The sequence below is a fragment of the Streptomyces sp. NPDC088400 genome, assembly GCF_044753355.1.
In the GTDB taxonomy this organism is placed as follows: domain Bacteria; phylum Actinomycetota; class Actinomycetes; order Streptomycetales; family Streptomycetaceae; genus Streptomyces.
In genome coordinates this window covers 1-195,810 of the sequence record NZ_JBIVMZ010000016.1, presented here as the reverse complement: position 1 = coordinate 195,810, position 195,810 = coordinate 1, and the positions used below count along the sequence as shown (strand labels likewise).

At 70.3% G+C, this 195,810-nt stretch carries 149 protein-coding genes, 8 pseudogenes and 1 riboswitch; of the genes and pseudogenes, 92 read left to right on the top strand and 65 right to left on the bottom strand.

Translation table 11 applies throughout. The annotated features are described in order from the left end of the window. The first annotated feature begins 3 nt into the window (after nucleotides 1-3). Genes ACIQD6_RS31820 through ACIQD6_RS31810 form a run of 3 tightly spaced genes read left to right on the top strand, consistent with a single transcriptional unit; the run spans nucleotide 4 to nucleotide 29,787 of the window. Nucleotides 4-7,899, top strand: a complete 7,896-nt coding sequence (locus ACIQD6_RS31820; protein WP_401889292.1) for an SDR family NAD(P)-dependent oxidoreductase — start codon at nucleotides 4-6, stop codon at nucleotides 7,897-7,899. 41 nt (nucleotides 7,900-7,940) lie between these two features. Continuing rightward, the gene (locus ACIQD6_RS31815; protein WP_401889255.1) at nucleotides 7,941-19,007 is read left to right on the top strand and encodes a type I polyketide synthase; all 11,067 of its coding nucleotides are present in this window, start codon (nucleotides 7,941-7,943) and stop codon (nucleotides 19,005-19,007) included. 52 nt (nucleotides 19,008-19,059) lie between these two features. Further along, on the top strand, nucleotides 19,060-29,787 hold the full coding sequence (locus tag ACIQD6_RS31810) for a type I polyketide synthase (protein WP_401889252.1): 10,728 nt from the start codon (nucleotides 19,060-19,062) through the stop codon (nucleotides 29,785-29,787). Nucleotides 29,788-29,864: 77 nt separating this feature from the next. On the opposite strand, the gene ACIQD6_RS31805 is transcribed toward ACIQD6_RS31810, so the two are convergent. Together ACIQD6_RS31805 and ACIQD6_RS31800 are read right to left on the bottom strand one after the other, a co-directional pair. Further along, nucleotides 29,865-31,238 carry an NAD(P)/FAD-dependent oxidoreductase gene (locus ACIQD6_RS31805; RefSeq protein ID WP_401889250.1) on the bottom strand — a complete coding sequence of 458 codons (1,374 nt, stop codon included), beginning with the start codon at nucleotides 31,236-31,238 and terminating at the stop codon, nucleotides 29,865-29,867. Nucleotides 31,239-31,486: 248 nt separating this feature from the next. After that, complete coding sequence (locus ACIQD6_RS31800) at nucleotides 31,487-32,467, bottom strand: TerC family protein (RefSeq protein ID WP_401889289.1); 981 nt, start codon at nucleotides 32,465-32,467, stop codon at nucleotides 31,487-31,489. Between the two features lie 317 nt (nucleotides 32,468-32,784). Here ACIQD6_RS31800 and ACIQD6_RS31795 point away from each other — a divergent pair, with 317 nt between their 5' ends. The 4 genes from ACIQD6_RS31795 (at nucleotide 32,785) to ACIQD6_RS31780 (ending at nucleotide 37,338) form a co-directional block, all read left to right on the top strand. Beyond that, nucleotides 32,785-33,744 (top strand): hypothetical protein, encoded by a 960-nt coding sequence (locus ACIQD6_RS31795; RefSeq protein WP_401889286.1) that lies wholly within the window; start codon nucleotides 32,785-32,787, stop codon nucleotides 33,742-33,744. Continuing rightward, a complete protein-coding gene (locus ACIQD6_RS31790; protein ID WP_401889247.1) occupies nucleotides 33,741-34,853 on the top strand; it encodes an NAD(P)/FAD-dependent oxidoreductase in 1,113 nt (370 codons plus the stop codon). The genes ACIQD6_RS31795 and ACIQD6_RS31790 overlap by 4 nt, the downstream gene beginning before the upstream one ends. 65 nt (nucleotides 34,854-34,918) lie before the next feature. After that, entirely contained in the window at nucleotides 34,919-35,977 is a 1,059-nt protein-coding gene (locus ACIQD6_RS31785; protein WP_401889244.1) for an AMP-binding protein, read from the top strand. After that, complete coding sequence (locus tag ACIQD6_RS31780; RefSeq protein ID WP_401889242.1) at nucleotides 35,977-37,338, top strand: aldehyde dehydrogenase family protein; 1,362 nt, start codon at nucleotides 35,977-35,979, stop codon at nucleotides 37,336-37,338. Before ACIQD6_RS31785 ends, ACIQD6_RS31780 begins: the two co-directional genes overlap by 1 nt. Before the next feature lie 44 nt (nucleotides 37,339-37,382). Here the strand turns inward: ACIQD6_RS31780 and ACIQD6_RS31775 are convergent. The 4 genes and pseudogenes from ACIQD6_RS31775 to ACIQD6_RS31760 form a co-directional block, all read right to left on the bottom strand. Then, nucleotides 37,383-38,018, bottom strand: a pseudogene (locus ACIQD6_RS31775) (histidine phosphatase family protein); the annotation flags it as partial. A gap of 123 nt (nucleotides 38,019-38,141) precedes the next feature. Further along, nucleotides 38,142-39,023 carry an LLM class F420-dependent oxidoreductase gene (locus ACIQD6_RS31770; RefSeq protein ID WP_401889239.1) on the bottom strand — a complete coding sequence of 294 codons (882 nt, stop codon included), beginning with the start codon at nucleotides 39,021-39,023 and terminating at the stop codon, nucleotides 38,142-38,144. Nucleotides 39,024-39,704: 681 nt separating this feature from the next. After that, entirely contained in the window at nucleotides 39,705-40,853 is a 1,149-nt protein-coding gene (locus ACIQD6_RS31765; RefSeq protein ID WP_401889236.1) for a DUF475 domain-containing protein, read from the bottom strand. Nucleotides 40,854-40,940: 87 nt separating this feature from the next. Further along, a pseudogene (locus ACIQD6_RS31760) lies at nucleotides 40,941-41,153 on the bottom strand (hypothetical protein); the annotation flags it as partial. Nucleotides 41,154-41,227: 74 nt separating this feature from the next. On the opposite strand from ACIQD6_RS31760, the pseudogene ACIQD6_RS31755 reads away from it, so the two are divergent. Continuing rightward, nucleotides 41,228-41,329: pseudogene (locus ACIQD6_RS31755) on the top strand (IS5/IS1182 family transposase); the annotation flags it as partial. Nucleotides 41,330-41,347: 18 nt separating this feature from the next. On the opposite strand, the pseudogene ACIQD6_RS31750 reads toward ACIQD6_RS31755, so the two are convergent. Together ACIQD6_RS31750 and ACIQD6_RS31745 are read right to left on the bottom strand one after the other, a co-directional pair. Further along, nucleotides 41,348-41,887, bottom strand: a pseudogene (locus ACIQD6_RS31750) (sigma factor-like helix-turn-helix DNA-binding protein); the annotation flags it as partial. A gap of 62 nt (nucleotides 41,888-41,949) precedes the next feature. Next, the gene (locus tag ACIQD6_RS31745; RefSeq protein ID WP_401889233.1) at nucleotides 41,950-42,507 is read right to left on the bottom strand and encodes a pyridoxamine 5'-phosphate oxidase family protein; all 558 of its coding nucleotides are present in this window, start codon (nucleotides 42,505-42,507) and stop codon (nucleotides 41,950-41,952) included. 236 nt (nucleotides 42,508-42,743) lie between these two features. On the opposite strand from ACIQD6_RS31745, the gene ACIQD6_RS31740 reads away from it, so the two are divergent. Further along, nucleotides 42,744-43,559, top strand: coding sequence for a DUF899 family protein (locus ACIQD6_RS31740; RefSeq protein ID WP_401889231.1), 816 nt, complete (start codon nucleotides 42,744-42,746; stop codon nucleotides 43,557-43,559). 160 nt (nucleotides 43,560-43,719) lie between these two features. Here the strand turns inward: ACIQD6_RS31740 and metE are convergent, their stop codons facing one another. Next, the gene (gene metE, locus ACIQD6_RS31735; RefSeq protein WP_401889228.1) at nucleotides 43,720-46,035 is read right to left on the bottom strand and encodes a 5-methyltetrahydropteroyltriglutamate--homocysteine S-methyltransferase; all 2,316 of its coding nucleotides are present in this window, start codon (nucleotides 46,033-46,035) and stop codon (nucleotides 43,720-43,722) included. 163 nt (nucleotides 46,036-46,198) lie between these two features. Continuing rightward, nucleotides 46,199-46,399: riboswitch (cobalamin riboswitch) on the bottom strand. 481 nt (nucleotides 46,400-46,880) lie between these two features. Between metE and ACIQD6_RS31730 the strand changes: the two genes are divergently transcribed. Continuing rightward, nucleotides 46,881-48,107, top strand: coding sequence for an alpha/beta hydrolase family protein (locus ACIQD6_RS31730; RefSeq protein ID WP_401889226.1), 1,227 nt, complete (start codon nucleotides 46,881-46,883; stop codon nucleotides 48,105-48,107). Nucleotides 48,108-48,459: 352 nt separating this feature from the next. Here ACIQD6_RS31730 and ACIQD6_RS31725 read toward each other — a convergent pair whose 3' ends face one another. Continuing rightward, nucleotides 48,460-48,909 carry a hypothetical protein gene (locus tag ACIQD6_RS31725; RefSeq protein WP_401889223.1) on the bottom strand — a complete coding sequence of 150 codons (450 nt, stop codon included), beginning with the start codon at nucleotides 48,907-48,909 and terminating at the stop codon, nucleotides 48,460-48,462. Nucleotides 48,910-49,144: 235 nt separating this feature from the next. Here ACIQD6_RS31725 and ACIQD6_RS31720 point away from each other — a divergent pair, with 235 nt between their 5' ends. From ACIQD6_RS31720 to ACIQD6_RS31710, 3 genes are read left to right on the top strand one after another with little or no spacing between them, the layout of a single operon-like run. Next, on the top strand, nucleotides 49,145-50,338 hold the full coding sequence (locus ACIQD6_RS31720) for a cytochrome P450 (RefSeq protein ID WP_401889283.1): 1,194 nt from the start codon (nucleotides 49,145-49,147) through the stop codon (nucleotides 50,336-50,338). A 50-nt stretch (nucleotides 50,339-50,388) separates the two neighbouring features. After that, nucleotides 50,389-51,006 carry a TetR/AcrR family transcriptional regulator gene (locus ACIQD6_RS31715; RefSeq protein WP_401889280.1) on the top strand — a complete coding sequence of 206 codons (618 nt, stop codon included), beginning with the start codon at nucleotides 50,389-50,391 and terminating at the stop codon, nucleotides 51,004-51,006. Then, nucleotides 51,003-52,235: a cytochrome P450 gene (locus ACIQD6_RS31710; protein ID WP_401889220.1), complete on the top strand. Its 1,233-nt coding sequence runs from the start codon at nucleotides 51,003-51,005 to the stop codon at nucleotides 52,233-52,235. Before ACIQD6_RS31715 ends, ACIQD6_RS31710 begins: the two co-directional genes overlap by 4 nt. A 106-nt stretch (nucleotides 52,236-52,341) precedes the next feature. Here the strand turns inward: ACIQD6_RS31710 and ACIQD6_RS31705 are convergent, their stop codons facing one another. From ACIQD6_RS31705 to ACIQD6_RS31685, 5 genes are all read right to left on the bottom strand, one after another. Then, nucleotides 52,342-53,694, bottom strand: coding sequence for an MFS transporter (locus ACIQD6_RS31705; RefSeq protein WP_401889218.1), 1,353 nt, complete (start codon nucleotides 53,692-53,694; stop codon nucleotides 52,342-52,344). 38 nt (nucleotides 53,695-53,732) lie between these two features. Further along, nucleotides 53,733-54,653 (bottom strand): amidohydrolase family protein, encoded by a 921-nt coding sequence (locus ACIQD6_RS31700; protein ID WP_401889215.1) that lies wholly within the window; start codon nucleotides 54,651-54,653, stop codon nucleotides 53,733-53,735. A 344-nt stretch (nucleotides 54,654-54,997) separates the two neighbouring features. Further along, nucleotides 54,998-55,681, bottom strand: coding sequence for a 4-carboxy-4-hydroxy-2-oxoadipate aldolase/oxaloacetate decarboxylase (ligK, locus tag ACIQD6_RS31695; protein WP_401889213.1), 684 nt, complete (start codon nucleotides 55,679-55,681; stop codon nucleotides 54,998-55,000). Between the two features lie 23 nt (nucleotides 55,682-55,704). After that, nucleotides 55,705-56,730 (bottom strand): amidohydrolase family protein, encoded by a 1,026-nt coding sequence (locus tag ACIQD6_RS31690; protein WP_401889210.1) that lies wholly within the window; start codon nucleotides 56,728-56,730, stop codon nucleotides 55,705-55,707. Continuing rightward, the gene (locus ACIQD6_RS31685) at nucleotides 56,727-57,941 is read right to left on the bottom strand and encodes a 4-oxalomesaconate tautomerase (protein ID WP_401889207.1); all 1,215 of its coding nucleotides are present in this window, start codon (nucleotides 57,939-57,941) and stop codon (nucleotides 56,727-56,729) included. The genes ACIQD6_RS31690 and ACIQD6_RS31685 overlap by 4 nt, the downstream gene beginning before the upstream one ends. Nucleotides 57,942-58,123: 182 nt before the next feature. On the opposite strand from ACIQD6_RS31685, the gene ACIQD6_RS31680 reads away from it, so the two are divergent. Next, entirely contained in the window at nucleotides 58,124-58,795 is a 672-nt protein-coding gene (locus tag ACIQD6_RS31680; protein ID WP_401889204.1) for a GntR family transcriptional regulator, read from the top strand. Between the two features lie 112 nt (nucleotides 58,796-58,907). On the opposite strand, the gene ACIQD6_RS31675 is transcribed toward ACIQD6_RS31680, so the two are convergent. Continuing rightward, the gene (locus tag ACIQD6_RS31675; protein WP_401889201.1) at nucleotides 58,908-59,906 is read right to left on the bottom strand and encodes an MsnO8 family LLM class oxidoreductase; all 999 of its coding nucleotides are present in this window, start codon (nucleotides 59,904-59,906) and stop codon (nucleotides 58,908-58,910) included. A 264-nt stretch (nucleotides 59,907-60,170) separates the two neighbouring features. Between ACIQD6_RS31675 and ACIQD6_RS31670 the strand changes: the two genes are divergently transcribed. The 12 genes from ACIQD6_RS31670 (at nucleotide 60,171) to ACIQD6_RS31615 (ending at nucleotide 67,176) form a co-directional block, all read left to right on the top strand. After that, nucleotides 60,171-60,629 (top strand): Asp23/Gls24 family envelope stress response protein, encoded by a 459-nt coding sequence (locus ACIQD6_RS31670; protein WP_401889277.1) that lies wholly within the window; start codon nucleotides 60,171-60,173, stop codon nucleotides 60,627-60,629. 243 nt (nucleotides 60,630-60,872) lie between these two features. After that, on the top strand, nucleotides 60,873-61,193 hold the full coding sequence (locus tag ACIQD6_RS31665) for a gas vesicle protein (RefSeq protein ID WP_401889199.1): 321 nt from the start codon (nucleotides 60,873-60,875) through the stop codon (nucleotides 61,191-61,193). Nucleotides 61,194-61,230: 37 nt separating this feature from the next. Continuing rightward, nucleotides 61,231-61,683: a gas vesicle protein GvpJ gene (gene gvpJ / locus ACIQD6_RS31660; protein WP_401889194.1), complete on the top strand. Its 453-nt coding sequence runs from the start codon at nucleotides 61,231-61,233 to the stop codon at nucleotides 61,681-61,683. Between the two features lie 3 nt (nucleotides 61,684-61,686). Next, nucleotides 61,687-62,433, top strand: a complete 747-nt coding sequence (locus ACIQD6_RS31655) for a GvpL/GvpF family gas vesicle protein (RefSeq protein WP_401889192.1) — start codon at nucleotides 61,687-61,689, stop codon at nucleotides 62,431-62,433. Between the two features lies 1 nt (nucleotide 62,434). After that, nucleotides 62,435-62,716: a gas vesicle protein GvpG gene (locus ACIQD6_RS31650; RefSeq protein ID WP_401889189.1), complete on the top strand. Its 282-nt coding sequence runs from the start codon at nucleotides 62,435-62,437 to the stop codon at nucleotides 62,714-62,716. Beyond that, the gene (locus ACIQD6_RS31645) at nucleotides 62,695-63,621 is read left to right on the top strand and encodes a histone protein (protein ID WP_401889186.1); all 927 of its coding nucleotides are present in this window, start codon (nucleotides 62,695-62,697) and stop codon (nucleotides 63,619-63,621) included. The genes ACIQD6_RS31650 and ACIQD6_RS31645 overlap by 22 nt, the downstream gene beginning before the upstream one ends. A 6-nt stretch (nucleotides 63,622-63,627) precedes the next feature. Continuing rightward, complete coding sequence (locus ACIQD6_RS31640) at nucleotides 63,628-64,584, top strand: SRPBCC family protein (RefSeq protein ID WP_401889183.1); 957 nt, start codon at nucleotides 63,628-63,630, stop codon at nucleotides 64,582-64,584. After that, on the top strand, nucleotides 64,581-64,940 hold the full coding sequence (locus tag ACIQD6_RS31635) for a gas vesicle protein (RefSeq protein ID WP_401889180.1): 360 nt from the start codon (nucleotides 64,581-64,583) through the stop codon (nucleotides 64,938-64,940). Before ACIQD6_RS31640 ends, ACIQD6_RS31635 begins: the two co-directional genes overlap by 4 nt. Then, nucleotides 64,937-65,785, top strand: coding sequence for a GvpL/GvpF family gas vesicle protein (locus ACIQD6_RS31630; RefSeq protein WP_401889177.1), 849 nt, complete (start codon nucleotides 64,937-64,939; stop codon nucleotides 65,783-65,785). Before ACIQD6_RS31635 ends, ACIQD6_RS31630 begins: the two co-directional genes overlap by 4 nt. A gap of 1 nt (nucleotide 65,786) precedes the next feature. After that, nucleotides 65,787-66,017 (top strand): gas vesicle protein, encoded by a 231-nt coding sequence (locus ACIQD6_RS31625; RefSeq protein ID WP_401889174.1) that lies wholly within the window; start codon nucleotides 65,787-65,789, stop codon nucleotides 66,015-66,017. Nucleotides 66,018-66,037: 20 nt separating this feature from the next. Beyond that, nucleotides 66,038-66,316 carry a gas vesicle protein K gene (locus ACIQD6_RS31620; RefSeq protein ID WP_401889274.1) on the top strand — a complete coding sequence of 93 codons (279 nt, stop codon included), beginning with the start codon at nucleotides 66,038-66,040 and terminating at the stop codon, nucleotides 66,314-66,316. Nucleotides 66,317-66,462: 146 nt separating this feature from the next. Then, a complete protein-coding gene (locus tag ACIQD6_RS31615) occupies nucleotides 66,463-67,176 on the top strand; it encodes a M24 family metallopeptidase (RefSeq protein WP_401889171.1) in 714 nt (237 codons plus the stop codon). A 73-nt stretch (nucleotides 67,177-67,249) separates the two neighbouring features. On the opposite strand, the gene ACIQD6_RS31610 is transcribed toward ACIQD6_RS31615, so the two are convergent. The 7 genes from ACIQD6_RS31610 to ACIQD6_RS31580 form a co-directional block, all read right to left on the bottom strand. Further along, nucleotides 67,250-68,461, bottom strand: a complete 1,212-nt coding sequence (locus ACIQD6_RS31610) for an SGNH/GDSL hydrolase family protein (protein ID WP_401889168.1) — start codon at nucleotides 68,459-68,461, stop codon at nucleotides 67,250-67,252. Between the two features lie 239 nt (nucleotides 68,462-68,700). Next, the gene (locus tag ACIQD6_RS31605; RefSeq protein ID WP_401889166.1) at nucleotides 68,701-71,070 is read right to left on the bottom strand and encodes a glycosyl hydrolase family 95 catalytic domain-containing protein; all 2,370 of its coding nucleotides are present in this window, start codon (nucleotides 71,068-71,070) and stop codon (nucleotides 68,701-68,703) included. A gap of 419 nt (nucleotides 71,071-71,489) precedes the next feature. After that, nucleotides 71,490-72,821, bottom strand: coding sequence for a glycoside hydrolase family 27 protein (locus ACIQD6_RS31600; RefSeq protein WP_401889163.1), 1,332 nt, complete (start codon nucleotides 72,819-72,821; stop codon nucleotides 71,490-71,492). 26 nt (nucleotides 72,822-72,847) lie between these two features. Next, nucleotides 72,848-73,687 carry a carbohydrate ABC transporter permease gene (locus ACIQD6_RS31595; protein ID WP_401889160.1) on the bottom strand — a complete coding sequence of 280 codons (840 nt, stop codon included), beginning with the start codon at nucleotides 73,685-73,687 and terminating at the stop codon, nucleotides 72,848-72,850. Between the two features lie 4 nt (nucleotides 73,688-73,691). Next, nucleotides 73,692-74,669, bottom strand: a complete 978-nt coding sequence (locus tag ACIQD6_RS31590) for a carbohydrate ABC transporter permease (RefSeq protein WP_401889157.1) — start codon at nucleotides 74,667-74,669, stop codon at nucleotides 73,692-73,694. Nucleotides 74,670-74,674: 5 nt separating this feature from the next. Further along, nucleotides 74,675-75,943, bottom strand: a complete 1,269-nt coding sequence (locus ACIQD6_RS31585) for an ABC transporter substrate-binding protein (RefSeq protein WP_401889155.1) — start codon at nucleotides 75,941-75,943, stop codon at nucleotides 74,675-74,677. 55 nt (nucleotides 75,944-75,998) lie between these two features. Then, on the bottom strand, nucleotides 75,999-77,156 hold the full coding sequence (locus tag ACIQD6_RS31580; RefSeq protein WP_401889152.1) for an ROK family protein: 1,158 nt from the start codon (nucleotides 77,154-77,156) through the stop codon (nucleotides 75,999-76,001). A gap of 73 nt (nucleotides 77,157-77,229) precedes the next feature. Here ACIQD6_RS31580 and ACIQD6_RS31575 point away from each other — a divergent pair, with 73 nt between their 5' ends. Beyond that, on the top strand, nucleotides 77,230-79,293 hold the full coding sequence (locus ACIQD6_RS31575) for an alpha-galactosidase (RefSeq protein WP_401889150.1): 2,064 nt from the start codon (nucleotides 77,230-77,232) through the stop codon (nucleotides 79,291-79,293). Nucleotides 79,294-79,460: 167 nt separating this feature from the next. Here the strand turns inward: ACIQD6_RS31575 and ACIQD6_RS31570 are convergent, their stop codons facing one another. Next, a complete protein-coding gene (locus ACIQD6_RS31570) occupies nucleotides 79,461-80,174 on the bottom strand; it encodes a GntR family transcriptional regulator (protein WP_401889147.1) in 714 nt (237 codons plus the stop codon). A gap of 356 nt (nucleotides 80,175-80,530) precedes the next feature. Here ACIQD6_RS31570 and manD point away from each other — a divergent pair, with 356 nt between their 5' ends. From manD to ACIQD6_RS31550, 4 genes are all read left to right on the top strand, one after another. Then, complete coding sequence (gene manD / locus ACIQD6_RS31565; protein ID WP_401889144.1) at nucleotides 80,531-81,739, top strand: D-mannonate dehydratase ManD; 1,209 nt, start codon at nucleotides 80,531-80,533, stop codon at nucleotides 81,737-81,739. 11 nt (nucleotides 81,740-81,750) lie between these two features. Further along, a complete protein-coding gene (locus ACIQD6_RS31560) occupies nucleotides 81,751-83,211 on the top strand; it encodes a mannitol dehydrogenase family protein (protein WP_401889141.1) in 1,461 nt (486 codons plus the stop codon). A 111-nt stretch (nucleotides 83,212-83,322) separates the two neighbouring features. Then, a complete protein-coding gene (locus tag ACIQD6_RS31555; RefSeq protein ID WP_401889138.1) occupies nucleotides 83,323-84,705 on the top strand; it encodes an MFS transporter in 1,383 nt (460 codons plus the stop codon). Beyond that, nucleotides 84,702-85,748 carry an L-idonate 5-dehydrogenase gene (locus ACIQD6_RS31550; RefSeq protein WP_401889135.1) on the top strand — a complete coding sequence of 349 codons (1,047 nt, stop codon included), beginning with the start codon at nucleotides 84,702-84,704 and terminating at the stop codon, nucleotides 85,746-85,748. Before ACIQD6_RS31555 ends, ACIQD6_RS31550 begins: the two co-directional genes overlap by 4 nt. A 49-nt stretch (nucleotides 85,749-85,797) precedes the next feature. On the opposite strand, the gene ACIQD6_RS31545 is transcribed toward ACIQD6_RS31550, so the two are convergent. Next, a complete protein-coding gene (locus tag ACIQD6_RS31545; RefSeq protein WP_401889133.1) occupies nucleotides 85,798-86,040 on the bottom strand; it encodes a DUF6296 family protein in 243 nt (80 codons plus the stop codon). 255 nt (nucleotides 86,041-86,295) lie between these two features. On the opposite strand from ACIQD6_RS31545, the gene ACIQD6_RS31540 reads away from it, so the two are divergent. From ACIQD6_RS31540 to ACIQD6_RS31510, 7 genes are all read left to right on the top strand, one after another. After that, a complete protein-coding gene (locus ACIQD6_RS31540) occupies nucleotides 86,296-87,000 on the top strand; it encodes a GntR family transcriptional regulator (RefSeq protein WP_401889131.1) in 705 nt (234 codons plus the stop codon). Beyond that, nucleotides 86,997-87,827: a LamB/YcsF family protein gene (locus ACIQD6_RS31535; RefSeq protein ID WP_401889128.1), complete on the top strand. Its 831-nt coding sequence runs from the start codon at nucleotides 86,997-86,999 to the stop codon at nucleotides 87,825-87,827. The genes ACIQD6_RS31540 and ACIQD6_RS31535 overlap by 4 nt, the downstream gene beginning before the upstream one ends. Then, a complete protein-coding gene (locus ACIQD6_RS31530; protein ID WP_401889126.1) occupies nucleotides 87,824-88,462 on the top strand; it encodes an allophanate hydrolase subunit 1 in 639 nt (212 codons plus the stop codon). The genes ACIQD6_RS31535 and ACIQD6_RS31530 overlap by 4 nt, the downstream gene beginning before the upstream one ends. Further along, entirely contained in the window at nucleotides 88,459-89,448 is a 990-nt protein-coding gene (locus ACIQD6_RS31525; protein ID WP_401889123.1) for a biotin-dependent carboxyltransferase family protein, read from the top strand. Before ACIQD6_RS31530 ends, ACIQD6_RS31525 begins: the two co-directional genes overlap by 4 nt. Before the next feature lie 120 nt (nucleotides 89,449-89,568). Further along, nucleotides 89,569-90,021, top strand: a complete 453-nt coding sequence (locus ACIQD6_RS31520) for a VOC family protein (protein WP_401889120.1) — start codon at nucleotides 89,569-89,571, stop codon at nucleotides 90,019-90,021. Between the two features lie 307 nt (nucleotides 90,022-90,328). Continuing rightward, nucleotides 90,329-91,684 carry an MFS transporter gene (locus ACIQD6_RS31515; protein WP_401889118.1) on the top strand — a complete coding sequence of 452 codons (1,356 nt, stop codon included), beginning with the start codon at nucleotides 90,329-90,331 and terminating at the stop codon, nucleotides 91,682-91,684. Between the two features lie 5 nt (nucleotides 91,685-91,689). Beyond that, a complete protein-coding gene (locus tag ACIQD6_RS31510; RefSeq protein WP_401889271.1) occupies nucleotides 91,690-92,547 on the top strand; it encodes a putative hydro-lyase in 858 nt (285 codons plus the stop codon). 142 nt (nucleotides 92,548-92,689) lie between these two features. Here ACIQD6_RS31510 and ACIQD6_RS31505 read toward each other — a convergent pair whose 3' ends face one another. The 4 genes from ACIQD6_RS31505 to ACIQD6_RS31490 form a co-directional block, all read right to left on the bottom strand. After that, nucleotides 92,690-94,309 (bottom strand): PucR family transcriptional regulator, encoded by a 1,620-nt coding sequence (locus tag ACIQD6_RS31505; RefSeq protein ID WP_401889115.1) that lies wholly within the window; start codon nucleotides 94,307-94,309, stop codon nucleotides 92,690-92,692. Nucleotides 94,310-94,507: 198 nt separating this feature from the next. Further along, nucleotides 94,508-95,902: an NAD(P)/FAD-dependent oxidoreductase gene (locus ACIQD6_RS31500; RefSeq protein ID WP_401889112.1), complete on the bottom strand. Its 1,395-nt coding sequence runs from the start codon at nucleotides 95,900-95,902 to the stop codon at nucleotides 94,508-94,510. A gap of 142 nt (nucleotides 95,903-96,044) precedes the next feature. Beyond that, nucleotides 96,045-96,710, bottom strand: a complete 666-nt coding sequence (locus ACIQD6_RS31495) for a haloacid dehalogenase type II (protein WP_401889110.1) — start codon at nucleotides 96,708-96,710, stop codon at nucleotides 96,045-96,047. Between the two features lie 91 nt (nucleotides 96,711-96,801). Continuing rightward, complete coding sequence (locus tag ACIQD6_RS31490; protein WP_401889108.1) at nucleotides 96,802-98,163, bottom strand: MFS transporter; 1,362 nt, start codon at nucleotides 98,161-98,163, stop codon at nucleotides 96,802-96,804. A 468-nt stretch (nucleotides 98,164-98,631) separates the two neighbouring features. On the opposite strand from ACIQD6_RS31490, the gene ACIQD6_RS31485 reads away from it, so the two are divergent. From ACIQD6_RS31485 to ACIQD6_RS31475, 3 genes are all read left to right on the top strand, one after another. After that, nucleotides 98,632-99,891, top strand: a complete 1,260-nt coding sequence (locus ACIQD6_RS31485; protein WP_401889105.1) for an aspartate aminotransferase family protein — start codon at nucleotides 98,632-98,634, stop codon at nucleotides 99,889-99,891. 263 nt (nucleotides 99,892-100,154) lie between these two features. After that, nucleotides 100,155-101,630, top strand: coding sequence for an NAD-dependent succinate-semialdehyde dehydrogenase (locus ACIQD6_RS31480; protein ID WP_401889103.1), 1,476 nt, complete (start codon nucleotides 100,155-100,157; stop codon nucleotides 101,628-101,630). Beyond that, the gene (locus tag ACIQD6_RS31475) at nucleotides 101,623-102,600 is read left to right on the top strand and encodes a D-2-hydroxyacid dehydrogenase (protein ID WP_401889101.1); all 978 of its coding nucleotides are present in this window, start codon (nucleotides 101,623-101,625) and stop codon (nucleotides 102,598-102,600) included. Before ACIQD6_RS31480 ends, ACIQD6_RS31475 begins: the two co-directional genes overlap by 8 nt. Nucleotides 102,601-102,677: 77 nt before the next feature. Here ACIQD6_RS31475 and ACIQD6_RS31470 read toward each other — a convergent pair whose 3' ends face one another. Then, nucleotides 102,678-103,877 carry a helix-turn-helix domain-containing protein gene (locus tag ACIQD6_RS31470; protein WP_401889099.1) on the bottom strand — a complete coding sequence of 400 codons (1,200 nt, stop codon included), beginning with the start codon at nucleotides 103,875-103,877 and terminating at the stop codon, nucleotides 102,678-102,680. Nucleotides 103,878-104,120: 243 nt separating this feature from the next. Between ACIQD6_RS31470 and ACIQD6_RS31465 the strand changes: the two genes are divergently transcribed. The 3 genes from ACIQD6_RS31465 (at nucleotide 104,121) to ACIQD6_RS31455 (ending at nucleotide 107,440) form a co-directional block, all read left to right on the top strand. After that, nucleotides 104,121-105,470, top strand: coding sequence for an MFS transporter (locus tag ACIQD6_RS31465; protein ID WP_401889096.1), 1,350 nt, complete (start codon nucleotides 104,121-104,123; stop codon nucleotides 105,468-105,470). 83 nt (nucleotides 105,471-105,553) lie between these two features. Then, nucleotides 105,554-106,981: an aminobutyraldehyde dehydrogenase gene (locus ACIQD6_RS31460; protein WP_401889094.1), complete on the top strand. Its 1,428-nt coding sequence runs from the start codon at nucleotides 105,554-105,556 to the stop codon at nucleotides 106,979-106,981. 57 nt (nucleotides 106,982-107,038) lie between these two features. Next, nucleotides 107,039-107,440 (top strand): nuclear transport factor 2 family protein, encoded by a 402-nt coding sequence (locus ACIQD6_RS31455; protein ID WP_401889091.1) that lies wholly within the window; start codon nucleotides 107,039-107,041, stop codon nucleotides 107,438-107,440. A 79-nt stretch (nucleotides 107,441-107,519) separates the two neighbouring features. Here ACIQD6_RS31455 and ACIQD6_RS31450 read toward each other — a convergent pair whose 3' ends face one another. The 6 genes from ACIQD6_RS31450 to ACIQD6_RS31425 all read right to left on the bottom strand — a co-directional run bounded on the left by ACIQD6_RS31450 (nucleotide 107,520) and on the right by ACIQD6_RS31425 (nucleotide 112,481). Continuing rightward, entirely contained in the window at nucleotides 107,520-108,272 is a 753-nt protein-coding gene (locus ACIQD6_RS31450; protein ID WP_401889088.1) for a Clp protease N-terminal domain-containing protein, read from the bottom strand. Nucleotides 108,273-108,457: 185 nt separating this feature from the next. Then, nucleotides 108,458-109,093, bottom strand: a complete 636-nt coding sequence (locus ACIQD6_RS31445; RefSeq protein ID WP_401889086.1) for a DUF305 domain-containing protein — start codon at nucleotides 109,091-109,093, stop codon at nucleotides 108,458-108,460. Between the two features lie 86 nt (nucleotides 109,094-109,179). Continuing rightward, nucleotides 109,180-109,569: a DUF6153 family protein gene (locus ACIQD6_RS31440; protein ID WP_401889083.1), complete on the bottom strand. Its 390-nt coding sequence runs from the start codon at nucleotides 109,567-109,569 to the stop codon at nucleotides 109,180-109,182. Between the two features lie 54 nt (nucleotides 109,570-109,623). Next, on the bottom strand, nucleotides 109,624-110,055 hold the full coding sequence (locus tag ACIQD6_RS31435) for a response regulator (RefSeq protein WP_401889080.1): 432 nt from the start codon (nucleotides 110,053-110,055) through the stop codon (nucleotides 109,624-109,626). A 336-nt stretch (nucleotides 110,056-110,391) separates the two neighbouring features. Continuing rightward, on the bottom strand, nucleotides 110,392-111,507 hold the full coding sequence (locus tag ACIQD6_RS31430) for a FecCD family ABC transporter permease (RefSeq protein WP_401889078.1): 1,116 nt from the start codon (nucleotides 111,505-111,507) through the stop codon (nucleotides 110,392-110,394). Further along, on the bottom strand, nucleotides 111,504-112,481 hold the full coding sequence (locus ACIQD6_RS31425; protein WP_401889075.1) for a FecCD family ABC transporter permease: 978 nt from the start codon (nucleotides 112,479-112,481) through the stop codon (nucleotides 111,504-111,506). Before ACIQD6_RS31425 ends, ACIQD6_RS31430 begins: the two co-directional genes overlap by 4 nt. Nucleotides 112,482-112,691: 210 nt before the next feature. Here ACIQD6_RS31425 and ACIQD6_RS31420 point away from each other — a divergent pair, with 210 nt between their 5' ends. Further along, nucleotides 112,692-113,750: an ABC transporter substrate-binding protein gene (locus ACIQD6_RS31420; RefSeq protein ID WP_401889072.1), complete on the top strand. Its 1,059-nt coding sequence runs from the start codon at nucleotides 112,692-112,694 to the stop codon at nucleotides 113,748-113,750. 153 nt (nucleotides 113,751-113,903) lie between these two features. Here ACIQD6_RS31420 and ACIQD6_RS31415 read toward each other — a convergent pair whose 3' ends face one another. Further along, nucleotides 113,904-114,488, bottom strand: a complete 585-nt coding sequence (locus ACIQD6_RS31415; RefSeq protein ID WP_401889069.1) for a TMEM165/GDT1 family protein — start codon at nucleotides 114,486-114,488, stop codon at nucleotides 113,904-113,906. A gap of 420 nt (nucleotides 114,489-114,908) precedes the next feature. On the opposite strand from ACIQD6_RS31415, the gene ACIQD6_RS31410 reads away from it, so the two are divergent. Continuing rightward, complete coding sequence (locus tag ACIQD6_RS31410; protein ID WP_401889066.1) at nucleotides 114,909-115,577, top strand: hypothetical protein; 669 nt, start codon at nucleotides 114,909-114,911, stop codon at nucleotides 115,575-115,577. Nucleotides 115,578-115,958: 381 nt separating this feature from the next. Here the strand turns inward: ACIQD6_RS31410 and ACIQD6_RS31405 are convergent, their stop codons facing one another. After that, nucleotides 115,959-116,276 (bottom strand): hypothetical protein, encoded by a 318-nt coding sequence (locus tag ACIQD6_RS31405; RefSeq protein WP_401889064.1) that lies wholly within the window; start codon nucleotides 116,274-116,276, stop codon nucleotides 115,959-115,961. Nucleotides 116,277-116,403: 127 nt separating this feature from the next. After that, nucleotides 116,404-117,366: a PRC and DUF2382 domain-containing protein gene (locus tag ACIQD6_RS31400; protein ID WP_401889061.1), complete on the bottom strand. Its 963-nt coding sequence runs from the start codon at nucleotides 117,364-117,366 to the stop codon at nucleotides 116,404-116,406. 311 nt (nucleotides 117,367-117,677) lie between these two features. On the opposite strand from ACIQD6_RS31400, the gene ACIQD6_RS31395 reads away from it, so the two are divergent. Continuing rightward, nucleotides 117,678-118,742 carry an NAD(+)/NADH kinase gene (locus ACIQD6_RS31395; protein ID WP_401889058.1) on the top strand — a complete coding sequence of 355 codons (1,065 nt, stop codon included), beginning with the start codon at nucleotides 117,678-117,680 and terminating at the stop codon, nucleotides 118,740-118,742. A 102-nt stretch (nucleotides 118,743-118,844) separates the two neighbouring features. Here ACIQD6_RS31395 and ACIQD6_RS31390 read toward each other — a convergent pair whose 3' ends face one another. Next, the gene (locus ACIQD6_RS31390) at nucleotides 118,845-120,143 is read right to left on the bottom strand and encodes an amidohydrolase family protein (RefSeq protein WP_401889055.1); all 1,299 of its coding nucleotides are present in this window, start codon (nucleotides 120,141-120,143) and stop codon (nucleotides 118,845-118,847) included. A 170-nt stretch (nucleotides 120,144-120,313) separates the two neighbouring features. On the opposite strand from ACIQD6_RS31390, the gene ACIQD6_RS31385 reads away from it, so the two are divergent. Beyond that, nucleotides 120,314-120,757 (top strand): Lrp/AsnC family transcriptional regulator, encoded by a 444-nt coding sequence (locus ACIQD6_RS31385; protein WP_401889052.1) that lies wholly within the window; start codon nucleotides 120,314-120,316, stop codon nucleotides 120,755-120,757. Here the strand turns inward: ACIQD6_RS31385 and ACIQD6_RS31380 are convergent. Beyond that, nucleotides 120,741-121,955: a trans-sulfuration enzyme family protein gene (locus ACIQD6_RS31380; RefSeq protein ID WP_401889049.1), complete on the bottom strand. Its 1,215-nt coding sequence runs from the start codon at nucleotides 121,953-121,955 to the stop codon at nucleotides 120,741-120,743. The two genes, ACIQD6_RS31385 and ACIQD6_RS31380, sit on opposite strands and share 17 nt — an antisense overlap. Before the next feature lie 302 nt (nucleotides 121,956-122,257). Continuing rightward, a complete protein-coding gene (locus ACIQD6_RS31375) occupies nucleotides 122,258-123,100 on the bottom strand; it encodes a PhzF family phenazine biosynthesis protein (RefSeq protein ID WP_401889047.1) in 843 nt (280 codons plus the stop codon). 328 nt (nucleotides 123,101-123,428) lie between these two features. On the opposite strand from ACIQD6_RS31375, the gene ACIQD6_RS31370 reads away from it, so the two are divergent. Continuing rightward, nucleotides 123,429-123,800, top strand: coding sequence for a VOC family protein (locus ACIQD6_RS31370; RefSeq protein WP_401889044.1), 372 nt, complete (start codon nucleotides 123,429-123,431; stop codon nucleotides 123,798-123,800). Between the two features lie 11 nt (nucleotides 123,801-123,811). Then, the gene (locus ACIQD6_RS31365; protein WP_401889042.1) at nucleotides 123,812-124,351 is read left to right on the top strand and encodes a DUF6328 family protein; all 540 of its coding nucleotides are present in this window, start codon (nucleotides 123,812-123,814) and stop codon (nucleotides 124,349-124,351) included. 22 nt (nucleotides 124,352-124,373) lie between these two features. Here ACIQD6_RS31365 and ACIQD6_RS31360 read toward each other — a convergent pair whose 3' ends face one another. Then, complete coding sequence (locus tag ACIQD6_RS31360; RefSeq protein ID WP_401889039.1) at nucleotides 124,374-125,000, bottom strand: TetR family transcriptional regulator; 627 nt, start codon at nucleotides 124,998-125,000, stop codon at nucleotides 124,374-124,376. A 170-nt stretch (nucleotides 125,001-125,170) separates the two neighbouring features. Here ACIQD6_RS31360 and ACIQD6_RS31355 point away from each other — a divergent pair, with 170 nt between their 5' ends. From ACIQD6_RS31355 to ACIQD6_RS31335, 5 genes are all read left to right on the top strand, one after another. Beyond that, nucleotides 125,171-125,329, top strand: coding sequence for a hypothetical protein (locus ACIQD6_RS31355; protein ID WP_401889036.1), 159 nt, complete (start codon nucleotides 125,171-125,173; stop codon nucleotides 125,327-125,329). A 125-nt stretch (nucleotides 125,330-125,454) separates the two neighbouring features. Then, complete coding sequence (locus tag ACIQD6_RS31350) at nucleotides 125,455-125,727, top strand: DUF4190 domain-containing protein (protein WP_401889034.1); 273 nt, start codon at nucleotides 125,455-125,457, stop codon at nucleotides 125,725-125,727. 139 nt (nucleotides 125,728-125,866) lie between these two features. After that, nucleotides 125,867-126,538, top strand: coding sequence for an ArsR/SmtB family transcription factor (locus tag ACIQD6_RS31345; protein WP_401889031.1), 672 nt, complete (start codon nucleotides 125,867-125,869; stop codon nucleotides 126,536-126,538). A 96-nt stretch (nucleotides 126,539-126,634) separates the two neighbouring features. After that, complete coding sequence (locus ACIQD6_RS31340; protein ID WP_401889028.1) at nucleotides 126,635-127,363, top strand: SRPBCC domain-containing protein; 729 nt, start codon at nucleotides 126,635-126,637, stop codon at nucleotides 127,361-127,363. A gap of 282 nt (nucleotides 127,364-127,645) precedes the next feature. Continuing rightward, nucleotides 127,646-128,320, top strand: coding sequence for an HAD family hydrolase (locus ACIQD6_RS31335; protein WP_401889026.1), 675 nt, complete (start codon nucleotides 127,646-127,648; stop codon nucleotides 128,318-128,320). A gap of 40 nt (nucleotides 128,321-128,360) precedes the next feature. Here ACIQD6_RS31335 and ACIQD6_RS31330 read toward each other — a convergent pair whose 3' ends face one another. Continuing rightward, the gene (locus ACIQD6_RS31330; RefSeq protein WP_401889268.1) at nucleotides 128,361-129,431 is read right to left on the bottom strand and encodes a PHP domain-containing protein; all 1,071 of its coding nucleotides are present in this window, start codon (nucleotides 129,429-129,431) and stop codon (nucleotides 128,361-128,363) included. 492 nt (nucleotides 129,432-129,923) lie between these two features. Next, the gene (locus tag ACIQD6_RS31325) at nucleotides 129,924-130,583 is read right to left on the bottom strand and encodes an LAETG motif-containing sortase-dependent surface protein (RefSeq protein ID WP_401889024.1); all 660 of its coding nucleotides are present in this window, start codon (nucleotides 130,581-130,583) and stop codon (nucleotides 129,924-129,926) included. Between the two features lie 553 nt (nucleotides 130,584-131,136). On the opposite strand from ACIQD6_RS31325, the gene ACIQD6_RS31320 reads away from it, so the two are divergent. From ACIQD6_RS31320 to ACIQD6_RS31305, 4 genes are all read left to right on the top strand, one after another. Next, nucleotides 131,137-131,688: a bacterioferritin gene (locus tag ACIQD6_RS31320; RefSeq protein ID WP_401889022.1), complete on the top strand. Its 552-nt coding sequence runs from the start codon at nucleotides 131,137-131,139 to the stop codon at nucleotides 131,686-131,688. Between the two features lie 282 nt (nucleotides 131,689-131,970). Continuing rightward, the gene (locus tag ACIQD6_RS31315; protein ID WP_401889019.1) at nucleotides 131,971-132,879 is read left to right on the top strand and encodes a cation diffusion facilitator family transporter; all 909 of its coding nucleotides are present in this window, start codon (nucleotides 131,971-131,973) and stop codon (nucleotides 132,877-132,879) included. A gap of 99 nt (nucleotides 132,880-132,978) precedes the next feature. After that, nucleotides 132,979-133,149, top strand: a complete 171-nt coding sequence (locus ACIQD6_RS31310) for a hydrophobic protein (protein WP_401889016.1) — start codon at nucleotides 132,979-132,981, stop codon at nucleotides 133,147-133,149. 238 nt (nucleotides 133,150-133,387) lie between these two features. Further along, nucleotides 133,388-133,618, top strand: coding sequence for a hypothetical protein (locus ACIQD6_RS31305; protein WP_401889013.1), 231 nt, complete (start codon nucleotides 133,388-133,390; stop codon nucleotides 133,616-133,618). 124 nt (nucleotides 133,619-133,742) lie between these two features. Here the strand turns inward: ACIQD6_RS31305 and ACIQD6_RS31300 are convergent, their stop codons facing one another. Further along, complete coding sequence (locus ACIQD6_RS31300) at nucleotides 133,743-134,252, bottom strand: GNAT family N-acetyltransferase (RefSeq protein ID WP_401889011.1); 510 nt, start codon at nucleotides 134,250-134,252, stop codon at nucleotides 133,743-133,745. Between the two features lie 286 nt (nucleotides 134,253-134,538). Between ACIQD6_RS31300 and ACIQD6_RS31295 the strand changes: the two are divergent. The 3 genes and pseudogenes from ACIQD6_RS31295 to ACIQD6_RS31285 all read left to right on the top strand — a co-directional run bounded on the left by ACIQD6_RS31295 (nucleotide 134,539) and on the right by ACIQD6_RS31285 (nucleotide 136,593). Further along, nucleotides 134,539-135,925, top strand: a pseudogene (locus ACIQD6_RS31295) (acyl-CoA carboxylase subunit beta). Between the two features lie 121 nt (nucleotides 135,926-136,046). Further along, nucleotides 136,047-136,349 (top strand): annotated as a pseudogene (locus ACIQD6_RS31290) (AMP-binding protein); the annotation flags it as partial. 34 nt (nucleotides 136,350-136,383) lie between these two features. Further along, nucleotides 136,384-136,593, top strand: coding sequence for a helix-turn-helix domain-containing protein (locus tag ACIQD6_RS31285; RefSeq protein WP_401889008.1), 210 nt, complete (start codon nucleotides 136,384-136,386; stop codon nucleotides 136,591-136,593). Between the two features lie 14 nt (nucleotides 136,594-136,607). Here ACIQD6_RS31285 and ACIQD6_RS31280 read toward each other — a convergent pair whose 3' ends face one another. Then, entirely contained in the window at nucleotides 136,608-138,209 is a 1,602-nt protein-coding gene (locus ACIQD6_RS31280; RefSeq protein ID WP_401889005.1) for a carboxylesterase/lipase family protein, read from the bottom strand. 260 nt (nucleotides 138,210-138,469) lie between these two features. Between ACIQD6_RS31280 and ACIQD6_RS31275 the strand changes: the two genes are divergently transcribed. After that, nucleotides 138,470-139,078 (top strand): cutinase family protein, encoded by a 609-nt coding sequence (locus ACIQD6_RS31275; protein ID WP_401889002.1) that lies wholly within the window; start codon nucleotides 138,470-138,472, stop codon nucleotides 139,076-139,078. Nucleotides 139,079-139,259: 181 nt separating this feature from the next. Here the strand turns inward: ACIQD6_RS31275 and ACIQD6_RS31270 are convergent, their stop codons facing one another. Next, the gene (locus ACIQD6_RS31270; protein ID WP_401888999.1) at nucleotides 139,260-139,700 is read right to left on the bottom strand and encodes a VOC family protein; all 441 of its coding nucleotides are present in this window, start codon (nucleotides 139,698-139,700) and stop codon (nucleotides 139,260-139,262) included. A 314-nt stretch (nucleotides 139,701-140,014) separates the two neighbouring features. Between ACIQD6_RS31270 and ACIQD6_RS31265 the strand changes: the two are divergent. From ACIQD6_RS31265 to ACIQD6_RS31250, 4 genes and pseudogenes are all read left to right on the top strand, one after another. Beyond that, a pseudogene (locus ACIQD6_RS31265) lies at nucleotides 140,015-140,326 on the top strand (ADP-ribosylglycohydrolase family protein); the annotation flags it as partial. Between the two features lie 215 nt (nucleotides 140,327-140,541). Then, nucleotides 140,542-140,910, top strand: coding sequence for a hypothetical protein (locus tag ACIQD6_RS31260; RefSeq protein ID WP_401888996.1), 369 nt, complete (start codon nucleotides 140,542-140,544; stop codon nucleotides 140,908-140,910). Between the two features lie 344 nt (nucleotides 140,911-141,254). Next, nucleotides 141,255-141,521 (top strand): hypothetical protein, encoded by a 267-nt coding sequence (locus tag ACIQD6_RS31255; protein ID WP_401888994.1) that lies wholly within the window; start codon nucleotides 141,255-141,257, stop codon nucleotides 141,519-141,521. 237 nt (nucleotides 141,522-141,758) lie between these two features. Further along, entirely contained in the window at nucleotides 141,759-142,013 is a 255-nt protein-coding gene (locus ACIQD6_RS31250) for a DUF6332 family protein (RefSeq protein WP_401888991.1), read from the top strand. A gap of 355 nt (nucleotides 142,014-142,368) precedes the next feature. Here ACIQD6_RS31250 and ACIQD6_RS31245 read toward each other — a convergent pair whose 3' ends face one another. Continuing rightward, nucleotides 142,369-142,827: a nuclear transport factor 2 family protein gene (locus tag ACIQD6_RS31245; RefSeq protein ID WP_401888988.1), complete on the bottom strand. Its 459-nt coding sequence runs from the start codon at nucleotides 142,825-142,827 to the stop codon at nucleotides 142,369-142,371. A 231-nt stretch (nucleotides 142,828-143,058) separates the two neighbouring features. Continuing rightward, complete coding sequence (locus ACIQD6_RS31240; protein WP_401888986.1) at nucleotides 143,059-144,411, bottom strand: DUF2252 domain-containing protein; 1,353 nt, start codon at nucleotides 144,409-144,411, stop codon at nucleotides 143,059-143,061. Between the two features lie 320 nt (nucleotides 144,412-144,731). On the opposite strand from ACIQD6_RS31240, the gene ACIQD6_RS31235 reads away from it, so the two are divergent. From ACIQD6_RS31235 to ACIQD6_RS31225, 3 genes are all read left to right on the top strand, one after another. Then, on the top strand, nucleotides 144,732-145,652 hold the full coding sequence (locus ACIQD6_RS31235; RefSeq protein ID WP_401888983.1) for a TetR/AcrR family transcriptional regulator: 921 nt from the start codon (nucleotides 144,732-144,734) through the stop codon (nucleotides 145,650-145,652). Between the two features lie 4 nt (nucleotides 145,653-145,656). After that, complete coding sequence (locus ACIQD6_RS31230; protein ID WP_401888980.1) at nucleotides 145,657-145,914, top strand: hypothetical protein; 258 nt, start codon at nucleotides 145,657-145,659, stop codon at nucleotides 145,912-145,914. Nucleotides 145,915-146,073: 159 nt separating this feature from the next. Beyond that, on the top strand, nucleotides 146,074-147,333 hold the full coding sequence (locus ACIQD6_RS31225; protein WP_401888978.1) for a methyltransferase: 1,260 nt from the start codon (nucleotides 146,074-146,076) through the stop codon (nucleotides 147,331-147,333). A gap of 141 nt (nucleotides 147,334-147,474) precedes the next feature. Here ACIQD6_RS31225 and ACIQD6_RS31220 read toward each other — a convergent pair whose 3' ends face one another. Next, on the bottom strand, nucleotides 147,475-147,897 hold the full coding sequence (locus ACIQD6_RS31220) for a molybdopterin-binding protein (RefSeq protein ID WP_401889266.1): 423 nt from the start codon (nucleotides 147,895-147,897) through the stop codon (nucleotides 147,475-147,477). A 185-nt stretch (nucleotides 147,898-148,082) separates the two neighbouring features. On the opposite strand from ACIQD6_RS31220, the gene ACIQD6_RS31215 reads away from it, so the two are divergent. From ACIQD6_RS31215 to ACIQD6_RS31180, 8 genes and pseudogenes are all read left to right on the top strand, one after another. Then, the gene (locus tag ACIQD6_RS31215) at nucleotides 148,083-148,478 is read left to right on the top strand and encodes a molybdopterin-binding protein (RefSeq protein ID WP_401888975.1); all 396 of its coding nucleotides are present in this window, start codon (nucleotides 148,083-148,085) and stop codon (nucleotides 148,476-148,478) included. Between the two features lie 249 nt (nucleotides 148,479-148,727). Continuing rightward, nucleotides 148,728-149,534: a molybdate ABC transporter substrate-binding protein gene (modA, locus tag ACIQD6_RS31210; RefSeq protein ID WP_401888973.1), complete on the top strand. Its 807-nt coding sequence runs from the start codon at nucleotides 148,728-148,730 to the stop codon at nucleotides 149,532-149,534. A 102-nt stretch (nucleotides 149,535-149,636) separates the two neighbouring features. Beyond that, nucleotides 149,637-151,637 (top strand): ABC transporter permease, encoded by a 2,001-nt coding sequence (locus tag ACIQD6_RS31205; RefSeq protein WP_401888970.1) that lies wholly within the window; start codon nucleotides 149,637-149,639, stop codon nucleotides 151,635-151,637. 122 nt (nucleotides 151,638-151,759) lie between these two features. Continuing rightward, a pseudogene (locus ACIQD6_RS31200) lies at nucleotides 151,760-151,985 on the top strand (LysR family transcriptional regulator); the annotation flags it as partial. Between the two features lie 334 nt (nucleotides 151,986-152,319). Next, nucleotides 152,320-153,483 carry an NAD-dependent formate dehydrogenase gene (locus tag ACIQD6_RS31195; RefSeq protein WP_401888967.1) on the top strand — a complete coding sequence of 388 codons (1,164 nt, stop codon included), beginning with the start codon at nucleotides 152,320-152,322 and terminating at the stop codon, nucleotides 153,481-153,483. A 210-nt stretch (nucleotides 153,484-153,693) separates the two neighbouring features. Beyond that, the gene (locus ACIQD6_RS31190) at nucleotides 153,694-155,640 is read left to right on the top strand and encodes an NAD-binding protein (protein WP_401889263.1); all 1,947 of its coding nucleotides are present in this window, start codon (nucleotides 153,694-153,696) and stop codon (nucleotides 155,638-155,640) included. Between the two features lie 77 nt (nucleotides 155,641-155,717). After that, entirely contained in the window at nucleotides 155,718-155,918 is a 201-nt protein-coding gene (locus ACIQD6_RS31185) for a hypothetical protein (protein WP_401888964.1), read from the top strand. A 356-nt stretch (nucleotides 155,919-156,274) separates the two neighbouring features. Continuing rightward, nucleotides 156,275-157,318: a phosphatidylinositol-specific phospholipase C domain-containing protein gene (locus ACIQD6_RS31180; RefSeq protein ID WP_401888961.1), complete on the top strand. Its 1,044-nt coding sequence runs from the start codon at nucleotides 156,275-156,277 to the stop codon at nucleotides 157,316-157,318. A gap of 152 nt (nucleotides 157,319-157,470) precedes the next feature. Here ACIQD6_RS31180 and ACIQD6_RS31175 read toward each other — a convergent pair whose 3' ends face one another. Next, nucleotides 157,471-159,015: an ATP-dependent DNA ligase gene (locus tag ACIQD6_RS31175; protein ID WP_401888958.1), complete on the bottom strand. Its 1,545-nt coding sequence runs from the start codon at nucleotides 159,013-159,015 to the stop codon at nucleotides 157,471-157,473. Between the two features lie 318 nt (nucleotides 159,016-159,333). Here ACIQD6_RS31175 and ACIQD6_RS31170 point away from each other — a divergent pair, with 318 nt between their 5' ends. Together ACIQD6_RS31170 and ACIQD6_RS31165 are read left to right on the top strand one after the other, a co-directional pair. Next, nucleotides 159,334-161,622 (top strand): tetratricopeptide repeat protein, encoded by a 2,289-nt coding sequence (locus ACIQD6_RS31170; protein ID WP_401888955.1) that lies wholly within the window; start codon nucleotides 159,334-159,336, stop codon nucleotides 161,620-161,622. A gap of 156 nt (nucleotides 161,623-161,778) precedes the next feature. Further along, the gene (locus ACIQD6_RS31165; RefSeq protein WP_401888953.1) at nucleotides 161,779-163,359 is read left to right on the top strand and encodes a phytoene desaturase family protein; all 1,581 of its coding nucleotides are present in this window, start codon (nucleotides 161,779-161,781) and stop codon (nucleotides 163,357-163,359) included. 41 nt (nucleotides 163,360-163,400) lie between these two features. On the opposite strand, the gene ACIQD6_RS31160 is transcribed toward ACIQD6_RS31165, so the two are convergent. Continuing rightward, complete coding sequence (locus tag ACIQD6_RS31160) at nucleotides 163,401-165,272, bottom strand: serine hydrolase (protein ID WP_401888950.1); 1,872 nt, start codon at nucleotides 165,270-165,272, stop codon at nucleotides 163,401-163,403. 180 nt (nucleotides 165,273-165,452) lie between these two features. Between ACIQD6_RS31160 and ACIQD6_RS31155 the strand changes: the two genes are divergently transcribed. Continuing rightward, nucleotides 165,453-166,559: a calcium:proton antiporter gene (locus ACIQD6_RS31155; protein ID WP_401888948.1), complete on the top strand. Its 1,107-nt coding sequence runs from the start codon at nucleotides 165,453-165,455 to the stop codon at nucleotides 166,557-166,559. 82 nt (nucleotides 166,560-166,641) lie between these two features. Here the strand turns inward: ACIQD6_RS31155 and paaK are convergent, their stop codons facing one another. Then, nucleotides 166,642-167,934 (bottom strand): phenylacetate--CoA ligase PaaK, encoded by a 1,293-nt coding sequence (gene paaK, locus ACIQD6_RS31150; RefSeq protein WP_401888946.1) that lies wholly within the window; start codon nucleotides 167,932-167,934, stop codon nucleotides 166,642-166,644. A gap of 234 nt (nucleotides 167,935-168,168) precedes the next feature. Between paaK and aroQ the strand changes: the two genes are divergently transcribed. The 5 genes from aroQ (at nucleotide 168,169) to ACIQD6_RS31125 (ending at nucleotide 173,670) form a co-directional block, all read left to right on the top strand. Then, nucleotides 168,169-168,873, top strand: coding sequence for a gamma subclass chorismate mutase AroQ (gene aroQ, locus ACIQD6_RS31145; RefSeq protein ID WP_401888943.1), 705 nt, complete (start codon nucleotides 168,169-168,171; stop codon nucleotides 168,871-168,873). Between the two features lie 35 nt (nucleotides 168,874-168,908). Beyond that, nucleotides 168,909-169,151, top strand: a complete 243-nt coding sequence (locus ACIQD6_RS31140; protein WP_401888941.1) for a DUF397 domain-containing protein — start codon at nucleotides 168,909-168,911, stop codon at nucleotides 169,149-169,151. A gap of 270 nt (nucleotides 169,152-169,421) precedes the next feature. Beyond that, the gene (locus ACIQD6_RS31135) at nucleotides 169,422-169,922 is read left to right on the top strand and encodes a hypothetical protein (RefSeq protein WP_401888938.1); all 501 of its coding nucleotides are present in this window, start codon (nucleotides 169,422-169,424) and stop codon (nucleotides 169,920-169,922) included. A gap of 102 nt (nucleotides 169,923-170,024) precedes the next feature. Then, the gene (locus ACIQD6_RS31130) at nucleotides 170,025-172,421 is read left to right on the top strand and encodes a glycosyl hydrolase family 95 catalytic domain-containing protein (protein ID WP_401888935.1); all 2,397 of its coding nucleotides are present in this window, start codon (nucleotides 170,025-170,027) and stop codon (nucleotides 172,419-172,421) included. 136 nt (nucleotides 172,422-172,557) lie between these two features. Then, the gene (locus ACIQD6_RS31125) at nucleotides 172,558-173,670 is read left to right on the top strand and encodes a chemotaxis protein (protein ID WP_401888933.1); all 1,113 of its coding nucleotides are present in this window, start codon (nucleotides 172,558-172,560) and stop codon (nucleotides 173,668-173,670) included. Between the two features lie 105 nt (nucleotides 173,671-173,775). On the opposite strand, the gene ACIQD6_RS31120 is transcribed toward ACIQD6_RS31125, so the two are convergent. Then, the gene (locus tag ACIQD6_RS31120) at nucleotides 173,776-175,713 is read right to left on the bottom strand and encodes an N-acetylmuramoyl-L-alanine amidase (protein WP_401889260.1); all 1,938 of its coding nucleotides are present in this window, start codon (nucleotides 175,711-175,713) and stop codon (nucleotides 173,776-173,778) included. A 400-nt stretch (nucleotides 175,714-176,113) separates the two neighbouring features. Next, a complete protein-coding gene (locus tag ACIQD6_RS31115; protein WP_401888930.1) occupies nucleotides 176,114-177,250 on the bottom strand; it encodes an aminoglycoside phosphotransferase family protein in 1,137 nt (378 codons plus the stop codon). A gap of 232 nt (nucleotides 177,251-177,482) precedes the next feature. Between ACIQD6_RS31115 and ACIQD6_RS31110 the strand changes: the two genes are divergently transcribed. Beyond that, nucleotides 177,483-178,976, top strand: coding sequence for a hypothetical protein (locus ACIQD6_RS31110; protein ID WP_401888927.1), 1,494 nt, complete (start codon nucleotides 177,483-177,485; stop codon nucleotides 178,974-178,976). 66 nt (nucleotides 178,977-179,042) lie between these two features. Here the strand turns inward: ACIQD6_RS31110 and ACIQD6_RS31105 are convergent, their stop codons facing one another. From ACIQD6_RS31105 to ACIQD6_RS31090, 4 genes are all read right to left on the bottom strand, one after another. After that, nucleotides 179,043-180,491 carry a PP2C family protein-serine/threonine phosphatase gene (locus tag ACIQD6_RS31105; RefSeq protein ID WP_401888924.1) on the bottom strand — a complete coding sequence of 483 codons (1,449 nt, stop codon included), beginning with the start codon at nucleotides 180,489-180,491 and terminating at the stop codon, nucleotides 179,043-179,045. 156 nt (nucleotides 180,492-180,647) lie between these two features. Further along, on the bottom strand, nucleotides 180,648-181,289 hold the full coding sequence (locus tag ACIQD6_RS31100) for a TetR/AcrR family transcriptional regulator (RefSeq protein ID WP_401888921.1): 642 nt from the start codon (nucleotides 181,287-181,289) through the stop codon (nucleotides 180,648-180,650). Further along, entirely contained in the window at nucleotides 181,286-181,648 is a 363-nt protein-coding gene (locus ACIQD6_RS31095) for a DUF1304 domain-containing protein (RefSeq protein WP_401888918.1), read from the bottom strand. Before ACIQD6_RS31095 ends, ACIQD6_RS31100 begins: the two co-directional genes overlap by 4 nt. Nucleotides 181,649-181,838: 190 nt before the next feature. After that, nucleotides 181,839-182,699, bottom strand: coding sequence for an endonuclease I family protein (locus tag ACIQD6_RS31090; RefSeq protein WP_401888915.1), 861 nt, complete (start codon nucleotides 182,697-182,699; stop codon nucleotides 181,839-181,841). Nucleotides 182,700-183,110: 411 nt separating this feature from the next. On the opposite strand from ACIQD6_RS31090, the gene ACIQD6_RS31085 reads away from it, so the two are divergent. The 3 genes from ACIQD6_RS31085 to ACIQD6_RS31075 all read left to right on the top strand — a co-directional run bounded on the left by ACIQD6_RS31085 (nucleotide 183,111) and on the right by ACIQD6_RS31075 (nucleotide 188,076). Further along, complete coding sequence (locus ACIQD6_RS31085) at nucleotides 183,111-183,959, top strand: family 16 glycosylhydrolase (protein ID WP_401889257.1); 849 nt, start codon at nucleotides 183,111-183,113, stop codon at nucleotides 183,957-183,959. A gap of 306 nt (nucleotides 183,960-184,265) precedes the next feature. Next, complete coding sequence (locus ACIQD6_RS31080; protein ID WP_401888914.1) at nucleotides 184,266-185,792, top strand: ricin-type beta-trefoil lectin domain protein; 1,527 nt, start codon at nucleotides 184,266-184,268, stop codon at nucleotides 185,790-185,792. Between the two features lie 16 nt (nucleotides 185,793-185,808). After that, nucleotides 185,809-188,076: an RICIN domain-containing protein gene (locus ACIQD6_RS31075; RefSeq protein WP_401888911.1), complete on the top strand. Its 2,268-nt coding sequence runs from the start codon at nucleotides 185,809-185,811 to the stop codon at nucleotides 188,074-188,076. A 123-nt stretch (nucleotides 188,077-188,199) separates the two neighbouring features. Here ACIQD6_RS31075 and ACIQD6_RS31070 read toward each other — a convergent pair whose 3' ends face one another. Beyond that, entirely contained in the window at nucleotides 188,200-189,255 is a 1,056-nt protein-coding gene (locus ACIQD6_RS31070; RefSeq protein ID WP_401888908.1) for a tartrate dehydrogenase, read from the bottom strand. 57 nt (nucleotides 189,256-189,312) lie between these two features. Then, nucleotides 189,313-190,230, bottom strand: coding sequence for a LysR family transcriptional regulator (locus ACIQD6_RS31065; protein WP_401888905.1), 918 nt, complete (start codon nucleotides 190,228-190,230; stop codon nucleotides 189,313-189,315). Nucleotides 190,231-190,384: 154 nt separating this feature from the next. On the opposite strand from ACIQD6_RS31065, the gene ACIQD6_RS31060 reads away from it, so the two are divergent. After that, nucleotides 190,385-191,083 (top strand): alpha/beta fold hydrolase, encoded by a 699-nt coding sequence (locus tag ACIQD6_RS31060; RefSeq protein ID WP_401888902.1) that lies wholly within the window; start codon nucleotides 190,385-190,387, stop codon nucleotides 191,081-191,083. 11 nt (nucleotides 191,084-191,094) lie between these two features. On the opposite strand, the gene ACIQD6_RS31055 is transcribed toward ACIQD6_RS31060, so the two are convergent. The 3 genes from ACIQD6_RS31055 to ACIQD6_RS31045 form a co-directional block, all read right to left on the bottom strand. Further along, nucleotides 191,095-192,162 (bottom strand): tyrosine-type recombinase/integrase, encoded by a 1,068-nt coding sequence (locus ACIQD6_RS31055; RefSeq protein WP_401888899.1) that lies wholly within the window; start codon nucleotides 192,160-192,162, stop codon nucleotides 191,095-191,097. Between the two features lie 253 nt (nucleotides 192,163-192,415). Further along, the gene (locus ACIQD6_RS31050; RefSeq protein ID WP_401888896.1) at nucleotides 192,416-193,942 is read right to left on the bottom strand and encodes an alpha/beta hydrolase; all 1,527 of its coding nucleotides are present in this window, start codon (nucleotides 193,940-193,942) and stop codon (nucleotides 192,416-192,418) included. A gap of 169 nt (nucleotides 193,943-194,111) precedes the next feature. Further along, nucleotides 194,112-194,801: a hypothetical protein gene (locus tag ACIQD6_RS31045; RefSeq protein WP_401888893.1), complete on the bottom strand. Its 690-nt coding sequence runs from the start codon at nucleotides 194,799-194,801 to the stop codon at nucleotides 194,112-194,114. Between the two features lie 112 nt (nucleotides 194,802-194,913). Here ACIQD6_RS31045 and ACIQD6_RS31040 point away from each other — a divergent pair, with 112 nt between their 5' ends. Further along, nucleotides 194,914-195,576 (top strand): TetR/AcrR family transcriptional regulator, encoded by a 663-nt coding sequence (locus tag ACIQD6_RS31040; protein ID WP_401888890.1) that lies wholly within the window; start codon nucleotides 194,914-194,916, stop codon nucleotides 195,574-195,576. The last annotated feature ends 234 nt before the right edge of the window (nucleotides 195,577-195,810 follow it).

The following is a 195,810-nucleotide window of genomic DNA, read 5'->3' as shown; positions in this document are numbered from 1 at the left end:
CCGGTGCCGTGGGCGGCTGGTGGTCGTCCGCGGCGGGCGGGTGTGTCCTCGTTCGGGGTCAGCGGCACGAACGCGCACGTGATCCTGGAGGAGGCCCCTGCGGCAGAGGTGCCCACGGCCGAGGCCGAGCCTCCGGCACCGTTGGGTGAGGGACTTGTGCCGTGGGCGTTGTCGGGGCACGGGGACGAGGGGATTCGCGGTCAGGCGGCGCAGTTGGCGAGCTTTGTGCGGGCTCGGCGGGCTGCGGGTGAGGTCGACGGCCAATGGCTCGCGGGTGTGGCAGCGGGGTTGGCCGGACGGGCCGGTCTGGAGCAGCGGGCCGTGGTGACCGGCGGGGATGTTGCCGCACTGCTGTCCGGCCTGGACGCGGTGGCGGCCGGCGAGCCGTCCGAGGGAGTGGTCACCGACGCCACGGCGCCCGGTTCGGAAGTCGTATTCGTCTTCCCTGGTCAGGGTGGTCAGTGGGTGGGGATGGGTCGTGAGCTTCTGGGTTCGTGGCCGGTGTTCGCCGAGCGGATGGCTGTGTGTGAGCGGGCTCTGGATCCGTTTGTGGACTGGTCGTTGCGTGAGGTTTTGACGGGCGGGGAGCGGGACTGGCTGGGCCGGGTGGATGTGGTGCAGCCGGTGTTGTGGGCGGTGATGGTCTCGCTGGCGGAGGCGTGGCGTGCGGCAGGGGTTGAGCCCGATGCTGTCGTGGGGCACTCGCAGGGCGAGATCGCGGCTGCGGTGGTTGCGGGCCGGTTGAGTGTGGAGGACGGCGCCCGGGTTGTGGCGCTGCGTTCGCGGGCGCTGCGGGAGTTGGCCGGGCGTGGGGCGATGGCGTCGGTCGCGTTGGATCCGGGGGAGGCGGAGGCGTATCTGCCGTCTTCGGTGTCGGTGGCGGCGGTGAACGCGCCGGGGCAGATCGTGGTGAGCGGCCCGCCGGATGAAGTGGCCGCGCTGTGTGCGCGGTTGGACGAGCAGGGGATACGTGCGCGTCGTATCGAGGTGGACTACGCGTCCCATCACGCGCAGGTGGAGGAGATCGCGGACGACCTGCGGGCGGGGCTGGAGGGGTTGTCCTCGCGCGGCAGCGACGTGGCGATGTGGTCCACGGTGACCGGCGAGCTGGTTGCCGATGGGGAGCTGGACGCGGGGTACTGGTACCGGAACCTGCGACAGCCGGTGCTCTTCGAGACCGCGGTTCGCGCCGCGTATGCCCGCGGCCATGGTCCGTTCGTCGAGCTGGGCCCCCACCCGGTGCTCGGGCTCGCGCTGTCGACCGTGCTGGCCGACGGAGAGGGGCGGGTGCTGCATACGCTGCGTCGCGACCGGCCTGAGGTGGCTCAGCTGCTGAGCAGTCTGGGTGCTGCCTGGGCGGCTGGTCTGCCGGTGGTCTGGCGGGGGTTGCTGCCCGCCGTGGAGCCGGTGGCGTTGCCCACGTACGCCTTCCAGCGGCAGCGTTATTGGATGGACGCGCCTCCGGCGGTGGCGCTGACCGGCGCCTCCGGGACCGACGCGTGGCGTTACGGTGTGGGCTGGACGCCGCTGGCCGCCCAGCATGCGGGTGAACTGCCCCGGAAGTGGCTTGTGCTGTGCCATGACGAGGCCGAAGTCGGCGACGTACGGCAGGCGTTGGAGCAGGCTGGTGCCCAGGTCGGGGTGCGGGTGCTGCCGGCAGGTCGCGACGTCGATCGTGCCGGTGTCGCGGAACTGCTCAAGGACGCTGAGCACATCGCGTATCTGCCGACCGGGTCCGATCGTGCTCCTGCGGACGAGGACGGGACGGGTCTGTCGGGTCAACTGGCCGTCGTGCTGGCGGTGGTGCAGGCCGTTGTGGAGCGGGAGGGTGCCCGGTTGTGGGTGCTTACCCGTGGTGCGGTGTCCGTGCCGGGGAACGGCTCGGCCCCTGATCCGGTGCTGGCGGCGGTGTGGGGTCTCGGCAGGGTGTTCGGTCTTGAACATCCGGATCATTACGGCGGTTTGGTGGATCTGCCGCGTGCTTGGCGGTCGGGTTCGGGTGATCGGTTGGTCGCGGCGTTGGCGCAGCCGGTGGAGGATCAGTTGGCGGTCGGGCCGGATGGTGTGTTCGTGCGCCGGTTGCGGCGTGCTCCGGTGCGGTCCGGTGATGGTGAGCGGTGGCGGCCGAGCGGGACTGTGCTGGTGACCGGTGGTACTGGTGGGCTGGGTTCGCATCTCGCGCGGTGGCTGGCGCGGAACGGGGCTGAGCATGTGGTTCTGGTCAGCCGGTCCGGGGTGGAGGCTCCGGGTGCGGTCGAGTTGGCCGAGGAGTTGCGTGCGGGCGGTACCCCGACCACGGTCAAGGCCTGCGACATCACCGATGCCGGGCAGTTGGCGGAAGTCCTGGGAGATACCGGGCACCCGCCGATCACCACCGTCATCCACGCCGCCGCGACGATCGAACTGGCCTGGTTGCGCGACGCCACGCCGGAACATCTGAGCACCGTCCTGGACGCCAAGTGCGAGGGCGCCGCTCACCTCGCCGAGCTGCTCGGCACGCACCACCCCGATGTCCGGCTGGTGCTGTTCTCCTCCATCGCCGGAATCTGGGGCAGTGGGGTGCACGGCGCGTACGCCGCCGCGAACGCGTATCTCGACGCGCTGGCCGAGAGCCGGGCCGCCTCGCAGCCGATCACGTCTGTGGCATGGGGAATCTGGGACACCGAGCTCGCCCTCGGACGCGTCGACCCCGACCAGATGTACCGCCAGGGGCTGCCGTTCCTCGACCGTGACCGGGCGCTGGACGCGCTCGCCCAGGTTCTCGCCGGCGGGGAGACGGTCCTGGCGGTCGCCGAGGTCGACTGGCCCACGTTCGTCCCCGTCTTCACCGCGGCGAGGCCACGGCCCCTGCTCTCCGAGCTGCCCGACGTACGAGCTCTCGAGCCCGCCGAACAGGACTCCACGGCCCCGGCCGAGTCCTCCTCGGCACTGGTGGACAGGCTGGCCACAGCAACCGAGGCCGAACGGGACGCCGCACTGTTGGAGACGGTTCGGGCCGAGGCCGCGTCCGTGCTCGGTCACACCGGGATGGACGCCGTCGCCCCCCACCGCGCGCTCCGCGACGTCGGGTTCGACTCGCTGGCCGCTGTCGACCTCCGTAACCGGCTCAACGCCGCCCTCGGGGTTCGGCTGCCCGCGACGCTGGTCTTCGACTACCCCACGCCCAGTGCTCTGGCCGCCTTCCTGAAGACCGAGGTGTGGGGCGGCCGTCCGGCCACCGCGACCGCCCCCCGGACAGTGGCGTTCAGTGGCGAGCCCGTCGCCATCGTCGGCATGAGCTGCCGCCTCCCCGGCGGTGTGCACTCTGCCGAGGACCTCTGGGACCTCCTCTCCGCACGGGGCGAAACCGTCTCGGGCTTCCCCACGGACCGCGGGTGGGACGAAGGTTTGCTCCACCACCCGGACCGTGAACGCTCGGACAGCGTGCACACCCGAGGCGGAGGCTTCCTGCACGACGCCGCCCTCTTCGATCCGGAGTTCTTCGGCATCAGTCCCCGTGAGGCCCGCGCGATGGACCCGCAGCAGCGGCTGCTCCTTGAGACCGCGTGGGAGGCCTTCGAGCGTGCCGGGATCGACCCGGAGTCGCTGGCGGGAACCCCGACGGGCGTCTTCGTCGGCTCCAACTATCAGGACTACGGCGCGGGCCTGGCAGCCACCCCCGAAGGTTCCGAGGGGCATCTGCTCACCGGTGGCGCGTCCAGCGTGTTGTCCGGGCGCATCGCGTACACCTTCGGCCTGGAGGGGCCGGCGGTCACGGTCGACACGGCGTGCTCGTCGTCGCTGGTCGGTGTGCACCTGGCCACCCAGGCGCTGCGGCTGGGGGAGTGCTCGCTGGCGCTCGCCGGAGGCGTCGCCATCATGGGGTCGCCGGGAGCACTGGTCGCGTTCAGTAAACAAGGCGCGCTGTCGCCGGACGGCCAGTGCCGGTCCTTCTCCGCCGAAGCGGACGGCATGGGCATGGCCGAGGGCGTCGGTCTGCTGCTGCTGGAGCGGCTGTCGGACGCGGTGGCGAACGGTCACCAGGTGCTGGCCGTGGTGCGTGGATCGGCGGTGAACCAGGACGGCGCGTCGAACGGTCTGACCGCGCCGAACGGCCCCTCCCAACAGCGGGTGATCCGGCAAGCCCTGGCGAACGCGCAGGTGGACGCCGGTGAGGTCGATGCCGTGGAGGCACACGGCACGGGCACCAAGCTCGGTGACCCGATCGAGGCGCAGGCGCTGCTGGCGACGTACGGCCAGGACCGGCCGGAGGACCGTCCGCTGTGGCTGGGATCGGTGAAGTCGAACATCGGCCACACGCAGGCCGCCTCCGGAGTGGCCGGTGTGATCAAGATGGTGATGGCGATGCGGCACCACCGTCTCCCGGCCACGCTGCACGCCGACACACCGTCGCCGCACGTGGACTGGGCGACCGGTGACGTACGGCTGCTGACGGAGCCGGTGCCGTGGCAGGCCGGCGGTCGTCCGCGCCGGGCGGGTGTGTCCTCGTTCGGGGTGAGTGGCACCAACGTCCACGTGATCCTGGAGGAGGCGCCCGCGGGCGAGGCGGCTGCGAGTGAGGCAGAGACGCCCACGCCGTTGGGTGATGAGGGCCTGGTGCCATGGGTGGTGTCGGGGCGTGGTGAAGCGGGTCTGCGCGGTCAGGCGGCGCGGTTGGCGAGTTTTGTGCGAGCCCAGCAGGCAGAGGGTGTGGCTGACCGGCCGTGGTTGTCGGGTGTGGCTGCGGGGTTGGCCGGACGGGCCGCCTTGGAGCAGCGGGCTGTGGTGACCGGCACGGATGTGGATGAACTGCTGGCCGGTCTGGATGAGTTGGTTGCTGGTGGGCGGTCGCCGTCGGCTCGGGCGGACTCCGGTGTGGTGTTCGTCTTCCCTGGTCAGGGTGGTCAGTGGGTCGGAATGGGGCGTGAACTCCTGCTCTCCTGGCCGGTGTTCGCTGAGCGGATGGCTGTGTGTGAGCGGGCTCTGGATCCGTTTGTGGACTGGTCGTTGCGTGAGGTTTTGACGGGCGGGGAGCGGGACTGGCTGGGCCGGGTGGATGTGGTTCAGCCGGTGTTGTGGGCGGTGATGGTCTCGCTGGCGGAGGCGTGGCGTGCGGCGGGGGTTGAGCCCGATGCTGTCGTGGGGCACTCGCAGGGTGAGATCGCGGCTGCGGTGGTCGCGGGCCGGCTGAGTGTCGAGGACGGCGCCCGTGTGGTCGCCCTCCGCTCGCAGGCGCTGCGGGACTTGGCCGGGCGCGGGACCATGGCCTCGATCGCGTTGGACCCGGAGGAGGCGGAGGCATATCTGCCGCCGTCGGTGACGGTGGCGGCGGTGAACGCGCCCGGGCAGATCGTGGTGAGCGGCCCGCCCGAGGCCATTGCCGGGTTGTGCGCGCGGCTGGAGGAAGCTGGAGTGCGCGCCCGGCGGATCGAGGTGGATTACGCCTCCCATCACGCGCAGGTGGAGGAGATCGCGGAGGAGCTGCGGGCGGGGCTGGAGGGGTTGTCCTCGCGCGGCAGCGACGTGGCGATGTGGTCGACGGTGACCGGTGAGCTGGTTGCCGATGAGGAGCTGGATGCCGGGTATTGGTACCGGAACCTGCGACAGCCGGTGCTCTTCGAGACCGCGGTCCGGGCCGCGCAGGCCCGCGGCCATGGTCGGTTCATCGAGGTCGGTCCCCACCCGGTGCTCGGGCTCGCACTGTCGACCGTACTCGGCGACGGTGACGACGACGGTAAGGGGCGGGTGCTGCATACCCTGCGCCGCGACCGTCCCGAGACCGCGGAGCTGCTCACCAGCCTGGGTGCGGCCTGGGCGGCCGGCCTGCCGGTGGCCTGGCGCGAGCTGCTGCCCGCCGCGGAGCCGGTGGGGCTGCCTACGTACGCCTTCCAGCGTCAGCGCTACTGGCTGGACGCGCCCGCCGCCACGGCGAACGGTGCGCAGCCGGTCGGGGCCTCCGCGAGTGACGCGTGGCGCTACCGCGTGGGCTGGACACCGCTGGCCGCCCAGCACGCGGGTGAGCTGCCCCGGAAGTGGCTTGTGCTGTGCCATGCCGAGGCCGAAGTCGTCGATGTACGGCAGGCGTTGGAGCAGGCCGGTGCCGAGGTCGAGGTGCGGGTGCTGCCTGCCGACCCTGACGTCGACCGCACTGGTGTCGCGGAGCTGCTGACGGGCGTCGAGCACATCGCCTATCTGCCGGCCGGGTTCGACCGGAGCCATCCGGACCACCCGGGCCTGCCCGTCGCGCTGGCGTCCGTACTGGCGGTCATGCAGGCCGCCGTGGAGCGGGAGGAAGCGCGGCTGTGGGTTCTGACCCGTGGCGCTGTCAACGCGCCCGGGACCGACCGGGCCCCCGACCCGACGTCGGCGGCGGTGTGGGGTCTGGGCCGGGTCTTCGGCCTCGAACACCCCGACCACTACGGCGGTCTGATCGACCTGCCCGCCGCCTGGCAGCCCGGTACCGGCGGCCAGTTGGCCGCCGCGCTGGCCGAGCCGGTCGAGGACCAGATCGCCCTTCGTCCGGCCGGTATCTTCGCCCGTCGGCTCCAGCACGCTCCGGCACCCGCGCGCGGCCACCAGGAGTGGAAGCCTCGTGGCACGGCGCTGATCACCGGAGGTACCGGCGCGCTCGGTGCCCATCTGGCCCGGTGGCTGGCCCGGAACGGCGCCGAGCAGCTCATTCTGGTCAGCCGTACCGGGCCGGACGCGCCCGGCGCGGGCGACCTGGCGCGCGAGCTGACGAGCCGGGGTACCCCCACCGTCGTCGTCGCGTGTGACATCGCCGACCCTCAGCAGGTGGCCGGTCTGTTCGGCGGCGGCGATCACCCGCCGATCACCACCGTCATCCACGCCGCCGGTGTACCGCAGCGCACCACGCTGCGGGAGTCGGACCCCGCCACGTTCGCGGAGTTGCTGCGGGCGAAGGTGACCGGCACACAGAACCTCCTCGCGGCCCTCGACGACCACCCGGTCGACGACCTGGTGCTGTTCTCCTCCAACTCGGGTGTGTGGGGCAGCGGACTGCACGGTGCCTACGCCGCAGCCAACGCCTACCTCGACGCGGTGGCGGAGCAGCTGCGCGGTCGGGGCCGCCGGGCGATCTCGATCGCCTGGGGTCTCTGGGGCGGCGGGGGCATGGCGGAGGGAGACGGTGACGAGTACCTGTCGCGCGTGGGCATCCGCCCGATGGCGCCCGACCTCGCCGTTGCGGCGCTGCACGAGGCGCTCACCCTCGGCGAGACGTTCGTGGCCGTGGCCGACGTGGACTGGGAACGGTTCGTTCCCACCTACACCGTGGCCCGGCGCCGTCCGCTCATCGAGGACCTGCCCGAGGTCCGGCGACTGGTCAGGGCCACGGACACGGCGGACGCCGACGCGTCCGACGACGACACTCGGTCGCTGCGGGGCCGCCTTGCCGGGCTGAACGCCGACGACCAGTACGCCGAGCTGCTGGCGATCGTGCGGCAGGAGGCTGCGACGGTCCTCGAACTCCGGGATTTCCAGGCGGTGGCGGAGCAGCGTGCCTTCCGCGAGCTCGGGTTCGACTCGGTGATGGCGGTCGAGATGCGGAACCGGCTGCGGAGGCTGTCCGGCCTGCAACTGCCCGCCACCCTGGTGTTCGATCACCCGACGCCGGGCGCCGTGGTGGCGTACCTGCGCGGAGCGATGTTCCCGGACGGCACCGACGCAGTGGCGTCGCCGCTCGCGCAGATCGAGCGGCTGGAGAACGCGCTGCTGCGGATGCGGCAGCCGGACAGCCGCGAGAAAGCACGCATCACGCTCCGCCTCCAGTCCCTGCTGGAGACGTGGCGTGATGACGGTGACGAGCAGGACCAGCGGGACGCCGGCGGGCAACCGTTCGAATCCGCGACCCCCGACGAAGTATTCGACTTCATCGACAAGGAGCTGGGTCAGCGCTGACCGCGACCAGCCCCCGTTCGATTCCGGCGATGGAGAGTGTGATGACGGACCAGGACAAGTTGTTCGAATACCTCAAGCGGGTAACCGGTGAGCTGAAGCAGACGCGGGAACGACTCCTGCGGTACGAGTCGGGCGAGCACGAGCCGATCGCCATCGTGGGGATGAGCTGCCGGCTTCCGGGCGGGGTGCGCAGCCCCGAGGACCTGTGGAACCTGGTGGCGAACGGAACGGACGCCATCACGGCGTTTCCGCCGGACCGTGGCTGGGCGATCGACGAGCTGTACGACCCGGTGCCCGGCCGGCCGGGCAAGACGTACGCCCGCGAGGGCGGCTTCGTCGAGGACGTAGCCGACTTCGACGCCGAGCTGTTCGGGATCAGCCCGCGCGAGGCGCTGAGCATGGACCCGCAGCAGCGACTGCTTCTCGAGACGTCGTGGGAGCTGTTCGAACGCGCGGGCCTGGACCTCACCGCCCTCCGGTCCAGCTCCACCGGCGTCTTCGTGGGCGCGGGCTTCCAGGGCTACGGCAGCCACGCGGACGCCTCCGACGGCTACTTCCTGACCAGCTCCACAGGGAGTGTGGTGTCGGGGCGGTTGGCGTATGTGTTCGGTCTTGAGGGTCCGGCGGTGACGGTGGACACGGCGTGTTCGTCGTCGCTGGTGGCGATGCATTTGGCGGCGCAGGCGCTGCGGGCCGGTGAGTGTTCGTTGGCGCTGGCCGGTGGCGTGACGGTGATGTCGACGCCGGGCGCCTTCGTGGAGTTCAGCCGTCAGCGCGGGATGGCAGCCGACGGGCGGTGCAAGCCGTTCGCGGCTGCGGCGGACGGTACCGGCTGGGGCGAGGGGGTGGGTCTGCTGCTGCTGGAGCGGCTGTCGGATGCCCGTCGCCATGGCCATCGGGTGTTGGCCGTGGTGCGTGGATCGGCGGTGAACCAGGACGGCGCGTCGAACGGCCTGACGGCGCCGAACGGCCCCGCCCAACAGCGCGTGATCCAGCAGGCATTGGCGAGTGCCGGTCTTGGCGCGGACCAGGTAGATGTGGTGGAGGCGCACGGCACCGGTACGACGCTGGGTGATCCGATCGAGGCGCAGGCGCTGCTTGCGACGTACGGCCAAGACCGGTCGCAGGAGCGGCCGTTGTGGCTCGGCTCGGTGAAGTCGAACATCGGTCATACGCAGGCGGCTGCGGGTGTGGCGGGTGTGATCAAGATGGTGATGGCGATGCGGCACGGGCAGTTGCCCGAGTCGCTGCATGTGGATGCGCCGTCGCCGCACGTGGACTGGAAGACGGGTGGCGTGCGCCTGCTGACCGAGCCGGCGCTGTGGCCGGCGGGCGGGCGGGTACGGCGGGCGGGGGTGTCCTCGTTCGGTGTGAGCGGCACGAATGCGCACGTGATCCTTGAGGAGCCCCCTGCGGTGGAGGCGCCCGCCGAGGAGCCGGGTGCTGTCTCGCCGGTGGAGGTGCCGGGGCCGGTGCCGTGGGTGGTGTCGGCGCGCGGGGAGGAGGGGCTGCGAGGGCAGGCTGCGCGACTGGCCGAGTTCGTGCGTGGTCGTGAAGACGTGGATGCGGGGGGCGCGGCTGCGGCGTTGATGAACCGCGCGCTGCTGGAGGACCGCGCGGTCGTTGTGGGTGAGGGCGTTGCTGATCTGGTCGCGGGGCTGGATGCGTTGGCTGAGGGCGTTTCGGCCGAGGGTCTGGTGACGGGTTCGCCGGTGGGTGGGAAGACGGCGGTGTTGTTCACCGGTCAGGGTTCCCAGTTCGCTGGTATGGGCGCTGAGCTGTACGAGCGGTTTGAGGCTTTCGCCGGTGTGGTGGATGAAGTGTGTGCGGTGGCGGATGAGTTGTTGCCGGAGGGGTTGCGTCCGGTGTTGTTCGGTGAGGGTGGTCGTGGTGATCTGATCGAGGGGACTGTCTTCGCTCAGGTGGGGTTGGTGGCACTGGAGGTGGGACTGTGGCGGGTCCTGGTCGAGTGTGGTGTGCGGGCGGATGTGCTGGTGGGGCATTCGGTTGGTGAGGTCAGTGCGGCTGTTGCCGCGGGTGTGCTGAGTCTGTCTGATGCGGTGCGGTTGGTGTGTGTTCGTGGCCGGTTGATGGGAGGGATGACCGGTGGGGTGATGGCCTCGGTCGCTGCCCCTGCTGAGGAGATCGAGGAGCGGGTCGGCGGAGTTGCCGGTGTGTGGGTGGCTGCGGTGAACGCGCCGGAGTCGGTGGTGCTGGCCGGTGAGCCGGACGCGGTGCGTGGTGTGGTCGAGAAGCTGGAAGCCGAGGGGGTGCGGACGCGGTGGCTGCCGGTGAGCCACGCCTTCCACACTCCGTTGATGGACCCGATGCTGGAGGAGTTCGCTGCTGCCCTGGCGGATGTGGAGTTCGCGGCACCCCAGATTCCGATCGTCTCGACGGTGTCGGGGGAGTTGGCTGGTGTTGATTTCGGTAGCGCCGCGTACTGGGTGGAGCATGCCCGGCAGCCGGTGCGGTTCTCTGAAGCAGTGGACACGGCGCGGGAGTTGGGGGCCCGCGTCTGGGCCGAGGTCGGTCCGCAGCCCGCGCTTTCCGCCGTGATGGAAGAGCGTGCGGGCGAGGTTGTCGCGAGCTTTATGCGGCGTGACCGGGACCAGGTCACCAGTGTGCTGACCGGTCTGGCCCGGCTGCACGTCCACGGCGTCGAAGTGGACTGGGACCGTTGGGTTCCCCGGACGCGACAGCCGGTGGAGGTGCCGACATACGCCTTCCAGCGACGCCGTTACTGGCTGGAGGCGTCAGTCTCCTCCATATCAGAGCCGAACGTCGACCCCAGTACGGTGGAGTTCTGGGAGGCGGTCGAACGCAACGATCTGGAAGCTCTGGGGCTGGGGGAGGGCACCCCTCCCGGTGCCGTGCTTCCGGCTCTGACGGCGTGGCGCCGCGGTTACCAGGAGCGGCGGGCCCTCGCCGATCTGCGCTATCAGGTCACCTGGAAAGCCGTACCGGAGCCCGCCACCCCCGCCACCCTGACCGGCACCTGGCTCATACTCACCCGGCTCGGCGACGACGCCTCGGAACTGGCGGCCGCGGTCGGCAGGGCCGGCGGGCAGGCTGTCCGGATCATCGTCCCCGTCGACGTCACTCCGGAGGAGTTGTCGCGTCGGCTGACCGAGGCATGCGACGACGTCCCTGCCCCGACCAGGGTTCTTTCCCTGCTCGCTGTGGCGGACGGCGCGGGCGCGGAAGCCTCCCCGGACCGGCTGTCCGGAACGGTGACCGACACCGTCACCCTGCTCCGCGCCCTGGACGACGCCGGTGTCGACGCCGCCGTGTGGTGCGTGACCCGGGGCGCCGTCAGCACGGGTGACGACGATCCGACGGGTGACCCCGCTGCCGCGCTGGTGTGGGGCATGGGCCGGGTGGCCGCCCTGGAACAGCCGGGCCGGTGGGGCGGCCTGATCGACCTTCCGGCGGTGCCGGACGCGAAGACCTACGACCAGGTCTGCCGCGTCGTCACCCGCACCGACCGCGAGGACCAAGTCGCGATCCGTCCTGCCGGGGTGCTCGCGCGCCGGGTACGCAGGGCGGGCGCCGGCGCCGGGACCGCGACGAACTGGCGCCCCCGGGGCACGGCCTTGATCACGGGCGGTACCGGTGCTCTGGGAGGTCATGTCGCGAGGTGGCTGGTGGGGCAGGGCATCGAGCACGTCGTCCTGCTGGGACGCCGTGGCCCCGACGCCCCGCAGGCCGCCGCGCTGCGCGACGAACTCACCGATGCCGGAGCCCGAGTCACCGTCGCCGCCTGCGACGTGGCGGACCGCGAGCAGCTCCACGAGGTGGTTCGCCAGGTCCGGGCCGACGGTGCGGAAATCCGGGTCGTGGTCCACGCTGCCGGTCTGGGCTGGACGGGTGCGCTGTCGGAGGTGCGGCCCGAGGAGTTCCGGCGGACCATGGCGGCGAAGGTGCTCGGCGCGCTCCATCTCGACGCCCTCTTCGGCCCGACCGACCTCGACGCGTTCGTACTCTTCTCCTCTATCGCGGGAATCTGGGGCAGCGGCGGCCAGGGCGCGTACGCGGCGGCGAACGCCTTCCTCGATGCGCTGGCCCACCAGCGCCGCGGCCGCGGGCTGACCGCGACCTCGGTGGCCTGGGGTGCTTGGGCCGGGGACGGCATGGCGGAGGGGGACGCTGCGGTACAGCTCGGCCGCCGTGGCATCACCACGATGCCGGTCGAACGGGCGCTGAGCTCGCTCCGGCAGATCCTCGACCGGGGCGAGACCACGGCCACCGTCGCAGACGTCGACTGGAGCCGCTTCGCCCGGACGTATCTGACGGTCCGCGACAGTCACTTGTTCGACGAGATCGCGGAGGCACGCGAGGCGCAGGCCGTGGAACAGGCCGACGACGAGGCGAGCAACGGCGACTTCCCGCTGGTCGGCCGACTGCGCTTCCTCGACGAGGCCGAACAGCGCCACGAACTGCTCGACGTGATCCGCACCGCGGCGGCCGACGTACTCGGCCATGCCCAGGCGGTGGACATCCACGAGGACCGGGCCTTCCGCGACCTCGGCTGCGACTCGCTGACGGCAGTCGAACTCCGTGACCGCTTGCGCGGCGCAACCGGTCTGGGCCTCCCGGCCTCCCTGCTGTTCGACCGTCCCACCCCACGGGTGCTCGCCGCGCATCTGCGGGAGGAGCTGTTCGGCAGCCACACCGCCGCCGCCTCGGCGCTGCCCGCGCCGGCCGGCGCACCGGTGGACGACGACCCGATCGCCATCGTCGGGATGAGCTGCCGTTTCCCGGGCGAGGTGCGTTCACCGGAGGATCTGTGGCGCCTTGTCGCGTCGGGCCAGGACACCCTCACCGAGTTCCCGACGAACCGGGGCTGGGACCTGTCGGCGCTGTTCGACGAGGACCCGGACCGCCCGGGAACCAGCTACGCCACAACCGGCAGCTTCCTGCACGACGCCGACGAGTTCGACGCCGAGTTCTTCGGGATCAGTCCGCGTGAGGCGCTGGCGATGGACCCGCAGCAGCGGCTGCTGCTGGAGGTGACCTGGGAGGCGCTGGAGCGCGCGCACATCGCTCCGGAGTCGCTGCGCACCAGCCCGACCGGCGTCTTCGTCGGCACGAACGGCCAGGACTACGTCTCCCTGCTGGGTGACGCCGGGCTCGTAGCCGAGGGATATCTGGCGACCGGGAACGCGGCGAGTGTGGTGTCGGGGCGGTTGGCGTATGTGTTCGGTCTTGAGGGTCCGGCGGTGACGGTGGATACGGCGTGTTCGTCGTCGTTGGTGGCGATGCACCTGGCGGCGCAGGCGCTGCGGGCGGGCGAGTGTTCGTTGGCGCTGGCCGGTGGCGTGACGGTGATGTCGACGCCGGGCGCCTTCGTGGAGTTCAGCCGTCAGCGCGGTCTGGCCCCCGATGGCCGCTGCAAGCCGTTCGCGGCTGCTGCGGACGGTACGGGCTGGGGCGAGGGCGTCGGCGTACTGCTGCTGGAGCGGCTGTCGGACGCTCGTCGGAACGGCCATCAGGTGCTCGGGGTGCTTCGGGGCTCGGCCGTCAACCAGGACGGCGCCTCGAATGGCCTGACGGCGCCGAACGGTCCCGCCCAACAGCGGGTGATCCAGCAGGCGTTGGCGAACGCGGGTCTCGGTACTCGTGATGTGGATGTGGTGGAGGCGCACGGCACCGGCACCACACTCGGTGATCCGATCGAGGCGCAGGCGCTGCTTGCGACGTACGGCCAAGGCCGTTCGCAGGATCGGCCGTTGTGGCTCGGCTCGGTGAAGTCGAACATCGGTCATACGCAGGCTGCTGCCGGTGTGGCGGGTGTGATCAAGATGGTGATGGCGATGCGGCACGGGCAGTTGCCCGAGTCGCTGCATGTGGATGCGCCGTCGCCGCATGTCGACTGGTCTGCGGGTGAGGTGCATCTGCTGGCCGAGCCGGTGCCGTGGCCCGAGGGCGGTCGGGTGCGGCGGGCGGGCATCTCCTCGTTCGGGGTCAGCGGCACCAACGCGCACGTGATTCTGGAGGAGCCGCCTGCAGCCGAGCCCCTGGCGGTGTCGGCGGAGGTGCCGGTGGAGGTGCCGGGTCCGGTGCCGTGGGTGGTGTCGGGCCGAGGTGATGCGGGGCTGCGTGGTCAGGCGGCGCAGTTGGCCGACTTCGTACGGGGCCGTGGGGACGTCGATGTCGCGGGCGCGGCTGCGGCGTTGATGAACCGCGCGCTGCTGGAGGACCGCGCGGTCGTTGTGGGGGAGGGCGTTGCTGATCTGGTCGCGGGGCTGGATGCGCTGGCTGAGGGCGTATCCGTTGACGGTTTGGTGATGGGTTCGCCGGTGGGTGGGAAGACGGCGGTGTTGTTCACCGGTCAGGGTTCCCAGTTCGCTGGTATGGGCGGGCAGTTGTATGAGCGGTTTGAGGCTTTTGCCGGTGTGGTGGATGAAGTGTGTGCGGTGGCGGATGAGTTGTTGCCGGAGCCGTTGCGTCCGGTGTTGTTCGGTGGGGGTGGTCGTGGTGATCTGATCGAGGGGACTGTCTTCGCTCAGGTGGGGTTGGTGGCACTGGAGGTGGGACTGTGGCGGGTCCTGGCTGAGAGCGGCCTACGTGCGGATGTGCTGGTGGGGCATTCGGTCGGTGAGGTCAGTGCGGCTGTTGCCGCGGGTGTGCTGAGCCTGTCTGATGCGGTGCGGTTGGTGTGTGTTCGTGGCCGGTTGATGGGAGGGACGACTGGCGGGGTGATGGCCTCGGTTGCTGCCTCTGCTGAGGAGATCGAGGAGCGGGTTGGCGGAGTTGCCGGTGTGTGGGTGGCTGCGGTGAATGCGCCGGAGTCGGTGGTGCTGGCCGGTGAGCCGGATGCCGTGCGCGGTGTGGTGGAGCAGTTGGAATCCGACGGCGTACGCACCCGCTGGCTTCCGGTCGACCACGCCTTCCACACCCCGCTCATGGACCCGATGCTGGAGGAGTTCGCTGCTGCCCTGGCGGATGTGGAGTTCGCGGCACCCCAGATTCCGGTCGTCTCGACGGTGACGGGAGAGTTGGCGGGTGCCGATTTCGGTAGCGCCGCGTACTGGGTGGAGCATGCCCGGCAGCCCGTACGGTTCGCCGACGCGGTGCACACGGCCAGGGAGTTGGGGGCTCGTATCTGGGCCGAGGTCGGTCCGCAGCCCGCGCTTTCCGCCGTGATGGAAGAGCGTGCGGGCGAGGTTGTCGCGAGCTTTATGCGGCGCGACCGGGACCAGGCCACCAGCCTGCTCACTGGCCTGGCCCGGCTGCACGTCCACGGCGTCGAAGTGGACTGGGCCCACTGGGTTCCCCGGACCCGACAGCCGGTTGAGGTCCCGACATATGCCTTCCAGCGACGCCGCTACTGGGCCGGAGGCTTCGCCGGAGCGTCCGCGGGTTCGCTGTCGGGTGTGGGCTTGTCCGGGGCCGGCCATCGTCTCCTGGGCGCACAGGTGTCGCTCGCCGACGGCGGCGCTGTGTTCACGGGCCGGCTGTCGGCGTCCACACAACCCTGGCTGGCCGATCATGCCGTGACCGGCGTGGTCCTGCTGCCGGGGACGGCGTTCGTCGATTTCATGGCGCACGCCGGGCGACAGCTGGGGTGCCGTCAGGTACGGGAGTTGACCCTTCAGGCGCCGCTGGTGCTGCCGGGGGACGGTCCTGGCGTGACGGTCCAGGTCGTGGTCGACGCCCCCGACGAACACGGACAGCGGACCGTTGACATCCACTCCCGGCCTGACACCGAAGCCGGTGAATGGATCCAGCACGCCACCGGTGTCCTCGCCGAGACACCCGATGCCCCCGACACGGCTTGGGCCTGGCCGCCTGCTGGAACCCCGGTCCCGGCGGAGGACATCTACGCAGGGCTGTCGGACGCCGGATTCGACTACGGCCCTGTCTTCCAGGGGCTGAAGCACGTCTGGCAGGACGGCGCGGACGTCTACGCGGAGGTCGTGCTGCCCGACGACTCATCCGGCTTCGCACTGCACCCGGCCCTGCTGGACGCCGCATTTCACGCCTTGGCCGCCACCTCAGGGGCCGGAGAAGCCGACGCCTCGGGCGCCGGAGAAGGCGGACTCCCCTTCGCGTTCACCGGCGTGCGCGTGCACAGGACCGGTGCCTCGACGCTGCGTGTGCGGCTGCGCCGACAGGAGAGCGACGGGGTCGGACTGGAGGCCGTCGACGCTGCCGGAAACCCCGTGGCGTCCATCGACTCGCTGGTGTTCCGGCCGGTCAGCCATGTTGATCTCGCCGAGCCCGGGGCGTCCGACGGGGACGTGTTGCACCTGCGTTGGACGCCGGTCCCAGAAGGGATCCCGGGAGCGACTCCGGCCGACGCGCAGCCAGGCGGACACGTGTGCGCCGTCCCCGACATCGCGGCGGCCTCCGCGGTGGTGCGCGGCGGAACCTCCGAGCCGTACTGGGTGGTACTGCCCTGCCGCGCCCCCGAGGAGGGGTCGGTCCCGGACCGTGCGCGTGCCCTGACCGTTTGGGTGCTGAGCCAGGTGCGAGCCTTCCTCGACGCACCCGAAATGGCCGGGCGGAGACTGGTCGTCCTGACCCGGGGCGCGGTCGCGGCCGACGAGAGCGACCGTGGCGCCGACGTGTCCGCGGCGGGCGTCTGGGGGCTGGTGCGCTCGGCCCAGTCGGAGCACCCGGACCGGCTGGTTCTGCTGGACGTCGACACCGAGGTGGACGACGACGAGTGGCCCGCCCTGCTGTCCGCCGTCTCCGCCGCCCCGCTGCCCCAGCTCGTCCGGCGGAGCGGAACGCTGTCGATGCCGCGCCTGGAAGCGGTCGGTGACGGTGGCGACCTGATCGCGCCCGCCCAGGGCCCGTGGCGCCTGACGGCGAGTTCTGGCGGGACGTCGGCGGACCTGGCCCTGGCGCCGCAGCCGTCGGCCACCGGCGAACCGCTCGGCGATGGCCTGGTCCGGGTTGCGGTGCGCGCGGCCGGGCTCAACTTCCGGGACGTGCTCATCGCGCTCGGCATGTACCCCGGCGCCGCATCGATCGGCGGCGAGGGTGCGGGCGTGGTCACCGAGGTCGGCCCGGGCGTCGCGGGGATGGCGGTCGGGGACCGGGTGATGGGGCTGATGCCCGACTCGTTCGCCGATACCACGATTGTGGACGCCCGTATGGCCGTCCACATGCCCGAGGGTTGGACGTTCCAGGAGGCGGCCTCCGTACCCATCGTCTTCCTGACCGCCCGGTACGCCCTCGGGGATCTCGCCGGTCTTCGTGCGGGTGAGCGGGTGCTGATCCATGCGGGTGCGGGCGGCGTGGGTATGGCGGCGGTCCAACTTGCTCGGCACCTCGGTGCGGAGGTCTTCGCGACGGCGCATCCCTCCAAGTGGGGGGTTTTGCGGGGGCTCGGGCTGGCGGAGGATCACATCGCTTCTTCGCGTGATCTCGGTTTCCGTGGGGCGTTCCTCGGCGTGACCGGTGGTGGCGGGGTCGATGTGGTGCTGAACTCGCTGGCGGGCGAGTTCGTGGATGCCTCGCTCGAACTGCTGCCGGGTGGCGGGCGGTTCATCGAGATGGGCAAGACGGATGTCCGGGAGGCCGCCTCGCTGCCGTCCGGGGTCCGGTACCGCACCTTCGACCTCTCCGAACCGGAACCCGCCCGGATCGGCACGATGCTGAGGGAACTGCTCACGATGTTCCGGGACGGCGCCCTGCGGCTTCTCCCGCTGACCTCGTGGGACGTACGCAGGGCCCCGGCCGCGTTCGGGCACGTACGGATGGCCCGGCACACCGGCAAGGTCGTCCTCAACGTACCCGCGCCGCTCGACCCGGACGGCACCGTCCTGATCACCGGCGGCACCGGAGCGCTGGGTGCGCTGGTCGCCGAGCACTTGGTCACCACGCACGGAGTGCGGCACTTGCTGCTCGTCGGCCGGCGCGGCCCGCGGGCGACGGGGGCCGGTGAACTCGCCGAGCGCCTGCGGCGGTTCGGCGTCGATATCCGCATCGTGTCAGCCGATCTCGCGCGCCGTGACGAGACCGTGGACGTCCTTGCGCAGGTCGGTGCGGACCACCCGCTCACCGGTGTCGTACATGCGGCGGGCATCGCCGACGACGGGGTCATCGGTTCGCTGACGCCCGACCGCGTCGAGCGGGTCATGGCCGCCAAGGCCGACGCGGCCTGGCATCTGCACGAGCTGACCCGGGACGCGGACCTGGCGATGTTCACCCTGTTCTCGTCCGCCTCCGGTGTGCTCGGATCCCCGGGCCAGGCCAACTACGCGGCGGCGAACACCTTCCTGGACGCCCTGGCCGAGCACCGCAGGGCGCAGGGGCTTGCGGCACAGTCGCTGTCCTGGGGACTGTGGGCCCGGCGCAGCGCCATCAGCGGTCACCTCACCGACGCCGACCTGGCCCGGGTGGCCCGGTCCGGGATGGTGCCGCTCGGCGACGAGCACGGGCTGCGTCTCCTTGACGAGGCGCGCGACCGGTGCGGGCGTGCGCACGCCGTACCGGTGCTGCTCACACCGGGGCACCGGCACACCCATCCGCTGCTGGCCCATCTGGGCGGACCCTCCGGCCCGGCGCGTACCGCCGCACGCGGCGGCGGGGCCGGCGCACCGTCCGTACCGCTGGCCGAACGACTCCGTGAGCTGTCGGCGGAGGAGCAGCGGCGGATGCTGCTGACCCTGGTGAGGGAGCAGTCCGCGGCCGCCCTCGGGCACGATTCCCTGGACGCCATCGGTGCCCGGAAGCCGTTCAAGGACCTGGGGTTCGACTCGCTCACCGGCGTCGACGTACGCAACCGGCTCGGCGCCACGACCGGGGCGACGCTGCGCGCCACCGCGGTGTTCGACTTCCCCACGCCCACCGCGCTCGCCGACCACCTGTGGGAACTCCTCCGGCCGGACGACGGCACGGGGGAGCCCCCGATCATCGCCGATCTCGCCCGCCTGGAGGCCGCGCTGACGCAGGCCCCGGACTCCGGTGACCTGCGCGACGCGATCACCGTCCGCCTGGAGGAGATCCTCTGGACCTGGCGGGACAGGACCAAGGGAGGGCCGGTCACCGAGGAGGCCGACGAAGATCCGGCCGCCACCGAGGAAGATCTGGCCGCCGCCACCGACGACGAGATGTTCGCCCTGATCGATGAAGAACTCGGCAGGCAGTGACGTGCGCTTGCGCCTGCCCGCCCGCCTGCCGCACGCAAGGAGTTAGGTCCGGATGTCAGACAACCAGAAGCTGCGGGACTACCTGAACAAGGTCACGGCGGACCTGCGGCAGACCCGCAGGCGGTTGGAGGAGGCCCGCTCCGCCGAAGCCGAGCCGATCGCCATCATCGGGATGAGCTGCCGGTTTCCCGGCGGGGTGGAGTCCCCCGACGACCTGTGGGAGCTGGTCGCGGGGGAACGGGACGCGATCACCCCGTTCCCCCGCGACCGCGGCTGGGACGTGGACGGCCTCTACGATCCGGACCCCGAGCAGACCGGCACCTCGTACGCCCGCGCGGGCGGGTTCCTCGCCGACGCGGGCGGCTTCGACGCGGAGTTCTTCGGGATCAGTCCGCGTGAGGCGCTGGCGATGGACCCGCAGCAGCGGCTGCTGCTCGAACTGTCCTGGGAGGTGTTCGAGGCGGCGGGAATCGACCCGACCTCGGTGGCCGGGCGACCGGTAGGTACGTACGTCGGCACCTCCACCTCCGGCTACGGGATCACTCTGGCCGAGGCACCGTCAGGGGTGGAGGGGTACCTGCTGACGGGCAGTGCGGCGGCCGTCGCATCCGGGCGCATCGCGTACACACTCGGCCTGGAGGGCCCGGCGGTCACGATCGACACCGCGTGCTCGTCGTCGCTGGTCGCCATGCACCTGGCCACGCAGGCCCTGCGGTCCGGCGAGAGCGATCTCGCCGTGGCCGGCGGCGCCACCGTCATGTCCAGCCCGGGCACGTTCGTGGAGTTCAGCAGACAGCGCGGCCTGTCCCCGGACGGGCTGTGCAAGCCGTTCGCGGCGGCGGCGAACGGCACCGGCTGGGGTGAAGGCGTCGGGCTGCTCCTCCTGGAGCGGTTGTCCGACGCCCTCGCGAGCGGTCACCGGGTGCTCGGCGTGCTGCGGGGCTCCGCGGTGAACCAGGACGGCGCGTCGAACGGTCTGACGGCACCGAACGGCCCTTCGCAGCAACGGGTGATCCGGCAGGCGCTGCGCAACGCCAAGGTCGCCGCCGCACAGGTGGACGTGGTGGAAGCGCACGGTACCGGCACCACACTCGGTGACCCCATCGAGGCGCATGCCCTGCTGGAGACGTACGGTCAAGGCCGTTCGCAGGAGAGCCCGTTGTGGTTGGGGTCAGTGAAGTCGAACATCGGTCATACGCAGGCGGCCGCGGGTGTGGCTGGTGTGATCAAGATGGTGATGGCGTTGCGGCATGGGCGGTTGCCGGTGACGTTGCATGTGGATGAGCCGTCGCCGCATGTGGACTGGTCTGCGGGTGGGGTGCGTCTGCTGACGGAGCCGGTGCCGTGGGCGGCTGGTGGTCGTCCGCGGCGGGCGGGTGTGTCCTCGTTCGGGATGAGTGGTACGAACGCGCACGTGATCCTGGAGGAGCCGCCGGCTGTGCCGCCGGAGGCCGTTGTGCCGGTGGATGTGTCGGGTCCGGTGCCGTGGGTGCTGTCGGGGCGCGGGGACGGGGGCATTCGCGGCCAGGCCGCCCGGCTCGCGGATTTCGTGCGGGCTCGGCGGGCTGTGGGTGAGGCCGATGGCCAGTGGCTGGCGGGTGTGGCTGTGGGGTTGGCCGGCCGGGCCGCCTTGGAGCAGCGGGCCGTGGTGGTCGGCGGGGATCCGGGCGAGTTGCTGGCAGGTCTGGATGGGCTGGCTGTCGATGGGCAGCCACTGCCGGCGAGTGCTGGTTCCGGTGTGGTGTTCGTCTTCCCTGGTCAGGGTGGTCAGTGGGTCGGGATGGGTCGTGAACTCCTGCTCTCCTGGCCGGTGTTCGCTGAGCAAATGGCTGTGTGTGAGCGGGCTCTGGATCCGTTTGTGGACTGGTCGTTGCGTGAGGTTCTGACGGGCGGGGAGCGGGACTGGTTGGGCCGGGTGGATGTGGTGCAGCCGGTGTTGTGGGCGGTGATGGTTTCGCTGGCGGGGGTGTGGCGTGCGGCGGGGGTTGAGCCCGATGCTGTGGTGGGGCATTCGCAGGGTGAGATCGCGGCTGCGGTGGTCGCGGGTCGGTTGAGTGTGGAGGACGGCGCCCGGGTTGTGGCGCTGCGTTCGCGGGCGCTGCGGGAGTTGGCCGGGCGTGGGGCGATGGCGTCGGTCGCGTTGGATCCGGGGGAGGCGGAGGCTTGTCTGCCGTCTTCGGTGTCGGTGGCGGCGGTGAACGCGCCGGGGCAGATTGTGGTGAGCGGCCCACCCGAGGAGATCGCCGCGCTGTGTGCGCGGTTGGAGGAGCAGGGGGTACGTGCGCGTCGTATCGAGGTGGATTACGCGTCCCATCATGCGCAGGTGGAGGTGGTGGAGGAGCGGCTGCGTGCGGAGTTGGCCGGGGTGGTTGACCGGGGTGGCTCGGGGCCGGAGTTGGTGTCGACGGTGACTGGTGAGCCGGTTGCCGAGGGAGGGCTGGACGCGGGGTACTGGTACCGGAACGTGCGGGAGCCGGTGTTGTTCGCGGATGTGGTGCGCCGGTTGGAGGGTGCGGGTCCGCAGGTGTTCGTGGAGATCGGTCCGCATCCGGTGTTGTCGTTGGCGATGGAGCAGACGGTCGGTGACAGCCCGGTGCTGCATACGCTGCGTCGCGACCGGCCTGAGGTGGCTCAGCTGCTGAGCAGTCTGGGTGCTGCCTGGACCGCTGGTCTGCCGGTGGTCTGGCGGGGGCTGTTGCCCGCCGTGGAGCCGGTGGCGTTGCCCACGTACGCCTTCCAGCGCCGGCACTACTGGCTCACCCCTTCGGCGAGCACTCGGCAGACTGCCGTCGGCCGGTACCGGATCGGCTGGAAGCCGCTGCCGGAACCGGAGCGTGCCGGGCCGCCCCGGAACGCCGATTGGCTGCTGGTCCATGAGGAAGGCGGGGATCGCACTGCCGAGGTCGCCGTGCTCGCCGCGGCTCTGGCGGGCGAAGGCGGCTCGGCGCGTGTGGTCACAGTGCCCTCGGGAATGGCCGAACCGGACGGGCTGACAAGGCTGTTGGGTGAACCTCCCGCGCAGGATCAACCGACCGGGGTGGTCTCGCTGCTGCGCGGGGAGGCCGCAGTGGGCCTCCTGCGGGCCGTGGCATCCATGCCCTGGCGGGCACGGCTGTGGCAACTGACCTCGGGCGCCGTCGGCGTGGGCGGAGGCGATGCCGTCGCGGACTGCCTGCAGGCGGAACTGTGGGGATGGAGCCGCTGCTTCGCGCTGGAGCACCCGGACCGCTGGGGCGGCCTGATCGACCTGCCCGTCGACGCCGCCGCCGACGTGGTGGCCCGCGCAGCGGCCCGGCTCGTGCGCGACGGCGACGAGGACCAGGTGGCCGTCCGCGCCGAGGGTGCCTTCGGCCGTCGGCTGCTGCCCGTGACCGACGAGCCGGGCGCCCCGCGACCGGCGTGGCCGGCCGCCGGAACGGTGGTGGTCACCGGCGGTACCGAGGGGCCCGGCCGCCACCTGGCCCGCTGGGTGGCCTCCCGTGGCGCCGACCGCCTGGTGCTGGTCGGTGACGACACCTCGGAGCTGTGCGCCGAACTGACCGAGGCGGGTACGCCGACCGTCGCCGTGACGGGCGATGTCACCGACCCGGATGGGCTTCGCACACTTCTTCAAGAGGCCACCGGGGAAGCGCCGTTGACCGCCGTGGTGCATGCCGCGGGCGCCATCGAGCTGGCCCCGGTCCTGCGGAGCGACCCCGCACATGCCACCCGTGTCATGAGGGAGCGCTGCGCGGGCGCCGAAGCGCTGGCCGAGGTGCTGCGTACGGACCATCCGGACGCGCGACTGGTGCTGCTCTCCTCGGTCGCGGGCGTCTGGGGCGGAGGTGCGCACGGCGCGTTCGCCGCCGCCGGCGCACACCTCGACGCCCTGGCCGAACGGGAACGCGCGGTCGGCCGCCCGGTCACCTCCGTCGCCGTCAGCCCCTGGGAGGCCGAGCCCGAACTGGCCGACCTGCTGCGCGGGCAAGGGGTGCCGGTCACCGACTCCGGCGTGGCCCTCGCCGCGCTGCCCGGCCTGCTGGCCCTGGCCGAACCGGCCGTCGTACTGGCCCGCGTGGACTGGGAGCGATTCGTCCCGACGTTCACCGCCGCAGGGCCCCGGCCGCTCATCGGCGACCTCCCGGAAGCGCGTCGCGTCCTGGAAGCGGAGGCCGAGGCCGACGCCGCCCGGAACCCGGGCACTGCGCACACCTCCAAGCTGGCGCGGGCCCTGGCCGACGCCGCACCGGCAGACCACGACAGGATCGTACTGACGGAGGTCCGGGCCACCACCGCCGCCGTGCTGGGCTACGCGGGGCCGGACGACATCGGCGAGGCCAGGGCCTTCCGGGAGCTGGGCATGGACTCGGTGACCGCCGTCGAACTGCGCAACCGGCTTTCGGCGGCGACCGGTGTACGACTCCCCGCCACGCTGATCTTCGACCACCCCAGCCCGGCGGCGGTGACCCGCCTGCTGCGCCAGGAGATGACTCCCGGCACGGTGGCGGCCGACGACGACAGGGCCGTCCCGCCCCCGGGGCGGGCGGTCACCGACGAACCCATCGCCATCGTCGGGATGAGCTGCCGGTTCCCCGGCCGCGTCGCGTCGCCCGAGGACCTGTGGCAGGTGGTCGCCGGGGGCGTCGACGCCGTCACACCGTTCCCCGACGACCGGGGTTGGGACGTGTCCGGTCTCTACGACGAGGACCCGGACCGGGCCGGGACGGTGTACGCGCGCAGTGGCGGATTCCTGCATGACGTCGCCGGGTTCGACGCGGGATTCTTCGAGATCAGCCCACGCGAGGCGACCGCCATGGACCCCCAGCAGCGGTTGCTCCTGGAGACCTCCTGGGAGGCGTTCGAACAGGCCGGCATAGCCCCCGAGGCAATGCGTGGCAGCGAGACCGGTGTCTTCGTCGGCACCAACGGACAGGATTACGCCTCACTGCTGATGTCCGGCGACGACGGCCTGGAGGGCTACCTCGGCACCGGCAACGCGGCAAGCGTGGCCTCCGGCCGGGTCGCCTACGCCCTCGGTCTTGAGGGCCCGGCCGTCTCGGTCGACACCGCCTGCTCGTCCTCCCTGGTGGCGATGCACTGGGCCGCGCAGGCGCTGCGGCAGGGCGAGTGCTCGATGGCACTGGCCGGCGGCGTCACGGTGATGACGACACCCGGCTCGCTGCTCACCTTCGCCCGGCAGCGCGGCCTCGCCGCAGACGGGCGGTGCAAGGCGTTCTCCGCCCACGCCGACGGCATGGGCATGGCCGAGGGCGTCGGCATGCTGGTGCTGGAACGGCTCTCCGACGCCCGGCGCCACGGGCACCGGGTGCTGGCGGTGCTGCGCGGCTCCGCGATCAACCAGGACGGCGCCAGCAACGGCCTCACCGCCCCGAACGGCCCCGCGCAGCAGCGGGTGATACGGCAGGCGCTGCGCAACGCGGGGCTCGGCGCGACGGATGTCGACGCCGTCGAGGCGCACGGCACCGGCACCACACTCGGCGACCCGATCGAGGCGCAGGCACTCCAGGCCGCCTACGGCAAGGACCGCCCCGCCGACCTCCCGCTGTGGCTCGGCTCGCTGAAGTCCAACATCGGCCACACCCAGGCCGCCGCCGGAGTGGCGGGTGTGATCAAGATGGTGATGGCGCTGGACCGGGAGTCACTGCCCCGTACCCTGCACGCCGATGAGCCGTCCACGCACGTGGACTGGTCCGACGGCACGTTGCGGCTGCTCACCGCTCCGCTGCCGTGGAAGCGCTCCGACCGCCCGCGCCGGGCCGGCGTTTCGTCGTTCGGGATGAGCGGCACGAACGCCCACGTCATCCTGGAAGAGGCCCCTGCGGCCGGGCCCCCGGTCGCCGACGAGCCGGCAACTGACGACGGCACAGGCGAGCCGGCAACTGACCACCACACGGCGTCCGTCGTACCGCCGTGGCTTCTCTCCGCGAAGTCCGAAGCGGGGCTGCGCGACCAGGCCGACCGGCTGCGCCGCCGCCTGCGGGCCGCACCCGGCCCCGGCCCGGTGGACGTCGGCCACGCGCTGGCGACCACGCGCTCGGTGTTCGCGCACCGCGCGGCCGTCCGGGGCGACGGGCGCGACGAGCTGCTCGCCGGCCTGGACGCTCTGGCCGCGGGGGACCAGTCCTCGTACGTGGTCCGCGGCCGGGCCGACGCGGGCGAGCGCCCGGTGTTCGTCTTCCCGGGCCAGGGCTCGCAGTGGGACGGCATGGCCGTACGGCTGCTGGAGACCTCGCAGGTGTTCCGCGACAGCATCGAGGCGTGCGCCGAGGCGCTGGCACCGCACCTGGACTGGTCCCTGCCGGACGTGCTTCGGGGCGCCGCAGGTGCGCCCCAGCTGGACCGGGTGGACGTGGTGCAGCCCGCGCTCTTCGCGATGATGGTGTCGCTGGCCGAACTGTGGCGCGCGCACGGCGTCCGCCCGGCCGCCGTGGTCGGCCACAGCCAGGGCGAGATCGCCGCCGCGTACGTGGCGGGGGCCCTGTCCCTGGACGACGCGGCCCGCGTCGTCGCACTGCGCAGCCAGATGCTGGCGGGCCTCCAGGACGGCGGCGGCATGACCTCGGTCGCCGCGCCGGTCTTCTGGGTGGCGGGCCGACTGGCGCAAGGAGACGGCGCGTTGGAGATCGCCGCCGTCAACGGACCGCGCTCGGTCGTGGTGTCCGGGCCGCTCCCGGGTCTCGTACTGATGGAGAAGGAGTGTGCCGCCGAGGGGATACGAGTGCGGCGCGTCCCCGTCGATTACGCCTCGCACTCGCGGTACGTGGAGGCGCTGCGCACACCGCTGCTCGCCCGGCTGGACGGCCTGTCGCCGCGCGCGGCGACCGTGCCGTTCCTCTCGACGGTGACCGGCGAGCGCGTCGACACCTCCACCCTGGACGCCGGCTACTGGTACCGGAACCTGCGTCATACGGTCCGCCTCGACGACGCGGTCGGCGACCTGCTCGGCCAGGGGCACCGAGCCTTCGCCGAGATGAGCCCGCACCCGGTTCTCACCGCAGGGGTGCTCGACACCGCCGAGCAGGCCGGCGTCGACGCGTTCGCGGTGGGCACGCTCCGCCGCGACGACGGCGGCCTCGACCGGTTCCTCACCTCGCTCGGCGAGGCTCATGTCCGCGGCGTACGGGTCGACTGGCGGGCCGCCTTCACCGGCCACCGGCCGCGGCCGGTGGAGCTGCCGACGTACGCGTTCCAGCGGCAGCGGTACTGGGTCCACGCCGCGTCGCCCGTGACGGGAGACGTCGCGGCGGCGGGGGTGGCACCGGCGGACCATCCGCTGCTCGGCGCGGAGGTCGCGCTCGCCGACACCGACGAACTGGTGCTCACCGGCAGGGTCCGCGTCCCGGCACTGCTCTGGCTGACGGACCACCAGGTCTCCGGCGTGGTGTTGCTGCCCGGGACCGCCTTCGTGGACCTCGCGCTCCGGGCCGGTGAACGCTGCGGCCACCCCGTCGTGGAGGAACTCACGCTCCAGGCTCCGCTGTTTCTCCCCGAGGGCACGGAACCGCAGATTCAGGTCAGGGTCGGCCCGCCCGACCTCACGGGACGGCGCGCGTTCCGCGTGCACTCCCGGACGGGCGAAGGCGCGGGCAACGGTACGGACGGCTCCGGCTGGACCTGCCACGCAACCGGCACCCTCACCGCCACCGAGCCCATCGAGCCCACCGCCCTTGCGGTCACCGGAGCGGAGACGGCAGCCTGGCCGCCGGCCGGCGCGACCGCCGTCGACATCACTGACGGCTATGACCGGCTGGCCGGCCTCGGCTACGGCTACGGGCCCGCGTTCCGTGGAGTCCGCGCGGTCTGGCGCCTCGGCGACGAGATCTTCGCCGAGGTGCGGCTGCCGGATCAACTCGCCGAGGAGGCAGCGCGGTTCGCCCTGCATCCGGCCCTGCTCGACGCGGGCATCCAGGCAGTCGGCCTGGCCGCGACCGGCCCTGGCGGCCCGGACGGTTCCGGCGGCCCGGACGGCTCCGGTGGCTCCGGTGGCTTCGGCGGAAAGGAACCGGCCGGTGACGCCGCGGAGGGCGTCCGGCTGCCCTTCGCCTGGACGGATCTGAGCCTGCACCGCGTCGGCGCGAGCGCCCTGCGGGTGCGGCTGGCGCCGACCGCGAACGGCGGTGTCTCCGTCACGGCCACGGACGAGACCGGCACCCCGGTACTGTCCGCCCGCTCGCTGGAGTTCCGGCCGGTCTCGACCCGAGGGATGCGTCTCTCCGGAAGTGGACTGTTCCGGCTGGACTGGCGGGAGACGACCAGCCGACGGACACAGGTTCCGCACGAGGCAGGCACCTGGGCCGTCGTGGGCGCCGAAGCCGGGGAACTGCGTACGTTGCTGTCCGCCGGAGGAGCCGACGCGGCGACGTACGCCGACCTGCCCGCCCTGCTGAGCGCCGCCGCCTCCGGTGCCCCGATGCCGGATGTCGTGCTGCTGGCCCCGGAGCCCGTACGGCCCGGGAGCACGGACATCGTGGGCGACGTACACGAACTGACCGAACGTCATCTCATGCTGATGCGCGACTGGTTGGGCGAAACACGCTGGAGGGGCACCCGCCTGGTGGTGACCACCCGGGGTGCGAACGCCCTCGATCCGGTCGCCGCCGCCGCGGGGGGGCTCCTGCGCTCGGCGCAGGCCGAGCACCCCGGCCGATTCACCTTGCTCGACCTGGACGGTGACGTACTGCCGCGGGCGGTCGTCGAGGCCGTCGCGAGCGGTGCGCCCCAACTCGTGCTACGCGCAGGAGCGGTTCTCGAACCCTCGCTCGTCCGCCTGCCCGCACCGGCCGGGGCACCCGCGCCACTCACCGGAACCGTTCTCGTCACCGGGGGCACCGGAACCCTCGGCGCACACGTGGCCCGGCACCTCGCCGCCGAACACGGCGTGAGACACCTGCTGTTGATCAGCCGCAGCGGCGAAACGGCAGCAGGCGCTTCCGGACTGCGCGCCGACCTTGCCACCCTGGGCTGCGAGGCCACCTTCGCGGCGTGCGACAGCGCCGACCGGGACGCGCTGCGCGCCGTACTGGACGGCATCCCGGCGGATCGGCCACTGAGCGCCGTGATCCACGCCGCCGGAGTTCTTGACGACGCCGTTCTCACCTCGATGACACCGGAACAACTGGGCCGCGTGCTGCGGTCGAAGGCCGACGGGGCGATCCACCTGCACGAGCTGACCCGCGAGCGCCCGCTGGCGGCCTTCGTCCTGTTCTCCTCGGCAGCCGCCGTCCTCGGCAGCCCGGGCCAGGGCAACTACGCTGCCGCGAACGCCCTGTTGGACGGCCTGGCCCGGCACCGTCACGCCGCCGGACTGCCCGCGCTCTCCATCGCATGGGGCCTGTGGGGACAGCGCACCGGCATGACCGCCCATCTGTCCGAGGCGGACCTGCGCCGGATGACCCGCGCGGGTCTGGCCCCGCTGGACACCGAGGGCGGCCTCGCGCTGCTGGACGCCGCGCTGGCCACGGGTGAGGCGACCGTACTCGGCGCGCGGGTGGACCTGGCGACCCTGCGCGCCCGGGGTGCCGACGCGACGATCCCGCCGCTGCTCCGCAGCCTGGTGGGTACGCCCGGCCGGACGGCCCCGAGCGGTCCGGCGGAGCAGGAGCCGGAGGCGACGGTGCGGCGGGAACTCGCGGGTCTGACGCCGCAGGAGCGCGGGCGGGCACTGCTGCGCCTGGTCCGCGCCGCCACGGCCGCCGTGCTCGGCCACGCGGACGCCGATCAGGTCCCGTCCGACGGGCTGTTCACCGAGCTCGGCTTCGACTCGCTCACCGCCGTCGAGCTGCGCAACCGGGTGCAGTCGTCGACCGAGCTGCGGCTGCCCGCGACCCTGGTCTTCGACCACGCGACCCCGCTCGTCCTTGCGGCGTACCTGGACGCGGAACTGGCCTCCGAGCCGGGCCCCGCCCCGGTGGACGCGGCACCCGAGGCCGCTGTGGAGAGTGCCGCGCCGGACAGCATCGAGGCGCTGTACCGGGCGGCCTGTCGGCAGGGGAAGGCGCACGAGGCGATGGACCTGCTCGCCGCGGCGTCCCGGCTCCGGGAGCACTTCACCGACCCGGCGGCCCTGGCCACCCCGCCCCGGCCGGTCCGCCTGGCACGCGGTTCCGACGAACCCGTGCTGGTCTGCCTGTCCACGATCACCGCGCTGTCCAGCGTCTACCAGTACGCCCGTTTCGGCACGGCCCTCCAGCAGCGACGCGACGCGTGGTTCGTGCCGGTGCCCGGGTTCACGGCCGACGAGCCGGTGCCTGCGGATGTGGACGCCCTCGTTGATCTGCTCGCCGACCTCGCGCTGCGGTGTGCCGAGGGCCGTGCGTTCGCCCTCGTCGGCCACTCGGCCGGTGGCTGGCTGGCGCACGCGGTGACGAGCCGTCTTGAGGCCCGGGGCGTGCCGCCGGTGGGCACCGTACTGATCGACACCTATCTGCCGGGCAGCTCCGCCTTCACCCAGGTGCAGGACGCGCTGAGCGACATGATGTTCGACCACGAATCCACGGTCGGGCGGCTCGACAGCGCCCGGCTCACCGCGATGGGCGCCTATCTGCGGCTGTTCGACGGCTGGAAGCCCGAACCGGTGCACACGCCGACCCTGTTCGTCCGCGCGGACGAGCCGGTGACGGACACCGTAGCGGGCGACGAGTGGCGCCTGAGCTGGCCGCTGCCGAACACCACGCGGGAGGTTCCGGGCAACCACTTCTCCATGATGCAGTCCGGCGCCGCCGCGACCGCGGAGGCCGTCGACGCCTGGTTGCGCGACATTCCGCGACCGAAGGCCGGCTGAGTCCGGGCGGGGGAGCCGCACGGACGGAACGCCACAGGGCCCCGGCTCACGCCGGGGCCCTGTGGCATGACGGTTGTTCAGCCGCTGTGCGCGGTCAGCGCGTCCCTCAGCTCCGGGTAGGACGGGCCGGGGGAGAGCACCGGAGGCTCCCAGCCGGTGGCCAGCACGGTGTCCAGCCGCTCACGCACCTCGGGGGTGTCCAGGCTGTCCGGGGAAGCCATCAGATTGGCGCGCAGTTGCGCCAGCTCCCACAGGCGGTGGTCCTGCTGACCGGCCAGGGCCGCGAGAACGGCCAACGGGAGTCCGGCGGGCGGCTCCGGCCGGCCGTCCACTGTCGCGCGCCAGCTCCGGGTGCGCTCCACGTCGTCGTGGACCCCGTCCTCGTACCAGGGGCGGAGCTCACGCTCGGCGTAGGCCCGCAGTCCGGCGCTCACCGCTCCCAGGTCCGCCTGGTGACGGTCCATCAGATCGCTCAGTTCGGCCGCACCGGCCAGGGCGAACGACGCACCTCGGCCCAGGATGGGGTCGGTCGTGCACAGCACGTCCCCGAGCGGCAGATAGCCGTCCGGGGTATCGGGCGACAACTCGCGCCAGGTGTTGGTGAGTCCGGCCATCGGCACGACGTCGCCGATCGGCTCGGCGCTGCCCGGCCGCAGCCACGGCCCGAACTGGGCCACCGCGTTCGCGGCGGCCTCGAACGCGCCGGTCTCGCGAAGCCGTCCGAGTGCCTCGTCCTCCGGCAACCGGGCGAACACCACAGCGAACGTGCGGTTGTCGTGCGCGTAGAGCCCGCCGCCGAAGCCTGCCCCGCCCGCGAAGACCACGGGAACCAGGAACGTCGGCGGCTTCGGTACGCCGTCAAGGAGGTGGTAGAAACGGCTGTGGTAGACGTTGCCGCAAGGGCTCTCCTCCGCTTCCTTGGTGAAGGCGCCGACCAGCGGCGAGCGTCGCCCCGTGGCGTCCACCACCGCGTCCGCATCGAGCACCGCGCCGTCCACCCGTACACCCCGGACGCGTCCCTGGTCGGTCACGACCTCACGGACGGACAGACCGTGGCGGAGCCGGAGACCGGCCTGCTTCCGCACCGCGCGGTGCAGCACCCACTCGACGGTCGCCCGGCGTGAGCCGAAGCTCGCCAGTTCGGTCGCGTCGCCCGGGGCCTCGACCCCTGGCGGCGCGGTCATGTCCACCTCGTCGACCCCGTGCGCGAGCAGGTCGGCGTGCACATCCGGCAACCGGGTCTGCAGCAGGTGCCGGAACAGGCCGAGGAACATGTGCGGGTGGCGGACCTGCGGCGCACCCGGCCGTTGCCACTCCTGAATGTCGCTGAGGTCCTTCGGCGGGGGACCGTCCCGCTCCACCAGGTCCACCGAGTACCCCCGGCGGGCGAGCAACAACGCGGCGCTCAGCCCGGCGATGCCCCCTCCCGCCACCACGATTCGTGAAACCATGCATGCTCCCGGATGTTGTGCTGCCCCTACGATTCACTGCGAAGCGGCGGCCACACCCCACGCCCGTGCCCCGGTTGGGCACGGTGCCCGTGCCGTTGAACCGACTGCGTCACGCCGCGATGCTAGGCCGCGGCGCACGGCCCTGTGGAGGCCGAACGGCGAAGATAGGGGTTCCCCCCATCGCTTCGGTCAAGACCGGCCGCCCCCAGCGCCATTGACGGGAGAGGCCGGACTCGTGGGGGAGGGGCTCAGCTCTGGACGTCGGCCTTTTCGCTACCGGCCTTCTCCGCCTCTGCCTTCGACGCCTTCTTCGTCGCCATGAGGCTGGTGATCGTCGTGATGATCAGTACGCCGAAGATGACGCCCAGCGAGACCGGGAGAGTGATCTCCGGGACGTTGAGGGTCGTGGTCTCGTGGATGCCGTGCAGGACCAGCTTCACGCCGATGAAGGCGAGGATGACCGACAGGCCGTACGACAGGTGGACCAGCTTCTTCAGCAGGCCGACGATGAGGAAGTACAGCTGCCGCAGACCCATCAGCGCGAAGGCGTTGGCAGTGAAGACGATGTACGGGTCCTGGGTCAGGCCGAAGATCGCCGGGATCGAGTCCACCGCGAAGAGCACGTCCGTGATACCGATCGCCAGCATGACGATCAGCATCGGGGTGGCCAGCCGCTTGCCGTTCTCACGGACGAACATCTTCGTGCCGTGCCACTTGTCGGTGGAGGGCAAGCGCCGCTCGATGGCCTTCATCAGGCGGCCCTCCTCCCAGTCCTCGTCCTCCTCGCCGGCCCGCGCCTCCTGGATGAGCTTCCAGGCAGTCCAGACGAGGAAGGCGCCGAAGACGAAGAAGACCCAGGCGAACGAGTTGATCGCGGCGGCGCCCGCGGCGATGAACACGGCGCGCAGTACCAGCGCGATCAGCACGCCGATCATCAGCACGCGCTGTTGGTAGATCGACGGGACCGCGAACTTCGCCATGATCAGCACGAAGACGAACAGATTGTCGATGCTGAGCGACTTCTCGGTGACGTAGCCCGCGAAGAACTCACCGGCAGCCTGTCCGCCGCCCCAGATCAGCAGGCCCGTACCGAAGAGTGTGGCGAGAACGATCCAGACGGTCGTCCAGATGCCCGCCTCCTTGATCGAGACTTCATGCGGCTTACGGCCGCCGACGAAGAAGTCGGCCGCGACGAGCACACACAGCCCTGCAACTGTGAGCACCCACATGGTCGTTGAGACGTTCAACCTGGATCCCTCCCTGTGGCGCGAGCTTCCAAGGGTACAAGGATCCCCAAGAGTTGGTAAAGAAACAGTATGAAGGCCTGGTCACAGGCCTCCTGTGGCAGTTGCTCAGTCGCTTCGGCACGCAACGGGAAACGTCAAGCCTGGCCGGAGCCCGTCGCGGGCGGCGCGCTGGGGTAGAACGATCACCACGATAGGGGGCGGATTAGGGGTGGGAGCGCGCTTGATCGCCGGTACGTTGAGGCTCGACCGCAGGTAATTCCAAACAGGTAAACCGAGCGAAAGAGAAAGCCTTGACTGAAATGTTTTCCGGTCGGCATGTCGAGATCGCCTGGCCCGACCTGGGTATCAGCGTGACCGCGGAACTCGACGGCCGCAACGCTGAACTTGCCGACGCGCTGTGGGAGTCATTGCCCTACCAGAGTCTGCAGGGACACGCGCTGGTGGCGGGAGAGCATCTATATCACGCGGCCCCCATACCGTCGCTGCTGCATCTCTCGCCGTCCATGCGGATCGCAGACCGACGCGACGCTCCCGATGGAACCGTATTCTGCTCCGCGCTACAGCATGTGGGCATCAAGTACGGCACATTGACCGAGCCGATGCCGGCAGCCCCGGTGGGCCGAATCCGGCAGGAGGACATGCCCGCACTGCTTGAGGCGGCGCAGGCGGTCTGGGATTCGGTCTATTCGACGAAGAAGCCGATCCTGGTGGACGTCCGCAAGGCGGGATCCGAAGGCGGCCACCGTATTCCGAAGTTGACCGCCACACATCCCGACGCGAGCCGTCTTATTCACGACGTGTACACCGCGACCGAGCGGGATTGGCTGTCCGGGCCGAAGGAGCTCACTGATCTCCACGAGGGAGTGATCCCTTCCGGGGCAGGGAGTTTCGAGACGGTATTGCCGACGCTGCTGTTCGTCAACGGTGAGACCCGTCCGCTGGGATATGCCACCTACGGTGGTCTGGTCCGGGCCACGGTCCAGGGGATGCCGATGGAGTCACTGCGTCACATGACGCGTCTGCTGGTCGGTGTCCCGGCAGAGTTTCTGGGCTACTGCGGCCTGGAGCAGCTGTGGAGCTTCACTCAGCGCTTCCTGGCCTGCCTCGACCAGCTCGACCGCGATGACTTCATGAGCGTGGTGAGCCAACTTGCCCTCTACGTCAACCTTTTGGGCGGTTGGAACCTGCACCTGTACCCGTGGGACTCCGGGGACCACCTGCGCCAGCTGCGCCCCACCGAACCGGTCCACCAGTCGTGAGCCAACTCCCCGAACGCACGGACGTCGTCGTCATCGGCGGGGGAGTCATCGGCACCTCAATAGCGTGCCGGCTGGCCGAGTCGGGCGTCGGTACCGTCCTGCTGGAGCGAGGCGCGCTCGGCTCGGGATCGTCCGGGACCACCGCGGGCGTTGTGCGCACCTACTTTCCCGGCAACGCTCTCATCAGCAGCCTTGCCGTCCGGAGTCTGGCGAGTTACCACGCCCTCGCCGACCGGACCGGAACCGACCTCGGCTTGAAGCGCATCGGCCTGCTCGTGCTGTTCACCGACGAAGACCAGGTGCGGGACTTCCGGGACACCCAAGCTGCCCAGCAGGCGGTTGGAGTGGAAGTCGACCTCGTGACCGCTGCCGAAGCGGCGCGGCTCAACCCGCTGGTCGACGAGGGAACCGTCCGGGCGGCAGCCTGGGCGCCCGAGGCCTACGCCTGCGACCCCGCCGCGATCGTGCGCGGCTACGCCGCAGTCGCCCAGCAGGCCGGCGCCGTCCTGCGCACGGAAACACCCGTCACCGGCATCGACCCCGACGGACGGGTCCACACGCCTGCGGGCAGCATTCGCGCGGACACCATCGTCTGCGCGGCGGGCCCCTGGGCGGGAACGGTCGCGGCCATGGCCGACGTACGCATTCCCGTGACCACGTACCCCGTCGAAATGCTCCTGACCGACACCCCCGGCAGTGCCCCGCACAACGCTCTGCCGATGACCATGCACCCGTCCAGCCTGCGGATTCGAAGCTGGGGAGACCGCATCCTCATCGGGATGGGCCGCCCCGCACCCGACGAAACCCGACAGGCCTGGCTGCAACGGGTGTCACATCACCTCGGCACGACCTGCCCGGCCCTCGCCGGCAACGGCATCGACAGCGGGTGGACCGGAGACCTCGACGTCAGTCCGGACGGAATGGCATTCATCGGCCGCGACAGATCCCGCCCGTTCCTCTACGCGGCTGGATTCTCCGGTCAGGGGCTGTGCCAAGCACCTGCTGCCGGAGAGATCATCCGAAACCTCGTGCTCGGCAAGGAATCCTGGATCGACACCACCGGCCTCTCCACCGACCGCTGCCTCAGTGGTTCGGCTGAGACCGGGTAGGAAAGAAGGGGCGCGCGAGCGGGTGTTTGCCGGGCATTTTTTCAGTTCTTTCGAGAGGGAAATCCATGGTCGAGCACGCTGACGGAGAGTTCGTTCGGGAGATGATGCGCTGGCACTTCAGTCCGGAGACGGGTTCATCGTTCTGGCTGAAACGCGCCGAGACCCTCGGCTTCGATCCGCTGACCGATATCCGGGAGTTCGACGATCTCCGCTTGTTTCCCAACGTGGTGGACGAGCTGCGCGATGTCGGTGTCCGTGATCTGATCCCCCGTGGCTACGGTGACGAACACGGGGCGGCCGTCTACGAAAGTGGCGGCACTACAGGGCAGCCCAAGCGAGTGATGTACAGCGCCGAATGGCATCGGCGCAGCGTCGAATGGTTCAGTGAGCGACTGGATTCTCACGGCGTACCCCGAAATGTCGACTGGCTCAGTGCGGTTCCCACCGGGCCGCACAATGTCGGAGCAATGGCGGTCGACGCCGCGATGTCTCGGGGCGGGCTGAACTTCAGCATCGATCTGGACCCGCGATGGGTGAAGAAGATGATCGCGCAGGGCCGTACGGACATGGCCGAGGCCTACACCGACCATCTCATCGAACAGGTCGGCTACATTCTGGCCAGCCAGGATGTGGGTGTCCTGTTCGCCACCCCACCGATGCTGGAGCGTCTCGCGCAGGACGACGAACTGGTCGAGTTGGTGAACCGGAAGGTCCGCGCGATCATCTGGGGTGGCACACATCTGGACGCCGACACCCGGGATCTGCTGCGCGACGAGGTGTTCGGAAGCGCCAAGTTCGTCGGCGGGTACGGCGGCACGATGATGCTGGGGACATCGATGGAGCGGCCCGGCCTCGGTGCCGACGGGCCCTGCGTGTTCGACTCCTTCGCTCCGTACACCACGTTCCGGGTGGTCGACCCCGACACCGGCCAAGTCGTTCCGTACGGCGAGCGCGGGCAGATAGTGGTGCATCACATGAGCCGAAGTGCCTTGCTGGTCAACAACATCGAGCGGGACTACGCAACCCGGATCGCACCGGTGACCGACGGCTTCGGTGATGCGGTCGCAGACGTCACACCTGTGGCGTCCTTCGGCGACACGGCCGTGGTCGAGGGCGTGTACTGATGCTGTCCCTGGACGTACTCGGCCCCGGCGGCCCCTATCGGTCCCGGCGCCAGGAGACCATCCGAGATCTTGCCGGAAAGCCGGCCGCCACACTGAGTCTCGCACCCTCGCTCTACATCACCCGCGCCATAAAGGCCCTGCGTCGAGCGCCGACGCTGCCCGTCGACGCACGGATCGAGGCGTTCGCACGGGCGGGCCGGGCTTTCGCCACGCAGACGATCGCGGGACTGACGGCGGAGGAGTATCAGCACACCGTCAGCTCGACCACCGGGATCCCGATCACGGTGGTGCGCAATGCCACCGACGAAATCGCGCGGGCCACCGAGCGGATCCATCTCAGCGTGGAGAACGCGCGGCCGGCCGGCACGGTCGCCTCGTGGCGCGATCCGCGGGCCCGCGACGGTGCGGCGGTGTGGACCCGGCGCGGTACGGTATTCGCCGTCCACGCGGCGGGCAATCACCCTGCGGTGCACCAGGGTTGGCTCGATGCCCTCGCGCTCGGCTATCGCGTTGCCGTGCGTCCCTCCCGGCGTGAGCCGTTCACCCCGCACCGGCTGGTCACTGCCCTGCGCGAGGCCGGGTTCGGCGACGACGGAGTCGTGCTGCTGCCCACCGACCACGACGTGGCCGGTGACATCCTCCGGCACGCCGATTTCGGAATGGTGTACGGCGGCGCGGATGTCGTGGGCAAATACGCGGGCGATCCACGCATTCTGCCGCAAGGCCCCGGGCGCTCCAAGATACTCATCACCGCCGAGACCGAGTGGGAGCCGATCATCGACACCATCGTGGAGTCGATCAGCGGTGGTGGGGGCGTCGGTTGCGTCAACGCCACCGGCGTACTGGTCGAGGGCGACCCCGCTCCCGTGGCCGCGGCGATCGCCGAACGCCTCGCCGCGCTGCCCAGCCTGCCCGCGACGGACGAGCGCGCGGTCCTGCCCGTGATGCCCGTCGATCCCGCCCGTAGGTGGGAGAGGTATCTGCGGCAGCGGGCAGCCGGTACCAAGGCGTGGCTCGGTGGTGACGGTATCGCCGACGATCTCGGCGATGGCTCCGCGGTGCTCCGTCCTGCGGTGCACCAGCTCGACAGCCCGTTCGCCGAACAGCTCGGTATAGAGCTGGGCTTCCCCTGTGCGTGGGTCGCACCGTGGGACCGCGACGCCGGGCTCCGGCCGCTGCGCGACACCCTCGTCCTCACCGCCGTCACCACCGACGCGGACCTGATCGACGAATTGGTGGCCGAGCCGACCATCGCCAACGTCTATGTCGGTGACCATCCGACACCGTGGATGGAGTACGGACTGCCTCACGACGGCTACCTCGCCGAACTCCTCATGCGCGCCAAGACGATTCGACGCTGATCGACGAGGTACCGTGCCGAGCGCCACCCCGTTGGCCGCCGAGGTCAGCGGTGGTGGTCCGCCAGATGCGACGTGTCGTTCAGCGATTGCACCGACGCATTCCCATCCGCGTCATAGGCCACGGCCGACAGCGAGGCCGCCGACAGCTCCATCCGGAACAGGGACGCGGGCGGTGCGCCCAGCGCCAGCCGAACCAGCGTCCGCAACACCCCGACGTGCGAAACGACCAACACCGTCTGCCCCGCGTACCGTGCCAGGAGCCGGTTCCGCGAGAGCGCGGCCCGGCGCGCAACTGCGGTGAACGTCTCCCCGGTTGCGCCCGGCACCGCCGCCGGAGAGGCGCGCCACGCTGCCAGTTCGGCCGGGTAGCGTTCGCTCACCTCGGCGAACGTAAGTCCCTCCCAGACACCGAAATCCGCCTCACTGAGCCCTTCGTCGACCTGCACCTCCAGGCCCAGCCGTCGTGCCGCTGTCTCGGCCGTCTGCTGGGCTCGGCGCAGTGGTGAGGACACCACCGCCTGCACCGAGCCGCGTGCCACGAGCATCCTCGCGGCGGCCTCGGCCTGCCGCTGCCCGGTCTCCGACAATGCCGGATCGGAGCCGCCGCTGCCGGACAACCGCTTTTCCGGTGTCAATGCCGTCTCACCGTGGCGCAGCAGCATAAGTGTCGTGGGGCTTCCCTGGCCGGCGAGCGAGAGATTCACGCCGGCCGCTCCACGATCAGTTCTGGGGCCGATGCGAATCGGGACACTCCTTTCTATTACAGCCCCCGTCGCCGGCGGCATTGTGGCGAAGCGCGGAGTTCAGCGCAACGCGGCGATGACCGGTGCGAAGTTCTCCATGTTGTATTCCATGACTGTGAAGTAGGTGAAGCCGTAGCGTTCGCGGCGTTCCTTGATTTGTTGCGCCATCTCCGCCGGGGTTCCGATCAGCACACTGGGCAGTTCCTCGGGAGTGTGCTCGGCGTCGGGCGGCAGCGGTTCGAACCTGTCAGGTACCGCGGCGCGTTCGGCGGGCGGAATCACCTGCTGCACCAGGATATTCAGCTCCACAGCGTCGGCGCGGTCACCGAGTAGGCCGCGCACGTAGGCGACTCGTTCTTCCGTCTGCGCGATTCCGGCCAGCTGGAGTACATCACCGGTGGCGTTGGCCCAGCCCCCGGTGAAGGCGATGATGTCGGCGTGTGTGGCGGCCAGCCGCAGCAGCCGGTCGCCCCAGCCCCCAATCAGCAGTGGTGGACCGGATGGTTGGGCCGGACGCGGCTGATATTCCGTGTCCTCAAAAAGACGGCGCAACGTGGTGACGGTCTGTTCCAGTTGTTCGACCCGCTTTCCGCCGCTGGGGAACGGTATCTCCGCCGTGTCGAACTCGGCCTTCACGTATCCTGCGCCGAGCCCGAGTTCCATACGCCCGTCGACGAATTGGTCGGTGCTCGCCACGTCACGCGCGAGAAGGGCGGGGTTGTAGAACGGTGTGTTCAACACGAATGTACTCAGCCGTACCCGTTCGGTCGTTTCGGCTGCGAGCACCATTGCTGGAAACGGCGCGGAGAACCCGAGGTGATCGGCCACTCCGACTACATCGAAACCGAGTTCCTCGGCTCTGCGACACTTCGCGATCCACTCGCGTCGCGATCCGGGGACGAACATATTGACACCGAAGCGGAAGGGTCGTTGTAAAGACATTATGCATTTATATCACGCGATGATTCTCCCGTCATCCCGTTGGGTGGGGCGAAATCATCTCGCTCAGTTATTCATTGAGGTCCTCTCGGTAACGTCATCGTTACGGTGGGGGCCGCGTGCGGGTGGCCGAGATGGTGACCCGGCGTTTAACACGCGTGAAGCCTCTGGAGGGAACGGGTCTGCGAGGATCGTGTCCCGGTCGAGGGGCGTGTGCCGTCCAGCATCACCTGTACTGCTGTCCTCGATGTCCGCAGGGGAACCGCCGAGCACCTTGCGTGCGCTCCGGGAATCACCGGTACCACGGCGGGAGTTGCAGGTTGCCGCCGCCCCGGACGGCTGGCCGCTGTTGGTCTCCCCGGTCGGCCGGGCCAGGAGCACGACACCCCGGGTTGAGTCAAGCAGGGGTACGGCGCCGAAACGCCACCCATGGTGCCGGGATCGCGAACATCCAGTCTTGACAGCCGAGTTGGCGATCGGCCCGTCCAGGCAACCGTTGTCGGTGGCGGAGGCGGATCATGAAGCGGGTACGTGTGGGGCTTGCAGGGTTCGGGCGAGGCCGTCCGAACCCTGCTGCACCATCAGGGGTGGAACGGCGGGTGGGGCCTGACCTGACATCGGCGTCGTCGATCGTCCAGACCGCTCAGGTCCTGCCCGTCCTGCGGCCCGCGCTGGTGGCCCGGCTCAGACGCCGGAGGGAACTTCAGCCTTGTCGTTGGACCCTGTGTCCTTTCCTTCGGCCGCCGCCAGCCTGCGGTTGCGCTGGACCGAGGAGAAGAGGGACCAAGCGATCAGGACGACGCCGATGAGTCCTGTGATGACCTCGGGGATCTCGTACTGGATGGTGATGAGCAGGATCGCGGCGAGGGCGCCGATCGCGTAGTGCGCTCCGTGCTCCAGGTAGACGTAGTCGTCGAGGGTGCCCTGGTGGACCAGGTAGACCGTGAGTGAGCGGACGTACATCGCGCCGATGCCGAGGCCGAGCGACATCAGGACGATGTCGTTGGTGATCGCGAAGGCGGCGATGACGCCGTCGAAGGAGAAGGATGCGTCCAGGACTTCCAGGTAGAGGAACATAAAGAAGGCGGCCTTGCCGGCCATGACGACCGCCGGGACCTTCTTGCCGCTCCTCTTGGCCTCTTCCTCGGCCTCGTGCTCGCGCTCCTCCTCTTTCTCGAGCTTGTTCTCGAAGTACCCGGAGAGGCCGCCGACGATCAGGTAGGTGATCAAGCCCGCGACGCCGGCGATCAGGACGGTCTCGGTCTTGTCCGCATGGGTGCCGCCGTGCTGGTGGGCGTTGGGGGCGAAGGTCATCGCGGAGACGAGCAGCACGATGAGCGCGATGCAGACGGAGAGCATGTCGACCTTGCCGAGCTTGGCGAGCGGACGCTCCAGCCAGGCGAGCCACTTGATCTCCCGGTCCTCGAAGATGAAGTTGAGGAAGATCATCAACAGGAACATGCCACCGAAGGCGGCGATCGACGGGTGGGCGTCGGTCACCAGTTGCTGGTACTTGTCCTTGTCGTCGAGCGCGAGCTGTACCGCTTCGATCGGACCGGTCTTGGCGCTGATGGCGACGATCACGACTGGGAAGACCAGGCGCATGCCGAAGACCGCGATCAGGACGCCGATGGTGAGGAAGATCTTCTGCCAGAAGGCATTCATCTTCTTCAGGATCCCGGCGTTGACCACGGCGTTGTCGAAGGACACCGAGATCTCGAGGATGGACAGGATCGCCACGATTCCGAAGCCGGTCCACCCCCCGTAGAACACCGCCGCGACCAGACCGAGCGCGGTGACCGCGAACGACCAGCCGAACGTTTTCAGAAGCACTGGCTACCCAATCGTCTTGTGCGGGACTCCCCCCGCGCCGTACCTGGCTTTACGAAAACATTGACTTCGAAGTCTAGCCTTGACCGTTCATGAGGTGCCGTTGGTGGGTCTCAAACGAGCGGTGTATCCGGGCTGTTGATAACTGACGGGCTGTGAGAGTCGGCCGTCGAAAGGTGAAGGTGAAGTGAAGGCGAAGGCGTTCAACGCGGTCTTCCATCGCATGGTCCAGCGGGCCTGGCCCTTGCCGGTGGGATCGAGCGACATGATCGCCATGTAGACGCACTTCAGGGCGGCTTGTTCGTTGCTGTCTCACCCCCACCACCAGCCACGGGGTGATGTCCCGTCACCCGGCATGGGCCGAAGCACCTACAGGCGAGCCGGACGACCACGGCATTGGTCGGTCCCGTGGCGGACCGACCACGAAGATCCGCCTCGTCGCTGATGACCGCGGTCGACCGCTTGCTCTCGCCTTTTCAACTGCTGGTGGCGCCGGGTCAGCTCTGTCCGATCTCGGTCCACGGACGGAGCTTCTCCGGGTTACGGATCGCCCAGATGCGAGTGATGCGGTCGTCGGTGACGCTGAACGCCGCCACGGTCACGGTGACGCCGACGTGCTGGGCGACCAGGCCGTGCCGGCCGTTGACCGTCCGCTCCAGGAGCGTCAGCCCAGGGGCTTTGCCGGCTATGTGGATCAGGTACTGGGCGATGCGCTCGCTGCCCTCGACCGGGCGGAGAACCGTGCCGACCAGCCCGCCGCCGTCGGCGATCATCGTGGCGCCCGGATCGAGGAGGTCGACGAGGGCCTCGATGTCCCTGGCCTCCCATGCCTCTTTGAAATGCCGCACCAGACGGGCCTGCCCGGCCGTCGAAACCACCGGGGCCCGCGCGGCGTGAATACGCCGGCGGGCCGAGGACGCCAGCTGCCGGCAGGCCGCCGGTGTCCGGCCGACGATCTCGGCGACCTCGGCGAAGGGGTACCGGAAGACGTCGTGCAGGATGAACGCCACGCGTTCTGCCGGCGTCATCGACTCCAGGCTGAGCCGGCTCGGCACGGAGTCACGTGGCCTCAACAAGGGTTCGCTTGCGCTCGCCCGTCTCAGAACGCCCACCGCGTATGGGTGTAGAGCCCGTCATCCCGGCCGAATCCGTATGCCGTGGCCGGCGCCACCGCGAACACCATCACGTCCCCCTTCCGGAACGCGTCCCCGATCCCGTGGAAGGTGCCCTCGGACGAGGTGATGTGCGGCCCGTACTTCGCCTCGTACGCCGCGATCACCTCCTCCAGTACGGCCGGATCGGCAACCGGCTCCGCTTTGCCCTCGACCACGAGATCGAGGCCTTCGGTGAGCGAATTCCCCCCGGTGGTCAGCGCGCAGTGCCCACCATGTGCGAGGTTCTTCGCCTTCTGTTCCTCCTTGCCGGTGGAGAAATAGAGCACCCCGTCGTGCCAGGCGGCGATCACGGGCGTGACGTGCAGCCGGCCGTCGGGCCGCACGGTGGACACCCAGAAGATCTCGGCGGCCTTCAGCTGTCGCTGGGCCTCGGCCCACTCGGTGGCGGTGACGTTCGCGGCCCCCGGGCGGGGATTGAGCGCGGAGCTGTAGCGGGCGTCGAGCTCGGTCGTGGGTTGCTGTGCGGGTCCGTTTTTCGGCATGGCGGATCTCCTTCCCTTCCCCCCATAACGACTGGCCGGCCGCGCCGAAGTCATCGCCAGGCCCGTTCGTGTTCCTGCCTCACATGCTCCCTCGTCCTTCCTCACCCCGCCCGCCCGAGGTCGGCCGAGGCCACATGGCTGCCGCGATGAGTTCCGGCCGGGGCGCGAGTCTGTCCTGGTGACCGTCGTAGCGCTTCGTACGGCGCTGCCCGGCACGAGACACCACGGAGGAAACCATGACGACCACGCCCGGCAACCCGAGCAGCGACCTCCCCGGCAAGCCGCCCGTCGTCGACCTGGCCACCTGGCAGGCGGCGCGCGAGGAGCTGCTGGTCCGCGAGAAGGCGCACACCCGGGAGGGCGACGCGATCGCCGCGGCCCGGCGGCGGCTGCCGATGGTCGAGTTCGACGGTGCCGTCGAGGTCACCGGCGTTGACGGGCCGGTCCCGTTCCTCGACCTGTTCCAGGGGCGCGACGAGCTCGTGGTCTACAAGCACATGTGGTACGACGGCGCGCCGCACCAGGGGCAGTGCGAGGGCTGCACCACCACGGCCTGGCATGTGAAGGACGCCGTCTACCTCAATGCCCGTGGCATCTCGTACGCCGTCCTGACCTCGGGCCCGTGGAGCGAGGTGGCTCCCTACGTCGAGTTCATGGGTTACACCCAGCCCTGGTACTCGGTGCGGGGCGTGGAGGCGCCGGTCGGCGAGGAAATGGGGCGCATCGTGTGTTTCCTGCGCGACGGCGACCGCGTGTTCCTCACCTACTCGACGACGGGCCGCGGCAACGAGCCGGTCAACGGGTCCCTCGGCCTGCTCGACATGACGTCCTACGGCCGCGGTGAGGCGTGGGAGGACACCCCCGAGGGCCGGTCCGTGATCGGCGATGTACGCGAGGGGCACCCGTACCGGGCCCGCCAGTCCTGCTGGTACTGGCGCTCGGACGCCGACGGCGTCGCCACCTGGGGCCCGACCAGCCGGCCCGTTCCGCAGTGGACCCGCCCCGGCGCGACCCCCGTGGAGACCCTCGGCCGCCACGGCCACCACTGCTGACGCGCGTTCATCGACGGCGTCGCACATCTGGGGACCTGGCCGCGGCGGTCGTCAAGCGCCGCGACCAGGCCGAGATCCGTGTCCTGCTTGGATCCGTGTCCTGCTTGAAAGGGGCGGCTGTGAGGGGCACGGATTCGTACCCCTCACAGCCGCCGACGGGTCAGGCGGGCAGTTCCGTGCGGACGGCGCGGGCGGCTGCGACCAGGTTCTCCAGGGACGCCTTGGTCTCGGGCCAGCCGCGGGTCTTCAGACCGCAGTCGGGATTGACCCACAGCCGTTCGGCGGGAATGGCCTCCAGCCCCTTGCGGAGCAGCGCCGCTGCCTCGTCCGCGTCGGGTACGCGCGGGGAGTGGATGTCGTACACGCCGGGGCCCGCTTCGCGGGGGTAGCCGTGGGCGGCGAGTTCGCGGGCGACCTGCATGTGGGAGCGGGCCGCCTCCAGGCTGATGACGTCGGCGTCGAGGTCGTCGATGGCCTGGACGATGTCGCCGAACTCGGCGTAGCACATGTGGGTGTGGATCTGAGTGTCCGGTCGTACGCCGCTGGTGGTGAGGCGGAACGACTCGGTCGCCCAGTCCAGGTACGCGGCGCGGTCGGCGGCGCGCAGCGGCAGTGTTTCGCGCAGGGCGGGTTCGTCGACCTGGATCACCGAAGTGCCGCTGGTTTCCAGGTCGTTGACCTCGTCGCGCAGTGCGAGGGCGACTTGGCGGGCCGTGTCGCCGAGCGGCTGGTCGTCGCGGACGAAGGACCAGGCGAGCATGGTGACGGGCCCGGTCAGCATGCCCTTGACGGGGCGGTCGGTGAGCGACTGGGCGTAGGAGGTCCAGCGCACCGTCATCGGTTCGGGACGCGAGATGTCGCCGGCCAGGACCGGCGGGCGGACGTAACGGGTGCCGTAGGACTGCACCCAGCCGTGCTGGGTGGCGAGGTAGCCGGTGAGCTGCTCGGCGAAGTACTGCACCATGTCGTTGCGTTCGGGTTCGCCGTGCACCAGGACGTCGATCCCGGTCTTCTCCTGGAAGGAGATGACCTCGCGGATCTCGTTCTCGATGCGCTGTTCGTACCCCGCCGTGTCGATCCGCCCCGCGCGCAAGTCCGCGCGGGCCGTGCGCAGTTCCGCCGTCTGCGGGAACGAGCCGATGGTCGTGGTCGGCAGCAGCGGCAGCTTGAGGTGGGCGCGCTGGGCGGCGGCACGCTCGGTGTACGGCTGGGAGCGGCGGCCGTCGGCGTCGGTGACGCCGGCGGTCCTGGCCCGTACGGCCGGATCGTGGGTGATCGCGGAGGTGGTACGGGAGGCGAGGTCGGCGCGGTTGGCGGTGATCTCCGCGGCGATGGCCCCGGTGCCCTGGGCCAGTCCCTTGGCCAGGGTGACGATCTCGGTGGTCTTCTGCCGGGCGAAGGCGAGCCAGCGCAGGATCTGCGGGTCGATGTCCCGCTCGGCCGCGGCGTCGATCGGAACGTGCAGCAGCGAGCAGGAGGCCGCCACGTCGACCCGGTCGGCCAGCCCGAGGAGCGTACCCAGGGTCGCGAGGGACTTCTCGTAGTCGTTGATCCAGATGTTGCGGCCGTTGACCACACCGGCGACGAGGCGCTTGCCGCGCAGTCCGCCGACGGCGGCGAGGTCTTCGAGGTTGGCGGCGGCCGCGTCGGTGAAGTCGAGCGCCAGGCCCTCGACCGGTGCCTTCGCCAGGACGGGCAGGGCCTCGCCGAGACGGTCGAAGTAGGAGGCGACGAGCAGCTTCGGACGGTCGGTCAGGCCGCCGAGGTCACGGTAGGCGCGGGCCGCGGCGTTCAACTCGGCGCGTGTGCGGTCCTGGACCAGCGCGGGCTCGTCGAGCTGTACCCACTCGGCGCCGGCGGCGCGCAGGTCGGCGAGGACCTCGGCGTAGACGGGCAGCAGCCGGTCCAGCAGGGTCAGCGGTTCGAAATCGGCCGCGACGCCGGGGGCGGGCTTGGCGAGCAGGAGGTAGGTGACGGGGCCGACGAGGACCGGACGGGCGGAGTGCCCGAGCGTGATGGCCTCTGTCAGCTCGGCGACCTGCTTGGCGGAGTCGGCGGTGAAGACGGTGTCGGGGCCGAGCTCCGGGACCAGGTAGTGGTAGTTCGTGTCGAACCACTTGGTCATCTCCAGCGGCGCCACGTCCTGGGTGCCGCGGGCCATCGCGAAGTAGCCGTCGAGCGCGCCGGCCGTGACGGCGTCACGGTGCCGCTCGGGTACGGCGCCGACCATCACGCTGGTGTCCAGGACATGGTCGTAGTACGAGAAGTCGCCGGTCGGCACCTCATCGACGCCGGCGTCCACCAGCTGCTGCCAGTTGGCCCGGCGCAGGGCGGCCGCCGTCTCCCGCAGGGTCCGGGCGGTGACGCGGCCCTTCCAGTAACCCTCGATGGACTTCTTCAGTTCCCGGTTCGGGCCTTGGCGGGGGTAGCCGTACACGGTGGCCCGTGCTGCCGCGGCCGCGGACTTCGCTGTCACGGAAATCTCCTTCGCGAGATGACTCCTTGAGATCCCGGAGACGGGACGCGAGCGCGAAGGGGTGACGAACCCGACGGACCCATGTCACGCCTGGGGGCGCGCTCGTCCGTCCGGTATGTACGCCGACCCGCCCACGAGGTCACCGGGATATCCGTACGCGATCGGTCACGTACGGGCAACGGGCAGGTCTTCGGACTCGCGGGCACATCTGCCGGGGCAGATTCCTACTGGCCGTCGCTTCCCGGATCCTCGGCCGGATCCAGTGCGTATGACGGCGGTCGTTCCCGCTCACCGCTGCGGGGCAGTCCCGGATTCCCACCGGGTTCCCTCTTACGACGCGCCTGCCTGGCGGACAGGGCGAACCAGCTGCACCCGCCAGCCTAGGGCGTAGGCAACCCCTCGGTCGCCCCCGCCCACATTCCGGAGCGTGACATGAGACACGGAATCTGTGGCGACGGGTGGGAAATCGCAGGTCAAGCACCCATGTCCCGCTTCTGCTCACGCCTCACCTGCCCCGTCCGCGCACCGGCTCCACCGTCGATTCCCTTGCCTTCAGGATTCACCGGACTCACCGGAGTGATCAGAGAGCAGGCCCTAGGGTCTTTCGTTTGGATCAGGCCGGATCAGGGAGCGGGGTCTGGTGCCGTGGATCGCAAGGCGGAGGAGTGAGGCGACGCGGAGCGTCGTGGAGTGACGACAACGCGGCGAGGCGCGGTGCCAGGGCACGCGAGCCCGGCAAGATCCAAACGAGAGGCCCTAGGGGGACCCCTGACCAGCCTGTCCCACTGACGTTTCGGGGGATAGCTCCATGTCTCACGGCTACCGGCAACCCACATGATCAACGCATGAGTAAGCGACGACGCAAGCATGTACGGGTTCTTGTCTCCGGCACAGCCGTCCTTGGGATGACCACAGCGCTGGTCACGCCGGCTGTGGCCACCGAGGCGCACAGCCGGCCCATGGAGGCAGGGGCCATCCTGACCGTCGAGGAGGAGAGCACCGTTTCCGCGGCCACGGTGGCCGAGAGCCTGAAGAACGCCGGAATCGACAACTCCCAGGTCCGGTACGACGTGACCTGGTACCGAGTCCTCTACCGCACCACCGGCAGCGACGGCGCCCCCACCGTCGCCAGCCAGCTCGTCGTCCTGCCGCGTAGCCAGGACCGCGCGCTGCCCGTCGTCTCCTGGCTGCACGGCACCACCGTCTACAAGGGCGATGTGGCCTCGGTGAATCCGAACTCCAGCGACCGGCGCGCTGCCCTGCTCTTCGCGTCCACCGGGCGGGCGGTCTCCGCCCCCGACTATGTCGGCCTCGGCAAGGGCGACGGATTCCACCCCTACGGAGACCCGGGGGCCACCGTGGCCGCCTCCGTCGACGGACTGCGCGCCGCGCGGACCCTCGCCCACCGCAAGGGACGCGAGCTGGAGCGGAGAGTGCAGATCAGCGGGTTCTCCCAAGGCGGGCCCGCGACGATGATGGTGGGCCGGGCGCTCCAGCAGGAAGGCGCGGACGACTACTTCCGGCCGGGCGCGCTCGCACCGGTCGGCGGGCCCTTCGACCTGAGCGCTTTCGAGGCCGCCGCGGCGGACGACAAGATCGCCAACTCAGGTCTCTACCTGGCCTATTTCGTCACCGCCTGGAACAGGATGTACGGTCTCTACGATTCTCCGGGCGAGGCGTTCCGCGCCCCGTTCGACCAGAAGGTGGAGCGGCTCTTCGACGGCGACCACACCGGTGCCGACATCCAGCGCGAACTGCCCGCCGCCTCGAAGGACCTGTTCACCGCCGAGTTCCTGGACAAGATCCGCAAGCCCGGCGGTGTCCTGAAGGACAGACTGCGCGCGCTGGACAACAGCTGCGACTGGCAGCCGGGGATACCCGTGCAGATCTTCCACGCCAAGGGGGACAAGGACGTCGATTTCAGCAACGCCGAGCACTGCGGCGACCAGTTGACGCGCCATCACGCCGATCACCGGCTCACCGATGTGGGCGACCACGACCACAACAGTTCGGTGAAGCAGGCACTGCCGCGCATCGTCGACTTCTTCGACGAGCAGAGGCCGTCCCGGTAACCGGGCAGAGGCCGTTCCGGCGACCCGATGGCTTGGAGATATCGGCTTTCGTGACGCCAAGGGCCTGGGGCCGCTTTGTGATCACACGCCCAGGACGCCGCTCCTCGACCGGTGAACATCGCCGGTAGCGGCGCTGGGCCGGGCCAGCAGAGTGGCCGCGGTGATGGCAGCGGTGAGCAGAAACGCCGCGTACGGTGATGTGGATGCGGCCGCGTGGAGAAGGGGCGTGTGGAGAAGGGGCGTGTGGGGAAGGGACGCGGCGGCATCCGGACGGAACGTCAGCGACCGGATGCGGCGGCCTGCCTGTGCGCCGTCCTCCGGCGTTCAGGGGAGCGGGCGCGGTGGGGGGAGTTCACGTGTTGAAGGGCCGGAAGTGGACGAGCGCGGTGTCCCCCTTCTCGTACTCCACGGTCAAGTCGATGCCCACCGCGCCGCCGTCGGCATAAGGGTCCAGCGTCAGGTTGCCGCAGGTGTCGACGGTCTCCGCGGAGCCTGTGCAGTCCGATGTCATCTTCATGCCGGGGTAGGCCGAAGCCAGCCATGTGTCGAGGTCGGCGCGTGTGATCCGGAATCTGACGTCGTACTGCGTGTCCAGCGCGCCCATGACCTCGCACTTCGCATCGGACGCTCCGGCCGGTACCCCGCTCTGGTCCGCGAAGCGCATGGCTTCCTTGCACGAGACCGGCTGCCGCCTCGCGGTCACGTCGTCGTCCGTCAGGTCGGCGACGACCTGCCAGGCCACCCACCCCAGGTACGCCAGCGGCAGTGCCAGCACCCCCAGTACCCAGGTCCGCTTTTTCATGTTCCGCCTCAACTCCGGCTCGTCCCGAGGGGCATGGACATCTGCCCGGTTGTTGAGGACGCGTGGCCGAGGGGCGCGGTTCCGCTTGAATGCGGTGTCAGTGGCCGACGTCGACGGTCCCGCGGGCACGACTTAAATCAGTCGGTTGACTTAGCATGTGGGCTGGGGTTGACTTCTGCCCGCCGACACGATCCGAGGAGGGCCACAAGTGACCGAAGTCCAGGGCGCGGAGACAATGAGCTACCCGATCGTCGCCGCGGCGGCGCTGGAGCCGCCGCAGCAGTGGGCGGAGCTCCGGCAGAAGTGCCCGGTGGCGCGGGTGACGTTGCCGAGCGGTGATGAGGCGGCGCTGCTGACGCGCTATGAGGACGTGAAGACGGCGCTCTCCGACCCGCGTCTGAGTCGCGAGGGACTGGCCTCGCCCGACGCCGCCCGGGTGTCCGCCGGTGACTCGGCGGACATCTTCAACAGCCCGATGGCGAAGGCGCTCAACGCCGAGGGCCACGACCGCTGGCGGCGCATGGTCGGCAAGTGGTTCACGGCCAAGCGGATGTCGGCACTGCGGCCGAGCATGGAGGCCATGACCGACCGGCTCATCGACGAGATGCTGGAACACGGCCGGCCGGCGGACCTGGTGACACATCTGGCCTTCCCGCTTCCCGTGTTCGTCATCTGCACCATGCTGGGCGTGCCGGAGAGCGACCGGGACCGGTTCAAGAGCTGGTCCGACACCTTCTTGAACATGACCCGGTACACACGTGCCGAGACGGAGGCGGCGCATCAGGACTTCGCCGATTACATGACTCACCTGATCGACGGCAAGCGCACGGAACCCGGGGACGACCTCCTCAGCCTCCTCATGGACGGCGCCGACGCGGAGGGCGAACCGATGTCCGCGGCCGGGCTGGTGGCCACAGGGCAGGCGCTGCTGCTCGCCGGCCATGAGACCACCGCGGGCTTCATCTCGATGATGACAGCGCACCTGCTGTCCGACCGCCGTCGCTGGGAACGCCTGCTAGCCGACCCGTCGTTGACCCGCAAGGCGGTGGAGGAGGTGCTGCGGTTCGATCCGAACGGCAGCGGCTTCGGCATGCTCCGGTACGTGCACGAGGACACCGAGCTCTCCGGCGGTGTGGTGCCGCGCGGCACCACCGTGGTGTGCAGCATGGCCGCGGCCAACCGCGACGAGAGCGCCTGGGAGGGCGCGGACGAGATGGACCTCGGCCGTTCTCCCAATCCCCACCTCGCCTTCGGCGCCGGCCCCCACTCCTGCCTCGGACAGCCGCTGGCCCGCACCGAGTTGCAGGCCGTGCTCACCGTCCTGCTGCGCCGGCTGCCCACACTGGACCTCGCCGTCGACAGCAAGGACCTGCGCCGCCACGAGGGGCTGCTCACCTCCCCGCTCCGTGAACTGCCGGTGACCTGGTGAGCGACAGCACCGCTCGGGCCGACCGCGTCGCCGAGACCCGCGAGGCGATCATGTCGGCCGCGGAACGACTCTTCGCCGAGCACGGGCTGATCGCGGTGTCGAACCGTCAGATCGGCGAGGCGGCCGGGCAGGGCAACGTCACCGCCGTCAGCTACCACTTCGGCGCCAAAGCCGGCCTCGTACGCGCCATCATGAGCAAGCACAGCGAGAGGGTCGAACGGATCCGGCAGCGGCATCTGGACGCGATCGGCGACAGCCACGACATCCGGGACTGGGTCGGCTGCCTGGTGCGCCCGGTGCCGGAACATCTCGGCTCGCTCGGCATCCCGTCCTGGTACGCCCGCTTCGCCGTCCAGGTCATGACCGACCCCCTGATGCGCGCGATGACCACCGACGAGGCCCTCACCAGGGAGCCCCTGCGGCAGACCCTCGACGGCCTCGGCCACCTCCTCGGAGCGGTACCTGCCCCGGTGCGGGCCGAACGCGGAGCCATGTCCCGCCATTTGATCGTCCACACCTGCGCGGAGCACGAACGCGCCCTGGCCGAGGGCACTGCCCTGCTGTACTCCTCGTGGGAGCGCACGGCCGACGCCCTGACCGACGCGATCGTCGGTCTGCTCACCGCACCTGTCTCCCCTCACAACGACCTGGAGCCGACCCGGCCATGAAGATGGAACTGTCCACCCCCACCACGGCCGACGCCGAGATCCCGGACTTCCCCCAGCCGCGCTCCTCGGCCTGCCCCTTCGATCCGTCACCTGAGCTGCGCGGTCTCGCCCAGTACGGCCCGCTGACCAAGGTCCGCTCCTGGGGCGACAGCACACCCTGGGTGGTGACCACCCACGCCGAGCAGAAGGCACTGCTCTCCGACGCCCGGCTGAGCGCGGACTTCTCCAATCCCGGCTTCCCCAGCCCGGTCGCCCACCGGGGCGAGGGGGGAACCGACCTGAGCTTCGTCGGACTGGACGACCCCGAACACGCCCGGCTGCGCCGTATGGTCAGTGGTGTCTTCACCATCAAACGCGTCGAGGCGATGCGGCCGGCCGTGCAGAAGATGGTGGACACCTTCATCGACCGCATGCTCGCCGGTCCGAACCCCGCCGACCTGGTCCAGGCGCTCGCGTTGCCCCTGCCCTCGCTGGTGATCTCCGAACTGCTCGGTGTGCCCTACGAGGACCACGAGTTCTTCCAGACCAACAGCAAGACCATCGTCTCCGCCGTCGCCACCCCGGAACAGCGGAAGGCCGCTCACACCATCCTCGCCGACTACCTCGACCACCTGGTCGGCGAGAAGCTCGCCCAGCCCGGCGACGATCTCCTCTCCAGGCTCGGCGAGCAGATCAAGGCTGGTGAACTGACCCGCCGCGAGGCCGTCGCCATGGGCGTACTGCTGCTGCTCGGCGGCCACGAGACCACCGCGAACATGATCAGCCTGGGCACACTGCTCCTGCTTCAGCACCCCGAACAACTCGCCGTCATACGGGAGACGGACGATCCCAAGGTGATCGGCGCCGCGGTGGAAGAACTGCTGCGCTACCTCTCCATCGTGCACCTCGGGCGTCGCCGGACCGCGCTGGAGGACATCCGGATCGCGGGCCACACCATCCGCGCCGGCGAGGGTGTGATCCTGCTCGGCGAGCTGGCCAACCGGGACCCTTCCGTCTTCCCCGCCCCCGACCGGCTGGACATCACTCGTGACGCCCGGCACCACCAGGCATTCGGCGCCGGCACCCATCACTGTGTCGGTCAGCCTCTCGCCAGGATGGAACTCCAGGTGATCTACCCGACCCTCTTCCGCCGCATTCCCACCTTGCGTGTGGCGACGGACCTGGAGCAACTCCCTTTCAAGTACGACGCGGTCATCTACGGAATGCACGAACTCCCCGTGACCTGGTAGCAGCACACGCGACACTCGGCTTTCCCGACTCAATCCTCCGTGACGGTCCGCTGGTTCGGTCAGCGGGCCGTTCTGGTGTGTGCGAGGAGCCGGCCCCGGCCTGTCGTCAGGCGGGCGCGCGGTGCGGTTTCTGCGCGGCCTGACGCGCCATGCGGGTTCTGGGGCCGAAGATCGCCAGGGCGACCGCGCCCAGGATCCAGCTGCCCGCGATGAAGTAGAAGACGCTCTGGTAACCGCTCCGGTTGTAGAGGGCGGCGATGATCAGCGGCCCCGCGGCGTTCGACAGCCTGCCGAGCCCGTAGGAGATGCCCGTTCCCAGCGCGCGGCTTCGGGTGTCGAAGAGCTCGGGGGAGTAGGCGTAGGCGAGTGCGGTGTAGCCGCGTTCGAAGAGGTTGACGAGGAAACCGAAGACAATGATCAGCACGGGGTTGAAGGTGAGCCCGTAGAGGAGGCCGCAGAGCGCGATGACCGTACCGAAGGCGACCAGGCACCACTTGCGCTCGAAGCGGTCGGTCACCAGGGCGGCGAGGTACGAGCCGAGTGGCGCGCCGACCGTGGTGAGCGCCACGTAGAAGACCGACTTCTCGACGCTGAACCCTTCTTTCGCCAGCAGGGTGGGTGCCCAGCTGGAGTAGCCGAAGAATCCGATGGTCTGGGTCACCCACAGGACCGTGAGCAGGAGGGTGGGTGCGAGGTACTTCCGCTGCATGAGGAGGCGCAGCGGGGCCTTGGTGGGCCGTTCCTCGTCGACCGGCGGGGCCGGCTCGGGGAGCGGGCCCTTCTCGGCCGCCACCTGGGTCTCGATCTCCGTGAGGACCGCTTCCGCCGCGGCGAAGTCGCCCCTGCTCTCGTGCCAGCGAGGGGATTCCTTGAGGTGGCGTGTGAAGAAGACGAGCAGGATGCCGAGGGCGCCCCAGAGATACACCAGCCGCCACGACCAGTCGTTGATCGGGACGAGCACACTGGCGATGAGGTTGGTGGCGGGGGTGCCGCAGATGCCGATGACGATGGCGTACGCCTGGAACTTGCCGCGTACGGCGGACGGGTACATCTCGCTGATGTAGATGACCGCCACCACGGTCATCGCGGCGAGGCCGGCCGAGGTGAGAATCCGGAAGACGCCGAGCGAGACGATGTCCCAGGAGAAGGTCGCGGCGAACGAGAAGAATCCGAAGAACAGGGTGGTGCGGATCAGTGTTTTCTTGCGCCCCCACCGGTCCGCGATGGCGCCGGCGATCACCGAACCGATGAACATGCCGACGAACGACAGCGAGGTGACGTACGCGATCTGGTCGACCGTGACACCCCACAGGCCGATGAGCTTGGGGGCGGTGGTGGCGAAGCTGTTGATGTCCGCGAACTCGAAGAAGTAGGCGAACGCGACCCCCAGCAAGGTGATCTTGTGGAACCGTGAAATGGGCAGTCTGTCCAGCCGGTTCACCGCATTCGGGTGCTGCATGGAAGGCTCTTTTCAAAGGAAGCGGTACGGGGAGTGGCTCAGACGCCTTCGCCGGGCCAGTAGAGGCTCATCGGGTTGTCGACGAGCAGCTTGCGCTGTTGTTCCGCGGTGACCGCCACGTGCGGTACGTGGTCGACCAGCAGGCCGTCGTCGGGCATGTGGCCGGTGAGGTTGGGGTGCGGCCAGTCGGTGCCCCACAGCACACGGTCGGGGAATTCCTCCACGACGCGCCGGGCGTAGGGCACCACGTCGGCGTAGGCGTGCCGCTGCCCTTCGAGCGCGGGGGGCCCGGTGACGCTGAGGCGTTCGGGACATGTGGCCTTCACCCACACGTCGTTGCGCTCGACGAAGCGCAGGAAGCGGGTGAACTGCGGTCCCCCCACCGGTTGTGTCACGTCCGGACGTCCCATGTGGTCCACCACGAGTGGCGTGGGCAGTGAGCCGAAGAACCCTTCCAGCTCAGGCAGATCCTCGCTCTCGAAGTAGAGGACGACATGCCAGCCGAGGGACGCGACCTTGTTGGCGACGGCGGTCAGATCCTCCTCGGAGGCCGTGTTGACCAGGCGGCGCAGGAAGTTGAAACGCACACCGCGCACCCCCGCGGCGTCGAGTGCGCGCAGTTCGGCGTCCGACACGTCCGGACGTACGGTCGCCACACCCCGGGCCCTGCCGTCCGCGGAGTGCAGGGCATCGACCATGGCGCTGTTGTCCGCACCGTGGCAGGTGGCCTGGACGATGACGTTGCGGCTGATGCCGAGGTGGTCGCGGAGTGCGAAGAGCTGCTCCTTGCCACCGTCACAGGGGGTGTACTTCCGCTCGGGAGCGAAGGGGAACTCGGCCTGCGGGCCGAAGACATGACAGTGGGAGTCGACGGTGCCCGGCGGCAGCTCGAAGGTGGGCCTGGACGGGTCCGGACACCAGTCCAGCCAGTCCGGGCTCTTGGGTGAGGGTGCGCTCATGTGAATCTCCTCTGGGGGCGTCCGCGGTCCGGGGGGACCGAAGACGTTCGGGCGGCTGCCGTCCGGTGTGTGCCGGACCGGGAGCGTCGGGGAGAGCGGCTCTATCGGTGGGGCACTCGATCGGGCTCGGAGGGGGCTTCGAGGGGGCGGCGGACGAGGTGTGCCGTGACCGGGGGTCCCGTCGGTCTTCGGCGTCGTACGCGCGGGCCGGGCCGCGGTGGCCGGGCCGGGACGGTAGGCGGCAGGGACGGGGTCGTCCGCGGCCGGTACCGTGCGTAACCTGTTGGTCGGGTACGTGTGTTCGCGTGGGTGCGTGTGTTGTGCAGCCGGGTACGTGTGTTTGTTCAGTCGAGGTATCGCAGCCCGGCGGCTTCGAGCGGTTCGCGCATTCCGTACATGTCGAGGCCGAGTTCCCCCGCGGCGAACCGCCGCCTTTTGTCGGCCTCGTTGGCCTCCCTCCGCTCTGCCGCCTCGGTGACCGCCGCCAGCCGTTCCGCCGGCACGACGACCACACCGTCGGCGTCCCCGGCGACCACATCGCCGGGACGCACCACGGCATTGGCGCACACGACGGGGATGTTGACCGATCCGAGGGTGGCCTTGACGGTGCCTTTGGAGTTGACCGCGCGGCTGAACACGGGGAAGTCCATCTCCCGGAGGGCGTCGGCGTCACGGCAGCCACCGTCGATGACCAGACCGACGGCGCCCTGCGCGCGGATCGAGGTGGCCAGCAGGTCACCGAAGAATCCGTCCTCGCATTCGGTGGTGCAGGCGGCGACGAGAACGTCTCCCGGCCTCAGTTGCTCCGCCGCCACGTGCAGCATCCAGTTGTCGCCCGGCTGGAGGAGCACGGTGACCGCGGTGCCGCAGAACCTGGCGCCCGGGTAGACGGGCCGGATGTAGGGACGCATGAGGCCGGTACGGCCCAGCGCCTCATGGATGGTGCTGACACCGAACGGTGCGAGCGCCTCGACGTCCGGGCGGGCCGGGCGGTCGACGGTGCGGTGGACGACTCCGAGTTCGTACATGGTCGTGCTGTTCCTTCCGCGGGTCAGCGTCCCTGCTCGGTCAGCAGGGTGTCCAGGCGTGGGTAGACGGTGCGGGCGTTGCGCTCGTGGATGCCGGCGAGTTCCGTCGAGGAGAGCCCGGCGGCCTCGGTGTAGCGGCGGGTGTCGTCGAAGTGGTGGCCGGTCCGCGGATCGATGTCGCGGACGGCGCCGATCATCTCCGAGGCGAAGATGATGTTCCGGTGAGGCACGACGTCGAGGAGAAGGTCGATTCCCGGCTGGTGGTACACGCAGGTGTCGAAGAAGACATTGCCCAGTACGTGTTCCTCCAGGGGAGGCTTTCCCAGCGCCATCGCCAGGCCGCGGAACCGGCCCCAGTGGTACGGGACGGCGCCGCCGCCGTGCGGGATGATCAGGCGCAGGGTGGGGAAGTCCGCGAACAGGTCGCCCTGTACGAGCTGCATGAACGCCGTGGTGTCGGCGTTCAGGTAGTGCGCGCCGGTGGTGTGGAAGGCGGGGTTGACGCTGGTGCTGACGTGGACCATCGCCGGGATGTCGTACTCGACCAGCTTCTCGTAGAGCGGGTACCAGAAGCGGTCGGTCAACGGCGGCGCGGTCCAGTAACCGCCCGACGGGTCGGGGTTGAGGTTGACCGCGACGGCTCCGTACTCCTCGACGCAGCGGGTGAGCTCCGGGATACAGGTGGCCGGGTCGACACCCGGCGACTGCGGGAGCATGGCGGCGGGGGCGAACCGCTCCGGGTAGAGCCGACTGACCCGGAAGCAGAGCTCGTTGCAGATGGCGGCCCACTCCGCGGAGGTCCGGAAGTCGCCGACGTGGTGCGCCATGAAGGACGCACGCGGGGAGAAGACCGTCATGTCGATGCCGCGTTCGGTCATCAGCCGCAGCTGGTTCGTCTCGATGCTCTGGCGCAGCTCGTCGTCGCTGATCCGCAGGTCGGCGCGGACCGGGGCGGACTCCGGGGTGGTGAGCCCGGCTATCTGCCGTTCGCGCCACGCGCCGAGCGCCGTCGGCGCGGTGGTGTAGTGGCCGTGACAGTCGATGATCATTGCGGTCCTTCCTCGAAGTGCCGGACATGGCCCGGGATCAGGACCTCACCGGCCATGATCAGCCGGGCCGTCCGCAGCAGTGCCGAGCGCGTGACGCTCTGCCGGTCGGCCGGGTCCAGGCCGAGTTCGACGGTGAACTCGCCGGCCGGGTGTTCCACGGAGACGCTGATGTCCGTGTCGTCCGGACCGTCCGCGTCGTCAGTGCCGTCCGCACCATCCGCACCGGCGGTCAGTGCGTGGGCGACCGTGCCCTTCAGAACACAGGCGGTGGCAACGGTGACGGCGGCCAGCACCCCGATCGACTCGTGGCAGACGTGCGGGATGAAACTGCGGGTGCCGATGGTGCCGCCGCGTTCGGGCGGGGACATGAGCGTCATCTTCGGATAGTTCTTCTCCGTCACGTCGCCCAGGCCCATGAGCTCGCCGCAGACGAGGCGGAGGGCTTCGAGGCGGTCCTTGAGCTCCTGGTCGGAGTTGAGCGCGGAGACGGACTCCCGGCCGGTGCGGCCGAGGTCCGAGGCATTGACGAGGACCAGCGGCATGCCGTTGTCGATGCAGGTGACCTCAAGAGTTCCGACGCCCTGGACGTCGACGCGGTCCCGGACGTCACCTGTCGGCAGCAGACTCGCGCAGACGGAGCCCGCGGTGTCCAGGAAGTCGATCTCGACCGGGGCCGCCGTACCCGGGACACCGTCGATGCGTGTGTCACCGCCGTACTCCACATAACGGCCGGACGCGCCCTCCGGGGTGCGCACGGTGATCTCGGCGACCAGACCGGTGTTGAGGGTCAGCACCCGGGCCGTGGTCGTGTCCCCGTCCGGTACCAGCAGCCCGGATTCGACGGCGAAGGGTACGACGGCCGCCAGCATGTTGCCGCAGTTGGCGGTGGTGTCCACGAGGTCGCTGTCGGGTCGGAGCTGGGCGAACCGGAAATCGAGGTCCGCGTCGGCCCGGCTGCTCGGCCCGACGATCCCGACCTTGCTGGTGAGGGGATTCGCGCCGCCCAGCCCGTCGATCTGGCGCGGGTCGGGCGACCCCATGACGGCCAGCAGCACGGCGTCGCGCGCGGCTCGCTCGGAGGGCAGGTCCGCGGCCCGGAAGAAGGGCCCCCGTGACGTACCGCCGCGCAGGAACCAGCAGGGCACCCGCTTCTGGCCGCCGCGCGGTCGCGGATCCGGACCACCGGCCCTGAGCCTCGTGGGTTGCATCATCGCCTCCCGTTCGGGTGTTGTGTTGCAGACAAGCTAACCGTCGATAAAATTGCTGACAATATTTTTGACAAAGAAGTTTTCAGCATCATCAGCATGATCATCGTCAGTGCCGTCGGCAGAGTGATCGGCGCGGTTAGACTGCGTCACGATCGAATGTCGTCGAGCTGATCAAGGCGGTAGGAGTGGCGCAGAACCGGGCCACCGGGCAAGCGGGGCGCAGCGCGGTATTCCAGGGGGTCCGTCAGGCTCTCGCGGCAGGGGACATGGTGCCAGGTCAGCGACTGGTCGAACAGGAACTGTCGGAGACTTTCCAGGTCACCCGCAGCTCCGTCCGCGAAGCCCTGCAGGAACTCGCGGCGGAGGGGCTCGTCGAGCTGATCCCACGTCGCGGTGCGCGGGTGCGCGTGATCTCGGTCGAGGACGCCGTTCAGATCACCGAGTGCCGAGCCGCGCTGGAGGGGCTGTGCGCACGGCGCGCCGCCGGACTGGCGACTGCCGAGCACCACGCGACCCTGCGGGAGATCGGCGCGGCGATGCGCGAGGCCGTGGCCAACGGCGAGCTGGAGACGTATTCCGCCCTGAACCGCCGACTTCACGACCTCGTCGCCGAGATGAGCGGCCAGCACGTGGCGGGATCGCTGCTCGAACGGCTGAACGGCCAGATGGTCCGTTACCAGTTCCGCCTCGCGCTGCGCCCCGGCCGCCCGACGCAGTCGTTGCCGCAGCACCTGTCGATCATCGACGCCATCGTGGCCGGGGACCCGCAGGCGGCGGAGGCGGCCGCCCGAGCCCATCTCGACAGCGTCATCGAGCAGCTGAGGGCGACGCCCGACCCCGGTCCCTTCGGGACCTGAGCCGTTTCTCCGGGACCTGATCCGGTCTCTCCGGACGGTCTCCGGTTGGTCTCTCCGGGGTTGGTCTCTCCGGTTGGTCAGGCGTCGTGTGTCAGGGGGTGCGTCGTGCGCGTCAGGGTGTGGCGCGGGCGTCGGCCGACCGGGTGGCACGCTGCTTGACGAGTTCGTACGACCGTACGCGGTCGGCCAAGGCGTAGACGGGCGTCACCAGCATCAGTTCGTCCGCGCCGGTCGCGGTCGCCAGTTCGGTGAGGCGTCGCTCGACGGTCTCGGGCGTTCCGTACGCCTGATGGGCACCGAAACCCGCCAGTGCTTGCCGCTCCGACTCGGTGAACGGGTGCGCGGACGCCTCCTCGGGCGTGGGGAACGGGATGTCGCTCCGTCCCTTGAGGAGCCCGGCCTTGACGACATTCATCGGACCGGCCAGCCGCGCGGCTTCCTCCCGCGTCCCGGCGCACACGGTTTCCACGCAGATCAGTACACGGGGGCGCTCACACCAGAGCGAGGGGGAGAAGCGCGCCCGGTAGTGGTCGAGTGCGGCGAGGGTGTTGTCGGGACGGATGTGGTGGGCGAAGGCTATAGGCAGGCCGAGTTCCGCGGCGAGCGCGGCGCCGGCCGTGCTGGAGGACAGCAGCCACGGCTCCGGAAGGGGGCCGAGCGCGACCTCGTCCACCAGGAGCCGCAGCGTCGAGACGACGCTCGCCCGGTACTCGTCGTCCGTCATCGGCTCCGGCCCGCGCCGCAGGGACCGTGCGGTCGCCTCGTCGAAGGTGCCCGGACCGCGCCCGATGCCCAGGTCGATCCGGTCGGGGTGCAGAGCGGCGAGTGTGCCGAACTGCTCCGCCAGCATGAGCGGGGAGTGGTTGGGGGCGAGTACGCCTCCGGAGCCGAGGCGGACAGCCGACGTCGACGCGGCGGCGTGGGCGGTCAGGACGACGGGTGGGAACGCACCGATGGCGGGGGAGTGGTGGTGCTCGGCGTACCAGAGCCGCCGGTAGCCCAGGGCGTCGAGGCGCCGGGCGAACTCGGCGGTGTCACGTAGCGTCTCCAGGGCCCGGGAACCGGCCTGAACCATGGCGACTTCCAGCGCGGAGAGCGGCAGATCGATCATCCGGCCAGCATAAGGAGCCCCGAGCCGGCTCATGCCGCCGCGTCCGAAGGGGTGGCACCCGTCCGGAAGTCCCACGAACACCCGTCCGGAGTCCCACGAACGTACGCCGGGACCGCAGAGGGCTCCCTCGCGTGATCAGCCCCGGGTGCTCACCCGGATGGCGTCATGAGGAGGAGCGGGGCAAGGTGGAACGAGAACTGGTCGGGAGGATTCGGGCCGGCCGACGAGCCTGAGCCGTCTCGCTCACCAGGAGGTGCGTTGACCGTGCTAGAGGACGCGCACACGGGCATGTACAAGCCTCTGGCCGGAAAGGACCGGGCGCTGGCGGAGGCGACGCTGCACGCGCACGCCGCCCGTTCCACGCCGACCGCGCCGAACAAGCAGAGTGCGCCCCTCACGGACGATCTGCTAGGGAACATCGTGGCGGCGGCGGTCGGAAAGGTGCCCGCGATCCACCACCTCGACTCCGTCTCCCTGCGGCGCACCGGAGAGAGGGCCCGCGTCAAGGCATGGGAAGGGCATGCCCATCCCATCCACATGAAGCGAGGCGGTGGAAGACGCACCGTCGTGGACCTGACCGTCGTCGTCGAGTACGGCACCACGATCGCGGAGGCCGCGTCCCAGGTCCGGGAGAGTGTGGCGCGCGCCGTACGTCGCGTCGCGGACACGGACATCGTCGAGGTCAACGTCTCCGTTACCGGTGTGGCGATCAAGCGACGGTGATCGTGTCGCCCGGATGAGCCCGGGCAGCGGTGTCCCATCCCTCTGTCGGCGCAACCTCCCGGGTCGGGCGTGGCGGTGCGGCGGCCCGCACGTACCCGGTCCGATCTCGGCCGTGCGCACAGGTAATTCCGGCAGTGCGGAGACGTAGGGGAGTTCACGGAGTGACGTCGTCGCCCAACGCACGGGCCCCTGCGACGCATTCGCTGGAGATGCGGTGTGCGAACCAGCGATGAGACTTGCCGTATGGCAGAACAACGTCGGACGCGGTCCGGTTCCACGTCAACAGCGACTCGACGCCGTGCCTCGCCCGCGCGTGGGCCGGAAGGCGCCGCACGTGCCGCGCGCGAGCGGCTGGAGAGCCTGATCAACCACTGCACGGAAGGTGTGTCGGGTCTACGGCGCACCGAGGACGGCTGGTGTGTCGTCGTGGACGTGCTGGAGGTCGCCCGGATTCCGGACACCACGAGCCTGCTCGCCTCGTACGAGGTGCACATCGATCGGGACGGTGAACTCCTGGAGTACCGCAGGGTCCGCCGCTACCGAAGAGGCGCCGCCGACGAGTGAGCGCGGCGTGCCGGCCAGCCGATGAGAGGACACGCCCATGAGAACGACCACCTACTCCGACGAGGTCGTCGCGTGCGTACCGCGCGCCGGCACGTTGTACGACGTGCTCGAACTGATCCTGGACCGGGGCATGGTGATCGACGTGTTCATCAGGATCTCCCTGGTCGGCATCGAGATCATCAAGATCGACGCCCGGATCGTCGTGGCGAGCGTGGACACGTATCTCCGGTTCGCCGAGGCGTGCAACCGGCTGGATCTGGAGCATGATTCGCGCAGTACGACGGTGCCCGAACTGTTCGGCGGCGGGGCCGCCAAGGCCGTCGGCAAGCGCAAGGTGAAGAAGGCGGCCGAGTCGGTGGGCGACAAGGTGCGCCACGCGGTCGGCGGCGGCGAGGACTCCGACGAGGACTCCGAGGAGTACGAGGAGAGCAGGCCCCGACGTCGTGCACCCGTCCGTTCCGGCGCGCGCCGCCGCACCGCGGAGGACTGACCGGTGACGGACAACGGACTGTACGTGTACGCGATCGTCCGGGCGGAGCAACGCGTCCCGAAGGGCCTCGCCGGTGTGGGGAGCCCGCCGCTGCCTCTTCGTTTCCTCGTCGAGGGGCGGCTCGGGGCGGTGGTCAGTGACGCTCCGCCGAAGCTGCGTGCCCGACGCCGTGACCTGCTCGCCCACCAGGACCTGCTGCTGCGGCTGACCGGTAACGGACCGACGCTGCCGATGCGGTTCGGCACGGTCGCACCGGACGAGGCGGCGGTGCGTGCCCAGTTGACCGCCGCCGAGCACTCTCATCTCACCGCTCTGGAACGCCTCGACGGGCGCATCGAGGTGAACGTCAAGGCATTCGCTCCGTCCCACGCGCTTGCACATCTCGTGCGGGAGGACCAGAACATCCGAAGGCTGCATGAAGCGGCACGCCGACGTCCCGGTTACGAGGCGAACCTCCGCCTGGGTGAAGCGGTGGTCACGGCGCTCGCACGCAGGGCGGCGGAGGCGGGGCGGTCCGCCGTACGGGAGCTGACACCTCTGGCCGACGCGGTCGCCACGGGTCCTGAGGTTCCGGGGTGTGTGCTCAACACGTCCTTCCTTGTCGGCAGAGCGGCCGAGGGCCGGTTCAGGGTCGCGGCGCGGGATTTCGCCGAGGCCCGCCAGGACCGGGTGGAACTGCGTCTCGCGGGACCGCTGCCCTGCTACAGCTTCGTCGGGGCCGACGGCCCACTCGCCGGCGCGGGAGTGTGACATGGGTCTGATCAGCGGACTCCTCCTCTTCCCGTTGGCACCGGTTCACGGAGTGTCGTGGATCGCCGAGCAGCTCATGGACGCCGCCGACCGTCAGATCCATGACCCGGCCCTGATCCGTGCCCAACTGGCGGCGCTCAACCATGAGTTCGAAGAAGGAAATCTCAGCCTCGAAGAGTTCGAGGAAGAAGAGGAACGGCTGCTGGACCGACTGGACGAAACGGGAGCCGGACCAGGCGATCGATCGAAGGTGGCGCACTCATGGAAGACGAAACCAAGGTAACGCTGGCCGCCGCGGTCGCGGCCGGTTACGTACTGGGACGTACCAAGAAGGGGCGGCTCGCTCTGACCGCCGTGACCTTCTTGGCAGGCAGGCGCTTCGGCCTCGAACCGCGGCAGCTGGTCGCTGAGGGAGTACGACGCCTCGGCCAGGTCCCTCAAGTCGCCGAGCTCCAGGAGCAGTTGCGTACCGAGGGCCTCGAAGCGGCTCGTAGCGCTCTGACGGCCGTCGCCAACCGGAACCTGGGCTCTCTCGCGGACGCGATCAGCGATCGCACGCTCGGCCTCGGTGCCAAGGACGAAGAGCCGGAGGAGGACTACGAGGAAGAGCCCGAGGAGGGCGAGGAGGAGGAAGAGTACGAGGGCGAGTACGAGGAAGAGCCTGAGGAGGAGTACGAGGACGAGTACGAGGAGGAACCGGAGGAGGAGTACGAGGAGGAGCCGGAGGAGGAAGAGGAACCGGAACCGGAACCGCCCAGGCATCGCCGGAGAGGCACCCGCGAATCCGGCAGGCCGGCCTCCTCCGGGCGGCGGAAGCCAGGTGAGGCGGCGGCCAAGAAGGCTTCCTCCGCCGGCCGGGACAGGGCGAGGAAGGCGGCCACTTCCAAGCGGGCCGAATCCGCGAAGAAGTCAGCGGCGCCCGCCAAGAAGTCGGCTGCCGGGAAGACGGCCTCGAAGAAGGCGGCTCCCGCGAAGAAGGCGGCTCCCGCCAAGAAAACGGCTGCCAAGAAGACGGCCCCCGCCAAGAAGACAGCGTCGAAGAAGGCGGCTCCCGCCAAGAGGACGTCCACCAAGAGGACAGCTGCCAAGAAGTCGGCTCCTGCCAGGAAGACGGCCTCGAAGAAAACGGCTTCGCCGTCGAGGAAAGCGGCCAAGAAGCCCCCCACACGCGCCGATCGCCGGAGGTAATCGGACATGACCAGGACAACAGGGGACAGCTCTGACACCGGCGAATCAGGTCTCGGACGAGTGCGCGAAGAGCTCACGGGCTACCTCGGCGCACAGGTGGAACGCCTGGCGGAGAAGGCCGCCGGCAAGCTGACCGATGTCACCGGTCAGCTCACCGGTATCGCCGAGAACGGTGGAGAGCTGCCTGGGATCGGTTCCCGCCTCCTCCAGGGCGAATCACCGGTGAAGGCATTCGTCTCGGAGAAGGCGAAGGGAGTGAAGGACAGCGTCGTGGGCAAGGCCAAAGAGGCTCTCGGTGGCGGCGGGGGACGCAAGCCCGGCGACACCAAGGTGACCAGCATCATCGAAGTGCTCGATGTGGGAGTGCCGCTCCGTACGGCCTATGACCACTGGACGCTGTACGACAAGTTCAGCAGCTTCACCAAAGGCGTACGTGACGTGTCGCAGAGCGACGAGGTGGAGAGCGACTGGAAGGTCAAGGTCGGCCCCTCGACCCGTTCCTTCAAGGCGACGGTCCAGGAACAGGTACCGGACGAGCGCATCGTATGGACGTCGGAAGGCGCCAAGGCCACGACCCGGGGGGTGGTCAGCTTCCACGAGCTGGCCCCGGCCCTGACCCGGATCGTCCTCGTCGTCGAGTACTACCCGTCCGGCTTCTTCGAGAAGACCGGAAACCTGTGGCGCGCACAAGGACGGCGTCTGCGGCTGGACTTCAAGCACTTCCAGCGTTACGTCACGCTCACGGATGAAGAGCCCGAAGACGCGTGGCGCGGCGAGATCCGCGAGGGCGAGGTCGTCCGCACCCACGAAGAGGTGATGGAGGAAGAAGAGGCGGCACAGGCCGATGAGGAGGACACCGAAGCCACTGACGAGGACGAGGAGGACGGGGAGTGGGAGGACGAGGACGACGAGTTGGATGAGGACGAGGAAGAAGAGGAAGACGAAGAGGAAGAAACCCGGTGACCGACGTCGACTTCAGATACGGTGACGCACCCGTCCACAGTTCGAGCACCACCAACCTCGCCGACATTCTCGAACGCGTCCTCGACAAAGGCATCGTCATCGCCGGCGACATCAAGATCGACCTGCTCGACATCGAGCTGCTGACCATCCGGCTGCGCCTGTTCGTCGCGTCGGTGGACACCGCCAAGAAGGCCGGCATCGACTGGTGGGAGACCGATCCGGCGCTCAGCTCACGTGCCGCCCGCAGCGCGCTCCAGGACGAGAACGATGAGCTCCGCGCACGCCTGGAAGCCCTCGAATCCAGTCTCGACCAGGCCTCGCCCCAGCCCGCCACCAAGGAGAGACGAGGGACATGAGCAGCCCGGGTCCCGCCCTCCAGGAACACTCCGCGACCTACGTGTTCGCGGTCTGCCGACACATCGACCACGGAACTCTCGCGCCTCTTCCCGGACTCGGGGAACACTCCCCGGTGCGGCCACTGCCCTTCGGCGCGCTCACGGCCGTCGTACAGCATGTGGACGCGGCGCACTTCAGCGAGGACGCCTGGCGCGAACGCCTCTCGGACCGACGGGAATTGGAGCGCTGCGCCCGCGCCCACCACGAGGTGGTCGCTGCCGCCGCCGCCCGCGGGCCCACGATCCCCGTTCCGCTGGCCACGCTCTACCGGAGCGACGAGCGAGCCGGAGGGGCCCTTCGGCGGGACGCCGACCGTTTCCACAGCGCCCTGCGCCGTATCGAAGGACGCGTCGAGTGGGGGGTGAAGGTGTACGCGCCCACCACACCGCAGCCCACGACACCACCGAACTCCACGACACCGCCCGTCACTTCACCGCCCGCCGCCTCGCTCGCGCCCGCGACAGCCGGTCGCGGCCGGCCCTCCTCCGGCGACGGCCGCGCCTATCTGGACCGTAAGCGGGGCATCCAGAAGCGGCGCGAACAGCGCCACGACGAAGCACTGCGCACCGCCGAGACCGTGGACTCGGCACTGCGAACCGTGGCCGCCGCGTCCCGGCGTCTGCGTACACACACGCAGGAGCTGCTGGGGCCGGGCAGAACGCAAGTACTCAACGCGGCCTATCTGGTGGACGAGAACCGGACCGGCGACGTCGCCCGCAGGGTCCGGGAACTTCGCCGCTCGACCGGTGCGGATATCGAGATGTCCGGACCGTGGGTGCCCTACTCCTTCGTCGGCGAGGTGTGAGATGACGACGCACGAGCCCGCTCCGTGGGCCACCCCGGAGCCGCTGACCGGTCCCATCGGGGTTCCCCTCGTGGATCTCCTGGACCGCGTACTGGCGACCGGCGTGGTGGTGAGCGGTGACCTGGTCATCGCGATCGCCGAGGTCCCCCTGGTCAGGCTGTCGCTGCACGCCCTGCTCTCCTCGGTGACCGAACGAGTTCCCGCCCCCTGGGCGGACGGAGGACCCCTGTGACCAGTACGCGCATCGAGCCTGTGACCACCACGCGGATCGACGTCGACCGCGATCAGATGGGACGGGACCTGGTCGCCCTGGTCCTCACCGTCGTGGAACTCCTGCGTCAGCTCATGGAACGGCAGGCGATCCGCAGGGTGGAACAGGGCGACCTCACCGACGAGCAGGTCGACCGGATCGGCACCACACTCATGCTGCTCGACGAACGCATGAATGAACTCTGTGAACAACACGGGCTCAGCATGGAAGACCTCAACCTGGATCTCGGACCGCTGGGAACTCTGCTGCCCCGCGACTGACGCGGCGGAGCCCGGGACGACCATCCCGATGGTGCCGACGCCGGCTTCTACGGGCCCCGTCGGTGGTTTCCGCGTGCCGCTGAGAGGCGTGATCACGCATCTTGCCCGGCTTGCTCGGAGAGAGGGTGTCTCTTAGCGTCGATCACATGAACGACGAACCGACACGCGCGGCACGGTTGCTGGATGCCCAGGCCAAGGCCGAAGAGCTGTTCTCCGAGATGCGGGACCGCGGACTGATCGCGGCGGGCCTGGGTGAACGGGTGGTGAGCGACAGCATCCGTGATCTGGCGAACGAGATGTTCGGTGTGAAGCGCTTCTGGCACAAGCGGATCGTCCGGTCCGGGCCGAACACACTGGAGCCGTACCGGCGCAATCCGCCGGACCGGATCATCGGCGACGACGACATCGTCTTCTGCGACTTCGGCCCGCTCTTCGAGGAGTGGGAGGCCGACTTCGGCCGTACGTTCGTCCTGGGCGACGACCCCGCCAAGCACCGGCTGCGCGACGATCTGCCGTCGGTCTTCGCGGCGGGACGGGACTACTTCGAGTCCCACCCCGACATCACAGGGGAGCAACTCTTCGCGGAGGTCGTCCGGCTGACCGGCGAGGCCGGCTGGGAGTTCGGCGGTCCGCATGCCGGGCACCTGGTGGGAGAGTTCCCGCACGAGAAGATCAACGGCGACGAGATCGAGTCCTACATCGCCCCCGGCAGCGACCGGCCGATGCGACGTACGGACCGGGCCGGACGCGACTGCCACTGGATCCTGGAAGTCCACCTGGTGGACCGGCGGCGCGGCTTCGGAGGATTCTACGAGGAACTCCTCGACCTCGGCCGGCCCGCTGAACACGCCCGCGTGTGAACCGGCTTGAACCATGATCGAGCTGGACATCACCTCGCTCCAGGCGCCCTTGGCGTGACCGGCCCGCCACGCTTCAGTGCCGCAGCAGGCGGAGGTCGACGGCCTCGGACATGGCCTTCATACCCGCGTCGTTCGGGTGGATGTGGTCGCCCGAATCGTAGGCGGGGTTGAGGGCCGAAGGGTCCGCGGGGTCGCTCATGGCGCGGTCGAAGTCGATGACGCCGTCGTAGGCGCCACTGGTGCGGATCCAGTCGTTGACACGCTGCCGGATCGCCTCGGCGGCGGGCGTGTAGTAGCCGTTGCCCTTGTCGGGCATCAGAGTCGCACCGATGACGCGGACGCCGGCGGCGTGCGCCTGAGCGATCAGGGCGCGATAGCCGTCGATCAGATCCTGGGCGGTCAGTGATGCCCCGTCGGGCCCGGCGTTGTTGCCGATGTCGTTGATGCCCTCGAAGAGGATCACGTTCGTGACACCCGGCCGGCCGAGGGCATCGTGGCGGAAGCGTTTCAGGGCGCTGACGCCCTGCCACAGGTGGGGGACATCGGTGAGCACGCGGTTTCCGCCGATTCCCGCGTTGACGACGCCGAGACGCCGCGGGTGCGGCTCGGCCGCGAGTCGACGGCCGAGGAAGTCCGGCCACCGGGTGTAGGTGCCGGTCGAGGAGTGGTAGCCATCGGTGATGGAGTCACCGAAAGCGACGACGGTGCCCTTCGCCTTCGGGGACAGGACGTCGAGACCCGCCAGGTAGTACCAGGACGTCGTGGTGGTGGCGAACCCGGCCGCGCTGTCGTCCCCCGTGTGGTCGCCCGGGGCCGTATAGGTCGTGTCGAAGGCGTCCGAATGCCAGGTCGACATGCCGGTGACGCCTGGCAGGTAGAGGCTGACGAGCAGGTTCTGTTCGGCTTCGACCGCGATCGGGACGGTGTCGCTGACGGCCTCGTCCCCGGCCGGAATCGTGACATCGCCGGACCCGCCGAAGGTGACGGTGCGGGCCGTGCCGGGCTTCGCCTCGCCGCCGCTCGCCTGGAGGGCCACGTGGACGGTTGCGACGTCGAGCGGCTCGGGGCTGTATCGGTTCGAGAGGGTGATCCGGATGTCCGAACCCGCGACGCTGCTGTGCACGACCATCCGGATGGTCCGGTCGGCGAAGGACGGTCCGCCGGCCGTCATGCTGGGAGCCCAGGCGCTCACCCGGGTGCCCGGCCCGTGCGACGCCGGTGGGGCCGCGCTCGCGGTGCGGACCGGCACGGCGGCCAGGGCGAGCACGAGGAGCGCTCCGAGCATGATTCGTACGCATCTGTGGGGTCGGCGACAACTCATCGGTCGGTGCGGCTGATCGAGGGACATGGACACCTTCTGCCTCCGCTCGGTTCGTGTCGTTCTTGTTCCGCTCGCGCGCCCTGCTCGTGCACTCCTGGTGCCCATGCGGGCGTGCGCATGGCTCAGGGACTGGGGCGGGAGACAACGCGGACGCGGGACACCCTGCCTGCGGCGGTCCCGCGTCCGCGCGTGGTTCCATCCCCTCAGCCCACGAGCTCCGTCAGCGCCACGGACTCGCCGGGCTCCAGGCGCACCGTCGTGCTGCGGCCGCCGGCGGTGACGGTGACCTCGCGGCCTCCGACGCTGTGCAGCGTCGCGCGGCGGACCTGGCCGCGCTTCCAGACCAGGTCGACGGTGAACCCGCCGCGCACTCCCGCGCCCTCGATCGAGCCGGACGCGGCCCAGGCATCGGGGAGAGCCGGCAGAAGTTCGATGTGACCGGGTCGGGAGTAGACGAGCATCTCCAGCATGGCGGCGGGAGTCCCGAGGTTGGCGTCGATCTGGAAGATCGCGCGGGTGTCGGAGACTCGGTACATGTCGAAGAAGTTCATGGCCGTGCCGGTGTCGCCGCCCGCCCACGGCCGCAGGTTCGTCAGGATCAACTGATACGCCTTGTCGCCGTCCTTGAGCCGTGCCCAGCACGCCGCCCGCCAGGCACACGCCCAGCCGTAGCTCTCCATGCCGCGTGCGGTGAGCAGAGCCGTGGCTCCATTGAGGGTGTCGGGGTCGTCGGCGTCGGGGCGGACGCGGTCGCCGGGGAACAGGTTGATGAGCGGGGAGAGATGACGGTGGGTCTCCTCGCCGAGGTCGTCCTCGCTCATCCACTCCTCCAGCCGGCCGGTCTTCGGGCTGACCCGCGGGAGATAGAGGCGGTCACGCAACTCCCGTACGACAGCGGCGTGTTCGCCATCGCGGGCAAGAATGCGGCACGCCTGCTCGTAGTGCCCGAAGAGGGACCACAGGAGTTCCTGCGTGTACGTGATGCCACGGGCGTCCTGCGGGCCGTGCTCGGGCGACCAGTCGTGGTCGTCGATCAGGACCTCGCGGCCGTCTACCTCCGTGGTGAGCAGGCGCGCCTGCCAGAACTGGCAGGCGCCCTTGAGCAGTGGATGGATACGTGCGAGATAGGCCGCGTCCTGAGTGAACTCGTAGTGTTCGTAGAGGGATTCGCACAGCCAGGCGTTGCCGGCCGGATGCCACCACCAGCCGAGGCCGCCGTACGGGTTGGTGGAGAAGGCTACCGTCCAGCCGGCTACCTTGCCGGAGGTGTTGCGGTAGCGGTTGCGGGAGTCCTGGAACCGCTCCTGGGTGACCTTGTTCCAGGCGGGCAGCTGAGCGAGGCAGTAGTCGGCGAACGCGGGGAAGGCGTCGCCGAGGCCGGCCCGGTCGGGGAACCAGTAGTTCATCTGGATGTTGACGTCCGTGTGGAAGTCGCCCATCCAGTCCGGGGTGTTGCCCTCCAGCCACAGCCCCTGCAGGCCCATGGGAAGCCCGTCGCGCGAGCCGCAGATGGTCAGGTAGCGGGCGAACTGCAGGTAGCTCGCCTCCAGCTCGGGATCCGGAGCGGAACCGTCGGCGGCGCGCGCGGTGAGCCGGGACCAGGTGTCGAGCCTGCGCTGGCGCACGGTGGAGGAGCCGAGGTCGAGCGAGAAGCGGTCGTAGCGGGAGCGGTAGTCGGCGACATGGGTGTCGCGCAGCGCGATTCCTGAACTCGCCGCCGCCGCGATGACCTTGGTCTCGGCGAGGCGCAGGGGGTTCGCGGCCGGGTCGCGGAATCCAGTGGTGTGGTCGGGGGCGTAGTCCGTGCCGCCGCTGATCACGATCACGACCTCGGCGCAGTCGGTGAAGATGACCCGGGATCCGGCGACGGTCACGGTGCCGCCGCCCCGGCCCGCGGTGGCGGCGACGGCGGCCGCGTAGCGTAGGTCGTTGTCGAAGGAGGCGGAGAAGGAGGCGAGGTGGCGGGCGGTGTCCGCGGTGGTCGTCTCGCCGTGGGTGCCGGACAGGGCGAGGCTTCCGGTGAGGGTGCCGCCGCCGTTCTGGCCGAGTCTGATGACAACGGCGTCGTCGGCGGCGCTGACGAACATCTCCCGGCGGTAGTGCACCTTGCCGCGTCTGTACTCCGTGGTGACCAGGCCGTTGCTCAGGTCGAGGGTGCGGCGGTAGTCGCGCACGGCGGCACGGTCGTGTCCTGGCACGATCAGGGTGGCGCGGGCGAGGAGCGTCATGCTGCCGAAGTCGTCGCGGCCGTAGGGGAATTGACCGTCGTTGTCGAGAGTGGTGTTGGCTCCGCCGGTCCACAGCGAGGCCTCGGTCACATGGAGCAGTTCGCGCGCGGGATCGCCGCCGACGAGCGTGCCGAGGCGGCCGTTGCCCAGCGGCAGGCCCTGCTCGATGAGGAGGTCCTCGTCCGCCGGCTCGGGGTACCACAGTGCCGTCGCCTCGTCGGCGGGGACGAGCGGGGAGGTAGCGGGGCGGTGGGGTGCGGCGTGGGCGGTGAAGGTGGGCAGGGCACTCAGCGCGAGGGTGGCGCCGAGGCCGAGGACTGTGCGGCGGGACGGGCTGGTGCTCATGTGCGAATCCTTCCGTGGTCCGGCGAAGTCCCGTCCACGGAACGGGACTTCGCCAGAGGCGACTTGAGGACGGGGCGGGGCGGGTTGCGAAAATGGCGCCGTCCGCCCAAAGGGCGGGGCCTGCGGCGTCCGGTGCGTGTGCTCGCAAGGCGCGGGATCGGCACCGTCGATGGACCGGACGTACTCGGACGACTCCGACAACACAGCGAGCGCGCGTGCCGGGCGTCGCAGGCCAGGCGGGACTTTCGCAACAGGCCCTAGGGCCTCTCGTTTGGATCTTGCCGGGCTCGCGTGCCCTGGTGCCGCGCCTCGCCGCGTTGTCGTCACTCCACGACGCTCCGCGTCGCCTCACTCCTCCGCCTTGCGATCCACGGCACCAGACCCCGCTCCCTGATCCGGCCTGATCCAAACGAAAGACCCTAGGACAGCTTGATCAGCCGGGAGCCGTGGGCGGGCACGGACGTGGCGGTCCAGGTGCGCTTGAAGGTGCCGAGGTTCTCGCGCGCGACGGCATCGCGCAGCCGCTGCGGGCCGCGCACGCCCAGGTCCTTCAGGTCGACAGTGATGTCGGTGGCCTTGGAGCCGAGGTTGTAGACCGCGAGGTAGGTGTCCTTGCCGACGCGCTTGGTCCACACCTGGGTGTCGCCGGAGCGGATCTGGCGGGGCAGGACGGCGGCCTGGTCGACGGCGATGACCTCGGGGTTGGTGAGGATGGCCTTGGCCTTCTCGTCGAGGAACCAGAGGTCGCCGCCGACGTAGAGCGGGGAGGAGGCCATCGACCAGAAGGTCATGACGCTCTGCCGTTCGGTGTCGTTGATGCCGTCCTGGAGGCCGCTGCCTGTGTTGTTGTTGATCGGCATGGCGTCGAGGTCGGCCAGGTAGCCGGGGGCGTCGACCTTGTCGAGCCAGTTGGGCAGGTTGTTCCAGCGGTCGTCGACGGAGCTGGTCCAGGTACTGGTGGTCGCGCAGTAGCACTCGATGTCGGTGTCGATGCGGACGCCGTTCACGTGCGGCTTCAGGCCGTCCGCCGCGGCGATGTCCACGGGCCAGGCGCTCGCGGTCAGCCACATCCTGCGGCCGCTGTGGTCAATGGCAGTGGACCAGGCCTTCATGTCGGCGACGTTGTCGACCGTCACACCGTCGATCTTGATGAAGTCGACGCCCCAGGAGGCATAGCGGGCGACGATGGAGTCGAAGTAGTCCTGGGCGCACGGGTTGCTGTAGTCGATCTTCCAGTTGCCGCCCCACTTGTTGGTCGGCGTCAGCGGCTTCGCCGCGATGTCCTGCGCATGACAATTCGTTCCGAGGATCGGCGCGTTCTTGTTGTAGACCTCCTGCTCAAGGCCTGCGGCACCGTACAGGCCGAGCTTGAGGCCCTTGCCGTGGACGTAGTCGGAGAGCGCCGGCATACCGCTGGGGAAGCGGTCCTTGTCGGCGTCGGGGATGCCGTTGGCGTCGGTGTGGAAGTTCCAGTCGTAGTCGAAGTTCCAGCCGGCGTCGATGTTGAGGTTCTTGTAGCCGGCGGAGGAGAGCTTGCCGCTGAGGGAGTCGGCGGCGTTCTTGATGTTGCCTTCGTTCAGCCAGCGCGTGCCGTAGCCGTCGCGCGAGGACGACTCCACGCTCCAACTGCTCCAGCCCATGAAGGGCTTGACGTACGGGGTCTTGGCCTCGGCGGCGCCGGTGGACAGGGTCAGGGCGAGGGGCAGGGTGCAGGCGGCGATCATCGCGGCGCGACGGGTCGATCTGGTCAAGGGAAATACCTCCGGAGGAAGGAAGTTCAGGACTTGAGACCGGACATTGCGATGCCCTGGACGATGTGGCGCTGGGCGACCAGGAACATGATCACGAGCGGCAGGATCGCTACGGCCGTGCCCGCGAACAGCTCGGGCAGATTGACGGTCTGGGAGGTGAGGAAGCTGGACAGGGCGATCTGTACGGTCCAGCTGGCGGGGTCCTGGCCGATCATGAGCGGCCACAGGAAGGAGTTCCACGCCTCGATGAAGGACAGCGCTCCCAGGGAAGCGATCATCGTGACCGAGTTGGGCAGGATGACACGCCGGTATACGCCGAGGTAGCTGAGGCCGTCCAGACGGCCCGCCTCCTCGATCTCGGCGGGGAACGACAGGTAGAAGCTGCGGAAGAGAATGACCGCGAACGCGTTGAACAGGCCGGGCGCGATCAGGCCCCACATCGTGTTGACCCCGCCCATCGAGCCGACCACGACGAAGGTCGGCAGGAACGTGACGGCCTGCGGGATCATCAGCGTGCCGACGATGAGCGAGAGGACGACCGCTCGCCCCGGCACGTGTATGCGGGCCAGCGCGTACCCGGCCATCGAGGCGAGCAGCGTGGACACCGGCGCCGAAACAACCGCTATCAGCAGCGAGTTGACCAGCGACCGGCCGAACGGCCGCTCCGGGTTGTCGAACAGCGACGTGAAGTTGTCCAGGCTGAAGGAGGAGGGCAGCCAGTGCCAGTCCGGCGCGGTCACCTCCGGCGTCGTCATGAAGGCGTTGCGCAGCAGCACGTAGAAGGGGATCAGGAAGACCACGGCCAGCAGGCACAGCACGACGTACGTGACGGCGGAGCCGAGGACGCCGCCTCGATAACGGTTCATGGGTTCAGTCCTTGTCGCGGGCGAACCCGAGGATCCGGCCCTGGAGGAGCGTGACCAGCACGATCAGGAGGGTGAGCAGGAAGGCCCCGGCTGAGCCGACACCGTAGTCCTGGTCCTGGAGGGCGACGCCGTACAGGTGCATCAGTGGCGTACGCACCGGCTCGCTGCCGAGGGAGGCGCCCGTGGAGAAGATCGCGTAGAACTCGTCGAAGGCCTGTAGCGCGGCGATGAGCATCAGCAGCAGGATCGCGACCGACGTGTTGCGCAGCATGGGGAAGGTGATACTGCGGAACGTGCGCCAGGCACCGGCGCCGTCGAGGTCCGCGGCTTCGTACAGGTGCCGCGGAATGGACTGGAGCCCCGCGATGAACAGGATCATGTAGAGGCCGACTTGAAGCCACAGGCGCAGCGTGACGAGCACGATCCAGTACAGGGGCGGGCTCTGCGTCTGGATCCAGGGCGTGGCGTCAACGCCGAACAGCGCGCCGAGGGTGTTGGCGAGGCCGGACGGCACCCCGCTGAACAAAGCCATCTTCCAGATCATCGCGGCGGCGACGTAACTGACGGCCGCCGGCAGCAGGAATGCCGTACGGAAGAAGACCCGGCCGCGCCGTACCCGGTTGACCAGGACGGCCAGGCCCAGGGCCCCGGCGAAGGTGATCGGCACGATCATCGCCGTGAACAGCACGATCATGGTGAGCGAGTCCCGGAACCGCTCGTCGCTCAGGAGCTGTTGGTAGTTGTCGAGGCCGACCCAGTTCCCCAGGGAGATGGTGCGGCGGGCCTGACTGAAGCTGAGGAGGAAGCTCCAGCCGATGGCCACGTAACGGAAGACGCCGAGACCGATCAGCATCGGGGCGGTGAGGACGACGAAGGCAAGGGCCTTCGAGTGCCGCTCTGTCAGCCGCCGGCGGCGCGGCGCCGTGGCGGGCGCCGAGCGGGCGGCACTCCGCTGCAAGGGAGTGGTGCCGGTGGCGCTCATGACGCTCAGCCCATCTGCTTGTCGAGGTCGGACTGCGCCTTGGACTGCGCCTTCCTCAGGGTCTTCTCCGGCGCCGATCCCTTGGCGATGTCGGCGGCCGCGGCTATGAACTCGGCCTGCATCGCCTGCGTCCACTCGGCCGGGAAGGAGATGCCGTACGTGGTCCCGATGGCGACGCTGTCCTTCGCCGCGCCCCTGCTCAGCTCCGGTGTCTTCGCGGCGACCGCGGTCTGCGGCGGCACGTGGAAGCCGTACGTGACGGCCCAGTCGATCTGGATGTCGGCCTGCTTGATCCACAGCCACTGGAGGTACTTCTTGGCCTCTGCGACGTGCTTGCTCTTGGCGTTGACGGCCTGCGTCCAGCCGCCGAGCCTGGAGACGGGCTTTCCGGAGGAGTCGTACGCGGGCCAGGGCGCGACCCCGAAGTCGTCGCCGAGCGCCTTCTGGACGCCGGGCAGCGCCCACAGGCCGCACCACTGCATGGCGGTGGCGCCCTGGGTGAACGCCCCCGCGTCGTACCAGTCGGTGGTGAAGCCGAGCAGGATCGACTTGTCGGCGTGCAGATCGCGCAGGCCGCCGATGGACTTCGCGGCGTCGGCATAGACGACCTGGTCGCCCGCGATGAGGTCCTTGCCCTGGGACCAGGCGAGGAGGTACGGGCTGTCGCCGATGCCGTCGTTGCCCATGAACAGGCCCTTCACGTCGCCGTCCGTCAACTTCTTCGCGGTGTCGGCGAGTTCCGCGAAGGTGGCGGGCACACTGACGCCCGCCTTCTTCAGCATCGACTTGCGGTAGAAGAGCATCATGATGTCGTCGATGGTCTTCATTCCGTAGAGCTTGCCGTCGACGGTGAGGTAGTCGAGGTCCGCCTTGTTGAAGCCCCCCTTGGCGGAGCCGTACACGTCGTCGAGAGGTTCGAGCTGCCCCTTGCGGGCCATCTCGGCGCGGAAGTCACCGAGTTCGAAGACGTCGGGTGCGTCGGCGCCGAGCAGGGCGGCGTTCAGCTTGGTCTCGTACTGGGAGGTGTCGGCGCCCCACACCACGTTGACCGCGATGTCCGGGTGGGCCCTGGTGAACTCCTGCGCGTACCGCTTGACCGCGGCCTGGGTACCCTCCTCGCCGTACTGGTGGTACCACTGCGTGAGCGTGACCTTGGCGCCCTTGCTGGAGGCGGTTTCCTGCGGGTTGCTGGAGCAGCCGACGGCGGCACCCGCGACGAACAGCAGGGACGTGCCGAGGAATCCCCGGCGGGACAGGGCGGAACCGGCAGTCATGACAGGGTCCTTCCGGGGAACGGAGACGTGCGAGAGCTCAGGCGCCCGCGTGGGTTCACGCGGCGAAGAGTGACTGGATACTGACGGCGGCGGCCCCGCGTGCCCATTCCTCCCAGGGCAGCGGGCGCACGACGAGCGGGCAGCGGGCGGCGGCCCCGAACACCTGGGTGGTGAAGGCGGCGCGGATCTGCTCCTCGAAGAGGTCGTACGCGGCCACGCCCTCGCCGGAGACCACGACACGCTCGGGGCCGACCACGTTGACCATGGCGGCAAGGCCGAGCCCGATGGCCTTGCCCGCGTCGTCGAACACGGCCTGCACGGCAGCGTCCCCGCCGTGGGCGCGATCGATGGCCCCGGCCATGTCGAGGTCCGGCTCGCCGGCCGCGAGCCGGGCGCGGGCGACGATCGCCTCCTCCGAGGCGATCGCCTCGACGCAGCCACGGGCACCGCAGTGACACGTGGGCCCCTCGCCGGCGGCCACCGGGATATGGCCGATCTCGCCGGCCACCCCGTAACCCCCGGCGATCAGGCGACCGTTGACGACGAGCGCGCAGCCGATGCCGACGCCGACCGTGGCCAGCGCGAAGGAGTCGGCACCCACGCCCTGGCCGAACCATTGCTCGGCAACGGTGAGGGCCTTGACGTCGTTTTCGACCGTGACCGCCAACCCCGTTGCCGTGGCGACGAGTTCGGCCAAGTGGACGTCCCGCCAGCCGAGGAACGGCGAGTAGCGCACGACGCCGCCGGGCCGGTCCACGTCGCCGGAGACGGACAGGCCGATGTGGTGGGTCCGCTCGGCGTGGGCCGGGGTCATCTCCGCGACGAGTACGGCGATGTCGCGGACCACCTGTGCGACGGACCGGTCGCTCACCGGTACCCGGTGAGCGGTACGGACTATCTGCGCCCTCAAGTCGGTCACCACACCGATCAATTCATCGGCTGTGACCTTGACGCCCACGAAGAACTCCCGGTCGGCCCGGACCGTGAGGGGGTATGCGGGACGCCCGGCACCCTCCACGGTTCGTGGGCCCTGCGGTAGTTCCTCCAGGTATCCGGCTTCGATCATCGGCTTGACCGCCTTGGTGACGGCGGCGGAGGAGAGGCCGGTGATCCGGGCGATCTCCGGGCGGACGACCGGGCCACGGGTGAGCACTGTGGTGAACACCGTGTTGGCCGCCGGAGACGCGAGCAGTTTCGCTCGGTTCAGCAACATGGGGGAAACATAGGGGCGATAATTTCCTTCGTCAATATTTAAATTCGGGGAGTTCGGATCTAGGCTCCGGCTCATGTCTCAGGTGTCCTTCGACGATCCCAGTCGCACGTTCCTGCTCACGACCCCCGCCTCCTCGTACGCCCTGCGCGTCGGCGCGGACGACAGCCCACGGCATGTGCACTGGGGAGCGCCCCTCGCACTCGGCCAGGCCGCGGCTCTGCCCACGCACGACGGAGTGACCAGCAGCTTCGCCTCGACGGGCGGTGAGGAGTTGGCCGTAGAGGGCGGAGCACGGTTCGGCGTGCCGTCGCTGCTCGTGCGGTACGCGGACGGGACGCGCGGCGTCGAGTGGGCCTACGAGGGCCACGCGATCAACGGCGGCCGGCTCGACGTAAAGCTGCGGGACCGCCATTACCCGCTCGGCTGCACGCTGCACTACGCGGTGCACGAGGACAGTGATGTCATCGAACGGTCCCTGACGCTACGGCACTTGGGCACAACTGAGGAGGGCGACGCGCCGATCGGGATCCTGCGCTGCGACGCCGCCGGCTGGTCCGTGCCCGCCGCCTCGGGCATCCGGCTGAGCCACACGGTCGGCGAGTGGTCGGGCGAGACGCAGCTTCGCCGCATCGAAGCCCCCTACGCCGAGACGGTGTTCACGAGCCGGCGCGGTGTCTCGGGGCATCACGCGAACCCCTGGCTGATGGTCGACGCGGGCGACGCGGACGAGGATCACGGCGAGGTGTGGAGCATGGCGCTGGCCTGGTCGGGGAGCTGGCGGATCACGGCGCAGCGCGACCACGCGGGCGGACCCTTCACGGTGACCGGTGGCGCCGGGCACGACGGTCTCACCTGGCGGCTTCAGCCCGGCGAGAGCCATGAAACCCCGGTGTTCGCCGGGCAGTTCAGCCGCGGGGGGTTCGGGGCCACAAGTCGCGGCTGGCACCGGTACGTCGCCGCGCATGTGCTGCCGCTGCCCGACGAGGTGCGGCCGGTCATCTACAACAGCTGGGAAGCGACCGGCTGGGACGTCACCCTCGAGGGCCAGAGCGCCCTCGCGGCACGGGCCGCCGACCTCGGTGTCGAGCTGTTCGTGGTGGACGACGGCTGGTTCGGGCGGCGCGTCAGCGACCGGGCCGGGCTCGGCGACTGGCAGCCGAACCCCGAGCGATTCCCCTGCGGGCTCGGCCCGTTGGCCGACGAGGTGCGGCGGCACGGCATGCGCTTCGGCCTGTGGGTGGAGCCGGAGATGACGAACCCGGACAGTGATCTGTACCGCGAGCACCCCGACTGGGTGCTGCACATGCCGCACCGCCGCCGGACCGAGCTGCGCCACCAGCTCGTCCTCAACTTCGCCCGCACCGATGTCACCGAGTGGGCCTTCACGTGGCTCGACCGGCTGGTCGCCACGTACGACATCGACTACCTCAAGTGGGACATGAACCGGGCGCTCACGGAGGCCGGCTGGCCCGGCCACCCTGACGCCGAACGTCTGTGGACCGACCACACGCGGGGTGTGTACGCGGTCATCGACCGGCTGCGCCGTACACACCCGGGCCTGCGCATCGAGGGCTGCGCGGGTGGCGGCGGCCGCGCCGACCTGGGCATGCTGGCCCGCACCGACCAGATCTGGATCTCCGACAACACCGACGCGAACGATCGGATCGCCATCCAGTACGGATACAGCCAGATCTACCCGGCCCGGACCATGTCGGCCTGGATCACCGACAGCCCCAACCCGCACACTCGCCGCCGCACCCCGCTCCGCTACCGCTTCCACGTCGCCATGGCGGGCGCACTCGGCATCGGCGGCGACCTCTCACGCTGGACCGAGCCCGAACTCGCCCAGGCGCGCGAGCTGGTGAGTCTCTACAAGGAGATCCGGCCGGTGGTGCAGTTCGGCGAGCAGTTCCGGCTCAAGGACGCCGTCCAGTACCGGACGGGCGACCGCGTCGTGGTCATCGCCTGGGGCCAGGACCGTGCGCTATGCCTGGCCGGCCTCTCCCCCACGGAGGTGTACGTCGACGACGACACCGGCGCCGAACACCACGCCGCGACCCTGCTCGCACACGGCCTGCCGCTACGGCTGCCCGCGCAGGAGCCGACGAGTACGGTGGTGCGGCTGACGCGCCGCTGACGACGGGCCGCTCCTCCCGTACGACGGCATGGCGGTGGCCGGACATCTCACGGCGGTCTCCGGCGAAGCCCACCGAGGGATCCACGAGGTCCGATTTTCACGCCGACGGATCCCAGGAGGTCCTGTCCGGGCCGGCCCGGAGGGCCGGCGGGAGCGCCGGTGCGCGCCTACTCCCAGACGACGATGTTGCGCCGTACCGGAACCGTCCCGGAGTCCGTCGCGAACAGCTCGGGCGAGCGCGCCCGGATGCGTTCGACGTCGTCGAACACCGCCCGCAGGTGGGTGCGCATGGCCGCGCGCGCCAGGGAGACGTCGCCGCCGAGCACCGCGTCGAGGATCTCGACGTGCTGGGCGGCGAAGCCCTCCGGTGAGGCCGTGTCGTAGAGGCCGAGCCGGCGCGCACGGTCGAGATGCCCCTTGGCCGAGACCACGGTCGCCCAGGCGCTGCCGTGCCCGCTCAATCGCAGGATGGCCTGGTGAAAGGCCTCGTCGAGCTCGAAGAACTCCTCAAGAGCGAGGCCGGGCCGCTGCTGTTCCTCCAAGTTGCGCCGCAGCTCGTCGATCAGTTCGGGGTCGAGTTCGGCGGGAAGGTCGTCGAGCGAGGCCAGCTCGACGGCTTCCCGCAGGAACTGTGCGTCGGCCACCTTGGCCGGGTCCACGCGTGAGACGAACGAACCGACCTGCGGAAAGACCTGGACCAGGCCCTCCTCGGACAGCAGGATCAAGCTCTCCCGGACCGGTGTACGGCTCACCCCGAGGGAGGCCGCGAGCTCGTTCTCGGACAGCGCGGCACCCGGAGGGAGCTCAAGGGTGAGGACCTTGCGTCGCAGCGTCTTGTAGACGGCGTGGCGGCTGGTCCGCTGCCGGTTCGATCGGGCCATGCGTTCATCGTATCGGGCGGTGACGGCATCGGTACGCATCCGGATCTCCTCCCCGGCCATCCCTGCCCCGCGCACCGGAACACCGGACACGGGCGCGGGCGTGCCCAGTAATTGACGGTGCGTCAGGAGTCTTGGCGCGCCGTCGCACACCCCCGGGCGATGCGGTGGCGCACCTGACGCGTGACCACCCGACACGAAGCGGAAACCACGCTGTCGCGCAGGCGCCCTCCGATGTAACACCAGTATTGCATTGCTGTCCGACCGATGCTTGTATACCAGTGCTGCTCGATCAGTGGCAGCCGTTGCGCGCACCACCTCGCCGACCGTGGTGCGGACCGTCCGAAGGAGTGGAACCTGTGAGCGAGATCGAACGCGTCGAGGTGTTCGTCGCCTCCCCCGGGAGGACGTTTGTCACTCTGCGCATCACGACGTCGGACGGCGTGACGGGCCTCGGTGACGCGACGCTGAACGGCCGCGAGCTCGCCGTCGCGAGCTACTTGAAGGATCACCTCGTGCCCCTGCTCATCGGGAAGGACCCGGCGCGCATCGAGGACATGTGGCAGTACCTCTACCGCGGCGCGTACTGGCGCCGCGGTCCGGTCACGATGACCGCGATCTCCGCCGTGGACACGGCCCTGTGGGACATCAAGGGCAAGGTCGCCGGCCTGCCCGTCTACCAGCTGCTCGGCGGCCGCTCGCGCGACGGCGTCATGGTCTACTCGCACGCCAGCGGCACGGACGTCCCCGCACTGCTCGACGATGTCGAGCGGTACCTCGAACTCGGTTACAAGGCCGTACGCGCCCAGGCCGCCGTCCCGGACGTCGGCGGCACCTACGGCGTCCGCAAGGGCAAGGTCTACGAACCGGCCGCGACCTCGCTGCCCGACGAACAACCCTGGGACACCGAGGCGTACCTCAACTTCGCACCGACCTACCTCGAAGCCGTCCGTGAGCGCTTCGGCTTCGGCTTCCACCTGTTGCACGACGTCCACCACCGGCTCACCCCGATCGAGGCCGCCCGCTTCGGCAAGCGGGTCGAGGATTCCCAGCTCTTCTGGATGGAGGACCCGACGCCGGCCGAGAACCAGGAGGCGTTCCGGCTGATCCGACAGCACACGACCACACCGATCGCGGTGGGGGAGGTGCTGACCTCGATCTGGGACGTACAGCACCTCATCACCGAGCAGCTCATCGACTACGTGCGCACCACCGTCGTCCACGCCGGAGGGATCACCCACCTGCGCCGGATCTTCGACCTGGCCGCGCTCTACCAGGTACGGACCGGCTCCCACGGAGCGACGGACCTCTCGCCCGTCAGCATGGCCGCCGCGGTGCACATCGACATCACGGTCCCGAACTTCGGCATCCAGGAGTACATGGGGCACGCCGACGAGACCGCCGAGGTCTTCCGCAGCGGGGTGACCTTCGCCGACGGCATGCTGCACCCCTCGGAGGAGCCCGGCCTCGGTGTCGAGTACGACGAGAAGGCGGCCGAACGCTTCCCCTACGAGGCCCGCTACCTGCCCGTAGCGCGGCGCCTCGACGGCTCCGTGCACGACTGGTGAGCGCGGTGACCATGCCTTCGCTGAACGCCGCCACGCTGGAGCGGATCGCGCCGGAGCTGCGCCCGGCCGTAGCCCCCGGGGAACTGCGCCCCCGGGTCGTCCACTTCGGCCTCGGCGCGTTCCACCGGGCGCACCAGGCGATCTACACGGAGAACGCCGCCGCCCGTTCCGGCCAGCCGTGGGGGATCGTCGCCGTCGCCCCGCGCTCCACCGGGACGGTGCGGGCGTTGCGCGCCCAGGACTGTCTCTACTCGCTGACCGAGCGGCATCCGGCGGGCGACGCGACCCGCGTGGTCGGGTCGGTCGTCGAGGCCCTGGGAATGCGCCCGGACGCCGCGCGAGTCGAGGAACTGCTCGCGACTCCCGACGTCACGACACTGACCCTGACGATCACCGAGAAGGGATACCACCGCCGTCCCGACACCGGCCGGCTCGACACCGCGGCGCCCGAGATCGCCGCGGATCTCGGGGCGGCGCGGGCCGCGGACCGCACCACGGTCGTGGGGCGGATCGCCGCGGGGCTGGCCGCGCGGATGCGCTCCGGCGGCGCTCCGGTCAGCGTCGTGTCCTGCGACAACATGGCGGCCAACGGCGCCGTGCTCGAAACGGTCGTACGCGGCTTCGTGGCGGCGTCGCCCTGGCCCGACCGGCAGGCCGTCCTGGACTGGATGGCCCAGGCGGTCGCCTTCCCCGCGACCGTCGTCGACCGGATCGTGCCCGCGACGACCGGCACGGACCGGGAGACGGCCCGCGCCGCCCTCGGGGCGCACGACTCCGTCCCGGTCGTCGGCGAACCGTACCGGCAGTGGGTGCTGGAGGACTCCTTCGCCGGCCCGCGGCCGCCGTGGGAACTCGACGGTGCCCTGTTCGTCCCCGACGTCGTGCCGTACCAGCTCACGAAGCTGCGGCTGCTCAACGGTTCCCACTCCGCCCTGGCCTACCTCGGCGCGGCGGCGGGCCGCACGACCGTCGCCGACGTCCTGGCGACCGGCTGGGGCCAGCGGCTGGTCCGGGACCTCTGCGCCGAGGTCGCGCCGACCCTGCCCGCCGGCGGTCCCGACCCGGCGGCCTACGCGGCCGACCTGACCGAGCGGTTCGGCAACCCCGGGATGCGGCACCTGCTCCGGCAGATCGGGTCCGACGGCTCCCTGAAGATCCCGGAGCGGTGGTTCGACGCGCTGCGCTCGCTGCGCGCGGCCGGCACCGGTACCCCGGTGCTCGAACTCGCGCTCGCGGGCTGGGTGAACGCCACCCGTCCCGGCGAGGACGGCGGCCAGTTCCTCGGTACGACGGACCCCGCCGCCCCGGCGCTGGCCGCCTGCTGGCGAGAGGCCGCAGCCCCCGAGGACACGGGCACGGTCCGCCGGCTGCTCCGGGTGCTCGGCGCGGCGGACCTGGCGGAAGACGGCACGCTGGTCTCCGCCGTAGCCGCCCGCCTTCCCGCGCTGAAGGCCGGCCGCGTCGAGCTCTGACCCTTACCCGTTCACGGAACCTGTTTCACGAAGCTTGTTCACGCCCCCTGGTCACAACCCCTGGTCACAACCCCTGTTCACAAACCCTGTTCACGAACAACGGAGTTCATGATGACGGACAGCACGCGAACGGAGCCCGCGGGCCCCGCGCAGAGGACGACGCGCGACCTCACCAGAGCCGCCGTGTCCGGCTGGCTCGGTACGGCGATGGAGTTCATGGACTTCCAGCTGTACTCACTGGCGGCCGCCATCGTCTTCAACAAGGTCTTCTTCCCCGATGTCAGCCCGGCGATCGGGCTGATCGCCGCCATGGCGACCTACGGCGTCGGATACGTCGCCCGGCTCGCCGGCGCCGTCTACTTCGGCCGGATGGGCGACCGGATCGGACGCAAGAAGGTCCTGTTCCTGACGATCCTGCTGATGGGTGTGTCGACCACACTGATCGGAGCGCTGCCGACCTACGCGACGATCGGCATCCTCGCCCCGATTCTGCTGGTCGCCCTGCGGCTCGTCCAGGGCTTCGGCGCCGGCGCCGAGATCGCCGGGGCCACCGTCATGCTCGCCGAGTACGCCCCCACGAAGCGTCGCGGCCTGGTCTCGTCGCTGGTGTCGCTCGGCACCAACTCCGGCACGCTGGCCGCGTCGGGGCTGTGGGCGATCCTGCTCGCCACTCTCAGCGACGAGCAACTGATCGAGTGGGGCTGGCGCCTGCCGTTCCTGCTGAGCTTCGGGCTCATGATCTTCGCGGTCTGGCTGCGCCGGAACCTCAAGGAGAGCCCGGTCTTCGAGGAGCGGCCGGATGTGGTGGACGGCGTCGCCATGTCCCGCAGCGAGGTCGAGTCGTCCCTGGCCGAGAAGCACGAGAGCGTCCTGGAAGCCGGGATCAGGCAGCGTAAGGGCAAGGCGTTCTTCCTCGCCCTCGGCCTGCGGTTCGGGCAGGCCGGAAACTCGGGCCTGGTCCAGACGTTCCTCGTCGGCTACATCGCCACCACGCTGGACGCCGGCCGGTCGATCCCGACGGACGCCATCCTCTACGGATCGCTGCTGGGCTTTGCCACCGTGCCGCTGATCGGCCTGCTCGGCGACCGCTACGGCCGCCGTCCGATATACATCGTGCTCACGCTGCTGACCATCGCCTTCGCGTTCCCGATGATGCTGCTCATCACCTCCGGAAGCACGGCCGCCCTCATGCTCGGCATGATCCTCGGCCTCAACGTCGGTGTCCTCGGACTGTTCTCGCTGGAGAGCGTCACGATGGCCGAACTGTTCGGCTCCCGCACGCGGTTCACCCAGCTCGCCCTGGCCAAGGAGATCGGCGGCATCCTCGCCACCGCCATCGGCCCGGTGCTCGCGGCGACCCTCACCGCCGTCACCGGCAGCTGGTGGCCGATCGCGGCGATGCTCGTCGTCTACTCACTCATCACCCTGGTGTCCGCGGTTCTCGCTCCCGAGACCCGTGGGCGTGACCTCGTCCGTCTGGAGGACGCGATATGAGAGCGGTCGTCGTGCACGGTCCCGGTGATCTACGGATCGACGAGCGCCCCGATCCGGTGCCGGGGGAGGGCGAAGTCCTGCTCGCCATGGAGTGGGGCGGAGTCTGCGGATCGGACGTCGCCTACTGGAAGCACGGGGCGTCCGGCACCGCCGCGCTCACGCATCCGCTGGTGCTGGGACACGAGGTCGCCGGCAGGATCGCCGGAATCGGCGCGGGCGTCAGCGGTCTCGCGGACGGTCTGCCGGTGACCGTCCATCCGGCCGAGCCGGTCGGTGACGGCCGACTGCCCGACCGGATCGCCGGCCGTACGAACCTCTATCCGCGCATCCGGTACTTCGGGTCGGCCGCCTTCGACCCGCACACCGACGGCGGGTTCAGCGAGTACCGGGTGGTCCGCGCGGCCCAGATCCGGCCGCTTCCCGAGGGAGTGACCACCGAGCACGGCGCTCTCGCCGAGCCCCTCGCCGTGGCCATGCACGCCGTGCACCGCGCGGGAGATCTGCGCGGCAGGACCGTGCTGGTCAACGGCGCCGGTCCGATCGGCTCACTGGTCGTGGCGGCCGCGAAACACCGAGGGGCCGCCGCGGTGATCGCCTCGGACATCTCCGCCGCCTCGCTCCGCGTCGCCCGGTCCATGGGGGCGGACGAAACGCTCGACATCTCCGAGGGCACGGCTCTTCCCCAGGACGTCGAGCTGGTCTTCGAGGCCTCGGGTGCTCCGGCCGCTCTCGGGCCGGTCCTGCGGGCGACCGCCCGCGGTGGCACTCTCGTCCAGGTCGGCAACCTGCCCGGCGCCGCCGTCGCCGCGGCTCTCGGGGACCTCGTGACCAGGGAGATCACCTGGATCGGCTCGTACCGCTTCGTCGAGGAGATCGACGACGCGCTGCGGGCGATGCGGGAGGGCCTCGACGTCTCTCCGGTCATCAGCCACCGTTTCGACCTCGACCGGGCGGGCGAGGCGCTGGCGGTCGCGGCCGACCCGGCGAGCGGCAGCGGCAAAGTCATGCTGCGGCTCGGCGGGGCGGATCCGGGAGAGCGGTAGGCGGCGCCGGTGCGGGAGCGAGGACTCCTCGGTGGCCGACAGGACGCGTTCAGACGGGATGGGCCCGCACCGAAGTCGACGGGTCCTGGTGGCCACCGCTGGCGATCATCCGGACTTCGTTCCGATCGCTGATCTCCGCCACGACGATGCCTGTGTCGTCCGCGTACAGCGGGTGCCCACCGGGTCCACTGCGGCTCGTGCGGTGTACGGCCACGACGTCCGTCTCCTCAGAGGTGGCCGCCGGTGCGCCGGTATGAACGAAAACCAGCTCGTAGCTGTCAGGTCTGCCCATGTCGCCCGCCTCCTCGGAGGGAAGTCGTTACGCTCCGCCCCACCCATAATGGCTCATTACGTTCATTTCGGATCACGGAGCCGGCCGGTGCGGCCATCCGACGCGACTACGGAGCCGTCCGGCCGGGCGCCCCGGGCGCCGTCGGCCGTCGAGGGTCCCGATGACATACCCCCGCTGATTTCCGCCGGGTAAAACCCGGATGACCCTTGGTCGACACTCTTTTCAACTTCCCCGCATCCACTGTATACACGGTATATGAGTCGTGAAGTCAGAGGTTTCCGCGGTGACGCCCAGGGCGCCGACGCTCTCACCGGAGAACTGCGCCGCCTGATTGTGGAGGGCGTTTATCCGCCGGGCCACCGCCTTGTCCAGGATGAACTCGCCGACCGTTTCGGAGTGAGCCGGATCCCGCTCAGGGAGGCCATGCGCACACTCGCCAGCGAAGGTCTGCTGCGTTCGACACCGGGGCGCGGCACCTTTGTGACGGCGCTGGACCTGGACGAGATCGACGAGATCTACAACCTGCGCCGACTGGTCGAACCGAGCTTTGCCGAGCATGTCACCGAACGGGTGTCCCGGCGAGACATCGGCCGTTTCGACTCCATGGCCACCGAAATGGAGCGCGTCGCCGAAACCGAGGCGGATTCCTGGTCGCGGACGAATCTCGCGTTCCATCTCGACATGTACCGGCTGTCCCGGCTGCCTTTGCGCTACGAGATCATCTCGGGGATGTACCACCGGCTGGAGCCGTACTCACGGTTCTACGTGCACGGCACATCGGCGTACGAACGCGTGCAGCGGGAGCACGCCGCGATGGTCCAGGCACTGGCCGACGGTGACGCGGAGGAACTCGCCCGGCAGATCGTCGCGCACATCGACGGCGGGCAGCAGGGCCTGCACGCGGCGTGGGAGAACAGCGCCACCGCGATTCAGGCCTACTGGGCGGAGTCGGCCCGGTGACCGCCCTCGCGATCAACACGGATGTGGGCGAGGGATTCGGGGTCTGGGGGCCGGCCGACGAGGGCGACCTGCTCGACCAGGTCACGGCCGCCAATGTCGCCTGCGGGTTCCACGCCGGCGACCCCGACATCCTGCGCCGCACCTGTGAGGCGAGCGCCGCCCGGGGCGTGGCGATCGGTGCCCAGGTCTCCTACCGTGACCTGGCAGGCTTCGGCAGGCGCTTCATCGACGTACCGACGGCGACGCTGGTCAACGAACTCCTCTACCAGATCGGTGCGTTGGAGGTGTTCGCGCGCCTGGCGGGCAGCCGCGTCAGCTATGTGAAGGCACACGGCGCGCTCTACAACGCGGCGGCCCACCACACCGGACACGCGGCGGCGATCGTCGAAGCGGTCACCCTGTACGACCGTGAACTGCCGCTGCTCTGCCAGCCGCGTACGGTCCTGTGGGAGCACGCCGTCAGGGCCGGCTGTCGCCCGCTGGCCGAGGGGTTCGTCGACCGGGGCTACACCGACGAAGGACTGCTGGTGCCCCGGTCCGCGCCGGGCGCCCTCGTCACCGATCCCGCCGAAGCGGCGCGGCGCGCGCTGCGGATGGCGGAGTCGGGCACGGTGACCTCGGTGAGCGGCCGGACCGTACGGATCGCTCCGGACGACGGGGACGTGTCGGCGTTGTGCGTACACAGCGACACCCCCGGCGCGGTCGCCATCACCGCCGCCGTACGGGCGAGTCTGAGCTCGGGCGGGATCACGGTGAGCACGCCCGGGGCCCTGTCCGAGGTCCCGCCCGCGGTCCTCGCCACCGAGCGGTCGGAGGTACGGCGGTGAGCCCCGCGGAGCCGTTCCTGAGGCGGGCGGGCGACCGGGGCTGGCTGATCGAGTGCTCCGGGCGGCGCCCCGCGGAGGTCGCCACGGCGATCCGCGCACAGCCCTGGGCCTCGGGGCTGCGGGAGATCGTGCCCGCCGCGACCACCGTCCTGGTGGTCGCGGAGACCCTCGCCGAGATGGGAAGCCTCGCCGGCGAACTGAGCGCCGTACTCGACGAGGTCGGCGGGCGGGGAGCGCGGCCGGCCGCCGGACGTACGGTCGTGATTCCCGTCCGGTACGAGGGCGCGGACCTGGCGGCGGTCGCCGAACGCGTCGGCCTGACTCCGGACGAGATCGCGCGTCGGCACACCGGAGGCGAGCACGCGGTCGGCTTCTTCGGGTTCGCCCCCGGATTCGCCTATCTGGACGGCGTACCGGAAAGCCTCCGGCTGCCCCGGCTGCCCAGCCCCCGTCCGAGGGTGGCCGCCGGAGTGGTGGCGATCGCCGGGAACCAGACGGTCGTCTACCCCGGAGGGACCCCCGGAGGCTGGCACCAGATCGGCGTCACCACGGTCCGTTTGTGGGACGTGGAAGCTCAACCGCCCAACCGGCTCGCGGTCGGCGACCGGGTCGTGTTCGAGGCGGTCGCGTCATGAACACGGCCATCAGCTCCCGTCGAAGCCCGACGACGCCCGCCCGAACCGGCCGCAGTGATTCCGGTACCGGTACGGCCCCGGTCCCCGGCGCTGACACCGGAACCGGTACGACCACGGGCGCCGCTGCCGCGACCCTGACCGTGGTCGGGGCGGGTATCGCCACCAGCGTCCAGGACCTGGGCCGGCCGGGGCTCGCGCATCTGGGCGTTCCGGCGTCGGGCCCCACCGACCGGCGCAGTTTCGGCCTCGCCAACCGGCTGGCCGGCAACCCGGAGAACACCCCGGCCCTCGAAGTGACCCTCGGCGGCCTGGCGGTGACCCTGTCGGCGTCCCGGTACGTGGCGATCACCGGGGCACCGGCGCCGGTGACGGTGGACGGAGTGGCGGCCGACGACGCGACGCTCATCCATCTGCGCGCCGGATCCGTGCTCGCGATCGGACGCCCCTGGGCCGGCTGCCGTACCTACCTGGCCGTCTCCGGCGGGATCGTGACGGACCAGGTGCTGGGGTCGGCCTCGCGCGACTCCCTCACCGGGCTCGGACCCGACCCGGTCCGCGCCGGGACGACGTACGGAATCGGGCCCGCGCGCCAGGCCCCGGCGGTCCCGCTGGAGCTGGCGTTCAGCGTCGTCCCCTGCGGAGGTCCGGTCACCGTCCGGTTCCGCTGGGGCCCCCGGCACGAACTGTTCAGCGCCGCCGACCGGCACGCACTGACCAGCACGCCCTGGCGGATCTCCGCGCAGTGCGACCGGGTGGGCGCCCGTCTGACGGGCCCGCCGCTGTCCATCGGCTCGGTCGACCTGGCCAGTGAGGGAACCATGCACGGTGCCATCCAGGTGCCGCCCTCGGGTGAACCGATCGTGTTCCTCGCCGACCATCCGGTCACCGGCGGCTACCCCGTCATCGGGGTCGTCACGGACGCCGACCTCGACCTCGTCGGGCAGGCCCTGCCCGGGGACGAGCTGCGACTCGCGCCCGTGCGCTGAGAGGAGAGAACCGCCCGCCCCGGCCCCTGAAGCCGACACGATCCGACCCTCCGCCCCTTCCGACGACCACCAACCCGTACCAAGCAACAGTCAGATCAAGCAACAGCCAAGGAGAACGCCATGACCGCTCAGACCGCCGCTCTCGTCCCGTTCCATCTGGCCGTCCCGGTCGACGACATCGACGCCGCCCGGGAGTTCTACGGCAAGGTGCTCGGCTTCAGCGAGGGCCGCTCGGACACGAAGTGGATCGACTGGAACTTCGGCGGCCACCAGGTCGTCACCCACCAGGTCGGTGACGGCCCGTCCGGAACCCCGCGTGACGGCATCGCGGGAACCAACCCCGTCGACGGCCACCAGGTGCCGGTGCCGCACTTCGGACTGGTGCTTCCGGTGCCGGAGTTCAAGGAACTGGCCGCGCGACTCACCGCCGTCGACACGCAGTTCGTGATCGAGCCCTACGTCCGTTTCCAGGGTGAGCCGGGCGAGCAGTGGACGATGTTCTTCCTCGACCCGGCCGGCAACGCGATGGAGTTCAAGGCCTTCGCCGACATCAGCCAGCTCTTCGCGGTCTGATCGTCCGGTCCGTCCGAGACTTCTCCGCCCGAACCGCCCGAACCGCCCGAGCTACCGAAGAGTCCGCGTCACCGAACCGCCCGAGTCACCGCCCCGCGTCGCCCAACCGCCCGGACGATCCGTCAGCGGTACGGCGGTGGGCCGGAAGGACGACGGTCATCAGCAGGAGGACTGGTCCTGCTGATGGCCGTCGCGCGGGCCCCCCGTGCCGTACGTCCCGTCCGTTCGCGGTACGGACCACCACCGCACGACCGCACGACTGACAGCACATCCCAGCCATAGGACATGTCAGATCCGGAGGACCCCCATGACGAGCGTACCAACGGCTTCCACAGCCCCCGGGAGCACAGCGGCTTCCACCGGCACCGCGAACGCGGCGACCGGCGGAAACACCACGAACGCGAACCGGCCACGCAGGGCGGCGCTGGCCGCGGCCGCCGGCACCGCCATCGAGTACTACGAGTTCGGCGTCTACAGCTACCTGGCCGTCATCATCGGGCCGCACTTCTTCCCCGGCGACGACCCCACCGCCGCCCTGCTGGCCACCCTGGCGGTGTTCGGCAGCGCGTTCCTGATGCGGCCGCTCGGCGGCATCGTCCTCGGCCGGCTCGGCGACCGAGTCGGCCGTAAACCGGTGCTGATCCTCACGGTGGTGGGGATGGGCAGTGCCACCGCGGCCGTCGGGCTGCTGCCCACGGCCGGCACCATCGGTGTGGCCGCGCCCGTGGCGCTGCTGCTCGTACGGCTGGCGCAAGGGTTCTTCGCGGGCGGTGAGGTGACCGGTTCGGCCACCTATCTCGCCGAGTCGGCACCACACGGCAAGCGGGGATTCTTCGGGGCCTTCACCCCCGTCGGCGTGGCCGTCGGAGGGGGAGCGGCGGCGCTGGTGGCGGGCATCACCACGACCGTACTGAGCGAGAGTCAGCTCGAGGCCTACGGCTGGCGCATCCCCTTCCTGCTGTCGCTTCCCCTCGTCGCCCTCGCGCTGTTCGCCCGTAAGCGCCTGGAGGACTCCGAGAGCTTCCTCGCGACGAAGAAGGAACAGGCCACGGCCAAGGCGCCGCTGACCGAGGTGCTCACCCGCTACCGCGGTCCGGTGGTGAAGGTGACCCTGCTGGCCATCGGGTCCAACTGCGGCTACTGGGTCGGCCTGATCTTCATGAACATCTACCTGACCACCGATCTCGGCTACCCCAAGTCCTCCACGTTCTGGATCATGGGCGGCATCAGCCTGTTCGTGGCGTGTCTGATGCCGTTCTGCGGAGCGCTCTCCGACCGATGGGGGCGGAAGAGGCTCATCACCATAGGCTTCGCCGGGTACGCGGTCCTGGTCGTCCCCGCCATGCTGGTCATGGGACTCGGGAGCTTCCCGCTCGCGGTCGCGGCCATGGTCGTACTGGCCCTGCCGATGCCGATCGTCCAGTCGGTCACGTATCCGACCTACGCCGAGATGTTCCCCACCCGGGTGCGGTACACGGGGCTTTCGTTCAGCTTTAACATCGGCACCATCATCGGCGGCGGACTGAGCCCCTACCTGGCCACCTGGCTCATCTCCGCCACCGGCAACCTGCTCGCCCCGGGATTCCTGCTGATGGTGGCCGTGATCATCGCCCTGCTGACGCTGCGCACCGTCAAGGAATCCAGCCAGGAGGCACTCGCGTGACGGCCGTGGAGCGGCGCGGGCCGGCGACCACCGGGAACGAGCCGTCCCCGCGATCCCCGTCGTTCCCGCGATCCGTACCGTCCACCCCGGCCGCTCTGCGCGCCCTCGCGGCCGACGGCCGGTGGACGGGGCCCACGGCCGGCCTCCTCGACGGCTACCAGCAGGCCAATCTCGTGATCGTCCCCCAGGACCTCGCGTTCGACTTCCTGCTGTACTGCACCCGCAACCCGAAGCCGTGCCCCGTCATCGCCGTCACCGAACCCGGAGACCCGACGGTGCGCCTCGGTGAGACGGTGGCGGATCTCCGTACGGACCTGCCCCGCTACCGCGTGTGGCGCGACAGCGAACCGGCCGACGAACCGCACGACATCACCGCGTACTGGCGCGAGGACGCGGTCGGGTTCCTGCTGGGATGCAGCCACACCTTCGAGGGGCCGCTGCGCGCGGCGGGCGTCCCCGTGCGCTACGCCGAGGAGTCCGCGGCGCCGCCCGTGTACGTCACGAACGTGCCGACGCGGCCGGCGGGACGGCTGGCCGGGCCCCTGGTGGTCAGTATGCGGGCGATCCCCGCCCGGCTGGTGCCGCGCGCCGTCGAGATCACCTCCCGCTACCCGGCCGGGCACGGTGCGCCGGTGCACATCGGCGATCCGGCGGCGCTGGGAATCACCGATCTCGCACGGCCGGACTTCGGACCGTCCCCGGTCGTCGAGCCCGGTGACGTGCCGGTGTTCTGGGCCTGCGGGGTGACCCCGCAGCTGGTGCTGCCCTCGGTGAAGGCCGAGTACGTGATCACTCACTATCCCGGCCACATGTTCGTGTTCGACCACACCGTCGATGCCGGACCGGCGGGAGACGAGGGGTGAGCGCTCCGTAGCCCGTCCGGCGAGACGCACCGCCGGGCGGGCGGCGGCCGGCCGCTCAGCCCTCGGCCGTCCCGCCGCCGTACAGGCGTCGTCCGCGGACAGTCGTCCCGTCGCCCGTCGCGCTTGGTTGAGCGCTTGGGGTTCAGGGCTCGGGATCCGACTCCGCCAGGACGTCGAGAGCGGTGATGGCCACATGCAACTCGGCGCGCTGCGCCCCGGATTCCAGATCGCATCCCAGCAGCCGCTCGATCGTGTGCAGCCGGTGGTAGAACGCCTGCCGGGACAGCCCGGCGTGCTTGGCCGCGATCGACTTGTTGCCGGCGGCGCCGAGATAGCTGCGCAGCGCGGCCAGCATGCCGCCGGAGTGCCGCTCGTCGTACTCGATGAGACGGCCGAGCCGCTGTTCCGTGTACCGCTGGACACGGGTGTCGTCGCGCAGCGCGTAGAGCAGTTCCGGCAGCCCGATGTCGGCGGGCGTGTAGAAGGCGCGCGGCGGCGTGCCGGGACCGATGGCGTCCGCCACCTGTCCGGCCTCGCCGAACGACCGTGCCACCTGGTCCAGTCCGGCCACCCCCGGCCCGACGGCCACGACCGCCTGCGCCCTGCGCTCGCCGAGCTCCTCCGCCAGGATCCGGCCGATCCCCTCCACGACCGGCTGCCAGGCGCTGGCCCGCGCCAGCGACAGCAGGATCCCGGTCCGCTCCGGCGCCAGCCGGCCGACCAGCGCCCGGGTGCCGGAGTTGCGCAGCTCGGCGGCGATCCGTTCGTCCGGAGCCGCGAGGCGGGAGGCGTCGCGGGAGACCGCTCCCCGGTACGCGACCAGCACACCGATGAGGCGATGACCGACCGTCGGCAGTCCCAGGGCCTCGGTACGGATACGGGCCTCGGTCTGGCTGCGGTAACGCCCCTCCACCAGGCCGAGCAGCGCGGAGCGGTGGGCCTGCCGGTCCCACCCGGTGTCTCCGGTCAGCCTGGCCAGGGTCAGCGCGGTCGCGGCCCGCTGCAGCACCATCGTGGGCTCGGGCCCGGTCACCGGACCGGCCACGTCGGGCAGCATGATCAGCCGTCCCCAGCGCCGGCCCTGTTCCTCGACCGGCGCCACCAGCCAGCCCTCGGGCCCGCTGCCGCCGGCCCGGTCCGGCGTCGGGGTGGCGCGAGAGCGGCGGTCCCACGCTTCCAGGACGCTGCCCTCGCGGCGGCTCGCACCGCAGCAGATCACCGCGTGGTGCACCAGGTTCTCCAGGATCACGGGGCGGCCGATCAGATCGGCGGCGGCCTGGACGAGCTCCACGGCGTCGGCCCGGCGCAGCGTCAGCGCCGTGAAGATCTCGTACACGTCCTGGGAGCGGCGCAGCAACTCGCCCTGCGCGTCCAGGATCAGCGCGTGGACGGTCTGGGTGACCTCGATGAACCGGATGCCCCGGGACAGCACGATCAGCGGCAGGTCGCGCGCCCGGCACGCGGCCACGAGCTCTGCCGGGGCCTGCTGATACCGGCGGCCGAGCTCGACGACCAGCCCCGCCGCGCCCACGTCGGCCAGCTGGTCGACATAGCCGCGCAGCCGGGCGGGGTCGCTGGGCTGCGGCATGCCGGTGGTCAGCACCAGCTCGCCGCCTTCGAGGAACGAGGCGGGGTCGAGGAGTTCGGTGACATGTACCCAGCGGACGGCGCGGTCCAGCTGGTCCTCCCCGGCCTCGACCCGGGGCAGGCCGGCCGCGATGACGGGAAGCCGCAGTACGTCGGCGACCGAGAGGAACGGCATGTGGGCAGGCTCCCGAAGATCGTCGGGACGATCGGACCGACCGGTCGGGCCGGTCCGCGCGGTCCGCTCGGTCTGGCTCTTGCGATCACTCTGGCAAGCGATCGCGTGGGGCGCAAGGGCGTAATGGTGCTGCTCAGGCGCGCCCCGTACCGCGTCCCGTACCGCATCCAGGAGCTCAGGGCCGTGTTCGCGGCCGCGTCAGGGCCGCCGGGCGATGAGATCGGCGACGGTGGCGATGGGGGAGGTACGGGTCCTGCCCCCGGCCTCGTGGCGGTCCGCCAGCCGGTAGGCGACATACAGTCCGCGCACCCCGAGCCAGCGGAACGGCTCCGGCTCCCAGGTGCCGGGCCGGTGCCCGGTCCAGGGCAGCCGGGTCAGCCGGGTCTCCCGCTCCAGTACGAGGTCGGTCAGGGTGCGTGCGGCCAGATTGGTGGAGGTCACGCCGTGGCCGACATAGCCGCCCGCCCAGCCGAGACCGGTGGACCGGTCCAGGCCGACGGTCGCCGACCAGTCGCGCGGTACCGCGAGGACTCCGCACCAGGCGTGGTCCACCCGTACCCCCTCGGTCTGCGGCAGCATCCGGTACAGCGTCGCGGTGAGCTGGCTGATCGTACGGCCGCTGACCCGGCCTCCGTCGTCGGTGCGCGAACCGAAGCGGTACGGGACGCCCCGTCCGCCGATCGCGATCCGGTCGTCCGGGGTGCGCTGGGCGTACATATGGCCGTGTGCGGTGTCGCCGAGCGTCTCGCGGCCCGCCCAGCCGATCTCCTCCCACATCCGCGCGGGCAGGGGCTCGGTGACCATCATCGAGCTGTTCATGGGAAGCCAGGCGCGTCGCAGTCCCTTGAGGGACGCGGTGAATCCCTCGGTCGCGCGCAGGACGACCGGCGCGCTGACGGTTCCGTGCGGGGTGACCGCGCGGCCCGACTCGATGACAGCGACCGGGGACTTCTCGTAGAGGGTGACCCCCATCCGTTCGACGGTGTCGGCGAGCCCCCGGACCAGGGCGGCCGGCTGCAGACGGGCACAGTGCGGTGTGAAGGCCGCCGCGGTCGTGCCCGCGACACGGATGCGCCCGGCCGCCTCACCGGGGGTGAGCAGGACCGACTCCGGCACACCCCATTCGTGGTCCTGTTCGATCTTGTGGCGCAGCCGGGTGGCCTGGGCGGGGGTACGGGCGACCCGCAGGGTTCCGCCCTTGACGATGTCCGCGTCGATGCCCTCGCGGGCGGCGACGGCGATCAGCTCGTCGACGGCCTCGTTCATGGCCTGCTGCCAGTCGAGTACGGCCTCGCGCCCGTAGGTTTTCGCCAGCCGGTCGCGGGCGCCGGGGACCAGGCCCGAGGCCCAGCCCCCGTTGCGGCCGGAGGCGCCGAAGCCCGCGAACTCGGCCTCCAGGACGGTGATCCGCAGTGACGGTTCGGCCTTCTTGAGGTAGTACGCCGTCCACAGGCCGGTCAGTCCGGCGCCGACGACGCACACATCGGCGTCCCGGTCGCCGGGCAACGCCGGGCGGGGGGAGGGCAGTTCGGCGTACCAGTGGGCGACGCGGCCGTTGAGGGGCGCCGGGCTGTCGGCCGTGGTGGCGGTCATGGTGTCCTTTCGCGGCGGTGAGGGAGGAGCGGGCGGGGAGCAAGGCGCTACGGAGGGAGACCGCGACGCGGGGAGGCGCGAAGGGGAGAGACGCGCGAACAGGAGAGACGCGCGACGGGAGGCGCCGGATCCGGTCGGGGCGTCAGACGCCGAGCAGGCCGGGCAGCTCGGACAGGTCCTTGATCTCCTCGTACGGCTGATAGGCGGCCGAGCCGGGGAAGCCGTACCGGTTCACCCAGATCCGCCGCATGCCCTCGTACCGCTTGGTCGGCATGATGTCGTACTCCCAGCCCTGGGCCGTGTGGATGATGTCCTCCGGGCCCCGGCCGACGGCCGTCATCAGGTACTCGAACGCCTGCGGCAGCGGTTTGTACGCGCCGGCCTGCTCGGCGGTGATGACATGGTCGAAGTCGACGCCGAGGGCCTCGACCGCGTAACTGATCAGGTCGTCCTGGCTGTTGGAGATGATGGCGATGTCGTACTCGCTCTTCAGCCGGCGCAGCGCGTCCGGGACCTCCGGGAACGGCCGGAACCTCTTGATGGCCTCGATCAGCGCCTCGCCGTCCTCGTCCCGGTACTCCAGGCCGTGCAGCAGCATGACATTGCGCAGGGTGCGGCGGATGACGTCCCGGAACGGCCGGTATTCGTCCACCACACCCTGGAAACGCATGACATACGCGTCGTGGTGGAACTGCTTCGGGTCGATGCCGAACTCGGTGAGCCGGTCCTTGACGATCTCGTGGGTGGCGCTCTGGGTGTCGTAGTTGATGAGCGTGCGGTAGCAGTCGAAGGAGACGAGCTTGCGCATGAGAGAGCCTTTCTCGAAGTTTCCGAAGGCGAGAGGCGGGAGGCGAGAGGCGGGAGGCGGGAGGTGAGAGGCGGGAGGCGGAGACGAGACGTCAGGCGCGTTCGCTGGCCTCGGCCAGACCGAGGTCCTTGGTCTCAGGGGCGAGGAACACCGATACCCCGAGACCGACGAGAGTGATCGCCAGTCCGATGCCGAGCGTGCCCCGGACACCCAGATCGACGGTGGCCAACGGCAGCAGAAAGGTACTGGCGGCCGAGCCGACCCGGCTCATGGCGGTGGCGATGCCGACACCGGTGGCCCGCAGATCGGTGGGGAACAGTTCACTCGGATACACGAACTGCAGCCCGCTGCCCGCCGCTTCGAAGAACTGGAAGGCGGCGAAGAGCGCCACCACCACGAACGCGTAGTGCAGCGGCAGCACGATGAGCGCGAGCAGCGACACATTGACGCCGACGAAGCTGCTGATGAGCAGCGCACGACGGCCCGTCCGGTTGATCAGCAGCAGACCGAGGGCGATCCCGGCCACCGCGATGGTGGTGATCAGGGCGCTCGCGCCGAAGGTGCCGGCCACGCCGAACGATTCCAGCATCTGCGGCTGGAACGACCGGACGGCGAAGGCCGGCGCGACCTGGCAGATCCAGAAGACCGAGCAGAAGAGCACGGGGACGCCGTAGCCGCGGCGGAACACCTCCACCAGATTGCCGAGTCCCGTTCCGCCGCGGCGCTTCTGGCGGCTCTCGGAGACGAGTTCCTCCGTGTCCACGCCGGGGCCGTAGTACCGGTGGACGACAGCCTTCGCCTCTTCGAGACGGCCGCGTGAGGCCAGCCACCTCGGCGACTCCGGTACGCCGGCCCGCATACAGAGGAAGATCAGCGCGGGCACCGCGCCGGAGGCGAGCATCCAGCGCCAGGCGTCGTCGCCGAGGCCGAGCAGCAGCCATCCGACCCAGTAGCTGACGCCGTACCCGACCCACCAGGACAGCACCAGTCCGGACAGGGCGGGGCCACGCAGCTTGCGCGGCACCAACTCCGTCGTGAGGGCCGAGGCGATGGGGTAGTCGGCGCCGATCGCGATCCCCACGAACAGCCGCAGCACCAGCAGTTGCCAGGGCTCCGTGACGAAGAACTGCAAGGCCGAGCCGATGACGAACGCGACCAGGTTGAGGATGTACATCAGGTGGCGTCCGACGCGGTCCGTGATCGGCCCGAAGATCGCGCCGCCGAAGAAGACGCCGACCAGGACGGACGCGGCGACCAGCCCCGTCCATACGGCGTCGAGCCGCAGGGCCGGGGTGATCAGGCCGAGCGCCACCGCGATGATGCCGAGCAGATAGCCGTCGCAGAACGGCCCGCCCATGGCGATGGCGACGATCCGGCGGTGGAAGCCCGTGACCGGTACGTCGTCGAGGCGTGTGGCGTTCACGGCGGTGTCAGGGGCATGGGACAAGGGCATGCTCGAGCCTCCTGGGGACGAGGAGAGTGCGAGAGGACACAGGCCGATGCGGGCGGCTGTGGGGCTGGGTGTGCCGAGCGGCGGCGGATACGCACCGGGGCAGTGCGCACTGAACGTCACCGCACGTGCGTCGCTCGGGACCGCGGCGGGTCGCGTGGGGCGTGCTGGGGGTGCTACGGGTGGGGACCGGGCCGGGTGGGCCCGAGGGCGTGATCCGGGTGGCCCTCACGATGGTTGAGCGGCCTGTTCACCGTCAACGGCCACGGTGTTGCGTCGCACGCCACCTGGTGGACACTCTGTCCGGTCCGGGGCCGTACCGGAGCCGGACCGGTTCCGCCCGGGTCCGCTCCTGACAGAGTGTCCAGACCCCGCCCACGGCGTGAACAGACTGCCCCTTGCAGTCCACCGCCCCCGCCGGTCACGGTGAGGGTGATCGGTCCGTAGCGCCTCACGCGTGGGAGAGCCCTGATGACTGCACTGTCCGAGCATCTGCGCCAAGCGACCCCCGTCGTCGCCGAACGCGGCGAAGGCGTCCATCTGTACGGGGTGGACGGCCGCCGGTATCTGGACTTCACCGCCGGTATCGGGGTGACCAGCACCGGACACTGCCACCCCAAGGTGGTGGCCGCGGCACAGGAGCAGGTGGCCACGCTCATCCACGGGCAGTACACCACCGTCATGCACCAGCCCCTCCAGCGGCTGGTCGACTCGCTCGGCCAGGTGCTCCCCGAGGGACTGGACAGCCTGTTCTTCGCCAACTCCGGCAGTGAGGCCGTCGAGGCCGCGGTACGGCTCGCCCGGCACGCCACCGGCCGGCCCAACATCGTCGTCTGCCAGGGCGGTTTCCACGGCCGAACGGTCGCCGCCGCCTCGATGACCACCTCGGGCACGAAGGTGCGCACCGGCTTCGGCCCGCTCATGGGCGGCGTCGTCATCACCCCCTTCCCGAACGCCTTCCACTACGGCTGGGACGAGGAGACCGCGACCCGCTTCGCGCTGCGCGAGTTCGACCAGCTCCTCCAGACCGTCTCCGACCCTGACGACACGGCCGCGATCATCGTGGAACCGGTCCTCGGCGAGGGCGGTTACGTCCCCGCCAACACGGCCTTCCTCACCGGGCTGCGGGAGCGTGCCGACCGGCACGGCATCCTGCTGATCCTCGACGAGGTGCAGACCGGCGTCGGCCGTACCGGCCGGTTCTGGGGTCATGACCACTTCGGGGTGCGCCCCGACATCCTGGTCACCGCCAAGGGCCTGGCCAGCGGCTTCCCGCTGTCCGGCATCGCCGCGTCGGAAGAGCTGATGCACAAGGCCCGCCCCGGTTCCCAGGGCGGTACGTACGGGGGCAACGCCGTCGCCTGCGCCGCCGCCGTCGCCACCCTGGAAGTCGTCCGGGAGGAGGGCCTGGTCGCCAATGCCGCGGCCATGGGCGCGAGGCTGCGCGCGGGCCTGGAGGACGTCGCGGCCAAGACCCCGGCCATCGGCGACGTACGCGGCCTCGGTCTGATGCTGGCCAGCGAGTTCGTCACGGAGGACGGCGAGCCCGACGCGGCCACGGCGCTCCGTGTCCAGCAGGCCGCCGCCGAGGAGGGCCTGCTCCTGCTGCTCTGCGGCCCGTGGGGCAACGTCGTCCGGATGATTCCGGCGCTGATCGTCGATGAGACCGCCATCGACGACGGGCTGCGTGCCTGGTCGGCGGCGGTGCGCACGGGAACCGGCGCGGCCTGAGCGATCCCGGCCGGCGGCTCGGGCCGCCGGCCGGAACGGCTCACCGCAACCGCACCTGACAGCACCTCGCCGCCCAGCCCAGCACCTCAACTTCATCGCACCCGCCGGCCCGGCGCGGCGCACCCGTACGGCACACCGGGCGCATCCCCCGCGCCGCACCCGTAACAACGCGCCGGACATCGCGCAGGACATCGCGCCGTGCGCCCCGCCGCCGCAGAGCCGGCCCGACTCCTCGATCCGAACCCGCCGGGAGGCATCCGCCCATGAGCACCACCGAGACCACCGTGCTGACCGACGTCCCCCAGCAGCTGTTCATCGCGGGCCAGTGGCAGGACGCGGAGTCGGGCCGGACCCTGGCCGTGGACAATCCGGCCACCGGCGAGATCCTCTGCGAGATCGCCGACGCCTCTCCCGCCGACGGCCGGCTCGCGCTGGACGCGGCCGTCGCCGCCCAGCCCGGCTGGGCGGCCACCGCGCCGCGCGAGCGCAGCGAGATCCTGCGCCGGGCGTACGAGATCATCCTGGACCGGACCGAAGAGCTCGCCCTGCTCATGACCCTGGAGATGGGCAAACCGCTGGCCGAGGCGCGGGGCGAGGTCCGTTACGCGGCCGAGTTCTTCCGCTGGTTCTCCGAGGAGGCCGTACGCATCGACGGCGGCCTGTCCACGACCCCCGACGGCGCCAACCGCATCCTGGTCATGCGCCAGCCCGTCGGCCCCTGCATGCTGATCACCCCGTGGAACTTCCCGCTGGCGATGGGCACCCGCAAGATCGGCCCCGCCGTCGCGGCGGGCTGCACCATGGTGCTCAAGCCGGCCCCGCAGACCCCGCTGTCCAGCCTCGCGCTCGCCGGGATCCTGACCGAGGCGGGGCTGCCGCCCGGGGTGCTCAATGTCGTTCCCACCTCGGACGCGGCCGGGGTCGTCGAGCCCCTGCTGCGCGGCGGACAGATCCGTAAACTCTCCTTCACCGGCTCCACCCAGGTCGGCCGGATCCTCCTCGCCCAGTGCGCGGACACCGTCGTACGCACCTCGATGGAGCTGGGCGGCAACGCCCCCTTCATCGTCTTCGAGGACGCCGACCTCGATGCCGCGCTCGACGGCGCGATGGTCGCCAAGATGCGCAACATGGGCGAGGCGTGCACCGCCGCCAACCGGATGTTCGTCCACCGCTCGGTCGCCGGGGAGTTCGCGGGCCGCCTCGCCGAACGGATGGGCGCCCTCAGCGTGGGCCCCGGCACCGAACCGGGCACCGACGTCGGGCCGTTGATCGACGCCACCGGCCGGGGCAAGGCCGACGCGCTCGTGCACGACGCCGTACGGCGCGGCGCCAAGGTCCTGGTCGGCGGCGAGACCCCCGACGGGCCCGGCCACTTCTACCCGCCCACCGTGCTGACCGATGTGCGGGCGGACTCGGAGCTGATGCGCACCGAGATCTTCGGACCGGTCGCGGCCATCATCCCCTTCGACGACGAGGACGAGGTGCTGGCCGCCGCCAACGACACCGAATGGGGCCTGGTCGGCTACCTGTTCACCCGCGACCTGGACCGGGCGCTGAGGGTCGGCGAACGGCTGGAGACCGGCATGGTCGGCGTCAACACCGGCCTCGTCTCCAACCCCGCCGCGCCGTTCGGCGGCGTCAAGCAGTCCGGGCTCGGCCGGGAGGGGGGCCGGGTCGGCATCGAGGAGTTCCTGGAGTACAAGTACCTCGCCATCCCGTACGGCGGCAGCCGTGGCTAGCCGTCTGGTCATCCTGCACAAGACCCACCTGCCGGCCAACAGCCGGCGGATCGAAGCGCTCGCCGAGACGGTGTACGCGACGGAGGAGGAACTGCCGCTCTTCCTCCCCGGCGCCGACGCGCTCCTCGCCTGGTGGCCGCTCACCCAGGCGGTCGCCGAGGCCTGGCCCGACGACCCGGCGAAGGCGCCCCGGTGGGTGCATGTGGCCGCCGCCGGCGTGGAACCGTTCCTCTTCCCCGCCCTGGTCGACAACCCGGACGTCGTCCTCACCAACTCGCGCGGTGTGTACGACCAGCCGATCGCCGAATACGTCCTGGGCCTGATACTCGCCCTCGCCAAGGACCTGCCCGGAACCTGGGAGCACCAGCGGCGCCACGAATGGCGGCCGCGCGACAGCGAACGCGTCGGCGGCCGGACCGTCCTGGTCTGGGGCACCGGGCCGATCGGCCGGGCCGTCGCCCGGCTGCTGCGCGCGGTCGGCATGCGGGTGCGCGGCGCGGGACGCGAGCCGTCCGCGGACGACCCGGACTTCGGTACGGTGCACGGCCCCGGCACCCTTCGTACGGCCCTGGCCGACGCGGACTACGTGGTGCTGGCCGCGCCTCTCACCCCGGCGACCCGGGGCATGGTCGACGCGTCCGTGCTGGCGGCGATGAAGCCGGGCGCCCGGCTGGTCAACGTCGGGCGAGGGCCGCTGGTGGACGAGGAGGCGCTCGTCGCCCACCTCGCCGAGGGGCGGCTGGCGGGCGCCGCCCTGGACGTCTTCGCCCAGGAACCGCTGCCCGTCGGCTCCCCGCTGTGGGACCTGCCCGGTGTCATCGTCTCCCCGCACACCGCCGGTGAGGTGACCACCTGGCGCACCGACCTGGCCGACCTGTTCCTCGACAACCTGATCCGCAGAACCGAGGGCCGGCCGCTGCGCAACGTGGTCGACAAGAGCCACGGGTACGTCACGGACCGCCCGGGATGAGCGGACACCCGCCGTGAACCCACCGTCGGCACCCGCCCGGCCGGCCCGCCCTTCCGGCGTCGGTCCGGGGCGGCCCGTCAGTTCTGCCGCGTCACGGAGCGCTGTTCCCGGGCGCGGAGAGCGAGCGCGATGAGCGCCGCGTCCTCGGGGCGGCGTACATCCCGCCCGGTGAGCTCATGGAACCGGTTGAAGCGCTGCTGCACCGTGTTGCGGTGGCAGTACAGCGCGGCGGCCGTGTCCACGATGGAGCCGGTGCCCGCCAGGTGCGTCTGGACCGTCTCCAGCAGACGCTCCGTCTCGACGTCGGCCACCCCGGTCGCGTTCAGCCCGCCCAGCACATCGTCGGCGAGCTCACCGCTCAGCTCTTCCGTCCGGTGGACCAGCACGTCCAGCCAGCTGTCCTCCAGCCGTCGCGGCCCCGACTCCCCGGCCGGGAGGACCCGCGCCGTGGCAGTGGCGAGCAGGACCGCGCGCGGCACCGAAGCCAGCCCCTCCACCACCGGCGACACGCCGCACGGTACGTCGCTCAACTGGGCCAGCACGATCTGCGGGGTGACCCGGGCCCCCAGCTGGACGGTGAGTACCTCGTCCGAGGCGACCGGCTGCTGCTGGAGGGTGACCCCGGCGGCGCGCAATGCCGCCGTCGCCCGCAGCAGCCTGGCCCCGTCCCGCGCGGCCGCGGCCGCGCAGAGGAACCGGCCCGAGCCTTCGAAGCCCAGTGCCAGGCCCGCGTCGCGTACGACCGTCGGATTGCGGCCGGCGTTGTCGAGCAGGCGGGCGAACCACATCCGCCGCTCGTCCTCCGCCCGGCGCCCCATTTCCAGCACCGTGCGCTGGTAGGCCCGCATGATGCCGGTGACGTGCCCCTCGACGGCCTCCCAGACGTGGTACGCGGACGCCGCGAGCTGGGCCATGTCCTCGGGGGCCGCCCGGTTGACCATGGCCCCCCACACGACCCGGAAGTCCAGCCGCGCCGCGTCCAGCAGGGCCTCCAGCGGCACCCCCTGGCGGGCCCGCCGCTCACCGACCTGTTCGGACACCGCCGCCACCTCGTCGGGCACCCGGAGCTGGGCGACGGTACGCAGCAGCAACTCGAAGGCGTGCCGGGCCGCGCTCCGGAACTCCTGGTCGGGGACGCGGTCGGCGTACGAGGACCGTACCGGCCGGACGACATCGATCCATTCCCCGGTCAGCTGATCGATGTCGTCCAGACAGGCCTCGGCAAGCTGGACGACACGGGGCGTCGGATCGGGCAGTGCGGTCAGGTGATCGTGCATGTGCACAATCCTGGACCTCTCATTGGCGATGTTTCAACGTTGGCGGTCCCCTGTTGTGCGGGGATGCTGAGGAATCTCGGAAATCCACACCGGGCAACGCGCACTCAGGAGGTCACGGCAGTGCATCTGACTTCTGATTCCTGACACCACCGCTCGACCTCCTCCACACACCCGCCCTCCGTCCTCCCCGACCGTCCCCCACCGTGTCCGTCCCCCACCGTCAGCCCCCTGCCAGGAGCAAGTGTGAGCGACTCCACCGTTCCCGCCGCCGCCCCACCAGCCACAGGACCGAGCGAGTCCGACATCAGGCGACTGCTGACGGCTGCCTTCACCGGCACCGCGCTGGAGTGGTACGACTACTTCCTCTACGGCACCGCCGCCGCCCTCGTCTTCAACAAGCTCTTCTTCCCCAGCCTCGACCCGACCGTCGGTACCATCGCGTCCTTCAGCACCTTCGCCGTCGGCTTCGTCGCCCGCCCGATCGGTGCCGCGCTCTTCGGCCACATCGGCGACCGCTACGGACGCAAGGCCGCGCTGATCATCACCGTCGTCCTGATGGGCGTCACCACCGGGTGCATCGGCCTGTTGCCGTCGTACGACACCATCGGGGTCTGGGCCCCCGTCCTGCTGGCGACCCTCCGCTTCATGCAGGGCATTTCGGTGGGCGGCGAGTGGAGCGGCGCCATGCTGCTCACCCTCGAACACACACCGAAGGAAAAACACGGCAGTTACTCCTCCATCCCCCAACTCGGTTCGCCCGTAGGCACCTTGCTCTCCAGCGGTGCCTTCGCCCTCGTGGGGCTGCTGCCCGACGAAGCGTTCTACTCCTGGGGCTGGCGCGTTCCCTTCCTCGCCGCGTTCGGACTGCTGGTGTTCGCGCTCTACCTGCGGCTCCGTATCGAGGAGTCACCGGTCTTCCGCGCCATGCTCGCGGACGCGGAGCGCAACGGCCCGCCGCCCGCGCCGCTCATCGAGGCGTTCCGCAGGAGCTGGGGCCGGATGATCGTCGCGGTCGCCGCCGCGCTGCTCGGCATCGGTGGGTTCTTCCTGCTCAGCACCTTCATCATCTCCTACGGCACCGAACAGCTCGGCATCGACAAATCCGTGATGCTGACCGCCACCGTCATCGGCTCGGTGGTGGAGATCGCCGTCCTGTTCGTCGCCGGGCGGGCGGCCGACCGGATCGGCGCCTGGAAGGTGTGCGCCGCGGGCGGTGTGATCTCGATGCTGGTCGCCTTCCCCGTCTTCTGGCTGGTCGACACCGGACAGACCGGCCTGGTGATCCTCGGTGTGGCCCTCGGTATCGGCGCCGTCTCCATTCCGTACGCCCCGATCGGGGCCGTGATCACCGGGATGTTTCCCGAGACGTTCCGCTACAGCGCCGTGGCGGTGTCCTACAACCTCGCCGGTGTGGCCGCCGGATTCCTGCCGCTCATCGCGACCTGGCTGGTCGACACCGCCGACGGCGCCTCGTGGAGCGTCGCCCTGCTGCTCGTACTCCTCTCGGCCTTCACGGTCGCCGGTTCCTACGCCGCCGGACCGCCGTTGGCACGCCGCACCGCCGCCTCGGCGCCGAGGCGGCCGACGTCCTGATCGAACGGGCCGATCGAACCGAAACAGCCCACGACCGCCGGCCCCCCGGGCCACGGTCATCCACCCGTGCAAGGAGCACCCGTATGTCCGACCTGTCTCTGCACAACATCATCGACGGCGAAGCGGCCGAGGTGGCAGGGCGCATGGACCTGACCGATCCCGCCACCGGCGAGGTCTACGGCACCGCGCCCCGGTCGTCCGCCGCCGACGTCGACACCGCGGTCGCCGCCGCCCGACGTGCCTTCACCGGCTGGCGGCGCAGCACGCCGGCCCAGCGCCAGGCCGCCCTGCTGCGGCTGGCCGACCTCGTCGCCGAGCACGCCGACCGTCTGCTGGCGGCCGAGGTGCGCGGGACCGGCAAACCGTCGGAGACCACCCGGGTCGTGGAAGTCGACCGCTGTGTGGACCAGTTGCGCTTCTTCGCCGGGGCGGCCCGGGTGCTGGAGGGGCTGGCGGCGGGGGAGTACACCGAGGGACACACCTCGTACGTCCGCCGGGAGCCGGTCGGTGTCATCGGCCAGGTGACGCCGTGGAACTACCCGCTGATGATGGCCGTGTGGAAGCTCGGTCCCGCCCTCGCCGCCGGGAACACCGTCGTACTGAAGCCGTCCGACACCACACCGTGGTCCACCGTGCTGCTCGGTGAACTCGCCGCGCAGGCGTTCCCGCCCGGCGTCGTCAACATCGTCTGCGGTGACCGGGACACCGGCCGCGCCCTGGTCTCCCACCCGGACGTGGACATGGTCGCGATCACCGGCAGCACCCGCGCGGGGTCCCAGGTCATGACGGCCGCCGCGGCCGACCTGAAGAACATCCACCTGGAACTCGGCGGCAAGGCGCCCGCGATCGTCTTCGCGGACGTCGATCCGACGCGCACCGCGCGTTCCCTGGCCGACGCCGCGTTCTTCAATGCGGGCCAGGACTGTACGGCCGTCACCCGGGTGCTGGTACAGCGTGAGGCCCATGACGCGCTGCTCGCCGCGCTCGTGGCGGCGGCGCGCGACACCCGCACCGGCGACCCGTCCGAGGACGCCTTCTACGGCCCGCTCAACAGCGCCGGCCAGGCCGAACGGGTCGGTGCGGTCATCGAGGGGCTGCCGGAGTACGCCGTGGTGGAGACCGGCGGAACGCGTGTGGACCGCCCCGGCTACTTCTTCCCGCCGACCGTCGTCTCCGGGGTCCGGCAGGACGACGACGTGGTCCAGCAGGAGACGTTCGGGCCTGTCGTCACCGTCCAGCCCTTCGACACCGAGGAGGAGGCGCTGGCGCTCGCGAACGGCGTCGACTTCGGCCTGGCCTCCAGCGTGTGGACGAGTGACCTGGGCCGCGCGACGCGGGTCAGCGCGGAGCTGGACTTCGGCTGTGTCTGGCTCAACTGCCACCAGGTGATCCTGGCGGAGCTGCCGCACGGCGGCTACAAGCAGTCCGGCACCGGACGGGACCTCAGCCGCTACGGCTTCGACGACTACACCCGCGTCAAGCACGTCATGGTCTCCCACACCGCTCCGTAACCACGCCCCGCTCAGTAAGCAGGCACCGTTCCGTGACCACGAGGAAAGGAATCACCTGTGACAGAGCCCAGCCCCGACGGCTTCCCCGCCGAGGCCGCCGTCGCCCGGTATTTCGCCGCCGTCGCCGACCGGGACGCGGCGGCGTGGGCGGACAACTTCATGCCGGACGGCCGCAGTGAGGATCCGGTGGGAGGGGAGCCGGTCGTCGGCAGGGAGGCCCTCCGGGCGTTCCAGCAGGGCATCTTCGACGCGTTCCCGGTCATGAGGCTCCGGCCGGTCACCTACTTCTACGGAGGTGACCAGGCGGCCGTCACCTGGACCTGTCATGTCGAGGCGGACGGGCGCGGCGCCGACTTCGAAGGTGTCAACACCTACGAGGTGGGCCCCGACGGCCGCATCGCACGGCAGAAGGCGTTCTGGGACATGGCAGCCGTCCAGCGACAACTCGCGAAGAGCTGACCTGTCCGGGCGCCTCCGCCCGCTCGTGGGGCTCACCGGGCAGGACACGCTGTACAGGCGCGTCCTGCCCGGTGGGCTTTCACCCCTGGTTCAGCTCGCTCTCGCGGGCGGCGATGATGGCGGCCAGGGCATCCTTGATGTCGGCCTCGGCGGACGCCTTGTCGATACCGAGCCCGGCCAGCACCCCCGCGCCGTCCTCCAGCTCCAGCAGCGCGAGCAGGATGTGCTCGGTCCCGACATAGTTGTGGCCCATCCGCACGGCCTCCCGGAAGGTGAGTTCCAGCGCCTTCCGGCCCCGTGCGTCGTACGGAATGAGCTCGGGCACCGAATCGGCCGCCGGCGGCAGCGTCGCGGTGACGGTCCGCCGGACGGTCTCCGGCGAAACGTCCCGCGCGACGATCGCCTTCGCGGCGAGTCCGTCCGGCTCGCTCAGGAGCCCCAACACCAGGTGCTCGGGAAGGATTTCGAGGTTTCCGGCAGCGCGGGCCTCGTTCTGTGACGCCACGACGACGTTCCTCGCCCGATCCGTGAACCGCCCGAATCCCTGGCTGGGATCGAGATCCGACGGCTCGCCGGGCGTCTTCGGGACGAAGCGCTTCTGGGCTGCCTGCTTGGTGACCCCCATGCTCCGGCCGATGTCCGTCCAGGATGCGCCGGAGCGCCGCGCCTGATCCACGAAGTGGCCGATCAGGTGGTCTGCCACGTCGCCGAGGTGATCCGCGGCGATGACCGCGTCGGACAACTGGTCGAGTGAGTCGGAGTGGGTCTTCTTGATGGCCTCGATCAGGTCGTCGAGGCGGACTGGATTCGACAGCTGGACTGGATTCTCCATGCGTCAACCATAGGTTGACGCATGGAGAATCGTCAACCCTGAGTTGACGACAAGTGGGTCCGCTGATCGGGGTTCGGTGCGTTCAGCGGTGGCAAAGGAAGGCCGCGTGCCCCGTGCCGAGTGGGAACCCTTCCCGGAAGCCGGGGGCCACGCCGTTCGACGCGGCCCCCGGCGGAACCTCGGTGCTACGAACCGAGGAGGGTCTTCATCCGGGTGATCTCGGCCGTCTGGGAAGCGATGATGTCGTCGGCCATGTCCTTGGCACCCTGGTGGGCGCCCTCGGCCTTCTCCGTCCTGGCCATCGCGACGGCGCCTTCGTGGTGCTTGACCATCAGGTCCAGGAACGCGGTGTCGAAGGCCTTGCCGGACGCCTTCTCCAGCCCGGCCATGTCGTCACCGCTCATCATCCCGGACATGGCGTGCCCCGAGTGAACGGTCGCGCCCTTCGCCGGAACGTCCTCGCCCCAGACGGTGAGCCAGCCCGACAAGGTCTTGATCTCCGGGTCCTGGGCCTTCTTGATCTCGGACGCGAGCGTCTTCACCTCGGCTGAGGAGGCCCGGCCGGCGGCGAGATCGGCCATCTCCACGGCCTGCCGGTGATGAGGGATCATGCCCTTCGCGAAGGACACGTCCGCCGCGTCGTGCCGCGACGCCGAGCCCGAAGCCGGGGCCGATGCCGAAGCGGAGGGGGACGAGCCCTCATGGGCGGAGTGTCCCGTGGAACTGCCGTCGTCGGCGCCGCAGGCGGCGAGTGCCAGCGCGGCTCCGGTCATGGCCACGGCGAGGGCAGCGCGGCCGAGGGGGTGACGGTATGAGGTCATGGTGAACCGACTCCTGTGCGTGAGTGAGAGGGGGCATGCCGGAAGCGGCCACCGGCCCGAAACGGAGGGCCGGCCGCGGGGCACGCCTATATGCGCAGGAGTTGCAGTTCGCTCAGAGAGGGGGGAGGTACGCCCGGCGGGGCCCCGGGGGCCTGCCGCGGTGCGGTCGTCGGGTGAGCCGTGCCGGAAGGCAGGGCCGAGGCGGTGAGGATGTGCGGCGCGGGGCCCGTCCCCGTACCGGCGGCCGCGCAGGTGGCGTCAGCGTGGGCCAGATGCCCGCCGCCCCCATGGTCCGGCTGTACACAGTCCGGCGCGCCGGCCGTCATCTCGTGAGCCGAGGGGGCGGAGTGAGTCCCCACGGGGGGAGACATCGCCAGCCCGTGCATCGCCAGCACTCCGGCCACCACCGTCAGCGCCAGCAGCAGAACGGCCCGCGCCCCGTGGGGCCGGGGCGCTGGCCGTGCCGACGGTCTCATGCGGCCATCGTAATCACCCGACGTCGCGCCCCGGCCCGCCCCGCGCCAAGGGCGTCAGTTCCGGGGTGCCTTGGTCGCCGTTTCGAGGAAGAACGAGTCGATGCTCCGTACGGTCCGGATGAAGTCGTCCAGATCGAGCGGCTTGACGACATAGGCGTTCGCGTGCTGGTGATACGCGGAGCGCACATCGTCCGGGGCGCCCGAGGTGGTCAGGACCACGACCGGGATGGTCAGCAGCTGCGGATCGTCCTTGAGGACGGTGAGCAGCTCGCGCCCGTTCATGCGCGGCATGTTGAGGTCCAGCACGATGAGGTCGGGGTGCGGGTTGGCGGTGTCCCGCAGGTATTCCAGCGCGGCCAGGCCGTCCTCGGCCTGAGTGATGGAACGGGCCATCCCGTGCTCCTGGAGGGCCTCCTCGATGAGCAGCGCGTCTGCCGGATCGTCCTCCACGAGGAGAACGTCGTACGTGTGGCTGGGGCTGTTCACGGGTTGTTCCTGCTCTCTTGCGGGTCGTTGGGGGAGCGGGGCCGTGACGGCGGGGACGAGCCGCTCCGGCGCAAGGCCGGTTCGGTGACACGTCCCCCCGGACAACAGCAGGTCATGTAGAGGGTACGCCGCATCCCGGGTGGTCCGGCGGCCCGCGCGATCAGGCCCGCGCGGCCACCCGGACCGTACGGCGCCATGGCCGACGGCCCGCGCGGCACAGGGAAGCGGAATGCCCTCCGCCCGTACGGACCCTGTGTCCTGAACCCTCGTGTCCGGGCCCCGTACCCCGAACCTTCGCGAGCTCACCCCTGAGCCATCGGCCGACCGGCCCGGCTCTCACAGCGACCGGGCGGTCTTCTTCTCTCTCGACAGCAGCCACAGCAGGTAGAGGCCCCCGAGCGCCCCGGTGACCAGTCCCACCGGGATCTGGAAGGGGGAGAGGATCCGCTGCGCCAGCAGGTCGGCCGTGGCGAGGATCAGCCCTCCCACGAGCATGGCCGACCCGATCGGCGGGCCGGGGGAGCGGACGATCCTGCGGGCGAGCTGAGGGGCCGCCAGGGCGAGGAAGCCGATCGGTCCGGCCACGGCGATGGCCGTGCCGGCCAGGGCGACGCCGAGCAGCAGGCTCAGCGTGCGGGTACGTGGGATGTTCACCCCGAGCGCGCCCGCGGTGTCGTCCCCCATCTCCATCAGCCGCAGCGGCCTGCCCAGAGTCAGGGACCCCACGGCGAGAACGGGCAGCGCGATCGCCAGCGGGGTGACCTGGGGCCAGGACACCGCGTTGAGACTGCCGAAGGTCCAGGCCTTGGCGCTCTCCGCGGACTCCAGGTCGGCCCGTGTGATGAGGAAGTCGTTGACCGAAGCGAGCATGGCGCCGATGGCGATGCCGCCGAGCACCAGCCGGTTTCCGGAGACTCCCCGCGACGCGGTGAACCCGTACACGGCCACGGCGGTCAGCAGGCCGCCCAGTACGGAACCCGCGCCGACACTCAGCCCGGCGCTCCCGCCGCCGGCCAGGATCACCACGAGCGCGCCACTGGTGGAACCGGTGGTGAACCCGATGACGTCCGGGCTGCCGAGCGGGTTGCGCGAGAGACTCTGGAACAGCGCCCCGGACAGGCCGAGTGCCGCTCCGACGAGCAGCGCGGCACAGACCCGCGGCAGCCGCTGGCCGACGATGATGAACCGGTCGGCGCCGGATCCTCCACCGGCGAGTACGTCGACGACCTGGCCGGCGCCGATCCGGTACGTACCGGTGAACATGGTGAGGGCCCACACCGCCGCGCAGCACACGAGCAGGACGGCCATGACGGCGGCGGCCCGGCCCGAGTAGCGCAGTGTGATCGATCCGGGAAGCCGCAGCACGCGGACCGGGGCGGCGGCACGGTCGGCGTGCGCGTCCGCGGGACGCTCCTCCGCCGGACGGAGTGTGGGGTCGTGCAGGGCGGTCACGAGGCGACCTCCTTGCGTCGTACGACGAGCCACAGCAGCACCGGGGCCCCGATGAACGCGGTGACGATACCCACCTCGATCTCGCCGGGAGGGACGATCACCCGTCCCACGATGTCACTCAGGAGCAGCAGAACGGCGCCGCCCGGCAGCGAGAAGGCCAACAGCCAACGCAGGTCGGGGCCGAGGAGCAGGCGCAGCACATGCGGGACGACCAGGCCGACGAACGCGATCGGCCCCGCGGCGGCGGTCGAAGCCCCGCACAGCAGCATGATCGAGAGAAAGCCGGCCGCGCGCACCCAGGGCACCCTGAGCCCGAGCGCCGCCCCGACATCGTCTCCCAGCGCCAGCGCGTTGAGGGACGGGCCGAGCACGAGCGCGATCAGCATGCCGACCACGACGAAGGGGAGGATCGCGGGAAGGGCTTCCGTACCCCGGTTCTCCAGCGACCCCACCACCCAGAAGCGGTACGAGTCGAAGGCCGTGGTGTTGAACATGGTGAGGATGCCGGTGAAGGCGCCCAGGCTCGCCGACAGCGCCGCTCCCGCCAGGACGAGCCGGGTGTGGTGATGGCTCCTGGTGGCGCCGGAAGTGAGTGTGTAGACGACCAGCGCGGCCAGGACGGCTCCCGCGAAGGCGAACCAGACATAGCCGGACACACTGGTGACGTGGAATCCGGCGATCGCGATCACCACGGCGAACGAGGCACCGGAGTTGACCCCCACGATGCCCGGCTCGGCGAGCGGATTACGGGTGATGGCCTGCATGACGACACCGGCCAGGGCCAGCGCCGCCCCGATGACGATCGCCAGCGCGGTACGGGGCACACGCAGCCGCCAGACGATGATGGCGTCGGGGCTCCCGTCGTCCTGGAACAGGACGCGCCACACGGTGTCCAGGGGCACACTCCGCGCGCCGACACCCAGGCTGACCAGGAGGAGCAGTACGAGGATGCCGAGACAGACCACGAGAGCCACGACCCGCCCACCGCTCCGGAGCCGGCCGGCGCGCGGACTGCCACCGTCGCCCCGGCGTTCGCCGGGCCGTTGACCGCCGGGCTGGTCACCGCCGGACCGCCGGACTTCCGCCCGCCCAGGATCGTCGGAACACACCCTTCCGGATTTGTGATCTATCGCATGGCCCTCATACCTACTTATCCGCACTTAGGGAAGCCTAAGCTAAAGATCGTGTACCGCTTCCGTGATCTCCCTCTCACCCGTGTCGTCAGCGGCGTCGCCGTAGCCGGCGCCCTGCTGCTCAGCGGCTGTTCCGCCAACTCGACGGACTCGTCGGCCACCGGCGCGTCCGACGCGCCGACGGCCGTGGCGACGACCCATACCGCGCCCCGCACCGTGCCCAAGGGCATGGGCAGCGGCAAGAAGGACGGCGAATTCCCGCGCACCGTCAAGCACTTCGAAGGCAGCACCACCATCAAGGCCGCGCTCAAGAAGGTCGTGGTGATCTCCACCGGCCAGGCCGACGCGCTGCTCACACTGGGTACGGTGCCCGCGGGCTCGACCCGGGGCGAGGGCGCGGACGTCATACCCGGGTACTTGAAGAAGGATTTCCCGAAGGACGCCGCGCGGCTGGGGAAGGTCGCGGACGTGGGTTCCCGTGTCGACCCCAACCTGGAGACGATCGCGAACCTCGATCCCGATCTGATCCTGATGAACACCGCGGGCAAGAACGCCAAGGGTCTCTACAAGGCGCTGAGCGCTCTGGCGCCCACCGTCGTCACCCAGGGCACCGGGCTCTACTGGAAGCAGGACTTCCTGCTCGTCGCCGACGGGCTGGGCAAGACCGGGCGGGCACAGTCCTACCTCGATGATTTCCACGCGGACGCCAAGAAGCTGGGCGCATCGCTCGACAAGCCGGTGACGGTGTCGTTCCTGCGCCTCAACGGAGACCGCCTGCGGGTCTTCGGCGTCCCCTCGTTCACCGGCAGCGTCGCCGAGGACGCGGGCCTCGGGCGCCCGGAGAGCCAGCGGTTCGACAAGACGTCGCAGGACATCAGCAACGAGCAGCTGGACCGGGCCGACGCCGACTGGCTGTTCTACGGCGTTCAGGGCGACAAGGCCAAGTCGTCGGAGCTGACCAAGGCGCCGCTGTGGCCGACGCTGTCCGCCGTCGCCGGCAAGACCGCGCTGGCAGTCGACGACGACGTCTTCTACCTCAACACCGGCCCCACGGCGGCCCGTGACGTCCTCGCCGTTCTCAAGAAGCACGTGGCCCCCGCGGCCGGCTGACTCGCCGCACCACGCTGATCCATCCGTCCCGAGGGCGGGGTTCGTTGACACCGCTGTACGTCAACGGACCCCGCCCTCTCCGGTGTCGGGCCCCGGCCGTCCGGGAGAGCTCGAAGGCTGTCAGCAGGCCGTCAGTAGTCCGTCAGTAGTCCGTCAGCCCACGAAGATCTCGACGACGGACCAGATGGCGAGACCGAGCATGCACAGGCCGCCGATGCGCTGCACGGTCTTCAGTGGGACCCGGGTGGCGATGAAGCGGCCGGCCAGCAGGGCCAGGGCGGAGACGGACATGAGGGCCGCGGCCGAACCGATGGCGGTGGACCAGGCACCGTTGCCGGCCGCGAGGTTGGCCGTGGTGATCTGGGTCAGGTCGCCCCACTCACTGATGAAGACGGCCATGAAGGCGGTCGAATAGACCGGCCAGAAGCCGGTGACGGTCTTGGTCTCGCTGTCCTCGTCGTTGTCGTCATCCCCGCCGCGCAGCAGCATGAAGGCGCCGAAGGCGAAGAGGAGGGCGGAGACGAGCTTGACGATCCAGTCGGGCAGGAGCCCGAGGAGACCGCCCGCCCCGACGGCGATGGCGACATGCACGATGAACGCCGTCGACGTACCGAACCAGACGTACAGCGGGCGCATCCGCGTTCCCATGGCGAGGGACGCGAACATGGTCTTGTCGGGGAGCTCCGCAAGGAAGATCAGCCCGAAGGCGGTGAGGATCGCCAGGGGGTCGAGATGCATCCGGATGGCTTTCTCTGAAGGCCGGGCCCGGATCTTCGCGAAGCACCGTGGAGGAGCCAGGAGGACCACTCGGCCCGGCATGACGGTGGTGTCCGCGGATGCGGGCACGTCGATGCCTGACCGAAGGTCTCGCCCACCCGCCGGATCGGCGGGCCCGGCCACCGGGAACCCGGGGGTTCCAGTGTGTCGACGACCGGTTTTCGGGGCTACTCCCCTTCGCAGCCCCCCACACTACCTCACCCGATCGGGGCATCCGGAGGCGTACGCCGATCCCGCCCCGTCCCGCCCGTCCGGGGCCGGGTACGCCGGACGGCTCTGTCCGGTGGCCCGGTATCGGGCGGTGTCGTGTAGTGGGTCGTACGGCCGCTATCGGGCGGTCGGAGTGCTGCCCGTCGGGCGGCTGGATCTTGAGGAGCCTTGATGAGGAGCAACACCAGGACAGCGGCCACCGCTGTGGCCGCGGCCGTACTGTGTGCCGCGGCGCTCGCCGGATGTTCCGACAACGGCGGCAGCGGATCGGCCGCGTCGAAGTCCGAGGAGCCCGCGGACTATGTGGAGGCCTCCGGGTCGGCGTCCATGGGCACTTCGCCGTCGCCTTCTGCTTCGGTGGACGTGGGCAAGGTGTCCGCCATGTCCGGGCCGCTGGGGAAGGTCCTGGTCAACGGCAAGGGCCACACCCTCTACCTCTTCGAAGCGGACAAGAAGAACAAGTCCAACTGTTCGGGAGAGTGCGCCACGGACTGGCCGCCCCTGATCGTCAGCGGCAAGCCGTCGGCGGGCACCGGGGGTGTCAACGCGGGCTGGCTGTCCACCATCACCCGCAGCGACGGCAAGAAGCAGGTCACGTACAACGGTGTCCCCCTGTACACGTTCGAGCAGGACAAGAAGCCCGGTGATTTCAAGGGCCAGGGGCTGAACGCCTTCGGCGCCAAGTGGTACGTCCTCGGCGTCAACGGCAAGAAGATCATCACGCCGCTGCCGACCAAGAGCGCCAGTTCCAGCGCGAGCCCGAGCGGGAGTTCCAGTGGGAGCCCCAGTTCGAGCGCCAGCAGTGGCGCCAGCCCGGGTGGGAGCGCCAGCGCCTACTGATCTCGGCCCACGGGCCCGACGGCCCGGAGAGGAACCATGCCGTCGTATCCGCACGGCACCGGCCGGGTACGCCTGGCCGCCGCCCTTGCCGCCGTCTGTACGACCACCCTCGCCGGCTGTTCCGACAGCAACGGCGGCGGCAATTCGTCAAGCCTTCGACACCGGCACCCTCGACCCCGGAGGGACGGTCACCTTCACGGCGCCCGGCAAAGCGGGCACCTACGCCTGCATCTGCACCATCCATCCCTTCATGAAGGGATCGCTCACCGTCCGCTGACGCCTCGCGGTGTCGCCGACCGGGGCAGACGGCGCGGGCCGACGCCGTACCGGCCGCGCCGCCTGCCCCGCGCCCGTTGTCCGGCACACTCCGGAGTACGCCCCCTATTCGGAGTCGATACCCGTGATGACAGGTTCTCCGAGGGGTGCGCTCCGCATCGTGTAGCCGGCCTTCTCGAAGGCGCTGCTCGCGATCCTCCGGGCGTTCTCCTTGGCGGTGTTCGAATCGTCGGCGTCCACTTCCAGGTGGACGGTGAACCTGGACTGCTCGGTGTCCACGGAGAGCAGCCCCAGTTCCTCGGCCGCCCCGATATCGGTGCTCTGCGGATCCACGGGCCTGAGGGCGCCGAGCAGAGTGAACCGGGCCTCGTCGGTCAGCGGTTCATGAAGTGTGCCGGGGATCGTCACTACGTAACTGGTCATACTCCACACCTGTCCCGAGCTTCGCCCGGCATGCCCGCCGAGTTCCGCGGCGAGAGCATCGACGGCCTGCCCCCGCCGGCCACTCGTACGTGGTGGGCGGGGGCGGGTGTGCCTCGTACGGGCCGGGTCAGTGGCTGGGGCCGCGCTTGCCGCCCATGTCCTTGCCGCCCATGCCCTTGGCGGTCTGATCGGTGTCGTACTCGATCTGCTCCTTGCGGATCTCGGCGGAGACCTCCTTCTGCTCGGTCACCTTCTCCGTCTCCATGCGGACGCGTTCGACGGGGATGGATTCCTTGCGGATCACCGCTTCCTCGGCGTGCAGGACCACTTCGGTCTCGGCCTCGCCGATACGGGAGCGGCCGTAACCGCCGCGGTCCTCCGGAGCGATCGCCTCGTGGATGACGCGGACCTCTTCGTGGCTGAGCGGTACGGAAGTGGTCACGTCCTCCGTCACGACGACCTTGCGCAGCCGCGCGTGGCCGACCTCGTGCTCCTCGGCGCTGACCCGCAGTTGCTCCTCGGAACGGATGAGTTCCTCGGCGTGCTGCTCCTTGCCCTCGGTGGGCATGCCACCGCGCATCCCGGCCGGAGTACGCTCCCGGCTTCGGCCCGCCATCGCACCGGAGTCGGCGGGCATGCCCGTGCCCGTGGACGTCCCTCGTCCCCTCGCGGTGCCCGTCGTCGTACCGGTTCCCGTCCGCGTGCCCGCGGCCGTGCCCGTGCCCGTGCTGGCGGCGGTACCGGCGGCCGTGCCGATCCCCGCGGCCGAGGCCGTCAGGCCGTAGTGCTGGTAGAGCTGCTTCTCCTGGCTGGGGTCGAGATGCTCGTCGGCGTCCAGGCGCGGTGCTTCCTTGACGGTCTCCTTGGCGTAGGGCACGTGGATGTCCTCACCGGCGCGGCGGGCACCGGACAGCGGGACGAGGCTCTCCTTCATACCGAACAGACCGGTCTTCACGGTCACCCACTCCGGACGGCCCGTGCGGTCGCCCACATAGACCTGGCCGACGGTGCCGACCTTGTCACCGTCCTTGTCGTACACGCTCAGTCCGTTGAGCCTGCTGGGGTTGTCGAACACGCCATCGGCTGACATCAGCGATCACTCCTCGCGTGGGGGAAGCGCGTCTGCGGGATAGGCCCCTCACGGTCAGGCGCGCACATTTCCATCGCGCATCCGTCCGGGGGCGGTGGCAACCGGGGGAGACCCCGGACACCGTGGTGGCATCGCTCCGGTCCGCTGTTCGTGCAGCATTCACGGCAGATGGCGCCCAGTCAGTGGTATCCGCCATTCGGGTGAACCTCGGCTGGGTGTCGACTGCTACTCGTCTCCCCCCCGGCCGTCTGGGGGTGCGTGACCGACCGAGCGGACGGATCCTGGGAACCGGACGTACGGAGAGCATGAGCATGCCTGTGGAACGTATCGGTCTGGTGGTCCACCAGGGCCGCCCGGCGGCCGTCGAGGTGGCCCGCGCCGTTCACGCCTGGTGCCACGCGCGGGGTGTCCCGTGCAAGGAAGTCGATGTGTGGAGGGAGCACGAACCGCGCCTCGGCGGCCAGGAGGAGGCCTCGTCGGCGGGCAACCCGGATCTTGTCGTCACCCTCGGCGGTGACGGCACCTTCCTGCGCGGGGCGCGGATCGCCGCCAAGAACGGCGCCGCGGTGCTCGGTGTCGATCTGGGCCGGGTCGGCTTCCTGACCGAGGTACCCGCCGAGGAGGTCACGCGGGCCCTGGACGCGGTCGGAGGGGGCCGCGCCACGATCGAGGAACGGATGACTCTCACCCTGCGGGCCTCACGCGGGCTGGAGATCCCGCCCGGTATGGAGGCGCTGCTCCATTACGGACGCGGCCCCACGCTGCCGCCGCCTCAGGTCCGTCCCGACACCACCGAAGGCGAGGGCTGGGGGGTGGCGTTGGACGTGATCGCCGTCAACGACATCGTTCTGGAGAAGCTCGCCCGTGACCGGCAAGCCGCCCTCGGGGTCTATCTCGCCGGCCGTCTCCTCGCCTCGTACTCGGCGGACGCCGTCATCGTGGCCACCCCGACCGGCTCGACGGCCTACAGTTTCGCGGCCGGTGGACCGGTGCTCTCCCCGCACATGGACGCCGTGGTCTTCACCCCGGTGGCCCCGCACATGACCTTCGACCGGACGGTGGTGGCCGCCCCCGACGAGCCGGTCGCGCTACGGGTGCTGCCGCACTCCGGGCAGGTGGCGGTGAGCATCGACGGCCAGCTGCGGGGCGTGCTGGACCCGGGGGACTGGATCGGTGTGTACGGGGCCAAGTACCGGCTGCGGCTGGTCCGGTTGGGGCCGACCGACTTCTACAGCAGACTGCGCGAGCGCTTCCGGCTCACCGACGCACCCGCCACGGCGGCCGACGGCCAGGCGGCCCCGCTCTTCCGCCCCGACAGTCCGGTGCCGGACGATCTGGCCCATCTGCGGCTCCCACCGCCTCCGGACCGCCACTGACACAGCGGCGTGTGCCGGTGGCACAACGCGCGGCAGGTTCTCGCCTGCTGCGTCAGGCAGTACGAGATGGACCGAGCGGAGCGGGGACTCCGGCTCGTGCGTTCACGCCGCCTTCGGCTGTGGACGCCAGGTGCCGTCGAGCGGGACACCGGCGGCCGCTGCGACCTTGTCCCGGGAATCCACCAGTCGTGCCTTCAGCGCGGGCAGGTCCACGTCCACCAGCACGCCGTCCCGCTTGACGACGCGGCCCGCGACGAGAACCGTGTCGACCAGGCCGGGGTGACCGGCCGCGACGATCGTGCCGGCCGGATCGGTGACCGGGAGCACGGTGATGTCGTCGGTACGCAGCAGGATCACATCGGCGGCCTTGCCCGGCGTGAGGCTGCCCGTGTGGGCGGCGAGTCCCAGTGCGTGGGCGCCGTCGACGGTGGCGAACTCCAGCAGGTCCCGGGAGTTGAGGCCACCGTCCAGGCCGCGCTGGACCACGAAGGCGGTACGCATGGCGGCGAACATGTCGCCGCCGACGGACGGGACGTCATCGACGGAGAGTGTCGGGCGCAGGCCGGCGGCCAGCATCCGGCCGGTCATCGGCCAGCCGAACCCCATCTTCAACTCGACGTCCGGGCTGATCGACACCGAGCTGCCGGCGTCGGCGAGCATCCGCAGCTCGTCGTCACCGAGCCCGTTGGCGTGCACGAACGTCGTCGTGTCCCGCAGCAGACCGTGCTCATGGAGGTCGGCGATCGGGCGCCGGGTGCCGTCGGACTCGACGTGCAGGCTGGTCCGCAGGCCGAGTTCGGCCGCCAACTTCAGCTCCTCGGCGACGGTGTCCATGGAGGTGTCCTCCGCACCACGCAGCCCGAACGACATGGTGACCAGGCCGTTCCCGGGAAGCGCGGAGCGCACACGGCGGATCTCGGCCTCGACCGAGCCGGTGGTGCCCCATCCCGCGCCGTGACAGAAGACCGATCGTCCGGCTGTGTCGTGCAGCGCCGCGACCGCGGCGTCCGCGTGCTCGGAGCTCTGCGCGCAGTGGAACCAGTCCAGCATCGTGGTCACACCGGAGTGGAGGGCCTCCAGTCGGCCGAGCAGTGTGCCCAGGTAGACGTCCTCGGGCCGGTACTGCGGCTTCAGCGTGTGGTGCATCGCCGCGGCCCACTCGGGGAAGGTCCAGTCGGCGCCGACGCCGCGGAACGCGGTCTGCCAGGTGTGCCGATGGGTGTCGACGAAGCCGGGCATGACGATCCGGTCGGTCGCGTCGATCGTCTCGGCGTCCGGAGCCTCGACCGCCTCGGCCACCTCGACGATCACGCCGTCCTCGATCAGCACGTCACCGCGTTCGAGATCGCCGACAGCCGGGTCCATGCTGACCACGGTGCCGCCGGTGAGCAGGATCCTCATGTGAAAAACTCCTCCACGAATATGGGTTGTTTGTCCGAACTGATGACTCGGTCAAGTGTTGCTGATCAGCACGTCGGCCTACGGCGATCTCGGCAACTTTGGCAGGAAATTGCGCCGGGGAAAGGCATTGGATTGTGGTACGTGAGGAGAGTGAGCAATACTCTGCCCTTATGGATGATGTGGATCGGTCCATCCTCGCCGTGCTCGAAAAGCACGGGCGGATCAGCAACGCCGAGCTCGCCACCAGGGTCGGTCTGTCGCCGTCACCCTGCCTGCGGCGCGTGCACCGGCTTGAGGAAGCCGGAGTGATCCGCGGCTACCGGGCGGAGATCGACCCCGCGGCCCTCGGCCGCAGCCTCCGTGTGTTCGCCGGTGTCCGGCTCATGAGGCACAATCGCGGCGACGTGGCCGCGTTCGAACGCGCTGTCATCCAACTGACCGAGGTGGTCCACGTCCATCACGTCACCGGCAACTACGACTACCTGCTTCAGGTCGAGGTCGCCGACCTGCTCGCCTATGAGGACTTCCACGCCAACCGGCTGGCCGACCTTCCCGGCGTCGCCACGGTGAGCAGCTACGTCACGATGAAGACGCTCTCTACCCACACTCCGTGAATGCCGGACCATCTCCGTCGCGCCCGGAGTCGGAGGCCACCGCGTCGGCCGCGGCGAGTGCGTCGGTGACCAGGTCGGCCGTGTCCTCCGTGCCGGCGGCCAGTCGGACCAGGCCCGGCGGGACCGAGGCGGCGATCTGGTCCTCGTCGAGCATGCCCCGCCACATGGACGCGGGGTGTACGGCCAGGGATTCCACGCCGCCGAGGCTGGCCGACCGGCGGGCGTAGCGCAGTTGGCCGAGGAACGCGTCGGCCGTCTCGAAGCCGCCGGCGAACTCGACGCTGAGCACCCCGCCGAAACCGCTCATCTGGCTTGTGGCCAGTTTGTGCTGCGGGTGGGATGCCAGGCCGGGATAGTGCACACGGCTCACGGCGGGGTGGTCGTGCAGGGCCTCCGCGAGGGCCTGGCCGTTGGCGTTGTGCCGGGGCATCCGCAGCGGAAGGGTACGCATTCCGCGCAACAGCAGCCACGCGTCGAACGGGCCGAGGACGGCACCGGTGAGCAGGCCGACGTCCCAGATCCGGTCCAGGAGCTCCGCCGGGCCCGCCAGCACTCCGGCGGACACGTCGGTATGGCCGTTGAGGTACTTGGTCGCGCTGTGCCAGACCAGATCGATGCCGAAGTCCGCCGGGCGCTGGTTCAGCGGAGTGGCGAAGGTGTTGTCCGCCATGGTCAGTACGTCGTGCGCGCGGGCCAGTTCCACGACGGCGCGCAGGTCGGTGATCTGGAGCAGCGGATTGCTCGGGGACTCCACCAGGATCAGACGGGTCCGCGAGGTCAGCGCCTTTTCGAACGCCTCCGGGTCCGTCTGGTCCACCAGGGTGGTCGACACACCCAGTCGCGGCAGCAGGTTCAGCAGCACCGACGCCGTACCGCCGTAGGTGGACCGCTGCCCGATGACATGGTCACCGGCGGACACCAGCGCCAGCACGGCGGTGGTGAGCGCGGCCATCCCGGACGCGGTGACCATGGCCGCCTCGGTGTGCTCCAGTTCCGCCACGACGGACGCGACCTGGGCATGGTTCGGATTGCCGAAGCGGGTGTAGAAGTCCTGGCCCCGCCGGTCGACCGCGGCCTGGGCGAACGTCTCCGCGTCCGCGGCGGAGAACGCCGCCGTCTGGTAGATGGGCGGTGCCACGGCACGGCTCGGACGGACCTCGCGATCGGCGTGAACGGTGACTGTGCTGCTGCCCGGCATGGTTGCCCTTTCGTGGTTCATCGGTGTGACGCCGTCAAGCGTGGCCGACGGGTGCGTCGAAGCGAACCAACCTCAGCAATATTGGCAGCATATTGCGCCGTATCAAGGCGTTGGATTGTGCTAGAGGGAGGAATCGAGCAATCCTGTGCTCATTGGACGCGATGGACAGGGCAGTCATCCGCCCGTGCCCCGAGGGACGCGGGCGGATGACCGACTCCGAACTCGCCGCCCGGGTCGGCCCGTCGGCGGCACCCCTGTCCGCGCTTCAAGGGACCACTTCCGGGGCGCGGGCAGCGGGCCGGTCACAGTGCGATGCTGCCGCGGACGCAGACGGTCGTGGCACCACTCACCCAGACGGTGCCGTCCGTGCCGGTGGTGATCTCGATGGTCGCGGCCCGTCCCAGCCTCGTGCCTTGTGAGACCCGATAGGTGGAGGGGGCGGTGCCGGTGGTGGTGAGCCACTGTCCGACGGCAGCGTTCATGCTGCCGCAGGCAGGGTCTTCGGCCACTCCGCAGCGGGGGGCGAAGGTGCGCATCTCGAAGTCGTGCGAGGAACCGGTGGGGTAGGCCCCGATCGCGCCGACCATGGCGTCCGGGATGAGGGAGAGGTCGGGTTCGAGGGCGAGGACCTCTTCGGCCGTGGGCAGGTGGAGCACGGCCCAGCCGGGTCCGTTGTCGACCCACTGGTGGGCGAGGACACGGTCATGGCCGATGCCGAACGCGGCGACTGTCCGCTTCAGGCATGCGTCGTCGAGCGCGCCCGTGCGGACCAGCGGCGGGGCGGCGAAGGACAGAACGCCGTCGCCGCGGCGAACGGTGACCAGGCCGGCGGTGCACTGCTGCACGATGCGGTCGGGGTGCCGCGGCACGCCGCCGCCGTCCAGCCAGGCGCGCGCGGAGCCGAGGGTGGGGTGGCCGGCGAACGGCAGCTCACTCCGGGGCGTGAAGATGCGTAGCCGGTAGTCCGCCTCCGGGACGGTGGCGGGCAGCACGAACGTGGTCTCGGACAGATTGGTCCAACGCGCCACGCGCTGCATCTCCTCGTCGGTCACGTCCACCCCGTCGAGGACGACCGCGACCGGGTTGCCGAGAAAGGGGCTCGTGGAGAACACGTCGACCTGTACGAACGCGCGTGTGCGAGGCATGGTCATCATGGCCTTTCGGGAGCGGCTGCGGTGGATTCCGCGTGTTCACGCGTCGGCGGAAGCGGTTCCATGCCAACGGACGCCGGTGCGGTGGGGCCATAGCCAGTTTCGGCAAAGTGGACTGGCCGGCCGGGACTTGAGGATGAGGTGCCGGTGAGATCGAGCGAATGCCGGCCCCTGGAGCGTGGGCGGGACGGATGTGCGCCGGCGGTTTACGGTGAGGAGAGTTTCACGGTGAGAAGAGAAGGGCCCGACCCGCTCGCCGGACTCGACGGGCAGGCAGCGATGGACAGGTGCCGACGCATGTCGAGACACAGAGGAGAGCCGTATGGCGATCGCGACCTACCAACTGGTGGCCCTGGACTGTCCGGAGCCGGAATCACTGGCCCGTTTCTACGCCGCCGTACTGGGCGGTGAGGTGCGGCGGTACAACGAGGTCTGGTACGACCTGTACGTCCCGGGCGGTACACGGATCGCCTTCCAGCGCGCCCCCGGCCATCGTCCGCCGTCCTGGCCCCGGGCCGATCACGATTCCCAGCAGCTCCATCTGGATTTCACCGTGCCGGACATGGACACCGCTCAGGAGCAGGTCCTCGCCCTCGGCGCCGTACCGCTCGATCTCGACGACAACGATGGGCAACGAGGCTTTCGCGTCTTCGCCGACCCGGCCGGGCATCCGTTCTGTCTCTGCCGCGAATGACGGCCGCCGGTATGCCTCCGCAAGCGGGTGGCCCCGACCGCGGGCGCCACGAGACCGTCGAGGAACGCGCGGACCGGCTCTGGACGGAACTGCTCCAGGAACTGCGCGTGGCCCAGACCGGGGTGCAGATTCTGTTCGGCTTCCTGCTCACGGTCGTCTTCCAGCAGCGGTTCACCGCACTGTCCGACACCGACCGGGACATCTACACCGTCACGGTGATGCTGGGCGCGGCGGCGGTCGGTGCGCTCATCGGCCCGGTGTCCATCCACCGGCTGCTGACCGGCCGTCGGCTGAAGCCGCAGATGGTCACCTGGGCGTCCCGGCTGACCATCGTCGGGCTGGTACTCCTGCTCTGCACGATGGCGTCGGCCCTGTTGCTCATCCTCCGGCTGGCGGTGGCCGACACCCTCGCGCTGTGGCTGGTCGGCGTCATGGTCGCGTGGTTCGTCCTGTGCTGGGGCGTGTTTCCCGTCCTGGCTCGCCACACGTCGCGTCCGGACGGCGAGTCCGGCGAGTCCGGCGGGCCCCGGGACCGGCGGCTACGGGGCTGACCACGCCGTTGCCCGACGCGCGTCAGTCGAGCCAGTGGTGGCGGCCGAGGCTGATCAGGCGCAGCTGACGGCGTGCCACACGCGCCACACGCTCCTCGGCGTCCGGTCCCTCCTCCGCGGCGTCGAGGAACGCGGAGGCCGTCATCACCATGTGGTCGACGTAGACGTCGGCCAGCATCCGCAGGTCGTCCTCGCTCCAGCCCGCCGACCCGGGCTGGACGGCGAGGGCTGCCGCCACCTCGGCGGAGAAGCGGCGCAGCTGGGCCGCTATGCCCGCCCGTACCTGCCGGACCCCGCCATGCCTCTCGCGTGCGATGAACCGGACATGAGCGGGATGGGAGTGGACATGACGCGCGATCACATCGACGCTGGCGTCGATCCGCTCGTCGGAGCTGTCCGTATCGGTGAGGGTGCCGCTGATCGTTCCGTGCAGGGCGCCGAGAGCCTCCTCGACCAGAGCCAGACCGAGGTCGGCCATGTCCCGGAAGTGCCGGTAGAAGGCGGTCGGGGCCACACCGACGGCCCGGGTCACCTCACGCAGCCCGAGGCTGCTGAGGCCCTGCTCCTCCAGGAGCACCAGCGCCGCGTCCAGCAGCGCCTGACGGGTTTTCTGTTTCTGGGCCTGACGGATGCCGTGGGTGTGACTCATGCCATTCAGTAAACAACCGTTCTCCGGCGAAGGGAACCGTAGACTGAGGAGTCAGTGAACAACTGTACTCGCAAATTATCCGCTCGCTCCCCTTCGCTGTCCCACTCGTCCGTCCCGTTCCTGTTCGCTCCTGTTCGCCCGTGAGTTCATAAGCTCATAAGGAGGCATTCATGATCTTCCTCGTCGCGGCTCTGCTTCTCATGGGGCTGCTGCTGGGCTCGGTGGCGCATGTCTCGGTCCAGACCGCCCTGATCGCCGCTGTCTGCATCGGCGGCTGGCTGCTCGTGTTCGCCGCCAGGGAGCGCCGGGCCCGTCATCACCGGTCCTGACCGTGCCCGACAGTGATCACCGCCGATCGGATGCGGGCCGTAACCCCACCGAGCCCCCGCCGAATCCCGGCCGGGGTCGTGCCGTACGGGCGGCCCCGGAACACCCCGAAAGGAGCCCCGGCCTCATGACTCTCACCGCTCCAGCCCGCAGGGGGGCAGGTGTCCGTGACGCGGACGGCATGGCCGTCGCGTCGTTCGTCCTCGGGCTCCTCGGCCTGCTGGTGATGAATCTCCTGCTCGGGCCGATCGCCATCGTCCTCGCGGGTCTCGCTCTCCGGCGCGGCACCGCGCGCAGGGGGCGCGCCCTCCTCGGGCTGTCCCTCGGGGTGGCCGACCTCGTGGTCCTCGCCGTGCTCATCGGCGCGGACCACACGGTGTCCTGGAGTCTCGGCGGCTGAGGCCGTGTGACCACAGTGCGGCAGTGAGTTCCAGGCCGGTGCCGGCGGCGTACGACGCTGCCGGCACTGGCTTTTCCGTTGTTTCACCGACAACTTGATAGCTCTGGACAAAAAAAGTTGTCGGTGGGATGGTGGAGCCATGTTGGACGTGACCGTGATCGAGGACGCGGCGGCAGCTGCCGTCTCGCTGGACCCCATGAGAGCCCGGCTGCTGGCCGAGCTGGCCGGCGGGCCCGCATCGGCGACGATGCTCGCCGGGCGGGTGGGCCTGCCCCGGCAGAAGGTGAACTACCACCTCAAGGCCCTGGAACGGCACGGCCTGGTCGAGCTGGCCGGTGAGCGGAGGAAGGGCAATGTCACCGAACGGCTGATGCGTGCCACCGCCGCCTCGTACGTCATCTCGCCGCTCGCCCTGGCCGCGGTGCAGCCCGACCCGGCCCGCTTCCGCGACCAGCTCTCCGCGCGCTGGCTGCTCGCGGTCGCGGCGCGGCTCGTACGGGACGTGGGCACACTCATCACCGGTGCGACGAAGGCCCGCAAGCGCCTCGCGACCTACGCGCTCGACGGTGAGGTTCGCTTCGCGTCCGCGGCCGACCGGGCCGCGTTCGTCGAAGAGCTGACCCAGGGCGTCGGCGCGCTGATCGCCAAATACCACGACGAGCACGCGGAAGGCGGGCGCGACCACCGGCTTGTCGTGGCGCTCCACCCGACCGTCAAACCGGACGGGCCGACCGTCAAACCGGACGGACCGAGCGGGTCCGACGGGCGGGACGGTACGAGACCGGAGCTCGCCGGGCCGGCCTCGCCATGACACCGCTCAAGGGCGTTCCGTCCCCTACGTTCGGACACGCCCCGAGACTTCCGGCATTTCGTCCACGCGCCCGAGCGCGCCTCTCAAGGAGTCACCATGTCCAAGGAATTCGAGATCGTCCGTGAGTTCGAGGTCGACGCGAGCCCGGAGCAGGTCTGGGAAGCGATCACCACCGGTACGGCGGCCTGGTTGTGGCCCATGGAGTACGAGCCCCGCGAGGGCGGATCCGCGCCGTTCGGCGGCACCGTCACCGCGTGGGACCCACCGAGGCGGATGACGGGCCGCGTCGAGAATCCCGAAGATGTGCCGGGACAGCCGCTCAATCAGCTCGACCACGTCATCAGACCGCGCGAAGGCGGCGGTTCCTGGGTGCGCTACGTCCACAGCGGCATCTTCGTCGACGACTGGGACAACCAGTACGACGGTGCCGACAAGCACACCGATTTCTACCTGCACACACTGCGGCAGTTCCTGCTGCACTTCACGGGGCGGTCCGCCGTCTTCGCCGGCGCCGACGGCCCTGCGGCCTCCAGCGCGCCGGGTGCGTTCGAGGTGCTGAGCCGGGGGCTCGGGCTGCCGGACGACGCCACGGAGGGCACCACCGTACGGGTCGACCTGCCCGGTGTGGGGCCGGCCGACGCCGTTGTCGACTACCGCGACGCGTACTTCGTCGGGCTGCGCACCGACACGGCGATGTACCGGCTGTTCGGCAGGAACCACTTCGGCGCACCGGTCGGAATCAGCGTGCACGACTTCGCTCCCGGCGCCGACGCCAAGCGGATCGAGAGCGTGTGGCAGAGCCGGCTCAACGGCCTGTTCTCGTAACCGGCGGGCAGCGGGCGGGCTGTCGGACGGGGTCCGACAGCAGGCTTTACGAGGCGTGGGGCCGACCGCCGGAGTTCACTCGCCCGGCCGAAGGCCGGTGGCACTCTCGCGGTACGGCTCGGGAGCCTCACCCGGACGGCTCTCAGGAGCCGGCGCCGACGGCGTACGAGATGTTCCGGACCGGGGAAGGCGGCATGATCGAGAGGGGGACCGGGGCCCGGTGTCCGAGGCTCTGAGCCCCTTGAGCCCCTGATGCCCGACCGGAACGGGAACGGACAACCCATGGCGACGCGCGCGGCACTGTTCGACATCGACGGGACCCTCGTCGACACCAATCACCTCCATGTGACCACCTGGTGGGAGGCGTTCCACCAGGCCGGGCACACGGTACGGATGTCCGCGATCCACCGGGCTGTCGGCCTCGGTTCCGGCGACCTCATCGCGCATCTGCTCGGTGACGAACGCGACCGCGACCAGGACGCGGAGATCATCGCGGCGCACACCACGCTGTACGGGACCTATTTCGACCGGCTGCCCGCGTTCGACGGGGCGGGGGATCTCCTGCGGTCGCTGGCCGACCGCGGCTGGCGGATCGTGCTCGCCACATCGGCGGAGGAGGCCGAACTGACCGCGCTGCGCCGGGCGATCGACGCCGACGACGTCATCACGGGTACGGTCGGCGGACAGAGTGTGGCCGAGGGCAAACCCGCCCCGGACCCGGTACACCGGGCACTGGATCTGGCCGGGGTGCCCGCGGAGCGGGCGGTGTTCGTCGGAGACACCGTCTGGGACATGGAGGCGGCGTCACGCGCCGGTGTGCGCGCCGTCGCTCTGCTGTCGGGCGGAATCCCGCGCGCCGCACTGGAGTCCACCGGAGCGCGTGAGGTCTACGAGGATGCCATCGACCTGCTCGCCCAGCTCGACACCAGTCTGTTCGCGGAGCTGGAGGAGCACTGAGGGGCATGGGGGGCAGTGAGGGGCATGAGGGCAGCTCGGCTCATCGCGGTGCCGGTGCCTCCCGGGACCGTGTCCACTCCAGCAACTGCTCCGCCGTCCAGGTGTTGATGACACGCTCAACCGGTACGTCACACTCCTCGGCCCGCGCGCAGCCGAGGAGTTGCCAGTCGAGCTGCCCGGGCGCGTGGGCGTCCGTGTCGATGGCGAAGAAGACCCCGGCCGCCACGGCCTGGCGCAGCAGTCGGCGGGGCGGATCCAGCCGCTCGGGCCGGCTGTTGATCTCCAGGGCCGTACCGGACGCGGCGCAGGCCTCGAACACCGCCTCCGCGTCGAACTCGGACTCGGGCCGGCTGCCGTCCTGCCGGCCCCGGCCCGCCCTGCGGCCCGCTCCCTGGTGCGCCGTCACCAGGCGCCCGGTGCAGTGTCCGAGCACATCGGTCAGCGGATCGCGCACCGCCGCGATCATGCGCCGGGTCATCGCGGCGGCGTCCATGCGCAGCTTCGAGTGGACGGATGCCACCACCACGTCCAGCCGGTCGAGCAACTCCGGTTCCTGGTCCAGCGAACCGTCGGGGAGGATGTCGCATTCGATACCGGTGAGCAGCCGGAACGGAGCCCACCGTTCGTTGAGTTGGGCGATCACGTCGAGCTGCTCGCGCAGCCGTTGCGCCGTCAGACCCCCGGCGACGGTGAGCCGGGGGGAGTGGTCCGTGAGCACGGCCCAATCGTGCCCGAGTGCGGCTGCCGTACGTCCCATCGTCTCGATGGGGCTGCCGCCGTCCGACCAGTCGGAGTGCAGGTGGCAGTCTCCGCGCAGCGCGGCACGCAGCTCGTGTCCGCCCTCGGTGAGCGGAGCACCGGCCTCCCGCTCCAGCCGCTCCAGATACTCCGGTACGGAACCCGCCAGCGCCGCTTCCACGACCTGTGATGTCTTGGGGCCGATCCCGCGCACCCGGCCCAGGGTGCCGGCCGCGGCGCGGCGCGCGACATCGTCGGGGTCCATGTCCGCCACGATCGTGGCGGCTGTACGGAACGCCTGGACGCGGTAGGTCTCGGCCCGCGAGCGCTCCAGCAGAAAGGCGATCCTTTCGAGAGCCTCCACCGGATCCATGGGCGCCCCCAATGTGTCGGTCGGCTTCCCGCTCATTGTCCGCGCCGTCGCCGGGCGGTGCATCCCGCGTGTGCCGGCCGTGTGCCGGCCGTGTGCCGGGAAACGAACGTGGGACGGGAAACACGATGAGGCCCCGCGGACGAGGAACGTCGCGGGGCCTCACACTGCCGGGGGAGCACGAACCGGGTGTCCCGTCCCTGAGGTCGGGACACCCGGTTCGTACAGTCCTCGGGGCCGGCCTCGACCGGACCTTGTTTCGCACCGTCGGCAGGCTCGACGACGCGCACGGCCCCTGTCGTATGGAGTCCGAGAGACACGCCCCGGAGGGCGAGCTGCCTTTCGGTCCATGCCTGTCCGGGTGATCGCCTACCAGGTCCGCCGAGTGGTGGCGGTGGAGTCCTGGGTGACGTCCGACATGGTGGCGGGGCCGGGGCGGCGAGCCGGGTCACGGCCGATCCGGTCGTGGCGGCGGGTGGTGCGTGGAGCGGTGGGTCAGCTCTGAGCGCTGCGACGCTTACGGGCGGCCCAGACGATGCCCGCTCCGGCGGCCAGGACGACACCGGCGGCACCGGCGATCATCGGCGTGGCGCTGGAGGAACCGGTCTCGGCGAGGTCGTCCCCGGCCGGGCTCGGCTGCGACGAGGGAACCGCGGGAGCCGAGTCGGACTCGCTGGGCTCACTCGGCTTGCTGGGCTCACTGGTCTCGCCGGTCGGCGAGGGAGTGGGCGTGGCCGTCTCCTCGGGCGGTGTTTCCGAGGGCGTCGGGGTCGCCGTCGACGGCGGCGGGGTGCTCTCCTCGCACACCGGCGCTGTCTTGTCGTCCTCCTTCGAGAACTGGTCGCCGTCAGCGGCCTTCACACTCAGGTGAATCTTCAGCTCGCTCTTGTGCGCGGGCAGTTCGAGCTTCTTGTGGAAGTCGTTCTTGAAGTTCGTCGTGGGCAGCAGGTCCTTGCCGTCCACGGTGACCGTCACCGTGTTCTTGTCACTGTTGCCGTAGGCGGTCAGGTCGAGGCTCACCTCGGAGCAGGTCACCGTCCACGTCGGTGTGTGCGCGAACGCGGGCGTGGCCGACAGGCCGACACTGAGCGCACCCGCCGCCGCGACCGTAATGAGGGCGCTTCTGCGCCGCCATGATCCTCTGAATAGAGTCACAAATTCCTCCGCGATAACCGCGCCGCCCACGATGACGGCGCGCGCGCACAGTACCGCCATCCGAGTGAGACGTATCAACCCACCCCACCCAACTCAGCCTCTTCACAAGCCTCATGGACCTGCTGACTCGCCCAACGGCGGCCCGCACGCCATGTGGAGAGGGTGTGAAGGGCGACCATGATCACATCAGGCCGTCGGCCGGATCATGCCGTCATCCCTGATGACGCCCTTTCTTGCGGGGATTTGGGTGGAAGAAGCGAGCTTCCCTGCCCACAAACAAGGCGGCTCATCGCTGTCCGGGCAAAAACTCCGTCAATAATCGGACGGGAGTTCCCCGTTGCTCCCGGAACGAGCGATTCAGGCCAGGGCGGTGGCCGGGAGAGGCCCCGCTTCCCGCGCGGCGGAACGCCTGCCGGCAGGGCAGCGCCGGTAGGGCCGTGTGGATGAGTCGGGTACGCGAACGACAGAGGCCCGCGCGTGTACGGGGAAGGGAGGGGGCAGGCGAAGGGTCACTCAAGCAACGCTCTTCGGGTACGGAAGGAAGTGCACGGTCATGGCCGAGTTCCTCACCGACATCGAGACGATCCGGGCGCGGGCGCGCAAGGAGATCGAGAAAGGCCCGGTGACGGAGGCGTACGGCGCCGACGTCGAGCGCGTCCTCCAGGTGCTGAACGAGGCGCTGGCCACCGAAATCGTCTGCACCCTGCGGTACAAACGGCATTACTACACGGCGACGGGGCTGTACTCCGAGCCGGTCGCCGCGGAGTTCCTGGAGCACGCCCAGGAGGAGCAGGAGCACGCGGACCGGCTGGCGCAGCGGATCGTACAGCTGGGCGGTGAGCCCGACTTCAACCCGGACACACTGACCCGGCGCTCCCACGCGCAGTACGACGCGAGTGCGGATCTGATCGAGATGATCAAGGAAGACCTGGTGGCGGAACGCGTGGCCATCGCGTCGTACACGGAGATCGCCCAGTGGCTGGGCGAGGGGGATCCCACCACCCGCCGGGTGTTCGAGGACCTGCTCGCGCAGGAGGAGGAGCACGCCGACGACCTGAGGGGGCTGCTGGAGCGGTTGCCGAAGGCCGTGGGCGGCCGGTCCTGACACCGGGCCACCGCATACGGAACGGGTGACGCCCCACGACGCCCCCGCACGGTCGCTCCGGCGGCATGTGCGGGGGCGTCCCGCATGACGCGCCGCTGAGCGTCGGAATCCTCACCCACACGCCGAGCCCCGGGGCGTGCGCCTGGAGGCATGCGGCTCCCCCGGAGGCATGTGGCTTCCCTCGGGGAATTTCATGGGAAGGCCGTACGAGTTTGGTGCGGAAGCCACCGGGAACACGGTCAATCACGCTATTTTCCTTACATTTACGCGAGGCGGCATGCATTGAATCGTGAAGAGTCCGACGGAAAGACCCGGGTGACCGTTCTGGTGGCACTCGCGGCGAATCTTGTGATCGCCGCAGCCAAAGCCGTAGGCGGTCTGATCACCGGCTCTCCGGCGCTGCTCTCGGAAGCCGCACATTCCGTCGCCGACAGCATGAACGAAGTATTTCTGCTGGCTTCCCTGAAGCGCAGTCACCGTCCCGCCGACGAGCGTCATCCCTTCGGCTACGGAAAGGAGCGCTACTTCTGGGCACTCCTCGCAGCCGTCGGGATCTTTGTGATGGGAGGCTGCTTCTCCTTCTTTCAGGGATTCGAGGCGCTGAACTCGAAGGAGCAGGAATCCGCCAGTGGTTACGAGATCGGGCTGATCGTTCTCGGAGTGGCACTGCTCGCCGAGGGGAGCTCGCTGGTCCGCGCCCTGCTCCAGGTGCGGGGTTCGGAGGGCGAGGTCCGCGATCCGGCGCTCCGTACCGTCATCGCGGAGGATGCGACCGCCGTGCTCGGGGTGCTCTTCGCCATGGCCGGAATGGTGCTGCACCTGATCACCGGTGACATCGTCTGGGAAGCCTGCGCCTCCTTCGCGATCGGTCTGCTCCTCGTCTCCACCGCCTACCGGCTCGGCGCCGAGGCGCGTGGCCAGTTGATCGGTGAGGCGGTCGATCCCGAACTGCGGGAACGGCTCCGTTCGCTGCTCGACGCACAGCCGGAGATCGACAATGTGGACGAGTTGCTGACGATGAAACTCGGGCTCGATTCGACGCTGGTGGCGGCCCGTATCGATCTCGTCCCCGGACTCGACAGCGAGACCGTGGAGCTGGTCTGCGTGCGCATCAAAAAATCCGTGTCGCGCAACTGGCCGGAAGCCGACCATGTATTTCTCGACATCACGGAAGCGCCTTCCGGCGACTGAAGGCGTGTCCGAATGACCCGGTCCCGGAAAAAGAAACATCTGGTTCGCGGACATGGCTTCGATTCCTCAGGGAAAACGACTTCTTGGAGGTTGATAATTATGGTTCCCCTGCTTCTCGTTCTGCTGCTCGCCCTGCTTCTCTTCGGTGCGGGTTTCGCGCTCAAGGCGCTCTGGTGGATCGCGGTCGTCGTGCTGGTGATGTGGCTGCTGGGCTTCGTGATCCGGCCCGCCGCCGGCGGCGGCCGTAAGGGCCGTTGGTACCGCTGGTAGACGGAGTGTCAGAACAACGCGGGTGCCCGGACGGTGTCGTCCGGGCACCCGCGTTCTCACGTGTGGGGGACCGGCGTTTCGCATGTGGGGGACCGGCCGTTAACGTGTGGGGGACCGGCCGCGGCGCGTTCCGGTGTCCCGTCGTTGTGCACGACGGGGAATGATGAGGTAGACACCTCTCCAGCGGGTCGATCGGCATTCAGGCCGCGCGGCCGCTCGACTCTCCGAACGGTTGTGCATGCCTTCTTCGCCGTCCCGCCAGAATCCGATGCAGGGACCCACCGCCGGAGCCGCGCCGAACGCGCGTCCGCAGCACCACGGCATCTTCCTCGAGCCGGCCTACACCGTCGAACTGCCACCCCTCCTGGAGGCCGAGGGCGAGGACGACATCAGCCTGGAGAGTCTCGGGGAACGGACTCCAGTGCGCCGCCGTACCCCTACGCCGCGCCGGGGACCGTCCCGGATGTGACCCGGCCGCACGCCCGGACGGGCCGGGCCGATCACCCGCCCGGACGGGTCTCGTACACGCAGGGGCAGCGGGATCCCACGTCCGGACTGACCCGCCGGAGCACACGCCCGGAAGAGACAGATGATCACCCGGTCCGCAGGTCGTCGTCCCAGTCGATCCGGTAGTACTTCAGCTGCTCGTCCTCCCCGACGAGCCGCATCCCGACGGCGGTCATCACGCGCTGGGACGCGGTGTTGTCGTGACCGGTGTCGCCCCGTACGCAGGTGATGCCCCGCGCCCGCGCGAACCGCAGCAGTTCGCGCAGGGCCTCGGAGGCGTATCCCTGGCCGTGCGCCGACGGGATCAGGCCGTATCCGACGGTGACGCGGAGATCCTCGTCCGGGGCTCCGTGGAAGCCGAGGCCGCCGATCGCGTACCCGTCCTCGCGGCGGCGGATCTCGTACGCGCCGAACGGCCGGGGATCACCGGTGATCGAACACGTCGTCAGATAGCGCCTGGCCCCGACCAGGTCACCGTCGGTGGGGTACCCGGGCGCCCACAGGTCCCCGTCGCCCGGCTCGCCCGCCGCCACCCGCTCGGCCTCCGGCGCACTCAGCGGGTGAAGCACGAGTCGCGCTGTCACAAGATCCTCCATGACACGGAGAGGTATCACGCGCCCCGGCCTCCCGTCACGAGGGGGGCGCCGCACAACGCGCGGGGCACCGGCCGTACGAGGTGTCCGGAGCCCGGAGCGGATCTTCGGCGCGCTCCTCGGCGCACCCGGCACGGGCCCGGTCTTGTCACTCCGTGATGAAGGTTCCGCGTCCGGCACTCAACAACTCCACAGAGAACCTGGAAGGGACGAATCGCACCACCCGCCTCTGCCATATTCGCAAGCCCATTCGGAGGTGGCAGTGACCCAACCCGACGAAGTCCACGCGCTGTCCGTACCGTTGTCCGTGGCGCGCTCCACGCGCGGACGCATCGAGCAGCTGGCGGCGCGGCAGGAACGGGCCCGCGCCGGGCGGCCTCCGCGCGGGCCAGGGCGCGGCAGGCGGCACACGGCCGGCTCACGGCCAGGGAACGGATCGACCGGCTGCTGGACCCGGATTCCTTCACCGAGACCGACGCGTTCGTACGGTCCCGGTCCGGGAGCCCCGACCGGGCCTACGGCGACGGTGCGGTCACCGGTTACGGCACCGTCGACGGACGGGGAGTGTGTCTCTTCGCCCAGGACGCCACCGTGTACGGCGGCAGCATGGGCGAGGCGTGCGGCGAGAAGGTCGTCAAGACGATGGACCTGGCGCTGAAGACCGGCTGTCCGGTCATCGGCCTCGACGACTCGGGCGGCGCACGCATCCAGGAGGGTGTGGTCTCGCTCGCCCTCTACGCCGAGTTGGTCCGCCGCAATGTCGCGGCGTCCGGCGTCGTCCCGCAGATCTCCGTGATCATGGGCCCGTATGCGGGTTGCGCCGCCTACTCCCCGGCCATCACCGACTTCACCGTCATGGTCGACAGCACGTCCCACATGTTCGTCACGGGTCCCGACGTCATCGAGGCGGTCACCGGCGAGCGCACGAGCGCCGAGGAACTCGGCGGCGCTCGCACCACCAACACAGACAACGGCAACGCCCACTTTCTCGCCGAGGACGAGGACGACGCCCTAGACATCGTGCGGGTGCTGCTGTCGTATCTGCCGGTCAACAACCGGGAGCGGCCGCCCGAGTACGCGCCCGCGCACGCTCTCGCGCCCCGCGCCGCAGACCTGCGCCTCGACGGTCTCGTCCCCGACCGTCACGATCTCCCGTACGACATGCGCGAGATCCTGCGTACCGTCGTGGACGACGGTGAACTCCTCGATGTGCACGAGCTGTTCGCACCCAACATCATCTGCGCCCTGGCGCGCGTCGAGGGCCGCGCCGTCGGTGTCGTCGCCAATCAGCCCCAGCACACCGCCGGAGTCCTGGACATCGACGCCTCCGAGAAGGCCGCCCGCTTCGTGCGGTGTTGTGACGCCTTCGGCATTCCGCTGCTGACCTTCGCCGATGTGCCGGGCTATCTCTCCGGGGTCCGCCAGGAACAGGGCGCGGTCAGTGTGCTGCACCGCGGGGAACTCGCCGAGACCGCCGACTCCGAGACGCTCCGCGCGAAACTCGTCGAGGAGTACGAGGCCACCTGCGGCACCCCCTACGCCGCAGCGGAACGCGGCTACGTCGACGCGGTCATCGCCCCGCACACCACACGCGCGCACATCACCCGCGCCCTGCGCGCACCGCGTACCAAACGCACCGTCGCCCCGACCGCAAACACGGCAACATCCCCCTCTGACTCTCTGCCCCTCTGACCCGCTGGCCTTCTGGCCTTCTGGCCCTCTGACTCTCCGACCCCTCTGAGTCCCTTCTCCCTGCCCGTCGCGGCAGCGGAAAGCCCCCGCGACACGAGGAGCCCCATGCCCGCGCACGCCACCCCCGCTCCCAGCCCCAGCCCCGCGCCCGTGGTGACCGCGCCGCTCGGGCCACTCGCCACGCTGCCCGCCCATCTCGACCACTGGGCACAACACACCCCCGACCGCCGCGCACTCACCTACGTCGAACACCCCCTCCCGCACTCGCGCGGAACACACCGCACCCACACCTGGCGCCACCTGTCCGCGCGAACCCGCGCCGTCGCCGCCCGGCTGGCCGCCGCGGTCGGCCCCGGCGAACGCGTCGCCGTCCTCTGCCCGCAGGGCCCCGACTTCGTCATCGGTTTCCTCGCAGTCCTCAGCGCGGGCGCACCCGCAGACGGTGCGCTACCGGCTGCGCCAGCTGGAGAAGCTGTTCGGCGACCGGCTGCGCGCACCGGAGAGCCGGTTCGCACTCTCCGTCGCCCTGCACGCGCGGTACGCCGTGGCCGCGCGCCAGGACAGGAGGCGAGGACCGGGAGCGGGGCCGCCGCCCCTCCGACGGCCCGGGGCCGCGCCGCAGCGGAGACTACGCGCCGCCGGAGACCGCTGAGCCGTACTCCTCCGTCACAGGGCCGTCCTCAACGGGCTCTCCTTCGCGGGGCTGTCCTTCGCGGAGCTGTCCTTCACAGCAGCGTCCGCCGCCGTCAGAAGGGGCAGTTCCGCGAAAGGGTGGGACTGCCAGAGAAGGCGGGAGGTCTCCTCGGGGTAACTGACATCCGCCGTTTCCGTGCCGAATACGCGGACGAGGCGCCGGTGCGGGTCGTACGCGGGCCAGCCCGGCGCCCGGCCGGACGCGAAGCCCGTCCACACGGCGCGGAATTCGGCGGAGAGGGTCTCCGCCTCGGGCGGCGGGTTCTCACCGATCAGCAGGTCGGCGAGGCCGCCGCTGAGGTTGCCGAAGACGAGCGGCACGTCCAGCGCGTGGCAGGCCCCGAGCACACCGCCCATCGCCGGGGATTCCCACGTCAGTTCGTACAGATGGCCCCGGCCGCCGCCGGCCGCCTGGGCCTGCGCGAGACGCAGGGACGGCATGCGGAACAGCCAGTCTGAGCAGACGAGTTCGTGCAGGAGCTCGGCGTCGGCGTCCGGATAGGCGGAGCCGTATGCCCGTGCACTGTCGGACCCCGGTCCCAGCGCGTTCAGGACGGTGCCGGACCGCTCCTCGGTGATCTTGCCGAGCTGCCCGGCCATGGCGGTGAACAGCCGGTACTCGTCGCGGTTGTGCCCCACGATCAGCTCGATGTCCCGCGCGGCCCCGTCCGCCAGTCCCCGCCACGGCGCGGTCGGCAGTACGTCGCCGTCGACGACCGGTGAGTAGGGCGCCGAGGTGTGGGCGACCCGGCCCCAGCGGTCCGCGTGCCCGGCCATCTTCGCGGCAACCCTGTCACCCGCCGGGGCGAGCCGGTCCGGCGCGATGCCCGCCAGGTCGGCCACCGTCGGCCGCAGGCCCAGCCCCGCGGTGATCTCGGCGGCGATGTCATCGGCCAGCGCGGCCGAGAAATACGTGCCGGGCACGCTCTGGGCGATCGCCCGCGAGAACAGTCCGGCGGCGCGGTCCATGACCAGCAGGGCGGCGATCGATCCGGCGCCCGCCGACTCCCCGAAGACGGTCACCCGACCGGGATCGCCGCCGAACGCGGTGATGTTGTCCCGTACCCACTCCAGCGCGGCGATCTGGTCGAGCAGGCCACGGTTGGCGGGCGCCCCCTCGATCGAGGCGAAACCCTCCATGCCCAAGCGGTAGTTGAGGGTCACGACGACCACTCCGCCGCTCTCGGCCAGCCGATGGCCGTCGTAGCTGGGATAACCGGCCGAGCCCGCCATGTAGGCGCCGCCGTGGATCCACACCATGACCGGCAGCCGGGCGGCGGGGCCGGGCTCCGGCGACCACACGTTGACCGTCAGCCAGTTGTCCGGGTCGACTCCCTCGGCGAGCGGCGGGACCTCGCCGTAGAAGGCGGCCTGCGGGCACGGCGGCCCGAACGAGCCCGCGTCCCGCACTCCGTCCCAGGCGGTGACGGGGCGCGGTGCGTCGAACCGCAGCGCGCCGACGGGCGGTTGGGCGTAGGGGATGCCGCGGAAGACGGCGATGCCGCCCTCGCTGCGGCCTCTCAGCCTTCCGGCAGGGATGCGCAGGTCCGTCCTGGCGGAGTCGGCCGCGGTCATCGGAGGTCCTCTCGGCAGGGCCGGCCCGGGTGGGCCGACGGGGGAGTGCCTCGTACGCCGCGTACGAGGCCGCACTCCTCGACAACGTCCGGGCGGCGCGGCCTGGTTCCCGTTGCTCAATTCCGGATGAATTCCCGGACGGCGCTTGTCATTTCTCTGTACAACCCTTCGGGCGCGCTCCCTCCTAGTGTGAAATCCCCTTGGCTGCGCGACCGTCCTGGAAATGCGGCCGCGCATGATGCGCGAAGGATTCCCCCCCCATGCGTTCACCCTCATTCGGGCGTCGGCGACGGACCGTCACGCGCCTGGCCGTCGCGGCCTCGCTCATCGCGGGCGGCTCGGCCCGCGGTACCTTCGAGCCGGGCACGCTGGGCGCCATTGTCGGCGACCCGGTCTTCGCGGCGCTGAAGAAGCAGATCACCGGAAAGACCCTCACCAGCTACCGCGCGGACTATCCGGCGGATCTCGGTCTCACCTCGGCCGCACAAGGAAATGCCGAACTCGTCAACCGGGTACGGAACCAGGCCACGTCCTGCCCGAATCAGAAGTTCATTCTGGTCGGCTATTCGCAGGGTGCGAATGTCGTGGACAATTCCATCGGCATCAGCAGTGACGGCGCGGTGGTCGGCAGCCCGATCGTCGCCACGATTCCCGCCTCGGCCGAGCCGAAGGTCGCCGCGGTGCTGCTGTTCGGCAATCCGATCCGGGCGCTCGGCAAGAGCGTCACGGGTACGTACGCGAGCCGCGCGAAGGACTCCTGCGCGACGGGCGACCCGGTGTGTGGGAAGGGCGGCGGTGATGTGCTCGCCCATCTGGGCTACGGCGCGAACGCGGACGAGGCCGCCGCCTTCGCGGCGGGCAAGGTCTGACCCGAACTGCTCTCGAACTGCCTCTGATCAGATCTGATCGACCCGATCCGACTCGACCCGCACAGGAATGGTGCCCGGAAGCCGATGCCTCCGGGCACCATTCCTATGGGCTGGGGCGGCTCGGTCGGCTCGGTCGGTGGACGGATTCCGCGCTCTGGCCGCATGGTTCGGTTTCGCCTTCTCAGCGAAGTTGCTCGGCCAGTCCCACGATGACGCCCTCCGGGCCGCGGACGTAGCAGAGCAGATAGCTGTCCTCGAACCGGGCGATCTCGCCGACGAGTTCGGCGCCGTGAGGGCGCAGGCGGGCAACGGTGTCCTCGATGTCGTCGACGGCGAACATGACGCGGTGCGTGCCCAGAATGTTGTGCGGCCGGTTGCGCGGCCCGGCGCTGATCGCCGCGGGGCTGCGGTACTTCGCCAACTCGATCCGGCTGTGACCGTCCGGGGTCCGGACCATCGCGATGTCACAGCGGACGCCGTCGAGTCCGGTGCACTGGTCGGCGACGAGGCCCTCGACCTCCGCCCTGCCCTCCAGCTCCATACCGAGTTCCACGAAGAACGCGATGGCAGCATCCATGTCCTCGACGACGATGCCGACGTTGTCCATCCGCTGAATCGCCATGCTGTTTTCTCCTTCTTCCTCGTGCGGCCGGTGGTGGCCGCTGATGTTCCTGGGACGGCGCCGGTGGCACGTTCTCGACATCCTCGGACCAGCCGAACTCCGAAAAATCTGGATCATGCCTCAGCACCGCTACAGCAGACCCGCGAGCCAGGCGCCACCACCGAGGGTGAGTGCGGCGCAGGTGGCCGCTCCCAAGAAGATGATCAGCCGCAGCGGGCCGTCCACGCTTGGCGACGCTTCCTCGACGATTCGCGGCGTGGGCGCTTGAGCATCGCACCTCCCCAATCAGTTCACGGTGCCTGCCCGAGGGCCGCGTCCTCGCACCCGACTGGCATCCCGATCAGGCGACCGAGTTCAACGGTGCCGTCTGGCCCTGCCTGGGCTCCGCCGTCTGGGCCCTGCGCACCACCACCAGCTTCGAAGACGCGATACGCGCGGCGATCGACCTCGGCGGAGACACGGACACCGTCGCGGCGGTGACCGGAGGCCTCGCGGGGGCGTACTACGGGCTGGACGCAATCCCCGCCCACTGGACCCAGCCGCTCCATGTCCCCCTCCCAGGGTTCGACGGACGGGTACTGCACCTGGCAGATCTGCTCCACCTCGCACACCGCCTCGGAGGCTGAATCGGCTCCTGCTCCGCGATGGCACCCTTCATGAACTCCAGCTCTCGGCAGCAGTCACCTGACCAGCGGCTCCGCAAGGAGGACGACTCGATCAGCTTCGGCATCGAATCCGAGCACCGGAAGGCCGCCGGCGCTCTCCGGGTTCATCAGCACCGGCTTGCCCAACCGCCGCCCGATCTCCCGCAAGAAGCCGCAGAAGGGGCAAGATGGTCCTCATGACAAAGCTGTCCGTACGCTCGGTCCGTCGCTCCTCTGGTTCGGTGCTGTCGTTGTGGTCACAGGACTCTGTGTTGTCGATCGGCTCAGTGGGATCGGTGCTGTCCGTGGGGTCCGTCGGTTCGGCCTTGTCGGTCGGCTCGATCGGAAGTGCTCTGTCGGTGGGCTCGATCGGTTCCTCCCTGTCGCTGATCTCAACCGGGTCGTGGCTGAGTACAGGATCGTTGTTCTCCGCGCAGTCGCGGTGGTCGGTGCTGTCCTGGCGTTCCTCTCGCGGTTTCCTGGCCGCAGGAGCGGTAGGGGCAGCGACCGGAGGCGCTCTGCTGTTGGCCCAGATGCTGCACAAGGCCGAAACCGGCACCGGTTGACTTGTCCTGCTCGGCATCGTCGTCGCGGACGTCATCAGCACTGCTGGGGGCGGTGGCGGGGAGGGGTCCCGGTCGTAGCGGGTTTAATGGCGGCCATGATGCGTAGAACGTCATCCACCAAGGTCCTGGCCGTAGTTGTCGCTGTCGTGTTCGCCGCCCTCACGTCGTGTTCCTCGGATTCTTCGGACGGGTCCTCCGCCGAGGACCGGCCCAGTGGGTCCGGCTCCGGGGCGTCGGCGTCGGACCCCGGTCCGAGTCCCACGGAGACGGCCACGCCGTCGCCCTCCCCGACCGGGCCGTGCGCTGACGGGACGTGTGAGATCGAGGTCGCCGTGGGGGACGTCGTGACCGTGCCGGAAAAGTACGGCCTCGGGCCGATCAAAGTAACGGCGATCACCGGCGGGAGGGTCGAGATGGCCGCGCCGCTGACGGGGTCGGGCTACAGCGTTTCGGGCTGTTCCGGTGGCGGCAGCGTGTCCTCGGGTGGCGGTGGCGGCGTCGGGCTCAGCTGCGGTGAGGGACCCGCCGCGACCATCAACGACGCCATGAGCCTGGAGGTCGTCGAGATCCGCGACACCGCCGCCGTCCTCCGTATCGAACCCGTTGGGTGACGTACGGCTCGGCCCTTGGGTCAGGGTTCCGTACGAGAGGGGGGCCGGTCATGCGGGGACGGTGCCGAGCGGCCGTCGCCGGATGCGGCCCCCAACTCGTCAGCCGGGCAGGGGCGCGCGGATGACAGGGGACCAAGGGGCACCACCCCGTTGTCCATGCTCGCGGCCTGGTTGACGACTCGGTGCGTAGGCCCTGAATCAGGCCTACGAGCCTGGGGGTCATGTGAGACTTGCGGCATGGATATGGGGCGTGAATCGCGGTGGGAAAAGGACGCGATGACGGTGGAGATCATGTTCGCCCTGGTGACAGCCGCTGTGCTGGCCGCAGTCGTGTTCGGTGTGCTCTTGGTTCTGGCATTGGCCGTCGGCCTTTCCGAACCGGTCGGGGAAGGCCTGCTCGTCGGGGGAGGCGTGTTCGCTGTGGCTGCGGCGGTGTGGCGCGTGGTGCGTGTGCTGACGCGCTTCGATGCGCGTCGGAAGCAAGGGCGTTGAGCCGGCAGGCGTCGGCGTCCCACTCGCGGGCGTAGATCAGTTCCTCCGCGTCCTGGATCGGCAGATCGATCCAAGACGGGGCAAACAAGCACACGAAGCTCCTGGCAGACAGGGCGTTCTTGGTCGAGAACTCGTCAACCAGGAGCTTCGTCGTTTCGCAGGAGCGTCCCATCTCACGGTCGGCACCCTGAGATGGGAAACGCTCAGTGAGTCACCGCGAACGCCGCGAGATTCGTGGCGGCTTTGTCAGCGGCGTACAAGAGGCCGGACGGCAGGCGGGGCGACAGCGGGAGACGGTGACACGGGGAGAAGATGACAGGAGACGCCGCGCGGTTCCTGCTGAGCCGCGCGGTCCCTACTGAAGGGGGAACGGAACTCCGCGTTCCGACTCGGGGCGGGGGCCGAAGACACGGCGGTCGCTCTCCTGGATCGGGACGTCGTTGATGCTGGCCTCGCGGCGGGACATCAGTCCGTGCCCGTCGAACTCCCACAGTTCGTTGCCGTACGAGCGCCACCACTGGCCGTCGGCGTCGTGGCTCTCGTACTGGAAGCGCACGGCGATGCGGTTGCCGTCGAAGGCCCACAGCTCCTTGCGCAGCGCGTAGTCGAGTTCGCGGTCCCATTTCCTCGTCAGCAGTTCGACGATGGCGTCCCGGCCGGTGACAAAGGTGTCGCGGTTCCGCCACCGCGAGTCCTCGGTGTAGGCCAGGGAGACTTTCCGTGGGTCGCGGGTGTTCCACGCGTCCTCGGCGGCCTGGACCTTCTGCTTCGCCGTGTCGAGGGTGAAGGGCGGAAACGGCGGACGCGCGTTCATACGGTGTCTTTCGTCGCAGGGGCGGTGGAGGGCGGCAGCGGGAACATGATGATCCACTCTCCTCCATGCTCACCGATACGGTCGATCAGCCGCAACTCCTCGCGGTGGGCGCCCTGGTGACCGCGACGGTTCCCGATCTCACCGGGCTCGTCGTACGGGCACGGTGAGGCCTGATGGCCACCGGCATCGCATGACTGATCGCAGCCGGCGGTCAGTTCGGATCACCGGGCGTCAGCGGGGACCGGCGGACGCCGACCGGGAGGCCGGCATCCGCCCCGCCGAGACCGCCGAGGCGAGCGCCGCGTGGTCGGCCGCGTTCCGGTCGGCGTAGCGCAGCGCGAAGTCGGCCATGGCGCCGTCGAACATGCCCGAGCCGCCGAGGTAGTGGGCGATGGCGATCCGGTCACCGGACCGTGCGTGCGCCCGGGCCAGGGCCGTACCGCACAGCCTCGCGTAGTCGTGCAGCAGCGACGGCGACAGGTCGTCCACGGCGGCCGAGCCCTTCATGTCGCGCAACTGACGCCAGTAGAAGTGCCGGCCCTCCGGTCCGGTGACCCAGCCGAGGAAGACATCGCCCGCGGCTTGCAGCAGCCGCTGCCCCGCGACCACCCGATGGCCCTGGTGCGGGTACGCACTGCGCTGGAGATACGGTTCGAGCACGGAGCTCTCGGCCTCCTTGATCTGGAGGAACAGCGGATCCCCGGCGGCCCGTCCCTCCAGCAGCACGATGTGGCAGCGCCTGCCGACCCCGGCGACCCCCGCGACCTTGCGCGCCGCGTCGACAAAGCCGAAGCGGTCCAGGAGCATGCGCCGTTCCTCCGGGAGCGTGCTCCGGTAGCCGATGAAGATCCTGCGCAGGACGGCCGTCTCCAGCCGTCCGATCGGTTCCAGCAGCGGCGGATCGGGCGTGATCCTGCGCTGCCCGTCCGATGTGTCGATGAGTCTCTCCAACTCCCGCAGGGTCGTCCGCTGTCCGGCCCCGGACGGCTGCCCCTCGACCGGTCCATGGTGCCGCGACCGTACGAGGGACAGGATGTCCGCGGTGTCGACGCGGTCGTACCAGACATCGATCTCGCCGAGGACGGCCAGCCGGTGCATCGACGTCCGGTACGCCTCGGCCGCGCCGCGCACGGCTGACCGGGCCTCGTCGTCCGACTGACCGTTGTCGCGGGCGGCGACCGCGATACTCACCGCGAGCCGCTTCACATCCCACTCGAACGGGCCCGGCAGTGTCTCGTCGAAGTCATTGAGGTCGAAGAGCAGGGCACGCTCGGGCGAGGCGAACACACCGAAGTTCAGCAGATGCGCGTCCCCGCAGAGCTGGACGGTCAGTCCCGTGCTGGGCTGGGCGGCCAGATCGGCGGCCATGACGGCGGCGGCGCCGCGCAGATACTCGAACGGCGAGGCGGCCATCCGTTCATAGCGCAGCGGGAGCAGTTCGGGGACCCGGGTGGCGTCCTGCCGTGCCAGTACGGTGAGCGGATCGAGGCGGTCGGCACCTGGTATCCACAGTCCGTGTGACGAGCGGGACGCCTGCTTGCGCGCGGCCCGCCCGCGCTCCGCCCGATCGGCGGGGGTGGTCATGGCGGGCCCCTCTCGCTCCGGCGGATCGGTGCCACAGCACCGTCAGGGCGGGCACGGCCACGGTGTACGGACTGACACGGCGGCTCAGTACGAGCATCCCGCCCCGTCCATCGGGCAGCCCGGTGTGGCAGCCATTCGAGTGGTGCCGCGCAAGCGGGGCGCGCCGGGGGCACGAAGGGGCGCTCGTTCCATTCCGCACGCCCCTTCGGCAGGCGAGTATTCATGGAACGGGGCGTGTCGCCGTGCGGTGCGTGACATGCTCGATAAGCGCCCTTACCGGTGACAACACCGCGCGTTCACAGGGCGATTCGGGAGGTCGGATGGATCCGGTCCGTAAAGCCGCGCGTACCCCGTCGGCCGCCCCCGACGGCGGACCGGCAATCCCGACGGGTGGTGGCACAACCGGTACGGGCGGTGGCACAACCCGTACGGGCTGCGGGGCAACCCGTACGGGCACTGCGCCGACCCACCACGGTGGCGCGTCGGCACCGACGGTTCCGGACCGTCGGGCGCTGCGACGCGAGCGGCTGCTCGCGACCGCGACCGAGTTGTTCACCGCGCGCGGCTACCCGGCCACGTCCATCGAGCGCATCTGCGCCAGCGCCCATGTATCCATCCGCGCCTTCTACGAGGAATTCGAGAGCCGGGACGCGCTGCTGATCGCTCTGCACAACGAGGTCGCGCGCGCCGGCATGGAAGCCACGCTGACGGTTCTGAGCGATCCCGCGACGGAGTCCGCGACCACCCGCGAAAGGATCACGGCGCTGGCCCATGCCTTCCTGGACGCCGTCACCACCGACCCCTCGGCCACCCGGATCGCCTTCGTCGAGATCGTGGGGGCCGGACGCCCGGTGGAGGAGCACCGGCTGTTGTGGCGCAGCCTGTGGTCCGACTTCCTGACGGGGGAGGCGGAGCGCGCCGTCGAGCGCGGCGAGGCCGCCCCGCGTGACTACACGCTCGCCATGGTCGCCCTCATCGGCGCCGTCAACGAGCTGATCGCGCACTGGGCCCGTAACAGCACCACACTCTCGCGGGAACGGCTGGCCGACGAGCTGACCCGCCACGCCCTCGCCACTCTCGGCATCACCGTGGACAGCGTGTCCACGGACAGCATCCCCGCGGACAAGACCTCCACCGACAAGACCTCCGCCGTCAACACCTCTGCGGACAGCGCGCCCGTGGACGGCGTCTCCACGGACGGTATTCCGGCGGCCGACGCCCTCACGGACGAAGGGGAATGACGCGATGGCCGGACTCTGGCATCAGGTTCTGCGCACCATGTCCCAGCCCGGGGCGTCGCCGGACGACGATCTGCTCGCCCGGGCCGCCGCGGACATCGCGCTGCGCGACGATCCCCACCCGCGCGCCGATGCGGAGCGGGTCCTTGAGATCGCGCGCGCCGAATTCGCCGCCGTCCTCACCACGGGCCAGGCCCAGGCCGCCCTCGACCGCGCCCGCAGGCAGGGAGAGCGGGGAGAACCGGGGGAGCGGCCGGCTCCGTGAGCGTCCGGAGGCGGACGCGCCCCTGACGTCGCCTTTCCGGGCGTGGCCGGCGGATACCGTCCGGCCGCCGACGGGGCGGGCTCCGGACGCCGCGTGAGCTCCTCGCGCAGCGGACCGCCCAGAGGGCGGGTCGGACGAGTCGTCTAACCTGAGGGAACGATGAACCGTTTGACGACAGCCTGGGGCGAATTCGGCCTCACTCGATTCCCCGAGCACCCCCGCGACACGCTGCGCGCGTGGGACACCGCCGACGAGTATCTGTTGCGGCACCTCGCGGGAACCGACGGAACCGAAGCCGGGCCGAAGGATCCTGACGAGCCGGCCGACTCGGCCGAGCCCTCCGAGCCGACTGAGTCCACGGATCCCGCGGAGCCCACGGACCTGTCCGGCACCGTGGTCGTCGTCGGCGACCGGTGGGGCGCCCTGACCACGGTTCTCGCCGCGCGCCGGCTCGAACAGCTTGTCACCGGGCCCCTCGTCCAGATCACCGACTCGTATCTGACCCAGCAGGCCACCCGCGCCAATCTGCGGCGCGCCGGCGCCGGTACGGACGCCGTGCGGCTGCTGTCCGTCAGGGACACTCCGCCGGACCGGATCGACGTCCTGCTGATCCGCGTACCCAAGAGCCTGGCGCTGCTGGAGGACCAGCTGTACCGCCTCGCTCCGGGCGTCCACCCGGGTACCGTCGTCGTCGGTACGGGACGGGTCACCGAGATCCACACCTCCACCCTGAAGCTGTTCGAGCAGATCCTCGGTCCGACCAGGACCTCGCTGGCGGTCCGGAAGTCACGACTGATCCTCTCCGCGCCCGCGGCCGGCCGGGTGCGGGCGCCCAGCCCCTGGCCGCACAGCTATGAGCTGCCGGACGAGATCGGTGCCGTATCGGGCCGTACGGTCGTCAACCACGCGGGGATCTTCTGCGCGGAACGGCTCGACATCGGCACCCGGTTCTTCCTGCGCAACCTTCCGCGGAGTCGAGGCCGCGACCATGTGGTCGACCTCGGCTGCGGGAACGGTGTGATCGGCACCGCAGTGGCCCTGGACAACCCGGAGGCCAGGGTGACGTTCATCGACGAGTCGTTCTCGGCCGTGGCCTCGGCGGAGGCCACCTTCCGTAAGAACGTGGACGCGCGGACCCTGGCCGAATTCGTCCTCGGCGACGGCCTGTCCGACGTACCGGCCGGGACGGTCGACCTCGTGCTGAACAACCCGCCGTTCCACACCCATCAGGCGACGACCGACGCGACGGCCTGGCGGATGTTCACGGGGGCGCGTGCGGCGCTGCGGCCCGGCGGTGAACTGTGGATTGTCGGCAACCGCCACCTCGGCTACCACGCCAAGCTGCGACGGCTCTTCGGCAACTGCGAGACCGTGACGAGCGATCCGAAGTTCGTCGTTCTGCGCGCCGTCAAACGCTGATACGGGGGCCTCGTCAGGGTTTCCGGTGCCACGGCTGTCGCCCGAGGCGTGATGTCAGCAGCCGTCAGCCGTCAGCCGTCAGCCGTCAGCCGTCAGCCGTCAGCCGTCAGCCGTCGGTCTTCGGTCTTCGGTCTTCGGTCGTCAGCCGACCGTCGCGAGCGAGACCTCCGTCGACTTGATCAGCGCGGTCACAGCCGAACCGGCCACGATCCCGAGGTCGTTGACGGCGTCCTTGGTGATCGCGGCGGTCAACTCGGCTCCCTGCACGGTGACTTTCACCGCGGACATGGCGACATCGGTGGTCACATGGGCGACCGTGCCGGGGATGTGATTACGGATACTGAGTCCCGCGACCGGGCCCGTCGCCAGCGAGATTTCCGTGGCCTTGATCAGCGCCCGTACGGCCGTCCCCACGACAAGGTCCAGGTCTTCGACCGCCTCCAGGGTGATGGCCGAGGTGATCTGCTGGCCACCGTCCAGACGCACCTTGACCACGGCCATGGCCGCGCCGGGGACGACGCCGACGACGGTGCCGGGCAGTTGATTGCGGATGCTCAGGCTCAGACTCATGAAGATACGCCCCAGGGTTCGAGTGGCAGGGGATCGAGCGTCACGTTTTCAACCACTATGTCCCTTGTAGTCTAGTGCCGCGACCGGTGTTGGGCCTTCCTCCAGGCGAACTCGCATCTGCGGTGGGGAATCCTCCAAAGGATTGTGAATGCGAGCCAATTCGGCCTATCTTGTCGCACATGCAGTCCTACACAATCGGCCAGGCGGCGCGGTTGCTCGGGGTGAGTCCCGACACCGTGCGCCGCTGGGCCGACGCCGGCCGGGTCGCGACACACCGCGACGAAGGCGGCCGTCGTCTCATCGACGGCCGTGCCCTCGCGGCCTTCTCCGTCGAGGTCGGGCAGAGCGGCGCCGGCGAGGACGAGGTCCCGTACACCTCTGCCCGCAACGCGTTCCCGGGCATCGTCACCGCGGTCAAACTCGGCGATGTCGCTGCCCAGGTGGAGATCCAGGCGGGGCCGCACCGACTGGTCTCCCTGCTGACGCGCGAAGCCGTCGAGGAACTGGGATTCGAGGTCGGTATGCAGGCCACCGCCCGCGTGAAATCCACCAGCGTGCACATCGACCTCACGTGAGTGCCCCGCGTCCCTTCCCGGGCCGTCCCTGACCGGGCTGTCGCGGCGTCACGGGCCCGTCCGGGAGAGCGAGTCGACCGTACGTCCCCGGGCCGCTGCCGTCGCCGTTTCTCCCGCACTTGCCGGCTCTCCCACACCCGCCCGTGGCCTCGCATCGGCCGCATCCGGCGCTCCGTCCCGCACCCGGTGCTCCGCCACCATCCGCTCTCGCCGTCCGTTCCGGGCCGCACCGCCGAGGAGTCCCCTTCCATGTCTCTCGCCTTCACCCGCCGCCACGCCGCCGCGGTCGTCACCGCCGCCCTCCTCCTGCCACTGGCCGCCTGCGGTGGCAACGACGACGCCGGGAAGGACGCCGACGCCGGATCCAGTGCGTCGGCCAGCGGCGCGCCCAAGGGGAAGCTGACCGTACTGGCCGCGGCCTCGCTGACCGATGTGTTCAAGACGGCGGGTGTCGCCTTCGAGAAGGAGAACCCGGGCACGAAGGTGACGTTCTCCTTCGCCGGATCGCAGGAGCTGGCCGCGCAGGTCGAGCAAGGCGCCCCCGCCGACGCGCTGGTCACCGCCGACACCAAGACCATGGACGGTCTGAAGGCCGACACCGGTGCCTCGACGATCATCGCCAAGAACCGGCTGGTGATCGCCACCGGTGAGGGCAACCCGGACAAGGTCGAGAACCTCAAGGATCTCGCCAACGCTGATCTGAAGGTCGTCCTGGCCGCGTCCGAGGTGCCGGTCGGCCGCTACAGCAGGCAGGTGCTGGACGCCCAGAAGATCAAGGTGAAGCCGGTCTCCGAGGAGCCGAACGTCCGTGCCGTACTGAGCAAGGTCGAGCTCGGCGAGGCCGACGCCGGCATCGTCTACAAGACGGACGCCGCCACCGCGACCGACAAGGTCGACGCGGTCGAGATCCCCGACGCGCAGAACGCCATCGCCGACTACCCGGCCGCCACGCTCAAGACGTCCACGAACTCCAGGACGGCCGAGGCGTTCGTGACGTGGCTCAGCGGCCCGGAGGCGCAGAAGATCCTCCGGGGCGCGGGATTCCAGAAGCCGTAAACGCGTCAAGGACCTTCTGGTCCGGGGGAGGGGGACTCGACGCACCGTCCTCCCCCGAACCCAGGGGCCCGGAAGCCATGTTGAGGACCCGATGAGGACCTGATGAGACGCATCCGTATCCGCACCCGCGGCCCCGGCGCTCCCGTCGCGCTGGTGGTACCCGCCGTGCTCGCGATCGCGTTTCTGCTGCTGCCGCTGATCGGCATCCTGGCCCGTACCTCCTGGGGCGAACTCGGCACGCATCTCACCAGCCCGGGCGTGGTCGAGGCGCTCCGGCTCTCTCTGCTGGTCTCGTTCTGGGCACTCGGGCTCTCGCTGCTGCTCGGGGTGCCGCTCGCATGGCTGCTGGCCCGGGTGCGGTTCCCCGGCAAGACGCTGGTGCGTTCGCTGGTCCTGCTGCCGATGGTGCTGCCGCCCACCGTCGGCGGTGTCGCGCTGTTGCTCGGGTTCGGCCGGCGCGGGCTGCTCGGGCCCTGGCTGGAGGACACGTTCGGTATCACGTTGCCCTTCCACACCTCGGGGGCCGTGGTCGCCGCGACCTTCGTCGCCATGCCGTTCCTGATCATCAGCCTCGAAGGCACACTCGCCGGACTGCGGCCCGCCTACGAGGAGACCGCCGCGTCGCTGGGCGCCTCGCCGGTACGGGTGTTCCTCACCGTCACCCTGCCCATGGTCGCCCCGGGTCTCGCCGCCGGAGCCGCGCTGACCTGGGCGCGCGCGCTCGGCGAGTTCGGTGCGACCATCACCTTCGCCGGCAACCTCCCCGGCACCACCCAGACGCTTCCGCTCCAGGTCTATCTGCTGCTCCAGGACTCACCGGAGGCCGCGACCTCGGTGTCGCTGCTACTGCTCGCCATCGCCATGGCCGTACTGATCGCCCTGCGCGGCCGCTGGACGGGCGGGACGGCCGACCGGTCCCCGGGCTCCGGCCGTAACCTCGTGCCGGACGACACGGAAGCGCCGACCGTCGATCCGGCAGGCGGCGCCCGTCCGTTGGGCGGTACCGCCCCGGATGCTGCCCCGGATGCCGGCAAGGGGCCGGTCGGCGGGGCTCCGGTGCCATCGGAGCGGTGGCGGCTGCACGCGGACGTCACCGGCTTCAACCGGCTCACCCTGGACGCCGGACCCGGCACCACCATCGCGGTCGTCGGGCCCAACGGGGCCGGCAAGACCACCCTCCTGCGCGCCCTCCTCGGACTGACCCCGCGCGCCCACGCCGAACTCCGCCTCGGCGACCTGGACGTCACCTCCCTGCCGCCGCACCGCCGCGGCGTCGCCTGGGTCCCGCAGAACGGCGCGCTCTTCCCGCATCTCAGCGCCCTCGCCAACACCGCGTACGGACTGCGCGCCCACGGTGTGCGGCGGGCCGAGGCGCGCCGCAGCGCCCAGGAGTGGCTCGACCGGCTCGGTGTCGGCCACCTCGCCCACCGCAAGCCGCACCAGGTCTCCGGCGGCCAGGCACAACGCGTCGCACTGGCCCGCGCGCTCGCGGCCCGGCCCCGGCTGCTGCTCCTGGACGAGCCCCTGGCCGCCCTCGACCAGACCACCCGGGCGCGGGTACGGCACACTCTGCGCGGCCACCTCGACGGCTTCGGCGGCGTCTGTCTGATCGTCACCCACGACCCGGTCGAGGCCGTCTCGCTGGCCGACCGGGTCCTCGTACTCGACGGCGGGCGGATGCTCCAGGACGCCCCGCCCACCGAGGTGACCCGCCACCCGCGCTCACCCTGGGTCGCCCGGATGCTCGGCCGTAACGCCTGGACCGGAACCTCCGGCCCGGACGGGCTCAGGCTCGCCGACGGCGGCCGGCTGGTCGTCGCGGAGCCGCCGGCCGACGGCGAGCGGGTGCTGGCGATCATCGCCCCGGAGGCCGTCTCCGTACACCTCGAACGGCCCGGCGGCAGCCCCCGCAACGTCTGGCGGGGAACGGTCCGTGAGATCACCGCCCTCGGCAGCCGGCTGCGCGTTCTGATCACCTCGGACGAGGCGCCCGATCTGATCGCCGAGATCACGCCCGGGGCCGCCGCCGAACTCGGCCTGGCCGAGGGCGTATCCGTCTGGACCAGTGTGAAAGCCACGGAAGTCACGCTCGTCCCCCTGTGAGACCCGCACCCGTCGGCGCGGCAGCACGTCGCCGACGCGATTCGGTCCGCCCGCCGGCCCGGGTCCCGCCGGTGCCACGGGCCTGACAGGGTGGGAACGTCGGCCGAGCGGGGGAGCGAACGATGTTGCTGCGTCAGCTGGAGTACCTGGTCGCGCTCGCCCGGGAGCGGCACTTCGCGCGCGGCGGCGGCCTGTTACGTGTCCCAGCCTTCGCTGTCCGCGGCGATACGCAAACTCGAACACGAACTGGACGTGCCCATCGTCCGGCGCGGACGCCGCTTCGCGGGATTGACCCCCGAAGGCGAACGCGTGCTGCTCTGGGCCCACCGCATCCTCGCCGAGCGCGACACGCATCTGCGCTCCCCCCGGCCGTCCGCCGGAACTTCCACCCGGCCGCCGGCCGGACCGCTCGCCCGGCCGACCGCAGGCGGGACCGCCCGCCGAGCCGCCCTCCGGCCGCGGACAGGTGTTCTCCATCCCGACATGGAAAGGTCATTTCGACCACCGGCACCGGCCCCGAGGACCGTGGAGGCAGCTTCCCGCGGCGCACCGTGCGGCTGGCGAGGCGATGGAAAGCAACGGATCATCGGAATGGGAGGCCGCCCGTCGGCGCGCGCCGGCGCCCCGCCCGTGTGTGCCGGCGCGGCCTCTCGACGGAAGCAACGGATGAGGAGCCGCAGTCATGGCAAAGGTGCTGTGTGTGCTGTACGACGACCCGGTCGACGGGTATCCGAAGTCCTACGCCCGCGACGGCCTTCCGCGCATCGACCACTACCCCGGCGGCCAGACCACCCCCTCCCCGAGCGGGATCGACTTCACGCCCGGACAGCTCCTCGGCAGTGTCTCCGGCGAACTGGGTCTGCGTGACTACCTGGAGTCCCAGGGGCACACCCTCGTCGTCACCTCCGACAAGGACGGGGACGGGTCGGTCTTCGACCGGGAGCTGGTGGACGCCGATGTGGTCATCTCCCAGCCGTTCTGGCCGGCCTATCTGACGGCCGAGCGCATCGCGAAGGCGAAGAATCTCAAGCTCGCCGTCACCGCGGGCATCGGCTCCGACCACGTCGACCTGGAAGCCGCCGTCGCCCACGGCATCACGGTCGCCGAGGTCACGTACTCCAACAGCATCAGCGTCGCCGAGCACGTGGTGATGATGACGCTGTCCTTGGTACGGAACTACCTGCCCTCGCACCAGTGGGTCCTCGACGGCGGCTGGAACATCGCGGACTGCGTCTCCCGTTCGTACGACCTGGAGGGCATGCAGGTCGGCACGGTCGCCGCGGGCCATATCGGCCTCGCCGTCCTGCGCCGCCTCGCGCCCTTCGACGTGGGGCTGCACTACACGGACCGCCACCGGCTCCCGGAGGCCGTCGAGCGGGAGCTGGGGCTGACCTGGCACGCGAGCACGGCCGAGATGGTCCCGCACTGCGACGTCGTCACCATCAACGTGCCCCTCCACCCCGAGACGGAGGGACTCTTCGACGACAAGCTGCTCGCCACCATGAAGCGCGGCGCCTACCTCATCAACACCGCCCGCGCGAAGATCGCCGACCGTGACGCCGTCGTGCGCGCCCTGCGCAGCGGACAGCTCGCTGGATACGCGGGTGACGTCTGGTACCCGCAGCCCGCGCCCGCCGACCACCCCTGGCGCACCATGCCCCACCACGGCATGACCCCGCACATCTCGGGCTCCTCGCTCGCGGCTCAGGCGCGTTATGCGGCGGGGACCCGGGAGATCCTGGAGTCGTTCTTCGCGGGCACCCCGATGCGCGACGAGTACCTGATCGTCGACAAGGGCGCGCTGGCCGGAGCGGGAGCACACTCCTACTCCGTCAGGACCACCTGACAGACACCCGGTACCGGGCCGAGCACCGCCCGCTCGGCGGCCCGGCACGCTACAACAGTCGTTCGTTTTCACGCTGTTTGACAGAGATTCAGCCGTTCCGGCCCCTGCTGGTGGCCGGGGCGGCTGTGTCATGTCCACCGGCACGTTCGGCAGACTGTGACGGTGTCCTCACTTCCTCACCAGGTACAACAAGGTTCCGCGGCGGGCCACATGGTCGTCTGCGGCGACGACACGCTGGCCCACCGGCTGGCGGGCGAGCTGCGCGACGTCTACGGCGAACAGGTCATGCTCGTCGTCCCGCCCGTACGCGCCCGCCGCCTCCCGGCGGCCCCGATCGCCGGACCGGGCAGAGCCTCCGCCTTCATCGGACGGATGTCCGCGGCCATGGCCCGTACGGCGACCCTCCCGCCGGGTCCGCAGGGCGAAGGGGCCGGGAGAACCGACCGGCCGCGCGTCATGGAGGCGCTGGATCTCGACGAGGACGTGCTGGTGGACGCCGGGGTGGGGGAGGCGGCCGCGCTCGCCCTCGTCCATGACGACGACGAGGTCAATATCCGGGCCGCGCTCGCCGCCCGCCGTCTCAATCCCCAACTCCGCCTGGTCATCAGGCTCTACAACCGCAGGCTCGGCCAGCATCTGGAGGAACTGCTCGATCAGGCCGCCACCCTCGCCGTCCCCGGTCTCGACTCGACCGACCTGGACGCCTCCACCACCGTCCTCTCGGACGCCGACACCGCGGCCCCCGCACTGGCCGCCACCGCCGTCGCCGGCACCAGCAAGGTGGTCAGGGCCGACGGCCTGATGCTGCGCGCCGTGGAGCGCAACCCGCCGGGACCCGGCGAGGTGGCCGATCCAGGGCTGTGCACCCTCGCTCTCCTCTCGGCCACCACCAACGACCCGGCGGGCGAGGAAGGGTCGGACAACAGCGGGCAGGACGGCCCCCGGCTGCTGCCCGCCGACGCCGACGCGGCCGCCGCCACCGGTCGGGGCACCGTGGTCCTGGAGGCCGTGTCCCACGCGGGACCCGACCTGCCGCCGAGCCTGCTCGCGGGCCGCGGGATCCCGCTGGCCTCACTGTTCTCCCGCCGGGTGCGGTGGTCGTTCGCCGGAATCATCACCGCCGTCATGGCGCTGGCCGTCACGTCCTGGCTCGTCACCGGCGTCCACCCGCTGGGCGCCGTCTACCTCACCCTGCTCGATCTCTTCGGCATAGGTGATCCGGCGGTCGGCGAACCCGCCGACCGGCAGATCCTCCAGCTCCTCTCCGGGGTCGCGGGACTCCTGCTGCTGCCCTTGGTGCTCGCGGCCGTCCTGGAGGCCCTCGGCACGTTCCGTACGGCATCGGCACTGCGTCGCCCTGCCCGCGGGCTGTCCGGCCATGTCGTACTGCTCGGACTCGGCAAGATCGGCAGCCGGGTGCTGGTGCGCCTGCGGGAGCTGGGCATCCCCGTGGTGTGCGTGGAGGAGGACCCGGAGGCGCGGGGGATCGCGCTCGCGCGCAGCCTGCGCGTGCCGACCGTGCTGGGCGACGTGACACAGGAGGGGGTGCTGGAGGCGGCCAAGATCCAGCGGGCGCACGCGCTGCTCGCCCTCACCAGCGTCGACACCACCAACCTCGAAGCCGCGCTGTACGCGCGCTCCCTCGCCCCCGGACTGCGGGTGGCCGTGCGGGTGTACGACGACGACTTCGCGACCGCCGTCTACCGCACCCTGCGCGCCGCGCATCCCGGGGCGCTCACCCGCAGCCGCAGCGTCTCCACTCTGGCGGCCCCGGCCTTCGCCATCGCCATGATGGGACGTCAGATCCTCGGCGCCATCCCGGTGGAGCGCAAGGTGCTGCTGGTCGTCGCCATCGACGTGGCGGGACACCCACGGCTGGAGGGGCGCACGATCGCCGAGGTGTTCCGTCCCGGCGCCTGGCGGATCATCGCGCTGGACACCGCGGACCCGGGAGAGCGGGTGCCCGATCTCGCGGACACCCGCCTGGACCATGAGGAGCAGCGGCCGGCGGGGCTCGTCTGGGATCTGCACCCCGGTTATGTGCTGCAGCCACAGGACCGGGTGGTACTGGCGGCCACGCGGCGGGGCGTCGCGGAACTGCTCGGCCGGCGGTCCGCTCCCGGGCCCCGCCGGGCGCCGGACCGACCGGTGCTGTGATCGGCGCAGGATACCGGGGATGCGGCCGGGGCGGGCGGGCGCGAGAATGGCGACCACCGGACGAATGAGGAGGCGGCATGAACGCACAGTCCGCTGCGCAGCCGGAACCCGAGAGCACGACCCCTGACCGGCTGCTGCACACCGGCGCCGGTGACACGGTGACGGCTGAAGACCTGGTGCTGGCCTCCGGCCGGGATCTCACCCCGAAGAACATCGAGTGGGCCCGTCGCCGGCTGGCCGAGCGGGGCCGCTCGGCCATCGAGGAGCAGCTGCCGTAGCCGTCCCGGAGCGCTCGCCGTGACGCGCCGCCCTCCGGCTTCCGGGCCGTGGCTCCCCGTGCGTCCGGCACGACGGGGCCAGGCATCCGCACGGTAGCTCCCGGCGCGCGTCCCGCTTCGCGGTTCCCGGCGCGTCTCGCCGCATCACGCGGCGGGGCGCGCTTCGCGTTGTGGTCACGGCGCCGGGGAACGGGCCGCCGAGGACCGGATCCGTAAGGGCACCTCCCGGCTCCGATCCGTAGCGCCACTCTTGGATCCGTAAGCTCACCTCATGTCCTCCCGCTCGACACCGAACTCCCTTACGCTCCCTCTCGATTGGCATGCCCAAGACATGTCCAGTGAGAGGAACAAGGGATATGGCAAAGCTCCTTCGCGCCACGGTGACGGCCGGCGCCGTCGCGGTACTCGCCTTCGTCACCACCCCGGTCCATGCCGCGGACACCGGCCGGCTCCCGTATCCCTCCACCACGGGTGTCGGTGTCCACAACGCGTACGAGAAGGCCACCTTCCCGTACTTCGCGGACGCACTGGACTCCGGTGCGGGGATGCTCGAACTCGACGTGTGGACCAATGTCTTCGGCGCCTCCTGGCGTGTGTCGCACGGCAATCCGGTCGGCAACGACAACAACTGCGCGAACGCGGCCAACGCGAGCCAACTGCGTACCAACGCGCAGAACCGCGACCTGGGCGGCTGCCTGGCCGACATCAGAACCTGGCACGACGCCAACCCGGGCCACCGTCCCATCGTTCTCAAGATCGAGCTGAAGGACGGGTTCCAGGGACAGGCGGGCCGCGGCCCGGCCGCTCTCGACGCCCTCCTCAACAGCAAGCTCGGCGACTCGCTCTACCGTCCGGCGGACCTGATGGGCAGTCACAACAACCTGGACGAGGCGGCCCAGGCCAACGCCTGGGCGACGCGCGCGCAGATGGCCGGGAAGTTCGTCGTCGAGCTGATACCCGGCACGGTGGAGGAGCAGAACCCGCTCGACACCTTCTGGACCGACCGGGAGTACTCCACCTATCTGCGTGACCTGAAAGCGGCGGGACGGCTGAGCGAGGCCGCCGCCTTCCCGGCCGTCCACGGCGTCGCGGCGGGCGACCCGCGCACCCGGTACACGGACGCGACGCTCAGGCCCTGGTTCGTCTTCTTCGACGGGGACGCCTCCGCCTACGCGGCCGAAGGGTTCGACACGGCCTGGTACGACCAGCGGCACTACTTCGTCCTGATGACCGACGCGCACAACGTGCCGCCCGCCATCGACGGCGTCAGCCCCACCGAGCAGCAGGCCCGCGACCGGCTGAACCTGCTGGCCGGGCGACACGCCAGCCTGATCTCGGCGGACTGGCACGGGCTGCCGACGGTGCTCTCGTCCGTCGTCCCGCGCGGGGCGGCCCAGTAGCCGCACAGCCGCGTACGTCCGGGACCGGCGCGGCCCGTCGGTCCCGGAGCCGCTCCCGGATCCCGTCCGGCCACGGTCCCGGATCCCGTCCGGTCCACGGTCCCGGATCCCGTCCAGGACCCCGCCTCGCCCACGTGCGTCCCCGGGGCGCCTCAGCCCTGCTGCTCCGCCTCCCGGCCGTGGGCCGCCAGCACCGTCCCGAGCGTGTCCGCCTCCTCCGCGCGCTTGTCCTCGCGGTAACGGATCACCCGGGCGAAGCGCAGCGTCACCCCCGCCGGATAGCGGGACGACCGCTGGAGCCCGTCGTAGGCGATCTCGACCACCAGTTCAGGACGTACGGTCACGGTGAAGCCGTCGTCCCGGACCGCCAGTTCCCGGAGCCGCTCGGTCTGCCACTCCAGCATCGTGTCCGTCAGCCCCTTGAAGGTCTTGCCGAGCATCACGAACGTGCCGTCCTCCCGCCGCGCGCCCAGATGCAGGTTGGACAGCCTGCCGGTGCGCCTGCCGTGGCCCCACTCGGCCGCCAGCACCACCAGATCCAGGGTGTGCACCGGCTTGACCTTCAGCCAGCCGGCGCCACGGCGGCCCGCGCTGTACGGGGTGTCGAGTGCTTTGACCACCACGCCCTCGTGCCCCCGGGCCAGCGTCTCCCGCAGGAAGGCCTCCGCCGCCTCGCCGTCCGTGCCGGCGCAGACGACGCGCCGTACCCGCATCGGCTCCGGCACCAGCCGCGCCAGCGCGTCGTGCCGCTCCGCGCACGGCAGGTCGAGCAGGTCCTCGCCGTCGGCGGCCAGGATGTCGAAGAAGACGGGGGACAGCGGTACGGCCGCCGCCGCGGACCGTACGTCCGTACGGGAGCCGACCCGGCCCGCCACCTCCTGGAACGGACGCGGCCTGCCTTCCTCGTCCAGCGCGATGACCTCCCCGTCCAGTACGAAACGGTCGCCGTCCAGTGCCCGCGCCACCGCCGTCACCTCGGGCAGCCGGTCCGTGATGTCGTCGAGCGTGCGGGTGAAGGTCCGTACCGTGGCTCCGTCCCGGTGCACCTGCACCCGGATACCGTCCAGCTTCTCCTCGACGGCGCACTCCCCGAGCCGGCCGACCGCCTCCGTGACGCCGCCGGCGCTCTGCGCGAGCATCGGCAGCACGGGCCGGCCCACGGTCAGCTGGAACTCCTCCAGCACCGCCGGGCCGTCGGCCAGCAGCCGCTCGGCCACCCGCTGCAAGGAACCCGCCAGCATCACCGCCCGTCGCACCGACGCGGCGGCGGCCCCCGAGGTCTCCGCGAGCGCCTCGACGGCGACGGCGTCCAGGGCACCCTGCCGTACCTCGCCGGAGATCAGCCCCACGAGGAAACGCTGCTCCTCCTCGGTGGCCGCGCCCAGCAGCTCCTGGACCAGCCGTCTGCGCTCGCCCTGCGCCCCGGGGCCCGCGACCGCCGCGAGAGCGGTGAAGGCGCCGTCCACCTCGTGCACGGTCAGCGTGGCCCGGTCCGCCGCCGGAGGCGGGTCCTTCAGCGCGTTCCAGCCCACCCCGATCCGGCCCTGGGGCAGCCGTCCGGCCAGATACGGAATGACGACGGGCACGTCCTGGGGGCCGGCCGTACGGAAGAGTCCGGCCAGCAGGGAGATCTTCCGGGACCGTGCCGACGTGGCGGAGACCTCCCGGGAGACATGGGCGAGCGGTGCCAGCAGCATGCTGCCATCGTGCAACGCCGGGCGAGGCTCCGCCCGTCCGGCGGCCGGAACCGGTCTGGAGCGGGCTCGCCCCCGGCGTTACCCTGACCCGTACCGGAAGCCGGTCACCGCCCTCGGCGGGAGATCCAACGGCGGACCGGACGCCGGACGTTGCCCGTATCCCCGTGCGGACGCTCCGGCAGCTGCCGCCCCGGTCCCATTTCTCCGGGCGACCGGCCCCGGCACTCGGCCCGCCCCGTACACACTGTGCGGCAGGACGGCCATACTGGACGGGCCGGGGGCGGGCGCAGCGAGAGGTGACGGGGGCGACAGCGGGCGATGGCGGACACCAGGCTGATCCAGGGCCGCTACCGGCTGCTCGATCTGATCGGGCGCGGGGGGATGGGCGAGGTGTGGCGGGCGTGCGACGAGTCGCTCGGCCGGTACGTCGCGGTCAAATGCCTCAAGCCACTGGGCCCGCAGCAGGACCAGTCCTTCACCCGGATCATCCAGGAGCGGTTCCGCCGTGAGGCGCGGGTCGCCGCGGCCCTCCAGCACCGGGGCGTCACCGTCGTCCACGACTTCGGCGAGGACGACGGCGTCCTCTATCTGGTCATGGAACTACTGGAAGGGCGCAACCTCAGCCAGCTGCTGGAGGACAACCAGCAGCGGCCGCTGCCGGTGGCCGATGTCGTCGACATCGCCGAGCAGATCTCGGACGCCCTCGCCTACACCCATGAACAGGGCATCGTCCACCGTGACCTGAAGCCCGCCAACATCATGCGGCTGACCGACGGCGCCGTGAAGATCTGCGACTTCGGCATCGCGCGCCTGGGCCGTGACGTCGGCCTCAGCTCGCGGCTCACCGGCACGGGCATCGCCATGGGCACCCCGCACTACATGTCGCCGGAGCAGATCGGCGGTGGCCAGGTCGACCACCGCAGCGACCTCTACTCGCTGGGGTGCGTGCTGTACGAGATCGCCACCGGCGTCCCGCCGTTCGACCTGGAGGACGCCTGGTCCATCCTGGTCGGCCACCGCGACACGGTCCCCGAGCCGCCGCGCCGGCACCGCTCCGAGCTACCCGACTTCTTCGACCGGATCGTCCTCGATCTGCTCGCCAAGACGCCCGAGGAGCGGCCCGACGACGCGGGGAGCCTCGTACGCCGGATCAGCGCCGCGCGCGGGGCCACGGGCCCGCACGCCCTTCCGGCTCACGCGCACCCGGCGCACGCCCGCCCCGCCCACGCGCGTCCGGCCCTCCCCGCGGCGGCCACGGGGCCGATGCCGCACCTCACCGGGGACTCCCCACTGCCGTCCTGGACCCGGGGCATGACCACCGGCCACAAGGCGACCGGCGTCGCCATCCCACGCCCCGAGGCGCCCGACCACACCGCGGCCCTGACCGGCGAGTGGACCGGAGCGACGGACCCGAACGCCCTCGCGGGGACGTCGTCGGCCTCCGCGCCGCCCACACCGACGCAGGAGCAGCTCGCCGTGCTCACCAGCAGACACAACGCCGGGCTGAGCCTCGGCAGGCTGGGCCGCTGGGAGGAGGCGGGCGAGGTGCACCGCGCGGTCGCCGCGGAACGCGCGCACGCCCTGGGAGCCGACCATCCGGACACCCTCGGCAGCCGGTACGAAGTCGGCTTCAGCCTGGGCAGGACCGGGCGGACGACGGAGGCGCTGCGGGAGTTCACGCGGGTCGCGGAGGGCCGCGAGCGCGTCCTCGGCACGGACCATCCGGACACGCTCGCCGCCCGTCAGGAGATGGCGTACGTGCTGGGGGAGCTCGGCCGGCACTTCGAGGCGCATCAGGTGTTCGCGGCGGTGCTCGCCTCCCGGGAGCGCACGATGGGACTCGACCATCCGGACACCCTGCGCTGCCGCCACAACCTGGCGTACAACCTCAGTCGGCTGGGGCGTATCGAGGACGCGTACGAACTCGCCCGCGAGGTCGCCGCGGCCCGCTCCCGGGTGCTCGGCCCCGGCCACCCCGACACGCTGGTCACGCAGTACGAAGTGGCTTACGCGCTCGGCCGGCTGGGCCGCTGGACGGAGGCGCTGGGCGTCTACCGCGAGGTCGTGGCGGCCCGCTCCCAGGCGCTGGGGGCCGACCACCCGGACACGCTCGCCGCGCGGTACGAGGTCGGGATCAGCCTGGGGAGGCTCGGCCGCAGCACGGAGGCGCTGGAGCTGTACCGCGGCCTCGTGGGCGACCGCACCCGGGTCCAGGGACCGCTGCACCCCGAGACCCTGCGGGCCCGGCACGGCCTCGGCGTCAACCTCGGCCGGCTCTCCCGGTGGGAGGAGGCGCTGGCGGAGGCCCGTGACGTGTGCGCGGTACGGGAACGGGTCCTCGGCGCCGACCACCCCGACACCCTCGTCAGCCGCCGGGAGATCGCCGTGGGCCTGGGCTGGCTGGGCCGCTGGCCGGAAGCCCTGTCGCTCTACGGTCAGGTCGCCGAGACCCGCGACCGGGTGCTCGGCCCGGGCCACCCGGACGCCCTGGCCAGCCGCAACGACGAGGCGCACTGTCTGGAACGGCTGGGCAGGGGAGCGGAGGCGGCGGAGCTGTACCGCCAGGTGGCGGCGGTGCACGGGCAGGCGGAGGCGCGCGGCCACTGACGGCGCGGCCACTGACGGAGGGCCGCGCGTGAGGCGCGCCCCTCGGGAGAATCCGGACGAGGCCCCCGGGGAGGCTCCGGGCGTGTCCGGCCTCCGGTCCGCTGCTCTGGGCACCCGGCCCCTGGCCTCGCGATCATCCGCGTGTTACCAAGAGCCATGCCCGCACATGTCTCGTACGACGTCGTCATCGTCGGTGGTGGCCACAACGGCCTGGTCGCCGCCGCCTACCTCGCTCGCGCCGGGCGCTCCGTTCTGGTGCTGGAGCGCCTCGGGAACACCGGGGGCGCGGCCGTCTCCAGCCGTCCCTTCGCGGGGGTGGACGCCCGGCTCTCCCGCTACTCGTACCTGGTGTCCCTGCTGCCGGAGAAGATCGTGCGGGAGCTGGGGCTGCGCTTCGCCGTGCGCAAGCGGACCGTGTCCTCGTACACCCCGCGGGGGAGCGGCGGACTGCTGGTGGGCGAGGGGCGCTCGCGTGAGTCCTTCGCGGCGCTGACCGGCGGCGAGCGGGAGTACGCGGCCTGGCAGGACTTCTACGGGATGACCGGGCGCGTCGCCGGACGGATCTTCCCCACCCTCACCGAACCGCTGCCCACCGCTGAGGAACTGCGCGCGCGGATCGACGACGAGACGGCCTGGCGGACGCTCTTCGAGGAGCCGATCGGCGTCGCCGTCGAGGAGCGATTCCGCCACGACCTCGTCCGAGGAGTGGTGCTCACCGACGCCCTGATCGGTACCTTCGCCGACGCCCACGATCCGTCACTCGTACAGAACCGCTGCTTCCTCTACCACGTGATCGGCGGTGGCACCGGGGACTGGGACGTGCCGATGGGCGGGATGGGCGCGCTCACCGACGCGCTGGCCGACGCCGCGCGGTCGGCGGGAGCGGAGATCGTCACCGGGCACGAGGTGACCCGGATCGACACCGACGGCACGCGGGCCGAGGTGCTGTTCCGTACCGGTGACGCGGGTGACGCCGGCGAGTCGGGCCGTTCGGCCGACGGGGGCGGTACGGGGACCAGGACGGTGGCTGCCCGTCAGGTCCTGGTGAACGCGTCACCCCAGGCCCTCGCGGCCCTCCTCGGCGAGGAGCCGCCCCCCGCTGCCGAGGGTGCCCAGCTCAAGGTCAATATGCTGCTGCGCAGGCTGCCCCGGCTGCGGGACGAGTCCGTCGACCCCCGGGAGGCCTTCGCCGGAACGTTCCATATCGCGGAAGGCTACGAGCAGTTGGCCACGGCCTACCGTGAGGCGGCCGCCGGACGGCTGCCGGCCGCCCCGCCGTCCGAGATCTACTGCCACTCCCTCACCGACCCGTCGATCCTCGGTCCCGGGCTCGCCGAGCAGGGGTACCAGACGCTCACCCTGTTCGGACTGCACACCCCCGCGCGGCTGTTCGCGCGGGACAACGACGCCGTACGAGCGGAACTGCTCGCCGCGACCCTCGCCCAGCTGGACGAGCGGCTCGCGGAGCCGATCGCCGACTGTCTCGCGCTGGACGAGGACGGCCGTCCCTGTATCGAGGCGAAGACACCGCTCGACCTCGAACGCGACCTGCGGCTGCCCGGCGGCCACATCTTCCACCGCGACCTGTCCTTCCCGTACGCGGCCGAGGGGACCGGCCGCTGGGGTGTGGAGACGGCGCACGCGAATGTGCTGCTGTGCGGTGCGGGCGCCGTCCGCGGCGGCGGGGTCAGCGGGGTGCCGGGCCACAACGCCGCGATGGCGGCCCTGGGCCACTGAGTACGGCGCCGGTCATCGGCGAGGCTGGGGCGGCCGTGGCGTCAGTCAGCCGACGCGGTCCACCCGACCGCCTCGATACGAGCCGCGTCGCTGGGCCGCGTCTCGTCGAAGACCGTACGGTCACCGTCGTCGACCCGCAGCCCGTCCACGTACGCGCCTCGCCCGACGTACAGCCGGTCCGTCGTGTACCGCCAGCGCACCCGCACCTCGCCGCCGCGCCAGGCCGTGAGGTCCGCGCTCATCCGGTGCCAGGCCCGCCCCGACCAGCCCGTGGCCGAGCCCGCCGCATGCGCCCGCGGTTCCGCTCCCGCCCGTACGGTCGTGAAGGGCACCGGCTGCCAGCTCTTCCCCGCGTCGGCCGACACCTCCAGGAACAGCGCGTCCGAACCGGGCTCGGTGTCCCACCAGAGGGAACAGCGCAGCCGCCCGTGGGCCGAGGCCGTCGTGAACGGAGGCAGGGTGAGCGTGGCCGTCGCGGCGCTCGCCATGCCGGAGAACCAGGCGGTCCGGCCTTGCGCGGGCCGGACCGCGACGGCACGCGCCAGCCGGTTCGCCGTCGCGACACGCGGCGCGCTGCCCGAGCGCCAAGCACGCACCGGATGAACGGAGTTGCCCAGGACCACGAGGAACGAGTCGGTCGTCGGGTCGAGGACGAGGCTGGTGCCGGTGAAGCCGGTGTGGCCCGCCGTGCCCGGGGTGGCCATGGCGCCCATGTACCAGTGCTGGTAGAGCTCGAAGCCCAGGCCGTGGGCGTCACCGGGGAAGCCGGTGTTGAAGTCGGTGAACATCAGCTCCACGGACTCCGGGCGCAGGACGCGCGCCCGGCCGTACGCGCCGCCGTTGAGGAGCGTACGGGCGAGGACCGCGAGGTCCCAGGCGCAGGAGAAGACACCGGCATGGCCGGCCACCCCGCCGAAGCCGAACGCGTTCTCGTCGTGCACCTCGCCCCACACCAGGCCCCGTTCGAGGCCGGACCACGGGGCTCGCGCGTCCTCGGTGGCGGCGATCTTCGGTTTCCAGGAGGCGGGCGGGTTGTAGCGCGTGCGGTGCATCCCGAGGGGAACGGTGATCTCGTCGCGGAGCAGCGTGTCCAGCGGGTGACCGGTGATCTTTTCCAGGATCAGCTGGAGGGAGATCAGATTGAGGTCGGAGTAGAGATAGACGGTGCCCGGCGGGTTCGCCGGCGCCTCGTTCCACAGCAGTTGGAGCTTGCCCTCCCGGGTCGGTGCCGTGTAGAGCGCGATCCAGGGGCGGAAGCCGGAGGTGTGCGTCAGCAGGTGGCGCACCGTGATGTCCTGCTTGCCCGCACGCCCGAACTCCGGCAGATACGTGGTGACTCTCGCCTCCAGCTCCAGCGCGCCGCGCTCGATCTGCTGGACGGCGAGGACCGAGGTGAACAGCTTGGAGACGGAAGCGAGGTCGAAGACGGTGTCCTCGGCCATCGCGATCTGCCGCCCGGCCGGGAGTTCCACGCCGGTGTCGGTCTTCTCGTCGTACGCCGAGTAGCGCACGGCCTTGCCGATCGGCCGGTGCAGGGCCACCGTCCCGCCCCGCCCCGCGAGCAGCACGGCGCCCGCGTACCAGGGGTGGGTGGGGGAGGGGCCGAGGAAGGCCGTCGCGTCGCCGACGAGCCGCTCCAGCTCACCGGGAAGCAGCCCGGCGCGCTCGGCGGAGCCGCGCCGCAGTGTCGTCCTTCCGGAGCCGGAGCCGGAGTTGTGGTCGGAGCGGGTGTTGTCGTGGCCGTGGTCCGTGGGCGTCGCCGGGCCGCCGCCCGCCTCCGATCCGGCCGCCGCCGCGCGGGCCCGGCCCTCGGCGAAGGGGAGCGGCGCCACCGCCAGAGCCCCTCCCAGGGCCAGCACTCCACCGCCCAGCCCGCGTCTGCTGATCCCGCCGCCCGCAGCGTTCTCCGTCATGGGGAAGCCTCTCCTGAAAGTGTCGTCCGGGTGTCTTCAGGGCTCTCGATCGACAGCTGAAACCTGTCCGTGGAAGAGGGCGTTGTCAACCGTGCCGCCCTGCGCCGACCCGTTGTGGCCCCGCGCCGACCCGTGTGGCCCCGCGCGCGTACCCCCGCCACCTCTGGCAGCGTGGGCCGCATGACGAAGAGCACCGGGATCAGGTCACTGGCGTCCCAGTGGACCGTGGTGGTGCCCCTGCTCGCGGTGGTCGCACTGGTGCTCAGCTGGGGGCGTGAGCTGCCGGGTTTCGCGGTCGCGCTGGTGGCCCTCTGTCTCGCGGGCGCGGTGCTCGCCGCCGTGCACCACGCCGAGGTCGTCGCGCACCGGGTGGGGGAGCCGTTCGGTTCGCTCGTCCTCGCCGTCGCGGTCACCGTCATCGAAGTGGCGCTCATCGTCACGCTGATGGTCGACGGCGGCGGCAAGACGGCCTCGCTCGCCCGTGACACCGTCTTCGCCGCCGTCATGATCACCTGCAACGGGATCGTCGGCCTGTGCCTGCTGGTCGGCGCGATCCGGAGCCGGGTCGCCGTGTTCAACGCCGAGGGCACGGGCGCCGCGCTCGCCACCGTTGCCACACTGGCCACCCTCACCCTCGTGTTCCCGACCTTCACCACCAGCGAGCCGGGCCCCCGGTTCTCCCCGGCGCAGCTGGGCTTCGCCGCGGTCGCCTCGCTCGCCCTGTACGGCCTGTTCGTCGCCGTACAGACCGTGCGCCACCGTGACTACTTCCTGCCCGTCACCCAGAAGGGCGAGGTGCGGGAGGAGGACTCGCACGCCCCGCTGCCCGGCCGCCGTGAGACCACCCTGAGCCTGGTGATGCTCCTCGTGGCGCTGATCGCGGTCGTCGGGGACGCCAAAGCGGTGTCTCCCACCATCGAGTCGGGGGTGGAATCGGCCGGACTGCCGCAGGCAGTCGTCGGTGTCGTCATCGCCCTTCTGGTGCTGCTGCCCGAGACGCTCGCCGCCGTACGGGCGGCCCGCCGCGAGCGGGTGCAGACGAGCCTCAACCTGGCGCTCGGCTCCGCGATGGCGAGCATCGGACTGACGATCCCCGCCATCGCGCTCGCCATGATCTGGCTGGACGGACCGCTGGTGCTCGGGCTGAACGCCACCTATATGGTGCTGCTCGCCCTGACCGTGGTCGTGGGCGCGCTGACCGTGGCGCCCGGACGGGCCACGCTTCTCCAGGGCGGGGTCCATCTGGTGATCTTCACCGCGTTCGTGTTTCTCGCCATCAGCCCCTGACGCCTTTCTCGTCATCAGTCCCTGACGTCACGATCAGTCCCTGAGCCAGGGCCCGGCCGACCGGTCGAGATCCACGTACGCGTCACGCGCGGCGCGTACGGAGGTCCACGATCCGTTTGATCTTCCCCACGGAGCGCTCCAGGGTCTCCGGGTCGACGATCTCCACCCGCACCGAGACCCCCACCCCGTCCTTGACGGCCGCCGCGATCGCCCGCGCCGCGTCCGCCCGTTGCTCCGTGCCGGTCTCCGCGCGGGCCTCGGCCCGTACGGTCAGCGCGTCCATCCGGCCCTCGTGGGTCAGGCACAGCTGGAAGTGCGGGGCGACCCCCGGTGTACGGAGCACGATCTCCTCGATCTGGGTCGGGAAGAGGTTCACCCCACGCAGGATCACCATGTCGTCGGTGCGTCCCGTCACCTTCTCCATCCGCCGGAAGACCCGGGCCGTGCCGGGCAGCAGCCGGGTCAGATCGCGGGTCCGGTAGCGGATCACCGGCATGGCCTCCTTGGTGAGCGAGGTGAAGACCAACTCGCCCTCCTCACCCTCCGGCAGCACCTCGCCGGTGAACGGATCGACCACCTCCGGATAGAAGTGGTCCTCCCAGATGTGCAGGCCGTCCTTGGTCTCCACACACTCCTGCGACACACCCGGGCCCATCACCTCCGACAGCCCGTAGATGTCGACCGCGTCGATCGCGAACCGCTCCTCGATCTCCCGCCGCATCTCCTCCGTCCAGGGCTCGGCGCCGAAGATCCCCACCTGGAGGGAGGTGGTACGGGGATCGACGCCCTGGCGCTCGAACTCGTCCAGCAGCGTCAGCATGTACGAGGGCGTCACCATGATGATCTCGGGGCGGAAGTCCTGGATCAGCTGGACCTGGCGGGCGGTCATGCCCCCGGAGGCGGGGATCACGGTGCAGCCGAGCCGTTCGGCCCCGTAATGCGCGCCGAGGCCGCCGGTGAAGAGCCCGTAGCCGTAGGCCACATGGACCGTGTGCCCGGGGCGTCCGCCGGCCGCGCGGATCGAACGGGCCACCACATCGGCCCAGGTGTCCAGATCTCGCTGCGTATAGCCGACGACGGTCGGTCGGCCCGTGGTACCGCTGGAGGCGTGCACGCGCCGTACCTCGGACTGTTCGACGGCGAACATCCCGAACGGATAGTTGTCCCGGAGATCGGCCTTGCTGGTGAACGGGAAGCGCCCCAGGTCGGCAAGCGAGCGGCAGTCCTCAGGACGCAGCCCGGCCGCGTCGAAGGCCTGCCGGTAGAAGCCGACGTTCTGGTAGGCGTGGGCGAGCGTGGCCCGCAGCCGCTCCAGCTGTAGTACGGCCAGTTCCTCGCGGCCGAGCTGTTCCGCCGCGTCCAGCAGAGGTGTCATGGGCGCTCTCTCCCCGGTCACTCAGGCATCGACATCGTCGACATCATGGACATCTGATCAACCGATCATTCGGTTGATCGCCCCGGGATCAGTAATTCAGGAGCGTCGCCGAGCGTCAAGAGAAAGGAACAGGCGGATGAGGAAGCAGGGGGAGCGGGCGCCGAAGCAGGTGCTGCCCATGGAGAGCCGTCCGGCTCTCCGTACGCTCAGTGTCCCGACTTGTGGAGGAGACCCATGCATCCGACTCCGACCGTACGCCGACGGATCATCGCCGCGACGGTGACGACGGCGGTGACCGCCCTGATCATGGGCACGGGCACAGTGACCGCCACCGCCGCGTCCGCCGTATCCGCTGTTCCCGTCGCCACCGCCGCGCCCGTCGAGCGCTCCGGCCCGTCCGGGCACGCCGGTCCGTACGCGCGTCTGGGCCCGGTCGCCGAACTCTCCGCGCGGCGCCTCGCCACCGCCGACCTTGTCGCGGCGGCGAAATGGGGTACGGACAGCCCGATCGACGATCCCGCCCGTGAGCAGCAGGTCCTGGACACGGTCGCGCGGCTGGCCACGGAGCTGGGAGCCGATCCGGCGGCGACGGTACGGATCTTCCGGGACCAGATCGAGGCGAACAAGGACGTGCAGCGCGCGCTGCACCGCCGTTGGGACGCGGACGCCTCCCAGGCCCCGACCGAGCGCCCGGACCTCGCCGAGGTGCGCGCCGAGATCAACCGTCTCAACGACGGGATCGTACGGGCGATCGCGGGCTCGGCCCGGGACCGTACCGCGCCCTACTGCGGTGTCGTGCTGCTGACCTCGGCCGCCCGGGTGGGCCGTGAAATGTCGCTGGACGCCGTGCATATGACCGCACTGGCGCGCTCGCTGAACTCGGTCTGCGAACCGGAGGCCCTCCCTCGCGGCCTGTCCGGGACCGGCGACGGTCGATAGGCTGGCCCGGGACGACGCAGCGGGAGGAGCAGGACGTGGCTGAGACCACCACCACCGAGAATCCGCTATTGGGCTGGGACAAGCCGGACCTCGATCTGAGCAACGCGGACTGGCAGTCGGGCAGCCAGGGCAGAGGTGATGTGCAGATCGCCTTCGTCGAGGGCTTTATCGCCATGCGCAACAGCGGCCGGCCGGAAAGCCCGTCGCTGATCTTCAGTCCGGCCGAGTGGCGGGCCTTCGTGATCAACGCGCGCGACGGGGAGTTCGACCTCACCTGAACCGGCCGGTGCACGGAACGCGCCGGGGTACGGAACAGGCCGGGCGCGGACGCCGGGCGCGCGGCGCGGCCTGCGGCCCCCGGCCCGCCCTGCGGCACACCCCGACGGGTCGGAGGGCGGGCCGCCGGCCCCTCCCGGCGCGCTCCGTGGCCGGGCGCGAGCGATGCGAACCGCGCCGCGTCAACGGCACTTTGCCGACCGTGGCGCCCGCACCCCGGAACACCCTCCACCCGGCTCCGAGGAAGTGGCGCGAACACGTACCATGGTGGGATGTCCTTTCTCCGCCGCCGCAGCGCCGCCACACCCGCGGGCCCGGACTTCGATGTCCTGGCCATGGACCCGGGTGACTGGCCCGGCAATCTGGGTGCCGGGCTGCTGCCCGCCCCCGACGGCAGCTGCCAGGGCGTCTTCCTCCGGTACGACCTGTTCGGCGGCCGCGGCCCCGCGATGATCATCGGCAACCTGCCGGAGGGCTCCCCGGCCAGGGAACTGGTGGACGGACAGATCCCCTTCGAGGTGGCGCAACTTCTCCTGGCGTTGGAGAACGAGGAGCCCGTCGAGGTCGTGGACAGCGAGGACATCCCGGTGATGCAGGGCGACAACCTGCTGATCGTCCGCCGCCTCAAGCTCTCCGAAAGCCGTATCTCCTGCGTGCAGTTCGACCGCAGCGACAATGTGCTGGTCACCATCGCCAGCTGGGACCGGCCGATCACCGACGACCTCTACGCGCTCCTGAAGCCGCTGCCCGCCGAACTGTTCCAGCAGGGCTGAGACGGCCGTACCCGACAGGACAGCGACCGGTCCCATGGATCGGCCGCTGTATTCGTCATGTCTCTTGCCGGTTGAGTCATCGGACTTTTAACGTGACTGGCCATGACTCCTGGGATCAGTCGAAGAACCACGATCACCTCCGCGCTCGGGGTAACGGGCGCCCTGACGCTGGGAGTTCCGGCCCCGTCCGGAACCGCGGCCACCGCCGACCCCTCCGATGATTCAACGCTCTGGTACCGAACGCCCGCTGCCGACTGGGAGCGCGAGTCGCTGCCCATCGGCAGCGGCGCGCTCGGCGCGAGCGTCTACGGAACGCTCGCCACCGAACGGCTCACCCTCAACGAGAAGACGCTGTGGACCGGCGGCCCCGGCGCCGCGAGCGGATACGACCACGGCGACTGGAGCGAGCCCCGGCCCGGCGCTCTCGCCTCCGTCCAGCAGCGTCTCGACACCGAGGGCCGGCTCGCTCCGGAGGCCGTTGCCGCCGAACTCGGCCAACCGAAGCACGGTTTCGGGGCCTACCAGGTCCTCGGACACCTCGAACTGGCCGTGCCCGGCGCCCCGACGGCCCCCGATCCCTCGTACCGCCGCTCCCTCGACATCGCCTCGGCCGTTGCCGCTGTCTCGTACGTCCACCAAGGCGCCACGTATACAAGGGAGTTCTTCGCCTCCTTCCCGGGCAAGGTCATCGCGGGACGGTTCTGGGCCGACAGTCCGGGGAAGACGGGCTTCACCCTCCGCTACACCTCGCCGCGCCAGGACTTCACCGCCACGGCGAGCGGCGACCGGCTCACCGTGAGGGGCGCGCTCCAGGACAACGGACTGCGGTTCGAGGCCCAGATCCGGGTACGCGCGGACGGCGGAAGCGTCAGCGCGGGCGCGGACGGCACCCTCACCGTCAGCGGGGCCGACCGCGCCTGGTTCGTCCTCGCGGCGGGCACCGACTACGCCGACACTTATCCGCACTACCGGGGCGACGACCCGCACCGCGAAGTCACCCACGCCGTCGACGCGGCCGCCGCCCGCCCCTATGAGAGCCTGCGCGCCGACCATGTGTCCGACCACCGCGCGCTCTTCGACCGCGTCTCGCTCGACATCGGCCAGCGCCTTCCGGACCTGCCCACCGACCAGCTGCTGTCGCGGTACACCGGCGGGACGAGCCCCGCCGACCGCGCGCTCGAAGCGCTCTTCTTCCAGTACGGCCGCTACCTGCTCATCTCCTCCTCGCGCACCGGCTCCCTGCCCGCGAACCTCCAGGGCGTGTGGAACAACGTCGTCGATCCGCCCTGGTCGGCGGATTACCACGTCAACATCAACCTCCAGATGAACTACTGGCTCGCCGAGGTCACCAACCTCGCCGAGACCACGGCCCCCTACGACCGTTACATCGAGTCGATGCGCGCCCCCGGCCGCCGCAGCGCGCGGCGGCTCTTCGACTCGGACGGCTGGGTCGTGCACAACGAGACCAATCCGTACGGCTTCACCGGGGTCCACGACTGGGCGACCGCCTTCTGGTTCCCGGAGGCCGCGGCCTGGCTCACCCAGCAGCTCTACGACCACTACCGTTTCGGCGGCTCCCTCGGCTATCTGCGCTCCACCGCCTATCCCGTGATGAGGGAGGCCACCGAATTCTGGCTCGCCAACCTCCGGACCGACCCCCGCGACGGGACGCTCGTCGTCACCCCCAGCTACTCCCCGGAACACGGTGACTTCACGGCGGGCGCGGCGATGTCCCAGCAGATCGTCCACGACCTGTTCACCAACACCCTGGAAGCCGCGAGGACGCTGCGGACCGCGGGAGTCCGGACGGAGGATCCAGGTTTCCTCTCCCGGCTCGAAGACGCGCTCGGCGCACTCGATCCCGGGCTGCGGATCGGCTCCTGGGGACAGCTCCAGGAGTGGAAGGCCGATCTCGACAGCCGGACGGACGACCACCGCCATGTCTCCCACCTCTTCGGGCTCCACCCGGGGCGGCAGATCGAGGCCGGCAGCGCGTGGGCCGAGGCGGCCAAGGTCTCGTTGACCGCGCGCGGCGACGGCGGTACCGGCTGGAGCAAGGCGTGGAAGATCAACTTCTGGGCGCGGCTGCGGGACGGCGACCACGCCCACACGATGCTCTCCGAGCAGCTCAAGGGCTCCACCCTGGCCAACCTCTGGGACACCCACCCGCCGTTCCAGCTCGACGGCAACTTCGGCGCCACCTCCGGGATCGCCGAGATGCTGGTGCAGAGCCACCACGGCCCGATCGAGATCCTGCCCGCCCTGCCCGCGGTCTGGCCGGAGGGACGAGTGAGGGGCCTGCGGGCGCGCGGCGGTGTCACGCTCGACATCGCCTGGTCGGGCGGCCTGGCCCGGCGGATCACGGTGCGTGCGAGCCGTACGGGCGACCTGACGCTGCGCAGCACCCTGTTTCCCGGCGGGGAGCACACCTTCCGGGCCGATGCCCGGAGCACCCATGTGTTTCCCACGGCTGTGTTTTCCACGGCCGAAGACGGGTGACCCACCGACCGGAGCCGCGGATTCCGACGCCCCTACTGCGGAACCGGGCGGTATCCCGCAAGATGGACCCACGCCTTGGGGGCCCGCACGCCGGCCGTCCGCCCGCTGCCGGACCTTCATCGAGCGAAGGGACAGCATGGACAGCAACACTCTGACGCCCGACGTCCTGCGGGAATTGCGCACACCGCGCCCCTATCCGGCTGTGTCCCTGACGATGCCCACGCACCGGCGGGACCCCCACAACGAGGAGGACGCGGTACGGCTGCGCAACCTCCTCGCCGAAGCCGGGCACCGGCTGGAGGCCGACCCGGAGGTGGACCGGCGAACGCGGGCCGCGGTCAAGAGCCGGCTCGGCCGGGCCGTCGCCGACATCGACCCCCGCAGCACGCTCGACGGGCTGCTGATCCTCGCCGACGCCGAGGAGTACCGGATCTGGTACCTGCCGCGTGAGGTGCCCGAGCGGGTCGTCCTCAGCGACACGTACCTCACCCGGAACCTGGTGGCCGCCACCGCGCAGTCACGGCCGTACTGGGTGCTGGGCGTCGCCGCCGACCGCGCGACACTGTGGAGCGGCTCCGGCGAGTCGCTGCACGAGCACCGCGGGGACGGTTTTCCGATGTCACCGCCCAAGGAGAGCTGGGACGTCGAACGCGAGGAACGCATCGGCGACACACCGAGCACCTTCAGCGACGAGGAGACCCGCCGGTTCCTGCGGTCCGTGGACGGCGCGGTGGGGACGGTCCTGTCGCGGCGCCCCAGGCCGCTCCATCTGGTCGGTCTCGCACCCGCGCTCGCGCTGCTGGGGGAGGCGGGCAACGCCGCCACGCACGCGGCCGCCGGCCGATTGGTGAAGGGCGGCCTCGCGGGCGGTCCCGCCCCCGTCCTGCGCAAGGAGATCGGGCCCGTGGTCGAGGACCACGCGCGCCGCGAGAAGAACGAGGTGCTGACCCGCCTCGACGAGGCCAAGGGCCGGCGCACCTTCGCCGCGGGACTGGACGAGGTCTGGGAGTCGGTGCGCGAGAAGCGGGCCGATCTGGTCGCGCTCGAAGAGCGCTACCGCCGTACGGTGCGGATCTGCGACGGCCATCTGGTCCCCGTCAGCGACGAGACCGCGACCTGGCCCGACGTACGCGACGACATCGTCGACGAACTGGTCGAAGCGGCTCTGGACGGCGGCGCCGAAGTGGTGTTCCTCCCGGACGACGCGCTCGCCGGGCACGACCGGATCGCGGCCGTTCTGCGCTACTGACGCCGGGCGACGCACGCCCGGCGCCCGGTGCGGGACCCGCACCGGGCGTCACCGGCTCCCCCGCGGCCGGTGACGCCCGGTGTCCCCCCGATCCGGCGGCCGTGGTCAGCGACCCGCCGGACGTACCTCGACATCGGCCGCCTTCACAAAGGCCACCCGATGCCCGAACTGGATCTCGTAGTACAGCTCCTCGCCCCGCACCACCCGATGAGGCGTGGTGTCGAAGGTCGGCGCGTACAGGTACTCGCCCGGCACCCGGCCACCCACCACGTACCGCTGGCCCGCGAGGAGTTTGTAGGGCAGCGCGGAGACCGTCTGCACCGGCACACCCGCCGGGTACGCGGACGCCTCCGGATAGGCCCGCCCGTACACCGGTACCTCGGCGACCCCGGCCTTCGGCGTCAGCACCGACGCCCTGGCGCCCACCGCCGTCGGCAGAGCGCGCGGACTGTGGAACCACGCTTTCTGGCCGAGATACCAGATCGCCGTCCAGTCGCCCCGGCGTCCGGCGAGCGCGTACTGCTGGCCGGTCGACGCACGGGCCCCCACGTCGTTGACATCGGTCGTGGAGGGGGCGCCGCCGGGGCGCAGCCCGATGTCCTTCACCAGCGGCGCGTTCTCGTCCGGCGCGGTGTAGAGTCGTACGGCATTCGAACCGTGCGGGGCGCACGCCTGTCCGGCCTTCTCACACCCGGTGTACGACGGCTTGTTGGCCGTGTAACCGGGCCGGATCGTCACCACGTCCGCGCCCGCCCCCGCCGTCGCCCTGAACGGCTTGCCGAGCAGCTGGAAGTAGTGTGCCCAGTCCCAGTACGGGCCCGGGTCGGTGTGCATCCCGGGGATCGTGGCGGTGGTCGTGCCCGGCACGGTGTCATGGCCCAGGATGTGCTGCCGGTCCACCGGGATGTCGTACCGGTCCGCCAGATACCTCACCAGGCGCGCGGACGTACGGTACATCGCCTCCGTGTACCAGGAGTCCGGAGCGGTGAGGAAACCTTCGTGCTCCAGGCCCACCGACTTGGAGTTGATGTACCAGTTCCCGGCGTGCCAGGCCACGTCCTTGGCCGCCACATGCTGGGCGACATGCCCGTCGGACGAGCGCAGCGTGTAGTTCCACGACACATATGTCGGGTCCTTGACCAGCTTGATCGTGGTGTCCCACGACCCCTCGGTGTCATGGATGACGACGTAGTCGACCGACTGGGACGCCGGCCGGTCGGCCTTGTCGTGGTTGCCGTAGTCGCCCTCGCCGAACTCCTCGTACGGCGCCGGGATCCACTCGCAGGCGACCGTGCGCGGGCATTCTGTCCTCGCCGTGCTCGCCTTGCGCAGACCGAGCCGCGAAGTCTGCGAGGTGTCCGGCGAGACCCGGGGCCGCGCGGGCAGCGCCACCCGCTGGCCGCTGTCCGTGGTGCGCCGCATGCCGTCCCGGATCACCGCGTAGACATCGTCGGCGTACGTCGCGGCGGTCGCGGAGTCGTCGGCGCCGGAGAACAGGGCGACCGCTCCGTACCAGTCGGCCGGATCGGCGCTCAGCGTCCGGCCCAGCCCCCGCTGCGCCGCGGCCAGCAGGGCCGCGCCGCCGCGGACATTGGCGGCGGGGCTCTCCCGCAGCTCCCTGGCGGGCAGTCCGGTCAGGGTGGCGGCGCGGTCCAGGGTGCGCAGCCGCGCGGGCAGTTCCGAGGTCCTGGGGAGCGCGACACCGGCCTCGGCACCCGTCTTCGCGGGGCGGGACGTGTCGCCCCGCGCGTCCTCCGTACCGTCGGAATGGTGCGGTGCCTCGGCCAGCGCGGTCCTGGCATCGGTCAGGTGCATCGGGCCGTAGCCGCCGGTCACACTCGGAGCCCCGCTGTGCGTGTCCCAGCGGGACTGGAGATACGAGACCCCGAGGAGCACACTCGGCGGCACGTCGTAACGCGCGGCCGCGACGGCGAACTCGCGCTGCAAGGAGCCGGATCCGGGCTGTTCGGCGGTGGCCGACGGGCCCGCCGAGACCAGGGGGAGCAGCAGAACGGCGGACGCCACGACGGCTCCCGCGCTCAGTGCACGTCTGCGCAGGGATCTCGGAGGGGGAACGGAACCTTGCAATGCGGCCTCCAGTGACGGGTGGTGCGCGAGGGACCTGCCGGGCCGGCTCGGTAACAGAGGTATCGGCTTCCGGACGATCCGTCAATCATGTGCCACAGAGGAGATTTCGCACGTCAGCGCGGCGTGTCACGGAGTTTCGCAGCGGTGGCGCCCCGGCCTGCGGCGCGTCAGTGGAGTGAACCAATGAACGTATACGGACCGCTGAAACGCGCGCCGCGAGACGGGGGCGAAGGCGCCGCACGCCCCTGTGTGTCGGCACGGGGCGCGCGGCGCGGACCTTCCCCCGGCGGGGCCGGCGGACGACGATCCCGCCGAGTACGGCGGGGACGGCGCATCCCGTCGGCATGACCGGGCGTCAGCGGGTGCCGACCGCGGCCCGCACCGCCCGCCTCGCCATCGCGCAGTCGTCGTGCAGGCGCCGCAGCAGAAGCCGCTGTTCCTCGCCCGCCGACAGACCGGACCGGCTCTGCGCGGACGCCGGCTGCGCCGCCCCCGATCCGGGAGCCGGCGCCTCGCGCATCGCCCGCTGCACCGCCGTCTCGTACATCCGGATCTCCCGGGTCAGTACGAGCATCAGATTGATCAGGAAGGCATCCCGCGCCGCCGGGCCCGGGGCCTGGGCGAGCTGGCTGATCTGCTTCCGCGCCGCCGGAGCGTTCCCCAGCACCGCCCACAGCGTCGCCAGGTCGTACCCGGGCAGATACCAGCCCGCGTGCTCCCAGTCGACCAGCACGGGGCCCGCCGGCGACAGCAGGATGTTGGAGAGCAGGGCGTCGCCGTGACAGAACTGCCCGAGGCCCGGACGGCCACCCGCCAGCCCGTGCAACAGCTTCTGGAGATCACCCAGATCACGGTCCGTGAACAGACCGATCTCGTGATAGCGGGCGATCCTCGGCGCGTAGTCGAGCGGCGCGCCGAACATCCCGGCCGGTGGCCGCCAGGAGTTGAGCCGGGCGATCGCGCCGACCGCGGCCCGTACATCGGCGCGGGGAGGCGCCTCCACCGGATGGCGGGTCAGCGCCGCCGCACGGCCCGGCATCCGCTCGATCACCAGTGTGCAGTTCTCCGGATCCGCCGCGATCAGCCGGGGCACCCGTACGGGCGGGCGGTGCCGGACGAACGAGCGGTAAGCAGCTATTTCGTGCCGGAACCGTTCCATCCACACCGAGGAGTGGTCCAGCAGACACTTGGCGACCGCCGTGGCACGCCCGGTGGAACCGACGAGCAGGACGGAACGCCCGCTGCGGCGCAGCACCTGCACCGGATTGAACTCCGGACAGATCCGGTGCACCGACGCGATGGCCATCCGCAGCTGCGCGCCCTGAGGGCCCGACAAGTCGATTCTCCCGCTGAGCGGTTGGGTGACCGTCCCCGTCCAGCGCCGAGTCCGACCTGCGTGGGTGGGGTCGAGATACGGTCCACTGCCGGCCGCGACCGTACGCGGCGGCCGTGGCGGGGCGGACACGGAGGACGATGCTGTGTCTGTGTACATGGGCGATACAGATCCCTTCGTGCGCCGACGAGTTACGTGCGCCTCCCGGCCCGGCAGCAACCCAGCACCCTGGGGAGTACGTCCGGCTGCCGGGCCGGGGTGGCGCGTTCCTACTCGACACCGCCGCGCGGGTGGCACACCATCTGGCGGACCCTGGCGAACCCTGGCGAATAGTCGCCACCCCTCTCACCGGGGGCTACTGTCAAGTCAGCCGAGAACCTGGGGGCTTGACGTGAGCGGAGAACCCAACACCCGTCTTTCGGATCTGTTCGGCCTGGCCGGCTGGTCCAAGGGCGAACTCGCGCGGTTGGTGAACCGGCAGGCGGCGGCCATGGGCCACCCCCAACTGGCCACCGACACCTCGCGGGTGAGGCGTTGGATCGACATGGGGGAGACCCCGCGTGATCCCGTGCCGAGAGTGCTGGTAGCCCTGTTCACCGAGCGGCTCGGTCGTGTCGTGACCATCGAGGACCTCGGGTTCGTACGGAACGGGCGCGCGGGTGGACGACGGGACGCCGGAAACGCCGACAACCCCGACGCTCTCCCGTGGGCTCCCGACCGGACGGCAGCGGTCCTCACCGAATTCACGGGAATGGACCTCATGCTCAACCGACGCGGCTTGGTGGGCGCGGGCGCCGCGCTCACCGCGGGCTCAGCACTCACCGGCGCCATGCACGACTGGCTGCACTCCGACCCCGTACTCTCGTCCGACGCCCCCCGGCTCGACAATCCCCTGCAGGCCGAACCCGCCGGGTCCGACCGTTACGAGGCCGCTCCCATCGGGTCGCAGGAGATCGAGGCACTGGAACACTCCGTGGGGGTGTTCCGCGCCTGGGACGCCGCGCGCGGCGGCGGACTCCAGCGCAAGGCCGTGGTGGGCCAGCTCAACGAGGTGGGCGGCATGCTCGCCTACCGCCACCCCGACCATCTCCAGCGGCGCCTGTGGGGCGTCGCGGCCAACCTCGCCGTACTCGCCGGCTGGATGTCCCACGACATCGGCCTCGAACCCACCGCCCAGAAGTACTTCGTCATCGCCACCCACGCGGCCCGCGAGGGCGGCGACCGCCCCCGCGCGGGCGAGGCCCTCTCCAGAGCCGCACGCCAGATGATCCATCTGGGCCGGCCCGACGAGGCACTCGACCTGATGAAGCTGGCCACGTCCGGCTCCGGGGAGGAGAACCTGCCCCGCACCCGGGCCATGCTGCGCACCATCGAGGCCTGGGCCGAGGCGTCCATGGGCCGGGGCCAGGCCATGCGCCGCACGCTGGGGGAGGCGGAGGACCTCTTCGCCTCGGACAAGGGCGACGTCCCGCCGCCCTGCTGGATGCAGATGTTCGACGAGGCCGATCTGCACGGCATGGAAGCCCTCGCCTTCCGTACGCTCGCCGATCACGAGCCGGCCGCGGCGGATGTCGCGCGGCGACACGCCAAACGGGCGCTGGAGCTGAGAGGCGAAGGCCGGCAGCGATCCAAGATCTTCGACTACATCTCACTGGCGTCCGCGTGCTTCATCGCGAACGATCCGGAACAGGCCGACCGCTACGCCCGGCTCGCGCTGGTGTCGATGGGGGAGACGTCCTCGCACCGCACCTGGGACCGGCTGCGGGAGATGTACCGGCTCACCGGCCAGTACGCGGGGAACGAACTGATCGACGATCTGCGTGAGGAGATCAAGCTGTCCTTGCCGAGAGGGCCCGGCAAGCGGGCGGGAAGCGCCGACATCTAGAGAGACCCAGCGTCTCCCCCGTACTGCCGTTCACGCACCGACCGGCTTCACCCACCGACAATGCCGTCAACCGCCGACCCTGGCCACCATCACACAGGCGTCGTCCGCGCGTTCGGCCTCGCTGAACTCCTCGACGATCGCCGCGGCACACTCCTGCGCGCTACATGTCCCCGTCATGCGGGGTCCTAGGGCCAGGAGCCGGTCCCGCTCCGCCGCGCACCCGCCGCGCGTCAGCCCGTCGGTGTGCAGCACCAGCAGGTCTCCGGGCCGCAGTTGGATGTCGGCCTGTTCGTACGCGGCTCCCGAGGTCGCGCCGAGCAGCACGCCGTCCGCCGGTGTCAGCGCGCGCCCCGTCCCGCCGCGGAACAGCAGCGGGGCGGGGTGGCCCGCCTGCGCCCAGGCGAATGTGCGCGTCGCCGGGTCGTAGCGGGAGCAGAGCACGCTGCCCAGCACGGGCCGCTCCGACGTGTCGAGCAACTGGTTGAGATGGCCCAGCAGAGCCCCGGGCTCGATGCCCGCCACCGCCATTCCCCGTAGCGCGCCCAGCAGCATAGCCATGGAGGAGGCGGCGGCCACGCCCTGGCCGGTCAGCCCGCCGACGGTCAACAGGGTGTCGCCGTCGGGGAGTTCGAGCGCGTCGTACCAGTCCCCGCCGGTCGGCCGGCTCGACGCGGTCGGCACATGGCGCGCGGCCAGATCCAGTGCGGCGGGACCGCTCCGCGAGAGCTGCAACGAGCCGCGCCAGGAGGGCAACACGGCCTCCTGTACCTCCGCCACCAGCCGGGTCTCGGCCCTCGCGATGTGCTCCTCGCGCCGGAGCGAGTCCCAGGAATCGCGTACCATCCGCTCACTGCGGCGCAGTTCACTGATGTCGCGCAGGACGGCCCACATGGAGGCGGTACAGCCCGCGGTGTCGAGGACCGGCTCGCCCATCATGTGCACCGTACGGACCCGGCCGTCGGCTCGGACGATGCGGAACTCGCCGTCGATGGGCTTTCCGTCGATCAGGCAGTCCGTCACGATCGCGGTCAGCAGGGCCTGATCGTCGGGGAACACCAGGGACGGCAGCTCGTCCAGTGTCAGCGGCCCGCTCTCCGGCGCCCGCCCGAAGATCTCGTACAGCTCCTCGGACCAGCTCACCTCGTCGGTCAGGAGATCCCACTCCGCGCTGCCGATCCGGCCGAGTGGCGATCCGGGGTCGGCCGGCAGGTCCGCCCGGCCGCAGGTGGGGGGAGCCACCTGCGGTCCCCGCGCGGGACTGTCGGGACCGGGACCGTCCGGTCGTCCGGCCTTGAGCTGGTCCAAGTGAGCGCCCAGATCGTCCAGTTGATGCACCGCCAGGTCGCACAGTGCTCGCTGCCAGCGCCACAGCGTGTCATCGTCGTCGACCGTGGTGTCCCTGCGTACGGCGTCCACCTCGCCACGCAGCCGACGGGTCTGCGTGATGAGCGCCTCCATCATTCCCCGCTCGGGAGGCTGTGGGACGGGACGGTCCGCGAACAGAGGGGACGGCATCTCGGACTCCGATACGGGCGCGGCACTGTCTTGTCTGGGTGATGGACCGTTACGACTGTTGCACAGGCGCTCGCGGCCCGTAAGGCGTTTGGCAACACTCGATACGGTGGTGCTTCTGGCATATGCCGCAGGCTGTGCGGTCCGGTCGGTCAGGACCTAGTCGACGGGCACGCGGTGCAGTCCCACCAGCAGGCGCCAGATCCGGGTCGCGATGCCTTCCGGGGTGTCCTCGATCAGGCCGTGCAGCCAGTCGGCCAGCATTCCGGCGAACGAGGCGGCCACGGCGGAGGCGAACAGGTCGGGGGAGGGCGCTCCGGCCAGGGTTCGCTCGGCGCGGCTGCGTTCCCGTAGTTCACGGTGGAGCAGTTCGCCCAACGGGCCGCTGCCTCCGGGGCGCAGGAGCGTCCGGTACAGCGCGGCATGGGGGGTGAGCCCGGTGAAGAACGAGGTGAGCGCCGGTGGCGGCACGCGCGGGTCCGGGGTGCCCCGCCAGGCGTGCAGGGCGTCCACCGCGTCCCGTACCACCTCCGCGCAGGCATCGACGGCCAGCGCCTGAAGGTCCGGGTAGTGCAGATAGAACGTGGCCCGGCCCATCCCGGCGCGGCGTACCAGCGAGGCGACGCCGACCTCTTCGAGCGGGCGCTCCGCGCAGGCGTCGAGCAGGGCCCGCCGGAGCCTGGCCCGGGTCCTGGCCGTACGGGGATCGCTCGCCGCCGCACCGGTGGACGGAGTGCCGCCTGCCTCCGGGGTACCGTCCGCCGGGTCGTTCGCGGGTGCGCCCGCCGCGGCGTCGCTCATCCCGCCACCACGACGGCGGCCAGGGCGATCGCGCCCGGAAGCGCCTGGGCGAACAGGATGCGCGGGTTCGAGGTGGCCGCGCCGTACACCCCGGCTACGACCGCGCAGATGAGGAAGAAGATCTGCACGCGGAACCCGGTCGGGTCGGCGACGATCAGCCCCCAGATCAGTCCGGCGGCCAGGAATCCGTTGTAGAGCCCCTGGTTGGCGGCGAGCGGCGCGGTCGCGCGAGCCATGTCCGCGTCGTACCCGGAGAGATTGCGCCCGGGCTTCCGCTCCCACAGGAACATCTCCAGCACCATCGCATACACGTGGAACGCGGCCACCAGGCCGACCAGGACATTCGCCGCTATCTGCATGATCGAGATCCTCTTGAGAGCTGGATATGGTCAGGTGTCCATGAAGTATAGGCAGCTGTCCAGGAGTTGGAGAACCAGGGGGCTGTGTCCGGCCCGGGCGCACCGAAGCCCCCAAGGAAAACGTGTCCTTGGGGGCTTCGGTGCGACGTATCCGCCGGCCGGCCCGATCAGGTACGGGCGGGGTGGGCACTCACCAGATCGACTCGACCCATTCGGGGTGGTCGATGAACGGGTTGCGGTTGTGCTGGTACTGGTCGTATATGACCTCGTTGCGGTTCCGCTCGAACGAGTCCGGCGGGTCCTCGTCGTTCCACTGCTTCAGTACGGTCAGTTTCCCGATCGCGGGGGCGGAGCCGTTGTTGACCTTCTCGTTGGGTTCGAGGTCCGCGAACGCGTCGTCGCCCTCGTACCGTACGGCCATGTAGAGGATCATCCGGGCGACATCGCCCTTGACCGCGTCGCGCGGCTCGAAGGAGTCGGAGTCGGTGTAGTTGCCCGGGGCTCCGGAGACCGCGCTGCCGCCGTTGTCGAAGTCCTTGTTGCCGCGCACGGAGTTGACGCCGACGTCCTCCGGGCGCAGGTGGTGGATGTCGGTGCCGGGGCCGGTCGAGGTGCCGAAGTCGCCGTGGGACTTGGCCCAGACGTGCTCGCGGTTCCAGTTGCCGGAGTTGCCGCCGTTGGTCGACTTGGACTGCGAACGGCCGGTGTAGAGGAGGATCACGTTCGACGAGTTCGACGGGTCCTCGTCCGTCTCCTTGAGCGCTTCCCAGACCTGTGCGTAGGAGAGCTTCGTCTGGCTCTTGATGATCGTGTGCAGGGCCGACTTGAGCTGGGTGCCGGTCTTGCCGAGCGCGCCCGTGTAGTACGTGTCGTCCAGTGCGGCCGTGTTCGTGGCCGTGGTGGTGGCGGTCTTCGCGGCCGTGGCGGCGTTCACGGTCGTCGTCGTGGCCGGCGTGGCGGCGGGTGCGGCGGCCGCCGTGGTGGCGAGCACCGCGGTGGCGGCGCAGAGAACCAACAGCGTTCGTCCTGCGGGACGTTGACGACGGGACATGGGGGGTGTCCTCTCCGGCGGGACCACCGTGGCGCACGGTCACTGGGTGGGGGACGGTGCGTTGAGTGGTCGTGAAGTAACGGTTCAGCGGGAGCCTTCCACAGAGAGTGTGTCCCTGTGTGAACGCCTCGTGTCAGTCATGTGCAGGTCAAGTTAGCGAAAGGGTCGATCACGTGTCGCCCGATTGTGACGGGTCTGCGCGTATATGGATGGGTGACGGCCGCGCATCTGGTCAACTTTGGTCCATACTAAGTTCTTGACGACCCCTCAAGCTCTCCCTTAAATCAAGTATTGAAAGAAGCGCTTGAGGTGGCACCTTCCCCAAGGTCTGCCCCACGGCGTGGAATGTCATGCGCATGCCCCCCACGTGAAGTGATGTGATGACCTGTGAGAATTTCTCTGCGCCGCCGAATGGCGTTGTACACGCTCGCTCTGCTGTGCACCTCCGGCGCGATCGCCGCGGTGCCCGCCGGAGCGTCCGCGGCCCCCGATCCCCACACAGCCGCCGCGGCCGCCCCCGCGGCGGTGACGTTCGCCGACGAGTTCAACGGTGCCGCGGGGTCGGGCGTCGACGGCGGCAAGTGGCAGATCGAGACCGGCGACAACGTCAACAACCACGAGCGGCAGTTCTACACGTCCGGCAACAAGAACGCGGCCCTCGACGGCCAGGGCAACCTGGTCATCACCGCGCGCAAGGAGAACCCCGCCAACTACCAGTGCTGGTACGGCAGGTGCGAGTACACCTCGGCCCGGCTGAACACGTCCGGCAAGTTCACCTCGACGTACGGACGTGTCGAGGCCCGGATCAAGGTCCCGCGCGGCCAGGGCATGTGGCCCGCGTTCTGGATGCTCGGGAACGACATCGGCAACGTCGGCTGGCCGAACAGCGGTGAGATCGACATCATGGAGAACGTCGGCTTCGAGCCCAGCACGGTCCACGGCACACTGCACGGCCCCGGCTACTCGGGCTCGGGCGGCATCGGCGCCGGCTACACCCTGCCCGGCGGCCAGCAGTTCGCCGACGGCTTCCACACCTTCGCGATCGACTGGTCCCCCAACGCCATCACATGGTCGGTCGACGGCAACGTCTACCAGCGGCGGACCCCGGCCGATCTCGGCGGCCGCACCTGGGTGTTCAACAAGCCCTTCTTTCTCATCCTGAACCTCGCGGTCGGCGGTTACTGGCCCGGCGACCCCAACGGCAGCACCACGTTCCCGCAGCAGCTCGTCGTGGACTACGTGCGGGTCAGCACGAACTAGTGCCCCTCCCGGCAAGGTTTGCCCCGTCGCGGCACCAGTACCCCTCCCGGCAACGGAGCGTGTCGGTGGCAACCGGCTGATCGAAAAGCTCCCTCACGGGCCCGGACGGCACGTGTGCGGGCAGGGCGGCCGTCGGCTCCGCCCTCGTCCACACACGTGCCGTCCGGCGTTCGGAGGGCCGCTCTCACACGGCCCGATCCGACGGTCGGCGTCCACGGCGACCGTCAACACCCCGCCGACGGAGCCCGGTCACGGGTACCGACCCGCGCCGGAGCCGCCGACCAGAAGAAGGACGGTGAACCGCGCATGACCCCCGCGCGCAGACCCTGGCAACTCCCCAGACCCTGGCAGCACTTACGATCCAGGAACCGGCTCGGCCCCGCTCCTCGGGTCGGCCCCGGCAAGCGGCCCGGCCCCTGGAAGCGCCCTGGTTCCGGGACACGGCTCAGCTCCCGCAGGTATCTCAGGTTCCTCGCCCTGTCGGCCGCACTGCCCCTCGTGCTCGGCGCCTCGGTCGTCGCCGCGCCCGCCCCCGCCACCGCGGCCGTCGCCGCGGTCGGCTCGATCACGGGTCTCGGCGGCGCGTGCGTGGATGTGGCCTCCGCGAGCTCCGCCAACGGGACACCGGTGCAGCTGTACGGCTGTAACGGCTCGGCGGCCCAGCGATGGGACGTCTCGGCCGACGGATCGATCCGCGCGCTCGGCAAGTGCCTCGACGTCAAGGACAACAGCACGGCCAACGGCGCGCAGCTCCAGCTGTGGGACTGCACCGGTGCCGCCAACCAGCGCTGGACGGTCTCGGCGGCCCGCGACATCGTGAACACCCAGGCGGACAAGTGCGTGGACGCCACCGGCAACAGCTCCGCCAACGGCACCCGTCTGCAGATCTGGACCTGCACCGGTGCGGCCAATCAGAAGTGGACCGCCCCCTCGGGCGGAGGCGGTGGCGATCCCGAGCCCGTCGGCCCCATGGCGGTCGCACCGTATCTCTACAACGGCTGGGGCAGTCCGCCCAGTCCGACCACCGTCATGAACGCGACCGGCGTGAAGTGGTTCACCCTGGCCTTCGTGCTCAGCAACGGCTACTGCGACCCGCGGTGGGACGGCAGCCGGCCGCTGACCGGCGGTGTCGACCAGCAGACGATCAACGCCGTGCGCGGCGCGGGCGGCGACGTCATTCCGTCCTTCGGCGGCTGGAGCGGCAACAAGCTGGAGAGCTCCTGCTCCAGCGCGGGTGAGCTGGCCGCCGCGTACCAGAAGGTCATCAACGCGTACGGCCTCAAGGCGATCGACATCGACATCGAGGCGGAGGCGTACAACAGCCCCACCGTCCAGCAGCGCACCGTGGACGCCCTCAAGACCATCAAGGCGGCCAACCCTGGCATCAAGGTGTACGTCACCTTCGGCACCGGTCAGAACGGTCCGGACACCGGTCTGATCAACCGCGCGGCCGCCGCCGGCCTCACCGTCGACAGCTGGACCATCATGCCCTTCGACTTCGGCGGCGCCGGACAGAACATGGGCACCCTCACCCTCCGCGCCGCGGAAGGCCTGAAGACCGCGGTCAAGAACGCGTACGGATACAGCGACGACCAGACGTACCGCAGCATGGGCATCTCGTCGATGAACGGCATCACCGACGTCAACGAGACGGTGACCGTGGCCGACTTCCGCACCATCCTCGCCTACGCGCAGACACACCACCTGGCCCGGCTGACCTTCTGGTCGGTCAACCGCGACCGGCCCTGCACCGGTGGCGGAGCCGACACCTGCTCCGGCGTGGGCCAGCAGGCATGGGACTACACCCGCGTATTCGCCCAGTACGCCGGCTGACGGGCGAGGAGACGCCATGAGAACACAGTCGTACAACGGCCGAGAGCTTCGCCGCGGGCGGTACGGATTCCCGTCACCGGCACCGTCAACGGCCCGGTTCCCGCTCACACTCCTGCTGACCGTGGTCGCCCTGGTGACATCGCTGGTCGCCCTGCCCCAGCAGCCGGCGGCGGCGGGGACCAGGGCAGCGGCGGCCCTGCCCACCGGCTGGGTCACCGTCACCAACAAGAGCAGCGGCAAGTGCGTCGACGCACGCGCCGCCGCGAGCGGCAACGGCACCGCGGTGCAGCAGTACACCTGCAACGCCTCTCTCGCCCAGAACTGGAGCCTCACTGATACCGGCGATGGCCATGTCCGGGCGGGCAACCGCAACGCCGACAGCCAGGTCTGGGACGTGACCGACGTATCGGCCGCCGACGGCGCGGCGATCCAGCTGTGGACCTACGGCGGCGGAAACAACCAGCAGTGGCTGCCGGTGGCGGAGACGGACGGCGCATACCACTTCGTCAACCGCAACAGCGGTAAGTGCCTCGACGTCCCGAGCGCCTCGACCGAGGACAGCGTCCAGCTCCAGCAGTACACCTGCAACGGTTCCGCCGCCCAGTCCTTCCGGGTGGAGGCCGCGGATCCGCCGGCGCCCCCGGGCACCCCGGACCTCGGTCCCAACGTCGTCGTCTTCGATCCGTCGATGTCGGCGGCCTCGATCCAGAGCCGGGTGGACGCCACCTTCCGCCGGCAGGAGACCAACCAGTTCGGCACCGAGCGGGCGGCGTTCCTGTTCAAGCCGGGCACGTACAGCGCCAATGTGAACGTCGGTTTCTACACGCAGGTCGCCGGCCTCGGCCTCTCTCCGGACGATGTCAACATCCGCGGCGCCGTCCATGTCGAGGCCGACTGGTTTCCCCCGCAGAACGCCACCCAGAACTTCTGGCGCAGCGCCGAGAACCTGTCCGTGACACCGACGACCGGCACCGACCGCTGGGCGGTCTCGCAGGCGGCCCCGTACCGCAGGATGCATGTCCGCGGCGATCTCGCGCTGGACGACGGCGGCTGGGCCAGCGGCGGATTCATGGCCGACACCAAGATCGACGGTCAGGTCAGGTCCGGCAGCCAGCAGCAGTGGCTCTCCCGCAACACCGAATGGTCGAGCTGGAACGGGTCCAACTGGAACATGGTGTTCGTCGGCGCGCGCAACGCGCCCGGGAACAGCTTCCCCAACCCGCCCTACACCACGGTCGACCAGACCCCGCAGGTACGGGAGAAGCCCTTCCTGTACGTCGACAACGCGGGCGCGTACAAGGTGTTCGTACCCGCACTGCGGAACAACTCCCAGGGCACGACCTGGTCGGGCGGTGCTCCGGCGGGTACGTCGCTCCCGCTGGACCAGTTCTACATCGCCAAGCCCGGTGCCACGGCCGCGGACATGAACGCCGCGCTCGCGGCGGGGAAGAACCTGCTCGTCACCCCCGGCGTCTACCACCTCGACCAGACGCTGAAGGTCACCCGTCCCGACACCGTCGTCCTCGGGCTCGGCCTCGCCACCCTCATCCCCGACAACGGCATCACCGCGGTGTCGGTCGCCGATGTGGACGGAGTGAAGGTGGCGGGTCTGCTCATCGACGCGGGCCCGGTCAACTCCCGGCGTCTGATGGAGGTGGGAGCCGACGGCTCCAACACGAGCCACGCGGCCAACCCCACTTCCCTGCACGACGTGTTCTTCCGCATCGGTGGCGCGGGCGTCGGGAAGGCGACCACCAGTCTGGTGGTCAACAGCCGCAATGTGATCGGTGACCACATGTGGATCTGGCGCGCGGATCACGGCAGCGGGGTCGGCTGGAACACCAACACGGCGGACACCGGTCTGGTCGTGAACGGCGCCGACGTCACGATGTACGGCCTGTTCGTCGAGCACTACCAGAAACATCAGACGATCTGGAACGGCAACGGCGGCAAGACGTACTTCTACCAGAACGAGATGCCGTACGACCCGCCCAATCAGGCGGCCTGGATGAACGGCGGGACACAGGGGTACGCCGCCTACAAGGTGGCCGACTCGGTGACCAGCCATCAGGCGTACGGCCTCGGCAGCTACTGCTTCTTCAACGTCAACAACAGCGTGACCGCGGAGCACGCGTTCGAAGTGCCCAACAACGCCAATGTCCGCTTCCGGAACATGGTGACGGTGTCGCTGGGCGGCACGGGCACCATCCGGCATGTGATCAACGACAGGGGAGGACCCTCGAACTCGTCGTCGAACGTGGCCAATCTCGTCAGCTACCCCTGACGTACGGCTCTGACGCGCCGGCCTGGTCCACGGCCGTCGCATGCGGTTCCGCGGGCGGTACGGAACGAACGTCCGCCCGCGGAACCGCACATGCGTCGCTTCATGCGTCGCCACATGTGTCGCTCAGAGCACCGAGAGCAGCTCCGTCGTGAACTCCTCGGTGCTCGCCGTGCCACCCAGGTCGCCCGTACGGACCGTGGACTTGGCCAGTACGGCCGCGATCGCCTCCGTGACCTGCGTGGCCGCCTCGGGATGGCCGAGATGGTCGAGCATCAGCGCCGCGGACCAGATGGCGCCGAGCGGATTGGCGACGCCCCGTCCCGCGATATCGGGAGCCGACCCGTGCACGGGCTCGAACATCGAGGGGAAATCGCGTGTGGGGTTGAGATTCCCGGACGGGGCGATACCGATGCTGCCCGCCACGGCGGCGGCCAGATCGCTGAGGATGTCGCCGAAGAGATTCGACCCGACGACGACGTCGAACCGCTCCGGCTGCAGCACGAACTTGGCCGCGAGCGCGTCGATGTGCTCCTGGTCCCAGGACACCCCCGGGTGGTGCGCGGCGCGTTCGGCCACCAGCTCGTCCCAGAACGGCATCGTGTGCACGATGCCGTTGGACTTGGTCGCCGAGGTGAGCCGGCCGCCGCGACGGGCGGCGAGGCCGAAGGCGTAGTCCAGCACCCGGTTGACCCCGACGCGGGTGAACACCGCCTCTTGGACGGCCATTTCCTCCGGCAGACCGCGGTTCATCCGGCCGCCGATCTCGCTGTACTCGCCCTCGACGTTCTCCCGGACCACCACGAAGTCGACGGCGCCGGGCTCGGCCGTGCGCAGCGGGCTGCGCACCCCTTCGAAGACCCGGATGGGCCGCAGATTGACGTACTGCTGGAAGCCGCGGCGGATCGGGATGAGCAGGCCCCACAGCGAGACATGGTCCGGGACCCCCGGGTAGCCGACCGCGCCGAGGAGGATCGCGTCGTGCTCGCGGAGCTGGTCGAGACCGTCCTCGGGCATCATCGCGCCCTCGCGCAGATAGCGTTCGCAGGACCAGTCGAAGGACCGGTAGGTGAAGGTGATCCCGTGCCGGGCGCCGACGGCGTCCAGGACACGGCGGGCCGCCGGTACGACCTCGGTGCCGATGCCGTCACCGGGGATCAGGGCGATGCGATGATTCGTCATGTCCCGTATTGGAGCAACCGGCCCCGTGCCGCGTCCAAGACGCAGAACGCATATGTCTTATAGGGGTTCGCTATCCGTCCCGGGCGCGGTGGGCTCTGTCCGCCGTGCCGTCGCGCACTCCAGGAACGCGCGGGCGGCCGGGGTGAGTGCCGTGCGCCTGCTGACCAGGGCGATCCGCAGGCCGGTCGCGGGTTCGATGTCCAGCACCCGTGCGCCGGCCTGCTCCGCGAAGCCCCGCCAGGCGTCGGCGACCACGGCCATCCCCACACCGCTCAGCACCAGCGGCAGGATCGCGATCCGGTGCTCGGTCTCCACCGCGAACGTCAGGTCCACACCCGCCGCGCGCAGGCCGTCCACGTACGCGCGCATCCCGCTGCCCCGCTGGCCGACGATCAGCCGTTGCCCCGCCAGTTGTTCGTGCCGCACCACCGAACCGGGCGGGAACGGCCCGTCCGGGGGAGTGAGGAGGACGAATCGCTGCTCCGTGAGCGGATACGAGCGCACCTCGCCCTCCGGCAGCGGTCCCGGCGTGGCGACCAGCCCCAGCTCGGACACGCCTGTGCGCACCATGTCCGTCACATCGCGTGGCGTGAAGGCCGCCTGCACCACCACCGACACCGCCGGATGGGCCCGCGTGAAGCGGTGGATCAGGCCCGTCAGAGGCTCGATCGCCTGGGAGGGCGAGGACGCGACGTCGACGCGCCCGGAGCGCAGCCCGTGTACGGACTCCACGCCGGCCCGCGCCAGCTGGAGACTCCGTACGGCGTTACGCGCGGGCTCGATCAGGGCCGTCCCCGCCTCCGTGAGAACGGCACGCCGGCCGATCCGGTGGAACAGATCACTGCCCAGGTCGCGCTCCAGCGCCCGGACGGACTGGGAGAGGGACGGCTGGGAGAGATGGAGCGCGGTCGCGGCCCGGTTGAAGCCGCCGTGGTCGACCACGGCCAGGAAATACTCCAGCTGCCTGACATCCACCGCACGGCCTCCCGGCACACTGAACGAACGTTTCTCGGGCACGCCGACAGGACACTGACTCGGGCACAGTGACAGGACGCTGATAGGACATGCCTATATGCATGGTCGTCAATGTGTCTTGGACGCGCCAGGCCGGGGCTGCTGTGATCGCTCCATGAGTGATCTGCTGCCCGCCACGTTCTCCCGAGGGACCGTGGACGCCGACGGCGTCCGGATCCACACCCGTGTCGGCGGCGAGGGGCCGCCCGTCCTGCTGTTGCACGGCTATCCGCAGACGCATCTGATCTGGCACCACGTGGCGCCGCTCCTCGCCGCCACCCACACGGTCGTCCTCACGGATCTGCGCGGATACGGCGACAGCGACAAGCCCCCGTCCGGTCCGGATCACGCGGACCTCGCGGACCACGCGGTCTACGCGAAGCGGGTGATGGCGCGCGACCAGCTGCTGGTGATGCGCGAACTGGGCTTCGACCGCTTCGCCGTCGCCGGTCACGACCGAGGGGGCCGGGTCGCCCACCGTCTCGCGCTGGACCACCCGGAGGCCGTCACGGCCCTCGCCGTCCTCGACATCGTGCCGACGCGCCATGCCTTCCAGCACGCCGACGCCGACTTCGGGCGTGGCTACTACCACTGGTTCTTTCTGGCCGCGGGCAACGGCATCCCGGAGCATCTCATCGGCCAGGACCCGGACTTCTGGGTCCGTACGCGCATGGGCGCCCGCCACCACGGCGGCACCCCGTTCACGCCCGCCGCGCTCGACGAGTACGTCCGCTGCTTCTCCGACCCGGCCGCGATCCAGGAGTGTGACCGAGATACGCGCCAAAGGGGCAACGGGATGATCTTGAAGCCCTGATCCGCTCGGATCTACGTGCGGCGAAGTGCAGCGGGGTCGCGTTCGGCGACGTGCCGAGCGACCGAGTCGACGCCGGGCCGCGCGTATCGCTCCAAGGAGCGGACGGAGGCGTGGCGGGAGCGGGCCAGCAGCATCGGGGTGGAGGTGCCGTCTTCCGCGTCGTGCGTGAGGGCACTGTGACGTAGCCGGTGAAGCGTCCAGCCGTCCAGATCCTCGATGTCGTCGGGTGAGGCGAGGGGGTTGGCCAACAGCCGCGTGTTCTCCTCGAAGATCTCCTCAGCGCGGCGGTAGGAGAGCCGGGCCCGGCCGGTCTCCGGGCACACGTCGAGCGTCGGTGTTCCGGCCGGCGCCTTGCGGTCGGTGAGGAACAGCGGGCCGCGGGTGCGGCGGGCGATGAGGCGGGGCAGGAGCTGGGCGGTGCCGGACTGCCAGTGAATCCATTCGATCGCCCCGCCCTTGGCGGTGATCTTCCCCCGCTTGTCCTGCGGGTACAGGTCTTCCACGTTCAGGCACAGCACCTCGTCGGCCCGTGCGGCGGACTCGTAGAGCATCTTCCACTGCATCTTCTCCCGCAGTGCGACGTCGAGGCGCCACAGGGCAGCGATCTGATTCTCCGCGAGAGCCTTGGTGCGGTCCGGCGGCGCCGGCCGCCGCTCGATGCCGATCGTCGGATCGCACTCGATCCAACCCTGGCGCTGCCACCAGCCGATCGCCTTGCGCGCGATGGACAACTCCCGGTTGACGGTGTCGGCGTCCATCTCGTCCGCCCGTGCCCGCCGCCAGCTCGGCCAGCCCCTCGGGCAGCGCCGGGTCATCGATCGCGGCGACGGGGAAGACGGGCGGCTTCGCGCCGCGGCGGGCGGGTCCGGTCGGCGCCGGTTCACCGGTGAGCATCCCCCCCACGTCGTCAGCGAGATCCGGTAGATACGCGCGGAGGACTTCGCGATGCCCACGCCGGTGAGGTAGCGCTCGACCGCCGCGGTGTACGACGCGGGAGGGGCGGACATGGGCACGACGCGGGCGCGCGGCAACCGCAACGCGCCCCCGCTCCCGAGTTCGGTCACCGGTTCGATCGTCATGCCCCCCTCCACCCTCGCGGTTCTGCCGCAGTAAATGCGTATACCTCACCCCGGCGGCCGGAATGCCCCGCCGCAGTAAATCCGGCATTTACTGCGACATCAATCCTGACGGATTATCAGATGGAGGAAGTCCGATAAGCCGGCCTCGAAACGGAGCCACCGCCGCCGGTGTCCGCTGTACCGCCGACGCCGACGATCGGGGGCGGGCCCTGCTGAGGACGACTGCCCGCCGCTCACGCCGGAGTCGAGCGTGTCACAGGCTGCAACGGGCGTCGGCGGGCGGGGTTTCGAGGTCGAGGAGATATTCATTGACCACGTCGTCGACGCACTTGCTGACGCCGAGGAGATAGGCGCCGTGCTGCTTGCCGTCGACTGTGAGCAGGCTTCCGCCGAGAGCTCGCGCCATCGCGACGCCGCCCTCGTGCGGGGTCACAGGATCGCCGGTGACCGACACGACGAGCGTCTCGGGGAGGCCTTCGACATCGGCGAGCCAGGGTTCGTCACGTGTTGGCGGCGCGGGCCACGCCTCGCATTCGCTGTGGTAGTTGCCCGCCGTGAACACGTCGATGTCGAACATCGGAGCGACTTTCCCGATCTTGCGTGCGAGCGCAGTCTGTTCCTCCGGCGTCGGACGGGGTGAGTCCATGCAGCGCACAGCGATGTTCGTGTCGAAGTCCTGGCCATAGGCACCGTCCGCCGTGCGAGCGTAGAAGGTGTCGCGCAGGGCGAGCATCCGGTCGGCGTTCCCCGCTTCGAGCGCGGTCAGGGCGGAGATGACGTCGGGCCATTTCTTTTCGGAGTACAGTCCGCCGCTGATGCCGAGATAGACGTCCCAGACGCTCAGCTCCCGGCCGTCGGTGGTCGGTGCTGGTGCCTCGACGAGCGGCTGGACGATCTCGCGCAGGCGGTCGTTCGCAGCCGCGGGGTCGGGGCCGAGAACGCAGTCGGGCGATTCTGCGCAGTGTGCGGCGAGGTCGTCGAACCGTGCCTGCAGTCCGGTGAATGAGGAGAGGCGGTACTCACTCGCCGTCAGGTCGGGCGAGACGGCCCCGTCGAGCACGATCGCGCGGACCTTCTTGGGATAGGTCGCGGCGTACATGGCGCCAAGCTCGGAGCCGTAGCTGTAGCCGAGATAGGTCAGCTTGTCATCGCCGAGCACCGCTCGCGTGATGTCCATATCACGCACAACGTTCGTCGACCCGGCGTTCGCAAGGTTCGCGACACCGCCAGAGCCGGCTGCGCAGCGCTCTGCGAGCTCGCCCGCCTCCTCGGCGCTCGTGACGTCGTACACCGCGCCGAACCGCGGCACATCGCCTGTGTCGTACTCCTCGTCGGTGTAGCAGTCGAGGGCCGGGGTCGACGACCCCACCCCGCGAGGATCGAAGCCGACGATGTCGAAGCGCTTGGCGACGGGGCTCTTCTGCCACAGTGGCAGGGTGGACGCGACGAGGCTGGTGCCGGATCCTCCCGGACCTCCCGGGTCGATCAGCAACGAGCCCTCGGCCTCACCCCTGGCGGGGAGGCGCGTGAGCGCGATTCGCGCCTTCTTCCCCTCCGGCTTGTCGTAGTCGAGCGGTACCTCGACCGAGGCGCACTGGAGCGCCGGGTTCGCGAACAGCTTGGCGTCCGCCTTGCTCGTCGCGGTGTCCTTGCATCCGACCCAGTTGAGCTCTTGCTCAAGGTAGGCGCCGAGGTCCGCATCCGCGCCGGAGTGCGGTGGAGGAGAAGCGGAAGTGGGCGTGCATCCGGCGAGCAGGAGGAGTGCAGCCGCGGCGAGCACGGTCTCGCGGTGCCGGGATCGATTGGGGAGCCGAGGATGTGATCGCATGCGTTTCTCCTGTGCCGAGCCGCGGTCGTGTACGAGGGGCGGCGGCGGTTGACGGATTGTTCTTGGGTTGGGGGCGCAGATGCTCGATCAGGCAGCAACGTGACCGGTCAGTGCGGGGGCGTTAGCTCTCGATCCCGTCGGTCCCGGCATCGAGGAGCCGGTGATGGCGGAAGGTGAGTGCTCGTTCGATCCCCGCGAGGCCGGCCGTGATGCTGAGAACCGTGTTCGCCCATGCCGGCAGGTCGATGGGCGAGGCGAACGGGGTGAAGCGATCAGCCCAGAGTGGCAGGTGGGTAACCAGCTCGAGCAGCTGCGGGGCGAGGACCAGCAGATTCATCATCAGCACGATGACGGCGCAGGCAGAGAGGGCGCGCCCGACCCCGGGGCGCCGGCGGGAGAGCTGGGCGCGCCAGTGCTCGGGCGTCCCCGGCGCGGGATCGAGACGTCGTCGGCTGTCGTCCGCGCTGATCAGGTGAATCCGCCGCATGCCGTACCTGTTGGCCGCGACCTCGATGCTGTCCGCTCCGAGCGCGAACCGTACCGGCATGTCGGAGCTCTGCACGTGCAGGTCGTCCCGGTAGAGCGAGGCCCGGCCCGACATGTGATCGACATCGACCGTCGCCGTCGACGCATCGGGAAGGCCGATCGCGAATCGTGTGCGCTGCAGCGAGAAGGAGGGGCGGAACGGTGGCAACGGCGAGCCCGGCTCCGGAGCGGGCATCGACCACGCTTCCGCATCGCCGTCGAGCCCGTCGAAGCCGCAAGGATCCTTCCGCGCCGCACCGGTCCAGGGATCGTGCCGGTCGTTCATGTCTCCCCTGTCCGGGGTCGTGACGGGACAGAGCACCGCCACGACGCCTGTCTAGCATGCCCGTGCTAGATAAAGTAGCACGGGCATGCCAAAGACTGGCTAGGATGGGGTCATGTCCAAGAGAGCCAACCCGGATGTCCGCCGAGAGCAGGTCGCCGACGCCGTGATCGAGGAGATCGCCGCGCACGGGATCCGCTCGGTAACCCTCGCCCGGATCTCCGCACGCACCGGCCTGGCCATCGGGAGCATCCGACACTACTTCGGCGACACCGTCCGCGAGGTCATGCGCTTCACGTTGGGCGTCCTCATGCAGCGCGCCGCGCGCCGCGCCGCGACGATGTCCGACGACCCGGTCGCACGGATCGTGGATGTGATCGCATTCACCGCCCCGACCAGCGAGCAGGAGCGCCGGGAGAACATCGCTCTCGTCGAATACCGTGTCATGGCGCGCACGGACCCGGAGCTCGCGACCGATATCGCTGCCACGTCCCTCGCGGGCGCGGAGGTGATCCGCTCGTTGCTGCGCGATGCGCTGGCCGACCGCGCGATCGACGAGGAGGCGCTGCATCGCGAGGCGCTCCTGCTGTTCGCCCTGGTCGAGGGCTTCTCGTTCAGTTCGGCGCTGTTCTCCGCCCCGTTGCGCGAGGCGGACGTCCGTGCCGTCGTGACGGCGGCCCTGCGTCGTCTGCGCGACGCCTTTCCGCCTTCCGGAGAAGCCGTCGAGGGAGCGGCTGGAACTCCTGAGGCCGCCGAGGAGTCACGGAGCCACCGCTAGGGCCTGTGGGGAGTCGCGATCAAGGTGTCGGTTGGAGGCTGTGAAGCCAGATGACGGTGCCGCGGAGGTGGAGGGCGGCGAGGTAGCTGTCCGGCGTCTTGTCGTACCGGGCGGCGATCCCGCGCCACGCTTTGAGCTTGTTGGTTGGGTAGGCCGCGCGACGAGGTGCCTGCCATATGCAGGCCCTTTTCCGCACGGCCCCCCTCCGAACCCGCCGTACGAGTTTCCCCGTAA

Bases quoted from the DNA above. Each gene is read 5' to 3' on its own strand.
- ACIQD6_RS31075 (WP_401888911.1), top strand. From the start codon at position 185,809: ATGAGAACACAGTCGTACAACGGCCGAGAGCTTCGCCGCGGGCGGTAC.
- ACIQD6_RS31485 (WP_401889105.1), top strand. From the start codon at position 98,632: ATGACTGCACTGTCCGAGCATCTGCGCCAAGCGACCCCCGTCGTCGCC.
- ACIQD6_RS31610 (WP_401889168.1), bottom strand. From the start codon at position 68,461: ATGCTCGGAGCGCTCCTCGTGCTCGCCCTGGCCGCCGTGCCGGTCCGC.
- ACIQD6_RS31040 (WP_401888890.1), top strand. From the start codon at position 194,914: ATGTCCAAGAGAGCCAACCCGGATGTCCGCCGAGAGCAGGTCGCCGAC.
- ACIQD6_RS31540 (WP_401889131.1), top strand. From the start codon at position 86,296: ATGAGTCGTGAAGTCAGAGGTTTCCGCGGTGACGCCCAGGGCGCCGAC.
- ACIQD6_RS31100 (WP_401888921.1), bottom strand. From the start codon at position 181,289: ATGAGCGACGCCGCGGCGGGCGCACCCGCGAACGACCCGGCGGACGGT.
- ACIQD6_RS31715 (WP_401889280.1), top strand. From the start codon at position 50,389: ATGTCGGCCGCGGAACGACTCTTCGCCGAGCACGGGCTGATCGCGGTG.
- ACIQD6_RS31345 (WP_401889031.1), top strand. From the start codon at position 125,867: ATGTTGGACGTGACCGTGATCGAGGACGCGGCGGCAGCTGCCGTCTCG.
- ACIQD6_RS31725 (WP_401889223.1), bottom strand. From the start codon at position 48,909: ATGAAAAAGCGGACCTGGGTACTGGGGGTGCTGGCACTGCCGCTGGCG.
- ACIQD6_RS31440 (WP_401889083.1), bottom strand. From the start codon at position 109,569: ATGAGACCGTCGGCACGGCCAGCGCCCCGGCCCCACGGGGCGCGGGCC.
- ACIQD6_RS31380 (WP_401889049.1), bottom strand. From the start codon at position 121,955: ATGCCGGGCAGCAGCACAGTCACCGTTCACGCCGATCGCGAGGTCCGT.
- ACIQD6_RS31770 (WP_401889239.1), bottom strand. From the start codon at position 39,023: ATGTCTTTACAACGACCCTTCCGCTTCGGTGTCAATATGTTCGTCCCC.
- ACIQD6_RS31590 (WP_401889157.1), bottom strand. From the start codon at position 74,669: ATGAGCGCCACCGGCACCACTCCCTTGCAGCGGAGTGCCGCCCGCTCG.
- ACIQD6_RS31675 (WP_401889201.1), bottom strand. From the start codon at position 59,906: ATGATCGATCTGCCGCTCTCCGCGCTGGAAGTCGCCATGGTTCAGGCC.
- ACIQD6_RS31215 (WP_401888975.1), top strand. From the start codon at position 148,083: ATGCAGTCCTACACAATCGGCCAGGCGGCGCGGTTGCTCGGGGTGAGT.
- ACIQD6_RS31400 (WP_401889061.1), bottom strand. From the start codon at position 117,366: ATGTCAGCCGATGGCGTGTTCGACAACCCCAGCAGGCTCAACGGACTG.
- ACIQD6_RS31185 (WP_401888964.1), top strand. From the start codon at position 155,718: ATGAACGCACAGTCCGCTGCGCAGCCGGAACCCGAGAGCACGACCCCT.
- ACIQD6_RS31730 (WP_401889226.1), top strand. From the start codon at position 46,881: ATGAGTAAGCGACGACGCAAGCATGTACGGGTTCTTGTCTCCGGCACA.
- ACIQD6_RS31705 (WP_401889218.1), bottom strand. From the start codon at position 53,694: ATGCAGCACCCGAATGCGGTGAACCGGCTGGACAGACTGCCCATTTCA.
- modA (WP_401888973.1), top strand. From the start codon at position 148,728: ATGTCTCTCGCCTTCACCCGCCGCCACGCCGCCGCGGTCGTCACCGCC.
- ACIQD6_RS31370 (WP_401889044.1), top strand. From the start codon at position 123,429: ATGGCGATCGCGACCTACCAACTGGTGGCCCTGGACTGTCCGGAGCCG.
- aroQ (WP_401888943.1), top strand. From the start codon at position 168,169: ATGCATCCGACTCCGACCGTACGCCGACGGATCATCGCCGCGACGGTG.
- ACIQD6_RS31090 (WP_401888915.1), bottom strand. From the start codon at position 182,699: ATGTCCCGTCGTCAACGTCCCGCAGGACGAACGCTGTTGGTTCTCTGC.
- ACIQD6_RS31260 (WP_401888996.1), top strand. From the start codon at position 140,542: ATGACAAAGCTGTCCGTACGCTCGGTCCGTCGCTCCTCTGGTTCGGTG.
- ACIQD6_RS31570 (WP_401889147.1), bottom strand. From the start codon at position 80,174: ATGGCCCGATCGAACCGGCAGCGGACCAGCCGCCACGCCGTCTACAAG.
- ACIQD6_RS31690 (WP_401889210.1), bottom strand. From the start codon at position 56,730: ATGATCATCGACTGTCACGGCCACTACACCACCGCGCCGACGGCGCTC.
- ACIQD6_RS31550 (WP_401889135.1), top strand. From the start codon at position 84,702: ATGAGAGCGGTCGTCGTGCACGGTCCCGGTGATCTACGGATCGACGAG.
- ACIQD6_RS31270 (WP_401888999.1), bottom strand. From the start codon at position 139,700: ATGGCGATTCAGCGGATGGACAACGTCGGCATCGTCGTCGAGGACATG.
- ACIQD6_RS31235 (WP_401888983.1), top strand. From the start codon at position 144,732: ATGGATCCGGTCCGTAAAGCCGCGCGTACCCCGTCGGCCGCCCCCGAC.
- ACIQD6_RS31615 (WP_401889171.1), top strand. From the start codon at position 66,463: ATGAACGACGAACCGACACGCGCGGCACGGTTGCTGGATGCCCAGGCC.
- ACIQD6_RS31045 (WP_401888893.1), bottom strand. From the start codon at position 194,801: ATGAACGACCGGCACGATCCCTGGACCGGTGCGGCGCGGAAGGATCCT.
- ACIQD6_RS31810 (WP_401889252.1), top strand. From the start codon at position 19,060: ATGTCAGACAACCAGAAGCTGCGGGACTACCTGAACAAGGTCACGGCG.
- ACIQD6_RS31405 (WP_401889064.1), bottom strand. From the start codon at position 116,276: ATGACCAGTTACGTAGTGACGATCCCCGGCACACTTCATGAACCGCTG.
- ACIQD6_RS31495 (WP_401889110.1), bottom strand. From the start codon at position 96,710: ATGCGCAAGCTCGTCTCCTTCGACTGCTACCGCACGCTCATCAACTAC.
- ACIQD6_RS31060 (WP_401888902.1), top strand. From the start codon at position 190,385: ATGAGTGATCTGCTGCCCGCCACGTTCTCCCGAGGGACCGTGGACGCC.
- ACIQD6_RS31720 (WP_401889283.1), top strand. From the start codon at position 49,145: ATGAGCTACCCGATCGTCGCCGCGGCGGCGCTGGAGCCGCCGCAGCAG.
- ACIQD6_RS31815 (WP_401889255.1), top strand. From the start codon at position 7,941: ATGACGGACCAGGACAAGTTGTTCGAATACCTCAAGCGGGTAACCGGT.
- ACIQD6_RS31410 (WP_401889066.1), top strand. From the start codon at position 114,909: ATGAGGAGCAACACCAGGACAGCGGCCACCGCTGTGGCCGCGGCCGTA.
- ACIQD6_RS31365 (WP_401889042.1), top strand. From the start codon at position 123,812: ATGCCTCCGCAAGCGGGTGGCCCCGACCGCGGGCGCCACGAGACCGTC.
- gvpJ (WP_401889194.1), top strand. From the start codon at position 61,231: ATGAGAACGACCACCTACTCCGACGAGGTCGTCGCGTGCGTACCGCGC.
- ACIQD6_RS31580 (WP_401889152.1), bottom strand. From the start codon at position 77,156: ATGTTGCTGAACCGAGCGAAACTGCTCGCGTCTCCGGCGGCCAACACG.
- ACIQD6_RS31555 (WP_401889138.1), top strand. From the start codon at position 83,323: ATGACGGACAGCACGCGAACGGAGCCCGCGGGCCCCGCGCAGAGGACG.
- ACIQD6_RS31545 (WP_401889133.1), bottom strand. From the start codon at position 86,040: ATGGGCAGACCTGACAGCTACGAGCTGGTTTTCGTTCATACCGGCGCA.
- ACIQD6_RS31175 (WP_401888958.1), bottom strand. From the start codon at position 159,015: ATGCTGCTGGCACCGCTCGCCCATGTCTCCCGGGAGGTCTCCGCCACG.
- ACIQD6_RS31170 (WP_401888955.1), top strand. From the start codon at position 159,334: ATGGCGGACACCAGGCTGATCCAGGGCCGCTACCGGCTGCTCGATCTG.
- ACIQD6_RS31480 (WP_401889103.1), top strand. From the start codon at position 100,155: ATGAGCACCACCGAGACCACCGTGCTGACCGACGTCCCCCAGCAGCTG.
- ACIQD6_RS31625 (WP_401889174.1), top strand. From the start codon at position 65,787: ATGACGACGCACGAGCCCGCTCCGTGGGCCACCCCGGAGCCGCTGACC.
- ACIQD6_RS31595 (WP_401889160.1), bottom strand. From the start codon at position 73,687: ATGAACCGTTATCGAGGCGGCGTCCTCGGCTCCGCCGTCACGTACGTC.
- ACIQD6_RS31740 (WP_401889231.1), top strand. From the start codon at position 42,744: ATGACGACCACGCCCGGCAACCCGAGCAGCGACCTCCCCGGCAAGCCG.
- ACIQD6_RS31700 (WP_401889215.1), bottom strand. From the start codon at position 54,653: ATGAGCGCACCCTCACCCAAGAGCCCGGACTGGCTGGACTGGTGTCCG.
- ACIQD6_RS31135 (WP_401888938.1), top strand. From the start codon at position 169,422: ATGTCCTTTCTCCGCCGCCGCAGCGCCGCCACACCCGCGGGCCCGGAC.
- ACIQD6_RS31340 (WP_401889028.1), top strand. From the start codon at position 126,635: ATGTCCAAGGAATTCGAGATCGTCCGTGAGTTCGAGGTCGACGCGAGC.
- ACIQD6_RS31710 (WP_401889220.1), top strand. From the start codon at position 51,003: ATGAAGATGGAACTGTCCACCCCCACCACGGCCGACGCCGAGATCCCG.
- ACIQD6_RS31665 (WP_401889199.1), top strand. From the start codon at position 60,873: ATGGCAGAACAACGTCGGACGCGGTCCGGTTCCACGTCAACAGCGACT.
- ACIQD6_RS31095 (WP_401888918.1), bottom strand. From the start codon at position 181,648: ATGCAGATAGCGGCGAATGTCCTGGTCGGCCTGGTGGCCGCGTTCCAC.
- ACIQD6_RS31395 (WP_401889058.1), top strand. From the start codon at position 117,678: ATGCCTGTGGAACGTATCGGTCTGGTGGTCCACCAGGGCCGCCCGGCG.
- ACIQD6_RS31795 (WP_401889286.1), top strand. From the start codon at position 32,785: ATGTTTTCCGGTCGGCATGTCGAGATCGCCTGGCCCGACCTGGGTATC.
- ACIQD6_RS31415 (WP_401889069.1), bottom strand. From the start codon at position 114,488: ATGCATCTCGACCCCCTGGCGATCCTCACCGCCTTCGGGCTGATCTTC.
- ACIQD6_RS31320 (WP_401889022.1), top strand. From the start codon at position 131,137: ATGGCCGAGTTCCTCACCGACATCGAGACGATCCGGGCGCGGGCGCGC.
- ligK (WP_401889213.1), bottom strand. From the start codon at position 55,681: ATGTACGAACTCGGAGTCGTCCACCGCACCGTCGACCGCCCGGCCCGC.
- ACIQD6_RS31520 (WP_401889120.1), top strand. From the start codon at position 89,569: ATGACCGCTCAGACCGCCGCTCTCGTCCCGTTCCATCTGGCCGTCCCG.
- ACIQD6_RS31190 (WP_401889263.1), top strand. From the start codon at position 153,694: ATGGTCGTCTGCGGCGACGACACGCTGGCCCACCGGCTGGCGGGCGAG.
- ACIQD6_RS31195 (WP_401888967.1), top strand. From the start codon at position 152,320: ATGGCAAAGGTGCTGTGTGTGCTGTACGACGACCCGGTCGACGGGTAT.
- ACIQD6_RS31245 (WP_401888988.1), bottom strand. From the start codon at position 142,827: ATGAACGCGCGTCCGCCGTTTCCGCCCTTCACCCTCGACACGGCGAAG.
- ACIQD6_RS31605 (WP_401889166.1), bottom strand. From the start codon at position 71,070: ATGAGCACCAGCCCGTCCCGCCGCACAGTCCTCGGCCTCGGCGCCACC.
- ACIQD6_RS31310 (WP_401889016.1), top strand. From the start codon at position 132,979: ATGGTTCCCCTGCTTCTCGTTCTGCTGCTCGCCCTGCTTCTCTTCGGT.
- ACIQD6_RS31525 (WP_401889123.1), top strand. From the start codon at position 88,459: ATGAACACGGCCATCAGCTCCCGTCGAAGCCCGACGACGCCCGCCCGA.
- ACIQD6_RS31305 (WP_401889013.1), top strand. From the start codon at position 133,388: ATGCCTTCTTCGCCGTCCCGCCAGAATCCGATGCAGGGACCCACCGCC.
- ACIQD6_RS31780 (WP_401889242.1), top strand. From the start codon at position 35,977: ATGCTGTCCCTGGACGTACTCGGCCCCGGCGGCCCCTATCGGTCCCGG.
- ACIQD6_RS31445 (WP_401889086.1), bottom strand. From the start codon at position 109,093: ATGACCTCATACCGTCACCCCCTCGGCCGCGCTGCCCTCGCCGTGGCC.
- ACIQD6_RS31230 (WP_401888980.1), top strand. From the start codon at position 145,657: ATGGCCGGACTCTGGCATCAGGTTCTGCGCACCATGTCCCAGCCCGGG.
- ACIQD6_RS31800 (WP_401889289.1), bottom strand. From the start codon at position 32,467: ATGTGGGTGCTCACAGTTGCAGGGCTGTGTGTGCTCGTCGCGGCCGAC.
- ACIQD6_RS31115 (WP_401888930.1), bottom strand. From the start codon at position 177,250: ATGTACACAGACACAGCATCGTCCTCCGTGTCCGCCCCGCCACGGCCG.
- ACIQD6_RS31240 (WP_401888986.1), bottom strand. From the start codon at position 144,411: ATGACCACCCCCGCCGATCGGGCGGAGCGCGGGCGGGCCGCGCGCAAG.
- ACIQD6_RS31180 (WP_401888961.1), top strand. From the start codon at position 156,275: ATGGCAAAGCTCCTTCGCGCCACGGTGACGGCCGGCGCCGTCGCGGTA.
- ACIQD6_RS31385 (WP_401889052.1), top strand. From the start codon at position 120,314: ATGGATGATGTGGATCGGTCCATCCTCGCCGTGCTCGAAAAGCACGGG.
- ACIQD6_RS31390 (WP_401889055.1), bottom strand. From the start codon at position 120,143: ATGAGGATCCTGCTCACCGGCGGCACCGTGGTCAGCATGGACCCGGCT.
- ACIQD6_RS31575 (WP_401889150.1), top strand. From the start codon at position 77,230: ATGTCTCAGGTGTCCTTCGACGATCCCAGTCGCACGTTCCTGCTCACG.
- ACIQD6_RS31685 (WP_401889207.1), bottom strand. From the start codon at position 57,941: ATGATGCAACCCACGAGGCTCAGGGCCGGTGGTCCGGATCCGCGACCG.
- ACIQD6_RS31300 (WP_401889011.1), bottom strand. From the start codon at position 134,252: ATGGAGGATCTTGTGACAGCGCGACTCGTGCTTCACCCGCTGAGTGCG.
- ACIQD6_RS31225 (WP_401888978.1), top strand. From the start codon at position 146,074: ATGAACCGTTTGACGACAGCCTGGGGCGAATTCGGCCTCACTCGATTC.
- ACIQD6_RS31630 (WP_401889177.1), top strand. From the start codon at position 64,937: ATGAGCAGCCCGGGTCCCGCCCTCCAGGAACACTCCGCGACCTACGTG.
- ACIQD6_RS31055 (WP_401888899.1), bottom strand. From the start codon at position 192,162: ATGACGATCGAACCGGTGACCGAACTCGGGAGCGGGGGCGCGTTGCGG.
- ACIQD6_RS31130 (WP_401888935.1), top strand. From the start codon at position 170,025: ATGACTCCTGGGATCAGTCGAAGAACCACGATCACCTCCGCGCTCGGG.
- ACIQD6_RS31375 (WP_401889047.1), bottom strand. From the start codon at position 123,100: ATGCCTCGCACACGCGCGTTCGTACAGGTCGACGTGTTCTCCACGAGC.
- ACIQD6_RS31125 (WP_401888933.1), top strand. From the start codon at position 172,558: ATGGACAGCAACACTCTGACGCCCGACGTCCTGCGGGAATTGCGCACA.
- ACIQD6_RS31250 (WP_401888991.1), top strand. From the start codon at position 141,759: ATGGATATGGGGCGTGAATCGCGGTGGGAAAAGGACGCGATGACGGTG.
- ACIQD6_RS31645 (WP_401889186.1), top strand. From the start codon at position 62,695: ATGGAAGACGAAACCAAGGTAACGCTGGCCGCCGCGGTCGCGGCCGGT.
- ACIQD6_RS31275 (WP_401889002.1), top strand. From the start codon at position 138,470: ATGCGTTCACCCTCATTCGGGCGTCGGCGACGGACCGTCACGCGCCTG.
- ACIQD6_RS31450 (WP_401889088.1), bottom strand. From the start codon at position 108,272: ATGGAGAATCCAGTCCAGCTGTCGAATCCAGTCCGCCTCGACGACCTG.
- ACIQD6_RS31640 (WP_401889183.1), top strand. From the start codon at position 63,628: ATGACCAGGACAACAGGGGACAGCTCTGACACCGGCGAATCAGGTCTC.
- ACIQD6_RS31505 (WP_401889115.1), bottom strand. From the start codon at position 94,309: ATGCCGTTCCTCTCGGTCGCCGACGTACTGCGGCTTCCCGTCATCGCG.
- ACIQD6_RS31360 (WP_401889039.1), bottom strand. From the start codon at position 125,000: ATGAGTCACACCCACGGCATCCGTCAGGCCCAGAAACAGAAAACCCGT.
- ACIQD6_RS31165 (WP_401888953.1), top strand. From the start codon at position 161,779: ATGCCCGCACATGTCTCGTACGACGTCGTCATCGTCGGTGGTGGCCAC.
- ACIQD6_RS31460 (WP_401889094.1), top strand. From the start codon at position 105,554: ATGTCCGACCTGTCTCTGCACAACATCATCGACGGCGAAGCGGCCGAG.
- ACIQD6_RS31805 (WP_401889250.1), bottom strand. From the start codon at position 31,238: ATGGTTTCACGAATCGTGGTGGCGGGAGGGGGCATCGCCGGGCTGAGC.
- ACIQD6_RS31560 (WP_401889141.1), top strand. From the start codon at position 81,751: ATGCCTTCGCTGAACGCCGCCACGCTGGAGCGGATCGCGCCGGAGCTG.
- ACIQD6_RS31205 (WP_401888970.1), top strand. From the start codon at position 149,637: ATGAGACGCATCCGTATCCGCACCCGCGGCCCCGGCGCTCCCGTCGCG.
- ACIQD6_RS31350 (WP_401889034.1), top strand. From the start codon at position 125,455: ATGACTCTCACCGCTCCAGCCCGCAGGGGGGCAGGTGTCCGTGACGCG.
- ACIQD6_RS31745 (WP_401889233.1), bottom strand. From the start codon at position 42,507: ATGCCGAAAAACGGACCCGCACAGCAACCCACGACCGAGCTCGACGCC.
- ACIQD6_RS31280 (WP_401889005.1), bottom strand. From the start codon at position 138,209: ATGACCGCGGCCGACTCCGCCAGGACGGACCTGCGCATCCCTGCCGGA.
- ACIQD6_RS31070 (WP_401888908.1), bottom strand. From the start codon at position 189,255: ATGACGAATCATCGCATCGCCCTGATCCCCGGTGACGGCATCGGCACC.
- ACIQD6_RS31515 (WP_401889118.1), top strand. From the start codon at position 90,329: ATGACGAGCGTACCAACGGCTTCCACAGCCCCCGGGAGCACAGCGGCT.
- ACIQD6_RS31585 (WP_401889155.1), bottom strand. From the start codon at position 75,943: ATGACTGCCGGTTCCGCCCTGTCCCGCCGGGGATTCCTCGGCACGTCC.
- ACIQD6_RS31500 (WP_401889112.1), bottom strand. From the start codon at position 95,902: ATGACCGCCACCACGGCCGACAGCCCGGCGCCCCTCAACGGCCGCGTC.
- ACIQD6_RS31330 (WP_401889268.1), bottom strand. From the start codon at position 129,431: ATGGATCCGGTGGAGGCTCTCGAAAGGATCGCCTTTCTGCTGGAGCGC.
- ACIQD6_RS31490 (WP_401889108.1), bottom strand. From the start codon at position 98,163: ATGCCCTTGTCCCATGCCCCTGACACCGCCGTGAACGCCACACGCCTC.
- ACIQD6_RS31085 (WP_401889257.1), top strand. From the start codon at position 183,111: ATGGCGTTGTACACGCTCGCTCTGCTGTGCACCTCCGGCGCGATCGCC.
- ACIQD6_RS31335 (WP_401889026.1), top strand. From the start codon at position 127,646: ATGGCGACGCGCGCGGCACTGTTCGACATCGACGGGACCCTCGTCGAC.
- ACIQD6_RS31355 (WP_401889036.1), top strand. From the start codon at position 125,171: ATGATCTTCCTCGTCGCGGCTCTGCTTCTCATGGGGCTGCTGCTGGGC.
- ACIQD6_RS31155 (WP_401888948.1), top strand. From the start codon at position 165,453: ATGACGAAGAGCACCGGGATCAGGTCACTGGCGTCCCAGTGGACCGTG.
- ACIQD6_RS31160 (WP_401888950.1), bottom strand. From the start codon at position 165,272: ATGACGGAGAACGCTGCGGGCGGCGGGATCAGCAGACGCGGGCTGGGC.
- ACIQD6_RS31650 (WP_401889189.1), top strand. From the start codon at position 62,435: ATGGGTCTGATCAGCGGACTCCTCCTCTTCCCGTTGGCACCGGTTCAC.
- ACIQD6_RS31785 (WP_401889244.1), top strand. From the start codon at position 34,919: ATGGTCGAGCACGCTGACGGAGAGTTCGTTCGGGAGATGATGCGCTGG.
- ACIQD6_RS31470 (WP_401889099.1), bottom strand. From the start codon at position 103,877: ATGCACGATCACCTGACCGCACTGCCCGATCCGACGCCCCGTGTCGTC.
- ACIQD6_RS31080 (WP_401888914.1), top strand. From the start codon at position 184,266: ATGACCCCCGCGCGCAGACCCTGGCAACTCCCCAGACCCTGGCAGCAC.
- ACIQD6_RS31105 (WP_401888924.1), bottom strand. From the start codon at position 180,491: ATGCCGTCCCCTCTGTTCGCGGACCGTCCCGTCCCACAGCCTCCCGAG.
- paaK (WP_401888946.1), bottom strand. From the start codon at position 167,934: ATGACACCTCTGCTGGACGCGGCGGAACAGCTCGGCCGCGAGGAACTG.